At 67.4% G+C, this 162,565-nt stretch carries 153 protein-coding genes; 79 read left to right on the forward strand and 74 right to left on the reverse strand.

The window, feature by feature from the left end:
• The coding region (locus ACK4HL_RS05995; protein WP_409757184.1) for an alanine racemase at positions 1 to 606 on the reverse strand (606 nt) is incomplete at its 3' end.
• A gap of 150 nt (positions 607 to 756) precedes the next feature.
• Between ACK4HL_RS05995 and ACK4HL_RS06000 the strand changes: the two genes are divergently transcribed.
• A complete protein-coding gene (locus tag ACK4HL_RS06000) occupies positions 757 to 1,533 on the forward strand; it encodes an SDR family NAD(P)-dependent oxidoreductase (RefSeq protein WP_409757186.1) in 777 nt (258 codons plus the stop codon).
• A gap of 3 nt (positions 1,534 to 1,536) precedes the next feature.
• Here the strand turns inward: ACK4HL_RS06000 and otnC are convergent, their stop codons facing one another.
• The 9 genes from otnC to ACK4HL_RS06045 form a co-directional block, all read right to left on the reverse strand.
• Entirely contained in the window at positions 1,537 to 2,175 is a 639-nt protein-coding gene (gene otnC, locus ACK4HL_RS06005) for a 3-oxo-tetronate 4-phosphate decarboxylase (protein WP_409757188.1), read from the reverse strand.
• Positions 2,172 to 3,431, reverse strand: a complete 1,260-nt coding sequence (gene otnK, locus ACK4HL_RS06010) for a 3-oxo-tetronate kinase (protein WP_409757190.1) — start codon at positions 3,429 to 3,431, stop codon at positions 2,172 to 2,174. Before otnK ends, otnC begins: the two co-directional genes overlap by 4 nt.
• Before the next feature lie 3 nt (positions 3,432 to 3,434).
• Positions 3,435 to 5,399, reverse strand: coding sequence for a hypothetical protein (locus tag ACK4HL_RS06015; RefSeq protein WP_409757192.1), 1,965 nt, complete (start codon positions 5,397 to 5,399; stop codon positions 3,435 to 3,437).
• A 19-nt stretch (positions 5,400 to 5,418) separates the two neighbouring features.
• Positions 5,419 to 6,492, reverse strand: a complete 1,074-nt coding sequence (locus ACK4HL_RS06020; RefSeq protein WP_409757194.1) for an ABC transporter ATP-binding protein — start codon at positions 6,490 to 6,492, stop codon at positions 5,419 to 5,421.
• 2 nt (positions 6,493 to 6,494) lie between these two features.
• The gene (locus ACK4HL_RS06025) at positions 6,495 to 7,337 is read right to left on the reverse strand and encodes a carbohydrate ABC transporter permease (RefSeq protein WP_409757196.1); all 843 of its coding nucleotides are present in this window, start codon (positions 7,335 to 7,337) and stop codon (positions 6,495 to 6,497) included.
• Positions 7,334 to 8,218 (reverse strand): carbohydrate ABC transporter permease, encoded by an 885-nt coding sequence (locus ACK4HL_RS06030; protein WP_409757198.1) that lies wholly within the window; start codon positions 8,216 to 8,218, stop codon positions 7,334 to 7,336. The genes ACK4HL_RS06025 and ACK4HL_RS06030 overlap by 4 nt, the downstream gene beginning before the upstream one ends.
• Before the next feature lie 157 nt (positions 8,219 to 8,375).
• Complete coding sequence (locus ACK4HL_RS06035; protein ID WP_409757200.1) at positions 8,376 to 9,830, reverse strand: extracellular solute-binding protein; 1,455 nt, start codon at positions 9,828 to 9,830, stop codon at positions 8,376 to 8,378.
• 74 nt (positions 9,831 to 9,904) lie between these two features.
• On the reverse strand, positions 9,905 to 10,948 hold the full coding sequence (locus ACK4HL_RS06040) for an NAD(P)-dependent oxidoreductase (RefSeq protein ID WP_409757202.1): 1,044 nt from the start codon (positions 10,946 to 10,948) through the stop codon (positions 9,905 to 9,907).
• Positions 10,945 to 11,715 carry an HpcH/HpaI aldolase family protein gene (locus tag ACK4HL_RS06045; RefSeq protein ID WP_409757204.1) on the reverse strand — a complete coding sequence of 257 codons (771 nt, stop codon included), beginning with the start codon at positions 11,713 to 11,715 and terminating at the stop codon, positions 10,945 to 10,947. Before ACK4HL_RS06045 ends, ACK4HL_RS06040 begins: the two co-directional genes overlap by 4 nt.
• Before the next feature lie 97 nt (positions 11,716 to 11,812).
• Between ACK4HL_RS06045 and ACK4HL_RS06050 the strand changes: the two genes are divergently transcribed.
• From ACK4HL_RS06050 to ACK4HL_RS06085, 8 genes are all read left to right on the forward strand, one after another.
• The gene (locus ACK4HL_RS06050; RefSeq protein WP_409757206.1) at positions 11,813 to 12,640 is read left to right on the forward strand and encodes a phosphogluconate dehydrogenase C-terminal domain-containing protein; all 828 of its coding nucleotides are present in this window, start codon (positions 11,813 to 11,815) and stop codon (positions 12,638 to 12,640) included.
• A gap of 79 nt (positions 12,641 to 12,719) precedes the next feature.
• Positions 12,720 to 13,376: a TerC family protein gene (locus tag ACK4HL_RS06055; RefSeq protein WP_409757208.1), complete on the forward strand. Its 657-nt coding sequence runs from the start codon at positions 12,720 to 12,722 to the stop codon at positions 13,374 to 13,376.
• Between the two features lie 6 nt (positions 13,377 to 13,382).
• Complete coding sequence (gene puuE / locus ACK4HL_RS06060) at positions 13,383 to 14,306, forward strand: allantoinase PuuE (protein WP_409757210.1); 924 nt, start codon at positions 13,383 to 13,385, stop codon at positions 14,304 to 14,306.
• A 4-nt stretch (positions 14,307 to 14,310) separates the two neighbouring features.
• Positions 14,311 to 15,636: a histidinol dehydrogenase gene (gene hisD, locus ACK4HL_RS06065; protein ID WP_409757212.1), complete on the forward strand. Its 1,326-nt coding sequence runs from the start codon at positions 14,311 to 14,313 to the stop codon at positions 15,634 to 15,636.
• Positions 15,633 to 17,300, forward strand: coding sequence for a thiamine pyrophosphate-binding protein (locus ACK4HL_RS06070; protein ID WP_409757214.1), 1,668 nt, complete (start codon positions 15,633 to 15,635; stop codon positions 17,298 to 17,300). The genes hisD and ACK4HL_RS06070 overlap by 4 nt, the downstream gene beginning before the upstream one ends.
• A 43-nt stretch (positions 17,301 to 17,343) precedes the next feature.
• Positions 17,344 to 18,126 (forward strand): hypothetical protein, encoded by a 783-nt coding sequence (locus tag ACK4HL_RS06075; protein WP_409757216.1) that lies wholly within the window; start codon positions 17,344 to 17,346, stop codon positions 18,124 to 18,126.
• 78 nt (positions 18,127 to 18,204) lie between these two features.
• A complete protein-coding gene (locus tag ACK4HL_RS06080; protein WP_409757218.1) occupies positions 18,205 to 19,032 on the forward strand; it encodes a universal stress protein in 828 nt (275 codons plus the stop codon).
• Between the two features lie 59 nt (positions 19,033 to 19,091).
• The gene (locus ACK4HL_RS06085) at positions 19,092 to 21,479 is read left to right on the forward strand and encodes a xanthine dehydrogenase family protein molybdopterin-binding subunit (protein ID WP_409757220.1); all 2,388 of its coding nucleotides are present in this window, start codon (positions 19,092 to 19,094) and stop codon (positions 21,477 to 21,479) included.
• Here ACK4HL_RS06085 and ACK4HL_RS06090 read toward each other — a convergent pair.
• Positions 21,461 to 22,063 carry a DUF1989 domain-containing protein gene (locus ACK4HL_RS06090; RefSeq protein ID WP_409757222.1) on the reverse strand — a complete coding sequence of 201 codons (603 nt, stop codon included), beginning with the start codon at positions 22,061 to 22,063 and terminating at the stop codon, positions 21,461 to 21,463. The two genes, ACK4HL_RS06085 and ACK4HL_RS06090, sit on opposite strands and share 19 nt — an antisense overlap.
• Before the next feature lie 176 nt (positions 22,064 to 22,239).
• Here ACK4HL_RS06090 and ACK4HL_RS06095 point away from each other — a divergent pair, with 176 nt between their 5' ends.
• Positions 22,240 to 23,631: an amidohydrolase gene (locus ACK4HL_RS06095; protein WP_409757224.1), complete on the forward strand. Its 1,392-nt coding sequence runs from the start codon at positions 22,240 to 22,242 to the stop codon at positions 23,629 to 23,631.
• A 7-nt stretch (positions 23,632 to 23,638) separates the two neighbouring features.
• Here the strand turns inward: ACK4HL_RS06095 and ACK4HL_RS06100 are convergent, their stop codons facing one another.
• From ACK4HL_RS06100 to ACK4HL_RS06110, 3 genes are read right to left on the reverse strand one after another with little or no spacing between them, the layout of a single operon-like run.
• Complete coding sequence (locus ACK4HL_RS06100; protein WP_409757226.1) at positions 23,639 to 24,289, reverse strand: DUF3726 domain-containing protein; 651 nt, start codon at positions 24,287 to 24,289, stop codon at positions 23,639 to 23,641.
• Positions 24,286 to 26,001 (reverse strand): hypothetical protein, encoded by a 1,716-nt coding sequence (locus ACK4HL_RS06105; protein ID WP_409757228.1) that lies wholly within the window; start codon positions 25,999 to 26,001, stop codon positions 24,286 to 24,288. The genes ACK4HL_RS06100 and ACK4HL_RS06105 overlap by 4 nt, the downstream gene beginning before the upstream one ends.
• The gene (locus ACK4HL_RS06110; RefSeq protein ID WP_409757231.1) at positions 25,998 to 27,038 is read right to left on the reverse strand and encodes a membrane dipeptidase; all 1,041 of its coding nucleotides are present in this window, start codon (positions 27,036 to 27,038) and stop codon (positions 25,998 to 26,000) included. The genes ACK4HL_RS06105 and ACK4HL_RS06110 overlap by 4 nt, the downstream gene beginning before the upstream one ends.
• Before the next feature lie 134 nt (positions 27,039 to 27,172).
• On the opposite strand from ACK4HL_RS06110, the gene ACK4HL_RS06115 reads away from it, so the two are divergent.
• From ACK4HL_RS06115 to dusA, 4 genes are all read left to right on the forward strand, one after another.
• Positions 27,173 to 27,535 carry a cupin domain-containing protein gene (locus ACK4HL_RS06115; protein WP_409757233.1) on the forward strand — a complete coding sequence of 121 codons (363 nt, stop codon included), beginning with the start codon at positions 27,173 to 27,175 and terminating at the stop codon, positions 27,533 to 27,535.
• A gap of 3 nt (positions 27,536 to 27,538) precedes the next feature.
• Positions 27,539 to 29,296, forward strand: coding sequence for a choline dehydrogenase (locus tag ACK4HL_RS06120; protein ID WP_409757236.1), 1,758 nt, complete (start codon positions 27,539 to 27,541; stop codon positions 29,294 to 29,296).
• Positions 29,293 to 30,330, forward strand: a complete 1,038-nt coding sequence (locus ACK4HL_RS06125) for a histone deacetylase family protein (protein WP_409757239.1) — start codon at positions 29,293 to 29,295, stop codon at positions 30,328 to 30,330. Before ACK4HL_RS06120 ends, ACK4HL_RS06125 begins: the two co-directional genes overlap by 4 nt.
• A gap of 70 nt (positions 30,331 to 30,400) precedes the next feature.
• The gene (dusA, locus tag ACK4HL_RS06130; RefSeq protein WP_409757242.1) at positions 30,401 to 31,405 is read left to right on the forward strand and encodes a tRNA dihydrouridine(20/20a) synthase DusA; all 1,005 of its coding nucleotides are present in this window, start codon (positions 30,401 to 30,403) and stop codon (positions 31,403 to 31,405) included.
• A gap of 3 nt (positions 31,406 to 31,408) precedes the next feature.
• Here dusA and ACK4HL_RS06135 read toward each other — a convergent pair whose 3' ends face one another.
• The 3 genes from ACK4HL_RS06135 to cobS all read right to left on the reverse strand — a co-directional run bounded on the left by ACK4HL_RS06135 (position 31,409) and on the right by cobS (position 33,060).
• Positions 31,409 to 31,645 carry a DUF1289 domain-containing protein gene (locus ACK4HL_RS06135; protein WP_409757244.1) on the reverse strand — a complete coding sequence of 79 codons (237 nt, stop codon included), beginning with the start codon at positions 31,643 to 31,645 and terminating at the stop codon, positions 31,409 to 31,411.
• 77 nt (positions 31,646 to 31,722) lie between these two features.
• Entirely contained in the window at positions 31,723 to 32,160 is a 438-nt protein-coding gene (locus ACK4HL_RS06140; protein ID WP_409757247.1) for a TIGR02281 family clan AA aspartic protease, read from the reverse strand.
• A gap of 81 nt (positions 32,161 to 32,241) precedes the next feature.
• Positions 32,242 to 33,060, reverse strand: coding sequence for an adenosylcobinamide-GDP ribazoletransferase (cobS, locus tag ACK4HL_RS06145; RefSeq protein WP_409757250.1), 819 nt, complete (start codon positions 33,058 to 33,060; stop codon positions 32,242 to 32,244).
• A 62-nt stretch (positions 33,061 to 33,122) separates the two neighbouring features.
• Here cobS and cobT point away from each other — a divergent pair, with 62 nt between their 5' ends.
• Entirely contained in the window at positions 33,123 to 34,148 is a 1,026-nt protein-coding gene (cobT, locus tag ACK4HL_RS06150; protein WP_409757253.1) for a nicotinate-nucleotide--dimethylbenzimidazole phosphoribosyltransferase, read from the forward strand.
• Here the strand turns inward: cobT and ACK4HL_RS06155 are convergent.
• Entirely contained in the window at positions 34,094 to 36,307 is a 2,214-nt protein-coding gene (locus ACK4HL_RS06155; RefSeq protein WP_409757256.1) for an EAL domain-containing protein, read from the reverse strand. The genes cobT and ACK4HL_RS06155 overlap by 55 nt on opposite strands.
• Positions 36,308 to 36,406: 99 nt before the next feature.
• Positions 36,407 to 37,852: a sensor histidine kinase gene (locus ACK4HL_RS06160; protein ID WP_409757259.1), complete on the reverse strand. Its 1,446-nt coding sequence runs from the start codon at positions 37,850 to 37,852 to the stop codon at positions 36,407 to 36,409.
• A 97-nt stretch (positions 37,853 to 37,949) separates the two neighbouring features.
• Between ACK4HL_RS06160 and ACK4HL_RS06165 the strand changes: the two genes are divergently transcribed.
• The 3 genes from ACK4HL_RS06165 (at position 37,950) to ACK4HL_RS06175 (ending at position 40,566) form a co-directional block, all read left to right on the forward strand.
• Positions 37,950 to 38,567, forward strand: coding sequence for a uracil-DNA glycosylase family protein (locus tag ACK4HL_RS06165; protein WP_409757262.1), 618 nt, complete (start codon positions 37,950 to 37,952; stop codon positions 38,565 to 38,567).
• A gap of 50 nt (positions 38,568 to 38,617) precedes the next feature.
• The gene (locus ACK4HL_RS06170) at positions 38,618 to 39,727 is read left to right on the forward strand and encodes a P-loop NTPase (protein ID WP_409757266.1); all 1,110 of its coding nucleotides are present in this window, start codon (positions 38,618 to 38,620) and stop codon (positions 39,725 to 39,727) included.
• 98 nt (positions 39,728 to 39,825) lie between these two features.
• Positions 39,826 to 40,566 (forward strand): hypothetical protein, encoded by a 741-nt coding sequence (locus ACK4HL_RS06175; protein ID WP_409757269.1) that lies wholly within the window; start codon positions 39,826 to 39,828, stop codon positions 40,564 to 40,566.
• Positions 40,567 to 40,569: 3 nt separating this feature from the next.
• On the opposite strand, the gene ACK4HL_RS06180 is transcribed toward ACK4HL_RS06175, so the two are convergent.
• From ACK4HL_RS06180 to ACK4HL_RS06190, 3 genes are read right to left on the reverse strand one after another with little or no spacing between them, the layout of a single operon-like run.
• Positions 40,570 to 41,199 carry a glutathione S-transferase family protein gene (locus ACK4HL_RS06180; RefSeq protein WP_409757272.1) on the reverse strand — a complete coding sequence of 210 codons (630 nt, stop codon included), beginning with the start codon at positions 41,197 to 41,199 and terminating at the stop codon, positions 40,570 to 40,572.
• A gap of 44 nt (positions 41,200 to 41,243) precedes the next feature.
• Positions 41,244 to 42,251 carry a universal stress protein gene (locus ACK4HL_RS06185; RefSeq protein ID WP_409757275.1) on the reverse strand — a complete coding sequence of 336 codons (1,008 nt, stop codon included), beginning with the start codon at positions 42,249 to 42,251 and terminating at the stop codon, positions 41,244 to 41,246.
• Between the two features lie 12 nt (positions 42,252 to 42,263).
• Positions 42,264 to 43,814, reverse strand: a complete 1,551-nt coding sequence (locus tag ACK4HL_RS06190) for an SLC13 family permease (protein WP_409757278.1) — start codon at positions 43,812 to 43,814, stop codon at positions 42,264 to 42,266.
• A 77-nt stretch (positions 43,815 to 43,891) separates the two neighbouring features.
• Here ACK4HL_RS06190 and ACK4HL_RS06195 point away from each other — a divergent pair, with 77 nt between their 5' ends.
• From ACK4HL_RS06195 to ACK4HL_RS06205, 3 genes are read left to right on the forward strand one after another with little or no spacing between them, the layout of a single operon-like run.
• Entirely contained in the window at positions 43,892 to 45,292 is a 1,401-nt protein-coding gene (locus tag ACK4HL_RS06195) for a M20/M25/M40 family metallo-hydrolase (RefSeq protein ID WP_409757281.1), read from the forward strand.
• Positions 45,293 to 45,301: 9 nt separating this feature from the next.
• On the forward strand, positions 45,302 to 46,699 hold the full coding sequence (locus tag ACK4HL_RS06200; RefSeq protein ID WP_409757284.1) for a M20/M25/M40 family metallo-hydrolase: 1,398 nt from the start codon (positions 45,302 to 45,304) through the stop codon (positions 46,697 to 46,699).
• Positions 46,696 to 47,106, forward strand: a complete 411-nt coding sequence (locus ACK4HL_RS06205) for an ion channel (RefSeq protein WP_409757287.1) — start codon at positions 46,696 to 46,698, stop codon at positions 47,104 to 47,106. The genes ACK4HL_RS06200 and ACK4HL_RS06205 overlap by 4 nt, the downstream gene beginning before the upstream one ends.
• 19 nt (positions 47,107 to 47,125) lie before the next feature.
• Here the strand turns inward: ACK4HL_RS06205 and ACK4HL_RS06210 are convergent, their stop codons facing one another.
• A complete protein-coding gene (locus ACK4HL_RS06210; protein ID WP_409757290.1) occupies positions 47,126 to 47,770 on the reverse strand; it encodes a pyridoxamine 5'-phosphate oxidase family protein in 645 nt (214 codons plus the stop codon).
• Between the two features lie 71 nt (positions 47,771 to 47,841).
• On the opposite strand from ACK4HL_RS06210, the gene ACK4HL_RS06215 reads away from it, so the two are divergent.
• The 3 genes from ACK4HL_RS06215 to ACK4HL_RS06225 all read left to right on the forward strand — a co-directional run bounded on the left by ACK4HL_RS06215 (position 47,842) and on the right by ACK4HL_RS06225 (position 51,436).
• Complete coding sequence (locus ACK4HL_RS06215) at positions 47,842 to 49,269, forward strand: PLP-dependent aminotransferase family protein (protein WP_409757293.1); 1,428 nt, start codon at positions 47,842 to 47,844, stop codon at positions 49,267 to 49,269.
• Positions 49,266 to 50,864: a M20/M25/M40 family metallo-hydrolase gene (locus tag ACK4HL_RS06220; RefSeq protein ID WP_409757296.1), complete on the forward strand. Its 1,599-nt coding sequence runs from the start codon at positions 49,266 to 49,268 to the stop codon at positions 50,862 to 50,864. The genes ACK4HL_RS06215 and ACK4HL_RS06220 overlap by 4 nt, the downstream gene beginning before the upstream one ends.
• 71 nt (positions 50,865 to 50,935) lie before the next feature.
• Positions 50,936 to 51,436, forward strand: coding sequence for a copper chaperone PCu(A)C (locus ACK4HL_RS06225; RefSeq protein ID WP_409757299.1), 501 nt, complete (start codon positions 50,936 to 50,938; stop codon positions 51,434 to 51,436).
• Here the strand turns inward: ACK4HL_RS06225 and ACK4HL_RS06230 are convergent.
• On the reverse strand, positions 51,391 to 51,939 hold the full coding sequence (locus ACK4HL_RS06230; RefSeq protein WP_409757302.1) for an isoprenylcysteine carboxylmethyltransferase family protein: 549 nt from the start codon (positions 51,937 to 51,939) through the stop codon (positions 51,391 to 51,393). The genes ACK4HL_RS06225 and ACK4HL_RS06230 overlap by 46 nt on opposite strands.
• Positions 51,940 to 52,039: 100 nt before the next feature.
• Between ACK4HL_RS06230 and ACK4HL_RS06235 the strand changes: the two genes are divergently transcribed.
• Positions 52,040 to 52,801, forward strand: coding sequence for a sulfite exporter TauE/SafE family protein (locus ACK4HL_RS06235; RefSeq protein ID WP_409757305.1), 762 nt, complete (start codon positions 52,040 to 52,042; stop codon positions 52,799 to 52,801).
• On the opposite strand, the gene ACK4HL_RS06240 is transcribed toward ACK4HL_RS06235, so the two are convergent.
• The 4 genes from ACK4HL_RS06240 to gcvA form a co-directional block, all read right to left on the reverse strand.
• Entirely contained in the window at positions 52,795 to 53,685 is an 891-nt protein-coding gene (locus ACK4HL_RS06240; protein WP_409757308.1) for a DMT family transporter, read from the reverse strand. The two genes, ACK4HL_RS06235 and ACK4HL_RS06240, sit on opposite strands and share 7 nt — an antisense overlap.
• Positions 53,686 to 53,749: 64 nt before the next feature.
• Positions 53,750 to 54,754: a GTP 3',8-cyclase MoaA gene (moaA, locus tag ACK4HL_RS06245; protein WP_409757608.1), complete on the reverse strand. Its 1,005-nt coding sequence runs from the start codon at positions 54,752 to 54,754 to the stop codon at positions 53,750 to 53,752.
• 34 nt (positions 54,755 to 54,788) lie between these two features.
• Positions 54,789 to 56,006 (reverse strand): MFS transporter, encoded by a 1,218-nt coding sequence (locus ACK4HL_RS06250; protein ID WP_409757311.1) that lies wholly within the window; start codon positions 56,004 to 56,006, stop codon positions 54,789 to 54,791.
• Between the two features lie 79 nt (positions 56,007 to 56,085).
• Positions 56,086 to 56,973 (reverse strand): transcriptional regulator GcvA, encoded by an 888-nt coding sequence (gene gcvA / locus ACK4HL_RS06255; RefSeq protein ID WP_409757314.1) that lies wholly within the window; start codon positions 56,971 to 56,973, stop codon positions 56,086 to 56,088.
• 107 nt (positions 56,974 to 57,080) lie between these two features.
• On the opposite strand from gcvA, the gene ACK4HL_RS06260 reads away from it, so the two are divergent.
• The 6 genes from ACK4HL_RS06260 to ACK4HL_RS06285 all read left to right on the forward strand — a co-directional run bounded on the left by ACK4HL_RS06260 (position 57,081) and on the right by ACK4HL_RS06285 (position 62,984).
• Positions 57,081 to 58,361 (forward strand): aminopeptidase P family protein, encoded by a 1,281-nt coding sequence (locus tag ACK4HL_RS06260; protein ID WP_409757317.1) that lies wholly within the window; start codon positions 57,081 to 57,083, stop codon positions 58,359 to 58,361.
• Between the two features lie 107 nt (positions 58,362 to 58,468).
• Positions 58,469 to 59,587, forward strand: a complete 1,119-nt coding sequence (locus ACK4HL_RS06265; protein ID WP_409757320.1) for an ABC transporter ATP-binding protein — start codon at positions 58,469 to 58,471, stop codon at positions 59,585 to 59,587.
• Positions 59,588 to 59,596: 9 nt separating this feature from the next.
• Entirely contained in the window at positions 59,597 to 60,310 is a 714-nt protein-coding gene (locus ACK4HL_RS06270; protein ID WP_409757323.1) for a DUF1194 domain-containing protein, read from the forward strand.
• 73 nt (positions 60,311 to 60,383) lie between these two features.
• On the forward strand, positions 60,384 to 61,526 hold the full coding sequence (locus tag ACK4HL_RS06275; protein ID WP_409757326.1) for an iron-containing alcohol dehydrogenase: 1,143 nt from the start codon (positions 60,384 to 60,386) through the stop codon (positions 61,524 to 61,526).
• A 27-nt stretch (positions 61,527 to 61,553) separates the two neighbouring features.
• Positions 61,554 to 62,174, forward strand: coding sequence for a dimethylsulfonioproprionate lyase family protein (locus tag ACK4HL_RS06280; RefSeq protein ID WP_409757329.1), 621 nt, complete (start codon positions 61,554 to 61,556; stop codon positions 62,172 to 62,174).
• Between the two features lie 6 nt (positions 62,175 to 62,180).
• The gene (locus ACK4HL_RS06285) at positions 62,181 to 62,984 is read left to right on the forward strand and encodes an alpha/beta hydrolase (RefSeq protein ID WP_409757331.1); all 804 of its coding nucleotides are present in this window, start codon (positions 62,181 to 62,183) and stop codon (positions 62,982 to 62,984) included.
• Here ACK4HL_RS06285 and ACK4HL_RS06290 read toward each other — a convergent pair.
• A complete protein-coding gene (locus ACK4HL_RS06290) occupies positions 62,978 to 64,435 on the reverse strand; it encodes an amidase (RefSeq protein ID WP_409757334.1) in 1,458 nt (485 codons plus the stop codon). The two genes, ACK4HL_RS06285 and ACK4HL_RS06290, sit on opposite strands and share 7 nt — an antisense overlap.
• 121 nt (positions 64,436 to 64,556) lie before the next feature.
• Between ACK4HL_RS06290 and ACK4HL_RS06295 the strand changes: the two genes are divergently transcribed.
• Both ACK4HL_RS06295 and ACK4HL_RS06300 read left to right on the forward strand, forming a co-directional pair.
• The gene (locus ACK4HL_RS06295; protein WP_409757337.1) at positions 64,557 to 65,483 is read left to right on the forward strand and encodes a DMT family transporter; all 927 of its coding nucleotides are present in this window, start codon (positions 64,557 to 64,559) and stop codon (positions 65,481 to 65,483) included.
• A 44-nt stretch (positions 65,484 to 65,527) separates the two neighbouring features.
• Positions 65,528 to 66,655 (forward strand): aromatic ring-hydroxylating oxygenase subunit alpha, encoded by a 1,128-nt coding sequence (locus ACK4HL_RS06300; RefSeq protein WP_409757340.1) that lies wholly within the window; start codon positions 65,528 to 65,530, stop codon positions 66,653 to 66,655.
• Between the two features lie 15 nt (positions 66,656 to 66,670).
• On the opposite strand, the gene ACK4HL_RS06305 is transcribed toward ACK4HL_RS06300, so the two are convergent.
• The gene (locus tag ACK4HL_RS06305; RefSeq protein WP_409757343.1) at positions 66,671 to 68,251 is read right to left on the reverse strand and encodes a trimethylamine methyltransferase family protein; all 1,581 of its coding nucleotides are present in this window, start codon (positions 68,249 to 68,251) and stop codon (positions 66,671 to 66,673) included.
• A 102-nt stretch (positions 68,252 to 68,353) separates the two neighbouring features.
• Positions 68,354 to 69,559 (reverse strand): cytochrome P450, encoded by a 1,206-nt coding sequence (locus ACK4HL_RS06310; protein WP_409757346.1) that lies wholly within the window; start codon positions 69,557 to 69,559, stop codon positions 68,354 to 68,356.
• 76 nt (positions 69,560 to 69,635) lie between these two features.
• Between ACK4HL_RS06310 and ACK4HL_RS06315 the strand changes: the two genes are divergently transcribed.
• The 6 genes from ACK4HL_RS06315 to ACK4HL_RS06340 are packed head-to-tail and all read left to right on the forward strand — an operon-like array spanning position 69,636 to position 76,643.
• Complete coding sequence (locus ACK4HL_RS06315; protein WP_409757349.1) at positions 69,636 to 70,433, forward strand: M55 family metallopeptidase; 798 nt, start codon at positions 69,636 to 69,638, stop codon at positions 70,431 to 70,433.
• Positions 70,430 to 71,629, forward strand: coding sequence for a multidrug effflux MFS transporter (locus tag ACK4HL_RS06320; RefSeq protein WP_409757352.1), 1,200 nt, complete (start codon positions 70,430 to 70,432; stop codon positions 71,627 to 71,629). Before ACK4HL_RS06315 ends, ACK4HL_RS06320 begins: the two co-directional genes overlap by 4 nt.
• 50 nt (positions 71,630 to 71,679) lie before the next feature.
• Positions 71,680 to 72,939: a sarcosine oxidase subunit beta family protein gene (locus ACK4HL_RS06325; protein ID WP_409757355.1), complete on the forward strand. Its 1,260-nt coding sequence runs from the start codon at positions 71,680 to 71,682 to the stop codon at positions 72,937 to 72,939.
• Complete coding sequence (locus ACK4HL_RS06330) at positions 72,936 to 73,178, forward strand: sarcosine oxidase subunit delta (protein ID WP_409757358.1); 243 nt, start codon at positions 72,936 to 72,938, stop codon at positions 73,176 to 73,178. The genes ACK4HL_RS06325 and ACK4HL_RS06330 overlap by 4 nt, the downstream gene beginning before the upstream one ends.
• The gene (locus ACK4HL_RS06335; RefSeq protein ID WP_409757361.1) at positions 73,175 to 76,132 is read left to right on the forward strand and encodes a sarcosine oxidase subunit alpha family protein; all 2,958 of its coding nucleotides are present in this window, start codon (positions 73,175 to 73,177) and stop codon (positions 76,130 to 76,132) included. Before ACK4HL_RS06330 ends, ACK4HL_RS06335 begins: the two co-directional genes overlap by 4 nt.
• Positions 76,125 to 76,643, forward strand: a complete 519-nt coding sequence (locus ACK4HL_RS06340) for a sarcosine oxidase subunit gamma (protein ID WP_409757364.1) — start codon at positions 76,125 to 76,127, stop codon at positions 76,641 to 76,643. Before ACK4HL_RS06335 ends, ACK4HL_RS06340 begins: the two co-directional genes overlap by 8 nt.
• 9 nt (positions 76,644 to 76,652) lie before the next feature.
• Here the strand turns inward: ACK4HL_RS06340 and ACK4HL_RS06345 are convergent, their stop codons facing one another.
• From ACK4HL_RS06345 to ACK4HL_RS06360, 4 genes are all read right to left on the reverse strand, one after another.
• A complete protein-coding gene (locus ACK4HL_RS06345) occupies positions 76,653 to 77,123 on the reverse strand; it encodes a YbaK/EbsC family protein (protein WP_409757367.1) in 471 nt (156 codons plus the stop codon).
• Positions 77,124 to 77,129: 6 nt separating this feature from the next.
• Positions 77,130 to 79,565 carry an FAD-dependent oxidoreductase gene (locus tag ACK4HL_RS06350; RefSeq protein WP_409757369.1) on the reverse strand — a complete coding sequence of 812 codons (2,436 nt, stop codon included), beginning with the start codon at positions 79,563 to 79,565 and terminating at the stop codon, positions 77,130 to 77,132.
• Positions 79,566 to 79,709: 144 nt separating this feature from the next.
• Positions 79,710 to 80,003, reverse strand: a complete 294-nt coding sequence (locus ACK4HL_RS06355; RefSeq protein ID WP_409757372.1) for an HU family DNA-binding protein — start codon at positions 80,001 to 80,003, stop codon at positions 79,710 to 79,712.
• Between the two features lie 169 nt (positions 80,004 to 80,172).
• Positions 80,173 to 80,916, reverse strand: coding sequence for a glycosyltransferase family 2 protein (locus tag ACK4HL_RS06360; RefSeq protein ID WP_409757375.1), 744 nt, complete (start codon positions 80,914 to 80,916; stop codon positions 80,173 to 80,175).
• Between the two features lie 54 nt (positions 80,917 to 80,970).
• Here ACK4HL_RS06360 and ACK4HL_RS06365 point away from each other — a divergent pair, with 54 nt between their 5' ends.
• A complete protein-coding gene (locus ACK4HL_RS06365) occupies positions 80,971 to 81,735 on the forward strand; it encodes a phosphate/phosphite/phosphonate ABC transporter substrate-binding protein (RefSeq protein WP_409757378.1) in 765 nt (254 codons plus the stop codon).
• Between the two features lie 6 nt (positions 81,736 to 81,741).
• On the opposite strand, the gene ACK4HL_RS06370 is transcribed toward ACK4HL_RS06365, so the two are convergent.
• From ACK4HL_RS06370 to ACK4HL_RS06380, 3 genes are read right to left on the reverse strand one after another with little or no spacing between them, the layout of a single operon-like run.
• Complete coding sequence (locus tag ACK4HL_RS06370) at positions 81,742 to 82,380, reverse strand: glutathione S-transferase family protein (RefSeq protein WP_409757381.1); 639 nt, start codon at positions 82,378 to 82,380, stop codon at positions 81,742 to 81,744.
• 18 nt (positions 82,381 to 82,398) lie between these two features.
• Entirely contained in the window at positions 82,399 to 83,715 is a 1,317-nt protein-coding gene (gene gltX / locus ACK4HL_RS06375; protein WP_409757384.1) for a glutamate--tRNA ligase, read from the reverse strand.
• Positions 83,716 to 83,717: 2 nt separating this feature from the next.
• Positions 83,718 to 85,346, reverse strand: coding sequence for an NAD+ synthase (locus ACK4HL_RS06380; protein ID WP_409757387.1), 1,629 nt, complete (start codon positions 85,344 to 85,346; stop codon positions 83,718 to 83,720).
• An 85-nt stretch (positions 85,347 to 85,431) separates the two neighbouring features.
• Between ACK4HL_RS06380 and ACK4HL_RS06385 the strand changes: the two genes are divergently transcribed.
• The 17 genes from ACK4HL_RS06385 (at position 85,432) to guaD (ending at position 105,332) form a co-directional block, all read left to right on the forward strand.
• Positions 85,432 to 86,934: an acyl--CoA ligase gene (locus tag ACK4HL_RS06385; RefSeq protein ID WP_409757390.1), complete on the forward strand. Its 1,503-nt coding sequence runs from the start codon at positions 85,432 to 85,434 to the stop codon at positions 86,932 to 86,934.
• Positions 86,931 to 87,902, forward strand: coding sequence for a 2-dehydropantoate 2-reductase (locus tag ACK4HL_RS06390; protein WP_409757393.1), 972 nt, complete (start codon positions 86,931 to 86,933; stop codon positions 87,900 to 87,902). Before ACK4HL_RS06385 ends, ACK4HL_RS06390 begins: the two co-directional genes overlap by 4 nt.
• A 30-nt stretch (positions 87,903 to 87,932) precedes the next feature.
• Complete coding sequence (locus ACK4HL_RS06395; RefSeq protein ID WP_409757396.1) at positions 87,933 to 88,919, forward strand: neutral zinc metallopeptidase; 987 nt, start codon at positions 87,933 to 87,935, stop codon at positions 88,917 to 88,919.
• A 126-nt stretch (positions 88,920 to 89,045) separates the two neighbouring features.
• Positions 89,046 to 89,459 carry a universal stress protein gene (locus ACK4HL_RS06400; protein ID WP_409757399.1) on the forward strand — a complete coding sequence of 138 codons (414 nt, stop codon included), beginning with the start codon at positions 89,046 to 89,048 and terminating at the stop codon, positions 89,457 to 89,459.
• 76 nt (positions 89,460 to 89,535) lie between these two features.
• Complete coding sequence (locus tag ACK4HL_RS06405) at positions 89,536 to 90,783, forward strand: glycerate kinase (protein ID WP_409757402.1); 1,248 nt, start codon at positions 89,536 to 89,538, stop codon at positions 90,781 to 90,783.
• 4 nt (positions 90,784 to 90,787) lie between these two features.
• Positions 90,788 to 91,690 carry a LysR family transcriptional regulator gene (locus ACK4HL_RS06410; RefSeq protein ID WP_409757405.1) on the forward strand — a complete coding sequence of 301 codons (903 nt, stop codon included), beginning with the start codon at positions 90,788 to 90,790 and terminating at the stop codon, positions 91,688 to 91,690.
• A 101-nt stretch (positions 91,691 to 91,791) separates the two neighbouring features.
• Positions 91,792 to 92,139, forward strand: a complete 348-nt coding sequence (uraH, locus tag ACK4HL_RS06415) for a hydroxyisourate hydrolase (RefSeq protein ID WP_409757408.1) — start codon at positions 91,792 to 91,794, stop codon at positions 92,137 to 92,139.
• A gap of 7 nt (positions 92,140 to 92,146) precedes the next feature.
• Positions 92,147 to 93,613: a xanthine dehydrogenase small subunit gene (gene xdhA / locus ACK4HL_RS06420; RefSeq protein WP_409757411.1), complete on the forward strand. Its 1,467-nt coding sequence runs from the start codon at positions 92,147 to 92,149 to the stop codon at positions 93,611 to 93,613.
• A complete protein-coding gene (gene xdhB / locus ACK4HL_RS06425) occupies positions 93,613 to 95,925 on the forward strand; it encodes a xanthine dehydrogenase molybdopterin binding subunit (protein WP_409757415.1) in 2,313 nt (770 codons plus the stop codon). The genes xdhA and xdhB overlap by 1 nt, the downstream gene beginning before the upstream one ends.
• Complete coding sequence (gene xdhC, locus ACK4HL_RS06430) at positions 95,922 to 96,830, forward strand: xanthine dehydrogenase accessory protein XdhC (protein WP_409757417.1); 909 nt, start codon at positions 95,922 to 95,924, stop codon at positions 96,828 to 96,830. The genes xdhB and xdhC overlap by 4 nt, the downstream gene beginning before the upstream one ends.
• Positions 96,820 to 98,370 carry an ABC transporter ATP-binding protein gene (locus ACK4HL_RS06435; RefSeq protein ID WP_409757420.1) on the forward strand — a complete coding sequence of 517 codons (1,551 nt, stop codon included), beginning with the start codon at positions 96,820 to 96,822 and terminating at the stop codon, positions 98,368 to 98,370. The genes xdhC and ACK4HL_RS06435 overlap by 11 nt, the downstream gene beginning before the upstream one ends.
• Positions 98,354 to 99,433, forward strand: coding sequence for an ABC transporter permease (locus tag ACK4HL_RS06440; protein ID WP_409757423.1), 1,080 nt, complete (start codon positions 98,354 to 98,356; stop codon positions 99,431 to 99,433). Before ACK4HL_RS06435 ends, ACK4HL_RS06440 begins: the two co-directional genes overlap by 17 nt.
• Positions 99,434 to 99,437: 4 nt before the next feature.
• Complete coding sequence (locus ACK4HL_RS06445) at positions 99,438 to 100,307, forward strand: ABC transporter permease (protein ID WP_409757426.1); 870 nt, start codon at positions 99,438 to 99,440, stop codon at positions 100,305 to 100,307.
• Between the two features lie 30 nt (positions 100,308 to 100,337).
• Complete coding sequence (locus ACK4HL_RS06450; protein ID WP_409757428.1) at positions 100,338 to 101,402, forward strand: BMP family ABC transporter substrate-binding protein; 1,065 nt, start codon at positions 100,338 to 100,340, stop codon at positions 101,400 to 101,402.
• A 68-nt stretch (positions 101,403 to 101,470) separates the two neighbouring features.
• Positions 101,471 to 103,552, forward strand: a complete 2,082-nt coding sequence (locus ACK4HL_RS06455) for a urate hydroxylase PuuD (protein ID WP_409757430.1) — start codon at positions 101,471 to 101,473, stop codon at positions 103,550 to 103,552.
• Positions 103,549 to 104,046: a 2-oxo-4-hydroxy-4-carboxy-5-ureidoimidazoline decarboxylase gene (gene uraD, locus ACK4HL_RS06460; RefSeq protein WP_409757433.1), complete on the forward strand. Its 498-nt coding sequence runs from the start codon at positions 103,549 to 103,551 to the stop codon at positions 104,044 to 104,046. The genes ACK4HL_RS06455 and uraD overlap by 4 nt, the downstream gene beginning before the upstream one ends.
• Positions 104,043 to 105,332, forward strand: a complete 1,290-nt coding sequence (gene guaD, locus ACK4HL_RS06465) for a guanine deaminase (protein ID WP_409757436.1) — start codon at positions 104,043 to 104,045, stop codon at positions 105,330 to 105,332. The genes uraD and guaD overlap by 4 nt, the downstream gene beginning before the upstream one ends.
• Here guaD and ACK4HL_RS06470 read toward each other — a convergent pair.
• Genes ACK4HL_RS06470 through ACK4HL_RS06480 form a run of 3 tightly spaced genes read right to left on the reverse strand, consistent with a single transcriptional unit; the run spans position 105,322 to position 108,463 of the window.
• Positions 105,322 to 105,813 (reverse strand): ureidoglycolate lyase, encoded by a 492-nt coding sequence (locus ACK4HL_RS06470; protein WP_409757439.1) that lies wholly within the window; start codon positions 105,811 to 105,813, stop codon positions 105,322 to 105,324. The two genes, guaD and ACK4HL_RS06470, sit on opposite strands and share 11 nt — an antisense overlap.
• A 4-nt stretch (positions 105,814 to 105,817) precedes the next feature.
• Positions 105,818 to 106,606, reverse strand: a complete 789-nt coding sequence (locus ACK4HL_RS06475; RefSeq protein ID WP_409757442.1) for a 2-keto-4-pentenoate hydratase — start codon at positions 106,604 to 106,606, stop codon at positions 105,818 to 105,820.
• A gap of 3 nt (positions 106,607 to 106,609) precedes the next feature.
• Positions 106,610 to 108,463, reverse strand: coding sequence for an adenylate/guanylate cyclase domain-containing protein (locus ACK4HL_RS06480; RefSeq protein ID WP_409757445.1), 1,854 nt, complete (start codon positions 108,461 to 108,463; stop codon positions 106,610 to 106,612).
• A gap of 165 nt (positions 108,464 to 108,628) precedes the next feature.
• On the opposite strand from ACK4HL_RS06480, the gene ACK4HL_RS06485 reads away from it, so the two are divergent.
• Genes ACK4HL_RS06485 through ACK4HL_RS06505 form a run of 5 tightly spaced genes read left to right on the forward strand, consistent with a single transcriptional unit; the run spans position 108,629 to position 114,223 of the window.
• Positions 108,629 to 109,465, forward strand: coding sequence for an FAD binding domain-containing protein (locus ACK4HL_RS06485; RefSeq protein WP_409757448.1), 837 nt, complete (start codon positions 108,629 to 108,631; stop codon positions 109,463 to 109,465).
• Between the two features lies 1 nt (position 109,466).
• A complete protein-coding gene (locus ACK4HL_RS06490; protein ID WP_409757451.1) occupies positions 109,467 to 112,217 on the forward strand; it encodes a molybdopterin-dependent oxidoreductase in 2,751 nt (916 codons plus the stop codon).
• Complete coding sequence (locus ACK4HL_RS06495; protein ID WP_409757454.1) at positions 112,214 to 113,113, forward strand: UPF0280 family protein; 900 nt, start codon at positions 112,214 to 112,216, stop codon at positions 113,111 to 113,113. Before ACK4HL_RS06490 ends, ACK4HL_RS06495 begins: the two co-directional genes overlap by 4 nt.
• A complete protein-coding gene (locus tag ACK4HL_RS06500; protein WP_409757457.1) occupies positions 113,058 to 113,642 on the forward strand; it encodes an amino acid synthesis family protein in 585 nt (194 codons plus the stop codon). Before ACK4HL_RS06495 ends, ACK4HL_RS06500 begins: the two co-directional genes overlap by 56 nt.
• Positions 113,639 to 114,223: an amino acid synthesis family protein gene (locus ACK4HL_RS06505; RefSeq protein ID WP_409757460.1), complete on the forward strand. Its 585-nt coding sequence runs from the start codon at positions 113,639 to 113,641 to the stop codon at positions 114,221 to 114,223. The genes ACK4HL_RS06500 and ACK4HL_RS06505 overlap by 4 nt, the downstream gene beginning before the upstream one ends.
• Here the strand turns inward: ACK4HL_RS06505 and ACK4HL_RS06510 are convergent, their stop codons facing one another.
• Positions 114,224 to 114,961 (reverse strand): type 1 glutamine amidotransferase, encoded by a 738-nt coding sequence (locus ACK4HL_RS06510; RefSeq protein ID WP_409757463.1) that lies wholly within the window; start codon positions 114,959 to 114,961, stop codon positions 114,224 to 114,226. It abuts the gene before it with no gap.
• Positions 114,962 to 115,075: 114 nt separating this feature from the next.
• Here ACK4HL_RS06510 and ACK4HL_RS06515 point away from each other — a divergent pair, with 114 nt between their 5' ends.
• The 3 genes from ACK4HL_RS06515 to ACK4HL_RS06525 all read left to right on the forward strand — a co-directional run bounded on the left by ACK4HL_RS06515 (position 115,076) and on the right by ACK4HL_RS06525 (position 117,551).
• Positions 115,076 to 116,299 carry an MFS transporter gene (locus ACK4HL_RS06515; RefSeq protein WP_409757466.1) on the forward strand — a complete coding sequence of 408 codons (1,224 nt, stop codon included), beginning with the start codon at positions 115,076 to 115,078 and terminating at the stop codon, positions 116,297 to 116,299.
• On the forward strand, positions 116,296 to 117,273 hold the full coding sequence (locus tag ACK4HL_RS06520) for an asparaginase (protein WP_409757469.1): 978 nt from the start codon (positions 116,296 to 116,298) through the stop codon (positions 117,271 to 117,273). The genes ACK4HL_RS06515 and ACK4HL_RS06520 overlap by 4 nt, the downstream gene beginning before the upstream one ends.
• A gap of 89 nt (positions 117,274 to 117,362) precedes the next feature.
• Positions 117,363 to 117,551 carry a hypothetical protein gene (locus ACK4HL_RS06525; protein ID WP_409757472.1) on the forward strand — a complete coding sequence of 63 codons (189 nt, stop codon included), beginning with the start codon at positions 117,363 to 117,365 and terminating at the stop codon, positions 117,549 to 117,551.
• A 3-nt stretch (positions 117,552 to 117,554) separates the two neighbouring features.
• On the opposite strand, the gene scpA is transcribed toward ACK4HL_RS06525, so the two are convergent.
• The 6 genes from scpA to ACK4HL_RS06555 form a co-directional block, all read right to left on the reverse strand.
• On the reverse strand, positions 117,555 to 119,705 hold the full coding sequence (gene scpA, locus ACK4HL_RS06530; RefSeq protein WP_409757475.1) for a methylmalonyl-CoA mutase: 2,151 nt from the start codon (positions 119,703 to 119,705) through the stop codon (positions 117,555 to 117,557).
• Positions 119,705 to 120,901, reverse strand: coding sequence for a methylmalonyl-CoA mutase family protein (locus ACK4HL_RS06535; RefSeq protein WP_409757478.1), 1,197 nt, complete (start codon positions 120,899 to 120,901; stop codon positions 119,705 to 119,707). The genes scpA and ACK4HL_RS06535 overlap by 1 nt, the downstream gene beginning before the upstream one ends.
• An 80-nt stretch (positions 120,902 to 120,981) precedes the next feature.
• Complete coding sequence (locus ACK4HL_RS06540; RefSeq protein WP_409757482.1) at positions 120,982 to 122,169, reverse strand: efflux RND transporter periplasmic adaptor subunit; 1,188 nt, start codon at positions 122,167 to 122,169, stop codon at positions 120,982 to 120,984.
• A gap of 1 nt (position 122,170) precedes the next feature.
• Complete coding sequence (locus tag ACK4HL_RS06545; RefSeq protein ID WP_409757485.1) at positions 122,171 to 124,534, reverse strand: ABC transporter permease; 2,364 nt, start codon at positions 124,532 to 124,534, stop codon at positions 122,171 to 122,173.
• A complete protein-coding gene (locus tag ACK4HL_RS06550; RefSeq protein ID WP_409757488.1) occupies positions 124,534 to 125,250 on the reverse strand; it encodes an ABC transporter ATP-binding protein in 717 nt (238 codons plus the stop codon). The genes ACK4HL_RS06545 and ACK4HL_RS06550 overlap by 1 nt, the downstream gene beginning before the upstream one ends.
• A gap of 52 nt (positions 125,251 to 125,302) precedes the next feature.
• Positions 125,303 to 125,698 carry a DUF2267 domain-containing protein gene (locus tag ACK4HL_RS06555; protein ID WP_409757491.1) on the reverse strand — a complete coding sequence of 132 codons (396 nt, stop codon included), beginning with the start codon at positions 125,696 to 125,698 and terminating at the stop codon, positions 125,303 to 125,305.
• Between the two features lie 87 nt (positions 125,699 to 125,785).
• Between ACK4HL_RS06555 and ACK4HL_RS06560 the strand changes: the two genes are divergently transcribed.
• Positions 125,786 to 127,264 (forward strand): helicase HerA-like domain-containing protein, encoded by a 1,479-nt coding sequence (locus ACK4HL_RS06560; protein ID WP_409757494.1) that lies wholly within the window; start codon positions 125,786 to 125,788, stop codon positions 127,262 to 127,264.
• A 27-nt stretch (positions 127,265 to 127,291) separates the two neighbouring features.
• Here the strand turns inward: ACK4HL_RS06560 and ACK4HL_RS06565 are convergent, their stop codons facing one another.
• The 6 genes from ACK4HL_RS06565 to ACK4HL_RS06590 all read right to left on the reverse strand — a co-directional run bounded on the left by ACK4HL_RS06565 (position 127,292) and on the right by ACK4HL_RS06590 (position 132,715).
• On the reverse strand, positions 127,292 to 128,305 hold the full coding sequence (locus ACK4HL_RS06565; RefSeq protein ID WP_409757497.1) for a succinylglutamate desuccinylase/aspartoacylase family protein: 1,014 nt from the start codon (positions 128,303 to 128,305) through the stop codon (positions 127,292 to 127,294).
• On the reverse strand, positions 128,302 to 129,207 hold the full coding sequence (gene rimK / locus ACK4HL_RS06570; protein ID WP_409757501.1) for a 30S ribosomal protein S6--L-glutamate ligase: 906 nt from the start codon (positions 129,205 to 129,207) through the stop codon (positions 128,302 to 128,304). Before rimK ends, ACK4HL_RS06565 begins: the two co-directional genes overlap by 4 nt.
• A complete protein-coding gene (locus tag ACK4HL_RS06575; protein WP_409757504.1) occupies positions 129,204 to 129,656 on the reverse strand; it encodes an ATP-dependent zinc protease in 453 nt (150 codons plus the stop codon). The genes rimK and ACK4HL_RS06575 overlap by 4 nt, the downstream gene beginning before the upstream one ends.
• A 30-nt stretch (positions 129,657 to 129,686) precedes the next feature.
• The gene (gene ribB / locus ACK4HL_RS06580) at positions 129,687 to 130,964 is read right to left on the reverse strand and encodes a 3,4-dihydroxy-2-butanone-4-phosphate synthase (RefSeq protein WP_409757507.1); all 1,278 of its coding nucleotides are present in this window, start codon (positions 130,962 to 130,964) and stop codon (positions 129,687 to 129,689) included.
• A gap of 37 nt (positions 130,965 to 131,001) precedes the next feature.
• Positions 131,002 to 132,045 carry a dipeptidase gene (locus tag ACK4HL_RS06585; RefSeq protein WP_409757510.1) on the reverse strand — a complete coding sequence of 348 codons (1,044 nt, stop codon included), beginning with the start codon at positions 132,043 to 132,045 and terminating at the stop codon, positions 131,002 to 131,004.
• 70 nt (positions 132,046 to 132,115) lie between these two features.
• On the reverse strand, positions 132,116 to 132,715 hold the full coding sequence (locus ACK4HL_RS06590; protein ID WP_409757513.1) for a superoxide dismutase: 600 nt from the start codon (positions 132,713 to 132,715) through the stop codon (positions 132,116 to 132,118).
• Between the two features lie 94 nt (positions 132,716 to 132,809).
• Here ACK4HL_RS06590 and ACK4HL_RS06595 point away from each other — a divergent pair, with 94 nt between their 5' ends.
• Complete coding sequence (locus tag ACK4HL_RS06595) at positions 132,810 to 133,547, forward strand: cupin domain-containing protein (protein ID WP_409757516.1); 738 nt, start codon at positions 132,810 to 132,812, stop codon at positions 133,545 to 133,547.
• A gap of 89 nt (positions 133,548 to 133,636) precedes the next feature.
• On the opposite strand, the gene ACK4HL_RS06600 is transcribed toward ACK4HL_RS06595, so the two are convergent.
• The 5 genes from ACK4HL_RS06600 to msrB all read right to left on the reverse strand — a co-directional run bounded on the left by ACK4HL_RS06600 (position 133,637) and on the right by msrB (position 138,401).
• Positions 133,637 to 134,098 (reverse strand): GNAT family N-acetyltransferase, encoded by a 462-nt coding sequence (locus ACK4HL_RS06600; RefSeq protein WP_409757519.1) that lies wholly within the window; start codon positions 134,096 to 134,098, stop codon positions 133,637 to 133,639.
• Positions 134,095 to 135,273 (reverse strand): acyl-CoA dehydrogenase, encoded by a 1,179-nt coding sequence (locus tag ACK4HL_RS06605; protein ID WP_409757522.1) that lies wholly within the window; start codon positions 135,271 to 135,273, stop codon positions 134,095 to 134,097. Before ACK4HL_RS06605 ends, ACK4HL_RS06600 begins: the two co-directional genes overlap by 4 nt.
• A gap of 82 nt (positions 135,274 to 135,355) precedes the next feature.
• Positions 135,356 to 135,907 carry a hydrolase gene (locus tag ACK4HL_RS06610; RefSeq protein ID WP_409757525.1) on the reverse strand — a complete coding sequence of 184 codons (552 nt, stop codon included), beginning with the start codon at positions 135,905 to 135,907 and terminating at the stop codon, positions 135,356 to 135,358.
• Complete coding sequence (locus tag ACK4HL_RS06615) at positions 135,897 to 137,996, reverse strand: S9 family peptidase (protein ID WP_409757528.1); 2,100 nt, start codon at positions 137,994 to 137,996, stop codon at positions 135,897 to 135,899. The genes ACK4HL_RS06610 and ACK4HL_RS06615 overlap by 11 nt, the downstream gene beginning before the upstream one ends.
• Positions 137,997 to 137,999: 3 nt before the next feature.
• Positions 138,000 to 138,401: a peptide-methionine (R)-S-oxide reductase MsrB gene (gene msrB / locus ACK4HL_RS06620; protein WP_409757531.1), complete on the reverse strand. Its 402-nt coding sequence runs from the start codon at positions 138,399 to 138,401 to the stop codon at positions 138,000 to 138,002.
• A 209-nt stretch (positions 138,402 to 138,610) separates the two neighbouring features.
• Between msrB and ACK4HL_RS06625 the strand changes: the two genes are divergently transcribed.
• The 4 genes from ACK4HL_RS06625 to ACK4HL_RS06640 all read left to right on the forward strand — a co-directional run bounded on the left by ACK4HL_RS06625 (position 138,611) and on the right by ACK4HL_RS06640 (position 141,909).
• Entirely contained in the window at positions 138,611 to 140,218 is a 1,608-nt protein-coding gene (locus ACK4HL_RS06625; protein WP_409757611.1) for a DUF2336 domain-containing protein, read from the forward strand.
• Positions 140,219 to 140,273: 55 nt separating this feature from the next.
• A complete protein-coding gene (locus tag ACK4HL_RS06630) occupies positions 140,274 to 140,681 on the forward strand; it encodes a MucR family transcriptional regulator (protein ID WP_409757534.1) in 408 nt (135 codons plus the stop codon).
• A 103-nt stretch (positions 140,682 to 140,784) separates the two neighbouring features.
• Complete coding sequence (locus tag ACK4HL_RS06635) at positions 140,785 to 141,282, forward strand: PAS domain-containing protein (RefSeq protein WP_409757614.1); 498 nt, start codon at positions 140,785 to 140,787, stop codon at positions 141,280 to 141,282.
• A gap of 78 nt (positions 141,283 to 141,360) precedes the next feature.
• Positions 141,361 to 141,909 carry a DUF6456 domain-containing protein gene (locus tag ACK4HL_RS06640; RefSeq protein ID WP_409757537.1) on the forward strand — a complete coding sequence of 183 codons (549 nt, stop codon included), beginning with the start codon at positions 141,361 to 141,363 and terminating at the stop codon, positions 141,907 to 141,909.
• Here the strand turns inward: ACK4HL_RS06640 and ACK4HL_RS06645 are convergent.
• Together ACK4HL_RS06645 and ACK4HL_RS06650 are read right to left on the reverse strand one after the other, a co-directional pair.
• Complete coding sequence (locus ACK4HL_RS06645) at positions 141,864 to 142,322, reverse strand: SufE family protein (protein WP_409757540.1); 459 nt, start codon at positions 142,320 to 142,322, stop codon at positions 141,864 to 141,866. The two genes, ACK4HL_RS06640 and ACK4HL_RS06645, sit on opposite strands and share 46 nt — an antisense overlap.
• A 60-nt stretch (positions 142,323 to 142,382) precedes the next feature.
• The gene (locus tag ACK4HL_RS06650) at positions 142,383 to 142,718 is read right to left on the reverse strand and encodes a hypothetical protein (RefSeq protein WP_409757543.1); all 336 of its coding nucleotides are present in this window, start codon (positions 142,716 to 142,718) and stop codon (positions 142,383 to 142,385) included.
• 290 nt (positions 142,719 to 143,008) lie between these two features.
• On the opposite strand from ACK4HL_RS06650, the gene ACK4HL_RS06655 reads away from it, so the two are divergent.
• From ACK4HL_RS06655 to ACK4HL_RS06665, 3 genes are all read left to right on the forward strand, one after another.
• Entirely contained in the window at positions 143,009 to 143,662 is a 654-nt protein-coding gene (locus ACK4HL_RS06655) for a peptidoglycan-binding protein (protein ID WP_409757546.1), read from the forward strand.
• Positions 143,663 to 143,666: 4 nt separating this feature from the next.
• Positions 143,667 to 144,002 carry a DUF1491 family protein gene (locus tag ACK4HL_RS06660; protein WP_409757549.1) on the forward strand — a complete coding sequence of 112 codons (336 nt, stop codon included), beginning with the start codon at positions 143,667 to 143,669 and terminating at the stop codon, positions 144,000 to 144,002.
• 69 nt (positions 144,003 to 144,071) lie between these two features.
• Positions 144,072 to 144,257, forward strand: coding sequence for a hypothetical protein (locus ACK4HL_RS06665; protein WP_409757552.1), 186 nt, complete (start codon positions 144,072 to 144,074; stop codon positions 144,255 to 144,257).
• A gap of 2 nt (positions 144,258 to 144,259) precedes the next feature.
• On the opposite strand, the gene ACK4HL_RS06670 is transcribed toward ACK4HL_RS06665, so the two are convergent.
• Genes ACK4HL_RS06670 through ACK4HL_RS06680 form a run of 3 tightly spaced genes read right to left on the reverse strand, consistent with a single transcriptional unit; the run spans position 144,260 to position 147,751 of the window.
• Positions 144,260 to 144,838 carry a hypothetical protein gene (locus tag ACK4HL_RS06670; protein WP_409757555.1) on the reverse strand — a complete coding sequence of 193 codons (579 nt, stop codon included), beginning with the start codon at positions 144,836 to 144,838 and terminating at the stop codon, positions 144,260 to 144,262.
• On the reverse strand, positions 144,835 to 145,386 hold the full coding sequence (locus tag ACK4HL_RS06675) for a DUF1214 domain-containing protein (RefSeq protein WP_409757557.1): 552 nt from the start codon (positions 145,384 to 145,386) through the stop codon (positions 144,835 to 144,837). Before ACK4HL_RS06675 ends, ACK4HL_RS06670 begins: the two co-directional genes overlap by 4 nt.
• 7 nt (positions 145,387 to 145,393) lie before the next feature.
• On the reverse strand, positions 145,394 to 147,751 hold the full coding sequence (locus ACK4HL_RS06680; RefSeq protein WP_409757560.1) for a transglycosylase domain-containing protein: 2,358 nt from the start codon (positions 147,749 to 147,751) through the stop codon (positions 145,394 to 145,396).
• A 147-nt stretch (positions 147,752 to 147,898) separates the two neighbouring features.
• Between ACK4HL_RS06680 and ACK4HL_RS06685 the strand changes: the two genes are divergently transcribed.
• Entirely contained in the window at positions 147,899 to 148,366 is a 468-nt protein-coding gene (locus ACK4HL_RS06685) for a YcgN family cysteine cluster protein (RefSeq protein WP_409757563.1), read from the forward strand.
• Between the two features lie 10 nt (positions 148,367 to 148,376).
• Here the strand turns inward: ACK4HL_RS06685 and ACK4HL_RS06690 are convergent, their stop codons facing one another.
• From ACK4HL_RS06690 to ACK4HL_RS06720, 7 genes are all read right to left on the reverse strand, one after another.
• Positions 148,377 to 148,604 carry a formate dehydrogenase subunit delta gene (locus ACK4HL_RS06690; protein WP_409757566.1) on the reverse strand — a complete coding sequence of 76 codons (228 nt, stop codon included), beginning with the start codon at positions 148,602 to 148,604 and terminating at the stop codon, positions 148,377 to 148,379.
• A 7-nt stretch (positions 148,605 to 148,611) separates the two neighbouring features.
• Positions 148,612 to 149,454, reverse strand: a complete 843-nt coding sequence (gene fdhD / locus ACK4HL_RS06695) for a formate dehydrogenase accessory sulfurtransferase FdhD (RefSeq protein WP_409757569.1) — start codon at positions 149,452 to 149,454, stop codon at positions 148,612 to 148,614.
• Positions 149,454 to 152,336 (reverse strand): formate dehydrogenase subunit alpha, encoded by a 2,883-nt coding sequence (gene fdhF / locus ACK4HL_RS06700; RefSeq protein WP_409757572.1) that lies wholly within the window; start codon positions 152,334 to 152,336, stop codon positions 149,454 to 149,456. Before fdhF ends, fdhD begins: the two co-directional genes overlap by 1 nt.
• 13 nt (positions 152,337 to 152,349) lie before the next feature.
• Positions 152,350 to 153,894, reverse strand: a complete 1,545-nt coding sequence (locus ACK4HL_RS06705) for a formate dehydrogenase beta subunit (RefSeq protein ID WP_409757575.1) — start codon at positions 153,892 to 153,894, stop codon at positions 152,350 to 152,352.
• Positions 153,891 to 154,382 carry a formate dehydrogenase subunit gamma gene (locus ACK4HL_RS06710; RefSeq protein ID WP_409757578.1) on the reverse strand — a complete coding sequence of 164 codons (492 nt, stop codon included), beginning with the start codon at positions 154,380 to 154,382 and terminating at the stop codon, positions 153,891 to 153,893. Before ACK4HL_RS06710 ends, ACK4HL_RS06705 begins: the two co-directional genes overlap by 4 nt.
• A gap of 96 nt (positions 154,383 to 154,478) precedes the next feature.
• Positions 154,479 to 154,688, reverse strand: a complete 210-nt coding sequence (locus tag ACK4HL_RS06715; protein ID WP_409757581.1) for a hypothetical protein — start codon at positions 154,686 to 154,688, stop codon at positions 154,479 to 154,481.
• A gap of 60 nt (positions 154,689 to 154,748) precedes the next feature.
• Positions 154,749 to 155,642, reverse strand: coding sequence for a LysR family transcriptional regulator (locus ACK4HL_RS06720; protein WP_409757584.1), 894 nt, complete (start codon positions 155,640 to 155,642; stop codon positions 154,749 to 154,751).
• A gap of 276 nt (positions 155,643 to 155,918) precedes the next feature.
• On the opposite strand from ACK4HL_RS06720, the gene ACK4HL_RS06725 reads away from it, so the two are divergent.
• From ACK4HL_RS06725 to ACK4HL_RS06735, 3 genes are read left to right on the forward strand one after another with little or no spacing between them, the layout of a single operon-like run.
• The gene (locus tag ACK4HL_RS06725) at positions 155,919 to 156,206 is read left to right on the forward strand and encodes a PepSY domain-containing protein (protein ID WP_409757587.1); all 288 of its coding nucleotides are present in this window, start codon (positions 155,919 to 155,921) and stop codon (positions 156,204 to 156,206) included.
• 12 nt (positions 156,207 to 156,218) lie between these two features.
• Entirely contained in the window at positions 156,219 to 156,890 is a 672-nt protein-coding gene (locus ACK4HL_RS06730; RefSeq protein ID WP_409757590.1) for a response regulator transcription factor, read from the forward strand.
• Positions 156,877 to 158,256 (forward strand): ATP-binding protein, encoded by a 1,380-nt coding sequence (locus ACK4HL_RS06735; protein ID WP_409757593.1) that lies wholly within the window; start codon positions 156,877 to 156,879, stop codon positions 158,254 to 158,256. The genes ACK4HL_RS06730 and ACK4HL_RS06735 overlap by 14 nt, the downstream gene beginning before the upstream one ends.
• Positions 158,257 to 158,478: 222 nt before the next feature.
• Here the strand turns inward: ACK4HL_RS06735 and ACK4HL_RS06740 are convergent, their stop codons facing one another.
• Positions 158,479 to 159,480 carry a GlxA family transcriptional regulator gene (locus ACK4HL_RS06740; RefSeq protein ID WP_409757596.1) on the reverse strand — a complete coding sequence of 334 codons (1,002 nt, stop codon included), beginning with the start codon at positions 159,478 to 159,480 and terminating at the stop codon, positions 158,479 to 158,481.
• 189 nt (positions 159,481 to 159,669) lie between these two features.
• Here ACK4HL_RS06740 and ACK4HL_RS06745 point away from each other — a divergent pair, with 189 nt between their 5' ends.
• A complete protein-coding gene (locus tag ACK4HL_RS06745) occupies positions 159,670 to 160,554 on the forward strand; it encodes a methylenetetrahydrofolate reductase (RefSeq protein WP_409757599.1) in 885 nt (294 codons plus the stop codon).
• Between the two features lie 92 nt (positions 160,555 to 160,646).
• On the opposite strand, the gene ACK4HL_RS06750 is transcribed toward ACK4HL_RS06745, so the two are convergent.
• Together ACK4HL_RS06750 and ACK4HL_RS06755 are read right to left on the reverse strand one after the other, a co-directional pair.
• The gene (locus tag ACK4HL_RS06750) at positions 160,647 to 161,249 is read right to left on the reverse strand and encodes a sarcosine oxidase subunit gamma (RefSeq protein WP_409757602.1); all 603 of its coding nucleotides are present in this window, start codon (positions 161,247 to 161,249) and stop codon (positions 160,647 to 160,649) included.
• Positions 161,242 to 162,565 (reverse strand): glycine cleavage T C-terminal barrel domain-containing protein (locus ACK4HL_RS06755; protein WP_409757605.1); only part of this gene is annotated, 1,324 nt, incomplete at its 5' end. The genes ACK4HL_RS06750 and ACK4HL_RS06755, both read right to left, overlap by 8 nt.

Consider the following 162,565-nt stretch of genomic DNA (forward strand, 5'->3'; position numbering starts at 1 on the left):
CAGGCCCTCGCGCGCGGCATCCAAAAAATCCGCCATCCTGCCGCGCGCGCCGTTATTCGGCAGCGTCATGAGCCCGCCGAAGACGAGGCCCGGCATGCGGTCGATGGCCTGCGCGAGCCGGATCGCCGCCTCCGGGCTCTGCACGCCGTTCCGCGCCGCACCGGTGTCGCATTCGACCAGCACCGCGATGTCTCGCCCAGCATTCCGGGCCGCCTGGGAAAGGCCCTCGAGCACCTCCTCGTTGTCCGCCACCACCTTGATGGCGGTGCGCCGGGCAAGATCCGCCAGCCGATGAAGCTTGTGGCCGCCCACCACGTTGAAGGTGAGCAGCATGTCGGAGATGCCGGCTTCCGCCATCACCTCGGCCTCGCCCAGTTTCTGCACGGTGATTCCCCTGGCGCCGAGGTCCACCTGCGCCTTCGCCAGCGGCACCAGCTTGTGCGTCTTGATGTGCGGCCGGTTGGCAAGCCCCAGCGCATCACAGCGCGCCTGCCAGCGCCGAAGGTTGCGTTCCACCACGTCGATGTCGATGACGGGAACCGGTGTTTCGAGCTCCTCGAGGCGGCGGCCTGCGTCCTCGAACGCGAAATGGTTCAGAATGTCCATGGAGGGGGACTCCGCTTGTGATTGCCCAAGTCTAGCACCGGGTCCCTTCCGGTGCGAATGCCGCGGATCGCATGACAGCCGTGTGGTTGTGCATTGCCGCTGCCGGAACCCTTGGCTAGACTCCGCCCGAAGCGGGAAGGGGAGATGGGAATGTATCTGGAAAAGCTGCGGCTCGACGGCCGCGTGGCGGTGGTCACGGGTGCGGGGCAGGGCATCGGGGCCGCCTGCGCGCGGGCACTCGGCGAGGCGGGCGCCATCGTGATCGTGGCCGACATCCTGCAGGACCGGGTCGGGAACACGCTGAACGAGCTCAAGGGCCTCGGCATCACGGCCTATGGCAAGGTGCTCGACGTCACCAACTCCGCCGACGTGGACCGGGTGGCGGCCGAAATCGAGTCCGCGCACGGTCCGGCATCGGTTCTCGTCAACAATGCCGGGATCGCCAAGTCCAACGTCAGGGCGGAAGACACCGCCGACGATCACTGGCGCATGCACATGGACATCAATCTCGACGCCGTGTTCTGGTGCTGCCGCGCCTTCGGCCGGCAGATGCTGGCGGCGGGCAGGGGCTCGATCGTGAACATCGGCTCGATGTCGGGCTATATCGTCAACAAGCCGCAGCCGCAGGCCTTCTACAACGCGTCGAAGGCCGCCGTGCACCACCTCACGCGTTCGCTCGCCGTGGAATGGGCCACGCGCGGCGTTCGCGTCAACGCGGTGGCGCCCACCTACATCGAGACGCCGCTCACCGCTTTCGGCATGAAGGAGCATCCCGATATGCTGAAGACCTGGATCGAGATGACGCCGATGGCCCGCGTCGGCCAGCCGGACGAGATCGCCTCCGTGGTGCAGTTCCTCGCCTCCGACGCGGCAAGCCTGATGACCGGCTCGATCGTGCTGGCGGATGGCGGCTATTGCAGCTGGTAGGACTCAGCCGGGCGGCGGGAAGCGCCGCTTCAGGTCGCCGATCTGCTCGGCCGTGAGATAGCGCGTGGCCTTGCCGTGGAGGAGGAGGTAGAGCCTCGCCGTCTCCTCCAGCTCCTCGATGGCATCGACCGCGGCCGAGAGGCTGGTTCCCGCCACCACCGGGCCATGGTTGGCGAGCAGCACCGCGTTGTGATTGGCCGCGGCCCTGCCCACCGCCTCGCCCAGCGCCTTGTCGCCCGGCGCGTAATAGGGAATGAGCGGCAGCTTGCCCACCCGCATCACGTAATAGGCGGTTATCGGCGGCAGCACGTCCGCATGGTCGATGCCGTCGAGGCAGGAGACGGCCACCGAATGGGTGGAGTGGAGATGCACCACCGCCCCGGCCTTCGCCCGCTCGCGGTACATGGCGAGGTGCAGGAAACTCTCCTTCGTGGGGTCGTCGCCATCGACCAGCCGCCCGTGCTCGTCCAGCTTCGAAAGCCGCGCGGGGTCGAGCCGGCCGAGGGAGGAGCCCGTCGGCGTCATCAGCCAGCCGTCGGCGATCCGCATCGAGATGTTGCCGGAACTGCCGAAGGTGAGGCGCCGCTCGAACATCGAGCGAGCCATCTCGCAGATGAATTCGCGCGCCTTGGCTTCGATCATTTCAGCGCCTCCAGGGCCTCGCCGAAGAAGTCGGGTCCGCCGAAATTGCCCGATTTCAGCGCCAGCGCGTAGCGCGGCGTGCCATAGGAGAGGCAGGCCGGGACGCCGGGTGCGATTTGCGGCCCGATTTCCAGGGCCTCGACGCCGAGCGCCGAGACCACGGCCCCGGAGGTCTCGCCGCCCGCGATGACGAAGCGGCGCACCCCCGCCGAGGCCAGCCCGCCCGCCAGCCTGGCGATGGCATGCTCGATCATCTCGCCCGCCTTCTCGCGGCCGAACTGGGCCTGGATGGCGGACACCTTCTCCGGCGGCGCCGAGGCATAGATCAGGGCGGGGCCGGTCTTCAGCTTCTCAGCCGCCCAGCGGAGCAGGTCGGAAACCGTCTTCTCAGGATCGGCGGCGAGTGCGGCAGGGTCGATCGCCATCGCCGGATGCTTCGCGGCGAAACGCTCCACCTGGGCCAGCGTTGCCGCCGAGCAGGAGCCCGACAGCACCACGCCCGGTCCGCCCGCCTTCGTGAGCGCTGCCGCACCCTCGCGCCTGCGGATGAGCCTCGCCAGGCGGTAGCTGTCCGGAAGCCCGATCGCCACGCCCGAGCCCCCGGTGATGAGCGGCAGGGCGGAGGAGGCGGCTCCGATGTTCTCGAGGTCCCTGTCCTCGAGCGCATCCACGATGGCGTGGCGCACGCCCTCCGCCTCGAGCTTCGCATAAGCTTCGGCGATGGCCGGCGCGCCAAGCCGCACGGCCCTGTAGGGCACGAGCCCCACCCTGTGTTTCGTCTGGCGCCCCAGCACCCGCACGAGGTTCGAATCGCGCATGGGCGTGAGCGGGTGGTTGCGCATCGTGGAATCGGAGAGGAGGTCTCCCCCCACGAAAAGATGGCCCATGTAGATGGTGCGGCCATTCTCCGGGAAGGCGGGGCAGGCGATGGTGAAGCCGGACTGCAACTCGTCGAGCAGCGCATCCGCCACGGGCCCGATGTTTCCCTCGTCCGTGGAATCGAAGGTGGAGCAGTATTTGAAGAAGATCTGCCTTGCGCCGTTCGCCTTGAGCCAGCGGCAGGCGGCAAGCGACTGCGCCACCGCTTCCGCCGCCGGAATGGTGCGCGACTTCAGCGCCACCACAACGGCGTCCGCTTCCGGGGCTCCGCCCTTCGGAATTCCGATCGTCTGCACCGTGTGCATGCCGCGGCGCGTCAGCGTGTTGGCGAGGTCGGTGGCGCCGGTGAAGTCGTCGGCGATGCAGCCCAGAATCATGTGTCAGCCCGTCTTGATGCGGACGACACCATAAGGCCCGAGCTCAAGCCCTGAAAGCTTCTTCACCGTCTCGCCGGGCCGCGACAGGAAATCCGGCTTCGTCGCCAGCGCCACGAAATTCCCGTCCGACAGGCGATGCAGTTCGGCCGCACCGGAAAGCCCCGAGACCTTCACCTTCTGCGGCTCTGCCGAGAGGTTGGCAAGCCACAGCTCTTTTCCCGACTTCGACTGGTGAGCCAGCGCGGCGACGGTGGAGCCCGCACTCGACACGGCCTCGAGCCTCCTGTTGCCGCTGGCGGGAGCGAGGCCTGCCAGCACGTGATAGGCCGGATAGACTGCGGCCTTTGCGCCGTCGAACCAGGGCTGGGCATGATCCGCCTTCCGGTAGATCACGCCCTGCGGCCCGGTGACGGCGCCGAGCGCCACGCTGTTAAGCCCGCCCTTCGCAAGGGCGGCGAGGAGACCGACGTTCCAGGCCGCCGCGAAGAGGCCGCGCTGGCGCGGGTCCATGTCGGAGAGGCAGACCCGGCCGTTCCCCGGGTTCTTCGCCACCGCCGCGCCGTAAGGGTTGTCGCGGCAGGGGATCGAGGAGGGGCCGAGATGATAGGGCGTCTTGCCGATCATGTTGCGGGTGGAGGCGATGATGGAGGGCAGCGCTTCGAGTGTCTCCATCACCGAGATGTCGTCCGCCGCATGGACGATGGGGCATACGCTGTGCGTGACGAAATCGAAGAGGCCGGGGGGCACAGGCTTGCGGTTGAGCTCGGTGAAATAGGAGAGCATGCCGCCGCCCACCGGCACGCCGGGCAGCGCCTCGCGCACCGCTTCCGCCATCTCCTCGTAGCTGGGTCCCCAGGGGCGCGGCGTGTTGGGCTGGAAGGACTTGAGGTCGTGCATCTGCGTGACCACGACGGCGTCCGGCCTGAAGTCGGCGGCGCGGAGAGCGCCGGCAATGGCGTTCACTTCCTCTTTCGCCGGGACCTTGGCGGGGAGCACGATCTCAAGCGTCGAAAGCGCGTCGGTGCGCTCGCGGAGCTCGCGGAAGGCGGCCGCGGCCTCGGCCTGGCCCCCGTTCCGCCCGTCGATCTGGCAGACGAGATGGGCCGGGTGCATGGCGGCGACGAGTTCCGCCTTCTCCAGTGCGTGCGCGGCCTCCGCCATCGGCACGCCGACGCCTATGGCGGGGATACGGCCCTTGGCGCCGCCGACCTCGATGCTCACCGCAGCTCCTGCTTTCGCCGCTTTCCGCGCCGCGGGCTTCCCTTCCACCGTGACGGTGACGGACTGCGTGAAGGCCTCGCCCTTCTTCAGCGTGTAGGGCCAGGGGTCGAGCAGCGAGCACACATAGGTCTTGTAGGAGGCGTCCATCCAGTTGCGGTGGTCCTCCATCTCGAACTTGTTGCCCTCCATCAGCACCGTGGCAGTGACGCCTGGCACCACCGTATGCTTGAGAGAGCGGATCTCGAAGACGGGCTGGCCCGGGCTGATCACCTTGGGAAAGCGCGATTTCCGCTTCTTGCCGTCGGTTTGGACGATCTCGACGGGCTCGCCCACGACCCCCACCAGCGGGTACAGCACCACGAAGCCCGTCCGGTTCGTCAGGAAGTCGGTGAGCGGCATGCCGGCGGCGGAGAACGTCAGCCGCCCCGCGGCGTCGGCCTCGATCGTGGCGTCGTAGCGGATGGCCTGCTGCTTGTCCCGCGCGGTCGCCGTGTAGCTGACGGTGAAACCGTTCTTGCCCTGGCGAATCTTCAGGTTCTCGATCGCCGGCGCATAGGTGCCCCAGTCCTTGTCGCGCACCAGATAGGCGACGCCGCGCAGGACTTCCGCTCCCCTGTAGCGGATGTAGCGCAGCGCGCCGTTGTCGAACATGGCGGTGATCGGTCCGGCCTCGAGGATGCGCCGCTTCGGTTCCGGCACGTCGGTTCCGGTGAGCTTGATCGCGCGGGTGAGGGCGCTCTTCGCCATGGTCTGCCTCCCAGTGACTTCAGATGACCTTTTCGGTTGCGGGATCGATGATGACCGCACGCGTCATGTCGATGTCAATCTCCGTCTTCTCGCCGGGGCGCGAAACGTCATGCGCGGAGAGCTCGGCGACGATCGAGGTGCCACCCAGCGGCATCGTCGCCTGCACGCGCGATCCCGTGGGCTGCACGAGTTCGATGGTGACGGGCACGCGCACATGCCCTGGGCCGAGTGCTGCCCCCGCCATCGAGATGTACTGCGGGCGGATGCCGAGGATCACCGCCTGGCCGGGCGTGAGGCCGGGGCGGCCCGGCAGCGGCAGCTCCGTGCCGTCGGCGAGCCGCACGCCCGAGGCGGACGATGTCGCCGGGATGAAATTCATCTTGGGGCTCCCGAGGAAGCCCGCCACGAAACGCGTGCTCGGCCGCTCGAAGAGATCGAGCGGAGAGCCCTGCTGCTCGATCAGCCCGTCGCGCAGCAGAACGATGCGGTCGGCGAGCGTCATCGCCTCGATCTGGTCATGCGTCACGTAGACCATGGTGCGGCCGAGTTCCTGGTGCAGCCGCTTGATCTCGACGCGCATGTCGTCACGGAGCTGCGCATCGAGGTTGGAAAGCGGTTCATCGAACAGATAGAGTATCGCATCGCGGACGATGGCACGGCCGATGGCGACGCGCTGGCGCTGCCCGCCCGAGAGTTCGCGCGGGAAGCGCTGGAGGAGATGCGCGATCCCCAGCATCTCCGCGGCGCGCTTCACCCTCTTCTCGACTTCGGCCTCGGCGAACTTCCGCGCCCGGAGGCCGAAGGCGATGTTGTCCTTCACGTTGAGATAGGGGTAGAGCGCGTAGTTCTGGAACACCATGGCGATGTTGCGGTCGCGCGGGCGCGCCCAGGTCACGTCCTGCCCGCCGATCTCGATCCTGCCGGAACTCGCCTCCTCAAGCCCGGCGATGGTGCGGAGAAGTGTGGACTTGCCGCAGCCCGATGGTCCCACCAGCACCGTGAACTCGCCCGCCGCCACGTCGAGGTCGATTCCCTTCACGGCATGGAAGGCGCCGTAGTGCTTGTGGAGGCCGGTGATCTTGAGGTCCGACATGGCTAGCCCTTGACTGCGCCCATCGAGATGCCGCGCACCAGGTAGCGCTGCATGACGGCGACGGTGAAGAAGACGGGAATGGTGCCCAGCACCGACATGGCGGCGATCTTGGCCCAGAAATTGGACTGCCCGCCGAAATAATGCGTGACCTGCACCGTGTAGGTCGTCACCTCGGTGCGCGTCAGCACCAGCGCGAAGAGGAAGTCGTTCCAGGCGAAGATGAAGGTGAAGACGGCCGTGGCGAAGAGGCCGGAACGCGCCATCGGGAGAACCACCTTCCACAGGATCTCCCAGCGCGTGCAGCCGTCGACGAGGGCCGACTCCTCGAGCTCCAGCGGAATGTCCTCGATGTAGCCGCGCATCATCCAGATGACATAGGGCAGCGAGAAGGCCGTGTAGAGCACGATCAGGCCCACATAGCTGTCGACCCAGCCGAGCCAGACATAGAGCAGGAACAGGGGGAAGACGATGGCCACCGGCGGCATCATGCGCTGCGAGATGATCCACACCGCGAGGTTCTCGCCGCCCGTCTTGAAGCGCACGAGGCTGTAGGCGGCGATGGTGCCCAGGATCATGGCGAAGAAGGTCGAGACGGACGCGAGGATCAGGCTGTTGCCAACCGTCGCCGCGTCGCCGTCCTTGAACAGCACCTGGTAGTTCGCGAGCTGCAGGGACTGCGGATACCACACCGGGGGAAAGGCGAAGATCTCGTCCGGCGTCTTGAAGGAGATGATGAACAGCCAGTAGACCGGGAAGACGAAGACGATCGTGAGGGCCACGGCGAGCAGGTAGCGGAAGGCGAGCCGCGCCGAGGGCCTGCGGTGGAAGGGGAGGGCGGTGCTCATTTGGCGAGACCCATGCGGCGGATGGCCCATGTTACGACCACCGTGAGAAGGAGGATGACGAGGAAGGCGATGGCCGCCGTGTAGCTCGTCTCGAACTGCTTGAAGCCCTGCGTGTAGGTGTAGATCGAGATCGTCTCCGTCATGGTGCCGGGCCCGCCCATGGTGAGCGCCCAGATGATGTCGAAGATGCGGAACAGGTCAAGGCCGCGGATCAGGATGGCGATCGCCATGACCGGCCAGATGGCGGGCAGCACGATGTAGCGGAAGGTGCGGTAGAAGGAGGCGCCGTCGATCTCCGCGGCCTCCGTCTGCGACTTGTCGACGTTGGAGAGGGCGGCAAGCAGGATCAGGAACATGAACGGCGTCCACTGCCACACCTCGCAGAAGATGATGGCGGGGTAGACGAGGTTCGGGCTGATCGTCCAGAGCAGGTTCACGCGTTCGCCCGCGAACCAGCCGAGGATCTGGTTGATCGGGCCGTACTGGTTGTCGAGCAGGAGCCGCCAGGTGGCACCCGCCACGATGGGCGAAATGATTGTGGGCAGCACGAGGAGCGCCACGAAGATCTGCCGGCCCGGCATCTTGTCGAGGAAGAGATAGGCCATGGCGAGGCCGAGCAGAAGCTCCAGCGGCAGCGCGATCGCCGTGATGAGAAGCGTGTGCAGCAGCGACTGCCAGAGCCGCGCATCCTTGAACAGCTGCTTGTAATTGTAGAGCCCTGCGAAGGAGGTGTCGGTGTCCATCATGTCGATGCGCATGAAGGAGACGAGGAGCGAGTAGATCAGTGGAAACAGCCCCACGGCCAGCAGCAGGAACACCGCGGGCGCGATGAGCCAGTATTTGAAGTTCGGGTCGGGGTGGCGGGCGGCGAGGGCTGGCATGAGGTGCTTTGCGTCTGTTTACGTTCCCCTCCCCTCGTGGGGAGGGGCAGGGGTGGGGGGCTCGCGGTCACGGCCTCGACCGGTGAACGCCGCGGACCCCCACCCTCGATCCCTCCCCGCGAGGGGGAGGGAGGAAGAGCCGAGGACGGGAGGATTGCTACATCTTCGGATAGGCGCCGGACTTCGAGGCCCAGCTGGCATAGACCGCCTTCTGCTTGTCGACGCCGATCTTCTCGGTGATGGCGTCCCACTCGGCGGCAGCCGCATCGGCGATCGCCTTCGGGTCCTCGCCCGCCCACAGCTTGGAGATCATCTGGCGCAGCACTTCCTCGTACTTGTCGGTCTGCAGAAGCGACAGGTCGAGGAGACCGTTGTTGGCGCCGTCCTGCAGGGCCTTCAGGTAGTCCTTCGCATCCGGCCACTTGGCGAGATAGTCGGGGCTGGTGAAGTGCGAATCGCGGAACGGGTCGCGCAAGGCGTAGGGAAGCTGCACGCGCTCGAGCGACACGGCCTCGCTGTTCAGCCACTGGATGAACAGGTAGGCGGCCTCCTTGTTCTTGGAGCCGGAGGCGACCGACAGGCAGAATCCGGCGGCGAGCTGCGGATGTCCGCCGGGCGGCATGGCATAGCCCACCTTTCCGGCGATCGTGGATTTCGGAACCCAGCTCAGCACCTCCTGGTCGGTGCCATAGCCCGCGGCCCAGCGGCCATAGGGAGGCCAGGAGATGGTCATCGCCGTCTGGCCCTGCAGGAAGGCTGCGAGGTTTTCGACGAAGCCCCACTGCTCCACGCCGGGCGGCATCCACTTGTTCTCCTCGCGCATCTCGGTCAGCACCTTGACGCCGATATCGGAGTTGATCGTGGCCTTCATCGTCTCCGCATCGAAGAACTTGCCGCCTTCGTTGCGGAAGCGCTCCTGGAACATGAACATGGTGTAGGGCGGCTGGCGGAAGAATCCGGCGCCGTACATGTTCTTGTCCTTGAGGATCTCGCTCAGCGCAGCGCCCGTCACGTCGAAGTCGGCCCAGGTCGTGGGAACGGCGAGGTCCTTTCCGGTCTTGGCCTTGAAGGCCTCCTTCACCGCGGCATCCTCGAAGATGTCCTTGCGGTAGTACATGACGAAGACGTCGCCGTCGTCGGGCAGGCCATAGATCTTGCCGTCCACCATCATCTGGTTGTCGCGATAGGTCGGCGCGATCTTCTGCAGCTCCTCGCGGAAGCCGTACTTGTCGACGAAGGGATCGAGCACTTCGAGGGCCCCGGCATTGGCGAGGTCGGGCATCCAGGCGGGGATGACGTTCAAGGCGTCATAGGCTCCGGCACCGGACTTGTAGTCCTGCATGATCTTGGTGAACATCTCGGCGGTGGCCACTTCCACCACCTTGACGTCGATGCCGGTGAGCTCCTTCCACTTGGGGCCGGAGAAGTTCAGCGGGTCGAGCGCCTGGAGGCCTGCCTCCCACACGATCGAGATCGTCTGCCCGCTGAACTGCTTGGCGGCATCCACCGCCGTCTGGGCCGCATCGGCCGCGGCGGCCTGGCGGGCCGTCAGCGCCGTGCCGGCAATCCCGGCGGCGATGCCGATCTTGCCGATGTCGCGTCTTGTAACCATGTCCTTCCTCCCATTTGCATGAACGGCGGCATGAGGCAGCCATTCGTTTCCCCCTGTTCCGGGGGAATTCCTTGTCACCCGAAACGCTCGGCGTAGCCCTTGAGCTTCGCCTTGAAATTCGGTCTGTCAAGCACCTCGCGGTTCACCACGCCGCGCGGCACCTGGCCCTTCATCACGTCGAGCACCGCCCTGACGTCCGCCGCGCCGTTGCCGGCGAAGCACTGGTCCGTCCAGCACAGCGCATGCGGCGCCGCGATGATGTTGTCGAGCTTGAGGAGCGGATCGTCGGGATCGGTCGGTTCCTGCTCGAACACGTCGAGCCCGGCTCCGGCGATCCTGTTCTCCTGCAGCACCCTGGTCAGCGCCTTCTGGTCGACGATGGGTCCGCGCGCGGTGTTGATGAGATAGGCCGTCGGCTTCATCAGCGCCAGTCTTTCGGCATTGACGATGTGATGGGTTTCCGGCGTCAGCGGACAGTTGACGGTCAGGATGTCGGCGCGCGCGAAGAGCTCCTCGATGGAGACGAGCGCGATGCCGAGTTCGGCTGCCACCGCCTTGTCGGCATAGGGATCATGCGCGATGAAGTTCATGTCGAAGGGCTTCGCCAGCCGGAACATCTCGGCGCCGATGTTGCCGACGCCCAGCGAACCCAGCGTCTTGCCGACGAGGCCCACCCCCATGTGCTCGCCCCGCGCCGCGAAGCCGGGGGCGCCCATGCGGGCCAGGCTGTCCTTCACCATCAGCTTGCCGGTCAGCGCCAGCATGAAGGTGATGATCGACACGGCCACCGGCCGCCGCACCCCGTCGGGCGTGATGACGAGCGCGATGTCGTTTGCCGTGCAGGCGGGAACGTCGACCGTGTCGTAGCCGACGCCGAAGCGCGCCACCACCGCGAGCCTCCCGCTCACCGGAACGCTCGTGGCGTCGAAGCGGTGGGCCAGCAGGATCAGCGCGTCGAACTCCTCGAGCTGCTCCGGCCGCAGCGGCGAGGCATTGTCGAGAAAGGCCATCTCGACGTTCTTCGCCTCGCGGAGCGGCGTGAGGTCGAAATCGGGGAAGGTGGGCGTGCCGTCGGCCTTCCTGAAATCGCCCGAAAGGGCAACGCGGAACGGGCTCATGCCTTCACCCCCTCGCGGATCGCCTTGCTCGCGGCCGCGAGCCCGTCCCGCAGCACCCAGATATCGCCCGAATAGCAGATGAAGTCGAAACCCTGCCGGTGGAAGGCGATGCCCTGCTCGACGTTGGGCACGAGCCGGCCAAGCGAGCGGCCATGTTTCTTCGCCGCCGCGATGATGCGCTCCATGGCGGCGGTGAACTTCGGATGGGTGAACTCGCCCGGTATCCCGAGCGACACCGAAAGATCGAAGTGCCCGACCCAGAGCCCGTCGACACCCTTGACGGCGGCGATGGCATCGACGTTCTCCGCTCCCTCCGCCGTTTCGATGAGGCAAATGACGGCGGTGCGCGCGTTGGCGGCGGCCAGCGCCTCGGCCACCGGCTGGATGCGGTAGTTGTCATGCGCCATTTGCAGGCCCACGCCGCGCTTGCCCAGCGGATGGTACTTGACCGAGTCGACCATGGCCTGCGCCTGCGCGGCGGTCGAGATCATCGGCGCGATCAGGCCCTCGGCTCCCATGTCCGAGGCGCGGGCCAGCATGTCGTTCTCGAGCGCGGGCACGCGGACGATCACCGCGACGTCCGCCGCCTCGAAATAGCGGATGGCGCTCTTCATCGTCTCGAAGGAGAAGCCCGAATGCTCCATGTCGAAGAACACGAAGTCGAGCCCGGCCGCCTTGAGGATGTGACCGATGCCCGGCGTCGCGAACTCGACGACGAAATTGCCGAGCTTCAGCTCCTTCGAGCGCATCAGGTCCTTGAGCCGCATCGATCCTCCCGACAGCCCGGTTGTTCCGGGCTTCACTCATTGACTTGTCATACCAGTAGCATGTAATCAGACCTGAAAACTATCCGAGGTTTTCTGGATGACGTCAATCGCTCTCTTCGGTGCCGGCGGCAAGATGGGACATCGGCTTTCGCGCAATCTGAGGGGCTCGCGCTTCACCGTGCGGCATGTCGAGGTGAGCGAGGCGGGCCGGGCGCGGCTGGCGCAGGATTTCGGTGTGGAATGCGTTCCGCCCGAGCAGGCGGTCGCCGGCGCCGAAGTGGTGGTGCTCGCCGTTCCGGATACGGCGATCGGCACGGTGGCAGGCGCGATTCAGCATCTCCTGAGGCCCGGCACCATTGTCGTGGTGCTCGATGCCGCAGCCCCCTTCGCGGGACACCTGCCGGAAAGGCCGGACCTCACCTATTTCGTGACCCATCCCTGCCACCCGCCGATCTTCAACGACGAGACCGACCCGCAAGCGAAGAAGGACCGTTTCGGCGGCATCGCGGCGAAGCAGCACATCGTGAACGCCCTGATGCAGGGGCCGGAAGAGCATTATGCGCTGGGCGAGGAGGTGGCGCGCACGATCTGGGCCCCCGTCATGCGCTCGCACCGGGTCACGGTGGAGCAGATGGCGCTGCTCGAACCGGGCCTCTCCGAGACGGTCGTCGCCTCGCTCCTCGACGTGATGCGCGAGGCGATGGATGAGGTGGTGGCCCGCGGCGTGCCCCAGGAGGCGGCGCGCGACTTCCTGCTCGGACACATGAACATCCTGGGCGCGGTGATTTTCAAGGAACAGCCCGGCGTCTTCTCGGATGCCTGCAACAAGGCCATCCAGTTCGGCAAGCCCATGCTGATGCGGAAGGACTGGAAGCGGGTTTTCGAGCCGGAGGAGATCGCCGCCTCGATTCGCCGCATCACCTGAGGGCATGGCCCTCTCCCGAAGGAAACCCTTGCGCTTTCGGCACCGTTGGTGCTGAAAGCCGCCAGTTCGGGAGATGCGGATGCTGGAAATACTGGAGTCGATGCTGACGGGTGAGGCGCTCTGGGCGCTGGGTCAGGTCATCATGATCGACCTCGTGCTGGCAGGCGACAATGCCGTCGTCATCGGCCTTGCGGCCTCCGGCCTTCCCAAGGAACAGCGCAACAAGGCCATCCTCGTGGGTATCCTGGCGGCGACGGTGCTCCGCATCGCCTTCGCCAGCGTCACCACCCAGCTCCTGCAGATCCTGGGCCTGATCCTCGTCGGCGGCATCCTGCTCCTCTGGGTGAGCTGGAAGATGTGGCGCGAACTGCGCGACGGCCACCAGCAGGAAGGTGTCGAGGCGGTGACCGGCGAGGACATCAACGCCGATGGCACCATCGGCGCGCCGGTATGCCGCAAGACCTTCCGCCAGGCTGCCTGGCAGATCATCGTGGCGGACGTTTCCATGTCGCTCGACAACGTGCTCGCCGTCGCGGGTGCGGCGCGCGAGCATCCGGCCGTTCTGGTCATCGGCCTCGTGCTGTCGATCGCGCTGATGGGCCTCGCTGCCTCCTTCATCGCGCGGCTCCTCCAGAACCACCGCTGGATCGCCTATGTGGGCCTCGCGATCATTCTCTATGTCGCGCTGGACATGATCTACCGCGGCATTCTCGAGCTCTATCCGGCCGTGACCTGAACCGAGATGAACCGGTACCCGCGCGACATGAAGGGCTATGGCCGGGCGATCCCGGATCCGCGCTGGCCGGGCGGCGCGCACGTCGCCGTGCAGTTCGTGCTGAACTACGAAGAGGGAGGCGAGAACAACATCCTCCACGGCGATGCCGCCTCGGAAGCCTTCCTTTCGGAGATCGTCGGCGCCCAGGCCTGGCCGGGGCAGCGCCACTGGAACATGGAATCGATCTATGAATATGGCGCGCGCGCCGGCTTCTGGCGCCTGTGGCGCATGTTCACCGGCAGGCAGGTTCCGCTCACCATCTATGGCGTCGCCCATGCGCTGATGCGCTCGCCCGATCAGGTCGAGGCCATGAAGGAAGCGGGCTGGGAAATCGCCAGCCACGGCCTCAAGTGGGTCGAGCACAAGGACATGCCGGAAGAGGAGGAGCGCCGCCAGATCGCCGAGGCGATCCGCATCCACGCGGATGTCACCGGTGAGCGGCCGCTCGGCTGGTACACCGGGCGCTGCTCCATGAACACCACGCGCCTCGTCATGGAAGAGGGCGGCTTCCTCTATTCCTCCGACGATTACTCCGACGATCTTCCGTACTTCCTGCCGAGGCCCGGTGGCGGCCGGCACCTGGTCATTCCCTATACGCTCGACGCCAACGACATGCGCTTCGCCACGCCGCAGGGCTTCAACACCGGCGAGCACTTCTACCAATACCTCAAGGACAGCTTCGACTGCCTCTATGAAGAGGGACGCCGCGGCAGCCCGAAGATGATGTCGGTGGGGCTCCACTGCCGCCTGGCGGGCAGGCCCGGCCGCGCCTTGGGACTGGCCAAATTCATCGATTACGTGCTGTCGCACGACAAGGTGTGGATCCCGCGCCGCATCGACATCGCCCGGCACTGGCACGAAACCTTCGGCGGCACGCCCTCCAGCGGATGACACCATGACCATCAGTTTCCACGATCTCTCCCGGATGACGCGCGAGGAGCGCGATGCGCTCCTGAAGCGCACCGAGGCCGACCTCTCGCAATACGAGGAGAAGGTGAAGCCCATCATCGCGGCCGTTCGCGAGGAGGGTGACGAGGCCTTGGCCCGCTTCGCCCGCCAGTTCGACAAGGCGCCCGTCGAGAGGAACACCATCGCCGCCACCGAAGCCGATTTCGCCCGCGCCGAGAAGACGCTCGATCCGAAGGTGAAGGAGGCGCTCTCCTTCATGGCGGGTTCGATCCGCAGGTTCCACGAGGATCAGAAGCCCGAGGAGATGTGGTTCCACGAGATCCGCCCCGGCGTGTTCGCAGGCGACAGGACCACACCCATCCCCAGCGTTGCCTGCTACGTGCCGCGGGGCAAGGGAGCGTTTCCGTCTTCCGTCATGATGGCCTCGATCCCCGCCGCCGTGGCCGGCGTGAAGGAGATCGCCATCATCACGCCGCCGGGTCCGGACGGGCAGGTCGACGACGCGACGCTCGTCGCCGCGCGCATGGCGGGCGTCGGGAAGGTGTTCAAGGCCGGCGGCGCGCAGGGCATCGCCGCCGTGGCCTACGGCACGCAGACGGTGCCGAAATGCGCCAAGGTCGTTGGCCCGGGAAGCCCCTGGGTCGGAGCCGCCAAACGCCTCCTCTCGCATGTGATCGACACCGGCACGCCCGCTGGCCCCAGCGAACTGATCGTTCTGGCGGACGACACGGCGGACGGCCGCCTCGCCGGCCTCGACCTCATCATCGAGTCCGAGCACGGGCCGGATTCTTCCGCCTTCCTCGTCACCTGGAGCCGCAAGGTGGCGGAGGATGCGGTGGCCGCGATACCTGAGTTCTGGGCGCAGATGGGCGAGCAGCGCGTCAGTTATTCCTCCGCCGTGCTCGGCGGGCCCATGGGCGGCATCGTGCTGGCGCGCGACGAAGAGGAGGCGATCGCCTTCTGCAACGACTATGCGCCGGAGCATCTGGGCGTCCACTCCGAGGAACCCTTCCAGTATCTGGGCCGCCTCCAGCACGCGGGCGAGATCCTGCTCGGCCGCCACACGCCGCCCACTCTCGGCAACTTCGTGATCGGCGTGAACCACGTGCTGCCGACGAGCGGCTGGGCGAGGACCGGCTCGCCGCTCACCGTCTATGATTTCATGAAGCGCACCTCGGTGGCCTATGTCACGGGCAAGGGCTACCCTGAGCTCGCACGCCACGCCGAGGTGATTGCCCGCTACGAGGGTTTCGACGGGCATGCCAATGCCGTGTCCGAAACGCGGGCCCGCCTCCTGAGGAAAAACGCATGACCAGCCGCACCGGAGGCCAGATCCTCGTTGACCAGCTGAAGGTGCATGGCACGAGCCATGTCTTCTGCGTGCCGGGCGAGAGCTACCTCGCCGTGCTCGACGCGCTGCATGACGCATCGATCAGCACCATCGTCTGCCGCCAGGAGGGAGGCGCCGCCTTCATGGCCGAGGCCGTGGGCAAGATGACGGGAAGGCCCGGCATCGTCATGGTCACGCGCGGGCCTGGTGCCACCAATGCCTCGCCCGGCATTCACGTGGCCCAGCAGGACTCGACGCCGCTCATCATGTTCGTGGGCCAGGTGGCGCGCGACATGAAGGAGCGCGAGGCCTTCCAGGAGGTCGATTACAAGGCCGTCTTCGGGGCCATGGCGAAGTGGGTCGTCGAGATCGACCGCGCCGAGCGCATCCCCGAGCTCGTCAGCCGCGCCTTCCACGTGGCCACGCAAGGCCGCCCCGGCCCCGTCGTGGTGGCGCTGCCCGAGGACATGCTGACCGAGACGGCCGACGTGCCGGATGCGCTGCCCTTCGCGCCAGCCGTGATGCGGCCCGGTGCAGCCGACTTGGAAGCGCTGCAGCGGCGGCTCCTCGCCGCCGAGAGGCCAATCCTGCTCGCCGGCGGTTCCGGCTGGAGCGAGCAGGGGGTCAACGATCTCGTGCGCTTCGCCGAGAATTTCGATCTTCCCGTCGCCGTCACCTTCCGGCGCCAGATGCTGTTTCCGGCCGATCACCCCAACTTCGCGGGCGACCTCGGCATCGGCCCCAACCCGAAGCTCCTCGCGCGCGTGAAGAATGCCGACCTCGTGCTGCTGGTGGGCGGCCGGCTCTCCGAAATGCCCTCCCAGAGCTACACGCTGCTCGACATTCCGGGAGACGGATCGAAGCTCGTCCACGTCCATCCGGGTCCCGAGGAGCTGAACAAGGTCTATCGCGCCGGGCTCGGCATCCTCGCCACGCCGCACGCCTTCGCGGAAGCGGCGGCGGCTCTGCCGAAGCCTAACGCCGTGCGCTGGAGCGGAAGTGCCGAGGCGGCGCATGCCGACTATCGCGGCTGGAGCGACCCTTCAAAGATCCGCACCGCGGGCGAGGTGCAGATGTCCGAGGTGATGGCCCATCTCGTGGAGGTGATGCCGGCCGACACCGTCTACTGCAACGGCGCCGGGAACTACGCCACCTGGGTGCACCGCTTCTGGCCCTTCCGCAGCTATGCCTCGCAGCTTGCGCCCACCTCGGGCTCGATGGGCTATGGCGTCCCGGCCGCGGTCGCCGCCAAGGCGCTCCAGCCGGAGCGCGCGGTGATGGCCTTCGCGGGCGATGGCTGCTTCATGATGAACGGCCAGGAATTCGCCACCGCCGTGCAGTATCGCCTCCCCATCGTCGTGGTGGTCGTCGACAACGGCATGTATGGCACGATCCGCATGCACCAGGAGCGCGAATATCCGGGCCGCGTCTCGGCCACGTCGCTGGTCAACCCGGATTTCGCCGCCCTGGCCCGTGCCTATGGCGGCCATGGCGAAACGGTGCTGAGGACGGAGGAGTTCGCGGGCGCTCTGGAGCGGGCCCGGCAGAGCGGCAAGCCGGCGATCATCCATTGCCTGATCGACCCGGAGGCGATCACCCCGGCGCGCAGCCTGACCGACATTCGCAACGCCGCCCTGCGCAAATAGGAAAACTTGACGGCGGCGGACATCCCGGGGTCAAATGCCGGCCATGTCGATTGCTTCGCGAACCGTCAGCATCCCCTTCGCCGCCCATGCCGTCTGCGCCGCCGCGGGTGTCCGCGACGGGCTCCGGGCCGCCCAGTTCTACGTGCGCGACCTGACCAACGCCGACCGCTTCGGCAAGGGCGAGCCGGAGCGCGTGCCATTCCTCTCCCGCATCGTGGCGAAGGGTGCCCGCATCGTCGACGGGCTGATGAGCTGGGGGGCCAACGTCTCGATCGCGCTCTTCCTGCCGAGCTGGCGGAACCTGCCTTCACCCTTCACCCCCGGCCTCATGCACGAGGTGGCACGCGACATCCGCGAGAACAGCCTCACCCACAACCCCACCTTCAATGCCTACTTCTTCCGCGCCGCCATTCATATCGCCGGGCGTTATTCGGCACCGCCCTGGCTCATCCTCGAGCACCGGGTGGATGCCGCCCGCCGCAGCCTTGCCGCAGGGGCGGAGGAGGCCGCCTCGGAAAACGAGATGATGGCCCGCATTCTCATCGCGCTGGTGGAGCAGGGGCCGGTGGCGCGGATCGGTGCCGTTTCGGAGCGCAACCGTTTCTTCTCCCAGGTGGAGCCGAACGTGGCGGTCTATGCCATCGCCTGCGTGGCGCTGATGTTCGCCGAGGAGGGCCGCCCCGCCGAAACCATCGACGAGGACGAGTTCTTCTCGGTGACCGGCGCGCTGATCGGCCCCCGCTTGCCGGCCATCGCTGAATTCCTCGAGCGCCGTGACGAGACCGGCCTCGCCCGCGAGCTGGCCGACATCAAGTCCATGTACTGAGCAGGTTTCCGATTAATCATTGTTAAGTTTACTCCGTGCGCTCATCGCCTCACCTTGGAGGGCAAAGGAGCACCGCACGTGAGCATTCGCGACATTCTCGTCCACCTGAAATCCCACGAGGACTGGTCTCCCCACGTCGACTATGCAATCGGGACCGCCAAGGCCTTCTCTGCCCGGCTGCGGGGTCTCGCGACCTTTCACGAAGTGGTGGTGCTGCGGAACCTTGCCGTGAATGCGGGCAAGACCCTCGTTGACCAGGCCGCCCGGGATGCGGAAGCGGCGCGCATGCTGGAGGCCCGTTTCGCGAAGGCTTGCGCCGCCGCTGGTGTCGAGGGTGTGTTCACCACCGCCGAAGGTGCTGCCGGCGAGATCATGCCCTGGGCAGCCCGTCTCCATGACCTGACGATCATCGAACAGCGCCAGCCCGGACTCGACGAGCTCGGCTTCGACGCCGCCGAGGAGACGGCGCTGAGCGCCGGCCGTCCAGTGCTCATCGTGCCGAGCCATGGCCAGTTCGATCCCTCTCCGGACCACATTCTCCTCGCGTGGAACGGAAGCCACATCGCGGCCTCGGCGCTGCAGGGCGCCCTGCCGTTCATCGAGCGGGCCAGGAAGGTGACGGTCTGCTCGGGCGAATTGCGGCTGCCTCTGCGCGCCGGAAGCCGGGTTCCGCCGCTCCGCGTGGCTGACGGGCTCAGGCGGCATGTCGCCGAGGTGGTGGAAGAGAAGAGCGACGTCGGCTCCGCCGAGGTCGGCAAGCATCTCCTGGAGCGCGCCGGGGCACTCGGCTGCGGCATGATCGTGATGGGCGCCTATGGCCGCTCCTGGTTCTCGGAATATGTGCTGGGCGGCGCCACCCGCCACGTTCTCAGGCACATGACGGTGCCGGTGCTCACCGGGCACTAGACCACGCTCCGGCAGGCATTGCTTGTCCCCCCGTGGGAGGCGCGCTACGAGTGGCGCCGATGGCTGGGAAATCGGCACGCCGGGAGGACGTCCGCTTCATCACGGGGGCGGGCCGCTATGTCTCCGACCTGAGGAGCGCGGGCGCGCTGCACATGGCGGTGTTCCGCTCGCCCCTGGCGCACGCCCGTATCGCGCGGCTCGACATCGCCGCGGCCGCCGCCGTGCCCGGCGTCAAGGCCGTGATCACCGGCGAGGACATTCGCGAAGCGGGGCTCGGCACGCTCCCCACCGCCTGGAACCCCCCGGGCCGGAACGGCGCGCGCATGCTGGCGCCGCCCTGGCCGGTGCTGGCTGAAAGCAGGGCGAGATATTGCGGCGAGGCCATCGCCGCCGTTGCCGCGGAAAGCCCGGCCGCGGCCCGCGCCGCGCTCGCGCTCATCGAGGTCGACTTCGAGGAGCTCCCCGCAGTTTGCGAAGGCAGACGCGCGCTGGCGGCTTCTGCGCCTGCCATTCACCCCGAGTCGAGCTCCGGCAACCTTTGCCTCGATTTCGACCTCGGCGATGCCGCGCGGACGGCGGAGGCGATGCGCGCCGCCGCCCATGTGGTGGAGATCGAGCTTTCCAACAACCGCGTCGCGGTCTGCCCGATGGAGCCGCGCGCCGTGTTGGCCGAGCCAGGCGCGGCGGGCGGCCTCACCCTCTACACCGCCACCCAGGTGCCGCATTCCGTCCGCGGTTTGCTGGCCCGGGTTCTGCACATGGAGGAGGCAGCGATCCGCGTCGTCTCGCCGGACGTGGGCGGCGGCTTCGGCGGCAAGATGGCGCTGTACCCCGAGGACGTGCTCGCCTCCCTCCTGGCCTTGCAGGCGAAACGCCCGGTACGCTGGACGGCGAGCCGGAGCGAAGCCTTCCTGGCCGACACCCAGGCCCGCGACCATTGGACGACGGCGCGGCTCGGCCTCGATGGCGAGGGGCGGATCGTGGCGCTCCGCGTCTCCACCCTTGCCAATGTCGGCGCGTATCTCTCGCTTGCTGCCCCGGCGATCCCCACCTGGTATTACGCGCCACTGCTCACCGGCGCCTACCGCGTTCCGGCGGCGCATGCCGAGGTGAAGCTGGCCTTCACCAACACCACGCCGGTGGATGCTTATCGGGGCGCTGGCCGGCCGGAAGCGAGCTTCGTCATCGAGCGCCTGATGGACGAGGCGGCGCACCGGCTGGGGCTTGCCCCCGACGAAATCCGCCGTCGCAACTTCCTCACGCCCGCTGACTATCCGGCAGACACGGCGCTCGGTCTGTCGATCGACTGCGGCGATCACCCGGCACTTCTTGAGCGCGCCCTCGCCGCGTCGCGCTGGAAGGATTTTCCGGAGCGCCGCCATGCGGCCCTTGCGCGGGGCAGGCATCGTGGTATCGGCCTCTCCGCCTATCTGGAGATCGCAGGCGGCAGCCCCTCCCACATGGTCGCGGCGCAGGGGGCAGCGGGCGGCAGCTACGAGGCGGCGCGGGTGCATGTCATCCCTTCGGGCGGGGTCATCGTCTCGGTGGGAACCCACAGCCATGGCCAGTCGCACGAGACGGTGTTTCCGCGCCTCGTGGCGGAGCGGCTGGGTCTCGACCCCGCGCAGGTGCAGTTCGTCCAGGGCGATACGGACAGGGTGCCGGTGGGCCGTGGCACCTTCGCCTCGCGCTCGCTCGCCCTGGCCGGTGCCGCCATCGTGACGAGCGTCGGGCGGATCGGCGAGAAGATGCGCGAGGTGGCGGGCGAACTGCTCGAAGTCCAGGCCGAGGACATCGTCTTCGAAAAGGGCCGCCTCGCGGTGCGCGGCACGGACCGGGCACTCCCCTTCGCCGAGGTGGCGCGCGCCTGCTACCGCCTGCCGCAGGCGCTCGCCGGGCGTGTCAGCCCCGGGCTCGACGAGACCGCCTTCGTCGAGCCGCCGGGCTGGACCTTTCCGGGCGGCTGCCACGTCGTCGAGGTGGAGGTCGATCCGGAAACGGGGGCGGTGGAACTCATCGCCGTCACGGCGGTGGACGATGTCGGCAACGTCATCGATCCCGTGGTTGTCGAAGGCCAGATCCATGGCGGCCTGGCGCAGGGCCTGGGCCAGGCCATGCTGGAACAGGTGGCGCATGATCCCGACAGCGGCCAGCCGCTCACCGGCTCCTTCATGGACTACGCCATGCCGCGCGCCGCGAACCTCGTGTCCTTCGGCACCCTCACGCATGGCGTGCCCACTTCCCGCAACCCCCTCGGCGTCAAGGGCTGCGCCGAGTCGGGCACGGTCGGCGTCCCGGCCGCCTTCGTCAACGCGGTGATGGACGCGCTGCGGCCGCTGGGCGTGACCGACATTGCGATGCCTGCGACACCCTTCCGCGTCTGGTCCGCCATCGAGAAGGCGCGCAAGGCCGCGGCGGCGCCGTCCGCTCAACCTTCGACGATGTAGTCCACGTCGCGCGGCGTGCAATCCGGCCCGTTGAGCATCAGGGGCTTGATGTCATGCGGGCAGGCGGAGAGGATGACGACGCTGTCCATGTCCACGCGGAACGTCACCTTGTCGCCCGGCTTGCTCACCGGCGAGGTGATGCCGATCATGCCGTTGGTCATCACTGGCACGTTCATGAACAGGTTGATGGCCGGCAGGATCGGCGGCGGTTCGATGCCGATGGCCCGCAGCGCCATGTTGAAATTGCCCGTGCAGCTCGCGTGGTTCTCATGCCCGAGCTGGCGGTAGCGCTTCTCGTCGCAGCTCGGCACCAGCGTGTCGTGCACGCCGGGCGAAGTGTCCTCGGTCAGCGTGAGAATCGGATTGCGAAGGTTGGTGACGAGCGAATCGCCCACCCGCGGCGCCAACCTGAACCAGGCGTTCCGGCAATGCGGCATGGACATGAACTCGGATGGATCGCCTGCCTTGAAGGCCCAGCAATCCACGACCTGCTTGCCGTGGGTGTTGACGATGGTGAGCTGCTGGCCGGCGCGCATCTCCATCGCCACCCCGGCCCCGCCCTTCAGTGTCTTCCTCTCCGCCATCGCGAAATCCTCCGATCGCCGCTGTGATTGCGGTGGATGCTCGGGCGGAGGAGGTGCAGCCGTCAAGTGCGGAAAGCGCTTGCGCCTCATGCAGGGAAGGGCAGGGCGGATGAAGGGCCGCGGCATTGCGCCTCCGCCGCAAAGGGCTAGCATGCCCCGATGCGAGGGAGTGGCGTATGGAACGACAGGATCTGGCGGAGTGCGTGGGGCGTGAATGGCAGGAGCTCGAAGCCGGGATCCTGTCGCTTTTTCACGATCAGTGGATGGACCCGGAACTGCCCTGCATGGAATACCGCTCGGCGCAGCGCCTCTGCGAATTCCTGGAGCGCCATGGCTTCGGCGTCGAGCGGGGGGCGGGAGGTCTCCCCACCGCCTTCACCGCGCGGGCGGGGACGGGCAGTGGCCCGGTCATCGCCTTCCTCGCCGAATACGATGCGCTCCCCGGCCTCGACAACGAGGCTTCCGCCAGCCGCCGCAGCCTCGGTAAGGCCGCCGGCCACGGCTGCGGCCACAACCACATCGGCCCCGCCAATGTTGCGGCCGCCATTGCCGCCGCACGCGCCTGCGCCGCCCTCGGGATCGCCGGTGAAATCCGCGTCGTCGGCTGTCCCGCCGAGGAAATCCTGTGGGGCAAGATCGCGCTCCTGAAGGCGGGCGTGTTCTCGGGCATCGACGCCGTCCTCACCTCGCACGGCGACTATCAGACGGGGGCGCTGTCCCGCCCGTGCCAGTCGGTAGTCTCGGGCGAGTTCGTGTTCAGCGGCGAGGCCGGGCATGGCGGCAAGTCCGGCCACCGGAACGCGCTGCTCGTGGCGGAGGACGTGGTGTCCGCGGCGGGCAGCCTCCTGGAGAAGGGCCACCCTGGTGTGCTGCTGCGTCACGTGCTGCGGCAGGGTGGCGTCATGCCCTCGATAACGCCGGCGGAAGCACGCGTCTGGTTCACCACGCGCAGCCAGGATCACGGCAAGGCCCGGCAGGCCTATGAGGCGATTTCGGCCACCGCCGCGGAAATCGCCAGCCGCGTCGGGGCCGGGCTCAGGCACCAGTTCATCTCGGAATCGCGCGGCTATCTCCCGAACGACACGCTGGGCAGGCTGCTCTACCGCGCCATGCAGGAGATCGGCCCGCCGGGGTGGTCCGCCTCCGACCTCGCCTTCATGGAGGAGCTGAGCCGCGCCTGCGCACCGGACGAGGAAATGGACCTCGACCGGGGCGTCGGCTACTTCGACACGGGCGAGGATTACTATGGCCAGGACGATGGCGAGGTGAGCTGGCGCATCCCGCTGGGCCGGGTGAACTGGGCCTATCCGAAGCAGGTGCCGATCCACCACTGGGCGTGGACGGCGCTCTCCGGCCACGCCGCCGGGCACAAGGGCCCGCTCGCCGCCTCGCAGACCCTGGCGCTCGCCGCCGTGCGTCTTCTGGCGTCACCCGGCCTGATCGGTGCGGCGAAGGATGAGCGTGCACGCCGCGTCGCCGGCATCGCCCTCACGGAGCCGCGGCTCGGCGCATTCGAAACGCTCACGCGGGATCCAGCCTGCTTCTGGTCCGCCACGTGGCGGGAGTAAAGACTCGCTAGTCGTTATCGACGAGGCCGGCACCGGCCCCGGCGACGCGGGAGCGCTGCGATGCGGGAACGTAGGTCCGCGCCGCGAAGCGAAGAAGCGCCTCCCACTCTTCGGCGGGTATGTCCGCTGCATGACGGTGAACGCGCAGGGGAGATGCGGCGGTCTTCGCACCGGCATGGGCAGAGAGTGCGGCGGCCGCGGGCCGGTTCGCCTCGACGGGCGAAAGAGAGACATGAATGCCGGCGCAGCAAAACCTTGCCTCCAGCGCCCGCGTGAGCAGCGTGAGATCGCGCATGCCGGCTGAAGCGGCCTGCGCCATGAAGGGAAGGAAGAGAACCGCAGAGCGCAAGCCCTCGATGCGGATCGTCTCCGAGGCTTCGAGTTGCGACGGGTCGTCGGCGAGCGCGATGCCGGAGAGAACGGGGCAGATCTCGCCGCTCTTGCTGGTCCACGTTCCCAGGCCGGTGACGGGCCGCAACGCGCCGACGTCGTCACTCGCCGCCTCGAGGAGATCGATGACCGCCCGGCCGAACGGCAGGCTGCGGCGGGCCAGCCACACCGCGGCCTTGCCCGCCTCTTCGGCCTCGCCCCATGCGTAGCCCACCCCGCGGAAGGCCTTGCGCACCGCCGCGTCGAGTTCGTTGCAGGAGACCTTCATGCGGACCGGTCGTCGAGCGGCGGCAGGAACCAGTCGTCCACCTCCGCCGTGGCGATCTCGTCCATGCAGGGCGCGTGCTGGAACATGGTGATCCTCACCCACCTGTCGGAGCGCGGATCGAAGCGGGTGGCGCCGAAGCAGGAAAGCTTGAAACGCAGGATGTCGATGGGCCGCATGCCTGCGCTGATCACGTTGTCTCGGATCTCGGCATAGGGCGCCTTCTCCGATAGCATGATTCTCCGCACCACGTGCCGGTGCTCGGGGTGGGCCATCAGGAAGGCCGCGAGCCGCCCGGAGGGAGCCCAGCCATCCAGCGCCCGTCCCAGCGCTTGCACGTCGCGGGCGATGGCGAGCGGCTGTTCGAGGGCGGCGCCATCCTCCTCCCAACGCTCGCCGAGGCGGGGCTCCAGCTTTTCCTCGGAGGTGTACCAGAAGCGGGCTGCCTCGAAAGGCTTCCCGAAGTCGAAATCCCAGGCCCAGCGGTAATTCCGCGCGAGAAGCATGAGCACGTCGCGGACCGGCCGCGAGCCGTCGATCCGGAAGCCTTCCGCCTCGTCCGCCCGATAGCTGGCCTCGAGATCGTCGACGAGATCGCCGTGGCCCTCGATCAGCAGGCTCGCCACGAGTTCCCGCGCTTCGAGCGAGAGGTTCCCGTCCGCCCAGCGATAGATCTCGTCCCACGGGTAATTCTCGGCCAGTCCATGGGCCGCAATGCGGGAGGCGAGCTTGCCGAGATCCTCCGCCAGCACCACGATCCGCGCACTCTGCACCGCATCCGCCGTGCGCCAGCTGGCAGCGCCGCGGAGCGACCGCGCCAGGAGCCTCCCGAACTCTTCCTTCTGCCGCGTGGAGGCGGAGGCGAGCGCGCGCACCCGCATGAGGGCCGTTTCCCGCACCGTGAACCATGCGTTCAGCAGCATCGGGTGGTTCACCAGAAAGGGCGCCATGCCCAGGCCCGTCGCGTTCCCAACGCCGAACTTGCGGCGGATGCGCGGGTCGAGCCTTGCCGCGCTGCCGGGCGAGCGCGCCGCGGCGATGTGTTCCACGAGATCCAGCGTGAACTCCCGCGTGAGATAGACCGACAGCATCTCCGCCTGGAACGGCGCGCGCAACTCGGACCGCTCGCACACGGAGTCATAGTCCGCTGCCCCGAGCTTGCCGCTGCCGTAGACGGCGGTGGTGCGCATCAGGTAGCCCACCTCGTCGACGAGCGCCTCGTCCGGCTGCTGCCCGTCCGACAGCCGCGCCACGACATGATCGAAGAGCCGCACCGAACGGTTGGTGCGCGACACCGAAAGCTCGCTCGCGCTGACGCGGCCTGCCTCCTGGAGCGGCACGTTGGCCCGCAGCCGTTCGATGTCTGCCTTCGATGGCACCCCGTCGAACAGGGCGTATGTCGCGTCCCAGGCGGTGGCGATCACCCGGTCGGACCGCATCGCGGGGTCGAGATCGTGCGAGAAGGCGACGAGGCTGTAGCTCCGCTCCGGCCCCGCAGCAGTGTAGACTGCGGTGCCATGGCCCTCGCCGTCGAGTTCCCACAGGCTGCGCGCGAAACTCCAGCCTTCGCGCTTCATGCGCCGCAGCAGGATGCGCATGAAGGAAAGCCGGTGCTGGTGCGCCGCACCCATGCAGGCGAGGCTCGCCACCTCGTCCGGGCTGCGGAGCCCGATGTCCGGCCTCGCCGCCGCCCATGTGTCCGCGGCCTCGCTCATGCCATCGCGCCCGTGCTGGCACGGGGCGTGGGGGCGTGGGACTGCGCCGGTCCAAAGCTCGCATCATAGAAGTGCAGCCAGTTGCCGCCCATGATCGCCGAGACCTCGTTTGCGGCGAAGCCTACCTTGCGCAGTCCCTCCCCGAGGTTTTCCCAGTCGCGGTTGTCGCGGAAGAAGGCCGGCATCGCCGGAAAGCCCGCCTGCTCGCGCGAGCCCTCGCCATAGTCGATCTCCTTCGTCCAGCGGCCCACGCGCATCCATTCCACCACGCTGTCCGGCTGGTCCTGGCAGAGGTCGCTGCCGATGCCGAGCCTGTCGACGCCCATCAGCTCCGCCGTTTGCGCCACCATGGCGCAGAAGCTTTCGAGCGTGCAGTGCGACTTGTCCTTCAGGTGATGCGGGTAGAGGGAGAATCCCAGCATGCCGCCCGACCGAGCGAGCGCCCTCAGCACGTCGTCCGACTTGTTGCGCCGCGCCGGCATCCAAGAGGCGGGGTTGGCATGGGTGATGGCGATGGGCCGCTCCGAAATCTCGATGGCTTCGAGGGTAGAGCGTTCGCCCGAATGCGACATGTCGATGACGAGCCCCACCCGGTTCATCTCGCGGATCACCTGGCGGCCCATGCGGGTGATGCCGGAATCCTCGGCCTCGTAGCAGCCGGCCGCCAGCAGCGACTGGTTGTTGTAGGTGAGCTGCATGAAGCGCACACCCAGCGTGTAAAGGATTTCGACGAGACCGATGTCGTCCTCGATGGGGGAGGGGGTCTGGAGCCCGAAAAAGACGGCGGTGCGCCCCGTCTCCTGGGCGGTGCGCACATCCTCGGCGGAGCGCCCGGGCATGATGAGGCCCGAATGGCGCTCGAAGCGGAGGTTCCACGCCTCGATGTTGCGCACCATCTCGCGGAAGGTCTCATGGTAGGCGATGGTCACGTGCACCGCGTCGAGCCCGCCCTGCCGCATCTGGCGGAAGATGTCTTCCGACCACTTGCAGTATTGCAGGTTGTCGATGCGCGGCGGCCTGTTGCTTGTCTGGGCCATGATGACGGAGAGGAAGATAGAGCAACATGTCAGCCCGTCAACAGGAGGCTTCCGGCACGCGAACATCGCGCTTGTCACGCGAGCCCGGCTCGGCGAGGCTGACGCCTTCCGCTTGCCATGAGAGGTGCTTCGACATGCCCGAACCGATACGATTTGCTCCCACCGGTCCGGAGGGCTGGCTCGCGGCCCCGGGCGAACCGCTCGAGCATGCGGAACTGCTGAAGGGAACGCCGGTGGGATTGGATCACGCCTATTTCACCCGCCCCGAGGCGGGCCTCCGCGCCGGCATCTGGCGGTCCGGACCCTATACAGAGCGCTACGACGGCTATCCCGTGGACGAATTCATGGTGGTGCTCGACGGCGAGGTGACGCTCGAGAGCGATGACGGCTTTCGCGACACCTACCGCAAGGGCGATGCCTTCCTCTTGCCCAAGGGCTTCCGCGGCGTGTGGCACCAGCCCGTGGCCATGCTGAAATACTACGTGATCATAGGCTAGCCGATGACTCCGGATGCACCTTACGACTACATCATCGCCGGTGCGGGTTCGGCCGGCTGCGTCTTGGCGAACCGGCTGGGCGAGGATCCGGGGCTCCGCATCCTGGTGCTGGAGGCGGGCGGCTCCGAGCGCGCGGTGATCGTCGACATGCCCGCGGCCCTCTCGATCCCCATGAATACCCGCCGCTTCAACTGGGGCATGCGCACCGAGCCCGAACCTGCCCTCGGCGGGCGCGAGGTCAACCTGCCGCGCGGGCGGGGGCTCGGCGGCTCGTCCTCGATCAACGGCATGTGCTGGGTCCGCGGCAACCCGATGGATTATGAACTCTGGGAGGCGCTGGGAGCCGACGGCTGGCGCTGGTCCAACGTGCTCCCCTATTTCCAGCGGCTGGAGGCGGTGGAGGGCGGAGGACCCTTGCGCGGAACCAATGGCCCGGTGCGCATCAACCGTGGGCTTCAGACCAATCCGCTCTACCGCGTCTTCGTCGAGGCCGGGGTGCAGGCCGGCTATGCGCCGAGCGCGAACATGAACGAGCTTCAGCACGAGGGCTTCGGGCCCATGGAGATGAACGTGGGCGGGGGGCTCCGCATGAGCGCGGCGCGCGCCTACCTCCGCCCTGCCATGGCGCGAGGCAACGTGCATGTCGTCACCGGCGCAACGGTGGACCGCGTGCTTTTCGACGGCCGCCGCGCCACGGGTGTCGCCTACCTCGCCAACGGCGCCCGGCATGAGGCCAAGGCCGCGCGCGAGGTGATCCTGTCGGCCGGATCGATCATGTCGCCCGTCATCCTCAAGCGCTCCGGCATCGGCCCTGCGGCCGAACTCCGGAGCCACGGCATCGCCGTGCTGCAAGACGCTCCGGGTGTTGGCGAAAACCTGATGGACCACCTCGAGCTCTATGTGCAGATGGAATGCACCAGGCCGCTCACCCTGTTCCCCACGCAGAGCCTGTGGGGCAAGGCCAGGGTGGGGCTCGAATGGCTCGCCACAAGGAAGGGGCTCGGCGCCACCAACCATTTCGAGAGCGGCGGCCACATCAGGAGCCGGGCGGGGATCGTCTACCCGGACATCCAGTACCACTTCCTGCCGCTCGCCATCTCCTATGACGGCAAGAGCCTCGCCAAAGGCCACGGCTTCCAGGTCCATGTCGGCACCAAACGCTCGAAGAGCCGGGGCTGGGTGCGCCTCAGGGACGCTAATCCGCAAAGCCTGCCACGCGTGCGCTTCAACTACATGTCCCATCCGGATGACTGGCTGGAATTCCGCGCCTCGATCCGCTTCACGCGCGAGATCTTCGCCCAGCCCGCCTTCGCGGACTATCGCGGCCAGGAACTGGCGCCGGGCAGCGAGGCACAGGATGATGCCGCGCTCGATGATTTCCACAGGCGCAAGCTCGAGAGCGCCTATCACCCCTGCGGCACCTGCCGGATGGGAAATGACGCAGCCGCCGTCGCCACGCCTGAAGGCCGCGTGCGCGGCGTCGATGGCCTGCGCGTCGTCGACTCCTCGCTCATGCCCCAGGCCACCGCGGGCGACCTCAACGCACCAACGCTTGCGCTCGCCGAGCGCATGTCGGACCTGATCCGCGGCCGCCACTTGCCGGAAGCTGCCGGCGCCGCGCTCCTCGCCGATCCGCACTGGGCGACCCGCCAGCGCGGGCCCGCGATCAGCCGCGACTACGCCACGGCGCGGGGCGAGCTCGCCGCAGCACTTCTCGCAAATGCCAGGGGCGAGGCCATCAGCCTCGAAACGATGACATGAAGATATTCCATTCGGACGACCATCGCGGCCACGCCGGCGCGATGGAGATGCGCTATGACCGCATGATTCCGATGTGCGAGAGCCCGGACCGCATCGACACGATCCTCGCAGCCCTGCGCGAGCAGGGCCATCGCGACGTGACACCGGCCAGCCCTCACGATCTTGCGCCGGTGCTCCGCGTCCACACGCCGGGTTTCGTCGACTTCCTCGAGAGATGCTGGCCGCTGTGGGAGGCCGAGTTCGGCCCGGGAGGATTCGCCACGGCCTACATGTTCGGCATGCGGGGCATGGACCAGGTGCCGAACGCCAGCGTCCATTCCATGCTCTCCTGCTACACCTTCGACGTCTGCGTGCCCTTCGTCGCGGGAACATGGAAGGCCATCAGGTCGGCCGTCGACGTCACCCTGTCGGCTGCGGCCCATGTGGAGGAGGGGGGCGAGGCGGCCTTCGCCCTCTGCCGGCCGCCGGGGCATCACGCCTCACCCGATCTTGCCGGCGGATACTGCTACGTCAACAATGCCGCCGTCGCCGCCCAGATGCTGCTGGATCGCGGCGCATCCCGCATCGCCATCCTGGACGTCGACTATCATCACGGCAACGGCACGCAGCGCATCTTCTACGAGCGAAACGATGTCCTCTATGCCTCGATCCACGCGACGCCGGAGAGCGAGTACCCGTTTCTCCTCGGCTATGCGCGCGAGAAGGGCGCGGGACCGGGCGAGGGCTTCAACCTCAACCTCCCACTGCCCCTCGGCACGAGGCTCAATACCTATCGCCCCGCGCTGGCCACGGCCATCGAGCGCGTACGCGCCTTCGCGCCGGACGTCCTGGTCGTCTCCCTGGGCGTGGACAGCTTCATCCGCGATCCCGTCGGCGGCTTCGCGCTCGAAAGCCCGGACTACCTGATGATCGGAGCCGACATCGCCGCCTTGCGCCTGCCCACGCTCTTCGTCATGGAAGGCGGATACGCCATCGCGGAACTGGGCCTCAACACGGCGAACGTGATCACCGGTTTCTGCAATGCCCGGGGATGAACGCATGTATTGACTTCGGGGCGAGGGCTCTACATGTGTGCGGAGCCCCGCAACGCCCAAAGGCTTCGCATTGAACCCAAAAGAGAAAATATTCGCCGTAGCGCCGATGATGGACTGGACGGACCGCCACTGCCGGATGTTCCACCGGCAGCTGACGCGGCGTGCGCTTCTCTATACCGAGATGGTGACGGCGCTGGCGATCCGCCATGGCGACCGGCAGCGGCTCCTGGGCTTCGATCCCGCCGAGCAGCCGGTGGCGCTGCAGATCGGCGGCAGCGAGCCGAAGCTCCTGGCGGAGGCAGCGGCTTGGGGCGAGGATTGGGGCTATGCCGAGATCAACCTCAATGTCGGCTGCCCCTCGGACCGGGTGCAGAACGGCCGTTTCGGCGCCTGCCTGATGGCGGAGCCGGAACTGGTGCGCGATTGCCTGGGCGAGATGCTGAACCGCGTGAAGGTTCCGGTCACCGTCAAGTGCCGCATCGGCATCGACGATCAGGACGAGGAAGAGGACTTCACCCGCTTCGTCGAGACGGTGATGCAGTCGGGTGTCACGACCCTCATCGTCCATGCCCGGAAGGCTTGGCTCAAGGGGCTCTCGCCCAGGGAGAACCGCGAGATCCCGCCGCTCAATTACGGCCGGGTCTACCGGCTGAAACAGCGCCACCCTCATCTCGCCGTCATCATCAATGGCGGCATCGGCGGCCTGGACGAGGCGGAAGAGCATCTGAAGCATGTGGACGGGGTGATGCTGGGCCGTGCCGCCTACAACACGCCCTGGCTTCTCAGCGAGGTGGACCGCCGCATCTTCGGCGAGGCCGCGGCGGAGCTCTCGAGCCCGCTCGAGGCGGTGGAGCGCATGAAGCCCTATATCGCCGAACAGCTGCGGCAGGGCGTTTGGCTGCAGAACGTCACCCGCCACATGCTGGGCCTGTTCCACGGCATGCCCGGCGGAAGGCTGTGGCGGCGCGTGCTGTCCGAGGAGGCCTCGAAGCCCGGCGCCGGGCTTGAGGTGGTGGAGAAGGCGGCGGAGCAGGTGGCCTCGCGGATCGGCACCCCGGCCCTCGCCGCCGAGTAGAGCTCAGCCGCCGTTCAGCGCCTGGAAGCGGCCGGCGCGCCCGCCGCGGCGGCTCTTGCGCCGGGTGAGGCTTTCGACGCGCTCGGGCAGTTCAGCCATCACCTTGCGCCGCTCCTCGGGCGTCAGTCCCAGCCAGCCGCCGATCTCGCCCCGCGTGCGGCCGCAGCCGATGCAGAAGCCGGTCTCGGGATCGACGACGCAGATCTTGACGCAAGGGGTCTCGATCACTTGCTGGGTCATGGCGTTCATGATCCGGAAGATAGTGTGCCGCCGCCGCGGGCAAGGGCGGGAAACGCCGTTTGAAGGCTCAAAAGCGGCTAATCCCTGAGATAGAGCATGCCGTCCTCGACCTTGAAGCTGGCAAGGCGCGAAAGGAAGCTCATGCCGAGCAGCGTGCCGGAGAGCGCCCCTTGCGGCAGCACCATGCCGTCCACGTCTTCCGCGCTGATGCCGTCGATGACGATCCGGTCGATCTGCACGCGTGCTGCCTCCACCGTGCCGTTGGCGGTGGAGACGGGCAGCGTGAAGTCGAGGTGCTGCGGGCGGAGCCCTGCATCCGCCGCATCCTCGTAGCTGAGCGCCACGGCGGTGGCGCCGGTATCGACCATCACGCGGATCGCCGCGCCGTTGATCTCGGCAGTGGTGAAGAAATGCCCGCCATGGCCGGCCTTCAGCTCCGTCATCCCGGCATGAACGGGTGCCGCGGCGAAGAGCATGGCGCCAAGGCCTGCAAGAACGGGAAAGCGCTGCGGCATCGAACTCCGCCTCCTGATGGGGTGCCGTAGTCTAGCCCGATCCTTCCGAAGGAACCCCCGCCGCGAAGCGGAATTCGGTCCTCAGAGTAAAGAGACGGTTGCGGCATAGACGGCGAGCATGGCCGTCTCGGACAGCACTTGACCCGCGCCGCAGACGTCGCCCGTCTGGCCGCCGATCTTGCGCATGGCGGTGGCCCGCACGATGGCCAGCGCCAGCCCGCCCGCAACCAGCGCCAGCACGCCCGCCTCGGGCGAGAGCACGAGGCTGCCGCCCAGCCCCGCGCCGATGCCGCCGATCGCCAAGGCGGCGAGCGTCACGTTGCGGGTGGGCTGGCCCGCCATGGCCGAGAGACCGTTGGCGCGCGCCGGCCGCGTGGCCCAGAGCAGGTCCACCATCAGCGCGCGCGAAAAGGCGCCCGCCCCCGCCATCAGCACCAGGACCGCGGCCGGCGGCAGGTCGAGCAGCGCGGTCAGCAGCGAGGCCCGCGCCAGCACGGTGATGATGAGAGTCAGCGTGCCGAAGGTGCCGATGCGGCTGTCCTTCATGATCTCCAGCCTGTCCTCGCGGGTGGCCCCGCCGTAAAAGCCGTCCGCCACGTCGGCAAGCCCGTCCTCGTGGAAGGCGCCGGTGGCCATGGCGGCGATGGCGAGGGCGAGGAGGGCGGAGAACAGGTCCGGCAGCCCGGCGAGGTTGGCGAGAATCAGCGCCGCCGCCGATATGGCGCCGACGAGCGCCCCCACGACGGGGAACATCGCCATCGAGTCCTTCAGCGCCGGCGGGTCCATCCGGCGCACGAAGGGAACGGGGAGCCGCGTCAGGAAGCGCAGCGCCGCGAGAAAGGACGCGAAAGGCCGGAACCTTCGCCGGTATGCGCTGCGAGGCTCGAACGCGTCGCTCATGTTGTGTGTGGAACCCGAATCCTGTGATGAAAGGCGTCTGAAAATAGGAGCCTTCCGCCGAAATGACAAATGCAGCAACGGGATTGCCCTTCGACGATATCCGCAATCTCCTGAAGGATCTTCCCGGCCCGGACCTCGAGGCCGTGAGGGCCTGCCGGGCGCGCGAGGCGCAGCTGACGAAGCCTCCCGGCGCGCTGGGCAGGCTCGAAAGCCTTTCGGAATGGCTCTGTGCCTGGCAGGCCCATCACCCGCCGAAAGCCGAGCGCGTGGTGGTGGCCGTCTTCGCCGGCAACCATGGCGTGGTGGCGCAAGGGGTCGCCGCCTATCCCCAGGAGGTGACGCGCCAGATGGTGGCCAATTTCCAGAACGACGGGGCCGCCGTGAACCAGATCTGCAAGACCTTCGGCTTGGGCCTCAAGGTTTTCGAGCTCGCCCTCGATCACCCCACCCGGGACATCACCGAAGGTGCGGCACTCGAAGAGGCTGAATGCGCCGCCACCATGGCCTATGGCATGGAGGCCACGGAGGGCTGCGACCTGCTCTGCATCGGCGAGATGGGGATCGGCAACACCACCATTGCCGCCGCCATGGCCCATGGGCTGTTCGGCGGCGCGGCGGAGGACTGGGTCGGACCCGGCACCGGCGTCGATGGTGAGGGCTTGCGGCGCAAGGCCGATGCCGTCCGCCGGGCCGTTGCGCTGCACGGCCCTCATCTCTCGGATCCTCTCGAAGTGCTGCGGAGGCTCGGGGGGCGCGAACTCGCCGCCATGGCGGGGGCGGTGCTGGCCGCGCGCGTGCAGCGCATCCCGGTGCTGATCGACGGCTATGTGGCGAGCGCCGCCGCGGCGGTGCTCAAGGCACTCCGGCCGGATGCGCTGGACCACTGCATGGCGGGGCATCTTTCGGCCGAGCCTGCCCACCGGCGCCTGCTGGAGAAGCTGGAACTGAGGCCGATCCTCGATCTCGGCATGCGGCTCGGCGAGGGCTCCGGCGCGGCAATGGCGGCGGGCGTCGTCAAGGCTGCGGCCGATCTTCACAACGGCATGGCCACCTTCGAATCCGCCGGAGTCAGCGGCAAGGAGGAATGATCCTCCCGCGGCGCAACGGGCCCCCGCGCCAGCCACGCGGGCACCTCCTCCGCCGGCAGGGGGTGCGAGAAGCGGTGCCCCTGGAAAGCGTTGCAGCCCGCCAGCCTCAGCACCGCGATCTGGTTCTCCTCCTCGATCCCTTCCGCCACGACGGTGAGGCCCAGCGCATCGGCCATGGCGATCGTGCCCTGGACGAGGCGCAGCGCCGCCGGCTGGGTGAGGATATCCGCCACCATCGAACGGTCGAGCTTCAGCTTGTCGAAGCGGAGCCGCCGCAGGTGGCCGATCGAGGAGAAGCCGGTGCCGAAATCGTCGAGCGCCACCCGCACCTTCATCTCCTGCAGCCGCTTGATGACGGCATTGGCGCGCGCGGTGTTCTCGAGGGTCGAGCCTTCCTTCACCTCGAGTTCGAGGCGGGCCGGGTCGAGGCCGGCCTCCCGCAGGGTACGCGCCACCCGCTCGGCGAAGCCCGGCTTCATGAACTCGACCGGCGAGACGTTCACCGCGACGAAGATGCCGGGCCACTCGACCGCGGCGCGGCAGGCCTCGCGGAGCACGAAGGAGCCGAGTTCCTCGATGAGGCCGAACTCCTCGGCGACGGGAATGAAGGCGTCCGGCCGGTAATGCTGCGGCGCATCTTCGGGCCATCTCACCAAGGCTTCCACACCTGTGGTGAGGCCGGTGCGCGCATCGACGATGGGCTGATACATGAGGCGAAGCCTGCCGGCCTGCAGATGGGCGCGCAGCGCGGCCGCGATGGCGCGGTTCTCGTCGCGCTTGAAGTCGAGACCCTCGCCATAGACGCAGCAGCAGTTCCGCCCGCTCGTCTTGGCGGCATACATGGCGACGTCGGCGCGGCGGACGATCTCCTCGACGTCCGCTCCGTCGTCCGCAAGGTCGACGATGCCGAGGCTCACCGACACGGCGGCCATGCGCCCGTCGAATTCCATCGGCTCGGCGAGGAAGGCGATCATGTTGCGGGCGATTTCGCGGGCCTGCTCGCCGGCACCGGTGTCGGTGACGATGATGGCGAATTCGTCGCCGCCGAGCCGGGCCACGAGGTGCGCGTCGCGTGCGAGATAGGCGAAGCCCGCCGCCGCCGCCTTGAGCAGCATGTCGCCCACGTCATGGCCGTAGGAATCGTTCACCTCCTTGAAGCCGTCGAGATCGGCATAGATGACCGACAGTGGCTTGCCGGACCGCCGCGCCTCGCGCAGGCACTGCGTCAGGGCGGCGATCATCTCGCGGCGGTTGGCCAGCCCCGTGAGATCGTCCCGGCGCGAGGCCGCGACCGCATCGGCCTGGCTCTCATGCGCTTCGCGGAAGCCCTTCCAGCTCACATAGAGAAGGATGGCGATCATCAGCAGGAACAGCACCAGGCTCAGGAAGACGATCGAGCCGAACTTGTCGCGCACCACGTCCCCGGGGCTTCGATTCTTCCAGGTCAGTTTTCCGACAACGTTTGCCGAAGGTGAGCGCAGGGAGATGTAGCCATCCTCGAGCGTTTCTCCCGGTGCCACGAGGCGCAGCTCTTCCATGACATAGCGCTTGGCCAGACCGCTGAGAACGTCTTCATCAATCGTTTTCGAAAAGATCAGGATATTGCCCGGGCCGGGGAGTTCCGCCCGGGGTCCAGAGGACCAGCGGATCCGGGCCGCGGCCACGACGTGAAGCTTGTCGCCGCTGAAAACGAGGCCGGAAGCGACGCCCGTTTCGTTGTTTCTGGCACTGACGATCAGGGTGCCGAGATCCTGGCCGAGACGGTCCGCGGCGGAGGAGGGGTTGGTCTTTCCGTCGTCCGCCGCGAAGAGCGTGCCCCCCAGCGCATCGGTGACGAAGAGGCCGTCATAGACGCCGAGCCCGGTGGCGGAGCCCCAGGTGTCCTCGATCCACTGGCGGTTCAGTTCCTTGCCGCCGGCATTCTCGGCGGCGTCGTCCCACACGGCGTTGTCGAAGATCAGATTCTCGAGGTTGTCGCGCAGCGAACTCACCGCCTGCGTCGTCAGCTGCTCCGAGTAGGAGGTGTCGAGGCGGTTGGTTTCCTCGAAGATGCCGTTGACCAGGTAGATCAGCAGCAGTGCGATGACCGAGACTGCGGCAATGCTGGGCAGCAGGACCTTCAGGGCGAAGGACGTGGTGATGGACCTTGCTGGCGGCATGTATCTTGGGACCGTTCCTCGGGGGCGCACTCTAGGGAAGAATAATTAATGGCCTATGGCTTCTGGTTGAGCGTGGCGGGGCTCGTTCTGATGCGTTGCTCAACCGGTGAGGGAGATGAGCTTCCGTTGCGTTTCGGACGTCGCCGAGGCGGCGCACAGAACCTCCCCGCGCGGTCCGCCGAGCACGCGGGATTCGGGGAAGACGACGATCACTTCGCTCTCGGCATCATCGCCGCCGCGGATGGTGAGCGTACCGCCATGCGCCTCCGCCAGTTCTCGCGCGATCTCGACGCCGAGCCCCGCAGGGGCGAGCTGGCCTTCACCCTGCGCGAGAATGCTGACGGACAGTCCGCCTTCCGCGGTGCGGCCCGCCCTCAGCGTGAGGAGGCCGCCCGCTGACAGCGTCTCCACCGAAGCCGACAGCAGGTTGAACAGGACCTGGTGCAGCGAGCGCCGGTCGGCGAGGAGGCGCGGAAGATTCGCGGGCACGTCGAGGGTGATGCCGATGGCCTTGTCCGCGGCGTTGGCGCGGATCAGCTGAAAGGCTTCGTCCGCCGTGGACTGCAGGCTCACCGGCTCCACATCCGGCGGGCCTCCGCCGGATTCGACGCGGGAGAGATCGGAAAGGCCGTCGAGCAGGGCCGCGAGGTGCCGGCCCGACTGGTGGATGTCCCGCGCGTAGCCTTTGTAGGAGTCCCCCGCCAGTGGCCCGAACATCTCCCGCCTCAGGACGTCGGAGAAGCCCATGATGGCGGTGAGCGGTGTCCGGAGCTCAAGGCTCATCCGGGCGATGAAGGCCGACTTTGCCCTGCTCGCCTCTTCCGCCCGCCGTTTCTCCTTGATCGTCCGGCGCAGGTCGGAGCGGAGCTCCGCGATCAGCGCGTCGTTGCGGGCCTCGGCGTTCGCTCTGGCCGCCAGCATGTCGCGCTGTCCCTGGTGAAGCTTCCAGGCCACCAGAAGGAACAGGGCCTCGAGCGCGATCACGCCGAGGGCCAGCAGGAGATAATGGGGTTCGGCCGCTGTCACGCAGCGCACCGCCACCGCCAGCGTCAGGAGCCCGGTGCCCGCCATCAGCACCGGCATGAAATTGCTCACCGTCAGCAGCCGCATCGCGATCACGGACAGCACCCAGCCGATCAGGCTGATCTCCTGCGCCGGCGTGGCCCCGTGCCAGAACAGGAAGAGCGGGACGCACCAGAGGAGCGCAACGAGCAGTTCCGAGCCCCAGAGCCGGATGGCGCGCTCGCGATGTTGCTCGGGCTCCGGTTCGGAGCCGAGCAGCCTTTGGCATAGAAGAAACTGCACGGTGCTCGCCAGCAGCACCGCCACGAGCCACCCCATCACCAGCACCCAGGGCACCCAGTGAAGGCTGGTGATGGCCAAGAAGAGGGCGAGAACCGGAAGCGCCGCCGCCACGCGCAGCTGGTTTTCGAGAAAGACCTGCATCAGCTCCTGCTCGCCGTCACGGCCGGGCGCTTCCTGGGCGCCGTCCGGCATGGCGGGCGAAGGGGCCGCTGAGGGCCCCGCTGTGTCGGCGCGCTGCATCAGGTCTTTTCCGCTTTGCTTTTCTCCGGACAGCCTAGGCCGGGCGCGCTAAAATCCCCTTTGGCGATCGGGTAAAATTGAGCGAGTTGCACAAAAATTGACGGTTGGGAAGCTGCTCGAGGATATCGCTGCCTGCCGCATCTGCGTGGAGTGCCCGAAGGCCCGGCGACCCCTGCCGCAGGAGCCGCGCCCCGTGCTGCAGGCAAGCTCCGGTGCCCGTATCCTGATCGCAGGCCAGGCGCCGGGGATCAGGGCCCATGTTGCGGGCCGACCCTTCAGCGATCCTTCGGGCGATCGCCTGCGCCACTGGCTTGGCGTCGGCCCGGCCGACTTCTACGACGCGACCCGCTTCGCCATCGTGCCGATGGGGTTCTGCTTCCCGGGCCTCGACGCCAGGGGAAGCGACCTGCCGCCGCGGCCGGAATGCGCCCCCGCCTGGCGCGCTCGGCTCCTCGCCGGCCTTCCCCGCATCGAGTTGGTCATCTGCCTCGGGAGCCACGCCATGCGCTGGCACCTGGGAACCCGCTTCGAGGGTTCGGTCGATCGCACCGTGCGCAACTGGCGCGCCGGCTTGGCGCTCTCCCCCGCTGTCATTGCCCTGCCGCACCCCTCCTGGCGCAACAGCGGCTGGCTGAAGCGGAACCCGTGGTTCGAGGCAGAGCTTATTCCCGAATTGCGCAGGCGCGTTGCAGACTTGCCCGGCCATGCCGCTTGAAGGCTGCAGGTCCGCGGTCTAAACCGCCGCAAGGAAAAGGATTCCGGTTCATGACAGTCACGCAGGAAGACGTCCTCTCGGTTCTGAAGCGCATCGCAGCACCCGACGGCCGAGGCAACATCGTCTCGGCCGGGCTGGTGTCGGACATCGCCATTCAGGGCGCGACCGTGATGTTCGCCTTGACCACCGCGCCCCAGCACGTGCGCACGATGGAAAACCTGCGCGGCGCCGTGGAGAAGGCGGTGCTCGGCATTCCGGGCGTCGAGAAAGCGATGGTGGCGCTGACCGCCGAGCGCGCACCACAGCAGGGCGGACCGGCGCAGGCCCAGCAGCAGGCCCGAGGCAGCGCCATCCCGGGCGTCAAGCACCTGATCGCCGTAGCCTCGGGCAAGGGCGGTGTCGGCAAGTCGACGACGGCGGTGAACCTGGCGCTGGCGCTCCATTCGCTGGGGCTCAGGGTGGCTGTTCTCGACGCCGACGTCTATGGGCCCTCCATGCCGAAGCTGTTCGGCCTCACCGGCAAGCCCGAGGCGTCCGACGCCACGGGAAAGAAGATGAAGCCGATGAAACGCTACGGCGTGGAGCTGATGTCGATCGGCTTCCTCGTGCCGGAGGACACGGCGATGATCTGGCGGGGCCCCATGGTGATGTCGGCCTTGACCCAGCTCCTGCGAGAGACCGAATGGAGCCCGGCGGACGTGATGGTGATCGACATGCCTCCCGGCACCGGCGACGTGCAGCTGACGCTCGCCCAGCAGACGCCGCTCTCCGGCGCCGTGATCGTCTCGACGCCCCAGGACCTGGCCTTGATCGATGCCCGCAAGGGTCTCAACATGTTCCGGAAGGTGAACGTGCCGGTGATCGGCATCCTCGAGAACATGAGCTATTTCGTGTGCGGCAAGTGCGGCGAGCGCCATGAGATCTTCGGCCACGGCGGTGCCAGGGAGGAAGCGGCCCGCATCGGCGTTCCCTTCCTCGGCGAAATCCCCCTCGACAAGGAGGTGCGGCTGCGCTCAGACTCCGGCGAGCCTGTGGTGGCGACACAGCCCGAAAGCCTGCACGCCGCCATCTTCAGGGATGTGGCGCGGCAGGTCTGGGCTGCGCTCGAAAGCGGAGGCCTGGCACGCCCGGCCCCCCGCATCGTGATGGAGAACGGCTAGGTCTGGGCAAGGGAGCTTGGTGAAAAATTAACCATGGCCGGGGTCACTAACACAACCAGACAATGGGGGGCGATTCGTCTTCGCCCCGGGAGGGTGTGATGTCAAAACTCATGTGGATCTCCGGCATCCTGCTGATTGCCGCGGGCATCGCGCTCGGAGCCATGGTGTTCTTTGCGGCCGCCGCGGTGATGAGTGTCGGGATCAGTGCCGAGACGGCGGCGATCCTCCTGGTGGGCGGTCTGCTGGTGCTGGGCCTCGGCAGCGTGATCGACTCGCTCGAGGCGCAGCGGGTGCTCGCCGCCGAACGGGTGGTGATCCACGGCTCGGCTCCGCCCGCCGCCGCCGCCATTCCCGAATTCGGCCGCCGCGCCGCGGACATGGCCCCGCCCGCAGCGGTGACGCCCGCCGCAGCGACCGCCGCCGCAGCCGTCTCCGCGGCCGCGCCACGCGAGACGGTCGATCTGTCCCAGCCCACGCGCGAGACGATCCAGGCCCTCGAACAGGCGCGCCAGAAGATCGAGCAGGCCTTCGAGTCCAAGCCCGCCGAGGCCGCAAGCCGGGCAGTCAAACCGCAGCCTGTACCCGAGTCGCGGCCCGCCGAAGAGCCGGATGAACAGCCTGCCGAGGAAGAGGCGGAGGAGGAGGCCGACGCCGAAGAGGGCGATCTCCTTGAGGAAGGCCAGCTCTACGTGGTCGAGGAGCGCATCATTCGCATGCGGCCCGCCCGCATTCTCTCTGACGGCACGGTCGAGGCCGAGACCGACGAGGGCTGGATGCGCTTCGAGAACCTCGAACACCTCGACGAGTATCTCGACGCCATGGAGCCGGCGAAGGGCTGAGCCTCAGCCCGCCCAGACCCGGGGCATCAGCTCGTACGGGTGCTTCCATCCGGGCAGCGCCTGGATGCGGTCCAGCCATTTCATGACGTTCACATGAGGATCGAGCGGCACGGCGAGCTCCTCGCCGTAGAACAGGTAGCCCGCCATGGAGAGGTCGGCGATGGTGGGGCGCTTGCCGATGATGAAGGGCCGTTCCGCCAGGTGGAGATCGGCGATCTTCAGCGCCGAGACCGCCCGCCCTCTCAGGAAGTCGGTGACCGGCGTCTCACCCGACCTGGCGAAGCGGATGAGGAAGCGCAGCGAGGCGAGGCTCGCCGTGAACTTGTGATTGTCGAACAGGATCCAGCGCCAGATCTCGCGGCGCTCGTCGTCGCTCTTGGCTCCGAACTTGCGGGTGATCTCGGCCAGATAGTCCAGGATCACGCCGGATTGGGTGAGCTTCCTGCCCTGGTGCTCCAGCACCGGGGCCTCGCCCATCTCGTTCACCTGTGCGCGGTATTCGGGCCCGCGCGTCTCGCCCTTGAAGAAATCGACGGCAACCGGCTCCCAGGGAAGCCGGCACAGCTCCAGCATCAGCGCAGCCTTGTAGGCGTTGCCTGATTCGCCGAAGCAGTGGAGCCTGAAGTCAGCCATGCATGCCTCCGCATTTCGCCCGTGAGGGGCAGGGCGGGCCGTTACTATCTCACGTCCAGTACGCTTGTGCGCGCCTTGCGCACCACTTCCGTCGCCGTCGAGCCGCGGATCAGGCGCTCGAGCCGCGAGCGCCCCTCGTCCGTCACCACGATGACCTTGTAAAGCGAGCCGCTCTCGACGATCTCTTCCGCCGGCCGCCCCACCGCGACGCGCGCTTCCGCCACCTGGATCTTCATGGCCTTGAGCAGGGCGCGGGCATTGGCCACGGCCTCCTCCGCCGCGGGCTTGCCGGCCGGGCTGTCGGCGACCGAGAACAGCGTGATGGGCTCGCCCACCACCTCCGCCAGCACCGCGGCGCGCCGCACCGCCTGCATGGAGCGCGAGGAACCGTCGGTGCAGATGAAGAAGCCGCGCTTCTCGAGGCTGTCGCGCGCCACCAGGACGGAGCAGGGCGCCATGGTGGTGACCGTCTGCACGATGCCGGAATCGAAGAAGGCCATGAACTCGCCACGCCACTTCGAAGGCTCGCCCATGATGATCAGATTGTAGGGGCCGAGTTCATACTGGTCCAGGATGCCGTTCGCCACGTCTGGCGCGGTCTTCAGCTTCAGCACCACGACGCGGCCCTCGGGGCTCCGGAATTCGAGCTTGTTGTCGCCGGCCGGGTCGCCCCAGGCGTCGCTGCGCTGGGCTTCTTTCGGCCAGCCGGAAACGTCGATCCCTTCTTCCCTGAGGATGTCGAGCGACTCCTTCAGGTGGCTCACTCCGGGAATCTCGAAACCCGCGTCGAGCAAGTTCTGGCGCGCCAGCCGCACCTGCAGTCCGCCAGACTGCAGCCCTGAATCGATCGGCCGCACGTAGAGCACGATCAGGTCGCAATTGTCCTGCACCGAGAAGCGCGCCGCGAAGCGAACGGTCACCAGCGATTCCTCCGACCCGTCGATGCAGGCGAGGATGCGGAACCGGTTCCGGCGCTGGGCGCGCAGGTTCTGAAGCGTCTTCTGGACAGCGGCTTCCTGCCGGTCGGAGAGTATGGAGCGCCTGAACAGCATGGCGGCCCAAGTCTAGGGGTGGAGGAAGGGCCAGTACAGCACCGAAATCGCCAGCAGCACCACGAAGGACAGCGCCATCATCCGGATGCCGATCTTGAAGAAGTCGGTCCCTCTCAGAAAGCCCGAGGCATAGATGATGGTGAAGGCGGGCTGGGCGGCCGGCGTCAGGTAGCCGAAGGCCGAGGAAATGGCGGTGACGAAGCCGGCGCTGATCGGGTCCTGCCCGGCGGCCACTGCCGTCTTCAGCACGATCGGGGCGAGCACCGCCACCGCCGCACCCGCCGTCATGGTGTTCGAGACGGCGATGGTGAGGAGCGAGATCACCGCGTTGAAGCCGAAGGTGCCGCTGGCGCCCATTGCGTGCATCACCTGGAAGACGCTGTCGGCCACCCACTCGGCCGCACCCGTGGCCTTCATCTCGACGCCCAACGAGATCGCCGCCGCGTAGAGCAGCACCACGCCCCAGTTGACGCCGGAGTTGATGTCCTCCCAGCGCACCAGACCCAGGACGAGGAAGGCCGCCGCACCGCCGATGGCGATCACGCCGAGCCCCAGCGTGTCGGAGAGCATGACCCAGCCGACGATGGTGAGCGCGAAGATCAGGATCGTGAGCCAGTCCGAGGCGCGCATCGGCCCCTGCATGGACACCTGCGTCCGGAGCCTCGCTATGGCGCGCGACATGTCGGTCACCTCCGGCTTGAAGGTGAAGATGAGGAGTGCCGTGACGATCGGCAGCCGCAGCAGGAACATCGGGAAGGCGTAGACGATCCAGGTCACGTAATCCATGAGGAAGCGGCGCGTCTCTGGATCGAGCGGGTTGTAGAAGAAGTCCTTCCAGTAGCTGATGATGATTGCGTTGCGCGCGCCGCCAGAGGGTGTCGCAACACCGGCGATCGAGCAGCCGTAGGAGATCGAGAACAGGATGACGGCGGCGAGGTTGTGCACCTTCCTCGGGTCGTTCGAGGTGAGCGTGATGAGCGTGACGCCGACGGGCAGCATCATGGCGGCTACCGTGTGCTCGCCGATGAAGGCGGCGATGACGCCGCACACCGCGGTGATGCCGAAGCTGATCGAGTAGATGTTGGTGCCCGTGATGCGCACGATCCACCAGGCGATGCGCTTGTCGAGGCGCTGGCGCACGATCGCCACCGCCAGCATCAGCGAGCCCATGATGAAAAGCACCGAATCCGTCATCAGGCTTTGCGCCACCTTGGTGGGATCGACCTTCAGCAGCACCACCTGGCCGACGATGATGAGGAGCGGCACGGTGGGGAGCGGGATGGCCTCGGTGATGAACAGCATGGTCGCCATCAGCGACATCACCAGCACGACCTGGCCTTCGTGGGTGAGGCCGGAAGGGGTGGGGGCCGCCATCAGCGCGAAGCCCACCACCATGGTGATGACGAACCAGCGGCGCTTCCAGAGGAAGGCCAGGTCCAGGCCGGCCATGAAGGCGAGGAAGCTCTGGTAGCCCTTGCGGCGGATGCGCTTGAGGCCCGCCGAGGGCTCATGCGCCTGGAGGCTGTCGCGGGCGAGCTGGAATTCGACCGCGCGCGCGCTCATGCCGCGGCCCTTGCCGCAGGGGCTTCGCCCGTGACATTGTTCAGGCGATTCAGGCCTTCCGGCCTTCTGGTGGCATCTTGGTTCATCCCGATTCCGTTCTCGCCGAAATAGATCAACAATTTCCTCAGAGCGTCGAACGCGTTTGCGAACTGTTGCGCTTTCCCAGCGTCGCCATGGACCCGGCGCACCACGGCGATTGCCGCAGGGCCGCCGAATGGCTGGTGCGCGACCTGAAGTCCATGGGTTTCGAGGCGGGCCTTCGCAGCACGACGGGCCAGCCCCTGGTTGTGGCCAGCTACGTGCCGCCGGGCGGTGGGCGGGCGGCCCCGCATATCCTGTTCTATGGCCATTACGACGTTCAGCCCGCCGATCCGCTCGAATTGTGGACATCCGCCCCCTTCGAGCCAGAGATCCGGAAGGGCAAGGGCGGCCAGAAAGCCATCTTTGCGCGCGGCGCCTGTGACGACAAGGGCCAATTGATGACCTTCCTGGAAGCCAGCCGCGCCTGGCTCAAGGTTCACGGCAGGCTGCCGTTCCGCCTCACCGTGATGATCGAGGGCGACGAGGAGGGCGATGCCAGCCATCTCGACACCTTCCTGAAGGGCAACGCCGCGGATTTCCCGGTCGATGCCGCCTTCATCTGCGACACCGAGATGTGGGACGAGAAGACCCCGGCCATCAACACGAGGCTCCGCGGCTGCATCAGCGACGAGGTGACGGTCACCGGTCCGCGGGTCGATCTTCACTCCGGCTATTACGGCGGCCCGGCCCAGAACCCGATCCGGGTGCTGAGCCGCATCCTGGCGGCGATCCATGATGCCAGGGGCCGCATCACCATCCCGGGCTTCTACGACGGGGTGAAGCCCCTTCCTCCGAAGCTCCGCAAGCAGTGGGAGGCGCTGAACTTCCCGGCGAAGCAGTTTCTGGGCGACGTCGGCCTTTCCATTCCCGCGGGGGAGCAGGGCTATTCCGCGCTGGAGCAGATGTGGGCCAGGCCCACGGCGGAGGTGAACGGCATCTTCGGCGGCTACAGGGGGCCGGGCAGGAAGACCGTCCTCCCGGCGGAGGCCACCGCCAAGCTCAGCTTCCGTCTGGTCGAGGGGCAGGACCCGCGGAAGATCCGCAAGGCCTTCCGCAAATTCGTCCGGGACCGGCTCCCGCCGGACTGCAAGGCCCGCTTCCAGGACGGCGGAGGGGATTCGACCGGCATCGCCGTCTCCGAGACGACGCCGTGGATCGCCGCGGCGCGGCGCGCGCTGAAGGATGAGTTCGGCCGCGAGGCCGTGCTGGTGGGGGGCGGCTTCTCGATCCCCGTGGTCGAATCCTTCAAGAAGCACCTGAAGGTGGACAGCGTGCTCGTCGGCTTTTCGCAGGCCGAATTCGGCGCCCATTCACCGGACGAGAGATACGACATCGAAAGCCTGCGCCGCGGCATCCGCAGCTGGGCCCGCATCATCGCGCAATTTGCAGAAGAGTGACCGACCGACATGACCGAACTGAACGCCGTGCTCGAGACAGCCGCCCGTGACTTCGACAACAGCCTCGAGCGCCTCTTCAGGCTGGTGCGCATCCCTTCGATCTCGACCGATCCCGCCCATGCGGGCGATTGCGAGAAGGCCGCACAGGCGATCGTCGATGATCTGAAGTCCCTGGGCTTCACGGCCGAGGCCCGCATGACGCCGGGCCGCCCCATGGTGGTGGCGCACTACACGCCCAAGGAGGCGACGCGGAAGACGCCGCATCTCCTCTTCTACGGACACTATGACGTGCAGCCCGCGGACCCTCTCGAACTCTGGGAAACGCCTCCCTTCGAGCCCATGGTGAAGAAGGCGAAGAACGGCGTGCAGCGCATGTACGGGCGCGGCACGGCGGACGACAAGGGCCAGTTCATGACCTTCATCGAGGCGGCCCGCGCCTGGATCTCCGCCACCGGCTCGCTTCCGATCAGGGCCACCTTCCTGATCGAAGGCGAGGAGGAATCGGGCTCGCCCTCGCTCGTGCCCTTCCTCAAGGCCAACCGGAAGGAGCTTTCCTGCGACGCCGCCTTCGTGTGCGACACCAACATGTGGGATGCCAAGACGCCCGCCATCACCACGAGGCTCCGCGGCCTCGTGCACGAGGAGATCACCATCACCGGCCCCAGGATCGATCTCCATTCCGGCATGTATGGTGGCCCCGCGATGAACCCGATCCGGGTGCTGAGCAAGGTGATCGCCGCGCTTCACGACAGGAACGGCAAGGTGACGATTCCGGGCTTCTACGACGGCGTCTCGGACCTGCCGAAGGCCACGAAGAAGCAGTGGCAGTCGCTCGATTTCTCGGATGCGAAGTTCCTGAAGGAGGTTGGCCTCAGGGAGCCTGCTGGCGAAAAGGGAAAGAGCGTGCTGGAGCAGGTGTGGGCGCGGCCCACGGCGGAGGTGAACGGCATCTGGGGCGGCTATACTGGCGTGGGCACCAAGACGGTGCTCCCCTCCCAGGCCCACGCCAAGTTCACCTTCCGGCTCGTCGGCAAGCAGGACCCCGACAAGGTGCTGAGGGCGTTCCAGCGCTTCGTGAAGGGGTTGATCCCGAAGGACTGCAGGGTGGAATTCTCCGGAAAGGGCGGCGGCAGCCCGGCGACCGAGATCGCCGAGGACAACCCCTTCATCGCCCGCTCCGCCAAGGCGCTGAAGGACGAGTTCCGGCGCGACGCGGTGCTGATGGGTTCCGGCGGCTCGATCCCCATCTGCCGCTTCTTCAAGGACATTCTCGGCATGGATTCGATTCTCGTGGGCTTCGGCCTCAACGACGATGCGATCCACAGCCCCAACGAGAAGTACGACGTGGAGAGCTACCGGCGCGGCATCCGGAGCTGGGTGCGCATCATGGGCGAACTCGGGAAGTGATCGCCCAGCTCGCTATCGGCACGATCGTCATCGTGCTCAATGCCATCGTCCAGGGCGAGATGTTCGCCGCCTTCTCGCGGCGGATGGAAAAGACCATGCTGATCCTTCGCCACCGCCTGCACCGCTTCGCCAACACCGGCGCAATCGTGCTTGGCGTCCTGTTCGTGATGCTGGTGCTGAGCGTGCAGGTTTGGATCTGGGCCGGCGCCTTCCTTCTCGTCGGGGCCTTCGATGCGCTCGAGCCTGCTCTTTATTTCTCGCTCGTCGCCTACAGCACGGTGGGCTTTGGCGACATCACGCTGGGCCACGAATGGCGACTGCTCTCCGGCCTGACGGCAGCCAACGGCTTTCTGAGCTTCGGCTGGTCCACGGCTCACATGGTGGAACTGGTGCGGCGCACGGCCTGAGGAAGGCAGTGGGGCGGGCTTATCCGATCTTGAACCGGCGAATGTGCTCGGGCGGCGTCAGTCCCGGCATCAGGCGCGGGTCGTCGACCGGCGACAGCACCTGCTGCCGCACCGGGATGACGCCCGCCCAGACGGGAAGCGCGTAGTCTTCCTCGTCGTCTCCCGGCGGGCCGCTCCTGACCTTGGCGGATGCCTCGTCGAGGGAGAGCGAGAGCACGGTGGTGGCCTTCAGCTCCTGCGCCGTCATCTGGCGCAGCATGTCCCAGCGGCCCGGCCACAGCCCTTCCGTGAAGGCCCTGAGGCGGGCTTCCTTCTCCGCCGGATCGGAAACCTTCCGCGCCGTGCCGAACACCATCACCGAGCGATAGTTGCAGCTGTGGTTGAAGGCCGAGCGCGCCATCACGAACCCGTCGATGATCGAGACGGTGAGGCAGACCTGCGCCTCCTCGCACGCCTCGAGCATGCGGCTTGCCGATGAGCCGTGCCAGTAGACGTGGCCGCCCTCGCGCCACTGCAGCGTCGGCGTCGCGTAGGGTGCGCCGCCGAAGACGTAGCCCACGGTGCAGATCGGCATCGCGTCCAGTATGCCGTGCACCGTCTCTTCGTCGTATCGGGCACGCTTGTTGAGGCGCTTCACGCGGGTTCTCTCCGTCGGGGCATCCATTCTCGTCACTCCGGTTGTGCACCCCGAATGCCCGCTGTATGGTCTAGCGGAAAGGACCAAGAACAGCCGCAATGAGCAGACCACTTCTCGGCACCTCGGCCAGCGAGATCGGCATCGACCGGGAAGACCGCGAGCCCATCCAGCAGCAGATCGCCCGTCAGGTGCGGGCGCTGGTGCTGAGCGGCAGGCTGAAGCCGCAGACGAAGCTGCCCTCCACCCGCGCCCTTTCCGAGGAACTCGGCGTCGCCCGCGCCACGGTGGTCGAGGCCTATGAGCAGCTCTTGAGCGAGGGCTATCTCGAAACCCGTTCGGGCTCCGGCACCCGGGTTGCGGCGGAACTGCCGGAAACGCTCCTCACGGCGCCGCCGCGCGAGGCGGCGCGGGCCGTTCCTCGCCTGGCCTTCTCCCGCGAGCCGGCGCGGCCATTCCGTTCCGGCCTCGTCGACTGGGAGAACTTCCCGCACGAAGACTGGGGCAGGCTCCTGGGGCGGTTCTGGCGAAACCCTCCCATCGCGCTCCTCGAGCACAACGACGCCTTCGGCTGGATGCCGCTGCGCGAGGCGATCGCCCGACATCTCTACGAATGGCGCGGCATCGGCTGCACGGCCGAGGAGGTGGTCGTCACCGCCGGCGGGCTCGATGCCTTCGACCTGATCGGCAGGGCGGTGCTGAAGACGGGCGACAGCGTGTGGTTCGAGGAGCCGGGCTACCCCACGGCGCGCCGCATCTTCTCGCTTGGCGGCGTCTCCGCCGTGCCCGTGCCCGTCGACGCCGAGGGGCTGGTGGTGGCCGCGGGGCGGGAGCGGGCGCCAAAGGCCCGCGCCGCCTTCGTGACGCCGGCGCGGCAATACCCGACGGGCGTCACCATGCCGCTCGCCCGCCGCCTCGAACTGCTCGACTGGGCGGCGGAGGCCAAGGCCATCGTCATCGAGGACGATTACGACAGCGAATACCGCTATGTCGGGAAGCCGCTTCCCGCCCTCATGAGCCTCGATGCCAACGCCAGCGTGATCTACACCGGCACCTTTTCCAAGGTGTTCTCGCCCATCGTCAGGCTGGGTTACATCGTGGTGCCGAAACGGCTCGTCGCCCGCTTCCGCGAGGAGCGCCTCTCGCACGGGGCGCCGCCCTCGCTGATGGCCCAGCCGGCTCTCGCCGAATTCATGAACTCCGGCGCCTTCGCCGTCCATATCCGCCGCATGCGGCGCATCTATGCGGCCCGCCGCCGCGCCCTCATCGAGGCGCTGAAGCCCGCCCACGGCAGGCTCTATGAAATCGACGCGCCGCCGGCCGGGCTGATGCTGCTGCTGCGCCTCGGAGGCCGTGTGAGTGACGAGCAGGCGGCGCGCAAGCTGGAGCGCCGCGGCATCGAGGTGCAGTCGCTGTCGAGCCATTATGGCGGAGAAGACCGCCGCCAGGGTCTGCTCCTGAGTTTCGCCGGCTTCACCGAGGCCGAACTGCAAAAAGCCGCCGCAACACTGATCGAGGCCCTGTCATGACCGATGCCGCACGCGCCTGTGCGTTCCGCTGGGTGGAGGAGAACCATCCGCAGTGGTCGGCGTGGAATTCCCACATCTGGCATCTCGCCGAAACCGCCTGGCGCGAATACCGCTCCGCCGCCTGGTACGTGGCGAAGCTGAAGGAGGAGGGGTTCACCGTGGAGGAAGGCTCGGGCGGCATGCCGACGGCCTTCTCCGCCACATGGTCGAATGGCCCCGGACCCACGATCATGGCCTATGCCGAGTACGACGCGGTTCCGGGCAACTGCCAGGCGGCCGTGCCGTGGCGCCAGCCGCGCCAGGGCCTTTCGCGCTTCGCCGGCGGCCACACCGACCCGCATTCCGCACTCGGCATGGGCTCGCTCGTCGGCGCTCTCGCGGCCAAGGAGGCGATGCAGAAGCACGGCATAACGGGCACGATCCGGTTCATGGGGGAGCCCGCCGAGAAGGTGAGGGGCTCCAAGCCCATCCACGCGGCCAGGGGCTATTATGACGGGCTCGACGCCATCATCTCCTTTCACCCCTTCTACATGCTGCCGCTGTGCAACACGGCGCGCTGGGACACGCATTGCGGTCCCTATTACGCCGCGGTCTACGAGTTCCTGTGCGAGCGGCCCGAGACATGGCTCGAGGGCGCGGTAACGGACGCGGCGGGAGCCCCGATCCCCGCCGCCCACACGGCGGCCCGCGCCCCCGGCGCCAATGATGCGGTGGTGGCCATGTACACGCTCTCCAAGATGATGCGTGACCACATGCTGCCGCACACCGGCACCTGGACGCTGAACGAGACGATCCTCGCGAGCGGCCAGGCGACGGCCGACAATCTCGCCGCCCAGATGGCGCTCATCATGTTCGCCGCCCGCGCCCCGGACGTGGCGATGCTGAAGAAGATCTACGCCGTGCTCGACCGCAATGCCGAGGCTGCCGCCGCCGCCGCGCACTGCACGGTGAAGCGGCACTGGGTATCGAAGTCGAAGCCGGGGCTTGCCAACCATGCGATGGCGGAGATCACCTTCCGCAATCTCGAGCGCGCCGGTGCGCCGCGCTACGGCGAGGATGCGACGGCGCTGGCCCGGCAGCTCCAGAAGGAGCTGGGCCTCGAACCGATGGCCGAGCCTTTCGCCGACGAACTCGGCGTGCTCGTGCCGCCGCAGGAGGCGGAGCTGCGGCTGAGGAAGGATCTTCCATCCTGGCAGACGCATTACACCTCCGACGACTACACCGACATGACCTGGTTCGCGCCCACGGTGCGCTTCTACGTGGGTCGCGCCGTGCTCAAGGCGCCGCCGGGCTTTGCCTATCCCGAATGGGCGCTGAACGCGCTGGGCGGCATGCCGCCGGCGATCGATCCGACGGTGGAGACGGCGGCGAAGACCATCGCCGGAACGATCCTCGACCTGATGACGGACAAGACAGCGCTGGAGCGCGCGCAGCAGGAATTCCGGGAGCGGAGGGAGAAGGCGGAAGACCCGCACCCGTGGTGCGATTATGAGCCGCCCGTCGATTTCCCTTGGCCTGACTATGTCGAGACGCCGCGCGGGCGGGAATGGTGGATCCCGGCGAACGCCGCCGACCGCGCACTCGAACGCCGGTGAGCGGAACCCGCGGCGCCTTTTTGCGTGACATGCCTCGAACCAGCGGTCAAAACGCCCGCCAGGAGAACATCATGCGCCCCACCGTCCTGAGCTTTGCCGCCACCCTGTCCGTTTGCTTCGCCATCCTGGCACCTGCCGCCGAGGCCGGCGAGATCATGGTGATGAAGGCCTTCGCCCGCGCCTCCGCCACGCCGGTGGCGAAATCGGCTGCCGCCTATGTGAGCCTGATGAATCATGGGGCCGAGGCAGACCGCCTCGTCTCCGCCGCGAGCCCCGCCGCGAGATCCGCCGAGGTGCACAAGACCGAACTGGTCGACGGGGTGATGAAGATGATGGCGGCGGGCCCGCTCGAGCTGCCGGCCTACGGCACGCTGGAGATGAAGCCCGGCGGCTATCACCTCATGCTGATGGGGCTGAAGCAGCCGCTGAAGGAGGGCGAGATTCTCGAGTTGACGCTCACCTTCGAGAAGGCGGGGGCGCTGGAGGTGAAGGTGCCCGTCGGCTCCGTGGCCGAGGGCGGCCACGATCACGGCTCGGAGGGGATGGAGAGCTCCGAAGGCTCCGGCGGCTGAGGCGGCTCGCGCAGCGGCTTCAGCGCCGCGTCCTCCGAGCGGATGCGCCAGGCGAGCAGCGCGACATTGAGCGCTCCGAACAGCAGCGCGTACCACCACAGCCCGAAGGCCATGGGCAGAATGACGACTTCGGCCGCGACGACGAGATAATTGGCATGGCGGAGCCAGCTCGCCAGACCTTCGTCCGGCAGGTTCTCGCCCGGCACCACGATGATGCGGGTGGTCCACAGGCTGCCGAGCGCCGCCACGATCCAGCCGCGGCCCGCTTCCAGCACGACATAGGCATAGATCCAGGGGAGCGACACGAGGGGTGCCTGGTAAAGCACCAGGTACCACAGGCCGATGAGCCACAGCGCCTGAAGCGCCACCACGAAGCCGAAGCGGTTGGAGCCGACCTCGAAGCCGCCCTTCTCGATGAGGCGCTTGGTGTTGCGCATGGCGATATAGGCCTCGACCAGCCTTTGCAGGGTGACGAGCGACAGGATGGTGATGCTGAGCCACATGGTCCGGCCAGTCTAGGCGGATTCCGGCAGCGGATGAAAGGCCGTCTTGCGGAGGCCCTCCCCCCTCCGCCATAAGGAGCCACCACACGCGAGTGCCGACTTGGACATCACCCAGTTTTTCCTGCTCTTCGCCGGCGGCCTGCTGGCGGGCTTCATCAATGTCATGGCGGGCGGCGCGGGCTTCATGACTTTTCCCTTGCTGCTCGCGGCGGGGATGACGGAGATCGAGGCCAATGCCTCGAACTTCGTGGCGGTGCTGCCGGCCAATGTGGTGGGAAGCGTCGTCTACCGCCGGGAACTGGCGAAAGTGCGCAGGCACCTGGGGCTCAGGCTGGGGCTGGCCGCGGCAGGGGGCCTGTTGGGTTCTTTCATTCTCATTTCGACGGGCCAGGAGGCATTCCGGGCAGTGATCCCGTGGCTCCTCCTCTTCGCGACCCTGTCTTTCGCGCTGGGGCCATGGCTCAAGAACAAGCTCGAGCGCGACTTCGCCTTCGACGGCAGCCGCTGGCTGTGGCTGTCCTTCTTGCTCGAGTTCCTGGTCTTCGTCTATGGCGGCTATTTCGGGCTGGGCATGGGGATCGTCATGTTCGCCATCTATGCGATCTTCTCGCAGATGACCATCCACGAGGCCAACGCCATCCGCAACGTCACGATCACGCTGATGACGCTGATCTCGATCGCCATTTTCGCGCAGGCCGGGGTGATACGCTGGGTTCCCTCGCTGGTGATGATGGGGGGCGCCATGACGGGCGGCTACTTCACCGCGAAGATCGCCATGCGCGTGCCGCAGGTGGCGGTGCGCAGGGGCATCCTCGTCTGGGCCGTCTGCCTCACCGCCCTGTCATTCTGGCGCTATCATTGATCCTTGCGCGAGCGGGCCCGGATCGCCTCGCGATGCGCCGCGTAGAGCCCGCTCGCCACGATCAGCACCATGCCGAGGATGGCGATCCGGTCCGGGAATTCGCCGAAGACCGCGATGCCCGAGATGATGGCAAAGACCATGATCGAATAGCGGAAGGGTGCCGTGCCGGAGAGTTCGCCGAGCCGCAGCGTCGCCACCATGAAGAGATAGCCCGATGAGAGGAAGACGGCGGCGAGCGCCAGCAGCGCCAATTGCCACGGCTCCGGCCATTGCGCGCCCTCCGCCAGGGAGAGCAGCGCGCCCCCGGCCGTGACGAATCCCGCATTGCCGAGCGCCACCACGAAGGTGGGAATGCGCGCCGGGATGCGCTTCGTCAGGATGTCGCGGATCGCCACCGCGAAGACGATGAGGAGTGCGAGAAGCTCATAGGCGTTGAAGCTCGACACGGAGGGCCTGACGATCATCAGCACGCCGATGAACCCGCCGAAGATGGCCGACATCCGCCGCCAGCCCACCTGCTCCTTGAGGAAGACCATGGAGAGGAGGGCGACGGCCAGCGGCACCGCCTGCATCACCGCCGTGAGGTTGGCGATCTGCATGTGCATGAGGGCGGTGACGAAGGCGACCGTGGCGATGAGGTCGAACGTGCTGCGCAGCAGCACGCTGCGCTGTCCGATCTTGGGAAGTTCGGGGAGAAGCCCCTGCCAGGCGCAGATCGCCCCGATCAGCAGCATGGTGATCGCGCCGCGCACCATGATGATCTCGCCCACCGGCAGGCTCTTGCCCACGAGCTTCACGATCGTGTCGTTGGCCACGAAGGAGCCCATGGCGAGCACCATGAAGAGCCCGGCGCGAAGCGCGATGTTCTGGGGCAGGCGGAGCATGCCGGAAAGCACTAGCCCGGCAGGGCGGGGCGTCACAATGCCCGGCGCGCGGGGAAGCCCTGCGTCAGCCGCCCGTGACGGACATGTGGCGGGCGACGGCGGGCCGGTTGTGCCGCCGGTCGATGACGAAGTCGTGGCCCTTGGGCTTGCGCGAGATTGCCTCGTCGATGGCTTCGTTGAGGGGCTCGTTGCCCTCGGAGGCGCGCAGCGGCGCCCGGAGATCCGCCGCATCCTCCTGGCCGAGGCACATGTAGAGCGTGCCGGTGCAGGTGAGCCGCACACGGTTGCAGCTCTCGCAGAAATTATGCGTCAGCGGCGTGATGAAGCCGAGCCGCCCGCCCGTCTCCTTCACCCGCACATAACGCGCCGGGCCGCCCGTCTTGTAGGGTATGTCCTCCAGCGTGAACTGGTCCATCAGCCCGGCGCGCACCACCGAGAGCGGCAGGTACTGCTCGGTGCGGTCGCCGTCGATGTCGCCCAGGGGCATGGTCTCGATCAGCGTCAGGTCCATGCCTTCGCCATGCGCCCAGCGGATCATCTCGGGGATCTCGGCGTCGTTGACGCCCTTCAGCGCCACGGCGTTGATCTTGATCGCAAGTCCGGCGGCCTGCGCCGCACGGATGCCATCCTTCACCTTGGCGAGCTCGCCCCACCGGGTGATGCGGCGGAACTTCGCATCGTCCAGCGTGTCGACCGAGACGTTGATGCGCCGCACGCCATGGGCCGCGAGCTCGGCGGAATATTTCGCGAGCTGCGAGCCGTTGGTGGTGAGGGTGAGTTCCTCGAGCGCCCCGCTCCTCAGATGCCGGCCGAGGCTCTCGACCAGCGTCATGATGCCCTTGCGCACGAGCGGCTCTCCGCCTGTGAGGCGAAGCTTCCTCACGCCCTTCTCGATGAAGGCGGTGCAGACGCGGTCCAGCTCCTCGAGCGAGAGCAGGTCCTTCTTCGGCAGGAAGGTCATGTCTTCCGCCATGCAGTAGACGCAGCGGAAGTCGCAGCGGTCGGTCACCGACACGCGGAGATAGGTCACGTGTCGGCCGAAGGGATCGATCAGGGGGGGCTGCTGCATCATGCGTTATATCTGGCCATATACATCGAAAAGGTCAACCGGGCGAATGCGCGCGCTTCAGCTCCTCGGTGCCGGGCAGGAACATGGCGAGAAGGCCGATCGCAGGCAGGAAGGAGCAGAGCTGGAAGACGAAGCCGATCGAGGTCAGGTCGGCGAGGATGCCGAGCCCGGCCGCACCCGCCGCCCCGATGCCGAAGGCCACGCCGAAGAACAGCCCCGAAATCAGGCCCACGCGACCGGGCAGCAGCTCCTGAGCGTAGACCAGCATGGCGGAGAAGGCGGAAGCCAGGATGAAGCCGATGGGGATCGAGAGCACCACCGCCCAGAAGTGGTTGGCATAAGGCAGGAGCAGCGTGAAGGGGAGCGCCCCCAGCACCGAGAACCAGATCACCGCCTTCCGTCCGATCCGGTCGCCGATGGGGCCGCCGAGCATCGTGCCCGCCGCGAAGGCCGCGAGGTAGACGAAAAGGTCCACCTGCGCTTCCTCCGGCGAAAGCCCGAACCGGTCGATGAGGTAGAAGGTGTAGAAGCTGCTCAGGCTCGAGGTGTAGACGAACTTCGAGAACATCAGGCAGAGCAGGATCACGAGCGAGGTGACGATGACGCGCCGCGGCAGCGCCTTGGCCGGCGCGGGTGCGCGCCCGCCCCCGGCCTTGGGCGAAAGATGGTGCGCATACCAGTTCGCCGCATAGCTGAGGATCGCCACCGAGAGGAGTGCGAGCGCCGCGAACCAGGCCACGCTGCCCTGGCCGTGGGGAATGACGAAGAAGGCGGCCAGCAACGGCCCGATCGATGTGCCGAAATTCCCGCCGAGCTGGAACAGCGATTGCGCATAGCCGTAGCGCCCCCCGGAGGAGAGCCGCGCCAGCCGCGAGGCCTCCGGGTGGAAGACCGACGAGCCGAGCCCGATCAGCATGGCGCCGAGCAGGATCGTCGCATAGCTTCCGGCGAGCCCAAGCACCACGAGCCCCACCAGCGTGAGGGCGGGCGCGAAGGGCAGGGAGAAGGGGACGGGCCGCTTGTCCGTGTAGAACCCGACGACCGGCTGCAGCACCGAGGCGATGGCCTGGAAGGCGAGCGTGATGAACCCCACCTGCGCGAAGCTCAGGGCGTGCAGGTCGCGCAGCAGGGGATAGATCGACAGCAGCAGCGCCTGCAGCGTGTCGTTGATGAGGTGGCCCGCAGCGACGGCAAAGAGCACGGCATGGGCGGCGCCCTCTGCGCGGGCGGGGGTGATGTGGGTAGTGGCCATGAGTTGCTGGACTACCGAAAAATCGAGGTTCCCGCCAATGTTCTCACCACAGGGAAGCCATGCCCGTGCCCGGGTGGTTTCAGCCTGCACGCATTCCGAGCAGCCAGTCCTTGAACGTCTGCAGCGCCTCTGGAGGCTTGCCGCCGGCGCTCGCCGGCTCGACGATGCTGTAGGAGAAATCGTCCTTTATGGCGGTGTCGAAGAGCTGCACCAGCCGCCCGCTCTCGAGATCGTCGGCGATGAGCGAGCGCGGGCAGAGGGCGATGCCCTGGCCCGCCAGGGCGGCGGCGCGCAGCAGGTTGAAGTCCTGGAAGATCGGCCCGGGCGCGGGGCCCGCATGCTTGAGCCCCGCCTTGCGCATCCAGTTCTGCCAGTCCACCCGGTCGGTATCGTGGAGTAGGGGCTTTCCCATGATCGACTGGGGCGTGTCGAAGGGTCCCTCGCGCTCGAGATAGATCGGGTTGCAGACGGGAACCGTGCTGCCCGGAAGGAGCTTCGTGCTGCGGCAGCCCTCCCATTCGCCTGGCCCCCAGAGCACTGCGATATCCACCTCGTCGAAGTCGATCTTCTGGTCGATGAAGGCATAGACGACCTTCACCGACACTTCCGGGTGCGCCCGGAAGAACTGCGACAGGCGCGGGATGAGCCAGATCGTGGCGAAGGAGGGGAGAGCGGCGATGGTGAGCGCCGGCCCGGTCTCGCTCTGCTGCAGCCTCCGGCAGGCCGCGGCCATGATGTCGAAGGCTTCCGCCAGCGCCCGCGCCAGTTCCTGTCCCTTCGGCGTGGGAATGGTCTGCCGCCCGAGCCGGTCGAAGAGCGAGAGGCCGAACCACTGTTCGAGCTGCCGCACCTGGTGGCTCACCGCCGACTGCGTGACCTTCAGCTCTTCCGCCGCGCGCGAGAAGCTTTCCGACCGGGCCGCCGCCTCGAAGCAGCGCAAGGCATTGAGCGAGGGGAGGCGCGACACCTACAGACTCCATGAGAAATTCTCATGGAGTATGTGAGGGATCATCTTTTGACACAAGCCCCCATCCAAGGGACTGATCAGTCACGTTCCAACCGGAGAAAAGCCCGATGCTCGCCCTCGACCGCCCCGCGCTCGTCGACTATCGCAACAACGGCCGGAAGCCGAAGCCCACCTTCTCCGCCGCCGAAATGCAGCGCCGCCAGGATGCCGTGCGCGGCTGGATGGCGAAGAGCAAGGTCGACGCCTGCCTGTTCACCAGCTATCACAACATCAACTATCTCTCCGATTTCCTCTATTGCTATTTCGGCCGCAAATACGGACTGGTCATCACCCCGGGCAAGGCCACCTCGATCAGTGCTGCGATCGATGGCGGGCAGCCGGCGCGCCGCACCTACGGCGACAACGTCACCTACACCGACTGGTCGAAGGAGAATTACTTCCTGGCGCTGAAGGCTCTCGTGAAGGGCGCGAGGCGCATCGGCATCGAGTTCGACCATGTGAACCTCGATTTTCGTGCGCAGCTCGCCGACGCCTTTCCCGGCGTCGAGTTCGTGGATGCCGCCGCACCCTCGATGCGGCTGCGCATGATCAAGAGCACGGAGGAAATCCGCCACATCACCAGGATGGCGAAGATCGCCGACATCGGCGGCGGCGCCGTGGTGGAGGCCACCGCCGTGGGCGTGCCGGAGCACGAGGTGGCGCTCCATTCGACCCAGGCCATGGTGCGGGAAATCGCCAGGACGTGGCCTCATGCCGAGCTCATGGACACCTGGACGTGGTTCCAGTCGGGCGTCAATACCGATGGGGCACACAATCCCGTCACCTCGCGCAGGATCAGGCGCGGCGACATCCTGAGCCTCAACTGCTTTCCGATGGTGGCTGGCTACTACGTGGCGCTCGAGCGCACGCTCTTCGCGGAGACGGCGTCCAAGGAGCACATCCGCCTGTGGGAGATCAACTGCCGCGTCCATGACGAGGGCAAGAAACTGCTGGTGCCGGGGGCGAAATGCTCGGACGTGGCCAAGGCGCTGAACGAGATCTATGCCAGCCACGATCTCCTCAAGTACCGCACCTTCGGCTACGGCCATTCCTTCGGCGTGCTCTGCCACTACTACGGCCGCGAGGGCGGGCTCGAACTCCGCGAGGACTGCGACACCGTTCTGGAGCCCGGCATGGTCGTCTCGATGGAACCGATGATCATGATCCCCGAGGGCCAGAAGGGTGCGGGCGGCTACCGCGAGCACGACATTCTCGTCATCACCGAGAAGGGCAACCGCAACATCACCGGCTTCCCCTACGGCCCTGAGCACCTCATCGTGCAGCCCTCGCGCAGGCGTGCGGCTGGGAAGAAGGCCCCCGCCCGCAAGCCGAGACGCGGGACGCGCTGACCGCCCTCCGTCCTCGTCGGCCGCGCTCATGAGGGGCTTGCATCCTCAAGCATGCGGCCTATGATATTTTTTCAAGCAACAACCCCGACAAGGCGAGGTGCAGAGGAATGGCGCAGGGCGGCCCGGCAAGCGACGCGATGGTGCGTTTCGTCAACGTTCAGAAGAGCTATGACGGCGAGACGCTGGTGGTGAAGAACCTCAACCTCGACATCGCCAAGGGCGAGTTCCTGACCATGCTCGGGCCCTCCGGCTCCGGCAAGACGACGACCCTGATGATGCTCGCCGGCTTCGAGCCGGCCACCCACGGCGAGATCTATCTCAAGGACCAGCCGATCAACAACGTGCCCCCGCACAAGCGCGGCATCGGCATGGTGTTCCAGAACTATGCGCTGTTCCCGCACATGACAATCAACGAGAACCTCGCCTTTCCTCTCCAGGTGCGCAACGTGCCGAAGGCCCAGATCGAGGAGAGGGTGGCGAAGGTACTGAAGATGGTGGAGCTGCCGCAGATGGGCAACCGCCGCCCGGGCCAGCTTTCGGGCGGCCAGCAGCAGCGCATCGCCGTGGCGCGCGCCCTCGTCTTCGAGCCGGATCTCGTGCTCATGGACGAGCCCCTGGGCGCCCTCGACAAGCAGTTGCGCGAGCAGATGCAATACGAGATCAAGCATATTCACGAGCGCCTGGGCGTCACCATCGTCTACGTGACGCATGACCAGTCTGAAGCGCTCACCATGTCGAACCGCATCGCCGTGTTCAACGACGGCGTCGTGCAGCAGCTCTCGACACCCGCCGAGCTTTACGAGCGGCCCGTCAACTCCTTCGTGGCGCAGTTCATCGGCGAGAACAACAAGCTGAAGGGCACCGTGGCCGAGATCGGGGCCGACAACGTGGCAACCGTCCGGCTCGAGACGGGCGAGGTGGTGAAGGCGCTCTCCATCAGCGCTAGGGAGAAGGGCGGGCGCACGCTGCTCTCGGTGCGTCCGGAGCGGGTGGAGATCAATCCCAGCGCACAGCGGGCCGACGTGATCCTGAACGGGCGCATCGCCGAGCTGATCTATCTCGGCGACCATATCCGCGCCCGTCTCGAAGTGGCCGGCCACAACGACTTCATCGTCAAGGTGCCGAACAAGGGCGCGAGCAGCGAGGTGGCCCAGGGCCGCGAAGTGAAGGTGGGCTGGAAGGCGGAAGACTGCCGCGCCCTCGATTACGCCGAGTTCCGACATTGAGGTGATGCGATGCCCTCCCGCCGCGCACTGAACCTCATCGCGGCCGGGGCGGCGGGGATCGCCATGTCTCTGTCGAGTATCCTGCCGCCCGGGGCTGTTGCCGAGGGGGTCGAGGTGGATCTCGCCCTCATCCTCGCCATCGATTGTTCCTTCAGCGTCGACCAGCGGGAATTCGCGCTGCAGATGCAGGGGCTGGGCCTCGCCTTCCGCCGCGAGGAGGTGAAGCGCGCCATTGCCCAGGGATCCCGCGGCCGTATCGCCGTCACCGCCGTGCAATGGTCGGACGACCAGAACCAGGCCGTCGTGCTGCCCTGGACCGTGGTCTCGGGCGGCACGGAGAGCGATGCGCTGGGCCAGCACCTCGCAAACCTGCCGCGGCAGCTCGCCGAAGGCGGAACCTCGATCGCCGCGGCGCTGACCTTTTCGGCCGCGCTCTTCGAGGGCGCACCCGCAGCGGAACGCCGCGTGGTGGACGTCTCCACCGACGGGCGCAACAACTCCGGGCCTCGCGTCGCCCCGGTGCGCGATGCGCTGATGGCCCAGGGCATCACCATCAACGCCCTCACCATCCTCAACGAATGGCCCACCCTCAACATCTATGCCGAGAACAACGTGATCGGCGGGGCGGGATCATTCGCGATGCCCGCCAACGACTACGAGGCCTATGGCGAGGCGATCTTCCGCAAGCTGCTGCGCGAGATCACCGGCCCCGGCATCTCCTGATCCGGGCCGGGCTTGACCGGCACCGCCACGGCACCTATCCCGGCTCATCCGCAGTCCTGACGGAATTTCACCGATGAAGAGCTTCAGTCTCAACCGCATTCCCGAAATCATCTTCGGCCCCGGCCGCGCCCGCGAAATCGTGAGCCGGGCCGAGGCGCTCGCCGGCAAGGGAGCAGCCATCGTCCTCGTCGCCGACCCGGCCCTCGGGCCGCTTGGCATCACCGGGCACGTGAGCGGCCTGCTCGCGGAGGCCGGCTTCGAGCCGCATGTCTATGACGGCTTCACGGGAGAGCCGAAGCAGAAGGACGTCGATGCCGCGGCTGGGCTGGCGCGCCGACACCGCGCAAGGCTGGTGATCGGCCTCGGCGGGGGCTCCGCCCTCGACACGGCGAAGCTCGCGGCCTGCTGCGCCGTCTCGGGCCTCTCCGCCTCGGCCTACGCGCTCTGCGCGACGCCGCTTCCGGCGAACCGCCTGCCGCTCATCGCCGTGCCGACCACGGCGGGCACCGGCTCCGAGGTGACGCGCGTTTCGGTCTACGCCGATGACGGCGGCGTGAAGGTGTGGGCCTGGGGTGAGGAACTGAAGCCGGACGTGGCGGTCCTCGATCCCGAGCTCACCCTGGCCGTGCCGCCCCAGGTGACGGCCGCCACCGGCCTCGACGCCATCGTCCACGCCATCGAGGCCTCCACCAACCGGCACCGCCACGAGGGGAACGATCTCTATTGTCACCGGGCGATCAGCCTCATTGCCGAAAACCTCGAGAAGGCTGTGAACGCTCCGCGCGACATCGCCGCGCGCGGCGCGATGCTGCTCGGCTCGTGCTATGGCGGCATCGGCATCGACAATTGCGGCACGGCACTCGCCCACAACATCTCGCATGCGGTTGCGAATCTGGCGCCGATCGCCCATGGCCGCGCCACTGGCCTCGCCATGCTCGCAACCATGGAATGGGTGGCGGAGGGAAACCGCCCCGCCTTCGCCAGCGTGGCAAAGGCCATGGGCGCCGCCGATCCGGTCGGCGCTTATGACCGGCTGGTTCGCGCCAGCGGCATCAAGCTGTCGCTCGCGGGCGAGGGCCTCGACCACGTGACACCCGAGACGCTGGCCGAGCACATGGCCGCCCCCGCCAATGCGCCGATGCGGAAATCGACCGCGCGGACACCGGCCGACGATGACCTCGTGCTGCTGGCCGAACGGTTCCTGACTGTTGCATGAGCACCGCCCCGTGCTAGGAGCAGCAGCGTGAACCACGATCTTTTCCACGATGCCGGCTGGTTTCTCGGTGCGGCGCGCCGCGGGCTTGCGGCCCGCCGGGGTGAGGGCATTGCCGAGGTGCTGGAGCGCCTGGCCGCACAGGATGTGAGCGCGCTGGCCTTCCGCGAGCCGGAGCCGCGCGGCCTTCCCGTGCTTGTCCATTTGCCGCAATGCCTCGGCGAGACGATGCTGCTCGACCCCGATCTCGCCGCGGCGATCGCCGCCGTTGAGGAGGGGCTGCAGTGGCGCCAGTCGGCATCCTACAGCGACGCCGTTCTGGGCGAGGGGTTCACCGCCAATTACGGCTGGGCCGAGATCATCGGTCCCCACGGCTTCTTCGCCGGCGAGGATTTCCTGCTGGGCCTTCTCATGCTCGGGCCGCATCGCCACTACCGCGACCATTTCCACCCCGCGCCCGAACTCTACTGGCCGCTCACCTCCGGGAGCCTGTGGAGCCGCGACAGCGGGGCCTTCGTGGAAAAGCCCCAGGGCGCCACGATCTGGCACCCACCCATGGCGATGCACGCGACGAAGACCGGCGAGACGCCCATGCTTGCCCTGTGGAGCTGGACGCGCGACGCCGGAACGCCCGCCCGCCTCAGCGGGTGATCGCGCATGCGGCTGCTGCTGGCGCTTGCCGCCTTCGCCTATCTCGGCATCATGGCCTACATGTATCTGCAGCAGCGGAGCTTGCAGTATTTTCCCGGAAGGGCCGGCACGCCGCCTGAGGCCGCGGGGCTTCCGGGCGTCAGCGAGGAACGCGTGAAGACGCCGGATGGCGAGACGATCGTGCTCTGGCATGCCGAGGCGAAACCGGGAATGCCCACCATTCTGTTCTTTCACGGCAACGGTGGCGAAATCTCCGACCGCGCGGAACGCATGGCCTTCTACCGGTCGCAGGGTTTCGGCGCACTCTTCGTGTCCTATCGCGGCTATGGGGCGAGCAGCGGCACGATCTCTGAGCAGGGCTTCATCACGGATGGCCTGAGCGCCTACGCCTTCCTGAGGGACCGTGGCGTTCCTCCGGAGAAGATCGCGGTCGTGGGCGAGTCGCTCGGAACCGGCGTTGCGGTGCAGCTCGCGGCGCAGCGGCCCGTGGGCGCGGTGGCGCTCGAAGCGCCTTTCGCCGCGGCGGTGGAGATCGCCGCCGGGATCTACTGGTGGCTGCCGGTGCGCCTGCTGATGAAGGACCAGTTCCGCTCCCGCGATCACATCGCAGGGGTGACGGCGCCGCTGCTCGTCCAGCACGGCGACAATGACGGCGTGGTTCCGGTCGAACAGGGCCGCCGCCTCTTCGAACTCGCAACGGCCGCGAAGGAACTGGTGATCCACCCCGGCGCCGGCCACGATGTCATCGACAGCCCCGAAGTCTGGGCGCGCGAACTGGCGTTCTTCCGCGACCGATTGAAGGTTCAATAGCCGGGCGGCGGCACGAAGCCGCCATACTCCTTCTCCAGCAGTTCGGCGAAGCGGATCGAGGTGTAGTCGGCATATTGCCGGGTGATGATCTGCACGCCGGCGGGAAGGCCCTCGGGCGTGAGGCCCATGGGAGCCACCGTCGAGGGCAGGTAAAAGCAGCCGGAATAGCCAGCCCAGAACAGCTGGTCCGTGGTCGGAACGCGCCTGCCGTTCACCGTGATCTTGCGTTCGTAGCGCTCGCCCTCATGATCATGCGGGAAGGCGGTGGAGGCGGCGGCCGGGCAGATCATCACGTCCCAGTCGTCGAAGAACTGGTCCCACAACAGGCGCATCTGGTGCCGGCGCTCGTTATAGCGCAGCCAGTCGCGGTGCGGCAGCACATAGGCGCGCAGCATCTGCATGTAGTAGCTCTGGTCCAGCGGGTCGGCCGCCGCGACGATCCCGGAATTGGCGCGGAACTCGGCGTCGGACTGCCTGCGGCTGGTGGCGGAGCGCAGCAGCGCGACATAGACGTCCATCGCCTCCTTCGTGGAGAAGCCAGGCCGCGCCGTGGTCGACATCCGCTTCACGCGCGGGCCGAGGAAGGTGGTGAGCTTGCCCATGAGATCCTGCACGGCGAGGTCCACCTCGGACTGCTCGTCGGTGACCATCACCGCCACGCGGAAGTCCTTCAGCGACCTCTGCCGCGCAGGCGGAAGGGTGAGGGCATAGCCGCGCGCCTCCGGGCCCACGGGCCCCGCGAGCAGCTTCATCATGGCAGAAAGATCACGCGCCGAGCGGGCGAGCGGACCCGCTACCGTGATGTCCCCCGGCTGCACCGTGCCGGGAAGCAGATGCCCCTGGTAGGGCACCACCCCATAAGTGGGCTTGTGCCCGTAGACGCCGCAGTAATGCGCCGGGTTGCGGATCGAGGCGCCGATGTCGGAGCCGATCTCGAGCGCCGACATGCCGGTGGCGAGTGCAGCCGCCGAACCGCCGGAGGAGCCGCCGGGCGAGCGCGTCACGTCCCACGGATTGTTGGTGGTGCCGTAGATCGCGTTGTAGCTCTGCCAGTCCGCCAGCATGAGGGGCACGTTGGTCTTGCCGTAGATCACCGCACCGGCATCGGTAAGCCGCGAGATCGCCACGGCGTCGGAGGTGGCGATGTTGTCCCTGAACCGCGGGTCGCCCCAGGTGGAGGGTGTCCCGGTCCAGTCGAAGCTCTCTTTGGCCGTCATCGGCACGCCGTCGAATGGCCCCTTGGCCTTGCCGGCCTTCAGCCGCCGGTCCGCCGCGGCGGCCGCCTTCTTCGCCCGGGGAATGTCCGTCACGATCACCGCATTGAGCGCGCCGTTATGTCTTTCGTACTGGCCGAGGCAGCCCTCCAGCAGGGCGGAGGCCGAGACCTTGCCCGCCCGCAGCAGGCGGGCGAGTTCGGTGGCGGAGCGGAAATGCAGGGGCAGGCTGGGCATGAGGAGGTCCTTTCTGCGCCCAAGCCTAGCTTAGCCTCTTCCGCCGCAAAAGTGCGCCCGCATGACTGGGCTGCAAACCCTCATGCTGACGCGCCGCCCGATCCCGGTATAGACAGCCGGCATGGACCGCCGCAGCCTCATCACCGGTTACCTGCTCGTCGCAGCGGGCTCGGCGCTGTTCGCCTCCAAGGCCATCTTCATCAAGCTTGCCTATCTGGAACGCTCCGATGCGCTGCTGATCCTCGCCTGGCGCATGGTGTTCGCGCTGCCGGTGTTCATTGCGGTCGGCGCATTCGAGCTGGCGCGCCGGGGCCGCGAGGGAAAGCCCATGCCGCGCCGCGACGCCCTGCTGGGAGCGGTCGGCATCGGCCTCATCGGCTATTACCTGGCGATGATCCTCGATTTCACCGGCCTGCTCTACGTCACCGCGCAGCTCGAGCGGCTGGCGCTCTTCACCTACCCGATCTTCCTGATCTTCATCGGGGCGGCCTTCTTCGGCATGCGGCTCACGGCGTCGAGCCTCGCCGCGGCATTCATCTCCTATCTGGGACTCGCCGTCGTTTTCGTGTCGGATTTCTCCGGGGGCGGGTCGAACGTGACGCTCGGCACGGTGCTGGTGCTGGGTTCCGCCGTGAGCTTCGCCGTCTACCAGCTGATGGCCAAGCGCTACATCGGCGAGATGGGCTCGGCCCTCTTCACCTCGGTTGCGCTCTCGGCTGCGGCGGTGACGACGCTGCTCCACGTCTTCATCGTCAGGGGCCACCTCGACACCTCGATGTCGGCGCATTACTTCCTGCTGGCCGCGGGAACCGGGCTTCTCGCCACTGTGATCCCCTCCTTCTTCGTCAATGCCGGCATGGGGCGGATCGGTGCCGCCTCGACCGCGATGATCTCCAACGTCTCGCCATTGCTCACCATCTATTTCGCGGTGGCGCTGCTCGAAGAGGAGTTCACGCTGCCCCATGCCATCGGAACGGCGCTGGTGGTGGGCGGAGTCGGCTATCACACCTGGCGGGATATTGGAAAGCCGGTTCGGAGGGGCGGGTAAGGCAGCATCTTCCCTCTCCGCCCTTTTTCTGGTCTTCTGGCGTCATGGACCGCCACCCGCTGTCACCCCGGCTCGCCCACTGCCCGGAAAGCCTGCCGCGCGAGGCCTATGTCTCGCCCGACTGGCTGGCGCGGGAAATGCAAACGGTCTTCGCCCAACAATGGGTGTGCGTGGGCAGGCTCGCCGATTTCCCCGAAGGCACGCTCAGGCGCGTCACGGTCGGGAGGGCGCCTGTCATCGTCAGCCATGCCGCGGGCGCCCTCCGGGCCTATCACAATGTCTGTCGCCACCGGGGGGCGGAACTCTGCCCGGCGGACCGCGCCGCGGGAAAGCTCATCACCTGTCCCTATCACGCCTGGTCCTACAGGGCCTCCGACGGCAGCCTCGTCGCCACCGGACTTGCCAAACCCACCGATGACTTCGACCGGAGCAGCCACGGCCTGCTGCCGCTGGCGCATCGTGTCTGGAACGGCTTCCTCTTCCTCAACGCCGCGGCGGAGCCAGGCCCGATGAAGGCGGACGTGCCGCTCACCACCTTCGACAACTGGCCCATGGCCTCCCTCGTCACCGGGCACCGCTCGGTGAAGGAACTCGACTGCAATTGGAAGGTCTTCTGGGAGAATTACTCCGAGTGCCTGCATTGCCCCGGCATCCACCCGGAACTCTGCGACATGGTGCCCCTCTACGGCAAGGGCATCATGGGCCCGTCCGAAGCCCTGGGCTGGACGCCGGACCAGCCCGAGGAACCGAACCTCAGGCCCGGAGCCGAAAGCTGGACCCCGGATGGCAAGCCCTGTGGACCTGTCTTCGAGGGGCTGACGACGGACGAGCGCCGGCGCGGCTACACCTTCGGCACGCTCTGGCCCTCGATCTACGTGGTCGCCCATGTCGACTATGTGCGCGCGGTGCGGATCGAGCCCCTCTCGCCCGAGCGCACCCGGCTCACCGCGGAATGGTATTTCCCGCAGGCGACACTCGATCAGCCGGGCTTCGACGCAGCGGAGGTGGCAGGCTTCGCCAAGGTGGTCCTCGCGCAGGATGGCGCAGCCGCCGAGATGAACCAGCGGGGCTTGCGCTCGCCGGCCTTCCTGGCGGGCCGCCTGATGCCCGAGGAATACGAGATCAGCCGCTTTCACCAGTGGCTGCGGCGGAACATGGAAGGGGCCGGCTGAACCGCCGGCACCGCCTCAGCTCACATTGTCGGGCAGCACTTCCTTGCGCTTGGCCATGAAGGCCTGCAGCGCTTCGTCGATGCCGGGGTCGAGGGCGGGGGCCTGGTAGTCCCGCAGCATCTGCTTCCACTTCTCGTTGGCGCGCTGCACGATGTCCTTTTCGCCGTCGTCCCGCCACTGCTCGAAGGAATTGTTGTCGGCGAGCTGCGAGCGCCAGAAGGCCGTCTCGAAATTGGACTGGGTGTGCGAGCAGCCGAGGTAATGCGAGCCGGGGCCCACCTCGCGGATCGCGTCCATGGCCTGGCCGTTCTCGGAGAAATCCACCCCTTCGGCGAATTTCTGGAACATGGTGAGCTGGTCGGCGTCCATGATCAGCTTCTCGTAGCCCGAGGCGAGCCCGCCCTCGAGCCAGCCTGCCGCATGGAGGCAGAAATTGACGCCTGAGAGAAGCGTCGACCACATGGTGTTGGCGCTCTCATAGGCCGCCTGCGCATCAGCTATCTTCGACCCGCAGAGGCTGCCGCCGGAGCGGAAGGGAACGCCCATGCGGCGGGCGAGCTGTGCCGCGCCGAAGGTGACCATCGCTGGCTCGGGGCTGCCGAAGGTGGGGGCACCCGACTGCATCGACATCGATGCGGCGAAGGTGCCGAACACCACGGGCGCGCCGGGGCGGCAGAGCTGCGTGAAGGCGATGCCGACGGAGGCCTCCGCCAGGATCTGCGTGAGGGTGCCCACCGTGGTGACGGGCGACATGGCCCCCGCCACGATGAAGGGCGAGATGACTGTCGCCTGGTTGGCGCGCGCCAGGACCTTCAGCGCGCCCAGCATCACGCCGTCCCACACCATGGGCGAGTTGGCGTTGATGAGCGAGGTCATGACGCAGTTCTGGTCCACGAACTCCTTGCCGAAGACCATCTCCGCCATGGCCACCGAATCGGCCGAGCGCTCGCCCGCCGTCACCGAGGCCATGAAGGGTTTGTCGGAATACTTGATGTGGGTGTAGATCATGTCCAGGTGGCGCTTGGCCACCGGAATGTCCACCGGCTCGCACAGCGTGCCGCCCGCGTGATGCAGGCTCGGCAGCATGTAGACGAGTTTGGCGAAGTTGCGGAAATCCTCGATCGTGGCATAGCGGCGGCCTTCGTCGAGATTGCGGATGAAGGGCGGGCCGTAGACCGGCGCGAAGACGGTGTTGTTGCCGCCGATGGTGACGCTGTTGGCGGGGTTCCTCGCATGCTGCACGTATTCGCGCGGGGCCGTCCTGATGAGCGAGCGCACGAGCCCCTTGGGGAAGCGGACGCGGAACCGCTTCGGGTCGGTGGCGGAGGCCTTGATCTCCGCCCCGGCATCCTTCCACATGCGGACCGCTTCCTCGTCCTCGTAGAAGTCGAGGCCGACCTCCTGCAGCACCGTCTCTGCATTGTGCTCGATGAGTTCGAGCTGCTCGTCCGAGAAGGGCTCGTAAGGCTTGATCGCCCGGCGGATGAAGCCCGCCTGCTTCACGGCGGTGGAGGTGCGCGCGGCGCGGCGGGCGTCAGCACCGCCACGGGCGCGGCGGCCGGAAGACGGGGCGGAAGCGGGCTGGACGTCGGTCATGGGCGGGCCTGTTGAGAAGTTTTCACGTGACGGGTGGTTTACGCTCAACCGTGCTCGTCGGCGTGAAGCAAAGCGTCAGGCCATGGCCGGGAAACGACGCCGCTAGAACGTCACCTTCAGCCGCTCGAGCCCGTGGAAATGATAGGCGTTGCGATAGCAGGGCTGCTCCGCCAGGGCGAGTTTCGGCAGCCGCCGGAACAGGATGGGGAGCGCCACCGCAAGCTCCAGCCGGGCGAGTGGCGCGCCGATGCAGAAGTGGACGCCCGCCCCGAAGCTCACATGCGGGTTGGGCTGCCGCGCCGGAACGAAGCGGTCTGCCTCCGGAAAGCGCGCCGGGTCGCGGTTGGCAGCCCCCAGGAGAAGCCCCACCGTCTCTCCCTTTTTCAGGCGAAGGCCAGCATATTCAAGGTCTTCCAGCGCATAGCGGGTGAAGAGGTGGAGCGGCGCGTCGTAACGCAGCAATTCCTCGACGTGAGCCTCGCCGATCGCTTCGCGGATCTCGTGCTCGATGAGGCACTTGATGCCATTCCCCAGCGCATGCACAGTCGCCTCGTGCCCGGCGTTGAGGAGCAGGATGGCGGTGGTGACGAGCTCGTCTTCCGAGAGCTTCGATCCCTCCTCCTCGGCCCTGATCAGCTCGGAAATCAGGTCGTCGCGCGGCTCTTTCCGGCGGCGTTTCACGTAGTCCCTCATGAAGCTCGAGAATTCCAGCGTCGCCTTCACCGCACGGTCCTCGACCGCGCGGTCGCGCCGCGCCTGGTACATCGCCACCATGTCATGCGACCAGGCGAGGAGCTGCTGCGCCATCTCCGTCGGAACGCCCAGCAGGTCGCAGATGACGATCACCGGGATCGGGGTCGCGAAATCGTTTAGCAGCTCGGCCTCGCCCGTTTCCTCGATCCTGTCGATCAAGCCATTGGCGAGGCTGGCGATTGCCGGCCGCAGCCGCTCCACCTGCCGCGACAGGAAGGAGCGGTTGATAAGGCCCCGGAGCCGCGTGTGGACGGGCGGTTCCAGCTCCAGCAGTGAGTGCGATTCGAAGGCGTAGAACGGCTTCAGATGCTCCGGCGTCTCAGGCCAGCCGAGCTCTTCCCGGCTCGCCACATGCAGGATCTGCCGGCCGAAGCGCCGGTCGCGCAGCAGGGCGCTCACGTCCTCGTGGCGGGCGAAGCACCAGTATCCATACTGCTCCCACCTGAAGACGGGCACCTCGGCGCGGATCGCTCGATAGGCGGGGTATGGGTCGTTGTAGAATTCCGGTTCGACGGGATCGAGGAAGACCGAGCGGCGGGAGGTGTGGATGCGCATGGCTGCCATCTTCTCGCGAAGTCGCCTATTCTCGCAAGCCGGGGTAAGAAGCGCGCCACACGAGGAGGGCAGGGACATGAAGGTTTTCATCAGCGTCGACATCGAAGGCTGCGCCGGCATCACCCACTGGGACGAAGCCGAGAAGAACCACGCGGATTACCCCGAGTTCCGCGAGCAGATGACGCGCGAGGCGGTGGCGGCGATCGAGGGCGCCAAGATCGCCGGCGCGACCGAGATCCTGGTGAAGGACGCACATTCCTCCGGGCGCAACCTGATCGCCTCCATGCTGCCCGCCGACGTGCGGCTGGTGCGCTCCTGGATGGGACACCCCCTCTGCATGGTCCAGGAGCTGGACGAGAGCTTCGACGCGGTGATGATGATCGGCTATCACAGCGCGGCGGGCTCTGAGGAGAACAGCCTCGCCCACACCCTCTCGCACGATGCCGCCGAGATCCGCATCAACGGCCGCCGCGCCTCGGAATATCTGATCCACGCCCTGGCGGCGTCGATGCTGGGCGTTCCCACCGTCTTCGTGAGTGGCGACAAGGGACTGATGCAGGAGATCGAGGAGACGAACCCGGCCGTCACCCGCTGCGCGGTGAAGGAAGGCCGCGGGCAGTCCACGGTTTCGATGACTCCCGCCGCCGCATGCAAGGCGATCCGCGAAGGCGCTGCGGCATCGCTCCGCGGCGATCTCAGGCAGTCGCTGCTGCAGGTGCCGGAACACGTGATCGTCGAGATCACCTATTCGAACCCCGTGCTGGCGGCCCGCCACCAGTGGTATCCCGGCATGATGCATGTGGGGAACCGTACCGTGCGCTTCGAGACCGGACATTATTTCGACGTGCTGCGCATGCTGAACTACGTCACATGACCAAGGCTGCAGGCCGCATCTCGTTCGAGTTCATCGTTCTCGTGGCGTTGCTCAACGCCATGGTGGCGATGTCCATCGACACGATGCTCCCTGCGATCGGCGCCATCGCGGCGGAACTGGGGGCGGCCGACGCGAACAGCCGGCAGTACATCATCACCGTCTTCTTCGCCGGCCTGACGCTCGGAACGCTGGTCTACGGCCCCTGGTCGGATTCGCTCGGCCGCAAGCCGACGATCGTCGTGGGCCTCTGCTTCTACGCGCTGGGCGCACTCCTCTGCCTTGCGGCGACGAGCTTCCCGATGATGCTGGCGGGCCGCTTCATCCAGGGCTTCGGCGCCTCGGCACCGCGCATCGTGTCGATTGCCATGGTGCGGGACGGGCAGGGTGGTGCGGCCATGGCGCGGGTGATGTCCTTCGTCATGATGGTCTTCATGCTGGTGCCGATCCTGGCGCCCAGCATCGGCCAGCTCGTGCTTCTGGTGGCGAGCTGGCGGATGATCTTCCTCGGCCTGCTCGGCATGGGTGTCATCGCCGGGCTGTGGCTGTGGTTCCGGCAGGAGGAAACACTGCCACGGGAACGGCGCTCGCCGCTCTCGCCCGGGGCCCTCCTCGCCGCGGCCGTCGAGGTGCTTCGCCACCCTGTCGCCATGGGCTACACGCTGGCCTCCGGGGCAATCTTCGGCAGCTTCATCTCCTATCTCGGCACCTCGCAGCAGATCTTCGCCGAGCAATACGGCCAGGGGGCCTATTTCGCGCTGTGGTTCGCCTTGTTCGCCGGCGGCATCGCCATCGCCATGATGGTCAACGCGCGGCTCGTCATGCGCTACGGAATGCGCCGCCTCTCCGCACTGGCGCTCCGGGGCTTCGTCGGCCTGGCAGTCGCCTTCCTGGCAGCCAGCCTGCTGCTCGACGGCCATCCTCCGCTGTGGAGCCTCGCCGCCTACCTCTTCCTCACCTTCTTCTGCAGCGGGCTGCTGTTCGGCAATTTCAACGCCATCGCCATGGAGCCGATGGGCCGCATCGCCGGCATGGCGGCGGCGATCTCGGGGGCGCTCTCCTCGCTGGTCGCCATACTGACCGGGGGCTACATCGGCCAGCTCTATGACGGCACGCTGATTCCCCTGGTGGCGGGCTTCGCGGGACTGGGGCTCATCGCCCTTGCCTCCACGGAATGGGCCGAACGCCGCAGGAGGTGAGTTTTCCACGCCTTGCCGAGCGGCCCTGAGTTCTGATAGCAACTCACCTCGTGTCGAAGCATTACTCAGCCCTTGCCCTCGCGCGCCACGCGGTTCAGCCGGATCTCCCCTGGCCGAGAGCGTGGGAATCGCCCGATCCGAAGCCCTCCTATGACGTGGTGATCGTCGGCGGCGGCGGCCACGGCCTCGCGACCGCGTATTATCTCGCGAAGAACCACGGCATCCGCAACGTGGCGGTGATCGAGCGGAGCTACATCGGCTCAGGCAACGTCGGGCGGAACACCACCCTCATCCGCTCCAACTACATGATCGGCGGCAATACCGCCTTCTTCGAACATTCGCTGAAGCTGTGGGAAGGCCTCTCGCACGAACTCAACTTCAACTGCATGGTCTCCCAGCGCGGCCAGATCGTGCTGGCGGTGAGCCCCTCGCAGATGGACGTGTTCGCGCGGCGCGGCAACGTCATGCGCTTGAACGGCATCGACGCCGAACTGCTCGACCGGTCCGACGTCGAGAAGCTTCTGCCCTTCCTCGACTATTCGAAGGAGGCGCGGTGGCCCGTCTATGGCGCCATCATGCAGCCGCGGGCCGGAACCGTGCGGCATGATGCTGTTGCCTGGGGCTATGCCCGCGCCGCCTCGAACCTGGGCGTCCACATCATCGAGAACTGCGAGGTCGGGGGCTTCACGATCGAGAACGGCAAGGTGACGGGCGTCGAGACCTCGCGCGGCCGCATCAATGCCGGACGTGTGGGGATCGCGGTCGCCGGCCACACCTCCCACGTGGCGAAGATGGCGGGGCTCCGGCTTCCCGTCGAGAGCCACATCCTCCAGGCCTTCGTGACGGAGCCCATCAAGCCCATCGTGCACCACGTCGTCTCCTGGGGTGCGGAACTCTTCTATCTCTCGCAGTCCGACAAGGGCGGCCTCGTCTTCGGCGGCCACATCGACGGCTTCAACACCTACACCCAGCGCGGCCAGTTCAACCGCATCCAGACGGTCGCCGAATGTGCCGTCTCACTCATGCCCTTCATTTCGCGGCTGCGGCTGCTCCGCCACTGGGGCGGCATCCAGGACATGACGCCGGATGGCAGCCCCTTCATCTGCCGCACCGAGGTGAAGAACCTCTATCTGAACGGCGGCTGGTGCTACCAGGGCTTCAAGGCGACACCCGCCTCGGGCTGGACCTTCTCCCACACCATCGCCAACGACGCGGAACACGAACTCAACCGCGACTTCTCGCTCGACCGTTTCGAGAAGGCGCGCGAACTCGACGAATTCGGCCTCGGCAACTGGACCTACAAGCAATGATCATCCCGTGCCCCCATTGCGGCGAGCGTGACGTCTCGGAATTCCGTTACGGCGGCGATGCCTCGAAGCAGCGCCCGGAGCATGGCAAGGGCAATCTCAAGGCCTGGCACGACTACTACTTCCTGTTCGATAACCCTAAGGGCCCGCACACCGAATATTGGCAGCACGTGCTCGGCTGCCGCCGCTGGTTCGCGCTGGCACGCAACACCGCCACCAACGAGATCGGGGGTGTGGTGTGACGAAATCCTTCCGCCGCCTGGCCTCTGGCGGCCGCATCGACCGGGCGAAGCCCGTGAGCGCCCGTTTCGACGGTACGGCGCTCAACGGCTTCGCGGGCGATACGCTGGCCTCGGCCCTTCTCGCCAATGGCCGCCTGCTCATCGGCCGCAGCTTCAAGTATCACCGTCCGCGCGGACTCCTCTCCGCCGGCATCGAAGAGCCGAACGGCCTCTTCACCTTGGGCGAAGGCGCCACGACGGAACCGAACGTCGCGGCCACCATGACCGATCTCGTGGACGGCCTCGTGGCGCGCACGCAGAACGCCTGGCCATCGCCCGGTTTCGATGTGATGGCAGTGAACTCGCTCATCTCGCCGATGTTCCAGTCGGGCTTCTACTACAAGACCTTCATGGGCCCCACCAAGGGCTCCTGGATGTTCTACGAGTCCTTCATCCGCAAGGCGGCGGGCCTCGGCGCCGCCACCGACCTTCCAGACCCCGACCGCTACGAGACGCGCTATGCCTTCTGCGACGTGCTGGTGGTGGGCTCCGGCCCCGCGGGACTCGCCGCCGCCTTGACGGCGGGACGCAGCGGCGCGCGCGTGGTGCTGGCCGAGCAGGACAGCGAACTCGGCGGCAGCCTGCTCTCCGGCAGGGATACCGAGCACGAGGCCTGGCGTGCCGGCTGCGTGGATGAGCTGAAGGGGCTTGCCAGGGTGCAGGCCTTCACCCGCACAACGGTGCAGGGCCTTTATGACGGCAATCTTGCCGTTCTGGTGGAGAACCGCAGCCATCTCCGGCCCGATGCGCGGAAGGGCGATGCCCGCATGGTGCTGACGCAGCTTCGCGCGAGGGCCATCGTGCTGGCCACGGGCGCCATCGAACGGCCGCTCGTCTTCTCCAACAACGACCGCCCGGGCGTGATGCTGGCCTCGGCGCTGCGCAGCTACCTCAATCGCTTTGCCGTGGCGCCAGAGAAGCGCGCGGTGATCGTCACTAACAATGACACCGCCTATGACGCGGCGGTCGATCTTGCCGCAGCGGGCGTCGCGGTGACGGTCGCCGATCATCGCGCCGCCGTCGCGCCCGAGATCCTGTCGCGGGCGGGTGCGAAGGGTGTTGCCATCTTCCCCGGGAGCGGCATCGTGGATGTCGAGGGTGCGAAGGCCGTGAAGCGCGTGCGGCTTGGCGGCGCGCATGCGGTGTCGGTCGACTGCGATGCGGTCGGCATGGCGGGCGGCTGGTCGCCCGTCGTCCATCTCTCCTCGCATGGCGGCATCAAGCCGCGCTACGACGAGGGCATCGCCGGCTTCGTGCCCGGCGGTTTCGCGCCCACCCATTTCGGCGCGGGCGCCATGATGGGAAGCTTCGGCCTCGCCGCTGCCGTGGCCGAGGGTGCGAAGGCCGGTGCCTCCGCCGCCTCCGTTGCGGGCTTCGGCAAGACGCGTCCCGTCTATCCGCCCGAGCACGTGACGGACGCGAGCTATGCGATCCTCCCCGTCTGGGCTCCGCCCCAGGAGGGCAGGGGCAAGGCCTTCGTCGATTTCCAGAACGATGTGACGGCGAAGGACGTCAGGATCGCCCATGAGGAAGGCTACCGATCGGTCGAACACCTGAAGCGCTACACCACGCTCGGCATGGGCACCGACCAGGGCAAGACGTCGAACATCAACGCCCTGGCGCTGATGGCGGAACACCGCGGCGTCACCATCCCCGAAGCCGGCACCACCACCTTCCGCCCGCCTTATGCGCCGCTCACCATGGGTGCCATCGCGGGCCGCGTGGTGGGCGCGCATTTCCGCCCGGTGCGGCGCTCGCCGCTTCATGACTGGCACGCGAAGAACGGTGCGACCTTCATCGACGCCGGGCTGTGGAAGCGCGCCTGGTATTATGCCTGGGCCGGCAACTCGCCCGAGACGGCCTACCTGAAGGAAATGGAACTGGTGCGCAAGGGCGTGGGCCTCGCCGACGTCTCGACGCTGGGCAAGATCGACATCCAGGGCCGCGATGCCGCGGAATTCCTCAACCGCGTCTATGTCAACGGCTTTGCCAAGCTGCCCGTCGGCAAGGTGCGCTACGGCGTGATGCTGAACGATGACGGCGTGGTGCTGGATGACGGCACCACGGCGCGGATCTCGGAAGACCGCTTTTACATGACGACGACCACCGCCCAGGCGGGTGAGGTCATGTCATGGCTCGAATATCTCCTGCAATGCCACTGGACCGATCTCGACGTCGAGGTGGCTTCTCTGACCGACGAATGGGCGGGAATGGCCGTTTCCGGGCCGAAGGCGCGCGAGGCGCTCCAGCTTGCCTTCCCGGAGGCTGACCTCTCGAATGAGGCGCTGCCGCACATGGGCTGCCGGGACATCGCCTTCGAGGGCGTCACGGTGCGGCTGCTGCGCATGTCGTTTTCGGGCGAGCTCGCCTATGAGGTCCACGTCGCGGCGGATTACGCTATCAGCCTGTGGGAGCACATCCTCGAAGCCGCGGCTTCGACTGGTATCAAGCCCTATGGCCTGGAAGCGCTAGCGAGCTTGCGCATCGAAAAGGGCCATGTGGCTGGTCTCGAGCTCGACCACCGCAACACGCTGGATGATCTCGGATTGGGCAGGATGGCCGGCAAGGAGAAGGATTATGTAGGCCGCGCTCTGCGGTTCCGGGAGGATGCACAGTCGCCCGAGCGCTGGAGCCTCGTCGGGCTCGAATTGCTGGAGCCCGAGAAGAAGCTGCGCGGCGGCTCGATCCTTTTCGCCGCGACGGACGAGATCAAGGGCCATGGCCGCGGCTACATCACCTCGGTGACCTGGTCCACGGAGCTCAACAAGTTCATTGCCCTCGGCCTCTACAAGGGCGGCCTGAAGCACGAAGGCGAGGAGATCGTCGCCGCCTTCCCGCTGAAGAACGAGCAGGCGCGGCTCAAAATCGTCTCGCCACACTTCATCGATCACGAGGGAGCCCGCCTCCATGCTTGAGAGACGATCGGCGCTCGCCTCCGCCGCCCCCTACGCAAGCGCGAAGCTCGTCATCGCCGAGCGTCCCGGCTTCTCGCTCACGCAGCTTGCCGGGCCCGAGAAGAGCATCGCGGCCGTGACGGGCCCGCTGCCGGAGAAGGTGGCGCAGGCGCAGGTGAACGGCGAGCACACCATCTTCCGCACCGGGCCCGCGCAGTTCTGGCTGATCGGGCCGGAGCGGGACGAGACGCCGGCGCGGCTCGAAGGCCATTGCGCGGTGACGCCGCTCTCCCACAGCCGCGTGCGCATCGCCCTTTCAGGCTCGCCCGCCCGCGCCGTGCTGGCGAAGCTCATGCCGGTCGATTTTCACGCCTCGGTCTTCAAGCCGGGCGGCGTCGCCCTCACGGGACTTCACCACACGCCCGTCACCGTCCACTGCACGCGCGAGGACTCCTTCGATGTTTATGCGATGCGGACCTTCGCGCTGAACGTCTGGGAAGTGGTCACGGACGCGGCGCTGGAATTCTGCTGAAACAGACCCTTACTTCTTCACATCCGCGACCACTGCGCCTGACAACTCCACCAGCTTTCCGAACCCGATCTCGAACACCGCATTTGGCGTGCCGCCCGCGGCCCACGACGTCGGGAACGCCTTCAGGTCCTCATCGAGAAACACCACACATGGCGTGGCATGTCCCAGGGGCGGAACTCCGCCCACCCCATAGCCCGTCGTTTCCTTCACGAAATCCGGGCTGGCACGCTCGACCTTCTCGCCGATGAGCGCGCGGATCTTCTTCTCGTCCACCCGGTTGACGCCGGATGCGATCACCAGCACCGGCTTGCCGGTCTGGCTCCGGAACAGGATGGACTTGGCGATCTGCGCCAGCGCACAGCCGATGGCGTCGGCCGCCTCCTGCGCCGTGTGCGTGCTCTCGTCGAACTCGACGACGCTGAAGGAGGGCCCCAGCGCCGCCTGCACGCGGAGCGCCTGCGGGTGCGTCGAGGCCCGCATCCCGGATCAGGACCGCATCCGCTTGCCTTCGGGGTCGAAGGGCGGCTCGGTGATGATGGTGGCCCGGCGGTTCTCGCCGATGATCTCGATCTCGAAGGCGCCTTCGCCGGTGTCGCCCGCCAGCTCCTTCGGCACGTAGCCTTGGGCCATGGATTTGCCCACATAATGCGCGAAGCCGCCGGAGGTGACCCAGCCCACCACCTTGCCCTTGTGCCAGATAGGCTCGTCGCCCAGCACGTCCGCGTCCGCCGCATCGACGATCATGGAAACGCGCCGCAGCGTGCCGCCCGAACGCTTCTCCTCCATCGCCGCCTCGCGGCCGACGAAGTCGTTCTTGGTGAGATCGATGAAGCGGTCCATTCCGGCTTCGAAGCCGCCATAGATCGGGCGGAGCTCGCGGAACCAGGTGGGGAAGTTCTTTTCGAGCCGCATGGAGAGCAGCGCCCGCATGCCGAAATTGACGATGCCATGCGCCGTGCCCGCCCGCATGATCTCCTGGTAGAGGCGGCGCTGGTACTCTGGCGTCACCCAGATCTCGTAGCCGAGGTCGCCCGTGTAGGTCACGCGGTTGATGAGCGCCGGGCAATGCGCCACCTCCATGGAGCGGTGGTCCATGAAGCGGAAGGCGGCGTTGGACACGTCCTCGTCCACGAGCTGTTCCAGCACCGCGCGTGATTTCGGTCCGGCGATCGAGAGGCCGACGAGCCCCATGTCGTAGCGGTGGATCTGCACCGATCCATCGGCGGGCAGGTGCCGTTCGAACCAGCGCATGTGATATTTCTGCGCCTGGCTCGATCCCCACATGTAGAAGCACTCGTCGGAGGCCTTGGCGATGGTGAAGTCGCCGATGAGCTTGCCCGCCGGGTTGAGCATCGGCGTGAGGATGATGCGGCCGGTCTTCGGCATCTTGTTGGTCATGAGGCGCGAGAGGAAGGCCTCCGCTCCCGGTCCGGTGAATCGGTACTTGGCGAAGTTCGCGATCTCGGTCACGCCCACGCCGTTGCGCGTCGCCAGCACCTCCGCCTTCACATGCGGGAAGTCGTTGGAGCGGCGGAACGAGACGATGTCCTTCGGCTCCACACCCTTCGGCGCGAACCACAGCGGCGTCTCGAGGCCCCAGGAGTCTCCCATCACCGCGCCTTGGCTGAGCATGATGTCATAAAGCGCGGTGGTCTGCTGCGGCCTTGCGGCGGGAAGCTCCTCGTTGGGGAAGCGGATCGAGAAGCGGCGGGAGTAATTCTCGCGCACCTTTTCGTTGGTGTAGGTGCGCGTCGCCCATTCGCCGAAGCGGGCGCAGTCCATGGCCCAGACGTCGAAGCCGGGATCGCCGTTCACCATCCACTGTGAAAGCGCCAGGCCCACGCCGCCGCCCTGGCTGAAGCCCGCCATGACGCCGCAGGCGAGCCAGAAGTTCTGCACGCCCTGAACGGGGCCCACCAGCGGGTTGCCGTCGGGCGTGAAGGTGAAGGGCCCGTTGATGACGCGCTTGATGCCGGCATTGGCAAGAGCCGGGAAATGCTTGTAGCCGAGCTCGAGATTGGGTGCGATGCGGTCGAGGTCCGGCTGGAGGAGCTCGCGGCCGAAGCCCCACGGCGTCTGCTTCGGGCTCCACGGCACGCAGGCGCGCTCATAGGTGCCGAGCACCATGCCGCTCCGCTCCTGGCGCATGTAGATCTCGGACTTGAAGTCGATGATGTGCGGCAGCTCGTGGCCGCGCTCCTTGTTGTAGGAGACGACTTCGGGCATCTCGTCGGTGACGAGATACATGTGCTCCATGGCGAGCACCGGAAGCTCGAGGCCCACCATGCGGCCCACCTCGCGCGCCCACAGCCCGCCGCAGTTGACGACATGCTCGGCATGGATCGATCCCTTGGACGTGATGACGTCCCAGCTGCCGTCCTTCCTCTGCTTCAGCTCCTCGACCTTGGTGTCCTGGTAGATCTCGGCGCCGTTGATGCGGGCAGACTTGGCATAGGCATGCGTGGTGCCTTCCGGGTCGAGGTTGCCGTCCGCCTTGTCGATCATGGCGCCGACGAAATACTTCTCTTCAAGCAGCGGATGCATCTTCTTGGCTTCCGCCATGGAGATGATCTCGGTTTCGAGGCCGAGATAGCGCGCGCGGGCATGGGCCATCTTCAGCCATTCCATTCGCTCCGGGCTGTCGGCCAGGATGAGCCCGCCCGAACGGTGAAGCCCGCAGGCCTGGCCGGAGATCTGCTCCAGCTCGTTGTAGAGCGCGATCGTGTAGCCCTGGAGCTTCGCCACGTTCGGATCGCCGTTCAGCGTGTGGAAGCCGCCCGCCGCATGCCATGTCGATCCCGAGGTGAGGATGTCGCGCTCGACGAGCACCACGTCCTTCCAGCCGGCCTTGGTGAGATGATAAAGCACCGAGCATCCGACGACACCGCCGCCGATCACCACGACACGAGCCTGGGTCTTCATGGAATATCCTTGCGAAAAGGGGTGTTTTGCGGGCGTTTTAGCTTGGCGGGCGGGGGGCCGCAATCGCCGCTGCCGGTGAAAAGAATTCATCCAAAGAAAATGGCCCCGCCTCGCGGCAGGGCCATTTCATGAAAGCGCCGAAGCTCAGATCGCGTCCTTGACTTCCTTGGCGGCGCGGAAGGCCAGCTTCTTCGAGGCCTTGATCTTGATCTGCTCGCCCGTGGCGGGGTTGCGGCCCATGCGGGCGGGGCGCTTCTTGACCTGGAAGATGCCGAGGCCGGTGACACGCACCTTGTGGCCGCGCTTCAGGTTCTTGACGGTGAGGTCCACGAAGGCGTTCAGGAATTCGCCTGCCGCCTTCTTCGACATCTCGTGCTTCTCGGCCAGTTCGGCGGCGATCTTCGAGAGGGCAATCGTCTGGATCTTGTCGTCAGCCATGTGTCTCTCCTTGATTGGGGGTTTGGCTGAGTCAACGCGTTAACCCAGCTTTCGATTCGTGAAAACGCTTATTTTCAAGGGTTTTTGCCGCCGCGGCCGGGAAAAACCCTTGAATTACGCGGTTTAACTCCTTTTTGACACATCTGAACAGAAAGAAACATATGTCAAATCAAGAAGATAATGCATCTGGCGCCGGCTTGCCCGGGGCTTGCGTGGCGATGTCGAGATGGTTCTTGAGCGGGATGGGCGGCAGGCGATGCTTTGTGGAAAACCGGTCGAGATTGGCCCGCCGCTGCGCCTCGAGCGATTCGCCGGACATGTTCTGCGCATGAACGCGGATCGCCACCACCGGCTTCCTGATGTGCGTGAGCGCATGGCCGGCGCGCGCCACGCGGAGATACCAGTCCCAGTCCCAGTAGTAGGGAAGGGACTCGTCGAAGGGCCCCAGCTCCTCATGAAGGCTTCGCCTGTAAATGACGCCGGAGATGAGGATCGTGTTGTCGCGGGTGAGCGTCTCCGCATCGGCCTCGAACGCGAAGGGCAGGCTGGCGCGGCCGTCCTCGAACACCATGACGCCATCCGCGTGGCAGAATGCGGCTTCGCGCGCAAAGGCCTGCGCCGCCTTCTCGAAATAGCCCTCGTCCGTGAACCAGTCGTCGTCGTCGAGGAAGCAGATGAGATCGCCCTTTGCCGCGGCAACGCCCATGTTGCGCGCCGGCACCGGCCCGCGCTGGCGGTTGTCGAGCACCCTGATCGGGCCATGGAGCGCACCGACCGCATCCGCAGCACCCACGCCGTCGTCGACGACGATGATCTCCTCCGGGGCATGGGTCTGCGCCAGCACGCTGTCGAGCGCCTGCTTCAGGAAATGATGGCGGCCACGGGTGGGGATGACGACGGAGATGCTCTTCATGCCTTGTGCTACGCGGAACTACCCTCGCGGGATTGCCTGCTATAGCATGGTTTCATGATCGCCGCGCTGCAGATGTATGACTGGCCAGAGGTGAGGGAAGCGACCGACCAGTGGTGGGCCGGGCTCGCGCGTCGCCTGGGAGTCGATGCGCCGCTCGAGCGCCCCGCCGACTTTGCGGCCCCCTGGTTCCGCGATGATCTCCTCTTCGCGCAGACCTGCGGCTATCCCTTCACCCATGCGCTCAGGGGCAAGGTGAAGCTCGTGGCAACGCCTCACTATACGGCCGACGGCTGCGAGGGCCCAATGTATCGCAGCATTCTCTTTGCGCGCGAGGCCGGGCCGGTCGCGGCGTTCAGGGGCGCCGTTGCGGCGGTGAACACGCCTGACTCGATGTCCGGCATGCTGGCGCTGAAGCTCGCGGTGGCACCCTACGCAGAGCGTGGCCGCTTCTTCGCGCGCGCCATCGAAACCGGCGGCCATCTTGCTTCGCTCGATGCGGTGCGCGAGGGGCGCGCCGATCTCTGCGCCATCGACTGCGTCTGCGTGGAGCTCGCCCGGCACCATCGTCCGGATCTTCTGCAAGGCCTGGTGGAGGTCGCGCGGTCTCCCGCCGTGCCCGGCCTGCCGTGGATCACCCAGGTGGGCGATCCCTCGGCGCTTCGAGACGCATTGGGCAGCGCCTTCGCCGATCCCGATCTCGCACCGGTGCGCGAACGGCTGCTGCTGGCCGGTTTCTCGCTGCTGCCGCCCGAGACCTACGACCGCATCACCGATCTCGAAAAGGCGCTCGAAAGGAACGGGGGTCTCGAACTGCTGTGAGGCAGCTCAGCGCTTCGGCACCGGCACCGTTTCGTCCGGCGAGGGGCGCGCCTTCACGAAGTCCTCCTTGGTCTCGCAGTGCAGCGCAAGGGCATGAAGCTTCGGATACTTCTCGGGCGGGAACACGTCCGGCGTCCGCATCTTCATGTAGCTCACGGTGCAGCCGATGGTGATGTCTGCCTGCGTCATCTTCTCGTCGAAGAACCACGGCGCGCCGCAGTCATGCTCCAGTTTTTCGAGCCCCGCGCGGACCTGCGAGACGATGCGCTTCTCGTAGTCGCGGTTGATGTGCTTGTCGATGTGGAACAGCCTTTCGTAGAAGAGTGCGACGGCTTTCTCCGCGCATCCCAGCGCCAGCACCACAGCCTGCAGCACCTTGCGCCGTTCCGGCCCATGCGGCGGCGTCATCGCCCGCGCCGGCCCTGCCGCCTCGTCGAGATGGTCGATGATGGCGGAGGAGTCGATGAGCGTCTCGCCGCTCTCGAGGATCAGCGAGGGCACGCGGATCAGCGGGTTGATCTTCTGCATCTCGGGGGCGTTGCGGAACACCGACATCGTGTTGCGCTCATAGGGCATGTGATAGTGGTTCAGCGTCACCGCCACGCGCCGCACGAAGGGAGAGTCGAACTGGCCCACGAGGATCATGGGCCGATCATCGCTCAATCAGGCCAGCCGCTCAAGCGCCCTCTCGCGCCCGATCAGCGGCAGGAGCTGTGCGAGTTCGGGGCCGTGGTCGAGGCCGGTCAAGGCAAGGCGCAGCGGCATGAAGAGCGGCTTGCCCTTGCGGCCGGTCGAGGCCTTCACCGCCTCCGTCCACTGCTTCCACGTGCCACCGTCCCATGGCTCCTCCGGCAGCAGGTGTCGCGCCTCGGCGATGAAGCTCCGGTCTTCCTCCGCGATCACCGGCGTGACCGGCCCCGCGATGATGCCGCGCCAGCCCTCTGTGTCCGAAAGCTTCGCGACATTGCCCCGGATCGCGAGCCAGAAGGCTTCCGAGGCGCCGGGAAGCCGGTCCTTCACCGACTCCCACGGCATGTGATGGAGAAGCTTGGCGTTGAGATGCAGAAGCTCCGCCTCGTCGAAGCGGGCGGGGGCGCGCGACAGCTTGTCGAGGCCGAAGCCCTCGACGAGCTCCTCGTAGCCGAGGCAGGGATGGATGTTGTCTGACGTGCCGAGCAGGGCGGCGAGGCTCACCACCGCCATGGGCTCGAGCCCGCCCGCGCGCATCGCGGCGATCGAGAGCGAGCCGAGCCGCTTCGACAGGCCCTTGCCGTCCGCCCCGGTGAGAAGGCTGTGATGCGCGTAACCCGGCACGCGGCCGCCGAGCGCTTCCGTGATCTCGATCTGCACGGCGGTGTTCACCACGTGGTCCTCGCCGCGGATCACGTGGCTGATGCCGAAGTCGATGTCGTCGATCACCGAGGGAAGCGTATAGAGATAGCTCCCGTCCTCGCGCACCAGCACGGGATCGGAGAGCGAGGCGGTGTCGATGTGCTGCGGCCCGCGGATCAGGTCGTGCCATTCGACCGTTCGCCCGTCGAGCCGGAAGCGCCAGTGCGGCTTCTGTCCCGAGGCCTCGAGGCGCTGGCGCTCCTCCGCCGTGAGCTTCAGCGCCGCCCGGTCGTAAACGGGTGGCAGGCCGCGGGCCAGCTGGCGCTTGCGGCGCCGGTCGAGTTCGTCGGCTGTCTCGTAGCAGGGATAGAGGCGGCCCGCGGCGCGCAAGCCATCCGCCAGCTCGTCATAGCGCGCGAAACGCTTCGACTGCCATTCGACGCGGTGCGGCCTGATCCCAAGCCAGTGGAGATCGGCGGCAATGCCGTCGGCGAACTCCTGCGTCGAGCGCGCGGTGTCGGTGTCGTCATAGCGCAGAACGAATTCGCCGCCGCTCTTGAGCGCGAAGAGCCAGTTGAGGATCGCCGTCCTCGCATTGCCGATGTGGATGCGCCCCGTCGGCGAGGGCGCGAAGCGGACGGTGGTCATGCTCAGCGCCCGTCCCGAAAGCCGTTGGTGATCGGGTAGCGCCGGTCCCGCCCGAAGTTGCGCCGGGTGATCTTGACGCCGGGCGCTGCCTGCCGCCGCTTGTATTCGGCCACATAGAGCATGTGCTGCACGCGTTTCACCAGCGCCTCGTCATATCCCGTCTCCCTGACGATCTCGGCAACGGGGAGCTCGTTCTCGACGAGGCCTTCGAGCATCGCGTCGAGCACGTCGTAGGGCGGCAGCGAATCCTGGTCCGTCTGGTTTTCGCGCAGCTCGGCGGAGGGAGCCTTCGTGATGATGCGCTCGGGGATGACGCGGCCCCTCGCGTTGCGCCAGGCGGCCAGCCGGTAGACCTCCGTCTTGTACACGTCCTTGATCGGGTTGTAGCCGCCGTTCATGTCGCCGTAGAGCGTCGCATAGCCCACCGACATCTCGGACTTGTTGCCGGTGGTCAGCACCATCGCGCCGAACTTGTTGGAGATCGCCATGAGGATCACCCCGCGCGCGCGCGACTGCAGGTTCTCTTCCGTGACGCCCGGCGTGCTGCCGTGGAACATCGGCTTCAGCGCCTCGAGAAATCCCTCGACGGGAGCCTTGATCGGCACCACGTCGTAGCGCACGCCGAGCAGCTTCGCGCATTCCTCGGCATCGGCGAGGCTCTCGCGGCTGGTGTAGGCATAGGGCAGCATCACGCAATGCACCTTCTCCGCCCCCAGCGCGTCGACCGCCATGGCGGCGACGACGGCGGAATCGATGCCGCCCGAGAGGCCCAGCACCACCCCGGGAAAGCGGTTCTTCAGCACATAGTCGCGCAGTCCCAGAACGCAGGCCTTCCAGGTTTCCTCCTCCTTCTCGGGGATCGCCTCGATTTCGCCGGGCACGCAATGCCAGCCGTCTGCCCCGCGCCGCCATTCGGTGACGGCGATCTCCTCCCGGAACATCGGCATCTGGAGCGCCAGCGAGCGGTCGGCATTGAGCACGAAGGAGGCGCCGTCGAACACGAGCTCGTCCTGCCCGCCCACCTGGTTGAGATAGGCCATGGGCAAGCCCGTCTCCGTCACCCGCGCGACGACGAGATTGAGCCGCATGTCGTCCTTGTTGCGCTCGAAGGGCGAACCGTTGGGAACGAGGAGGATCTCCGCCCCGGTCTCGACCAGCGTCTCGCAGGTCTCCTCCTGCCAGATGTCCTCGCAGATCGGAACGCCGATCCTCACCCCCTTGAAGGAGACGGGCCCGGGCGCGGGGCCGGAGTTGAACACGCGCTTCTCGTCGAACACGCCATAGTTAGGCAGGTCGAACTTGTAGCGCAGCGTCTCGATCCGCCCATTGGCGAGCAGCGCCACGGCATTGTAGAGGTTGGCACCCTCGCGCCAGGGAAGGCCGATCAGCACGGCAGGCCCCGTCGCCGTATCCTTCGCCAGCTCCTCCACGGCCGCCCGGCAGGCCTCCACGAAGGAGGGGCGAAGCACAAGGTCTTCCGGCGGATAGCCGCAGATGAAGAGTTCCGGGAACATGATGAGGTCGGCATCGGCGACATCCGCCCGGGCCGCCCGCGCGCGGGCGAGATTAGCGTTGATCGCCCCCAGCGTGGGGTTGAGCTGGGCCAGCGCGATGATGAGTCTGTCGGTCATGATGAGGGGGGTCTTAGCGGATGCAGGGCAGCCCTTCAATTGCGCGGCGTTGACGGCAAAGCCCCAATTGCGCATGACTGCGGGCATGATCCTGAAAAGCCTCCTCGATGCCCGCGATACGGGCGCCCCCGCCATCTCGGCTTCCGGCCGCCCCGACCTCACCTATGGCCTTTTTGCCGCACTCTGCGAGGACGTGGCGGCGAGCCTCCGCGCCCGCGGGCTTGCCCGCAACGACAAGCTCGCCATCGTGCTTCCCAACGGGCCGGAAATGGCGGCGAGCTTCGTCGCGGCGGCCTCCGCCGTCACGGCGGCACCGCTCAACCCCGCCTATCGCGAGGACGAGTTCCACTTCTACATGGACGACCTGAAAGCCAGGGCACTGCTGGTCGAAGAGGGCAGCACATCCCCGGCGATCGCCGCGGCGCAGCGCCTGGGCGTTCCGGTGCTGCGTCTGCATCCGGCGCGCGAGGCCGGCGCCTTCACCCTCTCGGGTGAAGGCGTGGGCCCTGCGGCAGGGCAGGGCCTGGCGGAAGCCTCGGACGTGGCGCTGGTGCTTCACACCTCCGGCACCACCTCGCGCCCCAAGATCGTGCCGCTCACCCACGCGAACCTGCTGGCCTCCGCCGGCAACATCCGCAACACGCTGCGGCTGACGGAGGCCGACCGCTGCCTCAACATCATGCCGCTGTTCCACATCCACGGGCTCGTGGCGGCGATCCTCGCCACGCTCTCGGCCGGGGGCTCCGTCTTCGCCACGCCCGGCTTCAACGCGCTCAAGTTCTTTTCCTGGATGGATGAGGCGCGGCCCAGCTGGTACACGGCCGTTCCCACCATGCATCAGGCGATCCTGGCGCGCGCCGAGCGGAACGAGGAAGTCATCAAGGCCAATCCGCTGCGCTTCATCCGCTCGAGTTCGGCCTCGCTGCCCGTTCCCGTTTTCCATGCGTTGGAGGCCGCCTTTTCCTGCCCGGTGATCGAAGCCTATGCGATGACCGAGAACGCCCACCAGATGACGTCGAACCAGCTGCCGCCCGGCAAGCGCAAGCCGGGCTTCGTCGGCTGTGCGGCGGGTCCGGAAGTGGCGATCATGGCGCCGGACGGGCGGCTCCTCGCAGCAGGCGAGGAGGGCGAGGTGGTCACGCGCGGCCCCAATGTCACGCCGGGCTACGAGAACAACCCCAAGGCCAACGAGTCCGGATTCGCCTTCGGCTGGTTTCACACCGGCGACCAGGGTCTCATGGATGAGGACGGCTTCCTCAAGATCACCGGGCGGCTGAAGGAGATCATCAACCGCGGCGGCGAGAAGATCGCCCCCATGGAGGTCGACGAGGTGCTGATGGAGCATGCGGCCGTGCACCAGGCGGTGACCTTCGCCATGCCTCATGACAAGCTGGGCGAGGAGGTCGCCGCCGCCGTCGTGCTGCGGGAAGGCATGAGTGCCAGCGAGCGCGAACTGCAGGATTTCGCCAATGGGCGCCTCGCCGCCTTCAAGGTGCCCAAGCGCATCCTGGTGCTCGACGAAATCCCCAAGGGCGCCACAGGCAAGCTGCAGCGCATCGGCCTGGCGCAGAAGCTCGGCCTCGCATGACGAAGATCTGCGTCTTCGGCGCTGGCGCCATCGGCGGCTATGTCGGCGCCAGGCTGGCGATGAAGGGCGAGGCGGAGATTTCACTCGTGGCGCGAGGGGCCCATCTCGCCGCCATGCGCGAGAACGGCCTGACGCTGAAGCAGGCGGGCGAAACCCATGTGCTGCGCCCCAACGTCACGGATGACCCGCGCCGGCTCGGCGAGCAGGATTTCATCATCCTCGCCCTCAAGGCGCATGGCGTGGCGGCCGTGCTCGATCAGCTCTCGCCGCTGATCGGCAAGGATACCGCGATCCTCTTCGCCCAGAACGGCATCCCGTGGTGGTACTTCCACGGCCAGGGCGGTGCTCTCGAGGGAACGCGCCTCGAAAGCGTCGATCCCGGCGGCGTGATCTGGAACCGCATCGGCCCCGAACGCGCGCTGGGCTGCGTCGTCTGGCAGGCGGCCGAGATCGAGGCCCCGGGCGTCATCGCCCACCACTACGGCGACCGCATGCCGGTCGGCGAGCCGACGGGCGAGAAGACGGAGCGCGTGGCGATCCTGAGCCGGCTCCTCACCTCCGCCGGCATCAAGAGCCCCGTGCGGCCCAATCTGCGGAACGAGATCTGGCTCAAGCTCTGGGGCAATCTCAGTTTCAACCCGGTGAGCGTGCTGACGCTGGGAACGCTCGTCGATCTCGCCACGGACGCCGGCACCCGCCGCGTCATCGCCACGATGATGGAGGAGGCACGAGGCGTTGCCGAGGCGCTGGGGGTCAGCTTCGGCGTGGGCATCGAAGAGCGCATGGACATGGCTGCCAAAGTGGGGGCCCACCGCACGTCCATGTTGCAGGACGTGGAGGCCGGCCGGCCCACGGAACTCGACGCACTGCTTGGAGTTGTCATCGAGCTTGCACGGCTCGTGAAAATCGGCACGCCGAGCTTGCAATTGGTCTATGACCTCTGCAAGTTCCGCAGCACAAGGACATGACGGCAACCAGGCATCCGCAAGGACGGTGACATGCGCCTCGACAACGAGAAGCCAGACTATGACAGCATCGAGGACCGGCGCGGCCAGGGCGGCGGCTTCGGTTTCCCGGGCGGCCGCGGCAGGCGCATCAACATCCCGATGGGCGGCGGCAGGGCGGGCGGCTTCAGCATCCGCACCCTGATCTTCCTCGTCATCATCTATTTCATCCTCAAGATGCTGGGGATCGACCTCCTCCAGGTGCTGAACCAGGGCGGCGTGAGCGTGCCCGGGGGCGGCAGCAATTCCGAGATGACCTTGCCCGACACGCGCACCGACATCGGCTTCGGCAACGACGTCTCGCCCGGCCAGGGCACCGGCACGGCGGGTGCGAATTCGGATGCCGGCAAGGAATTCGTGGCGCGCGTCCTGGGCTCCAACAACCGCATATGGGACGGCATCTTCACCCAGATGGGCCAGAGCTACCAGAAGCCGAAGCTCGTGCTGTTCGATGGCTTCGTGCAGTCGGCCTGCGGCATGGCGCAGTCGGCCATGGGCCCCTTCTATTGCCCGGGCGACCAGAAGGTCTACATCGACCTCAGCTTCTACCAGGACATGAAGAACAAGCTCGGGGCACCTGGCGATTTCGCCCAGGCCTATGTCATCGCCCACGAGGTGGGCCACCACGTGCAGAACCTCCTCGGCATTGCCAACAAGGTGCAGGCCCAGCGCATGCGCGTGTCGGAGGAGGAGGCCAACGCGCTCTCCGTGCGCATGGAGCTTCAGGCCGATTGCTTCTCCGGCATCTGGGCGCAGGAGGCCAATGCCTCCGCCCGGATCCTCGAGGAGGGCGACATCGAGGAGGGCCTCAACGCCGCCGCCGCCATCGGCGACGACCGGCTGCAGCGCCGCAGCCAGGGCTATGTCGTGCCGGAATCCTTCACCCACGGCAGCTCGGAGCAGCGCGTGCGCTGGTTCAAGCGCGGCTTCGAGGCCCAGAGCCTGCGCGATTGCGACACTTTCGCAACCGACAGTCTGTAGGCCGAACGCGCCTCGCGCGGGCCAGCCTCCCTCTGTTCAATCTTGACCGAAATCAAGGCAGGGCCGATGCTGCCTGCCTAATTGTCAGTCCGAAATTGGACTTCGGCTGAGAAAGAGGAGGGACGAATGACCAGGAAAATTCTCTGTGCCACGGACGGGACCGAGCATTCGGCGCATGCCGTGGAGCTTGCCGCCGAGATGGCCGCGAAGCTCGGGGCGCAGCTGTCGATTTGCGCCGTCAACGTCGCGCGCGGCGGAACCCGCGGCCCGCTGATCTACACCTGGGAGGATGACCAGGTGAAGAAGGTCTTGGACGCCGCCGCCGCCGTCGCCCGCAAGGCGGGCGTCAGTGCGGTGAACGAGCTGGCGCTGAGGAGCCGCGAGGCCGCCGCCGCCATCGTCCAGTATGCCGAGGAAAACGGCTTCGATCACATCGTGGTCGGGACCGGCGACAAGCGCGGCGTTTCCCGCCTGGTGCTCGGCTCGGTGGCCTCCGACGTCGCCGGACGCGCCCATTGCAGCGTGACGGTCGCGCGCTGATCCTGCCATAGGCCTCACTTGTGCATCCCTCCCGGCTGGAGCAAAACGATGCTCCCGGCAGGGAGGAGCATGAGACGTGACCGAAGACATGGCGATTCTGCGGAGCCTCTTCGAGGCGGCTGTCGAAGCCGCGAATCCGATGAAGGCGGTGGCCCGCAACCTGCCACCGAAGCCCCGGGGCCGCACCGTTGTGATCGGCGCCGGCAAGGCCGCCGTTCCCATGGCGAAAGCTCTCGAAGAGAACTGGGACGGGCCGCTCGAAGGCTTCGTCATCGCGCCTCATTGCTATACCCATGACCTGAAGCGCCTCGGCCTCGTCCATGCCAGCCACCCGGTGCCGGACGAGTCGAGCCTCGCCGCGGCGGAGAAGGCCCTGTCGCTCGCCGCCACGCTGGGGCCTGACGATCTCCTCATCGCGCTCATCTCGGGGGGTGCCTCCGCGCTCATGTCGAAGCCCGTTCCCGGCATCTCGATCGAGGAGAAATTCGCGCTGGTGAAGGCGGTGCTGAAATGCGGCGCCAACATCTCCGAGCTCAACTGCGTGAGGAAGCAGATCTCCGCCGTGAAGGGCGGCCGCCTGGCGCGCGCGGCCGGAAGGGCGCGGATCTTCACCCTCGCGCTCTCCGACGTGCCGGGGGACGATCCCGCCATCATCGGCTCCGGCCCCACCGTGCCGGACCCGACGCGCAAGAAGGACGCGCGCGCCATTCTCGAACGCTACCGCGTGCCCGTCCCGCCTTCTGTCCTTGCATGGCTGAACGGCCCCGACGAGGACCGCAGCATTCCGAGCCCGGATGCCGAGACGCGCGTCATCGTCTCGCCGCGCGAATCCTTTCGCGCTGCGATCGGCAAGGCGGAAGCGATGGGCCTCAGCGTGCTCTACCTCGGCGACAGGATCGAGGGCGAGGCGCGCGAGGTGGCGAAGGTCCATGCCGGGATCGCCCTCGAGATCGCCGCGCATGACCAGCCAACTCGCAAGCCGTGCCTGCTGCTCTCCGGCGGCGAGACGGGCGTGACGGTGCGGGGCAGGGGGCGCGGCGGCCGCAACGTCGAATTCCTGCTCGCGCTGGCGATCGCGATCGGCGGCGATGCAAGCATCCACGCGCTTGCGGCCGACACGGACGGCATCGACGGCATGGAGCCGATCGCCGGCGCGGTGATCGATCCTTCGAGCCTCGAACGCGCCCGCGCCCTCGGCCTCGACCCCATCTCCTTCCTCGAGAACAACGATGCCCACAGCCTGTTCGAACGGCTGGGCGACCAGGTGGTCACCGGCCCCACCCACACCAACGTCAATGATTTCCGCGCCATGCTGATCAGGTGATCGCGTGGCCAAGGCGGAAACGCAGCTCGTCGCTCTCGCCTACCGCTACTTCATGGCGGTGGCGGAGACGGGTTCGGTCCGCGCCGCCGCGCGCGAGATCAACGTCGCCGCCTCGGCGATCAGCCGTCAGCTGCTCCGCCTCGAGGACTCCCTCGGCGTCGCGCTGTTCGACCGTTCGGGCCGCGGGCTCGCCCTCACCCCCGCCGGCGAGACCCTGCTGCGCGGCCTCAGGCAGGCGGCGCTGGGCCACGAGAACACGCTCGACGAACTCTCGGCGCTGAAGGGCCTGAAGCGCGGCCTGTTGCGCATCGCCACCGTCGAGAGCGTTTCGGTGTCGATCCTGCCCGACGTGCTGCTGGCCTTCGCCACCGACTATCCCGGAATCGAGGTGGCGGTGACGGTGGCGGGTTCCGAAGCCGTGACCACGCTGGTGCGCGAGCACCAGGCCGACCTTGGCTTCACCTTCAACCCGTCCTCCCTCGAAGGACTCGAAGTGCTGGCCTCCCGCGATCTCAGGCTCGGCGCGGTATTGGCCCCCGCCCACCCGCTGGCGAAAGCAAAGAGCCTGTCGCTTCCGGATTGCGCCCACTTTCCGCTGGCCTGGCCCTCGCGCGGGCTGAGCCTGCGCGCCATCCTGGACAGCGTTCCCGCGGCGCGGCGCATAAGGCCCGCTTTCGAATGCAGCTCGCTCCGCCTCATGGCCTCGCTCGCCCGGCGTGGCAGCTGCATCGCCTTCCAGACGGTGATCGGGATCGAGCAGGAGCTTGCCGCCGGAACACTTGTCTTCGTGCCGCTCGCCGACAAGCGCCTGCCGGTGGACCGGCTGCGGCTGCTCGCCCGCAAGGGCACCGCGAAGCGGCCTGCCGTCGAGGCCTTCCTCGCGATCGCCCGGGGTCACCTGCCCTGAGGCATCGTTCGCATTTCGCGCACGCATCGTTCCCCTTATTCTTCTTTTGAGCACAAGCCCGCTGTGTTAGCCTTTTCGGGTCAAAGAGGGAACGCGCGAGCATGGGCCGCCTGACGACGCATGTGCTGGACACCGCTTCGGGAAGGCCCGCGGCCGGCCTCAGGATCGAGTTGTTCCGCATGGGCGGGGAAAGCCCGCTGAAGACGATCCGCACCAATGCCGATGGCCGCGCCGACGGGCCGATCCTGGAAGGCGACGACTTCGCTCCCGGCCAGTACGAGCTGCGATTCCACGCGGGCGACTATCTTCGCGCCAACGGCGCGGCACTCCCTGATCCCGCCTTCCTGGACGTGATCCCGATCCGCTTCGGCATCGCCGATGCGTCCGCGCACTACCACGTGCCCCTGCTGCTCTCGCCCTATGGCTATTCCACCTACAGGGGGAGTTGAACCCGCCGTGACCGCCCGTTCTTCCATCCGCTACCTGCGCCGCGGCCGCGTCGTCGAACTCGCCGACGTGCCGCCGATGCGCACGGTGCTCGATCACCTCCGCCTCGGTCAGCGGGCGCGGGGAACGAAGGAAGGCTGCAACGAGGGCGATTGCGGCGCCTGCACCGTGGCGATCGGCACGCTGCGGAACGGCAGGGTCGTCTACGAGCCTGTCAACGCCTGCATCCTGCTCGTGGGCCAGCTCGACGGCAAGGAACTGGTGACGGTCGACGATCTGGCGGATGAGGGAGCGCTCCACCCGGTGCAGCAGGCCCTCGTCGAAGCCCATGGCTCGCAATGCGGCTTCTGCACGCCGGGCTTCGTCATGTCGCTCTTCACGCTCTATCACTCCGGCAAACCCGCCACGCGCGCCGAGATCGCCACGCACATCGCCGGCAATCTCTGCCGCTGCACGGGCTACCGTCCCATCCTCGATGCCGCTGCGGCCTCCTGCACAGGAATCGCGGCGGACCGCTGGGCGAGGGGTGCCGCCGAGGCCGCCGCGCAGCTCGCCGCGCTCGACGACGGGGCCGACGTCTTCATCGGCACACATGACAGCTTCATCGCCCGGCCCGCCCGCGCGGAGACGCTGGCGCGGCTCGCGGCGGAACATCCGGACGCCACCATCGTTTCGGGCGCCACCGATGTCGGCCTGTGGATCACCAAGCAGCTGCGGCAGCTGCCGAAGATCATCCTGACGGGCGGCGTCAAGGCGCTGCACGGGGTTTCCGACGAGGGCGGTCACGTCGCAATCGGCGCCGCCGCCACCTATGCCGAGGCCATGCCCGCACTCGCCGCCATCGATCCCGACGTCGCCGAAGTCCTGCGCCGCCTCGGCTCCACGCAGGTGCGGGCCTCGGGCACCGTGGGCGGCAACATCGCCAACGGCTCGCCCATCGGCGACACGCCGCCGATGCTGATTGCGCTCGGCGCCAAGCTGCATCTCCGCCATGGTGCGAGAACGCGCAGCCTGCCGCTCGAGGATTTCTTCATCGCCTATGGCAAGCAGGACCGGAAGCCGGGTGAGCTCGTCTGGCGCATCGACGTGCCGAAGCTCGCCGCCAGCGAGGTCTTCCGCGCCTACAAGATATCGAAGCGCTTCGACCAGGACATTTCCGCCGTCATGGCCGCCTTCAGGTTCACGCTGGACGAGCGCCGCATCGCCTCCGCCCGCATCGCCTTCGGAGGCATGGCGGCAACGCCGAAGCGCGCCGCCGCGGCGGAAGCGGCGATCAGGGGCGCATCCCTCGACGACCGCGCCACCTGGCAGGCGGCCATTGCAGCACTGGCGGGAGACTTTCAGCCGATCTCGGACATGCGCGCCTCCGCCGCCTATCGCCTGGAGGTGGCGCAGAGGCTGCTTCTCAAGGCGCTGATGGAGATCGATGGCGCCTCCGCCACCCGCGTGGTGGGCGAGAGAAAGGCGGTGGCGTGATGGCGCTGGCCCGCCGCAGCATCGAGACGAAAACGGTGGGCAGGGCGCTCGCCCATGACAGCGCCGAACTCCACGTGCAGGGCGCTGCCGCCTATGTGGACGACCTGCGCGAGCCGGAAGGCCTCCTCCACGTCTATCCGGCCTTCGCGAAGGAAGGTGCGGTCGGCGCCATCGGGGCCCTCGATCTTTCCGCCGTCGAGAAGGCCGCTGGCGTCGTCGCGGTGCTCACCGCCAAGGACATCCCCGGCGTCAACGAATGCAGCCCCACCACCGGGGGAGACCCGATCCTCGCCGACGGCCGGATCCTGTTCCACGGCCAGCCGGTCTTCGCCGTCGTCGCGGAAACCCGTGAGGCTGCCCGCCGCGCCGCAAGGCTGGCGCAGATCGAGGTTTCGGCGGAGCAGCCCGCCGTCACGGTGGAAGACGCCCTCGCCATGGACACGCGCGACGTGGGCGAGCCCTATGCCTTCACGCGCCGCGATGCCGCGAAGGCCGTCGCCGCCGCTCCGCTCTCCATTGCCGAGAGCTTCCGCATCGGCGGCCAGGAGCACTTCTATCTGGAGGGCCAGGTGAGCCTCGCCGTGCCGGAGGAGCATGGCGCGGTGACCGTCCACTGTTCCACGCAGCACCCTTCCGAGGTGCAGCACCTCCTCGCCCACATGCTGCACGTGCCGGCGGCGATGGTCACGGTCGAGTGCCGCCGCATGGGCGGGGCCTTCGGCGGCAAGGAGAGCCAGGCGGCGCAATGGGCCTGCCTCGCCGCCCTCGCCGCGCGCGTCACCGGCCGCCCCGCCAAGTGCCGGCTCGACCGCGACGAGGACATGATCATGACCGGCAAGCGCCATGATTTCCGCGTCGACTACAAGGCCGGCTTCGACGCGAAGGGCCGCGTCCTCGGCGTCGACGTCGATTTCCTCGCGCGCTGCGGCTACTCGGCTGACCTGAGCAACGCCATCTGCGACCGCACCATGTTCCATGCGGACAACGCCTATTTCTACCCCGCCGTCCGCATCGCCACCCGCCGCCTGCGCACCCATACCGTCTCCAACACCGCCTTCCGCGGCTTCGGCGGCCCGCAGGGCATGCTCTTCGCCGAGCGCATGATGGAGGCGATCGCCATCCGCACGGGACAAGACGCGCTCGACGTGCGCAAGGCCAACCTCTATGCCGAGGGCAGGGACACGACGCCCTACGGCATGAAGGTCGAGGACAACATCGCGCCAGCCGTCATCGAGCAGCTGGAGCGCTCCGCGGATTACCGCGCCCGCCGCCGGGAGATCGCCCAGTTCAACCGCTCCAATGCCGTGTTGAGGAAGGGCCTGTCGCTCACGCCGGTGAAGTTCGGCATCTCCTTCACCTTGACGCACCTGAACCAGGCGGGCGCACTCGTCCATGTCTACACGGATGGCTCGGTGCACCTGAACCACGGCGGCACCGAGATGGGGCAGGGGCTCTACACCAAGGTGGCGCAGGTGGTGGCCGAGGAATTCGGCATCGCGCCCGCGGCCGTGCGCATCACCGCCACCACCACGGGCAAGGTGCCGAATACCTCCGCCACCGCCGCATCCTCCGGCGCGGATCTGAACGGCATGGCGGCGAAGCAGGCTGCCGCCACCATCAGGAAGCGCCTGACGGATTTTGCCGCGCGGAACTGGAAGGTGCCGAAATCGCGCATCCGCTTCGAGGACGGCCAGGTGCTGATCGGCAACCGCTCCATCGCATTCGGAGATCTGGCGCGCCAGGCCCACATCGCGCGCATTTCGCTCTCCTCCACCGGCTACTACGCCACGCCGAAGATCGCCTGGGACAGGGCGAAGGCGAAAGGTCGCCCCTTCTTCTACTTCGCCTATGGCGCGGCCTGTTCCGAGGTGACGGTGGATACGCTCACGGGCGAGATGCGGGTGGACCGGGTGGATATCCTCCATGACGTTGGCAGGTCGCTGAATCCCGCCCTCGATATCGGCCAGGTGGAGGGCGGCTTCGTGCAGGGCATGGGCTGGCTCACCGTGGAGGAGCTGGTCTATGATGCGCAGGGCAGGCTCCGCACCCACGCGCCCTCGACCTACAAGATTCCCTGCGCCTCGGACGTGCCGGCGGATTTCCGCGTCAGCCTCTTTGAATCGCGCGGCAACAAGGAAAACACCATCTACCGCTCCAAGGCCGTGGGCGAACCGCCGCTGATGCTCGGCATTTCCGTATGGACGGCGGTGTTCGACGCCATTGCCGGTCTGAAGCCGGGGGAAATCCCCCGGCTGGACGCGCCGGCGACGCCCGAGGCCATCCTCCGGGCGGTAAAGGGAATGACTCAATGAAGGTTTGGGCCCTCATCGCCCGGGCACTGGAGGCGCATGGCACATGCGCCATGGTGTCGGTCGTGAAGGCGGAGGGTTCCGTCCCGCGCGAGGAGGGAGCCCGCATGGTGGTGACGCCTCAGGGCTTCCACGGCACCATCGGCGGCGGCACGCTGGAATGGAAGGCGCTGGCGGAAGCCCAGGCGCTGCTCGGCAAGCCACGCGCCGTCAGGACGGTCCGCCAGTCGCTCGGCCCCGATCTCGGCCAGTGCTGCGGCGGCAGGGTGACGCTGGCGGTCGAGAGCTTCGATGCATCGTCACTCCCCGAGGCGCAGGCGCTGGCGGCGCGCGAGGAGCAGGGGCCCTTCACCCTGACGGGCCGTCTCCCCGGAGCCGGGATCGCCGAGCGCTTCGGCGAGGTGCGCCGCGCCGTGCTGCTCTTCGGCGCGGGCCATGTCGGCCGCGCCCTGGTTCTGGCGCTCGCCCCCTTGCCCTTCGACGTCACCTGGTCGGATCCGCGTCCCGAGGCCTTTCCTGCCGCCGTCCCGGGGAACGTCACCCTGATCGCGGGGGACCCGCTCGGCGTCGTGGCCGCCGCCCCCCGGGGTTCGCTCGCTTTCGTCATGAGCCACTCCCACGCGCTGGACCTCGCCATCGTCGATGCGGCGCTGCGCAACCCGGCCATCGCCGAGGTGGGGGTGATCGGCAGCGCCACCAAGCGCGCCCGCTTCGAGAAGCGCCTGCGCGAGGCGGGCGTCGATGAGGCCCGGGTAACCGGCCTCATCTGCCCCATCGGCGCGGGCGGCATCCGCTCCAAGCATCCGGCGGCCATCGCCGTCTCGGCGGCGGCGCAGCTCATCCTTCTCGATGAGGCATTGTCAGCGCGGGCGTCCCAAGGCATGTTGCCCGCCAGAAATGCAGGCTGACGCAATGGAATTCCTCCTCGAGGCGCTTCACGTCACCAAGGTCTTCGGCACGCTGAAGGCCAATGACGACGTGACTCTCAAGGTGAAGCCGGGGGAAATCCATGCCTTTCTCGGCGAGAACGGGGCGGGCAAGTCCACCCTCGTCAAGATGATCTACGGTGCCCTGCAGCCCACCTCCGGCGAATTCCGCTGGATGGGAAAGCCCGTCTCCATCCAGAGCCCGGCGGCGGCCCGCAAGCTCGGCATCGGCATGGTGTTCCAGCATTTTTCGCTGTTCGAGACCCTGACGGTGGCGGAGAACATCGCGCTCGCCATGCCCGGCGCCTTCGACATGAGGAAGCTGTCCGAGCGCATCACCCGCGTCTCGCGCGACTATGGCCTCCCGCTCGAGCCCTCGGCCGTGGTCGCCGATCTCTCGGTGGGCGAGCGCCAGCGCATCGAGATCGTCCGCTGCCTGCTGCAGGAGCCGAAGCTCCTCATCATGGACGAGCCCACCGCCGTGCTCACCCCGCAGGAGGCGGACCAGCTCTTCCTCACATTGCAGCGCCTCGCCTCGGAGGGCTGCGCGGTCATCTACATCAGCCATCGGCTGGAGGAGGTGAAGCGGCTCTGCCACAACGTCACGATCCTCCGCCACGGCAAGGTCGTCGCCAATGTCGACCCGATGCAGGAAACGGCGGCGAGCCTGGCGCGTCTCATGGTCGGCGGCGACATCCACGTCGTGCGCGCCGAGCGCCGCGGCAACGATGGCGCGGTGCGCCTCAGGCTCGATCATCTGCGGCTTCCGGCGGACGGGCCCTTCGCGGTCGCGCTCAAGGACATCTCGCTCGAGGTGAGGACGGGCGAGGTGGTCGCCATCGCGGGCGTCGCCGGCAACGGCCAGTCGGAGCTCTTCGATGCCGTCTCGGGCGAGCGCCGGCTTGCCTCGGCCGCCATGCTGGCGATCGACGGCAGGCCCGCGGGACATCTTGGCGTCAATGCCCGGCGGAGGCTCGGCGCCGCCTTCGTGCCGGAAGAGCGGCTGGGCCATGGCGCCGTGCCGGGCTTCACCCTGTCGCGCAACGTGGTGCTCACGCGCCACGCCTCCGATCGCGCCCTCGTCCAGTCCGGCATGGTGCGGAGCGACGTCGCGGCAGACGTCAGCGCCCGCGTCGGCAAGGAGTTCGACGTGCGCAAGGGCAAACCCGATCCCGAGGCGCGCGCGCTGTCGGGCGGCAACCTGCAGAAATTCGTGATCGGCCGCGAGCTCGACCGCAGGCCCGGCCTGCTCGTCGTCAACCAGCCGACCTGGGGTGTCGATGCCGGGGCCTCCGCCACCATCCGCCAGGCCATTGTCGACCTGGCGCGGCAGGGCTCCGCCGTGCTCGTCATCAGCCAGGACCTCGACGAGATATTCGAGATCGCCGACCGCATCGCCGTCATCTCGCGCGGCGAACTCTCCGAGGCCTATCCCGCCGCAGAGCTCGACGCCGAGAAGATCGGCCTCCTCATGGCGGGCGCCCATGAACTGAAGGAGAGCGCCCATGCGCCTCGTGCTTGAGAAACGGGCGGAGCATTCGGCGAAGATGGCGGTGCTCTCGCCGGTGATCGCGCTCTGCCTCACTGTGATCGCCGGCGGCATCATCTTCGCGCTGCGCGGGCTCAATCCCTTCGAAGCGCTCTTCATCTACTTCGTCGAACCGCTGACGCAGGACTGGGCGCGCGAGCAGCTTCTCGTCAAGGCAGCGCCGCTCGTCCTCATCGGCGCCGGCCTCGCCGTCTGCTATTCCGCCAATGTCTGGAACATCGGCGCCGAGGGGCAGTTCATCCTCGGCGCACTGCTGGCGGGCATGGTCCCCGTCTATTTCTCCTCCTGGCAGACGCCGGAGGTGATGCTGGTCATGCTGGCGCTCGGCGTCGCCGGCGGCATGGCCTGGGCGGCGATCCCGGCGCTTCTCAGGAACCGCTTCGGCGCCAACGAGATCCTCACCTCGTTGATGCTGGTCTATGTGGCGCAATATCTCTTCGACTGGCTGGTGCGCGGGCCCTGGCGCGACCCGCAGGGCTTCAACTTCCCCAAGACTGTCAATTTCGACGGCTGGCAGCTTCTGCCGCGCTGGGGCGACATTCATCTGGGCGTGCTGTTCGCGCTCGTGGCGGCGGTTGCGCTGTTCTTCATGATGACGCGCATGCTGAAGGGTTTCGAGCTCCAGGTGCTGGGGGCGGCTCCCCGCGCCGGGCGCTTCGCGGGCTTCTCGAACAGGGGCGCGGTCCTCTTCTGCTTCCTCCTCAGCGGCGCGCTGGCCGGGCTCGCCGGCGCATCCGACGTGATGGGCATCTCGGGCCAGCTCCAGACGCCCTATTCGCCGAGCTACGGCTTCGTCGCCATCATCGTTGCCTTCCTCGGCCGGCTGAACCCGCTGGGCGTCGTGGTGGCGGGCCTTCTCCTTGCCCTGAGCTTCATCGGCGGCGAAAGCGCGCAGGTCTCGCTCGGCATGTCGGACAAGATCGCCCGGGTGTTCCAGGGCATTCTCCTCTTCTTCCTCCTCGCCTGCGACACGCTGATCCTCTACCGCGTGAGGATCGAAACCGCACGGGCGCGGGCTCACACGGTGCCGGGATAGCGCCATGGACCTGAGCATCGTCTTCATCATCCTCACCGCGGCGACGCCCCTTCTCTTCGCCGCCATCGGCGAACTGGTGGTCGAGCGCTCCGGCGTCCTCAATCTCGGCGTCGAGGGCATGATGGTGATGGGTGCCGTCTGCGGCTTCGGCGCCGCCTACTGGACGGGCTCGCCCTGGATGGGCGTCCTGGCGGCGGTGGCCGCCGGCATGGCCATGTCGCTGCTGTTCGGCTTCCTGACGCTCACCCTCGTCTCGAACCAGGTGGCGACCGGCCTCGCGCTGACGCTGCTAGGCCTCGGGCTTTCGGGGCAGATCGGCGAGGCCTTCGTCGGCCAGCCCGGCGTCAAGCTGCCGGGCATCGGCGGCATCGACCCGCTGATCCCCTTCGCCGTGCTGCTCACGGCGGCGGTCTCCTATGTCCTGTTCCGCACCAAGGTGGGGCTCATCGTGCGCGCCGTGGGCGACAGCCACGCCTCCGCCCATGCGCTGGGCTATGGCGTCATCCGGGTACGCTACCTCTGTGTGCTGTTCGGCGGAGCCTGCGCCGGCCTTGCGGGGGGCTATCTCTCCCTCGTCTATACGCCGCAATGGATTGAGAACATGACGTCGGGGCGGGGCTGGATCGCGCTGGCGCTGGTCGTCTTCGCCTCCTGGCTCCCTTGGCGCGCGCTGCTCGGCGCCTATCTCTTCGGCACCATCTCCATCCTGTCCTTCGTGGTGCAAACAAAAGGCTGGGGAATTCCCTCCCAGTTCTTGTCATCGCTTCCCTATCTCGTCACCATCGTCGTTCTCGTGATCATCTCCGGCAACCGGGTGATGATGAGAAAGAATACGCCGGCCTCGCTGGGCCAGCCGTTCGTGCCTGACCGCTGAAGAAAAAACGTTGAACAAGGAGACGTCGAAATGAAGAAACTGCTCATGTCGGCTGCGGCCGCCGTCGTGGCGCTGGGCGCCGCCGCGGCATCGGCCTCGGCCGCCACCAAGGCCTGCTGGGTCTATGTCGGCCCAGTGGAGGATTTCGGCTGGACCTACCAGCACCACCAGGGCCTCGAGGCGGTGAAGGCGCATTTCGGCGACAAGGTGGAAACTGCCTATGTCGCCAGCGTGCCAGAGGCCGATTCGGAGCGCGCGATCGAACGCCTCGCCCGCGACGGCTGCAACATCATCTTCACCACCTCCTTCGGCTTCATGGAGCCCACGCTCAAGGTGGCCAAGAAGTTTCCGGACGTGAAGTTCGAGCACGCCACCGGCTACAAGACGGCCGACAACGTGACGACGTACAACGCCAAGTTCCACGAGGGCCGCTACGTGATCGGCCAGATCGCCGCGAAGCTGTCGAAGACGGGCACGGCAGGCTACATCGCCTCCTTCCCCATCCCGGAGGTCATCGCCGGCATCAACGCCTTCATGCTGGGTGCGCAGTCGGTCAACCCGGATTTCAAGGTCAAGATCGTCTGGGCCAACACCTGGTTCGACCCCGGCAAGGAAGCCGACGCCGCCAAGGTGCTGCTGAGCCAAGGCGCCGACGTGCTCTCCCAGCACACCGATTCCGCCGCCCCGCTGCAGGAGGCCGAGAAGGCGGGCGCCATCGGCTTCGGCCAGGCTTCCGACATGATCAAGTTCGCCCCCAAGGCGCAGCTCACCGCCATCGTCGACAACTGGGCGCCCTATTACATCCGCCGCGTCGGCCAGGTGATCGACGGCACCTGGAAGTCCCAGTCCTCATGGGATGGCATGGCCGAAGGCACGGTGAACCTGGCGCCCTTCACCAACATGCCGGAGGACGTCGCCAAGATGGCGGCCGAGACGGCCGAGGCGATCAAGACCGGCAAGCTCCACCCCTTCACCGGCCCCGTCACCAAGCAGGACGGCACGGTGGTCGGCGAGGCGGGCAAGCCGCTCCCCGACGGCGACATCCTCGGCATGAACTGGTACGTCAAGGGTATCGACGACAAGCTGCCGCAGTAAGCGCGGGATACCACAACCGGCGCCTGCCGCGGGAGCAATCCCCGGCAGGCGCTTTCACGAGAAGCTTAATGCCCGAGCCCTTCATCGCCGATTGGCTGAACTTCCTCCTTCGCTGGGGCCACATGGTCGCCGGCATCGCCTGGATCGGCACATCCTTCTATTTCGTCGCGCTCGACTTCTCCCTGAAAAGCCGAGACGGTCTTCCCGAAGGCGTGCGCGGCGAGGCCTGGGAGGTGCATGGCGGCGGCTTCTACCAAGTGCAGAAATACCTCTCGGCACCCGCACGCCTGCCGGAGCACCTCACATGGTTCAAGTGGGAGGCCTATCTCACCTGGGTTTCGGGCTTCTTCCTGCTCGCCGCCGTCTATTACCTGGACCCGCGCGCCAACCTGATCGATCCCGCCGTGCTGGATCTCGCACCCTGGGCCGCGATCCTCCTGTCGCTGGCCTCGATCATTGCCGGCTGGACCCTCTATGACGGGCTCTGCCGCTCGCCCGTCGGCCGCAACGCCGGGCTTCTCGCGGCCTGCGTGCTGGCGCTCGTCATCGCCTTCGCCGTCCTCTTTACCCACGTCTTCTCGGGCCGGGGCGCCTTCATCCATGTCGGCGTCATCGCCGGCACCATGATGGCGGCAAATGTCTTCATGGTGATCATCCCCAACCAGCGGAAGATCACCGCCGCCCTGATCCGCGGCGAGACGCCGGATGCCCGCCTCGGCGCCATCGGCAAGCAGCGCTCGCTCCACAACACCTATCTCACGCTGCCCGTGCTGCTGATGATGATCTCGAACCACTTCGCGATGATCACCGATGCACCCAACGCCTGGCTGCTGGTGGGGCTGATCTTCGTCGGCGGCGCGGCATTGCGGCACTTCCTCGTCCGCCACGAGGTGGGCGATCCGCTGCCGAAGATCGCCTGGACGCTCCCCGTGATCTTCCTTTCCCTCGGCCTCGCCTGGTGGCTTTCCTCCGCACCGCTCCTCTCGCTCGATTGGGCGAACCTCCTGATCCGCTGGGGCCACATGATCGCCGGCATCGCCTGGATCGGCACGTCGTTCTATTTCGTGGCGCTCGATTTTTCGCTCCGCAAGGCGGAGGCCATGCCGCGGGGCGTCGCGGGCGAGGCCTGGGAGGTGCATGGCGGCGGCTTCTACCACGTGCGGAAATACCTCACGGCGCCTGAAACCCTGCCGAGGCACCTGATCTGGTTCAAGTGGGAGGCCTATCTCACCTGGCTCACCGGCTTCCTGCTGCTGGTCGTGCTCTATTATTTCCAGGCGGAAAGCTACCTGATCGACCCCGCCGTGATGCCGCTCGCGCCATGGCAGGCCATCGCCATCTCGGTGGCGAGCCTGGCGCTCGGCTGGGTGCTCTACACCGCGCTCTGCCGCTCTCCCATCGGGCAGAACACCGGCCTTCTGGCGCTCTGCCTCTTCGCCATGCTTCTCGCCTTCGCCTTCGCCTACACGCAGTTCTTTTCCGGGCGCGGCGCCTTCATCCACACCGGCGCGCTGATCGGCACGATCATGGCGGCCAACGTCTTCATGGTCATCATCCCCAACCAGCGGAAGATCACGGCGGCCCTTCTCAAGGGCGAGAAGCCGGATGCGAAGCTGGGCCTCACCGGCAAGCAGCGCTCGCTGCACAACACCTATCTGACGCTGCCGGTGCTCGCCACCATGATCTCCAACCACTTCCCGATGCTCACGGATCATCCGCAGGCCTGGGCGCTGGCAGGCCTCGTCATCCTGGGCGGCGGGCTGGCGCGCTTCTTCCTCTTGCGCACCGAGGTGGGAGACTCCCATGCGGAGATCGCCTGGGCGCTGCCGCTCATCGGCGGCGCGCTCGCCCTGGCCCTCCTCATCACCGAGCCCCGCGCGCTCATGCTCTTCAACGGCGAGGTGACGGACCAGGAAGCGCTCTCGATCGTCCAGTCGCGCTGCGCCACCTGCCATGCCGCAACACCCACGGACGCGGCCACCAAGGTCGCTCCCAAGGGCGTCGAACTCGAAACCATCGGCGAGCTCCGGCGCTATGCCGCCAAGGTGCGCGTCCAGGCGGTGGAGAACCGCGCCATGCCGCTCGGCAACCGCACGAAGATGACGGAGGAGGAGCGCGCCAAGCTCGGAACATGGATCGCGAAGCAATGAACGGCATCGAACAGGTCAACGCCATGCCGCCGCAGGAATTCCTGGCGGCTTTCGGCGATGTCGCCGAGCATTCGCCCTGGGTGGCGCGCGAGGCGGCGTCCTTCCGCCCCTTCGCCGGGCGCGAGGCCATGATCGCCTCCTTCGCGCACGCGTTACGCGCCGCCAATCGCGATGCGCAGCTGAACCTGATTCGTGCCCACCCCGATCTTGCCACGCGGGCGAAGCTCACGCAGGATTCCTCGAAGGAGCAGGCGGGCGCCGGCCTCGATTCCCTTTCGCCCGATGAATTCGCCCGCTTCACCGCGCTCAACACGCGCTACCGGGAGCGCTTCGGCTTTCCCTTCATCTTCGCCGTCAAGGGAGCCACCCGCCACATGATCCTCGAGAGCTTCGAGGCCCGCATCGGCAACGCGCCCGAGAAGGAATTCGAAACGGCGCTCGAGCAGGTCTGCCGCATCTTCCGCTTCCGCCTCGAGGATCGCGTGTCGCCATGACCCATGTCGTCACCGGCCAGACGCTGAGCTTCACCGCCGGGGGCAGCCCGGTGCACGAGGGCAGGGGGGCGATCGCCGTCGGCGACGACGGCACGGTCCTGTGGTCCGGCCCGCAGCCCTTGCTGCCCCATGCCTTCCGCCAGGCGGAACGGCATGATTACGGCGACATGATCGTCATGCCGGGCTTCGTCGACGCGCACATCCATTTCCCGCAATTCCGCATTCTCGCCGCCCCGGGGAAGGACCTGCTGGACTGGCTCACCCGCTTCACCTTCCCGGAGGAAAGCCGCTACGCCGATCCTGCCCATGCAAAGGAAGCGGCCCGTCTCTTCCTTGCCCGACTTTTCCGGCACGGCACCACCTCGGCTCTCGCCTTCTGCTCCGTGCACAAGGCCTGTGCCGATGCGCTCTTCGCCGCGGCGGAATCGGCCGGCATGGCTCTCGTCACCGGCAAGACCATGATGGACCGCAACGCGATTCCCGCCGTCCAGGACGATCCGGAGACCGGCGCCCGCGAGTCGGAGGAACTCTACCGCGCCTGGCACGGCCGCGGCCGGCTCCGCTATGCCGTGACGCCGCGCTTCGCCGTCACCTCGTCAGATGCGCAGCTGCGCGTCTCCGGCGAACTCCTCAGCGCTCTTCCCGGCGCACTGATGCAGACGCATCTTTCCGAGAGCCCGGGCGAGATCGCCTTCGTCGCCAGCCTCTTTCCGAACGCGAAGGACTACACCGACGTCTATGACAGTTTCGGCCTGCTGAGCGGGCGCAGCCTCTTCGCCCACGGCATTCACCTCTCCGAGCGCGAATGCGCCAGGCTCTCGGAAACGGGCTCCACCGTCGTCCATTGCCCCACGTCGAACACCTTCCTCGGCTCCGGCCTCATGTCCATGCCGCATCTTCGCAAGGCAGAGCGCCCCGTGCACGTCGGCATCGCCACGGATGTCGGCGGCGGCACGAGCTATTCGATGCTGGCGACGCTCGGCGAGGCCTACAAGGTGCAGATGCTGGTGGGCTACAAGCCATCGGCCTTCGAACTCTTCGCCATGGCCACCCGCGGCAATGCCGAGCGGCTGAGGATCGGGCATGAGACCGGCGCCCTCGAACCCGGGAAATTCGCCGATCTCGTGGTGCTGGACCCCCGCGCCACCCCCGTGCTCGAAAGCCGCCAGGAGGTCTCGGAAACGCTGGAGGACGTTCTCTTCTCGCTGATGATCCTGGGCGACGACCGCGCGGTGCGCGCCACCTATGTCAAGGGCCGCAAGCTCCACGACCGGCTCACGGCGTGAGGCCGAAGACGAAGCTTTCCTCGAACCATGCTTCCTCGAGATTGTTGCCCGGCCCCTTGCGGTCCACCACCAGGAAGCGGCTCTCCGCATCGAACACCAGCAGCGGGTGGTGCCACACGTTGCGCGCATAGTTCACACCCTGGCGCCCCGTCGCCGCGAAGGCGCGGTAGCTCGCGACATCGTGCGGGTCCGCCGCCACCAGCACCAGCCACGGCCGGTCCTGCAGCGGATAGAACAGCTGGCTGCCGAGCGGATGGCGTTCCATGAGGCGGATGGCGATGGGCACGGGCCGCGGCTGGCCGAGGAACAGGCTCACATTGGTTTCCCCGCCCTCCGTCGCGACGTCGACATGCGCCAGGTCGTTGAAGCGCTGCGCGAAGCCCTGGTTGATGGTGATGGCGGAGGCGCCCTCCGTCTCGATCACCTCGCCGAAGGGGCGGAAGCCCGCGCGCGTCAGCGGTTCCGGCGCGAGGAGCCGCATCGCCTCACCCGATCCGGCAGGAAATGGCGCCGAGTTCGCCATACTCCATCCGCACCGCGTCGCCCGGCGCGATGGCGATCGGCACGATGCAGGTGCCCGTCGTCACGAACTGGCCGGCCTGCACGCCGCCGCAGAAACGCGATGCCTCGTTGACGAACCAGGCCAGCGCCTTGCGCGGGTCCCCCAGCACCGCGTTGCCGGTGCCTTCCGCCGCGTGTTCGCCGTTCCGGTATGCCTTCACCGCATGGGCCGAAAGGTCGATGTGCCGCCACGGTTTCTCCACCGGCGGCCCCAGCACCAGCCAGGAGGCGCAGGCCGTGTCGGCGATGAGCTGTGCCGCACCCACCTTCGTGAAATCGGCGTAGCGGCTGTCCGGCACCTCGATCGAGAGGTGAAGTGAGCCCACCGCCTCCAGCGCCTCGGCCTCGGGATAGGGCTCCGTCCGGGCCGGCAGGTCCTTCGCGAAGCCGAAGGCGAACTCGGCCTCCGCCACCCGCATGATGTTGTCACCCAGCGTCACGGTCGAGCCCTGCGCCAGCAGCCTGCTCTTCAGGATGCGCCCGATGATCGGCCCGTCGACGTTGATGTGCTTCTGGCCAGCCTCGCTGGTGGCGGCGATCTTCCACCCGGCCACCGCGCTGCCGCTCCGCCGCGCCACCTCGGCGGCCGCCGCATAGCCCTGGCCCCGGTCCCGGGGCCGCATCTCCGCCGGCAGTGCCGCGATCCGCGTCGTGGCGGACCAGTTGCGCAGCAGGAGGTCCGCCGCGGCCCCGAAATCCGGCGCAATCGTCATCGGTCAGTCTCCCAGTTTCTTCAGGATGCCTGCATAGCGAGGGTGGTCGCGCAGCACGTCGAGATCGCTGTCGTGCAGCATGAACTCCCGGAGTGATCTCAGCGTGGCAGGCCCCATGATGCGCTCCAGCCGGTCGAGCGCCAGCTCCTTCTCGCCCAGGATCGCGAAGGCGCAGGCGATGTTGTAGTGCATGTAGAAGTCGTCGGGCTCGATGATCGAGGCGCGCTCGGCCCAGTCCTTGGTGCGCTCGGTTTCGCCCAGCACCGCGAGAAGCCCCGCGCCGAAGGCCAGCGCATCGGCATCGTCCGGCCGCTCGGCGATCGCTGCTTCGGCCCTCGTCAGCGCGCGGCGCGCCGCCGTCCGCATGTCCTCGAGCCGCCCCAGCGACTGGTAGCACATCGATTGCAAGCCGAGCGCGCGGAAATCGTCGCTCTTGAATTCGGCGGCCTTGCCGAAAAGCGCTGCCGCCTTGCCGAACTGCCCGCGGTTGAAGCAGTTGCGGCCATAGAAGAAATAGCCTTCGAACAGCTCGGGCTTGAGCGCGATGGCGCGCTCGAAGTTCGCCTCCGCCTCCTCGTAGCGCCCGGCGGTGTAGAGGGCGAGGCCCTTGGAGGCATGCGCCTCGGCGAGGCTCTGGTCGAGGGCCAGCGCCCGCTCGCTCTGCTCGAAGATCTCGTTCGTGGTGATCGTCGTGTCGCCCGCGTCGAGGAGGTGCGAGTTGCAGTCGGCGATCCCGGCATGGGCAGCGGCATAGTCGGGGTCGATGTCCAGCGCCCTCTGGAACATCTGCTTGGCGAGCCTCAGGTAGCGCCGGGTGTGGCCGCGGTGGAAGAAGCTCCGCCCCATCAGGTAGAAGCGGTAGGCCTCGCTGTTGAAGGTCGGGCGCTGGCTGATCGTCTCGCGTTCCTTGGGCAGCATGCGCAGCCGCAATGCATCGACGATGGCATGCGAGATGTCATCCTGGAGCTCGAAGATGTCATCGAACTTGCGATCGTAGCGCTCGGCCCAGACATGCCCGTTGGTGCGCCCGTCGATGAGCTGCGCGGTGATCCTCACCCGGTCGTTCACCTTGCGGACGCTGCCCTCCAGCACATACTGCACGCCGAGCCGCGCCGCGATGCGGTCGATGTCCTCCGTCTGCCCCTTGAAGCTGAAGGCCGTGTTGCGCGACACCACGAACAGCGCCGAAATCTTCGAGAGATCGGTGATGATGTCCTCGGTGATGCCGTCGCTGAAATAGTCCTGCTCGGGATCCCCGCTCATGTTGAGAAAGGGCAGCACCGCGATCGATGCCTGATGCGCCGCCGCGCTGCGCTTGCGCCCGGGGGCGGGGGTGCCATCCTCCCCGTCGCGCACGCGGTAGGCCTGCGTCAGGCCGGAGCTATCCTTCAGCTGGCGCTTGCCGGCATCCTCGAAAATATAGGCGAGCTGGCCCTTCACCTGCTGGTGCACGGCTTCGGAGATGAAGATGCCGCCAGGCTCCGCCACCGCCTGGAGCCGCGATGCAACGTCCACGCCCTCGCCGAACACGTCGTTCTGGTCCTCGATCACTTCGGCAAGATGGATGCCGATGCGGAAGCTCATGCGCCGGTCCTCGGGAATGCCCGCATTGCGAGCCTCCGAGGCCTGCTGCATCTCCGCCGCGAAACGCACGGCGCTGATGGGCCTCGAGAACTCGGCGAGGAAGCCGTCGCCCAGGGTCTTGACGATCCGCCCCTCCTGGCCCGCCAGCAGAGGATTGACGATGCCGGTCTCGCGCTCCATGAGCTCGGTCAGCGTGCCCGCCTCGTCGCGCTCCATCAGGCGCGAATATCCCGCGACATCGGCCGATAGGATTGTCGTCAGACGCCGTTCCACGCAAGCACTCCCGCCCTCCGCTCGGGGCAGCGCCATAGTTACGGTCAACGCCGATCGATAGCAATTTGATTCCGCATGGAAATCCCGCCCCGTCCTTGACAAGCCTCGCGGCCGGGCGACACTATCGCACAGGAACGAGACTGTTTTCCCCGGGGAACCCTGCGCGTGTATGTGAGGCCGCAAACGATCGAGGAGGCGACGGCCGCCCTGTCCGCGGGCGATGCGATGGCGATTTCGGGCGGAACCGACGTGTTTCCCGCCCACGTCGGAAGGCCGATCGCCCGGCCACTCGTCGATCTCTCCGGCATCGCGGCGCTCAAGGGCATGTCGGAGACGCCCGATGCCTTCCGCTTCGGCGCCGCCACGAGCTGGAGTGCCATCGCCAGGGCCGACCTGCCGCCCGCCTTCGATGGGCTCAGGGCCGCGGCGCGCGAAGTTGGCTCGATCCAGATCCAGAACCGCGGCACCATTGCAGGCAATCTCTGCAACGCCTCGCCTGCCGCCGACGGCGTGCCGCCGCTCCTGACGCTCGATGCCAGCGTCGAGCTCGCCTCGGAGAAGGGCAAGCGCGTGCTGCCGCTCTCCGCCTTCATCACCGGCTACCGCCGCACGGCGCTGCAAAGGGGCGAGATCGTCACCGCCGTCATCGTGCCGAAGCCCGCCGCCTCGGCGTGTTCCGCCTTCGTCAAGCTGGGCGCGCGGCGCTACCTGGTGATCTCGATCCTCATGGCGGCCGCCGTGATCGAGAAGGACGCGCAGGGCCGTATCGCGCGCGCCGCCGTGGCGGTGGGGGCGGCGTCCCCCGTGGCGCAGCGCCTGGTAGACCTGGAGCGCGCGCTCGAAGGTCTGGAGGGGGGCCGCAAGCCGTCATCCCTCGTCGCGCCGCATCATCTCGCGGGCCTCTCGCCCATCGACGACGTGCGCGCCACCGCGCAATACCGGCTGGAGGCGGCCATCGCCGTCGTCGGCGAAGCCCTCGATTCCGCTGCGGGAGTGCCCTGAGGTGTCACAGGCGATCGCCTTCACGCTGAACGGCGCTGCCGTGTCCTGCAACGCCCGCCTGGAATCGCGGCTGAGCGAACTGCTGCGTCGCGAACTCGGTTCGCCGGGCACCAAGAGCGGCTGCGACGCAGGCGACTGCGGCGCCTGCACAGTGCTGATCGACGGCGAGACAGCCTGCGCCTGCCTCGTTCCCGCCGCCCAGGTGGAAGGCGCCCGCGTCGTGACGGTGGAAGGCCTGCCGGGGAATACGGGCAGGGGCGCTGCCTTGCAGCAGGCCTTCCTGGCCCGCGGCGCGGCGCAATGCGGCATCTGCACGCCGGGCATGCTGGTGGCCGCCGCCGCCCTGCTGGAACGCGAACCCGCCCCCAGCCGCGAGTCGATCGCCGATGCGCTGGGCGGCGTGCTCTGCCGTTGCACCGGCTACGCCAAGATCATCGATGCCGTGGCCGATGCCGCGGCGGGCCAGATCGCCCATCACCCAGCGCCGGTGCAGGGCAAGGCCGTGGGAGCGAGGATCGCGCGGCTCGACGGTGCGCCCAAGGTGGCGGGAACCGAGCGCTTCGGCGCCGATGCCGTGCCGGCCGACGCGCTGTGGGTCAGGGCCGTGCGCTCGCCCTTCCACCGCGCCGGCTTTCGCTTCGGAGACCTCGAGGCCTATGTCGCGGCCCATGCCGGCCTTGTCCGCGTGCTCACCGCCAGGGACATTCCCGGGCGCAACGTGTTCGGCGTCATCCCGCCCTTCGCCGATCAGCCCGTCTTCGCGGTGGAGGAGGCGCGCTTCCGCGGCGAGGCGGTGGCCGCCGTGGCAGGGCAGCGAGACGCGGTGGAAGCCCTCGACCTTTCGGCCTTCCCCGTCGCCTGGGAGGAGCGCGAAGCCGTGCTCACCGTGGAGGCGGCGCTCGATCCCGCAGCGCCGCTCCTCCATTCCAACCGGTCCGGCAACGTCCTGATCAGGGGCAGGGTGGCGCGCGGCGACGTGGCGAAGGCCCTCGCCAGTGCCCCTGTCAGCGTCGAAGGCCGCTTCGAGACCGGCTTCGTCGAGCATGCCTATATCGAGCCCGAGGCCGGCTGGGCGCGGCGCGTCGGCAACCGCGTGGAGATCACCGCCTCGACCCAGGCGCCCTACATGGACAGGGACGACACGGCGGCGATCCTCGGCATTCAGCCGGAGGCCGTGCGCATCATTCCCTCGGCGTGCGGTGGCGGCTTCGGCTCGAAGCTCGATCTCTCGGTGCAGCCCTTCGTCGCGCTCGCGGCATGGCTCACCGGAAGTCCCGCCGCCATGGTCTACACAAGGCCGGAGTCGATCCAGTCCACCACCAAGCGCCACCCCGCCATCATGCATTCGCGCATGGCGGCGAGCCCCGAGGGCGATCTTCTCGCCATGGATTTCGAGGGCGATTTCAACACCGGCGCCTACGCCTCCTGGGGCCCTACCGTGGCGAACCGCGTGCCCGTCCATGCGGCCGGGCCCTACGTGGTGCCGAACTACAGGGCGCAGAGCCGTGCGGTGCTCACCCATTGCGTTCCGGCCGGGGCCTTCCGCGGCTTCGGCGTGCCGCAGACGGTGATCGCCCAGGAACAGATGCTGGACATGCTGGCGGAAAAGCTCGGCATCGATGCGCTCGACTTCCGCATCCGCAACGCGCTCACCGACGACACCCCCACCGTCACCGGACAGGTGATGGGTGACGGCGTCGGCATCCGCGAATGCTTCGAGGCGCTGAAGCCCCACTGGCATGAGGCCCGGCGCAAGGCCGAGGCCTTCAACGCGCAAGGCGGGCGGAAGCGCCGCGGCGTGGGCGTCGCAGGCATGTTCTATGGCTGCGGCAACACCTCGCTTCCCAACCCTTCCACCATCCGTTTCGCCCTCAAGCCCGATGGCCGCCTGTCGCTGCACCAGGGTGCGGTGGACATCGGGCAGGGCTCGAACACGGTCATCACCCAGATCGCCGCCGATGCCGTGGGGCTGCCCATTTCCCTGGTCGATCTCGTCTCCCCCGACACCGACCTGACGCCGGACTGCGGCAAGACCTCCGCCTCGCGCCAGACCTTCGTCACCGGAAAGGCGGCGGAACGCGCCGGGCTGGCCCTGAGGCGGCAGCTCCTCAGGCTCGCCAATGCCGGTGAGGACGCGGTGCTCGAGATCGCCGAGGACCGTCTCATCGTGATGGAGCCCTCGGTGCTCCGCGCCGTGCACCTTGCACACCTGCCGGTGGACGAGCATGGCTATGTCGTCTGCGCCGAGGAGAGCTTCGATCCGCCCACCACCGCGCTGGACGAGAACGGCCAGGGCTCGCCCTACGCCGTCTATGGCTTCGGCGCGCATCTGGCCGAGGTCGAGGTTGACCTTCGCCTCGGCACGGTGAAGCCACTTCACATCGTTGCCGCCCATGACGTGGGCCGCGCCATCAACCCGATCCTCGTCGAGGGCCAGATCGAGGGCGGCGTCGCCCAGGGGATCGGCATGGCGCTGATGGAGGAGTTCACGCCCGGCAAGGGGGAGAACCTGCACGATTACCTGATCCCGACGATCGGCGACGTTCCGCCCATCGCCTCGATCCTGATCGAGCGGGCCTCCTCCGCCGGGCCCTTCGGCGCAAAGGGCATCGGCGAGCAGGCGCTGATCCCCACGGCTCCCGCCATCCTCAATGCCATCCACCACGCCACGGGCGCCCGCATCACCCGCACGCCCGCGACACCGGACCGGGTGCTCGCCGCCATCAGGGCCGCGGAGCGACGGACCCCGTGAGCCGCGTGCAGGCGCGCATGCTCCCGGACGGGCGCAGGCTGCACCTCAACGACGGACCCATCGACCTGGTGATCGGAGCGGATGGCGATCCCACGCAGATTGCGCGCGCCTACCGCGCCGCCGAGGCGCGCTTCGAGACCGTGCTGGACGAGCTCTGCGCCGAACTGCCGCTGCTCCGGGCGCCCGCCGGGCCGGAGCCCCAGGGCGAGGTGGCGCGGCGCATGTGGCGGGCCACGCTTCCGCTCGCGGCGGAGACCTTCATCACGCCCATGGCGGCGGTGGCGGGTTCCGTCGCCGAGGACATCCTCGCTGCGATGCTGGCGGAAGCGCATCTCGCGCGCGCCTTCGTCAACAATGGCGGCGACATCGCGCTCCACCTCGCGCCCGGTGCGCGCTACGACATCGGCCTCGCCGCCGGGCCGGACGGCCCAGCGCTCTTCGCCACCGCGCGTGTCGAAGCCACCGATCCGGTGCGCGGCATCGCCACCAGCGGCTGGCGCGGGAGGTCCTTTTCACTCGGCATCGCGGACGCGGTGACGGTGCTGGCGGCGCGCGCCAGCATGGCGGACGCGGCGGCGACCCTCATCGCCAACGCGGTCGATCTCCCCGGCCATCCGGCGATCCACCGGGTTCCGGCAGAGGAGATCCAGCCGGGCAATGACCTGGGCGCAAGGCCGGTCACGCGCGCCGTGGGCCCTTTGGCCCCGAATGAAATTGCCGCCGCACTCGAAGCCGGTGTAGCTTTTGCCGAAAGGCTGGCCGCAACAGGGCGCATCGCCGCCGCGGCGTTGCACCTGGCGGGTGAGACCCGCATGGTGGGGCAGGGACTGGAGAGGCAGCATGCCGGACGTGAAGGTGAGGAAGTTCCTCGTCTCGGTGGAGGAGATCCATCATGAGGGTGGTCCCGTCGCTACCGTGCCGCCGCGCCGGGGCGCGGTGCTGGCGGTGATCGAGAACCCCTTCGCCGGCGCCTTCCACGAGGCGATCCAGCCCTTCATGGAAGACCTGAAGCCGCTCGGCCTCGCGATGGCGAAGAAGCTTCTGGCGGCGCTGGGCGGCGACCCGAAAGCGATCGAGGGCTATGGAAAGGGCGCCATCGTCGGGGAGGCGGGCGAGCTCGAGCACGCCGCCCTCTGGCATGCGCCGGGCGGTTATGCCATGCGCGACGTGCTCGGCGGCGCCAAGGCGATCGTGCCCTCCACCAAGAAGGTGGGCGGCCCCGGCGCGCGGCTCGACGTTCCGGTGACGCATGTCAACGCCTCCTATGTGCGCAGCCACTTCGATGCCATCGAGGTGGGAATTCCCGATGCGCCGAAGGCGAACGAGATGGTGGTGGTTCTGGTCATGACCACGGGCCCGCGCGTTCACGCCCGCGCCGGCGGGCTCGCCGCGCAGGACGTCAAGGGAGAGGATGGGTTGAGATGAAGGCGAAGATCCGCAAGATCATGACGGTGGTGGACGAGACGCTCTCCGAGCAGGGCCGGGAGGTTTCCCCGGCGATCCGCCGTGCGGCGGCGATCGCCGTCATCGCCAATCCCTTCGCAGGAAAGTACCAGGACGATCTTTCGGAGCTCGTCGAGGTGGGCGAGGAGCTGGGGGGGCTGTTGGCCGAGCGCGCGGTGGCGGCCCTCGGCATTCCCGGCGACAAGGTGGAGAGCTATGGCAAGGCCGCCGCGGTGGGCGAGAACGGCGAGCTCGAACACGCTGCCGCCATCCTGCATCCGAAGCTCGGCGCACCCTTCCGCAAGGTGCTCGGCAAGGGCGCAGCGCTGATCCCTTCTTCCAAGAAGCGCGGCGGCATGGGGGTGGTGCTGGACATTCCCTTGGGCCACAAGGATGCGGCCTTCGTGCGAAGCCACTTCGACGGCATGGAAGTGCGCGTCACCGATGCGCCGCGGGCCAACGAGATCGTCGTGGCCGTGGCGGTGACGACGGGTGGCCGCCCGCTCCCGCGCGTGGGCGGGCTTCAGGTGTCGGAGATCAAGGGCGAGGACGGGCTGCGCTGATCACGCCGCCGGGCGGATCGACTTGCGCGTCGAGACGAGGTTGCGGAACATGATCCGACTCATCCGCTCGATCTTCGACATCTGCGGGCGGGACTGCGCCCTCAACCGCTCGTAGGCGTTGGGGCCCATCGCCGCCTCCAGCCACTCCAGATATTGCGGGATGTTGGCCCAGCGGTCGATCAGGGCAGGGGTGAGTTCGCCGTGGAACTGGGTGGCCAGCATGTCGCGGCCGATCGACATGATCTGCACCTGGCTGACGCTGGAGGATGCCAGCACCTCGGCCCCGGCGGGAAGCTTCGTCACCTCGGCGTGGTGCCATTGCATGACCTTGAGCGAAGGCTGAAGACCCGCCGTCATCGGATGGGCAAGCCCCAGGGCGTTGAGCTCGACCTTGCCGAAGCCCACCTCCGCCGCGCGGGCGACACCCACCTCGCCGCCCAAGGCCACCGCCAGGAGCTGCAGCCCCAGGCACACGCCCATGTAGGGCCTGTTCCGGTTCCACGCCCATTCGCGGATCGCCGCCTTCTCGTCCTTAAGCCAGGGGTGGGCCTCTTCCTCCCACACGTCCATGGCGCCCCCCATGACGAGCAGGAAATCATAAGGGGCGAGCGACGGAATCGCCTCACCCCTGTGCAGCATCACGACGTCGGTCTTCGCTCCCTGTTCCTCGAGGAAGCGGCCGAACAGGCCGGGAGGTTCGTCGTCCATGTGCTGGAAGGCCAGTGCGCGTCTGATCATGGAAGGTCCCCACGAAGCTCTGAACGCGCGCACATAAGACTTCGCGCGCGATTCACAAGAGATAATTTTCCCACCGTTGCCTTACCGATGAATTGCGAAGAGAGTGTTGCAGCCATGACACTCTCCCGCCTTCTCCTCACCGCCCTGCTTCCCTTCGCGGCGGCCTACTTCATGTCCTACCTGCTGCGGGCGGTGAACGCCGTCGTGGCGCCCGACCTCGTCAGCGACTTCGGCCTCTCGCCGGCAGAGCTCGGCCTTCTCACCGCCGCCTATCTGGGTGCCTTCGCGCTGTTCCAGCTGCCGCTTGGCGTGCTGCTCGACCGCTACGGACCGCGCCGGGTGCAGGCGGGCCTCCTGGGCCTCGCCGCGCTCGGCTGCCTCGGCTTTGCCTGGGCGCCGGATTTCGCCGGGCTCTTCGCCGCCCGCGCCGTAATCGGCCTCGGCTTCTCGGCGGGGCTGATGGCGAGCTACAAGTCCTCCGCCACGTGGGTGCCGCTGGAGCGCCGTTCTCTCGCCAACACCGCCATCATGGCGGTGGGAGCACTCGGCCTCGTGGTGGCGACGGAACCTACGGAATGGCTGGTGGCGCTGATCGGATGGCGCAACGCCTTCACCGTTTTCGCCGGGCTGATTCTCATGGCGGCGCTGTTCATCCTGGCCGCCGCGCCGCGCAAGGACACGGTGGGCGAGCCCGCCCCGCTGAGGCAGCAGTTCGCGCAGATGATGGCGATCTTCCGCACGCCGCTGTTCTGGCGCGTGGCGCCGCTCCTCGCCCTCACCTCCGGCGTGCAGATCGGCATCCAGACGCTGTGGGCAGGCCCGTGGCTTCGCGACGTGATGGGCCTCACGCGCGAGGAGGTGGCCCGCCATCTGCTCATCATGGCGGTGGCCTTCATGCTGGGCATCCTGGCGGTCGGCGTGATCGCCGACAGGCTGGGGCGCCGCGGCATAGGCCCCATGCAGGTGATGCTCGGCTTCAACCTGCTCTATCTGGTGGCGCAGGGGCTCATCATCTTCAGGGTCGAGGGGCTGATGTTCCCGGCCTGGCTGGCGGTGGCTGCCTTCGGCCAGGTGGCGGTGCTGGCCTTCCCGTGGTTCGCCGCCCATATCGGCAAGGATCTCGCCGGGCGCTCCAACGCTTCGATCAACTTCACCATGTTCGTCTGTGCCTTCGCCTCGCAATATCTGGTGGGCTTCGTCATCGGGCTGTTTCCGGCCACGGCTTCGGGCTACAGCCCGGAAGGCTACAGCTGGGCGCTGGGACTCTTTCTCGCCGCGCAGCTCATCGCACTGGCCTGGTATCTCGCGGCGCCGCCGCACAAGGAGCGTTCTTCATGATCAATCCCGTCATTGCCGAGGTCACCCGTGGCGGCATCGTCGAAAGCCGGCACCGAGGGGCCTATGCGGTGGTGAACGCCGAGGGCCACGTGGTGGCGGCGGAAGGCGGCATCGCCGCCGCGATCTATCCGCGCTCGGCGATCAAGGCCTTCCAGTGCCTTCCGGTGATCGAGAGCGGAGCCGCCGACCGCTTCGGCTTCACCGCAGAGGAGATCGCGCTCTGCTGCTCCTCCCACAACGGCGAGGCGGAGCATCTGCGGGTCGCACGCTCGATGCTGGCCAAGGCCGGCAACACCGAGGAGCTCTACGAATGCGGCCCGCACTGGCCCTATCACGAGGCCTCGCGCCTCGACCTCATCCGCCATGGCGGCGTCTGCCTGCAGGTCCACAACAACTGTTCCGGCAAGCATGCCGGCATGCTGGCGCTCGCCCGCCAGCTCGCCGCCGACCCGCATGGCTATTCCGCAGCCGATCACCCGGTGCAGCGCGCCATCGCCCGCACCATAGGCATCCTCTGCGACATCGACCTCGACGATCAGCCCGTGGGCATCGACGGCTGCTCGGTGCCCACCTGGGCCATTCCCCTCAGGAACCTCGCCCTCGGCTTCGCCCGCTTTGCCAGCCCGGACTTCGCCGCCGGCCGCCGCATCATCGAGGCGGTGCGGGCGCACCCCTTCATGGTGGCGGGCACGGGCGATTTCGACACGCTGCTCATGGAGGCCGTGCCCCGCGCCTTCATCAAGACGGGGGCGGAGGGCGTCTATTGCGGCGCCATTCCCCATGCAGGCCTCGGGATCGCGCTGAAATGCGATGACGGCGCGTCCCGCGCCTCGGAAGTCGCCATGGCCTCGGTTCTGGCGGGGCTCGACGTCTGGACACCGCAGGAGAAGGCCGCGCTCGAGCGCTTCCGAGAGCACGACCTCCGCAACTGGCGGCAGATCGAGGTGGGCGAGGTGCGGGGGCTGAAACTTTGAGGCTGCAATCTTTGCTTGAGCCAGATCAAGGCCGCGGGGCACCGACGGGGCGACTCTCCTCCTCGCGCAAAACGTGAAGGAGAATACGCATGAGATGGCTTCCGCTACTGATCTATGTGCTGGCGGCCCCGACGCTCGCTGGCTCGATCATGATCGCCCTCCTGACCATGGAAGCCGCCAACGACACTCTCATCACGGGAACCTTGGCGGGCTTCGTTCTCGCCCTTCCTGTCGCCTGGCTGATCAGCCGCAGCATCCGCAACGCCATCAGGGCCTGACATCTACTCCGCCGCGCGCTGGGCGTAGCCGAGCTTCTGGTTCAGCCGGTCGAGCAGGGCGAGTGCCGCATCCGGGATCACGGTTCCCGGCGGGAACACGGCGGCGGCCCCCATGTCGAGGAGCCTCTGCACGTCCTCCGGCGGAATGACGCCGCCCACCACGATCATGATGTCGGAACGGCCCTCCTGGTCGAGAGCCGCCTTGAGGAGCGGCACCAGCGTGAGGTGGCCGGCGGTGAGGGTCGAGACGCCCACCGCGTGGACACCTTCCTCCACGGCCATCTTCGCCACCTCTTCGGGCGTGGCGAAGAGGGGGCCGATCGTCACGTCGAAGCCCATATCGGTGAAGGCGGAGGCGATCACCTTCTGGCCGCGGTCGTGGCCGTCCTGTCCGACCTTGGCGACGAGGATCTTCGGCGCCCGCCCGTCCGCCTCGCGGAAGGCGGCGATCGCGTGCCGCACCTGCTCGATCTTGTGCTGGTCGCGCGGGGTCGCGGCATAAACCCCCTTCACCGCGCGGATCGCCGGGGTGTGGCGATTGAACACCTCTTCCAGCGCCAGCGAAATCTCGCCCACGGTCGCCTTGGCGCGCGCCGCATCGACCGCCGCGGCGAGAAGGTTGCCCTGGCCGGAGCGCGCCACGCTGGAGAGCTTCGCCAGCATCGCCATGGTCTCGGCCTCGTTCCGCTCGGCGCGCAGGCGCTGGAGCTTCTCGATCTGGCGCGCGCGCACGGCGGAATTGTCCACCTTCAGGATGTCGATCACGGCATCGCTCGCGGCCTGGTACTTGTTGACGCCGATCACCGCCTGCTCGCCCGAATCGATGCGGGCCTGTGTGCGCGCCGCGGCTTCCTCGATGCGGGCCTTGGGAATCCCGGCCTCGATGGCCTTGGCCATGCCGCCCATCGCCTCGATCTCCTCGATGTGGGCCCAGGCCCTGGCGGCGAGATCCGCCGTGAGGCGTTCCACGAAATAGCTGCCGCCCCACGGGTCGATCACGCGGCAGGTGCCCGCCTCCTGCTGCAGGAAGAGCTGCGTGTTGCGCGCGATCCGGGCGGAGAAGTCGGTGGGCAGCGCCAGCGCCTCGTCCAGCGAATTGGTGTGAAGGGACTGCGTGCCGCCCTGGGTGGCCGCCATCGCCTCGATGCAGGTGCGCGTCACGTTGTTGAACACGTCCTGCGCGGCGAGGCTCCAGCCGGAGGTCTGGCAATGGGTGCGCAGCGACAGCGAGCGCTCGTCCTTCGGTTCGAAGCGCTTGATGAGCTTGGCCCAGATCATGCGGGCGGCGCGCATCTTGGCCACTTCCATGAAGAAGTTCATGCCGATGGCCCAGAAGAAGGAAAGCCTGGGCGCGAACTGGTCGATGGCAAGCCCGGCCTCGACCCCGGCGCGCGCGTATTCGAGCCCGTCTGCCAGGGTGTAGGCGAGCTCGAGATCGGCCGTCGCCCCGGCCTCCTGCATGTGGTAGCCCGAAATCGAGATCGAGTTGAACTTCGGCATCCTCTCCGAGGTGTAGCGGAAGATGTCGGAGACGATCCGCATCGAAGCCTGCGGTGGGTAGATGAAGGTGTTGCGGACCATGAACTCCTTGAGGATGTCGTTCTGGATGGTCCCCGCGAGCTTCTCCGGCGGAACGCCCTGTTCCTCGCCCGCCACGATGTAGAGCGCCATCACCGGCAGCACCGCGCCGTTCATGGTCATCGACACCGTCATCTTCTCGAGCGGGATGCCGTCGAAGAGCGTCCTCATGTCGTAGATCGAGTCGATCGCCACCCCGGCCATGCCGACGTCACCGGCGACGCGCGGATGGTCCGAGTCGTAGCCGCGATGCGTGGCGAGGTCGAAGGCGATCGACAGCCCCATCTGGCCGGCGGCGAGGTTGCGGCGGTAGAAGGCATTGGAATCTTCCGCCGTCGAGAAGCCGGCATATTGCCGGATCGTCCAGGGCTGGGTCGTGTACATGGTGGGGTAGGGGCCGCGCAGGAAGGGGGCGGCGCCGGGCCATGTTTCGAGGAAATCGATGCCCGCCATGTCCTCGGGGCCATAGGCGCATTTCACGTGCAGCCCTTCTGGCGTGGTCCAGCCGTGCCCGGCACAGCCGTCGACGGAGGAAGCCTCGAAGGCGATCGTCGAGAAGTCCGGAATGCGGTCCATCACGGGGCCTCCGTTTCGGGGGCGTATTCTTGCGGCAGCGGATAGGCGCTGGTGCCGATGACGGGAAGGCTCGCGGCGGAGGAGGGATCGGGCCGCGGCCACTTGCCGGCCTCCGCATCCTGGAGCACGCGCCAGGCCTTCTCGCAGAGACCCTGCGTCAGTGTCTCGACATAGCCCGCACCGGAGGCCGGGTCCGTCACCCGCCACAGGTTCGATTCCTCGACGAGCACCGTCTGCACGTTGCGCGCCACGCGCCGCGCGAAACCGTTGGGAAGCCCCTGCGCCAGCGAGAAGGGCAACACGGTGATCGAGTCGGCCCCCCCGAGCCCGGCGCCGAACACCGCCGTGGTGGCGCGCAGGATGTTGGTGTGCGGGTCGCGCGTCGCCATCATCCGCCAGGAGGTTTCGGCGTGAAGCCGCAAGGGCGCGTCGGGCAGGCCCGAAGCCTGCAGCACCCGCCGCCACAGCAGCCTGATGGCGCGGAACTTGGCGAGTGTCGCGAACATGTCCTGGCTGGCGGCGAGCGTGACGCTCACCGCCCGCACCAGGTGAACGTCGTTCAGCGTCTCGAGCCTGCGCATGGCGGCAACGGCAAGCGCCAGCGTGGCGCCGAGTTCCTCCGCCTCGGTCGCCCCAGCCTCGTGCCAGGAGCGACCGTCTGCCTCCATGTAGGGCCCGGTGAAGCCCCGCCGCGCCAGTTCCGCCGCGTCCTCAGGCGATGCGAGCGCGAAGGAGACGTCGAGCCGCTCGGGGTCGATCGGGTGCCGGGCGATGAGTTCCGCCAGCGCCATCGAGCCTTCGCCCTCGACTTTCAGCGCCACGGCGTGGAGATGGACGCCCTGCAGCACGCGGGCAAGGCGCGCGGGATCGATGCCGAAACCTCGCGCCGCCGGGGCGCCGGCGCTCACCAGAACGAGGCCGGTGGCACCGTTCTCGACGTCCTCCAGCGCCTGCGCGTTGGCGCGGGCGGCATCCGGGTGGTCGACACGCTGGAACACCGTCCACGCGGAGGCGTGCGGCCGTGCGGCACGCGGGCCCGGCTGCTGCCCGTAGAGGGGCTCCAGCCTCATGCCGTCGGCGCTGCGGCGCACCAGCTTCTCCTCGAAGGAGGGGCCCTTCAGCACCGCCTCCACCCGCTTCAGCCAGTCTTCCCGGGTGAGGGGCGGGAATTCCGCCGCAAGCGAAAGCTCGGTCATGTCGTTCCATTCTGTTGCACCTGCGAAATGTAGCCAAGCCGCGGGCGGACCGCAAATCCCCCTTGGTCTAATCGGCCCTGCTACTCCGCCGCGGTCGGGGTGACGGCCGCCCCGTCCGTGAGCTGGTCGGAGGGGTGGAGGATCACCGTCTCCCCCTCGGAGAGGCCGGCCTCGATGCTGGCGAAGGCGCCGTTGCGGGGGCCGATCTCCAGCCGGCGCAGTTCCGCCCGGCCGTTCACCACGGCATAGGCTGCCCAGTTCCCGCCTTGGCGGAAGAGCGAGGCCACCGGCACGGCGAGAAGGCCGCGTCCCTCCCACACGGTTATCCGGGTCACCACCCGGAAGCCGTCGCCCAGCGCCGCGGCCTCGGGCGCCCCGCCTGCGAGATCGAGCACCACGGAGACGCGCTGCTCCTCGATGCCGAGCGCGGATATCTTGGTGACGGCGGAGGGCTCCACCCGCCGCACCCTGGCCTCGAGCGGCGGCCCGCCCCAATTGTCAATGACGGCGCGGGCGCCGGGCCTGATCTCCACCGCGTCGCGGGAGAGCACATCGGCCACGATCTCGATGTCGGCGGGATCGCCGATCTCGACCAGCGGCGTTCCGGCCTGCACCACCTGCTCGCTTTCGGTGAGAACGCGCAGGATACGTCCGGTGACCGGCGCCTTGATCTCGGTGCAGCAGGGGCCTTCGCTGGTGCCCGTCTCGATCAGTGCGGCTTCCGCCCGTTCGAGTTCACGCTGGCGCACGGTGAGCGAGGCCCGGGCGCTTTCGAGAGCCGCCGCCGCCGTCTCGACGTCGAGCTTCGCCTTGTCGAGGGCGCGTTCCGAAATGGTGCCCTGGCGCGACAGCCGCTCGGCGCGGGAGAGTTCGGAGTTGAGGAAGGTCAGCTGCGCCTCCGCCTGCCTCACCTCCGCGGCCGCGAGATCGACGGAGGCCCGCGCCGAAGCGGCCGCCGCTTCCGCCACGCGTTTCAGACGCGCATCGAGAAGACCGGGCGCGGCCGGGCGGAGCGCCGCCACCACCGTCTCGTCCTTCAACACCTCGTCTCCCGCGTGGAGCGCGCTCCGCTGCACCTGGCCGCTGATCGGGGCGGACACGGTGAACACCTCCCGGATGCGGCTCTTTCCCTCTTCCTCCACCGTGATGGCGATGTCGCGCCGGGCGGCCTCGGCCGTCTCCACGGGAATGGGGCGGGGCCAGAAGGCCCAGGCGAGTGCCGCGAGCACCGCCAGCAGGATGATCGCCCAGATCAGGCGGCGCAGCATGTCATTCCCTCGTCTTCAGAACTTCGATCATGTCGAGCCGGTCGATCCGGCGGCGCACCACCAGCCCCGAAACTGCGGCCGCCGCGAACGTGACGAGGCTCGCCCAGGCGTAGACCTCGCGGTTGACGACGAGCGGCACGCGGTAGAGCTCGGTGCGGAAGCCCTCCGTCATCAGGAAGGCGAAGAGATAGCCGATCACCCATCCCACCGGCTGCGCCACGATCACCACCACCGCGAGCTCGCCCAGAAGGAGGGCCGAGACCTCGCCCCTCGTGAAGCCGAGCACGCGCAGGCTTGCCATCTCGCGGCCCTGCTCGGAGAGCGAGATGCGGGCGAGGTTGTAGACCACTCCGAAGGCGATGATGGCGGCAAGCGTGGCATAGACCGTGATCATGATGGTGACGTTTTGCGCCAGCGTCTCGCGGAATTTCTCCAGTGCAGCATACTGGAGGGCGATGAAGCTTGCGGCGGGCGTGGCCTTGAGCACGGTGAAGAGATCCTCGCGCGCCGGCATGTCGAGGCCGAGATAGACGCCGGAGATGACCTCGCCCTCGCCCAGCATGCGGTTCATGGCGCTGAGATCCATGTAGGCGGTGAGCCCGATGTAGCCGGTGATGATGGCGGAGACGGGCTGCATCACCGTCTGCCGCCGGCCTTCCAGCACCTCGACTTCCACGCTGCCGCCGCGTTCGACCCTGAGGATGCGCGCCAGCGCCTCCGAGATGACGAGGCCCTGCTCGGGCAGGACCACGGGTTCGAGCTTGCCGTCGAGCACGCGCGAAAGGGAGGCCCCGGGCTCCTTGCCGACGAGCGAGACGCGGCGCTCCACCGGCCCGTTCCTGAACTTCACGGCGACGGCGCGAAACGGCTCCGCCGCCATGACGGCGGGAAGCCTCCGCACCTCGAAGAGAGCGCTCAGCGGCTTCACGTCCGTGAAGGTGATCGAGGCGTCCTGCCGGTCGCTGCGCTTGAACGTCACGTCGATCATGTATTCGATGGAGCCGAAGGCCCAGAGCGAGCCCACAAGGATCGCGACGGCGAGCGCAATGCCGAGGATGCCGCTCGCCGTGCGCAGCGGCCAGTGCGTGAGGTGGCGCATCACGATGACGCTCGACTGCCTGACGAAGCGCAAGAGGCTGACGGCGCCCCCCAGCACCTTGCGATAGCGCGCCGGGGCAGGGGGCGCCATGGCGACGGCGGGCGAGAGCCACGCCACCTCGCGCACCGCCCTCACCGCGCCGGCCACCGCCGCCAGATAGCTCAGCCCCGCCGCAATGGCGTAGACGGAAGGGTTGCGGCTGAAGACGAGGAAGGGGAAGCTGAAGAACTTGGCATAGAGCTTCGTCATCCCCACGCCCAGCCAGCTTCCTGCGACGATGCCGATGAGGATGCCGATGAGCGCGATCATGCTGACGAAACCCACGTAATGGCGCACCACGGCCCAGGAGGAATAGCCCATCGCCTTCAGGAGCCCGATCTGCTCGCGCTCGAGCGCGATGAGGCGCGACAGCGTCATGTTGACGAGAAAGGCCGACACGAGAAGGAAGATCGGCGGCAGGATGCGGCTCATGGCCTGGAGCTGCTTCAGCTCCGCGTCGAGGAAGGCATGGGATTGCTGGTCCTTGCGGCCATAGGTGCCGAGCCCGCCATAGCGGTCGAGAAGGCGGTCGAGCTCCGCCGTGACGGCCTCGGCATTGGCCCCCTCGACGAGCCGCAGCGACACTGCGTTGAACGCACCTTCGAGATCGTAGGCGGCGGAGAGAACTCTGTCCGGCATCCACAATATGCCGAAGCGGTGCTCGTCCGGCATGAGCGCGCCGGGACCGAGCGCATAGACGAATTCCGGCGAGAGCGCGGTGCCGCTGATCCGCACCTCGCGCTGCCTGCCGTTGATCAGCACCCGGATGGTATCGCCTTCCCTGAGCCCGTGCACCCTGGCGAAGCCCGCGCTCGCCACCGCTTCGGCCGCAGCGTCGGGGTCCGGCAGCCGGCCGGAGCGCAGGTAGACGCGGTTCAGCGCCTGCTCGCGGTAATCGGGAACCGAGACGAGCAGCACCGAGGCGGGTTCCGCCATGCCGGGAAGATCGGCGAGCGCGATTTTTTCGGTGCGTGTCTCGACCGCCGCCACCCCGTCGATGGCGGCGATCTCGGGCTTCAGCGTGTTGGGCGCGCGCGTCAGCGTGGCGAAGAGGTCGGCGAAGCGGTTGGTCTCGTAGTAGCGCGCCCTGGTGGTGGAGAGCGAGTCATACGCGCCGACGCCGAGAATGAGGGTGGCGACACCGGCCGCCATGACGAGCGCGATGGCGAGCACCTGCGGCCACAGCCGCCTCAGGTCCCGCATCAGCTTGATGTCGAGCGCACGCATCACCAGCTCACCTCGGCAGGCTGCTTGCGTTCGGCGTTGCGCTCCTCCGAGGCGATCGTGCCATTGGCGAAATGCACCACGCGGTCGGCGATGGCGGCGATCGCCGCGTTGTGGGTGATGACGAGGGTGGTGGCCCCGGTCTCGGCATTGACCTTGGCCAAGGCCTCGAGCACGCGGATGCCGGTCTTGGAGTCGAGTGCGCCCGTCGGCTCGTCGCAGAGCAGCACGTCCGGCCGCTTGGCGATGGCGCGCGCAATCGCCACGCGCTGCTGCTCGCCGCCGGAGAGCTGGGCGGGGAAGTGGTCCATGCGTCCCTCGAGGCCGACGAGCGCGAGCGCCTCTTCCGCCTTCATCGGCTCCCGCGCGATCTCGGTGACGAGCTTCACGTTCTCGCGCGCCGTGAGGCTCGGCACCAGGTTGTAGAACTGGAAGATGAAGCCGACGTGGTCGCGCCGGTAGCGCGTCAGTGCTGCTTCCGTCTGCTGCGTCAGCGCATGGTCCTTGAACCAGGCCTCGCCGGATGTGGCCGAATCGAGCCCGCCGATGATGTTGAGGAAGGTGGACTTGCCGGAGCCCGAGGGCCCGAGGATCACGATGAACTCTCCGGCGCGCGCCTGGAAGTCGACGCCGCGCAGCGCCTGCACCTCCACCTCGCCCGTGCGATAGGTCTTGCACAGGCCCCTGATGCGGAAGACGGGTGTTCCGGGCTGGTCCATTCCTCGCTCCTTAGGCGGGAAGCCTCCTGCCGGAATTGACCCCCGTCAAGCCTCAGACATAGCCGGAAAGGCCGGGGATGGAGCCCGCCACGTCCTTCACCAGCTGCGACCCGGCCTTCTCCTTGGCATAGTCGAGCGTGGTGGTGCCGAGCGCCTTGATCTGGTCCATCGAAAGCCCCGCCGCCGTGAGCTTCGAGACGGCGGCAAGAGGCCCGCCCATCATGCCGCCCGCCAGCATGCCGAGAAGCCCGCCGCCGCCGCGGCCCGCGCCATCGCCGCCCTGCCGCCGCGCCAGTTCCGCCGCGCCGGGAAGCTTGTCGAACAGCTCCTGCACCTTGTTGGGGTTCCCCTGCGTCTGCAGCAGGTTCAGCACGATGCCGAGGGCGCGTTCAGCTTTCTCCTGCGGCAGCCCGGTGGCGGCGGCGACCCTGTCGATCAGCTCCTGCATCTCTTCATTCCTGCTCGGTCATTGCGCATCGGGCCTCCATATAGCAAGAAGGGGTTGTCTCAAACGATCATTTCGGAAGGGCCCAGCATGACCGAGCCTGCGATCTACATTGGGCAAAGCGGAAAGCGCGAGGAATTGTTCCTCGCCATGGCGAACCGCCACGGACTGGTGACGGGCGCCACCGGCACCGGCAAGACGGTGACGCTGCAGATCCTCGCCGAGGGCTTCACCAGCGCAGGCGTTCCCGTCTTCGCGGCGGACGTCAAGGGCGATCTCTCCGGCGTCGCCGTGGCAGGCGAGCCGAAGGAAGCGCTGCTCGAGCGCGCCAGGAAGATCGGCTTCGACGATTATGGCTTCGAGGCGACGCCAACCGTCTTCTGGGACCTGTTCGGCGAGCAGGGCCACCCGATCCGCACCACCATTTCCGAGATGGGGCCGCTGATGCTGTCGCGCCTCATGGGCCTTTCGGAGGCGCAGGAAGGTGCCCTCAACATCGCCTTCCGGCTCGCCGACAATGAAGGCCTTGCGCTGCTCGACCTGAAGGACCTCCGCGCGCTCCTCAAGGAGCTGGGCGAGCGCGGCAAGGAACTCACCACCGAATACGGCAACCTCGCCGCGCCGACGATCGGCGCCATCCAGCGCCGCCTCGTGGTGCTGGAGGAGCAGGGGGGCGGGCAGTTCTTCGGCGAGCCGGCCCTCGACATCCGCGACTTCATGCGCACCACGCTGAACGGCAAGGGCTACATGAACGTGCTCGCCGCCGACAGGCTCATCAACTCCCCGCAGCTCTACGCCACCTTCCTGCTGTGGATGATGTCGGAGCTCTTCGAGGAGATGCCCGAGGTGGGCGATCCCGAGAAGCCGCGCATGGTGTTCTTCTTCGACGAGGCGCATCTCCTCTTTGCCGAGGCGCCCCCCGGCCTCCTCCAGAAGATCGAGCAGACGGTGAAGCTCATCCGCTCCAAGGGCGTGGGCATCTATTTCGTGACGCAAAACCCGCTCGACATCCCGGAGTCGGTCCTGGCCCAGATGGGCAACCGCGTGCAGCACGCGCTCCGCGCCTATACGCCGCGCGAGCAGAAGGCGGTGCAGACGGCGGCCTCTACCTTCCGCCCCAACCCCGCCTTCAAGACGGAGGAGGCCATCACCGAGCTCGGCAAGGGCGAGGCGCTGGTCTCCGTTCTCGATCCGAAGGGCGTGCCCACCATGGTGGAGCGCACGCTGGTCCGCCCCCCGTCGAGCCGCATGGGCCCGATCACGCCCGAGGAACGCCAGAAGATCGTCAGGAACTCGCCCGTCTACGGCAATTACGAAAAGGCGGAGGACCGCGAGTCCGCCTACGAGATCCTGGTGAAGCGCGCCGAGGAACGCGCCGCCGCGGAAGCCCGCGCCAAGGCGGAAAAGGAGGCCGAGAAGGAAGCCGCCAAAGAAGCGAAGGCGAACTCCCGCACGTCCTCGCGCGAATCCGCCACCGACCGCTTCATCAAGAACATGGCCGGCACCGCCGGCCGCCAGATCGGCAACATGATCATCCGCGGAATCCTGGGAAGCCTGTCGCGGCGGTAGAGAGATCGACGGGCGAGGGGGGCCGCTTCAGATGATTTCGTCCTCGTCCGCCAGCGCCACCGCCATCTCGCCGTGGGAGCGGAGCGTCGCGAGCGGGGTTGCCCTGGCGATGTGGAAGACCGCGTCGCCGCGGTTCACCAGCGGCAGGTTGGTGCGGCCCACGATGATGCCGTCCTCCTCCGCCACGACGGGGATGGAGGTGGCGCCCAGCGGGTCGGCCACGATGCCCATCACCTCGCGCCTCGCCACCCTGTCGCCCAGGCGCCGCGTGGTGTGGAGGATGCCGCTCTCGGGCGCGCGCACCCATGCGCTCGAATCGGAGAACACCGTTTCCGCCCGGCTCTTCCGCGGCACGTGCTCGATCATGCCGAGATGGGCCATCACCCGCAGCGTTCCCCTCACCGCCGTGTCGATGGCGATCTCGTCGAAGCGCAGCGCCTCGCCGCCCTCGTAGAGCAGCACCTTGACGCCGGCCTCTCCTGCCGTGAGCCTGAGCGACCTCTCGCGCAGCTTCGAAACGAGGATCACCGGCGGGGCGAAGGCCTCGGCCAGCTTCAGCAGCTCCGGCTCCTCCGGCGCCAGCCGCACCTGCGGCAGGTTGCTGCGGTGAAGCGCTGCCGTGTGATAGTCGATCCCGTAGTGGCTCTTCAGCACCACCTCGCGGAAGAGGATGTCGGCGACGAGGCTGGCGAGCGAGCCGCGGTCGGAGCCCGGAAAGCAGCGGTTGAGGTCGCGCCGGTCAGGCATGTATCGCGTGTGGTTGAGAAAGCCGAAGCTGTTGACGATCGGCACGGCCAGAAGCGTGCCCTTGAGCTGGCCCAGTGCCGGGTGGGTGAGGATTCGGCGGATGATCTCGACGCCCTGGATCTCGTCGCCGTGAATGGCGCCCGAGAGGAACATCACCGGCCCCGCCCTCTCGCCATGGACCACGTGCACGGGGAGCGTCACGTGCGTGTGGTTCGAGAGCGTGCTCACCGGCAGGTCCACGGTGGCGCGCTGGCCGCGCTGCACATCCTGTTCGCCGAGGGTGAAGGCGCTCATCCCTTTCCCTTCGTCCTGGTGCGGCCGGGCCGCGCGTGGCGCTCGATGAAGCGGATGATGGCCTCCGCCACGTCGACCCCGGTCGCCTTCTCGATGCCCTCGAGGCCCGGCGAGGAGTTGACCTCCATCACCACCGGTCCGTGGTCCGAGCGCAGCATGTCAACTCCCGCCACGTTGAGCCCCATGGAGCGCGCCGCCTTGAGTGCCGTCGCCTTCTCGAGCGGCGTCAGCTCGATCATGCTGGCGGAGCCCCCGCGGTGCAGGTTGGAGCGGAAGTCGCCCTTCGAGCCCTTGCGCTCCATCGTCGCCACCAGCGTGCGGCCGACGACGAAGGCGCGGATGTCGCGGCCCTCCGCCTCCTTGATGAATTCCTGGACCAGGATCGCGATGTCGGCGCCGTGGAAGGCCTCAATCACCGATTTCGCCGACTTGTGCGTTTCGCTCAGCACGACTCCGATTCCCTGCGTGCCCTCGAGCAGCTTGATCACGACGGGCGCGCCGCCGACGATGGCGAGGAGGTCGTCGGTGCGCTTCGAATCATGCGCGAAGGCGGTGACGGGAAGACCAACGCCGTCGCGCGCCAGGAGTTGCAGCGAACGCAGCTTGTCGCGCGAGCGGCCGATCGCCACCGATTCGTTCACCGGGTAGACGCCCATCATCTCGAACTGGCGCAGCACCGCCATGCCGTAGAATGTGTGCGAGGCGCCGATGCGCGGGATCACCGCGTCGAAGCCTTCGAGCGTCTCGCCCAGGTAGCGCAGCTCCGGGTTCTTCGACGTGATGTTCATGTAGCACTTGAGATAGTCGATGGGCACCATCTCGTGGCCCCGCCGCGCCGCCGTCTCGATGAGGCGCTGGTGCGAGTAGAGCTTGGGGTTCCGTGTGAGCAGCGCGATCTTCATGCCGGCTTTCGCTTGCGGGTGGAGAGGATGTTGGATCTGGTCGGATGCACGAGGAAGTCATGGCCGATGCTGCTGCGGCCGAGCAGCATGGGAACGCCCATGTCGGTGCGGTCGGTCAGCGTCACCTCCATGCGCAGGATGTGCTTGCCGATCTTCACGTCGGTTTCGACGACGGCGCGCGTTTCGGCATGCCCGCTCGAGCTTTTCACCCGCCGCATGCCCTTGAGCGGCAGCGTGCAGTGATGATTCCGTCCCTTGAGCGTCAGCACGAAGGCCACGTGATGATCCTCCTGGCGGATCTCGGTGGCATGAAGGGCCGCGGAGCGTGCGCCGGTGTCGATCTTGGCGGAAAAGGTTCCGACGCCGAGTTGCGGCAGGCTCACCTTCTCGCGCCAGCCGATGACGAGCGGCGGCGTCGTGCCCGGGGAATTCTGGCGCGAGGCTGGCATGCGCTCAGAGCTTAGGTCAGGGCGCTGCTCTTAGTCGAGCTTGATCGTTTCGGCGATCTCGATGCCGAAGCCGGCCAGCCCGACGTAGTGGCGGTTGGAGGAGGAGACGAGGCGGATCGAGCTGACGTTGAGGTCCCGCAGGATCTGGGCACCGAGCCCCACGTCGCGCCAGCTCTGCTGGCGCTGGGCGGCGCTGCCCGTCTTCTCGATGGCGAGCTGGCCGGCGGGAACGCCCGCCGCACCCTCCTGCAGATAGACGAGGATCCCGGCACCCTCGCGCTTGAACACCTCGAACACCTTGCTGAGCGTCGTCCTTGCTCCGAACACGTCCTCGAGCACGTTCTCGCGGTGGAGCCGCACCGGCACGGCGCGACCGGTGGAGACGTCGCCATAGACCAGCGCCAGCTGCTCCACCTGGTCGAAGGGCGTCACGTAGGAATAGCCCCTGGCCTTGCCGATGGCGGTCTCGACGTCGAACTGCGCGGTCTGCTCGACGAGCCGCTCGCGCCGCTGCCGGTAGGCGATGAGGTCGGCCACCGAGATGATCTTGAACCCGTGCTCGCGCGCGAAGGCCATGACCTGCGGGCCGCGCTTCACCGAGCCGTCGTCGTTGACCAGTTCGCAGATGACGCCCGCCGGATGAAGCCCGGCGAGCTTCACGAGATCGACGGCGGCTTCGGTGTGGCCGGAGCGCATGAGCACGCCGCCCGACTTGGCCACGAGCGGGAAGATGTGCCCGGGCCGCACGAAATCGTCCGCCACCACGTTGCGGTTGGCAAGCGCATGGCAGGTGGCTGCCCGCTCGCGGGCCGAAATGCCGGTGGTGAGGCCTTCCTTGTAGTCGATCGACACGGTAAAGGCGGTGCCCATCGGCGCGTCGTTCAGCGCCACCATGGGGTCCAGCTTGAGCCGCTTGGCATCTTCCGCGGTGATCGGCGTGCACACGATGCCGGAGGTGTGGCGCACCATGAAGGCCATCTGCTCCGGCGTGATCTTGGAGGCGGCCGCGATCAGGTCGCCCTCGTTCTCGCGGTCGTCGTCGTCGACCACCACCACCATCTCACCCGCGGCAACTGCCTTGACGGCCTCCTCGACGCTGTCGAGCTTCGTGTCGTTCGCCATGTCCTGATCTCCAAAATCCTGCGGCCGCACCCGGTTGCCCGTGGCGGCGGCAATCTTGTTTGCAAGCTCGAGCGAGGGCTGGGCCCCGGCCACGAGCTGCGAGACGCGGCCCTGGGTGATGCCCAGCCGCCGCGCCAGTTCGGATTGCGATGTGCCGCTATTAGCGAGCCACGCGGAAAGCTTCATGAGGTGCCATTAGCACCGCTAATAGCGGGGCGCAAACCTATTCGCCCCAGGTCCGCTCCAGCACCCTGAGCCAGTTTTCCGAACACAGCTTCTTGGTGAGTTCGCCGCCGTAACCGTGCCCCTCCATGGCCGTGACCAGGGCGGGAAGCCCCGCGGCATCGCCGATCTGGGAGGGGATGCGTGCGCCGTCGAAATCCGAGCCCAGGCCCACGTGGTCCTCTCCGGCGAGCTTCATCAGGTGGTCGAGGTGGCGGAGCATGGTGTCGAGGCCGTTCTCGCTCTGCCAGCGCCCGTCGGCTCTGAGGAATCCGTTGGCGAAATTGAGCCCGATCATCCCGCCGGACTTGCCGATGATGCGGATCTGCTCGTCCGTGAGGTTGCGCGAGGAGGCGCAGAGCGCATGCGCGTTGGAGTGGGTGGCGACGAGCGGCGCGGTCGATGCGCGCGCCACGTCCCAGAAGCCCTTCTCGTTCAGGTGCGAGAGGTCGAGCAGGATCTTGAGTTCGTTGCAACGCCGGACCAGCTGCTTGCCGGCCTCGGTGAGGCCCATGCCGGTATCCGGCGAGGAGGGGAAGCGGAACGGCACGCCACGTCCGAAGGCGTTGTCGCGGCTCCACACCAGGCCGAGAGAGCGTAAGCCCGCCCGGTGCAGCACGTCGAGCGCGCGCAGCTCCGTGTCGATCGCCTCAGCCCCCTCGAGGTGGAAGATCGCGGCGATCTTGCCCTCCGCCATGGCGGCGCGGATCTCCGCCGCGCTGCGGCACACCTTGAAGCGGCCCTGAGAGGCCTCCTCGATGCGGAACAGCAGAGAGGCCATGCCGACGGTGGCAGCCAATGCCGCGAACTGCCCCACCTCGTTGGCGGGCGGGGGGTTCATCTCCTCCTCGTCGGCGAATTCCTCGTCCTGCGGGCTCGGCACGAAGATCGCGAAAAAGCCGCCCGCAAGGCCGCCCCTGATCATGCGCGGCAGGTCGAGATGGCCTTCGCCGTCGCCCTCGATGAATGCCGAAACCGGGTCCCCGTGCTTCTTGCCCCAGAGGCGGAGCAGCACGTCGTTGTGGCCGTCGAATACAGGAATCAAGATCTCTCAACCTTCCAGCGAAAACGGCCGGGGCGAGGCCCGGCCGCTCAGTGCAGTCACGTTCGGCGGATTACGCCTTCGAGAACATCTCGTCGACGTGGTCCCAGTTGATCAGGTTGTCGACGAAGGCCTCGAGGTATTTGGGCCGCAGGTTGCGGTAGTCGATGTAATAGCTGTGCTCCCACACGTCGCAGCCGAGAATGGGGGAGGCGCCGTGCATCAGCGGGTTCTCGCCGTTGGGCGTCTTCATGATGGTGAGCTTGCCGTCCTTCTTGGCGATCCAGCACCAGCCGGAGCCGAACTGCGTGACGCCGGCCTGGATGAAGTCGGTGCGCATCTTGTCATAGCCGCCGAGGTCGGAATCGATCGCCTGCTGCAGCCGGCCCGGAATCTTCTTGCCCCCGCCATTGGGCTTCATCCAGTTCCAGAAATGCACGTGGTTGTAGTGCTGGCCGACATTGTTGATGAGCGCCGCGTTCTTCTCGGCATAGGCGGCCTTGCAGATCTCCTCGATCGACTTCGAGGCGAGCGGGCTGTCCTTCAGCGCGTTGTTGCCGTTCGTCACATAGGCCATGTGATGCTTGTCGTGGTGATACTCCAGCGTCTCCTTGGACATGTAGGGCTGGAGCGCATCATAGGCATAGGGAAGGGCGGGCAGTTCGAGAGCCATCGTTCGTTCCTCCTTGTCGTTTGGAAGCCTTATCTAGTCTCTGGCGCTTGAACGCGCAAGGAACCCGGCTAGGATCGCCGCCGGAGGTGGATTCATGACAAAACCGGAGATTATCGCGTTCGACCGGAACGCCCGGCTCGAGCCCTGGGAGGATTTCCCCGAAGGGGAGATCGTGTCGGGGACGAGCAAGCAGAACGGCCTCGTGCTGTTCGAGGACAAGGCACGCGGGCTTTCCGCCGGCGTGTGGGAACAGGGCGCGAACGAGAGCCGCTGGATCGACTATCCCGTGAACGAGTTCATGACCGTGCTCGAGGGCGAGGTGGTGATCGTGGAGGAAGACCGCACCGTCTCCATCAAGGCGGGCGAGAGCTTCATCATCCCCAAGGGCCTGCGCTGCCGCTGGACTCAGCCCGGCCATGTGAAGAAATTCTTCGTGATCCACGACGACGCGTCCGGGCTCAGGAACCAGGGTCCGCTCCGCACCATCAAGATCGACCCCGCGGCGGCGCTCGAACCATCGGCAGCACCGCCGCCCGAAATGCTGATTTCGGGGCGGCCGGTGCAGCACACGCACCAGTGCTTCGCCGACGCGACGGGCCAGCTCGACATCGGCCTGTGGGACACGACGGCCTATCACCGCAAGCTCATCGACTTCCCCCGCCACGAGCTGATGTGCCTGCTCGAGGGCACGGTCGAATTCGAGGACGATCAGGGGCGGAAGCGCCGCTTCAAGGCCGGCGACACCTTCTTCGTGCCGATGGGGACGCCCAACAGCTGGAAGTGCGATGGCTACCTGAAGAAGATCTTCGTGATTTTCCAGCCGAAGGGCTGAGCGCGGCAAGAGGCCCTCACCCGGCCTTCGGCCACCCTCTCCCATCGCGTTGCGACGGGAGAGGGAACTTCACGGGACAAGAGCCCCTTTCACCCCAGCATCTTCTCCATGAACACGCTGTTCGGATCGTCGGTCGGATAATCCCCGAACGGGCCGCGGTCGGCGTAGCCGAGCCGGCGGTAGAGGGCGAGTGACTCGGGCTGGTGGATGCCCGTTTCGAGCCGCGCGATGAGGCGGCCGCAGGCCATCGCCTCGGTCTCGATCCGCCGCATGATCTGCTTCGCCAGACCCAGACCGCGCGCCGCGGGCCGCACATAGACGCGCTTCACCTCGGCATAATCCTCATGCAGCCAGCAGCCGCCGATCGCCAGCGCCTCGTCCTCGCGGAAGGCCGCGAAGAAGCGCATCTCGGGCTGGCGCAGCGTCTCGATGTCGAGCAGGTGGTTGCTCTCCGCCGGGTAGAGCGGCACGAGATAGGCGTCGAGCTCCTCCACCAGCGCCCGCACCGGCGGATGCGCGGCGTCCGCGATGGTGACGAGGATCGCGCTCACTGGAAGGCCTGGAGCCCTGTCTGCGCGCGGCCGAGGATCAGCGCGTGCACGTCATGGGTTCCCTCATAGGTGTTCACCGTCTCGAGGTTCACCATGTGGCGGATCACGTGATACTCTTCCGAGATGCCGTTGCCGCCGTGCATGTCGCGGGCCATGCGGGCCACATCCAGCGCCTTGCCGCAGTTGTTCCGCTTCATGAGGGAAATGGCGGGCGGCGCCAGCGTGCCGCGCTCGAGGCCGCGGCCCAGCGCCATGCAGCCCTGAAGTCCGAGCGCGATCTCCGTCTGCATGTCGGCAAGCTTTTTCTGCACGAGCTGGTTGGCGGCGAGGGGCTTGCCGAACTGCTTGCGGTCCAGCGTGTATTGCCGCGCCCGGTGCCAGCAATCCTCCGCCGCACCCATGACACCCCAGGCGATGCCGTAGCGTGCCTTGTTGAGGCAACCGAAGGGGCCGCCGAGGCCCTTGGCATTGGGCAGCAGATGGCTCTCCGGAACTTCCACGTTGTCGAGCACGATCTCGCCGGTGACCGAGGCGCGCAGCGATATCTTGCCTTCGATGACCGGCGTCGAGAATCCCTTCATGCCGCGCTCCACGACGAAGCCACGGATGGCGCCGTCCTCGGTCTTGGCCCACACCACCGCGACGTCCGCGATCGGCGAATTCGAGATCCACATCTTGGAGCCGTTCAGCACGTAGCCGCCGTCCACCTTCTTCGCCCGCGTCTTCATGCCGCCGGGGTCTGAGCCGGCATCGGGCTCGGTCAGGCCGAAGCAGCCGACGAGCTCGCCGGTGGCGAGCTTCGGCAGGAACTTCCTCTTCTGGGCTTCCGTGCCATAGGCCTCGATCGGGTGCATGACGAGCGAGTTCTGGACGCTCATCGCCGAGCGGTAGCCGGAATCGACACGCTCCACCTCGCGTGCCACGAGCCCGTAGGCGACATAGCCGAGGCCCGAGCCCCCGAATTCGGTCGAGGTCATCACGCCGAGGAAGCCCATCTCGCCCATCTCGGTCATGATCTCGCGGTCGAAGCGCTCCTCCCGGAAGGCGGACTTGACGCGCGGCATCAGCTTGTCCTGCGCGAAGGCCCGGGCCGCGTCGCGGATCATCCTCTCTTCGTCGGTGAGCTGGGATTCGAGATCGAGCGGGTCTTCCCAGTTGAATTCGGCAGCGGCCATCGAGAAACTCCTTCGGATCGGCGCCTAAAGAGCAACGGCGGCAGGAAAAGTCAATTCGGCGAAATGACCGGATTCTTGACCCTCAACGTACAAGTGCCGAAAGGGCCTTGAACTCCGCCGTGCCGGCCCGGCCGAGGAGCTCGAACACCACCATCTCGGTATTGACCACGGCGACGCCGGCCTGCCGCATCCGCTCCAGCGCGAGCGCGTGGGAGGAGGGCGCGCGGGAGGCCATGGCATCCGCCACCGCGAACACGCCGAAGCCCGCCGCGGCGAGGTCCACCGCCGTCTGCAGCACGCAGACATGGGCCTCGACGCCGGCCAGGATGACGAGCGGCCGGCCCGCCTCGTGCTGCCCGATCAGCCGCTCCCTGATCGCCTCGTCCTTCCAGCAGGAGAAGGCGAGTTTCTCGAAGACCGGCGCATTGCCGATCTCATCCCTGAGGCCAGGCACCGTGTGGCCCAGCCCCTTCGGATATTGCTCGGAGACGGTGACGGGAAGGCTGAGCGCCTTCGCCGCCCTTAGCAGGATGGCGGAGCGCAATTGCACTTCCGCCCCGCCCGTCATGGCGGGGAGCAGCCGCTCCTGCATGTCGACGAGGAGGAGGGAGGATTTCGCCGCCTCAGCCAGCATCGGCCAGTCCCGCCACCTTGAGGCCGAAGGCATAGACGAAGGCCACCTCCTTCAGCCGGTCGAAGCGGCCCGGTGCCCCGCCATGGCCGGCCCCCATGTTGGTCTTGAGCAGGAGGAGGTTGTCGTCGGTCTTCAGTTCACGGAGCTTCGCCACCCATTTCGCTGGTTCCCAGTAGGTGACGCGCGGATCCGTGAGGCCGCCCACCGCGAGGATGTGCGGATAGGCCTTGGCCTCGATCCTGTCATAGGGCGAATAGGCCATGATCGCCTCGTAGGCCTGCCTGCTTTCGCGCGGGTTGCCCCATTCGGGCCATTCCGGCGGGGTGAGCGGCAGCGTGTCGTCGAGCATGGTGGTGAGCACGTCCACGAAGGGAACTTCCGCCACGATGCCGCGGAAGAGGTCCGGCGCCATGTTGGCGACGGCCCCCATCAGCATGCCGCCGGCACTGCCGCCCTGCGCCACGATGCTGCCCTTCCGCGTGTAGCCCTTCGCGATCAGGTGCTCGGCGCAGGAGATGAAGTCGCGGAAGGTGTTCTGCTTCATCTCCATCTTGCCGCTCTTGTACCAGCGCCGGCCCTTCTCCTGACCGCCGCGGACGTGCGCGATGGCATAGATGAAGCCGCGGTTCACCAGCGAGAGGATGTTGGTGTTGAAGCCCGCCGGAATGGATATGCCGTAGGAGCCATAGCCGTAGAGCCACAGGGGAGCAGAGCCGTCGAGCTTCGCGTCCCTGCGGTAGAGCAGTGTCACCGGGATCGTCTCGCCATCGTGCGCGGGAGCAAAGAGGCGGCGCGTCACGTAGTCCGAAGGCTCATGCCCGCTCGGCACCTGCTGGGTCTTGCGCAGCACGCGGCTCCTGTCCCGCATGTCGTAGTCGAAGACCTGCAGGGGCGTCGTCATCGAGGAATAGGTGAAGCGCAATGTGTCGGTGTCGTATTCGCGCATCTCGCCGAAGCCCAGCGAATAGGCCTCCTCGTCGAAGGCGATGGCGTGCTCCTCGCCGCTTGCCATGTTGCGCACCACGATGCGCGGCAGGGCGTTCTCGCGCTCCATGCGGATCAGCCAGTCCTTGAGCACGATGTAGGAGATGATGAAGATTCCCGGCCGGTGCGGCACGAGATCGGCCCAGTTCTCCTTGCCCGGGCTCTCGACCGGCGCGGTGACGAGCTTGTAGTCCTCCGCTCCCCCCTCGTTGGTGCGGATGATGAACTGCCCGTTCCAGTCCTCGACGTCGTACTCGATGCCGGTGACGCGCGGCGCCACGAGCCGCGGCTTCTCCTCCGGCCTCCTGGCGTCGATGATCCAGAGTTCGGAGGTGTCGTGGTCGTGCGCGTCGATCACGATGTAGTTCTGCGAATGGGTGATGGCGACGCCGGTGAACTTGCCGGTGTCCTTCTCCTCGAAGACGAGCTGGTCCTCCTCCTGCGTGGTGCCGAGCACGTGGCGGTAGGTCCTGAGCGGCCGGTGGTTCTCGTCCTGGAGCGTGTAGAAGAAGCTCCTGCCGTCCGCCGCCCACACGGCCTCGCCCGCCGTGTTGTGGAGAACGTCCGTCCGGTCGGCGCCCGTCGCCGCCTCGCGCACCCGCATCTCGTAGAACTCGGAGCCGTTGCCGTCGAAGGACCAGGCGATGAGGCCGTGGTCGGGGGAGACGTCGATGCCGCCGAAATGAAAATAGTCGCGGCCCTGGGCGAGCAGGTTGCCGTCGAGCAGGAGCTGCTCCGGCCCTTCCGATCCGCGCGGCTTCCGGCAGAAGCGCGGATGCTGACCGCCCGTCACGTAGGAGCTGTAATAGTCGAAGGGCCCGTCCGGCGCGGGCACTGAGGAGTCGTCCTCCTTGATGCGGCCCTTCATCTCCTGGAACAGCTTCTCCTGGAGGGGCTTCGTGGCCGCCATCACCGCCTCGTGATAGGCGTTCTCGCCCTCGAGGAAGTCGCGGATCTCCTTCGGCAGCAGCAGGGGGTCGTGCATCACCTCCTGCCAGTTCTCCGCCTTCAGCCACTGGTAGTCGTCATGCTTCGGGTAGCCGTGCCAGGTTTCGGCGCGCGGCCGCTTCGCCGCGACGGGCGGCTTCGGAACCGGAATGTTCATGCGTCAGGCCTTCTCGTCCGGCTTGAAGTCCATCGCCGCGCCGTTCATGCAGTAGCGCAGCCCCGTGGGCTGCGGCCCGTCGGGGAAGACATGGCCCAGGTGCCCGCCGCAATCGGCGCAATGCACCTCGGTGCGCCGCATGAACCACGAGCGGTCTTCCGAGGTTTCCACCGCCTCCGCGCTGATCGGCGCGAAGAAGCTCGGCCAGCCGGTGCCGGATTCGTACTTGGTGCCGGAGGCGAAGAGCTCCTTGCCGCATCCCGCGCAGGTGAAGACGCCCTTCCGCTTCTCGTGGTTGAGCGGGCTGGTGCCCGCCCGCTCCGTGCCGTGCTCGCGCAGCACGCGATAGGCCTCGGGCGAGAGCTGCTGGCGCCATTCGGCCTCTGTCTTCTCGATCTTTGTCATCTCTTGATCCCGGAACTGTGCTGGGGTCCAATGTGGGGCATCCCCCTGCAAATGTGAAGCGCCGGGCGGTCCTCCTCCCCTGAATCGCAACCTCCCGTTAACCATGAGCTGAACCCGTCAACGCCCGGCCACCGGAATAGCTTCAGTTTTAAGGAGTTTGACAGGGCTGCGGGGTCAATTCAGGAAGCGTGGAGACAAGCGCCTTGCATGTGACGCCGCTGGCCGAGCCGGACCCCGCACGGGATGCCGCGGCGGCAGAGCCTGTGCCGGGCTCGGCCGCCGCTTTCCGGCTGCTTGCGGAGCGCCTGAAGCAGAAGCCGAAGCCCCCGCCCGCGCCTCCCGCGCCCCCGGCTCCGCCGCGCGCCGCGGAGCCTGCGCCGCAGCCGCCGGCGCCTCCGGCCCCCACGGTGGCACCCATCTTGCGCGCCTCCCCGCCGGTCCGCGCCGAAATCGTTTTGGCGGTGCCGGCTCCGGCGGAACCGCGCCCCGACGCGGAGGCGCAGCCCAACGCCGTCGTCGCGATGCTCGAGAGCATCAGCGCCGCCATCTATGCCAAGCCGACAGCGGAGGAACGCGCCGCCTTCCTGAGGGACGTGGCGCCTCCGGCCCCCGTCTTCGCCGAGGAGCCGCAGGAGGAAGAGAAGGAAGAGACCGAGCCTGCCGCGGAGGAGGAGACCGCCGCCGCCCCTCAGCCTGCCGGCGAGGAGTACTCCCTGCCCGAGGAGCCCGCGATTCCCGAGATGGCGGATGCCGATACCTCGGCCGGCGAGACCACCCTCAAGCTTCTCGACATGATCCTCGGCGGCACGGGCACGCTGCCGCAGGAGCGGGCCCTCGCCGCCGACACGCTGATCCCGCTCCTGCCGCGCATCCCGGCAAGAGCCCTGAAGGCCGTGGTGGAACGCGTCGCCATCATGGAGCGGCCGCCGCCGCTGCTCGTGGCGAAGCTGCTGCGCGATCCGCGGCCGGAGATCCTCGCGCCGCTGCTCGAGCGCTGCTCGCAGATCTCCGACCAGGAGCTGATCCGCGCCGCCGGCCCGGAGGAGACCGCGAAGCTCCGCATGATCGCCTCGCGCCGCATCGTGTCCTCCGTGCTGGCGGACCACCTCGTGGCGAGCGGCGCACGGCCCGTGCTGCTCGCCCTGCTGCGCAATCCCGGCGCCGATCTTTCCGCCGAGGGTTTCGAAAGGCTGGCGGAGGCCGCCGCACGCTGGCCGGAGCTGCTGGCTCCGCTCGCCACCCGTCCAGACTTGCCGCCGGCGGTTGCCTTCGAGCTGTTCTGGAGCGCTCCTGCCGAGCTTCGCCGCCACCTGATGTCGCGCTTCCTCACCGACTCGGGAGCCCTGGCGCGGATTCTCGCCATCGCGCTCGGCCCCAGGCATTCGCGCCTCCATCGCGGCATGGCGACGAGGGGAGAGGTGCTCGACGCGGCAATCGGCGAGGCCGCCGCCTTTCGGCTTCCCGAGGCGGCGCGGCGCTTCGCGATGCTCGCCGGGATCGCCGAGGAGACGGCGCTGCGCGCGCTCTCCGACCGCGGCGGCGAACCCCTGGTGGCGATGCTCAAGGCTTCCGGCGTGAGCCGCGCGCGATTTGCCTCGGCGCTCGCCGAAATCATGGATGCCGGAGGCGTGATCGACGCCACGCGCAGCCTCGAGGAGCTGCAGATCATCTTCGACGGCCTGTCCTACACCAAGGCGCGCATGCTGCTCACCTACTGGGACTGGTTCATGAGAAAGGCCGGTCCTTACGCGCCGCTGCAGGACGCGCTCGCGCCCGATCCTTCCGCGGCCCTTGTTGAAGAAGAGCCGCTCGCATAAACAGGTTGGGTGCCGGTGCGCCGCCGGCAGTAGCGCTGAAGGGGGTGCCGCCGCCATGGATGAGACCAAGACCGCACTCATCGAACTCACGAGCCGCATCGTCGCGGCCTATGTCGGCCGCAATGCCGTCGAGCAGGCGGACCTGCCCAAGCTGATCGCCGAGGTGCACCGCGCGGTGGAGCAGGCGGCCTCGGGAGCCGCCCCCAAGAGCGAGAACGCCGAGCTGAAGCCCGCTGTCAACGTCAAGAAGTCGATCACGCCCGATTACCTGATCTGCCTCGAGGACGGGAAGAAGTTCAAGTCGCTCAAGCGCCATCTCCGCACCCACTTCAACCTCACCCCCGAGCAGTACCGGGAGAAGTGGGGCCTGCCGGCGGATTATCCCATGGTGGCGCCCAATTACGCCAACTCGCGCTCCAAGCTCGCCAAGAACATGGGCCTCGGCCAGAGGCGCGGCAGCTGACTCAACAAAAATTTTGCGCTGTCTGACTCTTGCGGATCAGCCGTTCACGATTCATAAACGAGTTGTTGCGTGGGGCATCGATTCGCAAGGGGCGGCGTTGGCTATGGGCTCAGTCAACATAGCGTTCAGGGCACAACTCGTCGTGCCTGAACAACGGCAGCTGTATGACTACTGGCTGTCATGCGGCGAAGGAAAGCCGATGCCGAGCCGCGCCGACATCAATCCCGCCCAGATCCCCCGCCTGCTTCCCTTCATCAGCCTGATCGACGTCGAGCCGAGCATCGAGCAGAGCAGGGTGCGGCTCGCCGGGACGCGGCTGCGCGACGTCTACGACCGCGAGATCACCGGGCTCAGGATCGAGGACCTGGACCTCGGCGCCAAGCGCGATTACTGGATGACGGCCTACCGCCACACCGCGCTGGACGGCAAGCCGACGCAGGGCATCGTGCGCGGCCCCCGGGTGAACAAGGAGCACCTGGTGCAATACTGGATCCGGCTGCCGCTCGCCGCCAGGGACGGCATCGGCATCGGCATGGTCCTCTGTCTCGACTACTTCATCTCGGGCCTCGAGGAGGAGGCGCGCCAGGCGGGTATCGCCTGAGAATCGAAGCCCACAAAAGGCATTGATTCCTGTTTTGTTCCGGTCTAGCCTTCCGCGGCCAGACAGGAGAAGATACCCATGCAGAACAGGACCGGCGAAACCGCGCCCGCTTCATCGAAGCCTCTCTTCAACGATGCGGAAAGCCCGCTCTCCTGGCTGCGCACCCGCCGCGACAGGGCCGGGCGGCCGCTGATCACGGACTCCCAGTACATGGCGGGAGAAAGGCTCAGGGCGGATTTCGAGCGCGCACTGATGGTCCCCCGCACCACCATGAACTGGGACGCGGCCGGCGCGGGCGGGCGAACCGGCAATGTCTCGGCCGAGCTGAGCGACGGCGCGATCGCAGCGCGCGGGCGCTACATCGCGGCACTCGAGGCGGTGGGGCCGGAACTGGCCTCGATCCTGGCCCAGGTCTGCTGCTTAGCGTCCGGTCTCGAACAGGCGGAGCGGGTGCTGAACCTGCCGCAGCGCAGCGGCAAGGCCGTGCTGGGTCTCGCCCTCACGGCACTCGCCCGCCACTATGGATTGCTCGCAGAAGGAGCTGGCCGCCCCGCCGGCATGTCGCAGTGGGGCCTGCCGGACTATCGGCCGGGAATATCAGGTCCAGCCGCGCTGGAAGAGGCCTGAAGGGCGGCGCCGGCGTCCGACTTGATGCGCTGGATCATCGAGGCGAAGCCGTTGGAGCGCTGCTGCGTGAGGTGCCCGGCAAGGCCGAGCCTGCCGAGGATCTCGCCAGCATCCGTGGCGAGGATCTCGCGCGCGGGCTTTCCCGAATAGATCATGAAGGCGATGGCGATGAGGCCCTTGACGATCAGCGCATCGCTGTCGCCCCTGAAGGTCAGCACCGGGTCTTCCGCGGGGCCGCTCGCCTCGGAGGTGATCCACACCTGGCTGGCGCAGCCCTTCACCTTGTTCTCAGGCGCATGGTCGGCCTCGGGCAGCGGCTCCAGCTCGCGGCCGAGGTCGATGACGTGCCGGTAGCGGTCCTCCCACTCGTCGAGGATCTCGAAATCGGCAAGGAGGTCGGCGATGGCGCTCACGGTGGGCCTAGCTTCCGGTTGGGGACGGTGGCCACCAGATAGTGGGAGCGCCCCTGAAGCTCAACCTTCTTTGTGGGCGCGCGCCACGGGGCCGCGCCATGCCGGCGCAAGGTCTTCGGGCCGGAGCGTCGAGCGGCCGAGGTCGGCGCGGGCCTCCAGCCTGCCGGTCAGCGCGCCGGGCTCCAGCGTGGCGTTGAGCGCCCACTCATACATGATCCCGGCGGAATAGACCGCCTTGGCCTGCAGCCGCTCCGCCAGATAGGCAGCGGTTCCGCACAGGCCCTGGTCGGCCGGGCAATAGGATGCGATCGCCTCGGCGCGCGAGGAGCCCTCGGGCGGCGAAGGCATCAGGAACCCCGCCGCAGCCAGCACCATGATCAGTCTGATGAGACGCATTCACGCACCTTTTCGCCCCTTCCTCCGCCACTGACATTAACGGCGGCCGGTTTCCCGGGGCTTTAGGGAGATGGCGTAAATTCCGTTAAATGCCGTGGGCATTTGAATGAATTTTGAGTAAAATCCGGGCGCCCGCGGCAAGGCTTCGTTAACCTTCCGGGTGCCATCACCGGGTAGCGGGGAACGGCGGGCCGGAAAGGCGCCGTTAACCGCAATGGGTGCAAATTCGGGCGGCAGGGGAACACCAGCGTGCCGCGTCCCCGGAGGCGAGAGTGGGTTCGGGTCGGCGGATGCGTGAAACGGATGAGAAGGACGAGCGGAAGGGGAGACTCCTGCCGCTCGCGGCCTGGAGCCTCACCGGGCTCATGCTGGCCGCCATCGCCTTCAATGCCCTGTTCGGCCAGCCCGTGAGCTCGTCTCTGCAGGCCGCGGGCGAGGAGGGAGCGGGCCTCGCCGCCGAAACCGCCTCGAATACCCGCACCATCCAGCTCAAATATGATCCAGTGGTCGAATCGGTGCAGCGCGAACTCGCCGCCGCCGGCTACTACAAGGGCAGCGTCGACGGCGTGACGGGCCGCAGGACGCGCCAGGCGATCATGGAATACCAGGCGGCCGTGGGCCTCGAGCCCACCGGCAAGCCCAGCGCCGATCTCGCCGAACACATCCGCTTCACCCGCGAGGTGGCGGAGGCCTCGCTCTTCACCGGCACCATCGCCGCCGACCCCGAAGCCGAACTCCGCGCCTCGATCCGCCGCGTGCAGACGGGCCTTGCCGAACTCGCCTACAGCCCGGGCGAGATCAACGGCGAGCTCACCCGCCAGACGCGCGACGCCATCCTCGCCTTCCAGCGCGACCGCAACCTGCCCGAGACCGGCGAGATCAGCGACGCGCTGATGGCCGAACTCGGCAAGATGAGCGGCCAGTCCGAACTGGCCACCCAATAAGCCCGTGCGCCTCAAGTCCGCGATCTGGGTGAGCGCCTTTCTCAGGCGCTGCATGGTCGAGGGCATTTACGGCGCGGTGGTCCGCAAGGGGGCCGAAGAGGCGGGCGCCGTCCACGTCATCGTCGATCATCTGGACGGCACGTGCCATCTCTTCAGCCCTGCGCCGGGCGCCTCCTATGACGAGGAGGGCGAGCGGCGCTGGATGATCGAGGCGAGGCCGCCCCAGGGCACCGGCGATGCCATGGCCCTTCTCGAGCGCCGCATCCGCTTCGACCCCGATATCTGGATCGTCGAGGTGGAGGACAGAAAGGGCACGGCGGGCCTCGCCGAGCAGCCTTAGGCCATTGTTAACCATAGCCCGCTCTAACTGCAGGAATGCGGAGAAACTCCGTAACCAGAGAGCGAGACCATGAGAGCCCGTGCCAGACCCGTCGTGATCGCGTTTCCGCAGGCCCGCGTGCGGCGAGCCGCGGGGCAGGCGAGAGGCCCGGCCGAAATCCTGATCTTCCCCGGCGTGCGCGTCGAGCGCCTCGGCAACGGGCCGGCGCCGCGCTCGAAGGCGGGAACCGCCTCGCGCCGCAAGAGCGCGCGCTGACCTCACTGCTGCGAGGGCGCCACGGCGGCCACCGCCGGCGTGCAGCGCGAGCGCCCCACCTGTTCCGCCGCGCCTGAGCGCAAGCCCGCTTCCGCCGTCGGATACCAGACGACGGCGAGCCCGCGCGCCTCGGGAGACATCACCGTCCAGCCGCTGTCGATCTCGGGCCTTTCCTTGTCCGTCGCCTGCACGATCTGCTCGATCAGCCCCGGTGCCCGGGACAGGCTGACGGTGAAGCTGTTGGCCCCCGACTGGCGGTTGTTCACGGAATAGATGGGCTCCGCCTTGGCGGTGTAGATGGTGGTCACCCAGAAGCCGTCCGGCAGGTTGGCGGCGAAGGTGACGTCGCCCTGCGACACGTCGAAGACGCAGAGCCCGGTGACGCCGAAGCGCGGCAGGCCGGGGAACAGCTCCGCCTGCTGTTCGGGCGAAAGGATGAAGAAGCTGTTGGGCCCCTGAGCGGCCGAGATGCGCTCCACCTCGCGCGCGAACCACCAGCCCGGCACATAGAGCGCGAAGGCCGTATGCGCCGCCACGGCGGCGACGAGCGCAACGGCGGCCCAGAACAGGTGCAGCCTCACGGGCACGCCTCCCGGGTGATGGTGAAGGGCGGCGTGGTGACGCCGCCGCCCTGGGGGAGGGAGGAATAGAGCAGGCTGAATCGCCGCGCTTCAGGCGCCTTGAGCCAGTTGCCGGGCTGGGGCAGGGATGAGACGGTGATGAGCACCGTTCCATCCGGTTCGCGCAGCGCCGTGTCGCTGTCGGCCGTCGACTGGAGCGGCGCGCCCTCAACCGCCGAGCCGGTGGCGGTCAGGCTCCACCAGCGCGGCAGCGCACCGTTGCTGGCCACCCGGTAGATGCAGGAGGCGGTGAGCGGCCGGTTCTCGCCGTCGGTTTCCGCCGTGGCCTCGGTGAGCTGCCCGGGCGCGGGCGGCAGGCGGCCCTCCATCAGGTAATGCGCCCGCACGTAGAAGGCGGAGGTGTCCGCCATCGCCGCGGCCCGGCTCAGCCACGGCGTTCCCGACTCGACGTGCTCGATGCCGGAGGACTGGATCAGCGCGTAGGCGCTGAAGCAGCCGAGCGCCAGACCGCCCGCGACGTAGGATGTGGCCCAGATGAAGCGCCGCATGCGGATGTCAGAAAATGCTGTCGAAGAGGGACTTCCTCTTCTTCTTCTTTTTCTTCTCGCGCGGCTTGTCGACCGGCTCGCCGAAGATCTGCTCGATGATGTTGGCGTTCTTCTTCTTGCGGTTCTCCGGCTGCACATTGGCCTTGGGCAGCACCAGCGCCTCCTGCGTGGGCGACTGTTCGGCCTTCGCCGTTGCCGCGGGCCGCGGCGGCGGCGTCGTCTCGAACAGGTCGAACATGCCGTTCAGCACGCTGTTGACGTCCGTCTCCTCCGGACGGAGAGGTGCCCCGGTGCCGCCGGCCTGCTCCGTCTCGTCGGCGATCGGGGCCTGGGCCACGGCAGTGTCTTTCTCCATCTCGGCGGCGGCCAGCGCATAGCTCTCGTCATAGGGAACGCCGGCGAAGCCCACCGGCTGAAGCCCGCGCTCTGCTTCCACCATGATGCGTTTCCAGATGGGAGCCGGGATGAGGCCACCCGTCACCTCCTCCATCGGGGTGAAGTCGTCGTTGCCGACCCACACGCCGGTGACGTGGTGGCCGGTATAGCCGATGTACCACGCGTCCCGGTAACCCTGGTTGGTGCCGGTCTTGCCGGCCTGCGGGGCGAAGACGAGGTCGGCGCGCCGCCCCGTGCCGGATTTCACCACCGCCGCCATCATCGAATTGAGCTCGGCCACCTTCTCCTCGGGGAAGACGCGGCGTGGCGGCCTCAGCCCCTCGTCCTGGCGGGAATAGAGGATGTCGCCGTTCGACCGGCGGATCTCGAGCACCGCATAGGGCTTGGCCGGAATGCCGCCAGAAGCGAAGGCGATGTAGCCCGTGGTCAGGTCCATCAGCGAGAGCGCGCTGGTGCCGAGCACCATCGGCGCCCAGGTCTCGAGCTCGCCCCTGATCCCCGCCATGTGGGCGGTGTTGATGATGGCGGTGCGCCCGATGTCGATCATCAGCTTCACCGGGATCGAGTTGTAGGAATGGGCGAGCGCGTTGGTGAGCGTGGTCCGGCCCTTGTACTTGTTGGTGTAGTTGCGGGGTGCCCAGTTCCCCACCGCCACCGGCCCGTCCACCACCGCATCGTCCGGCTTGTAGCCGTTGAGGAGGGCCGCCATGTAGACGAAGGGCTTGAAGGAGGAGCCGGACTGGCGCAGCGCGTCCGTCGCGCGGTTGAACTGGCTCGTCTCGTAGTCCTTGCCGCCGACGATGGCCCTCACCGCGCCGTCGAGCGACATCACCACCGCCGCACCCTGGCCGATGCGATACTGCTCCCCGTTCAGCGCCAGCTCCTCGTTGATGATGTTCTGGGCCGCCGTCTGCAGCGGCAGGTTGATGGTGGTCTTCACCTCCAGCACGTAGTCCCCGGTCAGCCCCTTCTCGTCGATCACCGCCAGTGTGTCCCGGTAGGCCCAGTCGAGGAACCAGTTCGGGCTGTCGGCGATCGACTGCGCGATCGCCACGGCGGGCTCGCGCCTTGCCTGCAGGAGCTCGCCCTGCGTGATGAAGCCGGCATCCAGCATGCGGTAGAGAACGGTGTTGGCCCGCGCCCGCGCCATCTCGATGTTCTGGTGCGGGGCGTATTTGGTGGGCGCCTTGAACAGCCCCGCCAGCATCGCCGCCTCGGGCAGCGTGATGTCGCGCACGGACTTGCCGAAATAGAACTGCGAGGCCGCCTCGATGCCATAGGCGCCGCCGCCCAGGTAGGAGCGGTCGAGATAGAGCTTGAGGATCTCCTCCTTGGAGAGCCGCGCCTCGATCCACAGCGAAAGGAAGGCCTCGTGCACCTTGCGGCGGATGGTGCGCTCGGGCGAGAGGAACAGGTTCTTCGCCACCTGCTGGGTGAGCGAGGAGCCGCCCTGCACCACGTCGTTCGCCCGCGCATTCTGGATGATGGCGCGCATCGTGCCGATGACGTCCACCCCGAAATGGTCGAAGAAGCGGGCGTCCTCGGTGGCCAGCACCGCCTTCACCATGTGCGGCGGGATCTCGGACAAGGGAATGGCGTCGTCCTGGCGGATGCCGCGGCGGCCGATGATCTCGCCGTCGGCATCGGTGAAGGTCACCGCGAACTCGCGGCCGCGGTTCCACACGTCGCCGGTGCCGGAGAAGGGCGGCAGCGCATAGGCGAGCAGCACGAAGGATGCGATCACGCCGAAGGTCACCGCATCGTCGAGGAGGTCGATGAAGATCCGCTTCAGGCCCCGGAGCCGGAATCGCTCGAGGAAGGTGACGTAGGCGGAATGGCGGCGCTTCAGGAAATCCCAGCTCTCGAACACCGCGGTGCTCACGGCCGAGTCGGCGCGCCACAGCCTTCCGGCAATCGACGTTCGGGGTGGAACCTGGGACACGCGTGACGACCGTTCTGGAACTTTCATGCCGATTAGTGTGCGATTGTGACGAAAACGGGCCTTGGGGCCCGGCCCGGCAGGCAATCGCTCCGAACGGCGAAGCTACAGCGGGCGTTCCCCGGGCGCCAGTGCCGGGTTGACTTTCTGCCGCAGTTCCATGGCATAAGCCGCGGGATGAGCCATCCGCCGCCCTTCTGGAAGACCAAGCCCCTCGCCGCCATGACGCGCGAGGAGTGGGAATCGCTCTGCGACGGCTGCGGGCGCTGCTGCCTCAACAAGCTCGAGGACGAGGACACGGGCCGCTTTCTCTACACGCGCGCCGCGTGCCGGCTGCTCGATCTCGAGACCTGCCGCTGCACCGACTACACCAACCGGCACGCCCGCGTTCCCGACTGCGTGGCCCTGACGCCGGAGAATGTGGGCAGCCTCGGCTGGCTGCCCTCGACCTGCGCCTACCGCCTGCTGGAAGAGGGAAAGCCGCTCGCCTGGTGGCACCCGTTGGTTTCGGGGAAACAGGAGACGGTGGCCGAGGCCGGGATCAGCGTGGCGGGCGAGGCCTATTCGGAAGAGGGGATCACGGTGGACGACCTCGTGGACCATCTCTGGCGGCTGCCCAAGGCGAAACGCAAGAAGGCGGGGTAGGGCAACCCTCTTAGGCAGCCGCCGTCTTCGGCTTGCGGATCAGCCCCGCCGCCTTGACGATCGTCGGGTCCAGCCCCTCGCCGCCCTTCTGGAGATGGGCGAGCAGGGCCTGGCGCATGCGCGGCTCCCAGAACTTGTTGATGTGCTCGGCGGCGTCCTTCACGGCAGCCTCGGGGCCGGAGCCGTTGAAGAAGGCGGCGATCTGGTTCGCCATGCGGAGCATGTCGCGCTGTTCCATGTGGGTATCAGTCCTCGTCGAAGATCATGACGCCGCGCCTGGCCAGCGCGGCAAGTTTGAGTTCGGCCTGCCGCGCCAGGCTGAGCGCCAGCGCGGTAGGCGCGGAAACCGTGGCGAGCGCGCCGATGCCGGCGATGGCGCATTTCTGCACGAGCTCGAAGCTGCAGCGGCTCGACATGAGCACGAAGCCCTGGCCCATGTCGTGGCCCTGGCGGGCCAGAGCGCCGATCAGCTTGTCGAGGGCGGTGTGGCGGCCCACGTCCTCGCGCGAGAACAGGATCTCTCCGTCGACGGAACACCAGGCCGCGGCATGGACGGTGCGGTTCACCCGGCTCATGGGCTGGTGCGCCGGCAATTCCTCATAGGCGCGGGCCACCGCCTGCGGGCGAAGCTCGACCCTGGGAAGCGGCCGTCCCGGCATGCGGATCGCGTCCTTCATGTCCTCGATGCCGCAGAGGCCGCAGCCGGTGCGGCCCTCGAGGCTGCGCCTGGCCATGCGGGCGCGGTTGATCTTCTCCTCGGGCACCGAGAGGTCGATCGCGTAGCCTTCCCCGGCGGAGAGCACCAGCACGGCCGAAACATCCGAACTTTTCGATATGATTCCCTCGGCGAGGGCGAAGCCCACCGCGAAGTCCTCGAAGTCGGCGGGCGTTCCCATCATCACGGCGTAATTCTGGGAACTGAACTGCACGGCGAGCGGCACTTCCTCCGGCACCTGCCAGACGGTCTCGCTGTCGCCCGCCAGCGTGTGGAGAATGCCCCTGGCCGGAACCGACGTGCGCAGCTCCGCCTCCGCCCCGGCCCCCGGGGCCGGAACGAGGGAGGGCTTGACCGCGCGCCGGTGGCTCATCACTCCGCCGGGACCATCTTCGCGGCGATGCGCTTGTTCTCCTCCTCGCGCTCCTCCCACTCCTTCTGCCATTCGGAAGGCTGGTTGGAGAGGGTGACCTGCACCGCCGTCACCTTGTATTCGGGGCAGTTCGTGGCCCAGTCGGAATATTCCGTGGTGATCACGTTGGCGCCCGACACCGGATGGTGGAAGGTGGTGTAGACCACGCCCTGCGGCATGCGCTCGGAAATCCGTGCACGGAGCGTCGTGGCGCCGATGCGGCTCGCCACCGAGACCAGCGACCCGTCCTTGATGCCGCGGGTCTCCGCATCGTGCGGGTGGATCTCCAGCACGTCCTCCTTGTGCCAGGCCACGTTCTCGGTGCGGCGCGTCTGGGCGCCCACATTGTACTGCGAGAGGATGCGGCCCGTGGTGAGGATGAGCGGGAAGGAGCGGTTGGTGCGCTCCGGCGTCGGCACGAATTCGGTGACGACGAAGCGGCCCTTGCCGCGCACGAAGCCGCCCACATGCATGAGGGGCGTGCCCTCGGGCGCCTTGTCGTTGCAGGGCCACTGCACCGAGCCCAGCGTGTCGAGCTTGGCGAAGGAGACGCCGGCGAAGGTAGGCGTCACCCGCGCGATCTCGTCCATGATCTCCGAGGCATTGTCGTAGTGGATCGGATAGCCCATGGCGGCGCTGAGCTCGCAGACCACCTGCCACTCCTGCTTGCCCTGCATCGGGGCCTTCACCTGGCGCACGCGGTTGATGCGGCGCTCGGCGTTGGTGAAGGTGCCGTCCTTCTCGAGGAAGGAGGTGCCGGGCAGGAACACGTGCGCGAAGGCGGCGGTCTCGTTCAGGAACAGGTCCTGCACCACGACGCACTCCATGGACTCGAGCGCGTGGTTCACGTGCTTGGTGTTCGGGTCCGACTGGGCGATGTCCTCGCCCTGGACGAACAGGCCCTTGAAGGTGCCCTCGACGGCGGCGTCGAACATGTTGGGGATGCGCAGGCCCGGCTCGTTGTCGAGCTGGGTCTGCCACACCGTCTCGAAGACCTGGCGCACCGTGTCGTCGCCGACATGGCGGTAGCCCGAGAACTCGTGCGGGAAGGAGCCCATGTCGCAGGAGCCCTGCACGTTGTTCTGTCCACGGAGCGGATTGACCCCCACGCCGTTCCGGCCGACATTGCCGGTGGCCATGGCGAGGTTGGCCATGCCCATCACCATGGTGGAGCCCTGGCTGTGCTCGGTGACGCCGAGGCCGTAATAGATGGCGCCGTTGCCGCCGGTGGCATAGAGCCGCGCCGCGGCGCGCACCTCGGCGGCCGGAACGCCGGTGATGGCTTCGAGCGCCTCGGGAGAGTTCCGCTCCTCGCGGATGAAGGCCTCCCAGCGGGCGAACTCGACGGGGTCGCAGCGCTCCGCGATATAGGCGCGGTTCTCCAGCCCCTCCGTCAGGATCACGTGGGAGAGCGCGTTGATCACCGCCACGTTGGTGCCGGGCAGCAGCTGCAGGTGATGAGCGGCCCGCACATGGGGCGATTCCACCATGTCGATGCGCCGCGGATCGATGACGATGAGCTGCGCGCCCTCGCGGATCCGCTTCTTCATGCGCGAGGCGAAGACCGGGTGCGCGTCCGTCGGGTTGGCGCCGATCACCACGATCACGTCCGACGCGTCGACCGACTTGAAGTCCTGCGTTCCGGCCGAGGTGCCGAAGGTGCGCGACAGGCCGTAGCCCGTGGGCGAATGGCAGACGCGGGCACAGGTATCGACGTTGTTGTTCTGGAAGGCGGCGCGGATCATCTTCTGCACCACGAAGACTTCCTCGTTGGTGCAGCGCGACGAGGTGATGCCGCCGATCGAGGTGCGGCCGTACTTCTGCTGGATGGCCTTGAAGCGCGAGGCGGCATGGCCGATGGCCTCCTCCCAGGAGACCTCCTTCCACGGATCGGTGATCCGTTCACGGATCATCGGCTTCAGCACGCGCTCCTTGTGGGTGGTGTAGCCCCAGGCGAAGCGGCCCTTGACGCAGGAGTGGCCCTCGTTCGCCCCGCCGTCCTTGTAGGGAACCATGCGGACGACCTGGTCGCCCTTCATCTCGGCCTTGAAGGAGCAGCCCACGCCGCAATAGGCGCAGGTGGTGAGCACCGTGTGCTCGGGCTGGCCCATCTCGATCACCGACTTCTCGGTGAGGGTCGCGGTGGGGCAGGCCTGCACGCAGGCGCCGCAGGAGACGCATTCGGACTCGAGGAAGGCCTCGTCCATGCTGGCCGAGACGTGGGACTCGAAGCCGCGCCCGTCGATCGTCAGCGCGAAGGTGCCCTGCACCTCCTCGCAGGCCCTGACGCAGCGCGAGCAGACGATGCACTTCGCCGGGTCGAAGGTGAAATAGGGGTTCGACTCGTCCTTCGGCTTGTAGCGGATGTTCTGCGACCCGTCGGCCCGGCTCTTGAAGACGTGGTTTTCGCCCTCGTAGCCGTAGCGCACCTCGCGCAGGCCCACAGCACCCGCCATGTCCTGCAGCTCGCAGTCGCCGTTCGCGGCACAGGTGAGGCAGTCCAGCGGATGGTCCGAGATATAGAGCTCCATCACGCCCTTGCGGAGCTGGGCGAGGCGGTCCGTCTGGGTACGGACCTTGATGCCGGGGGCGACGGGCGTGGTGCAGGAGGCGGGGGTGCCCTTGCGGCCCTCGATCTCGACGAGGCAGAGCCGGCAGGAGCCGAAGCTCTCCAGCATGTCGGTGGCGCAGAGCTTCGGGATCTTGGTGCCGAGCTCCATCGCGGCGCGCATGATCGAGGTGCCTTCCGGCACGGTGATTTCCTGGCCGTCGATCTCCAGCGTCACCATCTTCTCGGCGGTGACCTTGGGCGTGCCGTAGTCCGTTTCCTTGATGAGGCTCATGGGGCTCTGGCTCCTATTCGGCCGCAAGCCGCGCGGGCTTGTCGAAATCTTCGGGGAAATGCTTGATGGCGCTCAGCACCGGCATGGGGGTGAGGCCGCCCATGGCGCAGAGCGAACCGTCCGTCATGGTCTGGCAGAGATCGCCGAGGAGATCGAGGTTGGCTTCGCGGTCCACCCCGGCGACGATCCGGTCGATGACCTCCACGCCGCGGGTGGAGCCGATGCGGCAGGGCGTGCACTTGCCGCAGGACTCGATGGCGCAGAACTCCATGGCGAAGCGGGCCTGGGCGGCCATGTCCACCGTCTCGTCGAACACCACGATGCCGCCATGGCCGACCATGGCCTGGGCATTGGCGAAGGTCTCGTAGTCCATCGGCATATCCATCTGCCCGGCCGGGACATAAGCGCCGAGCGGGCCGCCCACCTGGATGGCGCGGACGGGCTTGCCCGAGAAGGTGCCGCCGCCGAAACCTTCCACCAGTTCGCGGAGGCTGATGCCGAAGGCCTTCTCGACGAGGCCGCCCTGGCGGATGTTTCCGGCGAGCTGGAAGGGGAGCGTGCCGCGCGAGCGGCCCATGCCGTAGTTCCTGTAGGCCGCCCCGCCCTGGCTGAGGATATAGGGCACGGCGGCGAAGCTCAGCACGTTGTTGATCACGGTGGGCTTGCCGAACAGGCCCTCGAGCGCCGGGATGGGCGGCTTCGGACGGACCATGCCGCGCCGGCCGTCGAGGCTTTCCAGCATCGCGGTTTCTTCGCCGCAGATATAGGCGCCAGCGCCGCGGCGCACCTCGAGATGGAAGGATTTCTCCGTGCCCTGAATATTGGCGCCCAGCCACCCGGCGGAGACCGCCGCGGCGATCGCCTCCTTCATGGTGGCGATGGCATCGGGGTATTCGGAGCGGATATAGACGTAGCCCTTGCTGGCCCCCACGGCGAGGCCGGCGATGGTCATCCCCTCGATGAGCATGAGGGGATCGCCCTCCATCACCATGCGGTCGGCGAAGGTGCCGGAATCGCCCTCGTCGGCATTGCAGCAGATGTATTTCTGGTCGGCGGCCGCATCATGCACCGTCTTCCACTTGATGCCGGTGGGGAAGCCCGCGCCGCCGCGGCCGCGCAGCCCCGATTCGGTGACCTCCGCCACGATCGCCGCGCCCGGCATGGCGAGCGCCTTCCTGAGCCCGGCGAAGCCGCCGTGCTTCACGTAGTCCGCGACGGAGACGGGGTCCGTGATGCCGCAGCGGGCGAAGGTGAGCCGCTCCTGGTTCTTCAGGTAGGGGTGCTCCTCGATGTTGCCGAGGCGGAGCGCATGGGCGCCGCCCCTGTGGAATTCCGCGGCGATGAGGGAGGCAACGTCTTCCGCCGTGACCGGGCCATAGGCGATGCGGCCTTCGGAAGTCTCGACCTCCACCAGGGGCTCGAGCCAGAGCAGGCCGCGCGAACCGTTCCGCACGATCTCGATGCCGAGATCCTGCGTGCGCGCCCAGAGGGCGGCCGCCACCTCGTCCGCGCCCACCGAGCGGGCGGCGGAATCGCGGGGGACATAGACCTTGATCATGCCCGGCACTCCGCAACGATCTTCTCGAACTTGGCCGGATCGACCCGGCCCACCAGCTTGCCGTCCACCATGATGGCGGGCGAGAGCGCGCAATTGCCGAGGCAGTAGACGGCCTCGACCGTGATCGCCCCGTCGGCGGTGGTCTGGCCCAGCTTCACCTGGAGGAAACGCTCGATCATGGCAACCAGTTCATTGCCCTTCATGGACTGGCAGGCCTCCGCCCGGCAGACCTTGATGACGTGCCGCCCGGCGGGCTCGCGCCGGTAGTCGTGATAGAAGGTGACCACACCGTGAACCTCGGCCCGCGACAGGTTCAGCGCCTTGGCCAGGGCCGGGAGCGCCGCCTCCGGGATGAAGCCCAGCTCCTCCTGGAGATCATGGAGGATTTCCAGCAGCGCATCGGGGCGGTTGCCGTAACGGAAGGCGATCTCCCGGGCGGCCGTCGCCTCGCGCGGGGAGAGATCGATCAGGGTGCGTTTTCCAGACATGCGGGGCTTATCACCCACCTCGCCCGCAATTTCCAATTGACGGCTCCTATGGAGCCATAGACGGAACTGATCAGGGGCTGCGCCCGGAGGCGGGCTTCAGCCCGACTTGGCGATCACGCTGCCGATTCCCGCCGCCATCATTTCCAGCGCCCGGCCGAAGCGGGGCCTGCCGAACTCCTTTTCCAGCGGGCAGGCGGCGTCGCTGCAGTTGTGGTCGTCCCGGCACTGGCCTTCCGTCTGGTCCAGGCGGACGTAGCAGGACTGGCGGGTGCAATAGGCGTGGCTCTTGTCCGGCGAAAGATTCATGGCTGCTGCTCCTTGTATGGGCAGCATCGGCGCGGCGGGAGCCGCCGTCTTTGACGAAGATCAATCGCGGAGCTTGCGGGCGGCGGCGAAGAGGGCGGAGACGAGGGGCGAGAGCGGCTCCCGCGGGAGGCCCACGAGGCCCACCTTGTGCTCAACCCTGGGTTCGACGAGCGGCACGGCCCGCACCCCCTCGAGCCGGCCCAGCACATGGATGAAATACTCCGGCATGATCGAGGAGAGCCCCATGGACTTCACCGAGGCGAGCAGGTTCATGATCGAGTTGGTCTCGAGGCGGGGCGAGGGGTGGGCGTTGGCCACCGCGAAGGCGCGGTCCACGATGCGGCGGTTCTGCATGTTGGGGGTGAGGAGGCAGAGCGGCTCCTGGGCGGCCTCGGTCCAGCTCACGGAAGGTTTGTCCGCATACGGAGAATCCTCCGGCACGAACAGGCAGTAGTGCTCGACGTAGAGCGGATGCTGCATGAGTCCCTCGACGGGCTCGTTGTCGAGATAGGTGATGCCGGCGTCGATGGCGTGCTCGTGGAGGTTCCGCAGGATCTCCTCGGAGGACTGGGAAAGCACGGTGAACTCGACGCGCGGATGATCGCGCTCCACCGCCTCGGTCAGCATCGAGACCATGGGAAGGGCGGAGGGGATGACGCCGAGCACCAGCCGCCCGACGAGCTCGCCCTTCTTCGAGCGGATGGTGCCGAGCTCCTGCTGGAGGGACTGCCAGTTGTCGAGGATGAGGTGCGCCCATTTCAGCACGCGCTCGCCCTCGGGGGTGAGCCCGATGTAGCGCTGGCCCCGCTCGACGATGGGAACGCCGAGCTCCTGCTCGAGCTGGCGGATGCGGCCCGACAGCGTGGGCTGCGTGACGTTGCAGGCCTGCGCCGCGCGGGTGAAGTGCTTCTCGCGCGCGAGCGCCGCGAGATACTGGAGCTGGCGGATGTCCATGAAACGAGGAATAGCCCCGCCGCCCCAAGCCGCAAGGACAAAAGAAAATTCCTGAAGGCGGAAAATAGTCCTTGACAGCGCGCGGTCGTTCGGGCCGCGGTGGGCATGGGCGGCTATATCGGAGGGCGCTCGCTGGAAAAGGTGGCGGGCGTGGTGGCGGGCGCGGCTCGACTGCCGAAGCCTTCGCGGAACCGCTGAAGGCGGCGGCGGTTGGGTTCATCCGGGGTTCAGGAAACGGTTGCTAGAAGCCGGGCGACGGAAAGAGTTGAAAACGCGATGCGCAAAGCCCTGACCATAGCCACGGCCATTCTGGCGGCGGCCCTTTCGGCCCTGCCGGCCGCAGCCCAGAACAGCGGCGGCGGCCAGGGCTACGAGTCCCAGCAGGGTGCGGAACTGCTGCCGCCCTCCGCCGCCGTGAAGCAGGCGATGCGCGCCGTGCCAGGGGCGAAGCCCCTGGGCGTCAAGCTCAGGGGTAACGTCTACGTGGTGAGGCTGAAGCAGGATGGCACCATCACCCAGATCGGCGTCGACGCCGTCACGGGCGCGGTGATGCCGCTCAGATGAGGAGAGACTGCGATGAGGCTGCTCGTCGTCGAGGATGATCCCGATCTCAACCGCCAGCTGGTGAGCGCGCTGGAGGATGCGGGCTACGCCGTCGATTCGGCGCGCGACGGCGAGGAGGGCCATTACCTCGGCGACACCGAGCCCTACGACGCGGTGGTGCTCGACCTCGGCCTTCCCGTTCTTGACGGCGTGAGCGTGCTCGAGAAGTGGCGCCGCGCGGGCCGGAAGATGCCGGTGCTGATCCTCACCGCGCGCGACCGCTGGAGCGACAAGGTGGCAGGCTTCGACGCAGGCGCCGACGATTACGTGGCCAAGCCCTTCCACATGGAGGAACTGCTGGCGCGGCTGCGCGCCCTGGTGCGGCGCAGTGCGGGCCATGCGACGAGCGAGATCAGCTGCGGGCCGGTGACGCTCGACACCAAGGGGGCCCGCGTCACGGTGAACGGCATGGCGGTGAAGCTCACCTCGCTTGAATTCCGGCTGCTCGCCTATCTCATGCACCACAAGGGCAAGGTCGTCTCGCGCACCGAGCTCGTCGAGCATCTCTACGACCAGGATTTCGACCGCGACTCGAACACCATCGAGGTGTTCGTCGGCCGCCTCAGGAAGAAGCTGGGCGTCGACGTGCTGCACACCATCCGCGGCATGGGATACTGCGTGACCGAGCCCGATGCCGCGGCCTAGATCGCTTTCCACCCGTCTCATCATCTCTTCGGCGCTCGTCAGCATCGTGCTGCTGGCGCTCACCGGCTTCGTGCTCGCCGGGCTGTTCACGGCAGCACTCGAACGCAGCTTCGACCAGCGCCTGCGCTCCGTCCTCGACGGGCTTCTCGCCACCCTCGAGGTGACGGCGGAGGGCGCCCCGCGGCTGCCCGCCCCGCTGCCGGACCCGCGCTTCGGCCTGCCGCTCTCCGGCTGGTACTGGCAGGTGACGCCGGCGGGTGGTGCGATGGGGCAGGACGTCGCCTCGGGCTCCCTCCTCGAGCAGCGCCTTGCGCTTCCGGCAGGAGCGGATGCGGCACGCGAGCCCGATGGCGTTGCCGGTTTCTATCTCGCCGACAGCAGCGGCGTGAGGCTCCGCGCCATCGAGCAGGAGGTGACGCTGCCCGGCAGCGCGCGCCGCTTCTCCGTGCTGGTGGCCGGAAACTTCGACGAGCTCAAGGAACAGGTGACGAGCTTCAACCGCGCGCTGACCGCGAGCCTCGTGCTTCTCGGCGTGGGGCTGCTGCTCGCGATCTTCGTGCAGGTGCGCTTCGGCCTGCGCCCGCTGCGTGCGCTGCAGGAAAACCTCGCGGCGATCCGCCAGGGCCGGGCCGAACAGCTCAAGGGCGATTACCCGCGCGAGATCCAGCCGGTGGCGCAGGAACTGAACCTGCTCATCCAGTCCAACGTGGAGATCGTCGAGCGGGCCCGCACCCAGGTGGGCAATCTCGCCCATGCGCTGAAGACGCCGCTCAGCGTGCTGACCAACGAGGCGGCGGGCCAGCGCGGCCCGCTGGCGCTGAAGGTGCGCGAGCAGACCGAGCTGATGCGCGACCAGGTGAGCCTCTATCTCGACCGGGCGCGGCGCGCGGCCCGGGCCCAGGGGATCGGCGCCTTCACCGAGGTGAAACCCGTGCTCGACGCGCTCGCCCGCACGCTCGAGCGCATCAACCGCGACAAGGGCGTGAGCGTGGCGGTGGAGTGCCCGCCAGGTCTCAGGTTTCGCGGCGAGCGCCAGGACCTCGAGGAGATGGCCGGCAATCTCATGGACAATGCCTGCAAATGGGCAAGGGCGCGGGTGCGGGTAACGGCCCAGCTTTCCCCCGGCGCCGCCGGCAGCCGGACGCTGGTGAGCCTGGCAGTCGAGGACGACGGCCCCGGCCTCCCGGAGGACAAGCGGGCCGAAGCCATGAAACGCGGCCGCCGCCTCGACGAGACCAAGCCCGGCTCGGGCCTCGGCCTGTCGATCGTCGCCGAAACGGCAGCCATGTACAATGGCAGCGTGTCGCTCGAGACAGCCGGCCTGGGCGGGCTCAAGGCGGTTCTTCTCCTGCCAGCGGCAGCCTGAGGCGGCATTTCAACCGGTTCCGGTATCGTTCTCATTCTGCGGCAACCAGTGTTTGCAATCACGTGCAAAACACCTTATAGAACGTGCATGGGCACGGATGTGTTCAGGAAAAGGGCAATTGCCTGATTATTGATCACATCCGGCACGGAAATGTGATGTTCGTTGGATCCCCCGGTCGCGGACTCACAGCGGGCGGACCAGAAATGGTCCGCCCATATCTTTTCACAGCGCCTCCGCCGCGGCCTGGCCGGCCTCGATCACCGGGATGCCGCGCTCGCGGTAGGGGGTGCGGCCGTAGAAGGCCCGGTAGCATTTCGAGAAATGCGAAGGCGAGGAAAAGCCGCAGGCGAGCGCCACGTTGATCACCGACATGTCCGTCTGGAGGAGCAGGGAGCGCGCCTTCTTGAGCCGGAGCTCAAGGTAATAGCGCTTCGGCGAGCGGTCGAGGTAGCGGCGGAACAACCGCTCGAGCTGGCGGGTGGAAAGCCCCGCCTGCTTCGCCAGCACCGAGGGCGACAGCGGCTCCTCGAGGTTCTGCTCCATCTCCTCGATGATGCCGACGAGTTTCGGGTGCCGTGCCCCGATGCGGGCGGGCAGCGACATGCGCTGGTGCTCGCTGTGGTGCCTGATGGGCGAGTGGAGGATGCCCTCCGCCACGGCGGAGGCGAGTTCCGGACCGTGCTGGCTGGCGATCAGCGTCAGCATCATGTCGAGCGCGGTGGTGCCGCCCGCACTGGTGAAGCGGTCGCGGTCGATCTCGAAGAGGCCGCCGGTGGCGTCGATCTCGGGGAAGGCCTCGGTGAAGCCTGGGAGGTTCTCCCAGTGGATGGTGCACTTGTAGCCGTCGAGCAGGCCCGCCTCGGCGAGGATGTAGGCGCCGGTGCAGACCGCCCCGATGTTCGTGCCCTTGCGCGCCACCTTGCGGAGCCAGGCGACGAGCCGCTTGTCCGTGTGGTGCTGCACGTTGAGGCCGGCGCAGACGAGGATGGTGGCGTTCTCCGGCACGGCCGAAAGGTCGCCGTCGACCATGGCGAGGATGCCGTTCGAGGCGGCCACCGGCTGACCGTCGACCGAATGCATCGTCCACTTGTAGAGGGTCTTCTCCGAAAGCCGGTTGGCGATGCGGAGCGGCTCGATCGCCGAGGTGACGGGCATCATCGTGAATTCCGGCACCACGATGACGGCGAGGTGCTGGGGAAGCTGCTTGGGGGGATCGCCGAACATGGGCGCGCACTCCTGTTTCCGCTCTTCTTGCGCAGAATTGTGGCATTGTCCATCAGCGCCGTGACGCAGGCGAAAAACGACATAAGGTCAGGGGGCGCGGTCGCATCCGTAATCGGGCCGTCGCAAACATCCGGGCGCGGGCCGGGGCGCTGGCGCAATCTCCCGCCCGACCAACCGGAGCCTTAGTTCATGAACGCCCCGCTTTCCGCCGCCGGCCTCTCGCCCGCCCAGGCCACCGCAGCCTTCCTCCGCACCGCTTCGATCGAGATCACGCCCAAGCAGATCGAGAAGCTGGCCCTGCTGAAGGACAAGCTTCAGCCCGGCTGCCGGGTGTTCATCGCGCTGATCGATGCCAACGACCTTGCGGCCCAGATCGAGGCGACGCGCCAGCTGAAGGCGGCGGGCTTCGAGCCGGTGCCGCATGTGCCGGCGCGCTTCGTGAAGGACGAGGCGGACCTTCGTGCTCGGATCAAGGCGCTCGCCGAAGCAGGGGCATCGACGATGCTGGTGCTGGGCGGCGGCGCTCCCGAGCCAATCGGCCAGTATGACGCGGCGATCCAGCTGCTGGAGACGGGCGTGTTCCAGGCAAACGGCGTCACGCGCATCGGGCTCGCCGGGCATCCGGAAGGCAACCCCGACATCACCAAGGCCAGGGGCGAGGCCGTGCTGCTCGAGGCGCTGCAGCAGAAGCAGGCCTATCTGAAGGCGCACGGCCTTCAGGGCTTCATCGCCACGCAGTTCCTGTTCGAGGCGGAGCCGGTGGCCGAATGGGCGAAGGGGCTTCGCGCCGCTGGGATCGATCTTCCGATCTTCGTGGGCGTGCCGGGCCCCGCCACCATCAAGACGCTGGTGAAATATGCCGCCATGTGCGGGGTCGGCAATTCCGCCCGCTTCATCCGAAAGCAGGCGATGAACATCACCAAGCTTCTCAGCGTGAACACGCCGGACGAATTCGTGGCCGGGCTGGCGCAGCTTCACTATGCCCGCCCGGACCTCGGCATCGCCGGCCCCCACCTCTACCCCTTCGGCGGCTTCGACAAGCTGTTCGACTGGACGGGGAAGGTGACGGGGTAGGAGGAAAAGCGCCCTCATCCGGCGCGTGCCCCGCCAACTCTCCCGTTGCGATCAAGTGGGAAAGGATGCCCGGAGGCGGCGTGGGGCCCTCGTTACACGGGCGCTTGCTGTTCCCCGAACAGCTTCACCTTCGCCGGCTCGCGCGCGGTGGCGCAGAGGAACTCCCAGGCGTAGTGCGCGTAGCTGCGGAAAACGTAGACGTCGAACACCGTCTCCTCCACCACGTGCAGGAGTGCTGCGATCTCGGCGAAGCGCATGCGGCGGCAGGTGCCGGGCGCGTATTCGCCCGAGATGAGGTCGAGCGAGGTGCCCTTCATCAGGATCTCGCGGCAGCCCTCGCCCTCGAGGCGGATCACCGCCCGCATGTCGGAGACATCGACCGCCAGCGAATGGATGCCCCTGAGCGCCTCCCTGAGCCTCGCCAGAAGCTCCTGTGCCTTGCTCCGTGTGCTGAGCACCAGCCACTGGTCGACCGAGAGCCATAGCACCCGGACGTCCCCCCACGCGGCGGAGCTGCGCGGGGCGGTGGGAAGTGCGAAGCCCAGAACGTCCTTCGCGGCGGCCATGAAGGCCGTGTCCGAGCCGAGGCCGCGGAGATCGATCATGCCGCGGTCGGGGATCTCGCGGAGCGAGATCGAGAGGCCCTGCGGAGCGGCAACGCCGGCGAGCGGCGATTGGTAAGCGAGCTCAGACATTCAGCTTGGCCCCTTCCTTGTCGTAGAAGACGGTGTCGGTGATCTTTGCCCGGACGACCTTGCCGCCGGGGAGCGGAAAGGAGATCGTCTCGCCCATGCGGGAACGCCCGTTCTCGATGAGCGCCATGGCGATGGAGCGGCCGAGCGTGGGCGACCTGTAGCTCGACGTGACCTGGCCGATCATATCCATCGGCGGCTTGTCCTTCACGCGGGCCACCGCGTAGGCGCCGTCGGGGAGAACCTCGTTCGGGTCTTCGGTGAGGAGGCCGACCAGCTGCTTGCGGCCCGGCCCCTTGAGGAAGGACTGTTCCAGCGAGCGCTTGCCGATGAAATCCGCCTTCTTCTTGGAGACGAGCCCGTCGAGGCCCACGTCGAGCGGGGTCGTGGTGCCGTCGGTCTCGTCGCCCACCACGATGTAGCCCTTCTCGGCGCGGAGCACGTGCAACGCTTCCGTGCCATAGGGCTCGATGCCGAATTCCGCGCCCGCGGCGAGGATCGCCTTCCACAGGCCCATGCCGTAGTTCGCCGGCGTCGCCACCTCGTAGGAGAGCTCGCCCGAGAAGGAGATGCGGAACAGGCGCACGGGGTAGGGGCCGAGCTTGCCCTCGACGAAGGACATGTGCGGCAGCGCCTCGTTCGAGAGGTCGAAGTTGGGTTCGAGCTTCCGCAGCACCTCGCGCGCCCTGGGGCCGGCGATGGCGAATTGAGACCACTGCTCGGTGACGGGCGTGACGAAGACGCGGTAATGCGTCCACTCCGTCTGCAGCCATTCCTCGAGCCAGGCGGCGATGCGGTCCGCGCCGCCCGAGGTGGTGTGCATGAGGAAGTGATCCTCGGCGAGGCGCACGGTGACGCCGTCATCCGTGAGGAAGCCCAGCTCGTTCATCATCAGCCCGTAGCGGCACTTGCCCACTTTCAGCGTCGAGAACATGTTGGTGTACATGCGGTCGAGGAACTCCGCCGCGTCCGGCCCCTTGATCTCGATCTTGCCGAGGGTGGAGGCGTCGAGCAGGCCGACCTTGTTCCGCACGCTGAGGATTTCGCGGTCGATCGACTGGTGCTTGTCTTCCCCGCCCTTGGGATAGGTGTAGGCGCGGCGCCACTGGCCGACCGGCTCGAACACCGCGCCCTGGTCCACGTGCCACTGGTAGACGGCGGTGCGCCGGATCGGCAGGAACAGATTCTTCGTCAGCACGCCGGCGATCGAGCCGAAGGAGAAGGGCGTGTAGGGCGGGCGGAAGGTGGTGACGCCGATCTCGGGGATCGACTTGCCGGTCGCCTCGAAAGACACACCAGAACCGTTGAAGTTTAAATTC

Origin of the sequence: Aestuariivirga sp. (genome assembly GCF_046294715.1) — a bacterium.
GTDB lineage: Bacteria > Pseudomonadota > Alphaproteobacteria > Rhizobiales > Aestuariivirgaceae > Aestuariivirga.

Coding starts and splice junctions, on each gene's coding strand:
- ACK4HL_RS06380 (WP_409757387.1), bottom strand. CDS start 85,346: ATGACCGACAGACTCATCATCGCGCTGGCCCAGCTCAACCCCACGCTG.
- rimK (WP_409757501.1), bottom strand. CDS start 129,207: ATGAAGATCGCGCTGCTCACACGGAACCCCAAGCTCTACTCGCACCAG.
- ACK4HL_RS06560 (WP_409757494.1), top strand. CDS start 125,786: ATGACCGAGCCTGCGATCTACATTGGGCAAAGCGGAAAGCGCGAGGAA.
- ACK4HL_RS06500 (WP_409757457.1), top strand. CDS start 113,058: ATGCCGGACGTGAAGGTGAGGAAGTTCCTCGTCTCGGTGGAGGAGATC.
- ribB (WP_409757507.1), bottom strand. CDS start 130,964: ATGAAGCTTTCCGCGTGGCTCGCTAATAGCGGCACATCGCAATCCGAA.
- ACK4HL_RS06050 (WP_409757206.1), top strand. CDS start 11,813: ATGACGTCAATCGCTCTCTTCGGTGCCGGCGGCAAGATGGGACATCGG.
- ACK4HL_RS06630 (WP_409757534.1), top strand. CDS start 140,274: ATGGATGAGACCAAGACCGCACTCATCGAACTCACGAGCCGCATCGTC.
- ACK4HL_RS06125 (WP_409757239.1), top strand. CDS start 29,293: ATGAAGATATTCCATTCGGACGACCATCGCGGCCACGCCGGCGCGATG.
- ACK4HL_RS06690 (WP_409757566.1), bottom strand. CDS start 148,604: ATGGAACAGCGCGACATGCTCCGCATGGCGAACCAGATCGCCGCCTTC.
- ACK4HL_RS06285 (WP_409757331.1), top strand. CDS start 62,181: ATGCGGCTGCTGCTGGCGCTTGCCGCCTTCGCCTATCTCGGCATCATG.
- ACK4HL_RS06360 (WP_409757375.1), bottom strand. CDS start 80,916: ATGAAGAGCATCTCCGTCGTCATCCCCACCCGTGGCCGCCATCATTTC.
- ACK4HL_RS06135 (WP_409757244.1), bottom strand. CDS start 31,645: ATGACCCAGCAAGTGATCGAGACCCCTTGCGTCAAGATCTGCGTCGTC.
- gltX (WP_409757384.1), bottom strand. CDS start 83,715: ATGACCACCGTCCGCTTCGCGCCCTCGCCGACGGGGCGCATCCACATC.
- ACK4HL_RS06035 (WP_409757200.1), bottom strand. CDS start 9,830: ATGGTTACAAGACGCGACATCGGCAAGATCGGCATCGCCGCCGGGATT.
- ACK4HL_RS06175 (WP_409757269.1), top strand. CDS start 39,826: ATGTCAAAACTCATGTGGATCTCCGGCATCCTGCTGATTGCCGCGGGC.
- xdhC (WP_409757417.1), top strand. CDS start 95,922: ATGAAGGTTTGGGCCCTCATCGCCCGGGCACTGGAGGCGCATGGCACA.
- ACK4HL_RS06615 (WP_409757528.1), bottom strand. CDS start 137,996: ATGAACATTCCGGTTCCGAAGCCGCCCGTCGCGGCGAAGCGGCCGCGC.
- ACK4HL_RS06115 (WP_409757233.1), top strand. CDS start 27,173: ATGCCCGAACCGATACGATTTGCTCCCACCGGTCCGGAGGGCTGGCTC.
- otnK (WP_409757190.1), bottom strand. CDS start 3,431: ATGATTCTGGGCTGCATCGCCGACGACTTCACCGGCGCCACCGACCTC.
- ACK4HL_RS06745 (WP_409757599.1), top strand. CDS start 159,670: ATGAACGCCCCGCTTTCCGCCGCCGGCCTCTCGCCCGCCCAGGCCACC.
- msrB (WP_409757531.1), bottom strand. CDS start 138,401: ATGACAAAGATCGAGAAGACAGAGGCCGAATGGCGCCAGCAGCTCTCG.
- ACK4HL_RS06555 (WP_409757491.1), bottom strand. CDS start 125,698: ATGCAGGAGCTGATCGACAGGGTCGCCGCCGCCACCGGGCTGCCGCAG.
- ACK4HL_RS06100 (WP_409757226.1), bottom strand. CDS start 24,289: ATGAAGGTCTCCTGCAACGAACTCGACGCGGCGGTGCGCAAGGCCTTC.
- ACK4HL_RS06260 (WP_409757317.1), top strand. CDS start 57,081: ATGCTCGCCCTCGACCGCCCCGCGCTCGTCGACTATCGCAACAACGGC.
- ACK4HL_RS06215 (WP_409757293.1), top strand. CDS start 47,842: ATGAGCAGACCACTTCTCGGCACCTCGGCCAGCGAGATCGGCATCGAC.
- ACK4HL_RS06590 (WP_409757513.1), bottom strand. CDS start 132,715: ATGGCTCTCGAACTGCCCGCCCTTCCCTATGCCTATGATGCGCTCCAG.
- ACK4HL_RS06105 (WP_409757228.1), bottom strand. CDS start 26,001: ATGAGCGAGGCCGCGGACACATGGGCGGCGGCGAGGCCGGACATCGGG.
- ACK4HL_RS06265 (WP_409757320.1), top strand. CDS start 58,469: ATGGCGCAGGGCGGCCCGGCAAGCGACGCGATGGTGCGTTTCGTCAAC.
- ACK4HL_RS06305 (WP_409757343.1), bottom strand. CDS start 68,251: ATGACCGACGTCCAGCCCGCTTCCGCCCCGTCTTCCGGCCGCCGCGCC.
- ACK4HL_RS06385 (WP_409757390.1), top strand. CDS start 85,432: ATGATCCTGAAAAGCCTCCTCGATGCCCGCGATACGGGCGCCCCCGCC.
- ACK4HL_RS06525 (WP_409757472.1), top strand. CDS start 117,363: ATGAGATGGCTTCCGCTACTGATCTATGTGCTGGCGGCCCCGACGCTC.
- ACK4HL_RS06730 (WP_409757590.1), top strand. CDS start 156,219: ATGAGGCTGCTCGTCGTCGAGGATGATCCCGATCTCAACCGCCAGCTG.
- guaD (WP_409757436.1), top strand. CDS start 104,043: ATGACCCATGTCGTCACCGGCCAGACGCTGAGCTTCACCGCCGGGGGC.
- ACK4HL_RS06070 (WP_409757214.1), top strand. CDS start 15,633: ATGACCAGCCGCACCGGAGGCCAGATCCTCGTTGACCAGCTGAAGGTG.
- ACK4HL_RS06240 (WP_409757308.1), bottom strand. CDS start 53,685: ATGCTCCGCCTGCCCCAGAACATCGCGCTTCGCGCCGGGCTCTTCATG.
- puuE (WP_409757210.1), top strand. CDS start 13,383: ATGAACCGGTACCCGCGCGACATGAAGGGCTATGGCCGGGCGATCCCG.
- ACK4HL_RS06300 (WP_409757340.1), top strand. CDS start 65,528: ATGGACCGCCACCCGCTGTCACCCCGGCTCGCCCACTGCCCGGAAAGC.
- ACK4HL_RS06040 (WP_409757202.1), bottom strand. CDS start 10,948: ATGAGCCCGTTCCGCGTTGCCCTTTCGGGCGATTTCAGGAAGGCCGAC.
- otnC (WP_409757188.1), bottom strand. CDS start 2,175: ATGATCGAAGCCAAGGCGCGCGAATTCATCTGCGAGATGGCTCGCTCG.
- ACK4HL_RS06655 (WP_409757546.1), top strand. CDS start 143,009: ATGCGTGAAACGGATGAGAAGGACGAGCGGAAGGGGAGACTCCTGCCG.
- ACK4HL_RS06370 (WP_409757381.1), bottom strand. CDS start 82,380: ATGATCCTCGTGGGCCAGTTCGACTCTCCCTTCGTGCGGCGCGTGGCG.
- ACK4HL_RS06320 (WP_409757352.1), top strand. CDS start 70,430: ATGACCAAGGCTGCAGGCCGCATCTCGTTCGAGTTCATCGTTCTCGTG.
- ACK4HL_RS06275 (WP_409757326.1), top strand. CDS start 60,384: ATGAAGAGCTTCAGTCTCAACCGCATTCCCGAAATCATCTTCGGCCCC.
- uraH (WP_409757408.1), top strand. CDS start 91,792: ATGGGCCGCCTGACGACGCATGTGCTGGACACCGCTTCGGGAAGGCCC.
- ACK4HL_RS06055 (WP_409757208.1), top strand. CDS start 12,720: ATGCTGGAAATACTGGAGTCGATGCTGACGGGTGAGGCGCTCTGGGCG.
- fdhF (WP_409757572.1), bottom strand. CDS start 152,336: ATGAGCCTCATCAAGGAAACGGACTACGGCACGCCCAAGGTCACCGCC.
- ACK4HL_RS06025 (WP_409757196.1), bottom strand. CDS start 7,337: ATGAGCACCGCCCTCCCCTTCCACCGCAGGCCCTCGGCGCGGCTCGCC.
- ACK4HL_RS06000 (WP_409757186.1), top strand. CDS start 757: ATGTATCTGGAAAAGCTGCGGCTCGACGGCCGCGTGGCGGTGGTCACG.
- ACK4HL_RS06595 (WP_409757516.1), top strand. CDS start 132,810: ATGACAAAACCGGAGATTATCGCGTTCGACCGGAACGCCCGGCTCGAG.
- ACK4HL_RS06230 (WP_409757302.1), bottom strand. CDS start 51,939: ATGTGGCTCAGCATCACCATCCTGTCGCTCGTCACCCTGCAAAGGCTG.
- ACK4HL_RS06210 (WP_409757290.1), bottom strand. CDS start 47,770: ATGGATGCCCCGACGGAGAGAACCCGCGTGAAGCGCCTCAACAAGCGT.
- ACK4HL_RS06440 (WP_409757423.1), top strand. CDS start 98,354: ATGCGCCTCGTGCTTGAGAAACGGGCGGAGCATTCGGCGAAGATGGCG.
- ACK4HL_RS06200 (WP_409757284.1), top strand. CDS start 45,302: ATGACCGAACTGAACGCCGTGCTCGAGACAGCCGCCCGTGACTTCGAC.
- ACK4HL_RS06545 (WP_409757485.1), bottom strand. CDS start 124,534: ATGCGTGCGCTCGACATCAAGCTGATGCGGGACCTGAGGCGGCTGTGG.
- ACK4HL_RS06310 (WP_409757346.1), bottom strand. CDS start 69,559: ATGCGCATCCACACCTCCCGCCGCTCGGTCTTCCTCGATCCCGTCGAA.
- ACK4HL_RS06510 (WP_409757463.1), bottom strand. CDS start 114,961: ATGATCAGACGCGCACTGGCCTTCCAGCACATGGACGACGAACCTCCC.
- ACK4HL_RS06180 (WP_409757272.1), bottom strand. CDS start 41,199: ATGGCTGACTTCAGGCTCCACTGCTTCGGCGAATCAGGCAACGCCTAC.
- ACK4HL_RS06220 (WP_409757296.1), top strand. CDS start 49,266: ATGACCGATGCCGCACGCGCCTGTGCGTTCCGCTGGGTGGAGGAGAAC.
- ACK4HL_RS06640 (WP_409757537.1), top strand. CDS start 141,361: ATGCAGAACAGGACCGGCGAAACCGCGCCCGCTTCATCGAAGCCTCTC.
- ACK4HL_RS06675 (WP_409757557.1), bottom strand. CDS start 145,386: ATGCGGCGCTTCATCTGGGCCACATCCTACGTCGCGGGCGGTCTGGCG.
- ACK4HL_RS06705 (WP_409757575.1), bottom strand. CDS start 153,894: ATGATCAAGGTCTATGTCCCCCGCGATTCCGCCGCCCGCTCGGTGGGC.
- cobT (WP_409757253.1), top strand. CDS start 33,123: ATGACAAATGCAGCAACGGGATTGCCCTTCGACGATATCCGCAATCTC.
- fdhD (WP_409757569.1), bottom strand. CDS start 149,454: ATGAGCCACCGGCGCGCGGTCAAGCCCTCCCTCGTTCCGGCCCCGGGG.
- ACK4HL_RS06020 (WP_409757194.1), bottom strand. CDS start 6,492: ATGTCGGACCTCAAGATCACCGGCCTCCACAAGCACTACGGCGCCTTC.
- ACK4HL_RS06680 (WP_409757560.1), bottom strand. CDS start 147,751: ATGAAAGTTCCAGAACGGTCGTCACGCGTGTCCCAGGTTCCACCCCGA.
- ACK4HL_RS06735 (WP_409757593.1), top strand. CDS start 156,877: ATGCCGCGGCCTAGATCGCTTTCCACCCGTCTCATCATCTCTTCGGCG.
- ACK4HL_RS06190 (WP_409757278.1), bottom strand. CDS start 43,814: ATGAGCGCGCGCGCGGTCGAATTCCAGCTCGCCCGCGACAGCCTCCAG.
- ACK4HL_RS06315 (WP_409757349.1), top strand. CDS start 69,636: ATGAAGGTTTTCATCAGCGTCGACATCGAAGGCTGCGCCGGCATCACC.
- ACK4HL_RS06030 (WP_409757198.1), bottom strand. CDS start 8,218: ATGCCAGCCCTCGCCGCCCGCCACCCCGACCCGAACTTCAAATACTGG.
- ACK4HL_RS06270 (WP_409757323.1), top strand. CDS start 59,597: ATGCCCTCCCGCCGCGCACTGAACCTCATCGCGGCCGGGGCGGCGGGG.
- ACK4HL_RS06685 (WP_409757563.1), top strand. CDS start 147,899: ATGAGCCATCCGCCGCCCTTCTGGAAGACCAAGCCCCTCGCCGCCATG.
- ACK4HL_RS06085 (WP_409757220.1), top strand. CDS start 19,092: ATGGCTGGGAAATCGGCACGCCGGGAGGACGTCCGCTTCATCACGGGG.
- ACK4HL_RS06720 (WP_409757584.1), bottom strand. CDS start 155,642: ATGGACATCCGCCAGCTCCAGTATCTCGCGGCGCTCGCGCGCGAGAAG.
- xdhB (WP_409757415.1), top strand. CDS start 93,613: ATGGCGCTGGCCCGCCGCAGCATCGAGACGAAAACGGTGGGCAGGGCG.
- ACK4HL_RS06650 (WP_409757543.1), bottom strand. CDS start 142,718: ATGCGTCTCATCAGACTGATCATGGTGCTGGCTGCGGCGGGGTTCCTG.
- ACK4HL_RS06390 (WP_409757393.1), top strand. CDS start 86,931: ATGACGAAGATCTGCGTCTTCGGCGCTGGCGCCATCGGCGGCTATGTC.
- ACK4HL_RS06450 (WP_409757428.1), top strand. CDS start 100,338: ATGAAGAAACTGCTCATGTCGGCTGCGGCCGCCGTCGTGGCGCTGGGC.
- ACK4HL_RS06605 (WP_409757522.1), bottom strand. CDS start 135,273: ATGGCCGCTGCCGAATTCAACTGGGAAGACCCGCTCGATCTCGAATCC.
- ACK4HL_RS06575 (WP_409757504.1), bottom strand. CDS start 129,656: ATGCCAGCCTCGCGCCAGAATTCCCCGGGCACGACGCCGCCGCTCGTC.
- uraD (WP_409757433.1), top strand. CDS start 103,549: ATGAACGGCATCGAACAGGTCAACGCCATGCCGCCGCAGGAATTCCTG.
- ACK4HL_RS06350 (WP_409757369.1), bottom strand. CDS start 79,565: ATGAAGACCCAGGCTCGTGTCGTGGTGATCGGCGGCGGTGTCGTCGGA.
- ACK4HL_RS06535 (WP_409757478.1), bottom strand. CDS start 120,901: ATGACCGAGCTTTCGCTTGCGGCGGAATTCCCGCCCCTCACCCGGGAA.
- ACK4HL_RS06090 (WP_409757222.1), bottom strand. CDS start 22,063: ATGGCGGAGAGGAAGACACTGAAGGGCGGGGCCGGGGTGGCGATGGAG.
- ACK4HL_RS06330 (WP_409757358.1), top strand. CDS start 72,936: ATGATCATCCCGTGCCCCCATTGCGGCGAGCGTGACGTCTCGGAATTC.
- ACK4HL_RS06505 (WP_409757460.1), top strand. CDS start 113,639: ATGAAGGCGAAGATCCGCAAGATCATGACGGTGGTGGACGAGACGCTC.
- ACK4HL_RS06515 (WP_409757466.1), top strand. CDS start 115,076: ATGACACTCTCCCGCCTTCTCCTCACCGCCCTGCTTCCCTTCGCGGCG.
- ACK4HL_RS06550 (WP_409757488.1), bottom strand. CDS start 125,250: ATGGACCAGCCCGGAACACCCGTCTTCCGCATCAGGGGCCTGTGCAAG.
- ACK4HL_RS06365 (WP_409757378.1), top strand. CDS start 80,971: ATGATCGCCGCGCTGCAGATGTATGACTGGCCAGAGGTGAGGGAAGCG.
- ACK4HL_RS06400 (WP_409757399.1), top strand. CDS start 89,046: ATGACCAGGAAAATTCTCTGTGCCACGGACGGGACCGAGCATTCGGCG.
- ACK4HL_RS06250 (WP_409757311.1), bottom strand. CDS start 56,006: ATGGCCACTACCCACATCACCCCCGCCCGCGCAGAGGGCGCCGCCCAT.
- hisD (WP_409757212.1), top strand. CDS start 14,311: ATGACCATCAGTTTCCACGATCTCTCCCGGATGACGCGCGAGGAGCGC.
- ACK4HL_RS06565 (WP_409757497.1), bottom strand. CDS start 128,305: ATGAGCGCCTTCACCCTCGGCGAACAGGATGTGCAGCGCGGCCAGCGC.
- ACK4HL_RS06470 (WP_409757439.1), bottom strand. CDS start 105,813: ATGCGGCTCCTCGCGCCGGAACCGCTGACGCGCGCGGGCTTCCGCCCC.
- ACK4HL_RS06095 (WP_409757224.1), top strand. CDS start 22,240: ATGGAACGACAGGATCTGGCGGAGTGCGTGGGGCGTGAATGGCAGGAG.
- scpA (WP_409757475.1), bottom strand. CDS start 119,705: ATGGACCGCATTCCGGACTTCTCGACGATCGCCTTCGAGGCTTCCTCC.
- moaA (WP_409757608.1), bottom strand. CDS start 54,754: ATGCAGCAGCCCCCCCTGATCGATCCCTTCGGCCGACACGTGACCTAT.
- ACK4HL_RS06540 (WP_409757482.1), bottom strand. CDS start 122,169: ATGCTGCGCCGCCTGATCTGGGCGATCATCCTGCTGGCGGTGCTCGCG.
- ACK4HL_RS06665 (WP_409757552.1), top strand. CDS start 144,072: ATGAGAGCCCGTGCCAGACCCGTCGTGATCGCGTTTCCGCAGGCCCGC.
- ACK4HL_RS06120 (WP_409757236.1), top strand. CDS start 27,539: ATGACTCCGGATGCACCTTACGACTACATCATCGCCGGTGCGGGTTCG.
- ACK4HL_RS06610 (WP_409757525.1), bottom strand. CDS start 135,907: ATGCTGGCTGAGGCGGCGAAATCCTCCCTCCTCCTCGTCGACATGCAG.
- ACK4HL_RS06345 (WP_409757367.1), bottom strand. CDS start 77,123: ATGCGGGCCTCGACGCACCCGCAGGCGCTCCGCGTGCAGGCGGCGCTG.
- ACK4HL_RS06155 (WP_409757256.1), bottom strand. CDS start 36,307: ATGCCGCCAGCAAGGTCCATCACCACGTCCTTCGCCCTGAAGGTCCTG.
- ACK4HL_RS06340 (WP_409757364.1), top strand. CDS start 76,125: ATGCTTGAGAGACGATCGGCGCTCGCCTCCGCCGCCCCCTACGCAAGC.
- ACK4HL_RS06045 (WP_409757204.1), bottom strand. CDS start 11,715: ATGCGGCTCAAGGACCTGATGCGCTCGAAGGAGCTGAAGCTCGGCAAT.
- ACK4HL_RS06635 (WP_409757614.1), top strand. CDS start 140,785: ATGGGCTCAGTCAACATAGCGTTCAGGGCACAACTCGTCGTGCCTGAA.
- ACK4HL_RS06725 (WP_409757587.1), top strand. CDS start 155,919: ATGCGCAAAGCCCTGACCATAGCCACGGCCATTCTGGCGGCGGCCCTT.
- ACK4HL_RS06710 (WP_409757578.1), bottom strand. CDS start 154,382: ATGTCTGGAAAACGCACCCTGATCGATCTCTCCCCGCGCGAGGCGACG.
- ACK4HL_RS06750 (WP_409757602.1), bottom strand. CDS start 161,249: ATGTCTGAGCTCGCTTACCAATCGCCGCTCGCCGGCGTTGCCGCTCCG.
- ACK4HL_RS06445 (WP_409757426.1), top strand. CDS start 99,438: ATGGACCTGAGCATCGTCTTCATCATCCTCACCGCGGCGACGCCCCTT.
- ACK4HL_RS06140 (WP_409757247.1), bottom strand. CDS start 32,160: ATGCCGCAGCGCTTTCCCGTTCTTGCAGGCCTTGGCGCCATGCTCTTC.
- ACK4HL_RS06395 (WP_409757396.1), top strand. CDS start 87,933: ATGCGCCTCGACAACGAGAAGCCAGACTATGACAGCATCGAGGACCGG.
- cobS (WP_409757250.1), bottom strand. CDS start 33,060: ATGAGCGACGCGTTCGAGCCTCGCAGCGCATACCGGCGAAGGTTCCGG.
- ACK4HL_RS06185 (WP_409757275.1), bottom strand. CDS start 42,251: ATGCTGTTCAGGCGCTCCATACTCTCCGACCGGCAGGAAGCCGCTGTC.
- ACK4HL_RS06355 (WP_409757372.1), bottom strand. CDS start 80,003: ATGGCTGACGACAAGATCCAGACGATTGCCCTCTCGAAGATCGCCGCC.
- ACK4HL_RS06290 (WP_409757334.1), bottom strand. CDS start 64,435: ATGCCCAGCCTGCCCCTGCATTTCCGCTCCGCCACCGAACTCGCCCGC.
- ACK4HL_RS06075 (WP_409757216.1), top strand. CDS start 17,344: ATGTCGATTGCTTCGCGAACCGTCAGCATCCCCTTCGCCGCCCATGCC.
- ACK4HL_RS06715 (WP_409757581.1), bottom strand. CDS start 154,688: ATGAATCTTTCGCCGGACAAGAGCCACGCCTATTGCACCCGCCAGTCC.
- ACK4HL_RS06295 (WP_409757337.1), top strand. CDS start 64,557: ATGGACCGCCGCAGCCTCATCACCGGTTACCTGCTCGTCGCAGCGGGC.
- ACK4HL_RS06015 (WP_409757192.1), bottom strand. CDS start 5,399: ATGGCGAAGAGCGCCCTCACCCGCGCGATCAAGCTCACCGGAACCGAC.
- ACK4HL_RS06110 (WP_409757231.1), bottom strand. CDS start 27,038: ATGGCCCAGACAAGCAACAGGCCGCCGCGCATCGACAACCTGCAATAC.
- ACK4HL_RS06160 (WP_409757259.1), bottom strand. CDS start 37,852: ATGCAGCGCGCCGACACAGCGGGGCCCTCAGCGGCCCCTTCGCCCGCC.
- ACK4HL_RS06475 (WP_409757442.1), bottom strand. CDS start 106,606: ATGACGATTGCGCCGGATTTCGGGGCCGCGGCGGACCTCCTGCTGCGC.
- ACK4HL_RS06435 (WP_409757420.1), top strand. CDS start 96,820: ATGCAGGCTGACGCAATGGAATTCCTCCTCGAGGCGCTTCACGTCACC.
- ACK4HL_RS06455 (WP_409757430.1), top strand. CDS start 101,471: ATGCCCGAGCCCTTCATCGCCGATTGGCTGAACTTCCTCCTTCGCTGG.
- ACK4HL_RS06740 (WP_409757596.1), bottom strand. CDS start 159,480: ATGTTCGGCGATCCCCCCAAGCAGCTTCCCCAGCACCTCGCCGTCATC.
- ACK4HL_RS06225 (WP_409757299.1), top strand. CDS start 50,936: ATGCGCCCCACCGTCCTGAGCTTTGCCGCCACCCTGTCCGTTTGCTTC.
- ACK4HL_RS06520 (WP_409757469.1), top strand. CDS start 116,296: ATGATCAATCCCGTCATTGCCGAGGTCACCCGTGGCGGCATCGTCGAA.
- ACK4HL_RS06170 (WP_409757266.1), top strand. CDS start 38,618: ATGACAGTCACGCAGGAAGACGTCCTCTCGGTTCTGAAGCGCATCGCA.